Below are 230,686 nucleotides of genomic sequence, written 5' to 3'. Positions count from 1 at the left end.
GGCGATAAACACATGGAACTGGCACGCAGCGGGGCAAACTATCAAATCAAAATTCATGACGGTCCACCGGTTAACCGGCACCGGCCGTCGGTGGATGTGCTGTTTCATTCGGTAGCGATTCATGCGGGGCGCAACGCCGTCGGGGTGATCCTGACGGGAATGGGCAACGACGGCGCCGCCGGAATGTTAGCGATGCACCAGGCGGGCGCCTGGACGATTGCGCAAAATGAAGCAAGTTGTGTGGTGTTCGGCATGCCGCGCGAAGCTATCAATATGGGTGGCGTCAGCGAAGTGGTCGATCTTAGTCAGGTTAGCCAGCAGATGCTGGCGAAAATCAGTGCCGGACAGGCAATACGTATTTGAATCAGGAGTAATTTTTTATGGCGGATAAAGAGCTTAAGTTTTTGGTTGTGGATGACTTTTCCACCATGCGTCGCATCGTGCGTAACCTGCTTAAGGAGTTGGGATTTAACAACGTGGAAGAAGCCGAAGATGGCGCGGATGCGTTGAATAAACTGCAGGCAGGTGGGTTTGGTTTTGTCATTTCCGACTGGAACATGCCGAACATCGACGGTCTCGAGTTGCTGAAAACCATTCGCGCGGACAGCGGAATGTCCTCACTGCCGGTGCTGATGGTCACGGCAGAAGCGAAGAAAGAGAACATCATTGCCGCGGCGCAGGCCGGGGCCAGCGGCTACGTAGTGAAACCGTTCACGGCGGCGACGCTGGAAGAAAAACTCAATAAAATCTTTGAGAAACTGGGCATGTAAGGGGCTGACCATGATGCAACCACAGATTAAACCCGTAGATGAACATTCTGCCGGGGATATCATTGCCCGCATTGGTAGCCTGACCCGTATGCTGCGTGACAGTCTGCGCGAACTGGGACTGGACCAGGCGATTGCCGAAGCGGCAGAAGCCATTCCTGATGCCCGTGACCGTCTGGACTATGTAGTACAGATGACCGCGCAGGCGGCTGAGCGCGCCCTGAACAGCGTTGAGGCTTCTCAGCCGCATCAGGACGAGATGGAGAAAGGGGCGAAGGCGCTGAGCAAGCGTTGGGACGAGTGGTTTGAAAACCCGATTGAGCTGTCTGACGCCCGCGAGCTGGTGACAGACACTCGAAAATACCTCGGCGATGTGCCCGGGCATACCAGTTTCACCAACGCACAGTTGCTTGACATCATGATGGCGCAGGACTTCCAGGATCTGACCGGTCAGGTGATTAAACGCATGATGGATGTGATTCAGGAGATTGAACGTCAGCTGCTGATGGTACTACTGGAAAATATTCCGGAGCAGAGTTCTCGACCCAAACGCGAAAGTGAAAGCCTGCTGAATGGTCCGCAGGTCGATGCGACCAAAGCGGGCGTTGTCGCCAGCCAGGACCAGGTGGACGACCTGCTGGATAGTTTAGGCTTTTGAGAACAATGGCCCTCAAGGGCCATTGAGAGTGATGACAAATCTCCTGTTGATACTGGGCGAGCAGATATCGCCCAGTAAAAAATAAGGAAAATCAATTCATTGATTTTCATCTGCTTACTACAAAGAAGGAGAAAACACGCTTTTTCCTTCTTTGTCAGCAGTCTGAATGGCCCGTCGGGGCCATTGTTCACTTTGCAGTTAACGGATATCCATTTTTACCGTGACGTTGCCTTCAAAATGGCCAGCATCGGGTTTATTACTGGTTGTGGCAACCGGTGCGGCGGTCATCTGGATATGACCATCGCCGTTGCCATCTAACACAATGGGGAAGTCCGCACTACCATCCAGCGGTATGCCATTATCATTGCTGTCATACATTCTTACGCCAATGTCGTCTCGTCCTATCATTTTAGCAATGAGTCCTGTGCCTGTATCGTTAACGCCCTGATCGGCGGATAGGGTCAGCTTTATTTTGTCGCTATTACTAACAGCGGTACTGTCGCAGTGGAATTTGATATCTACATCACGCAGCGTGAATCCTGAAGGAACGGCTCCAGGTGCAGTAAAATTAGAACTGGCCAGGGTTTCAAAATCGACATTGATCGTACTCCCTGCGTTTATCGTACAACTGAGCGGTGCGTTAATAGCGCCAGAGATGTACATTTCCGACGCGACACTGGCTTTGCTGAAGTTACACGACCCCGAGCCGTAAAAGATGCATACGCTGGTGGACATCAGTAGCTGATTCGGAATGGTTTCTATGCCGAATATCGGGTTAACGATATACAACGAGAGACTTATCTTGTTCCAGTTGAATAAACGCTTAGGATTGCCGGCTACAGGACTGTTTGCGCAAAGTGACTGCGTCGCTTCGCTATTATCGCCTTCGAACAGACTGGTTGTGGGCGACTGATTGGGATAGGTTTCGAGGAGATAAGCGGTACCTCCTCCCGAGACGGTATCGGAGAAGGCTGATATCTGGATATCTAAGTTGTTAGTGAGCTTGCCATATTTAGCCGTTCGGCCGGTAGGTAGTGGCGTGGTACGGTAACTGTAGATCTTCTCGGTGGTTGTACCTGTCACCCCAGGGCACGAACTGCACTGCGCTGCATGCGGATCCGAGGGAAATACAAAGCTTATTGTTGGCTGGATTCTATTCCCGGCGTAGTTATCCTCCGCGCTTAGGTCGTAATTGAGCGGGACATCGACTCTGCCCTTGGTGGGGAAGCAACCACTCAGATAGGTGGTTGCACCGAATGCCTGCAATACGGGAAGTAGCCCGCTCAACAAAATCAGTACGTGCAGACGATGTGGGGTGAAAAGCCAGGCCCATCGAAATTGCTTCATTTATCCTCCTTGCTTGCAAGCCGCCGTCATGCGCTTGATGTCGGCGGCATCCGTATTCTGGGGAATCTCTTCACTGGTTGTAATCGTTGCGATACACCTTTGCCGCTCCTGATTTCCCCATTTTGCCTTGAGCGTGACGGTACCGCTGAGTCCGGCGAGATAGACCACGCCCTGATCATCGGCAATGCCATTGAGCAGACCATCTTCTGAGGTCACCATCGTACCAAAGGGCAGCGGTTGTCCTGATGATTGCACCAGCGTAACCAGCGCGCGATAACCCCGACGAGCACTGAAATGCGCCACGACGGCGGCGTTTCGCGAAGGGACCACTGTTGATGAGGTATTACTGCTGTCGACATCATCTGGCAGCGTAGTGGTATCAATGTTGATGTGATTTTCTTGATAAGCCGAAATGGAAGGAATGATGGCATTGCCAAACATATCAGTATGGATCCCACGTTGATTCTGAAAACTGACTCCGGCTGCGCCGTCGGCATCGACTATCGCGAACTGGCTACCGAGGGGTTGCGATAGCGTAATGCCACGAGGATGCGCGACCAGTGCGCCATTCGCACCGTAGCTGAGCTGGCGCGAGCCATCTGACGCCGTGTAATAACCGGCATTGAGCCTGCCGTATTGGGCATACCAGGTGCCATATACGCTGCTGCTGTCCTGAGGATTCTGATTACTGTGGCTTTGCTGAAGCGAATAGCTCAGGCGGTTATCGGCCAGTAGCGAACCGTTCAGCCCTACGTTTTGCGTGGTTGCACCGTGCTGATTATTGTTAAGGCTGTAGGTTGCCCAGCTATCAGGTAGCCAGTGGCTTAGGGGAATCGTTAACCCTAAATAAAGCGAACGATCGTCCTCGCTATTGCTGGTCGTGTTCCAGGTGAGAGAGACGTTGTAGCTGATGCCCATCAGGCTGTAACTTGCACCTGCAGAAAGGGAGCTATCACGACGGCTATTATTCCAATAATTTTGCTGATAGCCGTTGATATAAATATTTCCGGCGCCCACGGGTTGGCTGATATTGAGTTGCAGCCGATTACGTTTATGATCCCGCGTTTCATCTGATGAATCTTTCGTCTGGTGTTGATTGGCTTCCGCAAAACTGTAATAACCTTCACTTGAGTATCGGTAGCCTGAAAGGGAAAAGTGCGTATTGGTTGGGTTGAAATCCCCTGTGTACAGGACTCGCCATGACTGCCCGCTGCTGATGTTACCTGAATCCAGAACGCTTCGTGCAGCTGTGACATCCGCGGAGATCGCCCCCCAGTTGCCGAGGCTAACGCCCATTCCCGCGTTGACAGCGTTATAGTCTTGTGCGGTAGTTAAACCGCCGATCGCCGTGAATGTATTATTGATTCCATAAATGACACTGCCCTGAGCAAATTCGGGTTCTTTGTCGTTGCTGCCATTGTCTGCCCGATAGCGGCCTGCAGTGGCTTCAAAACGCAGGCGAGAAGGGCGCTGCATTAGCGCAATGCTGGAAAAAGGCTGGATGGTGGTACGCACCGAGCCATCCGCTTCCTGTACGCTAAGTTCCAGATCGCCACTGTTGGTGGAGGCTGCCAGATCGTTGATTTCGAAAGCTCCAGGGGCGACGTTTTGTTGATAAATGGTGTAGCCATTTTGTTTGACGGTCACCACGGCATTGGAATAGGCCGTTCCGCGGAGCGTCGGTGCATAGCCTCTTTCGCTGTTTGGCAGCATCTCGTCATCAGAGGCGATGTTAATACCATTGAACTGCAGGCTATCGAAGACTTCTCCACGCGTGCTGCTCTGACCGGCGATAAACTGCGCTTTTAACGTTTGCACATCGTGTTGTATCCACGTGGCAATATTCTGCCAGCCCTGATTATCCGCGGCATTTGACCAGGTGCCATAGTTGCGCAGACGCCATTCCCCCAGATTCGCGCCGCTGCGAAGATTCAAATATTGATTACTGTGCTGTCCCTGAGTGTGTGCGAGATTATCCTGACCGCTAAACGCGTAATCAGCAAACAGCACCGGAACGCCCGCATCCCAGCGTGAGGGATCGACAGCGTTCGCATTCACTTTCTGAACCGCAATCTGGGGGATGCTGAGATGCAGATTCTGTAATTTAAAATCAAAAACAGCACTTGCAGCAGGAATATAAGTTCCCAGATCGTGTTTCAGGGGCTTATCGGCAGGCTCGGATGCCAGTATGGGGTAGTCGTCCACCTTGATTCCCCATTCGCGCAGCATTTTCGGGGTAAGCAGGGGAACCAGGCTTCCGTCTTCGGCGTTGACATAAGCCAGCGTTTTTTCCTGGATTTTTCTGTCGTTGAGCAGAATGTGTGAAGGATAGCTACCTGCGAGCTGAGCCTTCGGGTTGTCGAAAATCGCCAGATTGGTCGTCTGTGGTGTGTTTTCGCCACCTTCAAGGGAGTTGGGTTGAAAATAAAAATCGCGGGCATAGAGAACAGAACTACTCAAGAACAATAAACCACTCAGCCCGTGCAATAAGGGGGCAAAAGCGCGGCTGGAGGAATGGCTTAGTGGCTGAGCGCGGTTATTCATGGTTTCAACGACGTGGTAAATTTATCGGTCGTTCCGCCATAGTCGTTGATGCAGCGCCATGAAACACTCTGCGCTGCCGTTTTGGCATCGAATGTCAGTGAGACACTGCTTTTAGGGGCAACCATATCTGCTGTCCTTAGCTGTGTGTTTCCTACCAGTACAGAATCAAAAACGCTGTAAAACGCACTACTATTCTCGATTCGTAGTTGATTGCCTGATTGGCTATACCGAAGGTTTTGACACGCCTCTTCTGGCGTCCCGCTCAGACCCGAAGGACGGTAGAACAACTTAATTTGCGTCCTGTAGATAAGGTGGAGAGCGTTAGACTGTTCATCCTTACGGTCACGGGCAGGAATCATTCTGACAATCAGATAGTAAAGTGATTCTCTATCTGTTGTGGTAATCATTTCACTGCGCATGACTCGCAGGCTTTGTCCGGACTTCGGGTCTAAACGAAACAGTGGTGGTGTGATAATAAAAGGTGCCCGTGTTTTATTATCTGCATTCATAACCCATGACTGAACAAGCCAGGGCAATTCTTTTTCCGTATTGATAAGTGGGAGGGCTGCCTCTTTTTTATTGGCGTCATATACCACGCGTGTACGGCCCAGTTGAATGCCTTCTGCACTACTTCCCAGGGAAAAGAGGGAACTGGATGTCGTTAATAGAATAAGTAACAACGGTGCCTTCATTTTATTTTCTCAACGCATAGCGAAGATAACCTGCCACGGGGCAGGCTATCATCTGATAATTAAAGAGGCGACTTATCGATACAAAATATTGACTGTCATATCTGCATACGCATTTCCGGGTGTGATGGGCGTCGCATCATAGGATTCATAGCGGGCGACGAAATTTTGGGATATATCGGCTGATGTTGCTTGCAGTGGAATATACACCTGGCCATCCGCGCCGGTCAGGTTGAGGTTTGTTGTTGGTGCTGCTTCAGTGCTAACAGAGATGCCGACGCCAGTGGCACCGCCGGCCGTAAGTGCCAGAAGGTCATCGTGTCCGACGATGGTGATGCCTTTAAATGTTAACTGAATACGATCTAATCCTGTGGTTGCCACTGGGCAGCCAGCCAACGTAATGGTAAATGCGGCATCGTCGGATTTACCACCGTTACCGGTAAAAAAGCTGGGCGCGAAAGAACCAAGATATACGGTACTGTCTTTTCCGCTATCGCCCGTTATAGTACAACTTGGATCAACAATTTCACCGGTGAAGTGGATAGTACCTGCATTGTTCTCATCTGCCCTACTCCCCATAGAGGCGAGTGATAATAGCGAAGCTGCTATTAATAGTGGTGTTAAACGCATCGCAATCTCCATATGTTAACGTTCATATCCCGTCACTTTGTTATTAAGCAACACAGTGGGCTTGTTTGTTGACTCTGCCATCGTTTAATGGTTTTAGGTTACTTAAAATAATCCTTTTGATTGCGCGATGAAATGTGTTTTTTATATTTATAATGTCTATATATAAAGTGGGTTAAGTAAGATGGGGTTATAAAATAAAAACACTGAATTTAATGTGTTGATGTATTTTTTATTTGTAGAAATGAATGTGTTAACCTGTGTTTTTTATTTGTTTTGTATTGTTAGTGTCATGTGTCTTTTTGAGTTTTTATTTTTCTCTTTGAGGGTTTGTCAATCATTATGTTGTCCTCAGCGTCAAAAGATAGATTCCAGATTAAGACTAAATAAATTCTGAAAATACTCTGCTGAGAGGGGTAACAGTCAAAAAAGCGGGGAATCACCCCTTTGTTCTCCGCATTGCTTCGCGCGGGGAAGGGCACAATGAGCCCTATTGTAAATCATCACAGATGCGGGCCGTGGCAGACGAAAACGACAACGACGACAAAACAGAAGCCCCCACACCCCACCGACTTGAGAAAGCGCGGGAAGAGGGGCAGATCCCCCGTTCCAGAGAACTGACCTCACTGCTGATTTTGCTGGTGGGCGTCTGCATTATCTGGATTGGCGGTGAGTCGTTGGCCAGACGGTTATCGGGCATGTTGTCGGCAGGACTGCGTTTTGACCACAGCATGGTCAATGATCCTAATCTGATCCTCGGGCAAATTATTCTGCTGATTAAAGAAGCGATGATCGCGCTGCTGCCGCTGATTACAGGCGTGGTGCTGGTGGCGCTGATCTCGCCGGTCCTGCTCGGCGGTCTTGTTTTTAGCGGTAAATCGCTGCAACCCAAATTTTCCAAGCTCAATCCGTTGCCCGGCATCAAACGCATGTTTTCCGCGCAGACCGGGGCGGAACTGCTGAAGGCGATTCTGAAGTCCACGCTGGTGGGCAGCGTGACGGCACTCTACCTGTGGCATAACTGGCCGGAGATGATGCGCCTGATGGCGGAGTCACCGCGCGCGGCGATGGGCAATGCGCTGGATCTCGTTGGGCTGTGTGCGCTGCTGGTGGTGCTGGGGGTGATCCCGATGGTCGGATTCGACGTGATTTTCCAGATCATGAGCCATTTGAAAAAATTACGCATGTCACGCCAGGATATCCGTGACGAATTTAAACAGAATGAAGGCGACCCTCATGTGAAGGGGCGTATCCGGCAGATGCAGCGCCAGGCGGCGAGTCGACGCATGATGAGTGATGTCCCTAATGCCGATGTCATCGTCACCAACCCGACTCACTATTCGGTGGCGCTGCAATACGACGAAAATAAGATGAGCGCGCCGAAAGTCGTGGCGAAAGGGGCCGGACTTGTGGCCCTGCGCATTCGCGAGATCGGTGCCGAGAACAAAATTCCCACCCTTGAAGCGCCGCCGCTGGCGCGTGCGCTTTATCGCCATGCTGAGATTGGTCAGCAGATCCCCGGACAACTGTACGCCGCCGTCGCGGAAGTGCTGGCCTGGGTGTGGCAGCTTAAACGCTGGCGGCTCGCCGGTGGGGAACGTCCACCACAACCTGCAAATCTTCCAGTGCCTGAAGCCCTGGATTTTATGAACGAGAAGACTACCGATGGCTAATCTGGTTGCGATGCTGCGCCTGCCCAACAACATGAAAACCACGCAGTGGCAGATCCTTGCCGGGCCAATCCTCATTCTGCTGATCCTGTCGATGATGGTCCTGCCGTTGCCGGCGTTCATCCTTGACCTGCTGTTTACCTTTAACATCGCACTGTCGATTATGGTGCTGCTGGTGGCGATGTTCACCCAGCGCACGTTGGAGTTTGCCGCGTTTCCGACCATTCTGCTGTTCACTACGCTGCTGCGTCTGGCGCTGAACGTGGCTTCCACTCGTATTATTTTGATGGAAGGGCACACTGGCGCGGCGGCGGCGGGCAAGGTCGTTGAAGCGTTTGGTCACTTCCTGGTCGGCGGTAACTTTGCTATCGGCATCGTGGTGTTTGTTATTCTCGTCATCATCAACTTTATGGTTATCACCAAAGGTGCCGGGCGTATCGCTGAAGTGGGTGCGCGCTTCGTTCTTGACGGGATGCCGGGTAAACAGATGGCGATTGACGCCGACCTTAATGCCGGCCTTATCGGTGAAGATGAGGCGAAAAAGCGTCGTTCTGAAGTGACTCAGGAAGCCGACTTCTATGGCTCAATGGACGGTGCGAGTAAGTTCGTTCGTGGCGACGCCATCGCCGGTATTCTGATTATGGTGATTAACGTTGTGGGCGGTCTGCTGGTGGGGGTGCTGCAACATGGGATGAGCATGGGGCATGCTGCGGAAAGCTATACCCTGTTGACCATCGGTGATGGTCTGGTGGCGCAGATCCCCGCGCTGGTGATTTCAACCGCGGCGGGCGTCATCGTCACCCGCGTCAGTACCGATCAGGACGTCGGCGAGCAGATGGTCGGGCAACTGTTCAGTAATCCGAGCGTGATGTTGCTGAGCGCCGCGGTTCTGGGTCTGCTGGGCCTGGTGCCGGGCATGCCAAACCTGGTGTTCCTGATGTTTACCGCCGCGCTGCTGGGACTGGCCTGGTGGATCCGGGGACGTGAGCAGAAGGCGCCTGTCGAGCCACAACCGACTAAAGTTGCGGAAAACAACTCAGTGGTGGAAGCCACCTGGAACGATGTGCAACTGGAAGACTCACTCGGCATGGAAGTGGGCTATCGCCTGATCCCGATGGTCGATTTTCAGCAGGACGGTGAACTGCTGGGGCGTATCCGCAGTATCCGTAAAAAGTTTGCCCAGGACATGGGCTTTCTGCCGCCGGTGGTGCACATCCGCGACAACATGGATCTGCAACCTGCGCATTACCGCATCCTGATGAAAGGGGTGGAGATTGGCAGCGGCGACGCCTATCCGGGACGCTGGCTGGCGATAAACCCAGGCACGGCGGCTGGGACATTACCCGGCGAACAGACAGTGGATCCGGCCTTTGGTCTGGACGCTATCTGGATTGAAAGTGCCTTAAAAGAGCAGGCGCAGATTCAGGGCTTTACCGTGGTGGAGGCCAGTACCGTCGTCGCAACCCATCTGAACCATCTGATTGGTCAGTATGCGGCTGAACTGTTCGGTCGCCAGGAGGCGCAGCAGTTGCTGGATCGCGTGTCGCAGGAGATGCCGAAGCTGACCGAAGATTTAGTGCCGGGTGTGGTGACCCTGACCACGCTGCATAAAGTGTTGCAGAATCTGCTGGATGAAAAAGTGCCGATTCGCGATATGCGCACCATTCTGGAAACGCTGGCGGAACATGCGCCATTGCAGAGCGATCCGCATGAACTCACGGCGGTGGTTCGCGTGGCGCTGGGGCGCGCGATCACCCAGCAGTGGTTCCCGGGTAATCATGAAGTTAACGTGATTGGTCTCGACACCGCGCTCGAACGTCTGCTATTGCAGGCACTCCAGGGCGGTGGGGGACTGGAGCCGGGCCTCGCCGATCGACTATTGGCGCAAACTCAGGAGGCGCTGTCCCGCCAGGAAATGCTGGGTGCGCCGCCGGTGCTGCTGGTTAACCATGCGTTGCGTCCTCTGCTGTCGCGCTTCCTGCGCCGCAGCCTGCCGCAACTGGTGGTGCTGTCGAACATGGAGCTGTCCGATAACCGTAACATCCGCATGACGGCAACCATTGGAGGTAAATAATGCGCAAACTGCTTTGGCTGTTACTTTTCCCGCTGGTGGTACAGGCTGCCGGGGAAGGGGCGTGGCAGGCCAGTAGTATCGGCATAACCCTGAATCATCGCGGCGTGGCGGCCTCGTCGTCGCCGCTTTCATCCAGCCAGCCCGTCTCCGGTCTGATGACGCTGGTCGCCTGGCGATATGAACTGAATGGCCCGACGCCTGCCGGTTTACGCGTGCGCTTATGTTCACAATCACGCTGTGTAGAGATAGAAGGGCAGAGCGGCACCACGCAGGCATTTAACAACGTGCCTGCCGTTGAACCCCTGCGTTTCATCTGGGAAGTCCCCGGCGGTGGTCGCTTAATTCCCGCATTAAAAGTTCAGAGCAATCAGGTGATTGTGAACTATCGTTAACGGTTATTCTCCTCATCAGGCAGTACGCTAAACTGCTGCCTGACTCGCATTTTTGACCTTGCCTTTTGATTGAAAAGAAACGCTGTTTTATAAATCGGTGACGCGCGTTGCCGGTCTCTTTGCGTTTTTGCCATTTCACTCTCACCGGTGGCAAAAACGAAAAGGTATCCCACTTTGTAAGCTCTTACTGTAGCCGTGTAAGAACTCCTTTGGCGCAGCCAAACGGCCGGGAGTCCCCCAACCATTTGCAGGGTTAACGGCAATGAAAACACGTAAAATTGGATTGGTGAATTATTTCGCCTATGGTTCAGGCGATTTTCTGGGAGCAGGCACCACGGCGCTCACGGCAGCCTGGCTGCTCTATTTCTATACGACGTTCTGCGGGCTTTCTCCTATCGAAGCGACCTTCATCTTTGCGGCTGCAAGGGTGCTTGATGCTGTCGTCAGTCCGCTGATGGGCTTTTTGACCGATAACTTCGGTTCCACCTGGCTCGGTAAACGCTTTGGTCGGCGTAAGTTCTTTATCTTGCTGGGGATCCCATGTGTATTCAGCTATTCACTGATGTGGGTAGGGGACATGGGATTCTGGTATTACCTGCTGACCTATCTGCTGTTTGATATCGTCTATACCATGATTCTGGTGCCTTACGAAACGCTGGTGCCGGAGATGACCGATGATTTCAAACAGAAAACCAAGTTTTCCGGTGCGCGTATCGGAATGGCGCAAATGTCCGCCATTCTGGCCTCTTTCCTGCCCGGCATTTTGTTAACCGCCTTCGGCAAGGACAACCCCATCTCCTTCTTTTATGCAAGCCTGGTGTTCTCAGTGCTGTGCGCACTGATGCTGACTTTTGTCTGGTTCTTTACCTGGGAACGCCCGCGTGAAGAGTGGACGGAAGCGGCGCTGCGGGCGGAAGAAGAGAAAAAGAGCCTGACGTTCAGCCAGAGCATGAACCGCCTGTTCGTAGAGTTGAGTTCCACACTGCGGATTAAGATTTTCCGTCAACATCTGGGGATGTATCTCGGCGGTTACATCGCGCAGGACGTGTTCAACGCCGTCTTTACCTACTATGTGGTGTTTGTCCTGATGCAGGAAGCGTCAATGGCGTCGAATTTGCTCGGTACGATGGCGATTTTCCAGTTCATTGCGGTTATTGCCATGATCCCGTTGTGCATCCGTTTTGGGCCCGCGCCGTCCTATCGAATGGTCGTGGTGTTGTTCGGTCTGAGCTCGCTCTCTTACGCGGTGCTTTACTACGCGGGATTGAGCGACATCTACTCTCTGTTGCTGCTGGTTTCTGCGGTGGCGGGGCTGGGCCGCGGCGGTATCAACTACGTTCCGTGGAACACCTACACCTACATTGCGGATGTCGATGAAGTCATTACCGGTCAGCGCCGCGAAGGGATCTTCGCCGGGATCATGACCCTGACGCGTAAAGCGTCGCAGGCAGGGGCGGTGATGCTGGTTGGGATTGTCATGCAAATGTCGGGCTTTGTTTCAGGGCAGAGCACGCAGCCTGAAGCGGTCAGCCATACCATTCTGTTGATTCTCAGTTGCGGTACGCTGCTGGCGCTGGCCTGCGGCTTCCTGGTCTCCCTGCGCTTTAAACTGAATTTGCAGACCCACAGCACGCTGCGTGAAGAGACGGTGAAAATGCGCGAATCCGGTCGCACAATGCCGGAAAGTATTACCCCACAGGCACGCGCCACCGTCGAGATGCTTGCCGGGCTGCCGTATGAATCACTTTGGGGTAACAACAATATTGGTTACCTGAATCGTAATAAACCCGCGGCTCCTTCACTGAAGCAGGCTGCGATATGGAATTCGACTTATCACAGAGGGTAAAGATATGAAGGTTTGGCCTGTCAAACATAGCTCGTTACTGCGTCAGCCGGAACGGTTTATCTCACGGGAAGCGCTGAAAGCGTTAATTCAGACGGTGACGACCAATCTGGTGAACATTAAGGACGAGACGGGTCAATTTCTGCTGCGCCTTGACGACGGACGTGTGATAGACACCAAAGGCTGGGCAGGATGGGAATGGACGCACGGCGTTGGGCTGTACGGGATGTATCAGTACTACCAGCAGACCGGCGACGAAACGATACGCGACATCATCGACAACTGGTTTGCTGACCGTTTTGCTGAAGGGACCACCACCAAAAACGTCAACACGATGGCACCATTTTTGACTCTGGCGTATCGCTACGAGGAGACGCGTAATCCCGCTTATCTGCCGTGGCTTGACGCGTGGGCGGAATGGGCGATGTATGAGATGCCGCGCACCGATCACGGCGGTATGCAGCACATCACGCTGGCGGAAGAGAACCATCAGCAAATGTGGGATGACACCCTGATGATGACGGTGCTGCCACTGGCGAAAATCGGTAAGTTGCTTAAGCGTCCTGAATATGTGGAAGAGGCGACCTATCAGTTTTTGCTGCACGTACAGAATCTGATGGACCGGGAGACTGGTCTGTGGTTCCACGGCTGGAATTACGACGGGCATCATAACTTTGCCAGTGCCCGTTGGGCACGCGGCAATAGCTGGCTGACCATTGTGATCCCGGACTTCCTCGAACTGGTGGACCTGCCAGAAAATAACGCCGTGCGCCGCTATCTGGTACAGGTGCTGAATGCGCAGATTGCTGCGCTGGCGAACTGTCAGGATGAAAGCGGGTTGTGGCACACGCTGCTTGACGATCCGCACTCCTACCTGGAAGCCTCCGCTACCGCAGGATTTGCCTACGGAATTTTAAAAGCGGTGCGCAAGCGTTATGTCAGTGCGGACTATGCCGAGGTGGCGGAAAAAGCGATTCGTGGAATTGTGCGGAACATTTCACCGCAAGGGGAGTTGCTGCAAACGTCTTTCGGTACGGGCATGGGCCACGATCTCGACTTCTACCGGGCGATTCCGCGGACTTCCATGCCCTATGGCCAGGCGATGGCGATGCTGTGTCTGACGGAGTATTTGCGGAAGTATTTCTGATAGCCTGAAAAAACAGAACCCGGCATTTGCCGGGTTCTGTTTATCGCTTACATGCGTTCTACGGTTTCGATACCCAGAGTATCCAGACCGAGCTTCAACGTTTTCGCCGTCAGCAGCGCCAGTTTCAGGCGGCTGTTACGAACTTCTTCGTTTTCTGCGCTCAGGATTGGGCAGTGTTCGTAGAAGCCTGAGAACAGACCGGCGACGTCATACAGGTAGGCACACATTACGTGCGGCGTCCCTTCACGCGCAACAACGGTTAGCGTTTCTTCAAACTGCAGCAGACGGGCAGCCAGCTGCGCTTCGCGATCTTCGCTGAGCTGTACCTTCGCGTTCGCCAGATCATTTTCATCCAGACCGGATTTACGGAATACCGACAGCACACGAGTGTAGGCATACTGCATGTAAGGCGCGGTATTGCCTTCGAAGGCCAGCATGTTATCCCAGTCGAATATGTAGTCGGTGGTGCGGTTTTTGGACAAATCGGCGTATTTCACCGCGCCAATCCCGACGGCGTTGGCCAGTTTTTCCAGTTCGTCTGCCGGCATGTCCGGGTTCTTCTCGCTCACCAGACGACGGGCGCGTTCCAGCGCTTCGTCCAGCAGGTCTGCCAGTTTCACCGTACCGCCTGCGCGCGTTTTGAACGGCTTACCGTCTTTGCCCAGCATCATGCCGAACATGTGATGTTCCAGCGGCACGGCGTCAGGCACGTAACCGGCTTTACGCACGATGGTCCACGCTTGCATCAGGTGCTGGTGCTGACGGGAGTCGATGTAATAGAGCACGCGATCGGCATGCAATGTTTCATAACGGTACTTGGCGCAGGCAATATCGGTGGTAGTGTACAAATAGCCGCCATCTTTCTTCTGAATGATGACCCCCATCGGTTCGCCTTCCTTGTTTTTATACTCATCAAGGAATACGACGGTGGCGCCTTCGCTTTCGACGGCCAGACCCTTGGCTTTCAGATCGGCCACGATCCCCGGCAGCATCGGGTTGTACAGGCTTTCGCCCATCACATCGTCGCGGGTCAGGGTTACATTCAAACGGTCATAGGTGATCTGATTCTGGGACATGGTGATGTCGACCAGTTTGCGCCACATCTGCAGGAAGTATTCGTCGCCACCCTGCAGTTTTACCACGTAGCTACGGGCGCGCTCGGCGAAGGCTTCATCTTCGTCGTAATGTTTTTTGGCTTCACGATAGAAACCTTCGAGATCCGCCAGCGCCATTTCACCGGCGTTTTCCTGCTGCTGTTTTTCCAGATACGCGATCAGCATGCCGAACTGAGTGCCCCAGTCGCCGACGTGGTTGGCGCGAATAACGTGGTGGCCGAGGAACTCAAGGGTACGCACGGCGGCGTCACCGATAATGGTGGAGCGCAGGTGGCCGACGTGCATCTCTTTCGCCACGTTTGGCGCGGAGTAATCGACAACCACCGTCTGCTTCGCCGGTTTAGTCACGCCGAGACGATCGGAGGTCAACGCCTGTTCCACATGTTCCGCCAGGAATGCCGGGTCGAGGAAGATATTGATAAAGCCAGGGCCCGCGATTTCAACTTTGCTGGCGATACCGTTCAGATCCAGATGAGTCAGCACCTGCTCAGCCAGTTGTCGTGGAGCCATACCCAGTTTTTTAGCAACTGCCATCATGCCATTGGCCTGATAGTCGCCGAACTGTACTTTTGCTGACTGACGAACCTGCGGTTCGCAATCTGCAGGCGCGCCTGCAGCAATCATGGCCTGACTGACTTTTTCTGAGAGAAGAGCCTGAATATTCACCGGAATACCTTACGTTGATGAAGCGGGTTGATGTTTACCGCACCAGTTTAAGAATTAAGGGCGGGAGTATACTGCAAATGCCCCCCTGCGTCAGCACTGCGCAGCCGTAAGCGCGTACAGAAAATAAGCGTTAAAGGAGTGCATAAGCATGCATACCGCAAATCCTGCAATCTACGGTTGGTTGCGAGAGGTCAACGGAGTAAATTAGCGGCTTTGAACACCGATAAGAGCTCTTATTATGGCGAACTGGCAGACCATTGACGAACTGCATGATATTTCCGCAGATTTACCGCGATTCACTCAGGCGTTCACAGAACTTTCCACTCGCCTCGGTCTGGATGTTGCACCGCTTGAGGCCGATCACATTTCTCTGCGTTGTCATCAGAACGCCACTGCTGAACGCTGGCGTCGAGGATTTGAACAATGCGGCGAGCTGCTGTCGGAAAATACCATCAACGGGCGACCAATTTGTCTGTTCAAACTGCATGAGCCGGTGTGCGTCGCGCACTGGCGCTTGAGCATTGTGGAACTGCCGTGGCCCGGGGAAAAGCGGTATCCTCATGAAGGATGGGAACACATTGAGATTGTCCTGCCTGGCGCTCCTGAAACCCTGAATGCCCGCGCATTAGCGCTGCTTTCGGATGACGGACTGAGCCAGCCGGGCATTTTTGTGAAAACCAGTTCACCGAAAGGGGAACACGAACGTCTGCCGAACCCGACGCTGGCGGTCACTGACGGGAAGGTCACCGTCAAATTCCACCCGTGGTCGATTGAGGCAATCGTCGCTAGCGAACAGCAACAGGAGTGAATATGACATTGCTGGAAATCTGTTGTTACAGCATGGAGTGCGCGCTTACGGCGCAGCAAAACGGTGCGGACCGCATTGAACTGTGCGCCGCGCCAAAAGAAGGGGGCTTAACGCCATCACTGGGCGTGCTGCGCTCGGTTCGTCAGGCGGTGACGATTCCGGTACATCCGATCATTCGGCCGCGCGGTGGAGATTTTTGTTATACCGACGGTGAGTTCGCGGCGATGCTGGACGATGTACGGACCGTGCGTGAACTGGGGTTTCCCGGACTGGTGACAGGCATTCTTGATCCTGACGGTCATGTCGACATGCCACGTATGCGGCAGATTATGGACGCGGCAGGTCCTCTGGCTGTGACCTTTCACCGCGCGTTCGATATGTGTGCTAATCCGTTAAATGCACTACATAATCTTGCGGAACTGGGTGTCGCCAGAGTGCTGACGTCGGGGCAGAAATCCGATGCAGTGCAAGGTTTAGCAAATATTATTGAACTTATTGCTCACCCCGGTGCTCCAATCATTATGGCCGGAGCGGGGGTTCGCGCAGAAAATCTGCCGCGTTTCCTGGATGCCGGAGTACGGGAAGTACACAGCTCCGCCGGAACCTTGCTGGTTTCACCTATGCGCTATCGCAATCAGGGTCTGTCAATGTCGACAGATAAGCAAGCGGATGAATATTCCCGCTATGCGGTAGACGGCAAGTCGGTTGCTGAAATGAAAGGAATCATTGTTCGCCATCAGGCCAAATGATTTTACCGTTGCATCATGTCGCCCAATATGATGCTTGCTCGTACCAGGCCCCTGCCCATTCAACAGGGGCCTTTTTTTACGCTAAATTTCGCTGATGAATGAAACCATAGGCCGGAGGCGCTTCGCTTATCCGGCTTACGACCCATGACATCACGGCTTACGCGCAATTAATACGGCACGTAATGGGGCGGGGTAGCCTTCGACCGTTTTGCTGTGATCGTTCGGATCGAGGAAATCGGCCAGCGATTCGGTGACCATCCATTCGGTACGGCGCTGCTCTTCGGTCGTCGTCACGCAGACATCCGCGATGCGAACATCAACGAAGCCACATTTTTCCAGCCAGTTTTTCAGCGCCAGCGCGGAAGGGATGAAATAGACGTTGCGCATCTGCGCGTAGCGATCGCCCGGCACCAGCACAGTATTTTCATCGCCTTCCACCACCAGCGTTTCCAGCACCAGTTCGCCGTCTTTCAGCAGTTGATCTTTCAACTGCCAGAGATGCTCCAGCGGGGAGCGGCGATGGTAAAGCACGCCCATCGAAAAGACGGTATCAAACGCATTCAGCGCCGGAAGTTGTTCTATACCCAGCGGCAGCAGATGCGCACGCTGATCGTTTCCCAGCAGCTTTCGCACCGCTTCAAACTGGCACAGGAACAGTTGCGTCGGGTCAATACCAACAGCCAGATGCGCACCCGCGCCAATCATGCGCCACATATGGTAGCCGCTGCCGCAACCCACATCCAGAATCGTGCGACCGGTCAGATCCGACAGATGCGGCAGTACGCGATCCCATTTCCAGTCAGAACGCCATTCAGTATCAATGTTCACGCCATACAGCGAGTATGGCCCTTTACGCCATGGCATCAGATTTCGCATCAGGGTGTCGATACGCTTGATCTGCCCCGGGCTCAGCGGCGCTTCACTTTCCGCCGTCACGCTGTGTAATAAATCCAGACGGTACGGCGTCAGTTCCGGCAGAAATTCCACCGCGTTTGACCACTGCTTAAACAGACCGTGCTGATCGCGCTGCCAGGCGGCAATCTGCGCGGGCAGCGTTTCCAGCCAGTGGGCAAGATGATTTTTGGCAATCAGCTGATAGAAGTTACCAAAGTCGATCATGCGCTTGCCTCAGCTTTCAATGCCACCAGTGAGCCAAAGTTAAAGCACTGGAACCACAGTTCGCTGTGCTCAAAACCGGCCTGACGCAGGCGGGCTTTATGGGTTTCAACTGAATCGGTCAGCATCACGTTTTCCAGCATGCTGCGCTTCTGGCTGATTTCCAGTTCGCTGTAGCCGTTGGCTCGCTTGAAGTCGTGGTGCATGTTGAACAGCAGTTCGCCCACTTTCGCATCTTCGAAGCTGAATTTTTCCGACAGCACCAGCGCGCCGCCCGGATTCAGCCCCTGATAAATCTTATCCAACAACGCCTGGCGCTCCGGCGGCTCAAGGAATTGCAGGGTAAAATTCAGTACCACCATTGAGGCGTTCTCAATGGTGATGGCGCGGATGTCGCCTTCCACAACCTCAACTGGCGTGGGTGCCTTGTAAGCATCGATATGACGGCGGCAGCGTTCGATCATCGCCGGGGAGTTATCAACGGCGATAATTTTGCAGTTTTCATGATGGATATTGCGACGCACCGAGAGCGTCGCCGCACCCAGCGAACAACCCAGATCGTAGACCTGCGTATCCGGCTGCACAAAGCGCTCGGCAAGCATGCCAATCATCGAAATAATATTGGAATAGCCGGGAACAGAACGCTGGATCATATCCGGGAAGACTTCGGCTACCCGTTCATCGAAGGTCCAGTCGCCCAGGCTGGCGATGGGCGCAGAAAAAAGCGTGTCGCGGTGAGACATAACGTAAAAATCCGGGAAAAATAAAGTGGCGTATTGTGCGCTAATGCAGGGAGAAAACCAACTCCCACGGCATATACCAAAGGTTCGCCAGCACCATCAGTAACAATGCACACCAGGTGGCGCTCATGCCGGAGCGACGCCAGCGGAACAGACGGTGATGGAAACCGTAATAATGCATCAGCCGACCCACGAGCAGAATAATGCCGCAAATATGCACCATCCAGGTTTCTGCGCCGTTCATTTCCATAAACAGCAGCAGCACTAACGCGACGGGAATATATTCCACCGCATTACCATGAATGCGGATGGCTGTCTGGAGTTCACTGAAGCCGCCGTCACCATAGGCAACGCGGTATTGCATCCGCAGGCGGACAACGTCAAAAGAAAACTTCATCAACAACAACGCACCCAAAACGGCATACAGCGCGCTTACCATACAAACTCCCTTTAAAATGGCTGATGGCACTGTCTATGATAGGTGGCAATTTCAGAAAAGAGAAGATTGCTGTGGAATGGACGGAGCAGTTCCGATATCCGGTAAAACATCTCGCAAGTCCTGCCACAGGGTATCGACCAGTTCCGGAGCCTGCGCGATATCCGGGGTATGCAAAAAGAGATACGGTGTGGTGGCCTGTTCCCAGAGCGGTAATTTTTTTAGCCAGTCGGCAAAGAACGCCCGGTTTTGTCGCATATCATCGCTGCCGATAAAGCGCACCAGCGGATGGTTCGCGGTCACTACTGCATGTACCGGCAGTTTCGGCTTCTTGCGCTGGGCGTCGCGGATGGCTTCATTATGCGCATGGGCCGCGTGTACCGGACGACTGTCGAGGATAACCCGATTCACTCCGCGCTGATGCAATCCGCTATTAAGCTGCTGTTCAGCGTCACCTTTAGCGAAAAATTCAGGATGACGGACTTCGACGCCGTAGGTAAACGTCCGTGGCAGGGCATCGAGAAAATGCCAGAGCGCCGGGAGATCGCGGGGGCCAAAGGTGGCGGGCAATTGCAGCCAGTACTGACCGATGCGGCTTTCCAGCGGCGACATTCGGGTCAGGAATTCGTGCTGCAGATCATCGCAATTGCGCAGGGCCGCCTGATGGGAAATGGTCGCAGGGAATTTAAAACAGAAACGAAATGCATCCGTCGTTTGTGCGTGCCAGCGTGCCACAATCTCCGCTTTTGGCAGCGCATACAGCGTGGTGTTGCCTTCCACACAGTTAAAGTGGCGGGCATACTCTTCAAGACCGGTGATGCCAAGACGCACCCATTTTGGGTGCGACCATTGCGGCAGACCAATGTAGATCATAAGGCGTTGACGATCTCTTCTGTGCTGCGCACCCGCGCAATACGAGGGAAGATGTGCGTCAGGCTGTTCTGATGCTGGTCGGCGCTGGCGGCGCTACAGGCATCTTCGGCAATCACCAGGCTAAAACCCAGCTCCCAGGCGTTACGCGCGGTGGACTCGACGCCGATATTGGTCGAAATCCCGCACAGTACGATGGTGTCGATACCGCGGCGGCGTAACTGAAGCTCGAGATCCGTGCCATAGAATGCACCCCACTGGCGCTTGGTCACTTCCAGATCGCTGTCGTCTTTGCCCAGCGCAGGCGGATAGGTCCACCAGTTTTCCGGCAGCGCATGGGCCGGTGCCTGTGCATCTACGGGTTGTTTGAGCGCTTCGGCGTAATCATCAGACCAGCCCACGCGGACCATTACCACCGGGGAGCCGTTAGCACGAAACGTCTGTGCCAGTCGGGCAGCGCGCGCCACCACGTCATTGGCAGAATGAGGGCCGCCGGCGAAGGGCAGGATCCCTTCCTGCAGGTCGATAATGACCAGGGCGGTCGTTTTTGCGTTCAGTTGTAACATGATAACTCCCGTCAAGAATCGAAATTCCGTTACACCTTAATCGCGATTGGGTGTGTAACGAGCGACAATTTTTGTTATTTTTTGTGAGAATACGCAATGCCCGTCCAGGAAACAGGCGTACAGTCAGTACCGGGCTTATCGTGCGGCGGAATTTCCAGTATAATAGCCGCCTTTTTTCATTCAGTTGTGACATACAGTTAAAGCTGCGACATCGTGGCCTGCAAGACAGGCGACAATCCGCCTGCGGCTAATTAAGGGATATCTCATGCGTACAGAATATTGCGGACAGTTGCGTCTGTCCCACGTGGGGCAGCAGGTGACTCTGTGTGGTTGGGTCAACCGTCGTCGTGATCTTGGTAGTCTGATCTTCATCGACATGCGCGATCGCGAAGGTATCGTGCAGGTGTTTTTCGATCCGGATCGTGCGGACGCGTTAAAGCTGGCCTCTGAACTGCGTAATGAGTTCTGCATCCAGGTGACGGGCACCGTGCGTGCGCGTGACGAGAAAAACGTCAACGGTGAGATGGCAACCGGCGAAATTGAAGTGCTGGCCTCTTCGCTGACGATCATCAACCGTGCAGAATCACTGCCGCTTGACTCTAACCACGTGAACACCGAAGAAGCGCGTCTGAAATACCGTTATCTGGATCTGCGTCGCCCGGAAATGGCGCAACGCCTGAAAACCCGCGCGAAGATCACAAGCCTGGTACGTCGCTTTATGGACGACCACGGTTTCCTCGATATCGAAACCCCAATGCTGACCAAAGCCACGCCGGAAGGCGCGCGTGACTATCTGGTTCCTTCGCGTGTACACAAAGGCAAATTTTACGCGCTGCCGCAGTCACCTCAGCTGTTTAAACAACTGCTGATGATGTCCGGCTTTGACCGTTACTACCAGATCGTCAAATGCTTCCGCGACGAAGACCTGCGTGCTGACCGTCAGCCTGAATTTACCCAGATCGATGTGGAAACCTCCTTCATGACCGCCGAACAGGTACGTGAAGTGATGGAAGCGCTGGTGCGTAACCTGTGGAATGAGGTGAAAGGTGTGGAACTGGGTGACTTCCCGGTCATGACTTTTGCTGAAGCCGAGCGTCGTTACGGTTCTGACAAACCGGACCTGCGTAACCCGATGGAACTGGTGGACGTTGCCGACCTGCTGAAGGCCGTTGAGTTTGCCGTGTTCTCTGGTCCGGCGAACGATCCGAAAGGTCGCGTTGCTGCGCTGCGTGTACCAGGCGGGGCGAGCTTAAGTCGTAAGCAGATCGACGACTATGGTAACTTCATTAAGATCTACGGCGCGAAAGGTCTGGCTTATATCAAAGTCATCGAGCGAGCGAAAGGTCTGGAAGGTATCAACAGCCCGGTGGCGAAATTCCTCAATGCGGAAATCGTGGAAGCCATCCTTGAGCGCACAGGCGCGCAGGATGGCGATATGATTTTCTTCGGTGCGGACAACAAGAAAGTGGTGGCTGACGCGCTGGGCGCGCTGCGTCTGAAACTGGGTAAAGACCTGGGTCTGACTGACGAAACGAAATGGGCGCCGCTGTGGGTCATCGACTTCCCGATGTTTGAAGACGACGGCGAAGGCGGCCTGACCGCGATGCACCACCCGTTCACCTCACCGAAAGACATGACGGCTGCAGAACTGAAAGCGGCGCCGGAAGACGCGGTGGCGAATGCCTACGATATGGTGATCAACGGCTACGAAGTCGGTGGTGGTTCCGTGCGTATTCACAGCGGTGAAATGCAGCAGACCGTGTTTGGCATTCTGGGCATCAATGAACAGGAACAGCGTGAGAAGTTTGGCTTCCTGCTCGACGCACTGAAATACGGTACGCCGCCGCACGCGGGTCTGGCATTCGGTCTTGACCGTTTGACCATGCTGCTGACCGGCACCGATAATATTCGTGACGTAATCGCCTTCCCGAAAACCACCGCTGCGGCGTGTCTGATGACCGAAGCGCCGAGCATCGCGAACCCGGCAGCACTGGCTGAACTGGGTATCGACGTGGTGAAGAAGGAAGAGAAAAACTGATATGGCTGATATACACGAAATCATTCGCGCTACCTCGCGGCGGCAACGGAGTGAGTTCCCATGATCATAGCTAACACTATGAATGGGATGAGCGAAGGCAGCCAACAACGAGATAGCGTGAAGGATAAAGTGTATAAGCGTCCCGTTTCGGTTCTGGTCGTTATCTACGCGCAGGACTCGAAACGGGTGTTGATGTTACAGCGACGCGACGATCCTGAATTCTGGCAGTCGGTTACCGGCAGTGTGGAAGAGGGAGAGACCGCGTCGCAGGCCGCCATGCGCGAAGTAAAGGAAGAGGTCGCCATTGACGTTGCGGTTGAGCAACTGACCTTAATTGACTGTCAGCGCACGGTGGAGTTTGAGATTTTTTCTCATTTACGTCATCGCTATGCACCGGGTGTGTTGCGCAATACAGAATCCTGGTTCTGCCTTGCACTACCGCACGAGCGTCAGATCGTTTTTAGCGAACATCTGGCCTACCAGTGGCTTGATGCGCCAGCTGCGGCGGCGCTCACCAAGTCATGGAGCAACCGGCAGGCGATTGAAGAATTTGTGATTAACATCGCCTGAGAGGGCGTGCTTTTTTGAGGAAATATTTATGGCAGGTCATAGTAAATGGGCCAACACCAGACACCGTAAAGCGGCGCAGGATGCGAAGCGCGGCAAAATCTTCACCAAGATTATTCGTGAGCTGGTGACAGCAGCCAAACTGGGCGGCGGCGATCCGGATGCGAACCCGCGTCTGCGTGCGGCTATCGACAAAGCGCTGGCTAACAACATGACCCGTGACACGCTGAACCGTGCAATCGCCCGCGGCGTGGGTGGTGATGATGATGCGAACATGGAAACCATCATCTATGAAGGTTATGGTCCTGGCGGCACTGCCGTGATGATTGAATGTCTGTCTGACAACCGTAACCGTACCGTTGCCGAAGTACGTCACGCCTTCAGCAAAACCGGGGGTAACCTGGGCACGGATGGTTCTGTTTCCTACCTGTTCAGCAAAAAAGGCGTCATCTCATTCGAGAAAGGGGATGAAGACGCCATTATGGAAGCGGCACTGGAAGCGGGTGCGGAAGACGTGGTGACCTTCGATGATGGCGCGATTGATGTCTACACGGCATGGGATGAGATGGGTAAAGTGCGTGACGCACTGGAAGCCGCCGGTCTGAAAGCCGACAGTTCTGAAGTCTCTATGATCCCGTCGACCAAAGCGGAAATGGATGCGGAAACCGCACCGAAACTGATGCGTCTGATCGACATGCTGGAAGATTGTGACGACGTGCAGGAAGTTTATCACAACGGTGAAATCTCTGATGAGGTTGCCGCTACATTAGAATGATGGGGCTTAATCCCGTTAGAACCGGAGGCGCGTGATGTCCATCATTCTCGGTATTGATCCGGGCTCCCGCATCACCGGTTACGGCGTGATACGTCAGGTCGGTAGACAACTGACGTATCTCGGCAGCGGCTGTATTCGTACCAAAGTCGACGATCTTCCGTCACGCCTGAAGCTGATTTATGCCGGCGTGACGGAAATCATCACCCAGTTTCAGCCCGACTACTTTGCCATCGAGCAGGTGTTTATGGCGAAGAACGCCGATTCTGCGCTCAAACTGGGGCAGGCGCGCGGGGTAGCGATTGTGGCGGCGGTCAACCAGGAACTGCCGGTATTTGAATACGCGGCACGTCAGGTCAAGCAGACGGTGGTTGGCATTGGTAGCGCAGAGAAAAGTCAGGTGCAGCACATGGTGCGAACCTTGCTGAAACTGCCCGCGAATCCGCAGGCGGATGCGGCAGATGCGTTGGCCATCGCCATTACGCACTGCCATGTTAGTCAGAATGCGATGCAAATGAGCGAATCACGCCTCAATCTTGCCCGAGGTCGCTTGCGATAATGACAAATGAGGCTGGATATCTATCCAGCCTTTTTTTATGATACAGCTTTACTTTCGGCCCAACGCAGGAGCGTAACGTGATAGGCAGACTCAGAGGCATCATTCTGGAAAAACAACCCCCGCTGGTGTTACTCGAAGTGGGCGGCGTCGGCTATGAAGTGCATATGCCCATGACCTGTTTTTATGAGCTCCCGGAATCCGGAAAAGAAGCCGTTGTCTTTACCCACTTCGTGGTTCGCGAAGACGCGCAGCTGCTGTACGGTTTTAATAATAAGCAAGAGCGTACGTTGTTTAAAGAACTCATCAAAACCAACGGCGTCGGGCCTAAACTGGCGCTGGCGATCCTCTCCGGGATGTCCGCACAGCAGTTCGTCAATGCTGTCGAACGCGAAGAACTGGGCGCGCTGGTCAAGCTGCCTGGTATTGGCAAAAAAACGGCTGAACGACTGATTGTCGAAATGAAGGACCGTTTCAAGGGTCTGCATGGCGATCTCTTTACGCCAGCCGCCGATCTGGTGCTGACCTCGCCAGCGAGCCCGGCGACGGACGATGCCGAACAGGAAGCGGTTGCGGCGCTGGTGGCGCTGGGCTATAAACCACAGGAAGCCAGCCGCATGGTGAGCAAAATCGCTCGCCCGGATGCCAGCAGTGAAACACTGATCCGCGAAGCCCTGCGCGCCGCGTTATGAGGTAAAGGATGATAGAAGCAGATCGCCTGATTTCGGCAGGTGCCGCACTCACAGAAGATGTCGCCGATCGCGCCATTCGCCCGAAATTACTCGAAGAGTATATCGGTCAACCTCAGGTGCGTTCGCAGATGGAGATTTTCATCCAGGCGGCAAAACTGCGGGGTGATGCGCTCGACCACCTGCTGATTTTTGGTCCTCCCGGACTGGGGAAAACCACGCTTGCCAATATCGTTGCCAATGAAATGGGCGTCAATCTGCGTACCACTTCCGGCCCGGTGCTGGAAAAAGCGGGCGATCTGGCCGCGATGCTGACCAACCTTGAGCCGCACGACGTACTGTTTATCGATGAGATCCATCGACTGTCGCCGGTGGTGGAAGAGGTGCTCTATCCGGCGATGGAAGATTATCAACTGGATATTATGATCGGCGAAGGGCCGGCGGCGCGTTCAATTAAAATCGATTTGCCGCCGTTTACCCTGATTGGCGCAACGACCCGCGCGGGTTCACTGACCTCTCCTCTGCGCGATCGCTTTGGCATTGTGCAGCGTCTGGAATTTTATCAGGTGCCGGATCTCCAGCATATCGTTGGGCGCAGCGCGCGCTTTATGGGGCTGGAGATGAGCGAGGAAGGGGCGCTGGAAGTGGCGCGTCGCGCACGCGGTACGCCGCGTATCGCCAACCGGCTACTGCGGCGCGTACGGGATTTTGCCGAAGTGAAGCATGATGGCACCATTTCCGCCGATATAGCTGCTAAGGCGCTGGATATGTTGAACGTGGATGCGGAAGGGTTTGATTACATGGACCGCAAGCTGCTGCTGGCGGTGATCGACAAATTCTTTGGTGGGCCGGTCGGGCTGGATAACCTGGCGGCAGCCATCGGTGAAGAGCGTGAAACCATTGAAGATGTGCTGGAGCCGTATCTGATTCAGCAAGGTTTTTTGCAGCGCACGCCGCGCGGAAGAATGGCGACAGTACGCGCCTGGAACCACTTTGGCATTACGCCACCGGAAATGCCTTAATGCCTGATGGTGCTGCGCTTATCCGGCCTACAAAATCACGTAGGCCGGATAAGACGCGTTAGCGTTGCCATCCGGCAACATACCCGTCAGCTTGCCTGCTTCTTCATCATGCTGAAGATAAACAGCAGTGCGGCGCACAGCACCACTGATGGGCCCGCAGGGGTATCGTAGAAGGCCGAGAAGGTCAGCCCACCTGTAACCGCTATCATTCCAGTTCCTACTGCAACGCCAGCCATCTGTTCCGGCGTCCGCGCAAAACGACGCGCCGTAGCTGCCGGGATAATCAGCAACGAGGTGATGATCAGCGCCCCGACGAACTTCATCGCCACGCCAATGGTTAATGCTGTCACCAGCATCAGTAAAAGCTTCACGCGCTGCAGTTTCACCCCGTCAACAAATGCCAGATCGGGGCTGATGGTCATTGACAGCAGATTGCGCCATTGCCAGAAGAGGATCGCCAGCACGATCACCACTCCCATGGCGATAGAGATCAAATCGTCCGGCGTAACCGCCAGCAGATCGCCAAACAGGTAAGCCATCAGATCCACGCGAATATTCGACATCAGGCTGACCACGACCAGGCCCAGCGACAGCGCACTGTGCGCCATAATGCCAAGCAGCGTATCGATGGCAAGGTGAGGGCGCTTCTCCAGCCAGACCAGGCCTGTCGCCAGCATTAGCGTCACAGCAATGACCGCATAGAAAGGGTTCACATCCAACAACAGGCCAAAAGCGACGCCGAGCAGCGACGCATGTGCCAGCGTATCACCAAAATAAGACATCCGACGCCAGACGACGAATGAACCCAGTGGACCCGCCGCACAGGCCAGCATGATCCCGGCTAACCAGCCAGGCAGTAATAATTCAATCATGATTGACCATTTCCCCGGCGCAACACAATACGACCCTGCAGGTCGTGGCGGTGATTATGATGATGACGGTAAATTCCCAGTTGCTCCGCGCCGCGAGGGCCGAACATCGAGATAAATTCCGGGTGCATGGAAACGATTTCAGGAGTACCTGAACAGCAAATGTGATGATTCAGACACAACACTTCGTCGGTTTTTGCCATCACCAGATGCAGGTCATGGGACACCATCAGCACGGCGCAATCCAGCTCACGACGTAACTGATCGATAAGGTCGTACAGCGCGACCTGGCCGTTGACATCTACGCCCTGAGTGGGTTCGTCAAGCACCAGAAGCTGTGGCTGATTGAGGAGCGCGCGCGCTAACAGGACGCGCTGCGTCTCGCCGCCGGAGAGCTTTTGCATCGGCGCGTCAATCAGATGCCCGGCCTGTACACGTTTCAGGGCCGGCAGGATGTCATCTTTCTTCGTACCGGGGCGCAGGCGTAAGAAACGACTGACGGTAAGCGGCAGGGTGGTATCGAGATACAATTTCTGCGGAACGTAGCCAATTCGCAGCTTACCATTACGCGTGATCACCCCTTCATCCGGGGCGACCAGTCCGAGAACGACGCGAACCAGCGTTGACTTCCCGGCGCCATTTGGGCCGAGTAGCGTTAAAATTTTTCCGGGTCTCAGTTCAAGCGAAACGTCAGAAAGGACGCGGCGCTGGCCGAAAGAGACCGAGACATTTTCCAGTGAAACCAAAGTCGTCATGTCAATTTTAGTCTTGCAGAAGTTATAGAATGTTATAATATCACATTTCTCACATTCATTACGATGATTGGTCGCATTATGTTACATAAAAATACGCTTCTTTTCGCTGCATTATCCGCCGCTCTTTGGGGCAGTGCAACACAGGCGGCAAATGCCGCCGTTGTCGCTTCTCTCAAGCCATTAGGGTTCATTGCTTCTGCCATTGCTGATGGCGTCACGGAGACCCAAGTCTTACTTCCGGATGGGGCATCCGAGCATGATTATTCACTACGTCCATCTGACGTAAAACGCTTACAGGGCGCGGACTTAGTTGTCTGGATTGGGCCGGAAATGGAAGCGTTCATGGAAAAGTCCGTCAGCAACATTCCCGCCGCTAAACAGGTAACGATTGCGCAACTCAAAGACGTGAAACCGTTGCTCATGAAAGGGGCTGACGATGATGATGATGAGCACGACCACGATCATGACCACGGCGAAAAAGGTGACGCACATCACCATCATGGTGATTACAACATGCATCTTTGGCTCTCCCCAGAGATAGCGCGGGCCTCAGCGGTTGCAATCCATGAAAAATTAGTGGAACTTATGCCGCAAAGTCGAGCCAAACTTGACGCCAACCTGAAGGATTTTGAGGCACAATTAGCCGCAACCGATAAGCAGGTCGGTAACGAGCTCGCACCGCTCAAGGGCAAAGGGTATTTCGTTTTTCATGACGCCTATGGCTATTACGAAAAACACTACGGACTCACTCCATTGGGTCACTTCACCGTCAACCCTGAGATACAACCTGGTGCGCAGCGTTTACATGAAATAAGAACACAGTTGGTTGAGCAAAAAGCAACCTGCGTTTTTGCTGAGCCACAGTTCAGGCCAGCGGTCGTTGAAGCCGTTGCGAGAGGGACATCCGTTCGAATGGGAACGTTGGATCCCCTCGGGACAAACATCAAACTGGGTAAAACGAGCTATTCAGCGTTCTTGAACCAACTAGCGAACCAGTATGCGAGCTGCCTGAAAGGAGATTAATGAGGAAGTGAATACGTGCAACAGATAGCCCGCTCTGTCGCCCTGGCATTTAATAATCTGCCCAGACCCCATCGCGTTATGCTGGGGTCGCTTACTGTTCTGACACTGGCCGTTGCTGTCTGGCGGCCTTACGTTTATCACCCGGAATCTGCCCCCATTGTTAAAACGATCGAACTGGAGAAGAGCGAAATTCGTTCACTGCTCCCGGAGGCCAGCGAGCCTATCGATCAGGCGGCACAGGAAGATGAAGCCATTCCTCAGGATGAGCTGGACGACAAAACCTCGGGAGAAGCGGGCGTTCATGAATATGTCGTTTCGACGGGCGATACCCTCAGCAGCATTCTGAATCAGTACGGCATTGATATGGGTGATATCAGCCAGCTTGCCGCGTCCGATAAAGAGCTGCGTAATCTGAAGATTGGTCAACAGCTCTCCTGGACGCTGACCGCGGACGGCGATTTACAGCGTCTGACGTGGGAAATGTCACGTCGCGAAACCCGTACCTATGACCGTACTGCGGCGAACGGCTTTAAAATGAGCGCGGAAACGCAGCAGGGCGATTGGGTAAACAGCCTGATGAAAGGCACCGTTGGCAACAGCTTTGTCGCCAGTGCGAAAGCTGCCGGGCTGACCAGCGCTGAAATTAGCGCGGTGATCAAAGCGATGCAGTGGCAGATGGACTTCCGCAAACTGAAAAAAGGCGATGAGTTCTCTGTGCTGATGTCTCGTGAAATGCTGGACGGCAAGCGTGAGCAGAGCCAGTTGTTGGGCGTGCGTTTGCGTTCAGAAGGTAAAGATTATTACGCTATCCGTGCCGAAGACGGAAAGTTCTACGACCGCAATGGTACCGGGCTGGCGAAAGGCTTCCTGCGTTTCCCGACGGCGAAACAGTTCCGCATTTCGTCTAACTTCAACCCGCGTCGAACCAACCCGGTTACCGGACGTGTCGCGCCACACAGAGGCGTGGACTTCGCGATGCCGCAGGGGACGCCGGTGCTGTCCGTTGGTGACGGTGAAGTCGTCGTGGCGAAACGCAGCGGTGCGGCTGGCTATTATGTGGCGGTGCGTCACGGTCGTACCTATACCACGCGCTATATGCACCTGCGTAAACTGCTGGTGAAACCGGGACAAAAGGTTAAACGTGGCGATCGTATCGCACTCTCCGGTAACACCGGACGTTCTACTGGCCCGCATCTTCACTATGAAGTCTGGATTAACCAGCAGGCGGTTAACCCGCTGACGGCGAAACTGCCGCGTACCGAAGGACTGACCGGTAAAGATCGTACCGATTACCTGGCGCAGGTCAAAGAGGTTCTGCCGCAGTTACGCTTCGATTAATCACTCATGACCTCAAAGCCGGTACGCAGCGCGTGTGCCGGCTTTTTTATTTTGTGCGCGGCAGGGTGCGCCGCTACACTATCATCAGATTTACTTTTCGCGTCATCAGGCACTGGATAAGCATGGAAACAAAAAAAAATAATAGTGAGTACATCCCTGAGTTTGAGAAATCTTTTCGCCATCCGCGTTACTGGGGCGCATGGCTGGGCGTCGCGGCGATGGCGGGTATCGCCTTAACGCCTGCATCCTTTCGCGACCCGCTGCTGGCAAAACTGGGCCGTTTCGCCGGGCGTCTGGGTAAAAGCTCGCGTCGCCGGGCGTTGATTAACCTGTCATTGTGCTTTCCGGAACGTAGCGAAGCTGAGCGCGAGGCTATCGTCGATGAGATGTTTTCAACTGCGCCGCAGGCCATGGCGATGATGGCGGAACTGGCGATTCGCGGTCCGGAAAAAATTCAGTCGCGCGTTGACTGGGAAGGGCTTGAGATCATCGAGGAGATGCACCGCAACAACGAAAAGGTGATCTTCCTGGTGCCGCATGGCTGGGGTGTGGATATTCCGGCAATGTTAATGGCGTCTCAGGGCCAGAAGATGGCGGCAATGTTCCATAATCAGGGAAACCCGGTGTTTGATTACGTCTGGAACACGGTGCGCCGCCGCTTTGGTGGTCGCCTGCATGCGCGTAATGACGGCATCAAGCCGTTCATTCAGTCTGTTCGTCAGGGGTACTGGGGATATTATCTGCCCGATCAGGATCATGGTCCTGAACACAGTGAGTTTGTCGATTTCTTTGCCACCTATAAAGCGACGTTGCCGGCCATTGGTCGACTGATGAAAGTGTGTCGGGCGCGCGTCATTCCGCTGTTCCCGGTATACAACGGCGATACCCACCGGTTGACGATTCAGGTGCGCCCGCCCATGGACGATCTTCTGACCGCTGATGACAACACTATTGCCCGTCGAATGAATGAAGAGGTGGAAATTTTTGTTGGCCCGCATCCCGAGCAATATACCTGGATCCTGAAACTGCTGAAGACCCGCAAACCGGGCGAGATCCAGCCGTATAAGCGCAAAGATCTCTACCCCCTCAAATAAAAAAAGGCCTCTCACATGAGAGGCCTCTTTGTATCAGCCGTCGATTACTCGACGGTCAGAATACGCGTGGTATTGGTTGAGCCAATGGTGCTCATCACGTCGCCCTGCGTCACGATCACCAGATCGCCGGACACCAGGTAGCCTTTGTCACGCAGCAGATTCACCGCTTCGCTTGCTGCGACAACGCCTTCCGCCGCACTGTCGAAATGCACCGGCGTGACGCCACGGTACAGCGACGTCAGGTTCAGCGTACGCTCATGACGGGACATGGCGAAAATCGGCAGGCCGGAGCTGATGCGAGAAGTCATCAGCGCAGTACGACCGGATTCCGTCATGGTAATGATCGCGGTCACCCCTTTCAGGTGGTTTGCCGCGTACATGGCGGACATCGCAATCGCTTCTTCAACATTGTCGAACTGTACGTCCAGACGATGTTTGGAGACATTGATGCTGGGGATTTTTTCTGCACCCAGGCAGACGCGCGCCATCGCCGCGACGGTTTCCGCCGGGTACTGGCCTGCCGCCGTTTCGGCTGACAGCATGACCGCATCGGTACCATCCAGCACGGCGTTCGCGACGTCCATCACTTCCGCACGGGTTGGCATTGGGTTGGTGATCATCGACTCCATCATCTGGGTCGCGGTAATCACCGCGCGGTTCAACTTACGTGCGCGACGAATCAACGTCTTCTGGATGCCGACCAGTTCCGGATCGCCAATCTCAACGCCGAGGTCGCCACGAGCGACCATCACCACGTCAGAAGCCAGAATGATGTCATCCATCGCATTCTGGTCGCAGACCGCTTCCGCACGCTCAACTTTGGCCACAATCTTGGCATCGCAGCCCGCATCACGCGCCAGGCGGCGAGCGTAGTTCAGATCTTCGCCGCAACGCGGGAAGGAGACAGCCAGATAGTCAACGCCAATCTGAGCGGCGGTCACGATATCGGCTTTGTCTTTTTCGGTCAGGGCTTCTGCGGAGAGACCGCCGCCCAGCTTGTTGATGCCTTTGTTGTTGGAGAGCGGGCCACCCACGGTCACTTCCGTGAACACTTTCATACCCTGAACTTCCAGCACTTTTAACTGCACGCGGCCATCGTCGAGCAGCAGAATGTCGCCAGGTACCACGTCTGCCGGCAGACCTTTGTAGTCAATGCCGACTTTTTCCTTGTCGCCTTCACCTTTACCCAGGTTGGCATCCAGGAGAAATTTGTCACCGATGTTGAGGAATACTTTGCCTTCTTTAAAGGTAGAGACGCGAATTTTTGGCCCCTGGAGATCACCCAGAATGCCTACGTGGCGTCCCAATCTGGCAGCGATCTCACGAACTTTATCCGCGCGCATTTTATGATCTTCTGGCGAACCGTGAGAGAAATTCATCCGCACGACGTTAGCACCAGCAGCGATAATCTTTTCAAGATTGTTATCGCGGTCGGTAGCCGGGCCTAATGTCGTAACGATTTTGGTTCTGCGAAGCCTTCTGGACATGTAATACTCCGTTGACTGAAACAACTAGGTGTTGCGTGAAAATTGATCCGGCAGTTCTGAAAAACCTTACCCCCGTCATACTTCTGGTTGCCTGTGCGTTGGCCTCCTTGCTCACCCCAGTCACTGATTTCAGTAAGCTCCTGAAGATTCGCTGCGTTGCCGCCTTTCCACAACTCGAATTACGTAGGGTCTACATAGCATAGCGAACAAAACCGGATGACGAATTTAAGTCGTACTTATTATTGCTATTAGCGGTCATTACTCTTGATGAGCAGTTCTTTATCAAAACGCGATTCCTTGAGCGCTTCTTTGACACGCTTCAAGTTATCTCTGAATTTTGCCCCACGGCGCAAAGTAAATCCCGTAGCCAGCACATCTATCACGGTCAACTGCGCAAGTCGAGAGACCATGGGCATATAAATGTCAGTATCTTCCGGCACATCGAGCGTAATTGCCAGCGTGGCTTCACGCGCCAGCGGCGTATCAGCGGAGGTTAACGCGATCACCATGGCATCGTTTTCGCGCGCAAGCTGCGCCAGTTCGACCAGACTCTTGGTGCGACCGGTATGCGAAATCAGCACGACCACGTCATCGTCACTACAATTCATACAGCTCATCCGTTGCAAAACGACGTCGTCGGAGTAGATAACGGGAACGTTGAAACGGAAAAACTTGTTCATGGCATCATGGGCGACGGCGGCGGACGACCCCAGGCCAAAGAAAGCGATTTTCTTGGCCTGCGTCAGTAAATCCACCGCGCGGTTGATCGCCGATTTGTCCAGCGACTGGCGAACGTGGTCAAGACTGGCCATCGCGGATTCGAAAATCTTGCCCGTATAGGATTCGACACTGTCATCTTCATCCACATTACGATTAACATAAGGGGTACCATTTGCCAGACTTTGTGCCAGATGCAGTTTAAAATCGGGGAAGCCCCGGGTTTCCATGCTGCGACAAAAACGGTTCACCGTCGGTTCACTGACGTTGGCTTCCTGCGCAAGCGTGGCAATACTGCAATGGATGGTCCGCTCGGGTGAGGCGATGATGACATCGGCGACTTTGCGTTCAGATTTGCTCAAATGTTCCAGTTGAGACTGGATCTTTTCCAGCATATTCATGATGTAGACTCAAGGAAATAACGATTTCAGTGATACAAGAAATCGAGAGGCAATTTTGGTAGATAGTACCCCTGCTAATCAGAGAAGGGGGCAAAATGGTCAGCAGAGTTGTTGTTTTTTTTCATAACATGATCAACATCGTGTTTTGACTCACCGTTATGCGTCGCAAACCAACGACAATTTTGACCAATTTGCGCCGTTAAGCGCCAACCGCACAGTGGGTTAAGCGTTTACGGTTTCCGGAATCACGTAAAAGCAGTACAGTGCACTGTAATAAAATTACAAGTAATGCCTGGCAAAGTACCAGGATAGCTAACTAAGGAGAATGACATGGCGGTAACGCAAACAGCCCAGGCATGTGACCTGGTCATTTTCGGCGCGAAAGGCGACCTTGCGCGTCGTAAATTGCTGCCTTCCCTGTATCAACTTGAAAAAGCCGGTCAGCTCAACCCTGAAACCCGCATTATCGGGGTAGGCCGTGCCGACTGGGATAAAGATGCCTACACGAAGGTGGTGCGCGAAGCGCTCGAAACCTTCATGAAAGAAAAGATTGATGAAGGATTGTGGGACACCCTGAGCGCTCGCCTGGATTTCTGCAATCTGGATGTGAATGATACCGCGGCGTTTACTCGTCTTGGGGCGATGCTCGATCAGAAAAACCGCACCACGATCAACTACTTCGCCATGCCGCCAAGCACGTTTGGCGCAATCTGTAAGGGACTGGGCGAAGCGAAACTGAATGCCAAACCGGCACGCGTGGTGATGGAAAAACCGTTGGGTACCTCACTGGCGACATCTCGCGAGATCAACGATCAGGTTGGCGAATATTTTGAAGAGTGCCAGGTTTACCGCATTGACCACTATCTGGGAAAAGAGACTGTTCTGAACCTGCTGGCGCTGCGTTTTGCCAACTCCCTGTTTGTGAATAACTGGGATAACCGGACGATCGATCATGTGGAAATCACCGTGGCAGAAGAGGTGGGCATTGAAGGGCGTTGGGGTTATTTCGACCAGGCCGGGCAGATGCGCGACATGATCCAGAACCACCTGCTGCAAATTCTGTGCATGATTGCGATGTCGCCGCCGTCGGATCTGAGCGCTGACGCCATTCGTGATGAAAAAGTGAAGGTGCTGAAGTCGCTGCGTCGTATCGATCGTTCAAATGTGCGTGAAAAAACCGTTCGCGGTCAGTACACCACCGGCTTTGCTCAGGGCAAAAAAGTCCCTGGCTATCTGGAAGAAGAGGGCGCGAACAAGAGCAGTAACACCGAAACGTTTGTGGCGATCCGCGTCGACATTGATAACTGGCGCTGGGCGGGCGTGCCGTTCTACCTGCGTACCGGTAAACGTCTGCCGACGAAATGTTCTGAAGTTGTGGTTTACTTCAAAACGCCTGAATTGAACCTGTTTAAAGAGTCCTGGCAGGATCTGCCGCAGAACAAGCTAACCATTCGTCTGCAGCCGGATGAAGGCGTGGATATCCAGGTTCTGAACAAAGTTCCGGGTCTTGACCACAAGCATAACCTGCAAATCACCAAGCTGGATCTGAGCTACTCCGAAACATTCAATCAAACGCATCTGGCGGATGCTTACGAGCGTCTGCTGCTGGAAACTATGCGCGGCATTCAGGCGCTGTTTGTGCGTCGTGATGAAGTCGAAGAGGCGTGGAAGTGGGTCGACTCCATTACCGAAGCGTGGGCGATGGACAACGATGCGCCGAAACCGTACCAGGCCGGGACTTGGGGGCCGGTTGCTTCGGTGGCGATGATCACCCGTGACGGTCGTTCCTGGAATGAATTCGAGTAAAAGTGTCTACCACTCCTGTGTTATTTTACCGGTAACATGATCTAACACAGATTGTTGAACAATTTTTGCACTTTTAAGCCTCGTGTGGATTCACCCGCGAGGCTTTTTTTATTACACTGCCTGAAACGATTTTGCCCCTGAGCTCCGGTGAACAAGCGTTTCCTGTATTTATACACGCAGTAAATGAACTTGCCAAACCTGTAGCTCTGACAGATAAATTTCAGGAGCCTCTATGAATCCGAATTTGTTACGCGTAACACAACGTATTGTTGAACGTTCCCGTGAGACCCGTTCTGCCTACCTCGCTCGTATAGAACAGGCTAAATCCTCGACCGTTCACCGCTCACAACTGGCATGCGGGAATCTGGCGCACGGATTCGCGGCTTGTCAGCCAGACGATAAAGCCTCTCTGAAAAGCATGTTGCGTAACAATATCGCGATCATCACTTCCTACAACGACATGCTCTCCGCACATCAACCCTACGAACATTATCCGGACATCATTCGCAAAGCGCTGCATCAAGCCAATGCGGTCGGGCAGGTCGCGGGCGGCGTTCCGGCAATGTGTGACGGCGTCACGCAGGGGCAGGACGGTATGGAGCTTTCGCTGCTGAGCCGCGAAGTGATTGCGATGTCCGCCGCGGTGGGACTCTCTCACAACATGTTCGACGGCGCGCTGTTCCTCGGCGTCTGTGACAAAATCGTCCCGGGTCTGGCGATGGCGGCGCTGTCATTCGGTCATCTGCCTTCCATCTTCGTGCCGTCAGGTCCAATGGCGAGCGGCCTGGCGAATAAAGAGAAAGTCCGCATTCGTCAGCTTTATGCTGAAGGTAAAGTTGATCGTATGGCGCTTCTGGAGTCTGAAGCCGCCTCCTATCATGCGCCGGGCACCTGCACGTTCTACGGTACCGCGAACACCAACCAGATGGTGGTGGAGTTCATGGGGATGCAACTGCCGGGGTCCTCGTTTGTTCACCCGGATGCTCCGCTGCGTGAAGCGCTGACGGCAGCAGCAGCGCGCCAGGTGACGCGCCTGACCGGTAACGGTAACGAATGGATGCCGATCGGCAAAATGATTGATGAAAAAGTGGTGGTGAACGGGATTGTCGCGCTGTTGGCGACCGGCGGTTCAACGAACCATACCATGCACCTGGTGGCGATGGCCCGCGCTGCGGGTATCCAGATTAACTGGGATGACTTCTCTGACCTCTCCGACATCGTGCCGCTGATGGCGCGTCTCTATCCTAACGGCCCGGCGGATATTAACCACTTCCAGGCCGCGGGCGGTGTCCCGGTCCTGATGCGTGAACTGCTGAACGCGGGTCTGCTGCATGAAGACGTCAACACCGTGGCCGGTTACGGCCTGAAGCGCTACACCCTGGAACCGTGGCTGAACAATGGCGAACTCGACTGGCGTGAAGGCGCGGCCAAATCGCTGGACAGCAATGTCATTGCTTCCTTTGACCAGCCGTTCTCTCATCATGGTGGCACTAAAGTGCTGAGTGGTAACCTCGGTCGTGCGGTTATGAAAACGTCCGCCGTACCGGCCGAGAATCAGGTGATTGAAGCGCCGGCCGTTGTTTTTGAAAGTCAGCATGATGTCCTGCCGGCCTTTGAAGCGGGTCTGCTGGACCGTGACTGCGTGGTAGTTGTGCGTCATCAGGGACCAAAAGCGAACGGAATGCCAGAATTACATAAACTCATGCCGCCACTTGGTGTATTATTGGACCGTCGTTTCAAAATTGCGTTGGTTACTGATGGTCGACTTTCCGGTGCGTCCGGTAAAGTGCCTTCAGCCATCCATGTAACCCCGGAGGCCTATGATGGCGGACTGCTGGCAAAAGTACGCGATGGCGACATTATTCGGGTGAACGGACAGACAGGTGAATTGACGCTGTTGGTTGATGAGGCGGAGCTTGCCGCTCGCCAGCCGCATATACCGGATCTGAGCGCATCGCGCATCGGTACGGGGCGTGAAATGTTCGGCGCGCTGCGTGAACAGTTGTCCGGCGCAGAACAGGGCGCAACCTGTATTCATTTTTAAGGCATATTTTGTAATCAGGCGAGAGAAAAACTCTGATGAAAAACTGGAAAACAAGTGCAGAAGCAATCCTGACCACCGGCCCGGTTGTCCCGGTGATCGTAGTGAATAAACTGGAACACGCTGTGCCGATGGCAAAAGCGCTGGTTGCGGGTGGGGTGCGCGTACTGGAAGTGACGTTACGTACCGCCTGCGCGATGGATGCTATCCGCGCTATCGCCAAAGAGGTTCCGGAAGCCATTGTGGGTGCGGGTACGGTGCTGAATCCGCAGCAGCTGGCTGAGGTTACTGCAGCCGGTGCGCAGTTCGCTATCAGCCCAGGTCTGACCGAGCCGCTGCTGAAAGCGGCAACCGAAGGCACGATCCCGTTGATTCCTGGCATCAGCACCGTTTCTGAACTGATGCTGGGTATGGACTACGGCCTGAAAGAGTTCAAATTCTTCCCGGCAGAAGCCAATGGCGGCACTAAAGCGCTGCAGGCCATTGCCGGTCCGTTCTCTCAGGTGCGTTTCTGCCCGACTGGCGGCATCTCTCCCGCTAATTACCGCGATTACCTGGCACTGAAAAGCGTGCTGTGCATCGGCGGCTCCTGGCTGGTGCCGAATGACGCGCTGGAAGCCGGTGACTACGATCGTATCACCAGACTGGCTCGCGAAGCGGTTGAAGGCGCGAAGCAGTAAGCTACCCATGTATAAGCCGTAGGCCCGATGAGACGCGTTAGCGCCGCCATCGGGTTTTGCCGGATGGTGGCATGACTGCCTTATCCGGCCTACGGCTGCTGTTGTTTACCCAGTCACTTTCACCTGCGCGGCGGCGTTCTTCGCGCGTTCAATAGCGTCATCAACGTTGTCTGCCGTTGCCAGCGCCACACCCAGGCGACGCGATCCTTCAATTTCCGGCTTACCGAAGAAACGGACCTGCACACCGGCACCGACGGCGGCCTGAACATTGCCAAACGTCACGTCCTGACTGGTCAGTTGCGGTAAAATCACCGCAGAAGCTGCCGGACCATACTGACGAATGGCCCCCACGGGCAGTCCGAGGAAAGCGCGTACATGCAGGGCAAACTCCGACAGATCCTGAGAGATCAGCGTCACCATGCCGGTATCATGCGGGCGAGGGGAGACCTCGCTGAAGATGACCTCATCCCCGCAAACAAACAGCTCCACGCCAAACAGACCGTGACCACCCAGGGCTAATACCACTTTACGGGCAATGTCCTGAGCGCGTTCCAGCGCCAGTGCGCTCATCTGTTGCGGCTGCCAGGATTCACGATAATCGCCATCTTCCTGGCGATGACCCACCGGTGCACAGAAATGGACGCCATCGACCGCGCTGACGGTGAGCAGGGTGATTTCAAAATCAAACTTCACAACCCCTTCGACGATGACCCGACCGGCACCCGCGCGACCGCCCTGTTGGGCATAGTCCCAGGCTTGCGCCAGCTGCGCTTCGGAACGAATAAAACTCTGCCCTTTGCCGGATGAACTCATCACCGGTTTGACAATGCAGGGATAACCAATTTCAGCCACGGCGTCGCGGAAGGTGGCTTCACTGTCGGCAAAACGGAAGGTTGATGTGGGCAGTGCCAGTTCTTCTGCCGCCAGGCGGCGAATACCTTCACGGTTCATCGTGAGTTTTGTCGCGCGCGCGCAGGGCACGACGTTCAACCCTTCCTGTTCAAGCACCACCAGCATATCCGTGGCAATGGCTTCAATCTCTGGTACGATATAGTGCGGTTTTTCCAGCTCCACTACGCGACGAAGCGCGTCGCCATCCAGCATATTAATGACGTGAGAACGATGTGCGACATGCATGGCCGGTGCGTCGGCATACCGGTCCACCGCGATCACTTCCACGCCGAGACGCTGGCACTCGATGGCCACTTCTTTACCCAGTTCACCAGAACCCAATAACATCACCCGAGTTGCTGCCGGACGCAGCGCTGTGCCTAATATCGTCATGAAAATATCCCCCAACAAATTTGGCCGCAGTATATACGAAAACGTTTGCGTATGTCTTTATTGCCAGGTTGATTTCAGCGGTGAAATAGAATATACTGTACATAAATACAGTAATATTGAGAGGCTGCAACATGGCGGTTGAAGTTAAATACGTAGTCATTCGGGAAGGTGAGGAAAAAATGTCATTTACCAGCAAAAAGGAAGCCGATGCGTATGACAAGATGCTGGATACGGCGGATCTACTCGACACCTGGCTTGAACAGTCCCCGCTAACGCTGGAAGACGAACAGCGTGAAGCGCTGTCGCTGTGGCTGGCCGAACAAAAAGAGGTGCTGAGCACCATCCTCAAAACCGGCAAGTTGCCTTCTCCGCAGGTGGTTGATAATGACGCCGCTGCCGGGGACGATACGCAGGCGGCCTGAATCTGACTTGCGCTCCTGACGTTTTGTACCATGCTTTTCCCTGTATCACTGTGCTATGGAGAAAGGGAAAAGTATGAAAAGAACGGGCGTGTTAGCCTGCTTGCTGTTGTTATGCACCAGTGTATCGGTGTCTGCGGCAGGTACGGACAGTAAGACGGTTAAGTTCCTTAACTGTGAAGGTCTGGATACCGAGGGTATTGCGGCGAGCGTTAAGCGCGATTATCAGCAGAATCGCATTGCGCGTTGGGCCGACGATCAAAAACATGTGGGTCAGGCCGACCCGGTAGCATGGGTTAATCCAAAAGAGATCACCGGTGGAGAGGGTAAGTGGGTAGTACCGCTGACCGTGCGTGGGAAAAGTGCGGATATTCATTATCTGGTGAAGGTCGACTGCAAGGCCGGCACGGCGGAATATCGTTCGCAATAGCACGAACATTTGCGCATCTTTAGCGCTGACAGACATTTCCTGACATCCCCTCGGGTACGCTTTGACAATTCATTGTCAGTACTTGAGGGGCAAAATGGCTAACTGGCTTAATCAATTACACTCTCTTCTCGGGCAAAACGGATCGTCCTCCTCTTCTTCAGGTGAACAGGGATTAAGTAAGCTGCTGGTACCCGGCGCGCTGGGTGGTCTGGCGGGGTTACTGGTCGCTAACAAATCCTCACGCAAACTGCTCAGCAAATATGGCACCAGCGCGCTGCTGGTCGGCGGCGGTGCGGTAGCGGGGACGGTCTTGTGGAACAAGTACAAGGATAAAATCCGTGCGGCGCATCAGGGTGAACCACAGTTCGGCGCGCAAAGTACGCCGCTGGATGTGCGCACCGAACGGCTGATCCTGGCGCTGGTCTTCGCCGCGAAAAGTGATGGCCATATCGATGCCAACGAGCGGGCGGCAATCGAACAGCAACTGCGTGAAGCCGGCGTAGAAGAGCAGGGGCGCGTTTTCATTGAACAGGCGATTGAGCAGCCGCTCGATCCTCAGCGCCTTGCGCAGGGGATCCGCAACGAAGAAGAGGCGCTGGAGATCTATTTCCTCAGCTGTGCGGCGATTGATATCGACCACTTTATGGAGCGCAGCTACCTGAACGCGCTGGGTGATGCGCTGAAGATCCCACAGGATGTCCGTGATGGTATTGAGCAGGATTTGAAACAGCAAAAACAGGCATTACCTGGCTAACGAAATACCGCGCGCAGCATGTTTCGCTTGCATCATTCGTGACTTTTGCCACCCTTAGAGGATGTATAAAGACGAAAGAAACAGACACATGCTGCCAAAAGCAAATCGTATCCCTTACGCCATGACGGTCCATGGCGACACGCGCATTGATAACTACTACTGGCTGCGGGACGACACGCGCTCGCAGCCCGAGGTGCTTGACTATCTGCAACAGGAAAACTGCTACGGACATCAGGTTATGTCTACGCAGCAAGCCTTGCAGGATCGCGTGCTAAAAGAAATTATCGATCGCATTCCTCCCCGCGACACCTCTGCGCCATACGTGAAGAACGGTTATCGCTATCGCCATCTCTATGAACCCGGGTGTGAGTACGCCATTTATCAACGCCAGTCTGCACTGAGTGAGGAATGGGATGACTGGGAAACGCTGCTTGATGGCAACAAACGGGCGGCACACAGTGAGTTCTACACTCTGGGGCGACTGGCGATAACGCCGGATAACACCATTATGGCGCTGGCGGAAGATTATCTTTCGCGCCGCCAGTACGGGATCCGTTTTCGCAATCTGGAAAACGGTAACTGGTATCCGGAGATGCTGGATAATGTGGCTCCCGAATTTGTCTGGGCAAATGATTCCCTGACCTTTTACTACGTCCGTAAACATGCCACGACGCTCTTACCTTATCAGGTCTGGCGTCATACCGTCGGCACGCCCTCAGCCGATGACGAGCTGATTTACGAAGAAAAAGACGACACTTTCTACGTCAGCCTGCACAAAACGACGTCGCAGCATTACCTCGTCATTCATCTGGCGAGCGCGACGACCAGCGAGGTTTTACTGCTGGATGCTGAACTGGCTGATGCTGAACCTTTCATCTTTCTGCCGCGCCGCAAGGACCACGAATACAGCCTCGATCACTATCAACATAAGTTTTATCTGCGTTCGAACCGCGAGGGTAAAAATTTTGGTCTTTATCGCACCCGTGTGCGCGATGAGAAACAGTGGGAAACGCTGATCCCGGCCCGTGAAGCGATCATGCTGGAAGGGTTTACGCTTTTTACCGACTGGCTGGTAGTGGAAGAGCGCCAGCGTGGCTTAACCAGCCTGCGGCAGATCAATCGTAAAACTCGCGAGGTGGTGGGGATTGCCTTCGACGATCCGGCTTATGTCACCTGGCTTGCGTACAATCCGGAACCGGAAACCTCACGCCTGCGCTATGGCTACTCCTCGATGACCACGCCGGACACGCTATTTGAACTGGACATGGATACCGGTGAACGACGGGTAATTAAACAGACAGAGGTACCGGGATTTGACGCCGCCAACTATCGAAGTGAACACCTGTGGATCACCGCCCGTGATGGTGTCGAGGTTCCGGTATCACTGGTCTATCATCAGAAATACTTCCGTAAGGGGCAAAATCCGTTACTGGTTTACGGCTATGGTTCCTACGGTGCCAGCATGGATGCCGATTTCAGCAGCAGCCGGTTAAGTCTGCTGGATCGTGGATTTGTCTATGCCATCGTTCACGTGCGAGGCGGAAGCGAACTGGGGCAGCAGTGGTATGAAGACGGTAAATTCCTGAAAAAGCGCAATACCTTCAATGACTATCTCGATGCCTGCGATGCGTTGATTGCCCAGGGCTACGGCTCGCCCTCTCTCTGTTATGGCATGGGCGGTAGCGCGGGAGGAATGCTAATGGGCGTGGCGATCAACGAGCGTCCCGAACGCTTTCATGGTGTGGTTGCCCAGGTGCCGTTTGTGGATGTGGTGACGACGATGCTGGATGAGTCGATACCCCTGACGACCGGTGAGTTTGAGGAGTGGGGGAATCCGAAAGATCCGCAGTATTACGCTTACATGAAAAGCTACAGTCCGTACGATAACGTCAGGGCGCAGGCTTACCCGCATCTGTTGGTCACCACCGGACTGCATGATTCGCAGGTCCAGTACTGGGAACCGGCAAAATGGGTGGCGAAACTGCGCGAGCTGAAAACTGATGACCATCTGCTGTTACTGTGCACCGATATGGATTCCGGACACGGCGGTAAGTCAGGTCGTTATAAATCCTGGGAAGGCGTGGCGCTGGAATTTGCATTCCTGATTGGTCTGGCACAGGGAACATTGCCTGGTAACGACGCTGTTCAGGCGTTATCCAGATAGTGTTTGAGGGTTAAACGCAGCTCCGGGCTCATGCTGTCGAGGTTGTTAAACAACCAGCGCAAATAGCCCGGATCGCGCTCTGCGACATCGGAAACGGCTTTGCCGCGATACTTACCAAAGGTGAAGGTGGTCAGTAACCCCGGCCGCCCGGTAATGTCGACCATCTGTTCCGCCGTCCAGCCGGAAGTATTCATAATATCGATGAGCAGCGCGGCGGTAATATAGCAGTCATAGAGTGCGCGGTGGTGATGCAGGCCCGCAGGCGTTTGTACGTTCAGTTTACGTGACTTATAGAGCGCCATATTACTGTACTTAATCCCTGGCCAGAGGCGGCGGGAAAGTTTCATGGTGCAGATCCACTCGCCAGGCATGTCTGGCAGCACACGACGGTCAAAGCTGGCGTTGTGCGCCACATACCATTCGCTGCCGTAATAGTGGGGGATAACCTCTTCAATCCACGGCTTATCTGCCACCATCGCTTCGGTAATGCGATGAATGGCCATCGCCTGCGGCGAGATTGGCCGGTCAGGGCGCACCAGGTGGCTCATAGGATTCACAATCTTACCGTCAACCACGTCAACAGAGGCGATCTCTACAATCCCGCCCTGCAGGCCACAGGTCTCAGTATCGATGATGCGCAGCATGTAAAACTCCTGACCGAAAACGATTAGCGTAATGGAATGATATCACCTTGCCAACCCTGCGTTGTGCGCTGCCCCGTTAATAACAGCGAACCACGGTCGGCGCGGACAATTAATTGCCCGCTTTCATCCCATAATGCGCTACTTCCTCGCGCATTGGCCATCAGTACGGCAATCGAGAATTGATGTGAGAAATGTTGTAACTGCGACGTGGAGGTCAGCAATTCCGGCTCACTGACGCTTTGGCTGGTGGTAAACAGAGAAAACGCCGGATCCATATCGACACCTTCCGGTTGCTCATCCACCACGCTGATCGTTTTCAGGCCCTTACCAAGACACGCGCCGTGGCTTTGAGGAAACAAACGCAGTGAGGTTATCCATGGTGCGAAGACGGCAATCCCTTTGACAAAACGGTTGTTATGCTCGACCGGAAGACCGGCAATGATCGTCATGCGGTGCGCGTGGGCGGCCTGAGAGAGCGGTTGTAGCAGACTGATATCGATATCCGGCGGCGCAGGCAGGCACTGCGATTCGTCCATGCAACCGAGTAAGGAGAGGGCGGGAAACACCAACAGTTCGCACTGTTGCCGGGCTGCTGCGTCGATGAAATTCAGGTGATGAGCGATATGTCCACGAACAGATGTTTTTAGCGGTTCATACTGTGCAGCGGCGATTTTCCAGCGTGACATAATGACTTCCTTTTCATAGTGTCTACAATCATCCTTAAATCATAGAATAAGAATGCACTTATACTGTAGCAGGCAATATGTAAGGATATGTAACTTCACGCCGAAAAATTATTTAGGTTTCGGCTCATACGGTAAACGGGACAACGAAACGGACGCCAGACGATGGGCGATCAGACGCTCGCGAAACCAGTCGCGCAGATGTGCAGGTTGCTCACGTTCTACCACTTCAGCGACAACGGGCATGTTGTAGCGCTCTTTAAACGCGACGCCGGCAGCGGCCAGATCTACGTTTACTTTGTCCATTTCAGCTTGTTCAAGCTGAGCCAGATTTTTGTGCATGGGCTTCTCCTTCGATCTTGCGCGCAGAAGTTACTAAGAGTCGACCACAATGGCAAGCCGCAATTGATGATTGTCGACGCGAACATTATAGAAGGTTATCCTCTCAGGATAAGTCATTACAAAAGGGAATAGTCGATATGGTCTCTCCTGCACGTACTTTCCGCTATACGCTCCTTTTTCTGGCAGCCGCTCTGGCAACCCCCACCGTGTGGGCGCATGCGCATCTGACACACCAGTATCCCGCGGCGGATGCCGAGGTGACCGCCGCGCCGCAGGCGCTGACGCTTAATTTCTCTGAAGGTATTGAGCCCGGATTCAGCGGGGCGACAATTACCGGTCCAAAACAAGAGGGAATCAGAATCCGTCCCGTAAAGCGTAACGAACAGGATAAAAAACAGCTCATCGTCCCGCTTGATGAAACGCTGAAGCCGGGCGAATACACGGTGAACTGGCACGTGGTGTCTGTCGATGGGCACAAAACCAAAGGGCAGTACACCTTTAGTGTGAAATAAACATGCTGACGCTGACGTGGGTTGTTCTCCGCTTCATCCATTTTACCGCCCTGATGCTGGTGTTTGGCTCTGCGCTCTACAGCGCATGGCTTGCGCCGGCATCGATCCGCCGTCTGATGAGCAGACGCTTCCTGCGCCTGCAACAACATGCTGCGTTATGGGGTTTTGTGAGTGCATTACTGATGCTGGCAGTCCAGGGTGGGCTTATGGGCTCTGGCTGGCAGGATGTTATCTCCGTGTCTGTCTGGGGCGCGGTATTGCAAACTCAGTTTGGCGGTGTGTGGCTCTGGCAAATCGTTCTGGCGCTGGTTACGTTGGTTGTCGCGTTGATTGTGCCGCGTGATTTAGCGCGACTATTACTGCTCTTAACTCTCGCACAGTTTGCCCTGCTGACGGGGGTTGGGCATGCCACACTGCACTCGGGGGTTATTGGTGCGCTCCAGCAGACAAACCATGCAATGCATCTGATTTGCGCTGCAACCTGGTTTGGAGGACTGCTACCGGTGATTTATTGCATGCACATGGCAAAAGGACGCTGGCAGCAGCAGGCGGTTTACACCATGATGCGTTTTTCCCGCTATGGGCATCTTGCCGTGGCGGGAGTATTACTCACCGGTATCACCAATCTGCTGTTTATTCAGGGTTTTTCCCTGCCATGGCAGACCGCCTGGGGGCAACTGCTTTTGCTAAAATGTGCACTTGTCCTGCTAATGGTGGCAATCGCACTGGCGAATCGGTATCTTCTCGTACCACGAATGCGGCAGGATAGTCGACGCATCAATCGGTGTTTTATTTGGATGACGAAGATCGAATGGGGAGTTGGCGCCGTCGTGCTGGCAATCGTCAGTGTGTTTGCGACGCTGGAACCGTTCTGAAGGACAGGCAAAATTCATGAAAAAAGTGATTCTCTCTTTGCTGCTTCTGACTAGCTCAGGGGTTGCGCTGGCGGCACCGCAGGTCATCACCGTAAGCCGTTTTGAAATCGGTAAAGATAAATGGGCGTTCAATCGTGAAGAGGTGATGCTGACCTGTCGGCCAGGAAACGCGCTGTATGTGATTAACCCCAGCACGCTTGTTCAGTATCCGTTAAACGATGTTGCACAAGAGCAGGTGGCGAGCGGTAAAATAAATGCGCAGCCCCTGTCGGTGATTCAGATTGACGATCCGGCAAAACCGGGTGAAAAAATGAGTCTGGCACCGTTTATCGAACGAGCGGAAAAGCTCTGTTAGTTACCAAAAGTATCTTTCTGATTTCCAATAAAAAACCGCAAGCCTTTTGTAAAGCGTCTTGCGGTTTTTACATTTCAGCCAGTGATCAGCGCCGTTTTTTTCCAGCCGTGCAAGCCGCAGACTGGAAAACCTGGCGTCGTCATCTATTCTTAAAAGGCAAGGCGACTTAGCCTGCATTAATGCCAACTTTTAGCGCACGGCTCTCTCCCAAGAGCCATTTCCCTGGACCGAATACAGGAATCGTATTCGGTCTCTTTTTATCTATAGAACGGGTGCTTTTCCTGAGCCTAATGGCATTTCGCACTTATCATTCTGAGTAAACCATACCCACACCCGGGCATAAACGTCCAGCGTTTTTTGCTGCTATTGTTAAATTTGTGTTAGGGCGTGACTGAGGACAAAACTCTCATGAAACAGCCTGAAAAAATCTACCAAATGATCGAAGGGGCACAGTGGCGACACATCTGGGTGGTCGGGGATATCCACGGCTGTTTTGCGCTGCTGATGGCAAAGCTGCGGGCCTGTCGCTTTGATCCCTGGCAAGATTTACTGGTCTCTGTGGGCGATCTCATCGATCGCGGTCCTGACAGTTTGCGCTGCCTGCAGTTGCTGCATAAGCGCTGGATGGTGGCAGTCAGAGGGAACCATGAACAGATGGCGATAGATGCATTGCGTACGTCACAGTGGTCGTTGTGGACGATGAATGGTGGCGGCTGGTTTACGGCGTTGCCTGAGCAGAAACGGCATCATGCAACGCTGGCACTGGAATACTGCCAGCATCTGCCGTGGATCCTGGAATTGCATTGCCGCGAGGCGACCCATGTGGTCGCCCACGCCGATTACCCGGAAGATATTTATCAGTGGCAAAAGCCGGTTAACCTTACGGAGGTGTTGTGGCGACGCGCGCGACTGAGTGCGCATCTGGCAGGAGAAGGGACAGCTATCGCCGGCGCTGACCATTTCTGGTTTGGCCATACGCCGTTGCGTCAACGTGTAGACAGCGACAATCTGCACTACATCGATACGGGAGCGGTATTCGGCGGCGAGTTAACGCTGGTACAACTACAGTGATTAAAAGTCGCTGTATTGCTGGGCGGGCGCCCAGAATCCATCGATAAAATCCTCAACCGGAAAGCAGCCGCCCTGACGAATCCGTTGATCGTCCATATAATACAGGCACTGCCGCTCTGTATCGTAAACATCCACTACGATATCTTCGCAACCACCATCCAGATAACAGACAAACAGAACCAGTGCGAACATCCTATCCTCATTTTGTACAGCCATAACAAAAGTGTAGGAGGAATTAACGCAAGCGGGAAGGGGGAAATAAATAACCCGCCGGCAGACGGGTTCTTTTTGAATCAGGCAAGACGCATGATCCAGGCATCAGACTTACGATCGTAGTGTTTACGGAAAAGAACCGAATGTTCGCCATTCAGTAGGGCCGGAACGCTGGTTTCGTCGTCCCAGGCATCCAGTTGCATGCATAAATCCGGATCAGATTTACACGGAATGGTTAACGTTCGGTCTCCCGGCGACTCGCCGTGTAACTCGGCATCGTCAATTTCAAAGGCGCCAATGCGCACACTGGTTTTCATCATCGTGCTCTCCGTTAATTCGCTGATTGTGGTACGACCAGTTAGGCCGTCCATTTTTCAGCGTAGTCAACGCAGGCAAAAGCGCCAGTCAAAAAATGCGCAAATTTTCTGATTTCAGACATTACCGGTAAACAATTTGCCATCACGAACCAGTTCACGCGGGTAACTGTTTTTCAGGCGCGAGCCGATCCGTTTGGCAAGGCCAATCGGCTGATGCTGGAAGGTCACCAGCACATCGTCAGTGGTGGGGACGGTCTGCGGGTAGACATCGCGACCGCGATACCACTCTTCGGCTTCCGGCTGAGACAGTTCAAACGCACAGCGATGATTGACATCAGCCAGCGCGATGACCGCTTCGTGCTGCCAGCGATAACCTTTATTATGCGTTTCAGCCAGCCTAATGCCGAGCCGGGAGAAACGGACTTTGCCGATCAGCGGTTCTATCTCCGCCGGGAAAAGCCAGACCTCTTTATCACGCTGCCAGAGGCGCAGGTTTTCGCCCCAGTGCAGACTGAGGGCATTAGCTGCCTGGGTCAGATTCGCGGCTTCGCGACCTTTGACGGGGGTGAAGGGGAAGTTGCCCACTTTGTACTTCGGTGCTGGCAGTGCGGGAATGGAGGCCGTTTTACGCAGGCGGGCGACGAAGAATCCTTCGCAGTCATAAATCTGCGGGAACACATGCAGGAAACCTTCTGCCGTCAGCGCCTGATTCGCCTCAGGAAAAAGATCGCCCAACGGTAAAAATTCCACCGCCTCCGGCCAGGTCTCTTTCAGCCAGGCCAGCACCGACTCGTTTTCTTCACGATTCAACGTACAGGTTGAATAGACCAGCGTACCGCCAGGGCGCAGGGCGTGAAACGCACTTTCGATCAGTTCGCGCTGGGTTGCGGCAATCTCAAGATTGCTCTCAACGGACCAGTTTTTTAGCGCATCCGGATCCTTACGCACGACACCTTCACCCGAGCAAGGTGCATCAAGCAAAATCGCATCGAACATTTCCGGCAGCGCTGCACCAAATACGCGGCCGTCAAAATGGGTCAGTGCCACGTTACTGATCCCACAGCGACTGATATTGGCATGCAGCACTTTCACCCGACTGGCTGAGTATTCGTTCGCGAGGATCGCGCCCTGATTACCCATGCGCGCAGCGATTTGCGTGGTTTTTGAGCCAGGCGCGGCAGCAACGTCCATCACGCGTTTGGGGGAATTATCGTCGGCAAACAGGGCGGCAACCGGCAACATGGAACTGGCTTCCTGAATATAAAACAGACCGCTCAGATGCTCGGCGGTACTGCCGAGCGGCAGCGCATCTTCATCCTCACGCTCAATCCAGAAACCTTCTTCGCACCAGGGAACGGGCGTCAACGACCAGCCATACGGGGCGGTTAAGGTGAGAAAATCGGCCACTGAAATCTTAAGCGTATTCACGCGGATGCTGCGGCGTAACGGACGCTGACAAGCGGCGAGAAAATCGTCAAAAGAGAGGTGCGCAGGCATTGCCTCGCGCATTTGCGTTAAAAAGGCGTCAGGAAAATAAACAGCGTGTTGAGTCACGGGGGAGTACCACCGGCAGAAAAACAAGCGCGCAGTGTAGCATAAAGGCTCCGGCGCGAGCACGCCGGAGCCGGATATTAACGTGGCAGCGCGGTGCCCCATTCACGCCACTCTTTCGGTTCACTTTCCAGCAGCAGGAAGTGTTTACCCGCCTGCGCTTTCGGCGCCAGCGGAGTGCCAGGCGGCGTGGCGAAGGCAATGCCGCCGCGAATGAACTGATTAAAGGTACCGGTCTTCACTACACCGCCCGTCAGGCCGAAGTCCAGACTGTAACCGGACGCCAGCCAGAAGACAGAGTTGTTGCGGACCAGGTGCTGGTAGCGTTGACTGATGCGCAAGGCGATCATCACGCGGTCAGACAGAGTACCGAGCGTCATGCCGGTGACAGTACCAACTTCAATCCCGCGGAACAGTACCGGCGTACCGATCGCCAGCGAGCCAGCTTCGGGAACTTCGAGCACAATACTCAGCCCGTCAAGGTAGCGTGAGTCGGTAATGGTCGCTTCTTGCAGTTCAAAGTCACGGCGCGGATTACCCCGACCCGGCTCGACGTTGATGTAGGGTTGCAGGATCGTGTCGAGATGTTCCACGCCAGCGGCCGAGATTTGCGGCGTAATCACAGAGAAGCGCGTCCCGCCACGGGCGAAGGTCTGCACATATTCCGGATACAATACCGCCTTCGCCTGTACCTCGTTGCGCGAAGTGAGCAGTTCAAGCGTCTGGATCTGTCCGATATCAATACCGAGGTAGCGAATGGGCATTCCTGCCGCCAGTTTCCCGGCATCAAAGGCGTGAAGGGTAATCTGCCCGCCAACCGCACGTGCGGCGGTTTCGGAAGCATACAAAATGCGCTTGTCGCCTTTGCGCTGGCTGGCGCTGGCGCCGCTGAGGTTATCAAAGCTGATCGCCCCCTTCAGCGCACGCGACAGGGGAGAGGCCTGCACGGTCAAACCGCTGCCGTTGAGCTGCACTTTAGCGCCACCTTCGGCCCAGAAGACGCTATTGCTGGTCAGCAGGTTGCGGTACTCCGGTTTGATGTGCAGATCGATGTCAAAGGCGTCGGAGCGCGGGCGTACGGTAATCACTTCACCCACTTCAAATTTACGATACAGCACCACGGAGCCGGCCTGCACGTCCGGCAATGTTTCCGCACGCAGGCTCAGGGTAGTGGTCGGCAGATCGCTCAGGCTATTCTCTACCGCTTTTTCCAGGTTGGCATACAGCGGATAGCTTGATTTCATTTCCCCTTTGCTGCCGGGCAATATGCGAATACCGCCACTGATCCATTCGCTGGCGCTGGCACCGAGGAACTCCACGCCATCCAGACCTACTTTGACATCCACGCGGCTGTTGACCACGAATTTGCTGTCACCCTGGACCAGGCCACGATGTTGCGGATCGACCGCCACAATAAACTCGACCCCTTTGCTGGTCAGCTTACGTTCGATCACCTGGCCCACCTGGACGCCGTGAAGGATCAGCGGTTGACCTGCATCGATACCGTAGCTTTCGGGCGCGGTCAGGGTAAAGGTCAGGACGTCCGGTTCGTGGAGCAGTGCTTTTTCACCGGGGACGACCACGAACTCGCTGCGCGGTTCACCGGTGCCGGGCACCAGTTCAAAGGTTTTACCCGTCAGTAACGAACTGATATTAGCGTCACTGAGCGAAAGTTTGGGACTGCGCAATTCAATGCGCGTGCCGTCACGTAACAGCGCTACGACGCTGGGGTCAACGGTCATTTCACCGGTGACTTTGCCACCGGATTGTAAATCCAGTTTTGTGAGCTGGCCGACTTCGAGCCCCTGATACATCAGGGGCGTAGAATCAGCCTTCAGTCCTTCGCCGCTCGGCAGTTCAAGTTTAATAATGACGCCGCGCTGACTGTGGGCCAGATCTTTATACAGGCCGAAGGTATCATCTTGCTCTGCCGTTTTTGAATCATCGGGTGAGTCAAAGGCGATTGCACCATTTACCAGGGCCGCCAGACTTTCCAGTTTAACCTTCGCACCACTCAGGCTGACGTCAGCATCCACGCCGGAAACGTTCCAGAAGCGACTGCCTTTTTTCACCAGATTGGTAAAGCGGCGTTCAACCAGCACGTCGATGGTGACGCCCTGTTTGTTCGGGTTAATGCTGTAGTCGTAGACTTTACCGACCGGGATTTTGCGGAAATAAACCAGCGAGCCGCTGTTCAACGATCCGAGGTCTGGTGCGTTGAGATGAATCATCAGATCGCCGTTATCCAGCCGATATTTCGGCTGGGTGTCGAGGGCGACGAAATGATCTTGCTCTTTACCTTTACCGGGCATCATGCCGATATAATTGCCGCCGACCAGCGCATCGAGGCCAGAGACGCCCGCGAGCGACGCTTTAGGCGTCACCAGCCAGAACTGCGTCTCTTCGCGTAGCGCGTCTTTCATGTCGGACTTGATGCTGACCCGCACCTCAATTTTGCGTAAATCCTTGCTGAGGCTGATGTCCTGAACCGTACCCACCTCAACGCCCTGATAGCGAACAGGCGTACGGCCCGGGACAATGCCATCCGCAGACATGAAGTCGATGGTCACAGTGTTACCGCGATCTTCATAGCTGTTCCATATCAGCCATCCCGCAATCATTAATGCGATCAGCGGGAGTAGCCAGAATGGTGAGATACGGCGTTTCGTTTTAATCTGCGCTTCAGTCTGCGAAGCGGGCGTTTCCTGACTCATGTGCATCCCAAAGTAAGCGGCTGTCCAGCCATTCCACTGCAAGAATAGTCAAAATGACCGCTGAGCCGAAATAAAACGCAGCCGGTCCCATAGTAAAAGCAAGAATCTGGTCGCGGTTAATCAGCGACATGGTTAAAGCGATAACAAAAAGATCCAGCATCGACCAGCGACCGATCCACGTGACCAGACGCAAGAGTTGCATTCGCGTGCGTAAACCCTGTTCGCATTTGAACTGAATGCTGAGTAGCAGCGTAAACATGACGATCACTTTAGTGAATGGCACCAGAATACTGGCGATAAAGACCACGGCGGCCACGGCGACATTGCTGTTCGCCAGCGACAGGATACCGGACATGATTGTATCTTCCTGTCGTCCACCGTTCACGTAGATAACCGAGATAGGCAGAAGGTTAGCAGGCAGCAGCAAAACAATCGATGCCAACAATGCCGCCCAGCATTTTTGGATGCTCTGGTTTCGGCGCTCGCGTAAAGGAATATGGCAGCGCGGGCAGCGGCCACGCGGGTCCGGATAGCCGGTAAAATGGCAGCCGAGACAAACGCGCAACTGCTCATCCGGACGCTTTGCCGGTCTCTGCGGATAAAAACGTTCCCACAGCTGTTCGATGTTCAGGTGCGACAGCGTCAGGATGCTCAGGACCACCAGCGCAATAAAGGCATAAAGTCCTACGCCCGGCTGCAAAAAAGCGTAATCCTGAACTTTGATCGATGCCACACCAATGCCCACCAGATAGATGTCCAGCATCACCCACTCTTTAAGCCTTTCCAGCATTAGCAGCACCGGGCGCAAATTCATACCGAGAATATTGCCGAACCACAGATACGCAATTGCGGTGACGAGGATCAGCGGCGCGCCCGCGACACAAAACAGCACCATCGCCGCGGTAATGGGATCGCCTTGCTTTGTCATCTGCCAGATCCCCTGCATCACATTGGCATCAATACGGATGCCCAGCAGATAGATGTGCAGCAGCGGCTCGCCCCAGGCGAAGGGCATCAGCAACAGCATGGTGACCGCCATCGCGCCCAGCCGCGTCAGCGACCAGTCGCGGCCATCACGAATTTTCGCCTGGCAGCGGGGACAGTATGCGCTCTGGTGAGAACGCATCTTCGGCAGACTAAACAGCAAATCGCACTGAGGGCAACGCTGATAGTGCGCACGAGGCAGTGCTTCGCTGATGGATCGGATCGCTATTTTTTTTGTCGGCGTGATCTGGGGTGTCTTGAGAGCCATGTATCGCGAATCAAAGTGTTAGATTTATGTAATCTTAACTCATGACGGGAATGATCTTGAGCATTAACGCATTTAATGCTTATTTTAATAGGCTGGCAGTATCAGAGTAAGACAACTAAGTGATTATATAATGAACAAGACAGAGCTATACGCGGAACTGAACCGCGATTTCCAGGCATTAATGGCAGGAGAGACCAGTTTTCTGGCCACGCTGGCGAACACCAGCGCACTGTTATACGAACGTCTTTCGCAAGTGAACTGGGCGGGGTTTTACCTGCTTGAGGGCGATACGCTGGTATTAGGTCCGTTTCAGGGCAAAATTGCCTGTGTACGAATCCCGGTGGGTCGCGGTGTGTGCGGCGCAGCCGTTGCCCACAACCAGGTGCAGCGGGTTGACGACGTTCACGCCTTTGATGGTCACATCGCCTGCGATGCGGCCAGTAATGCGGAAATTGTCCTGCCATTAACCGTCAATGGTCATATTATTGGCGTGCTGGACATCGACAGTACGGCGTTTGGGCGCTTCACCGCTGAGGATGAAGAGGGGCTTCGCCGGCTCGTTGCGCAGCTTGAAACCGTGCTTGCAATGACGGATTACAAAAAATTCTTTGCGAGCGTCGCAGGATAATCAACGGATAACGTAGCAATTACTGATGGCGTCATTATAATGACGCCTGTTCATGCCTGCTGCTTGTTGGCTACGTCCGTTGTAATCAGGAAATTTCATGGAAAATCAACCTAAGTTGAATAGCAGTAAAGAAGTCATCGCGTTTTTGGCCGAGCGTTTTCCGCAGTGTTTTAGTGCGGAAGGCGAAGCGCGCCCACTGAAAATTGGCATTTTTCAGGATCTGGTAGAGCGTATTGAGGGCGAAATGAACCTCAGCAAAACGCAACTTCGTTCCGCTTTACGTCTTTATACTTCAAGCTGGCGTTATCTGTACGGCGTTAAGCCGGGCGCAACGCGTGTCGATCTCGACGGCAACCCGTGCGGTGAGCTGGATGAGCAGCACGTTGAACATGCGCGTAAGCAGCTTGAAGAAGCGAAAGCTCGCGTTCAGGCGCAGCGTGCGGAACAGCAAGCGAAAAAACGTGAAGCTGCCGCTGCTGCAGGGGAAACTGAAGACGCCCCGCGTCGTGAACGTAAGCCGCGTCCTGCACCACGCCGCAAAGAAGCGACTGAGCGTAAACCGCGTGCTGAAAAACCTGCCGCGAAAGCGCCTCGCGCACCTCGTGAAGAGAAATTGACTCCGGTTTCGGATATTTCAGCGCTGAGCGTTGGACAGTCTCTGAAGGTGAAAGCGGGTAACGATGCGATGGATGCCACCGTATTAGAAATCACCAAAGATGGCGTCCGTGTACAGCTGAATTCGGGTATGTCTTTGATTGTACGCGCAGAACACCTGGTGTTCTGAAACGGAGGCCAGGCCTGGCATGAACACATTTTTTAGGCTTACCGCGTTAGCTGGCCTGCTTGCAATAGCAGGCCAGACCTTCGCAGTGGACGACATTACGCGTGCCGATCAGATTCCTGTTCTTAAGGAAGAAACCCAGCACGCGACGGTGAGTGAACGCGTCACGTCGCGTTTTACGCGTTCTCACTACCGTCAGTTCGATCTCGATTCGGCCTTTTCCGCCAAAATTTTCGACCGCTATCTGAATTTACTCGATTACAGCCACAACGTGCTGTTGGCGGGGGATGTCGAACAGTTTGCGAAGAAGAAAGGGCAACTGGGTGACGAATTGCGTTCGGGTAAGCTCGACGTTTTTTACGATCTCTATAATCTGGCGCAAAAACGCCGCTTCGAGCGTTTTCAGTACGCACTGAAAGTGCTGGAACGTCCGATGGACTTCACCGGGACTGACACCTTCAATCTCGATCGCAGCAAAGCACCCTGGCCAAAAGATGAGGCTGAGCTGAATGCGCTGTGGGACGGCAAGGTGAAGTTCGATGAGTTAAGTCTGAAACTGACCGGCAAAGACGATAAAGAAATTCGTGAGACGCTGACGCGTCGTTATAAATCCGCGATCCGTCGTCTGACGCAAACTAACAGTGAAGATGTCTTCTCACTGGCTATGACCGCGTTTGCGCGGGAAATCGATCCGCATACCAACTATCTCTCGCCACGGAATACCGAGCAGTTTAATACCGAGATGAGCCTGTCCCTTGAAGGGATTGGTGCCGTGCTGCAAATGGACGATGACTATACGGTCATTAACTCCATGGTGGCTGGCGGTCCGGCGGCGAAGAGCAAGGCAATTAGCGTCGGCGATCGCATTGTCGGTGTGGGTCAGACCGGTAAGAGCATGGTCGATGTGATCGGCTGGCGCCTGGATGATGTGGTTGCGCTTATCAAAGGGCCAAAAGGCAGCAAGGTTCGTCTTGAAGTTCTGCCTGCCGGCAAAGGCACAAAAACCCGTATTGTCACACTGACGCGTGAGCGTATCCGTCTGGAAGACCGTGCCGTTAAAATGTCTGTGAAGACGGTAGGTAAAGAGAACGTCGGCGTACTGGATATCCCGGGCTTCTACGTTGGCCTGACTGACGATGTCAAAGTTCAGTTGCAGAAACTGGAAAAACAGAACGTCAGCAGCATCGTCATCGATCTGCGGACCAACGGCGGCGGGGCGCTGACGGAGGCTGTTTCGCTGTCCGGTCTGTTTATTCCTTCCGGTCCGGTGGTTCAGGTTCGTGACAACAACGGTAAAGTCCGTGAGGACAGCGATACCGATGGCGTTGTGTATTACAAAGGCCCGCTGGTGGTTCTGGTCGATCGCTTCAGCGCGTCGGCATCGGAAATTTTCGCTGCGGCCATGCAGGATTACGGCCGTGCGCTGATTGTTGGTGAGCCGACTTTCGGTAAAGGTACCGTGCAGCAGTATCGTTCGCTGAATCGTATTTACGATCAGATGCTGCGTCCAGAATGGCCCGCACTGGGCTCCGTTCAGTACACGATCCAGAAGTTCTATCGTGTGAATGGCGGCAGTACTCAGCGTAAAGGCGTCACGCCGGATATCATCATGCCGACGGGGAATGAAGAGACCGAAACCGGTGAGAAATTTGAAGATAATGCGTTGCCGTGGGATAGCATCGATGCCGCAACGTATGTGAAATCAGACGATCTGACGCCGTTCGGCCCTGAATTACTCAAAGATCATAACGCGCGTATCGCGCAGGATCCTGAGTTCCAGTACATCATGAAGGATATCGCCCGTTTCAATGCGATGAAGGATAAACGCAACATCGTATCTCTGAATTACGCACAGCGTGAAAAAGAGAATAACGAAGATGATGCGCTGCGCCTGGCGCGAATCAATGACCGGTTTAAACGAGAAGGAAAACCGGTTCTGAAGAAACTGGACGACCTGCCAAAAGATTACCAGGAACCGGATCCGTATCTTGATGAAACGGTGAAGATTGCGCTGGATCTGGCGACGCTCGAGAAAGCGAAGCCCGCGGTACAACCGACCGCAACGAAATAACCTCATACAGGCACAAGAAATTGTGCCTGTTTTTTTAACAAGCGCATGAAGTCGTCAGCCTGATGCAGAAAAATGTAAAGTTGTGTCTTTCTGGTGACTTACCGGGCATTGATGCTTGAAAATAGCCGTACGACCCATACGATGTGGGTAATCGCATAGTGCGTTTTGTTAAGTTGAGGTTAAAAGAAAATTATGATGCGAATCGCGCTTTTCCTGTTGACGAACCTGGCCGTCATGGTCGTTTTCGGGCTGGTGCTGAGCCTGACAGGGATTCAGTCGAGCAGCGTTCAGGGCCTGATGATTATGGCGCTGCTGTTCGGTTTCGGTGGTTCCTTCGTTTCACTGCTGATGTCAAAGTGGATGGCCTTACGCTCCGTCGGTGGGGAAGTGATCGAGCAACCGCGTAACGAAAGAGAGCGTTGGTTGATGAATACGGTCGCCACGCAGGCGCGTCAGGCCGGTATCGCCATGCCGCAGGTCGCTATCTACCATGCGCCGGACATTAACGCGTTTGCCACCGGGGCGCGCCGTGATGCCTCTCTGGTTGCGGTCAGTACCGGTCTGCTGCAAAACATGAGCCCGGATGAAGCTGAAGCCGTTATTGCTCACGAAATTAGCCATATCGCGAACGGTGACATGGTTACCATGACGCTGATCCAGGGGGTTGTGAACACCTTTGTTATCTTCATCTCGCGCATTCTGGCGCAGATCGCCGCTGGTTTTCTCGGTGGTAACCGTGATGAAGGCGAAGGCAGCAATGGCAACCCGATGATCTACTTTGCGGTCGCAATGGTACTGGAACTGGTGTTCGGTATTCTGGCGAGCATCATTACCATGTGGTTCTCTCGTCACCGTGAATTCCACGCTGATGCGGGGTCCGCCAAACTGGTCGGCCGTGAAAAGATGATTGCTGCGCTGCAGCGTCTGAAAACCAGCTACGAACCGCAGGAAGCATCCAGCATGATGGCCTTCTGTATCAATGGTAAAGGTAAATCGCTGAGCGAACTGTTTATGACTCACCCGCCGCTGGATAAACGTATCGAAGCGCTGCGCAGTGGGGAATACCTGAAGTAAGCCTGTCGGTAAGAAGAGAAAGCGCGTCCATGGACGCGCTTTTTTTACGCCTGTGCCCGGGGCTGTGTGATGCGTAGACCGCTCACCACCGCTGCCACGGTCGCCAGAATCCCTGCCATCAGCAAAGAAACATGCGTGCCGTTATCTCCGAACTGGTTCAACAACAGCGCAACCAACGCCGCACCTGAGCTTTGTCCTAACAGACGGGCGGTGCCCAGCATGCCGCTGGCGCCGCCGCTGCGTTCACGTGGCGCAGAGGTGATGATCGTGTGGTTATTGGGGGATTGAAATAAACCAAACCCGGCACCGCAGAGAATCATCGGCCAGATGATATTCAGATCGGACGGCACGGCAGGAAGTAATACCAGGGCAAACAGTCCACTTGCCATCACCAGCAGGCCCAGCGCGCCCAGTAAACCGGCATGGACGCGTTCAATCAGATACCCGGCCAGCGGCGCCATGACCATCGTTGCCAGCGGCCAGGGGGTGAGCAACAAACCGGTTTCTACTTCACTCCGCCCCAGTACCGTTTGCAGATAGAAGGGCAGGGAGACCATCGCCAGCATCTGCGCGCAGAAAGAGCAGATTGAGGTGCCAATCGACAGTGAAAAAAGAGGAATACGCAGCAGGTCGACCGGCAATAATGGTACCGGTAATGAAAGCTGACGACGGATAAAGAAATAGCCCACCACCATCATTGCCGCCACTTCGGCCCCGATCAGCGTCATGGGTTGTCCCTGTGCAAAACCACTCAGTGCGGTGATCAACAGACCAAACGTCAGCGCATTCATCACGGCGCTGGGGATGTCAAAACGCGGTTTATTGCTGCGTGAGCCATTAGGCGGCAGAAAGCGCATTGCCAGAATCAACGCAATAATCCCTAACGGCACATTGATCAGAAACAGCCATTTCCACGAGGCAATTGAGAGGATAGCGGCCGCGATGGTTGGGCCTGCGGCCGCAGAGACGGCAACGATAAAGGAGTTGATACCCATCCCGCGACCCAGATGGCGCTGAGGATAAATCAGACGAATCAACGCCGTGTTGACGCTCATCAGCGCAGCGCCGCCGAAACCCTGAACGACGCGCGCCATCGTCAACATTTGTAGCGAGTCCGCGAGAGCGCAAAACAGTGAGGCCAGCAGAAAAACCACTAGTCCGCATTTGTAGATGCGTCGATAGCCAAACATATCGCCGAGAAACGACAGCGACAGTAACGAGACGACAATGGCGATCTGATAGGCGTTGACGACCCATATTGAGCTGGCGGCTGAAGCGTGTAAGTCAGTGGCTATCGTGGGGAGCGCCACGTTGGCAATGGCGCCGTCCAGTACGGCCATCGAAATACCAATAACGATGGTTAAAATAGCACCATATCGCTGTGGAAGCGGCAGGCCGTCGGCCTGGGATTTATTCATGTGATTGATAGTTTTTGCGAAGAATATGATCAGGGTAGTGATTTTAGCATTGATATTCAGGCTTTATATCGCAGATTTGTAACGAAGTAAGCAAAGATGGATTGCGGGGGCCTGGCCATGAAATTATAATAAAAAATCGTTCTGATTTTTATAAAACACTCGTAATGAGGTGATAGATGGCTAACGCAGATCTGGATAAACAGCCTGATTCTGTATCTTCCGTGCTGAAGGTTTTTGGCATTCTGCAGGCGCTGGGTGAAGAGCGCGAAATAGGGATTACCGAGTTATCACAACGCGTCATGATGTCAAAAAGCACCGTTTATCGCTTTTTACAGACCATGAAAACACTGGGATATGTGTCACAGGAAGGTGAATCCGAGAAGTATTCTCTGACGCTGAAACTGTTTGAACTGGGCGCTCGCGCGCTACAGAATGTTGACCTTATCCGCAGTGCGGACATCCAGATGCGTGAACTCTCTCGTCTGACGAAAGAGACGGTGCACCTCGGCGCGCTGGACGAAGACAGCATCGTCTACATTCATAAGATTGATTCGATGTACAACCTGCGCATGTATTCGCGTGTGGGTCGCCGCAACCCGCTTTACAGCACCGCGATTGGTAAAGTGCTGCTGGCCTGGCGCGATCGTGACGAAGTGAAGCAGATTCTGGACGGCGTTGAGTACAAGCGCAGTACCGGGCGCACTATCACCACCACGGAAGCATTGCTGCCGGTGCTGGATAAAGTCCGCGAACAGGGTTATGGCGAAGATAACGAAGAACAAGAAGAAGGTTTACGCTGCATTGGCGTACCGGTATTCGATCGTTTCGGCGTCGTGATTGCGGGGCTGAGTATCTCCTTCCCCACGCTGCGTTTTTCTGAAGAAAAACTGCATGACTACGTTTCGATGCTGCATACCGCGGCGCGTAAAATCTCTGAGCAGATGGGTTACAACGATTATCCGTTCTGACGATGTCATGCTGTCGATAGTAAAGAAACGGCCGGCATTTTCGCCGGCCGCTTTAATCCTGTGACATTCTGCTTAAGCAATACGCCAGGCGCGACTCACGACGACGGGATATTAACCGTTATCGACGACCACGGTACTCTTGCGCAATATCGGACAATCCGTTAATCCGATGATACCGCTATCGGTATGAACATATTGCGCGGTGGCGGTTCCTCGCGCGGTGAGATACTTGCATTGCAACCCCAGCCCGGCAGCATTCTCCTGACTGCCTATCAGCACACCATACCCACTGAGTAATAATCCAATCCATACAAGCGCAAACAACACGATAGCGCGAATAATCAAACGCATTATGACCTCTTTTCTTCTATAAGTTAGATTGAGCTTAGCGCTTACGCTCATTGATACAAGTAAATGATTCTTAAAAAATCGCGAATGTCTGCTGTAGTTAGTCCTGGTTTAAGATACACATGATAATTTGGTGGCATAAGATGTAGATGCGGAGAGTGGAGTGAAAAAGTTTCGATGGATAATTCTGGTGGTGGTAGTGCTTGTGTGTCTGCTGCTGTGGGCCCAGGTGTTCAACATCATGTGTGACCAGGATGTACAATTTTTCAGCGGAATTTGCGCCATCAATAAATTTATCCCCTGGTGAGATCATTTTTTCATCCGTTGATTTCCTTCCTGTGGCGCGGTGGTAAAATGGCGCGTCTACATTGAGGTGGTGAAATGAACGAAGTCCTGAATTCCGGCGTGCTTAATTTTGCGTCGTTGATTGTATCGGTGGGGGTTCTGGTTGTTGGGCTGGTGCTGTGGTTCTTTATCAACCGTGCGAGCTCGCGAACCAATGAGCAGATTGAGCTGCTTGAAGCGTTGTTAGACCAGCAGAAGCGACAAAATGCACTATTGCGTCGTCTCTGTGAAGCGAACGAGCCGGAAAAAGTGGCAGAGGCATCGCCTAAGGCTAATGACCCGCAAGAGGATGAGGATATCATCCGTCTGGTCGCAGAACGTTAATCCTCGTGTAACAGGAAGCGAAGGGGCTGGCGTCTCGCCAGTCTTTCCTTCCTGGTTTGTTATCCTGCACCCTATTAGTGCAGTCGCATGCCGCTTCGCTATATCCGTTCCTTCTTGTGTCATTGTGCGAGTTATTGCCAGCACACACGTAATTATATTTTTCCATACGTTAATAATGTGATCTTCCCCGTTTTGTGAGAATGATCGGCTTTATAATAAGCGAAACGTTTCTTTCACTATTTTTGTGCATTGTCATCATTCTTTCATTAAATGAGTGCATAAGAACAGTAGATATCAAGATGGAGCGAAATGTGGCGTTATTATGATATCGGGCCATTTTGCGTTGAAACAAATTATGCATAACAAAGCAGAATTTGTGATAACCGCAGATTGCTACGTTTTGACATCGCAACGATCTGGAAGTCGCGAAATTATTGAGCTATGGTTGAAAAGATCCCGCCGCGCTGCGGGTCTGGTAAGGGCTCAGCGAGCGCGCGGGAATATATCGGCTTGAGGATTGACGCATAACTGTGCAGATACTCTGTATCGACTGGCGAGATTTGTGCGACCGATCGAGACACGTTTAAAAATGGCTTGCCATAATTAACGTTGTATGTGATAACACGTTTTGGGTTAAACGAGGTACAGTTCTGTTTATGTGTGGCATTTTCAGTAAAGAAGTCCTGAGTAAACACGTTGTCGTTGAATACCGCTTCTCTGCCGAGCCTTATATTAGTGCCTCAAGCAGTAATGTCTCAGTTTTATCTATGTTATGCCTGCGGGCGAAGAAAACACTCTAAGGAATTTTGCAAATGGCAAAGATTAAAGGTCAAGTTAAGTGGTTCAACGAGTCTAAAGGTTTTGGCTTTATTACTCCGGCTGATGGCAGCAAAGACGTGTTCGTACACTTCTCCGCTATCCAGGGTAATGGCTTCAAAACTCTGGCTGAAGGCCAGAACGTTGAGTTCGAAATTCAGGACGGCCAGAAAGGTCCGGCTGCTGTTAACGTAACAGCTATCTGATCGACACCACTGATTTGAAGCGCATCTGCGCATCAACCTCAGATTTAAAGCCTCGCTGATGCGGGGCTTTTTCATTCATCTTCCTTCAAAGTATGTCTGAATGCCTCCTCCGTTAGCGCTTTGTTGCAAAGCCGTGATGTTATTAGCATAGTTTTCACCGCTTTTCCGCCGTTATTCCCGTTAAATCAGTCACCTGAATATCATGTTTGCCGGAGAACAGGTGAAAAAGAAAAATGATGGTACGGTGCGAAGTTTCACACCGCTGCGTTTTGCGCTGCTTTGTATCGCCATATTGCTGAGCCTGGGACTGTTGCTAGGGCGCGTTGCCTGGTTGCAGATTGTTGAACCCGACCGTCTGGTCAAACAAGAAGATATGCGCTCATTGCGTGAAGTCACCACGGCATCGCCGCGTGGAATGATCACCGATCGGCAGGGGCGACCATTGGCGGTCAGCGTACCGGTGAATGCGGTGTGGGCTGACCCCCACACGTTATTGAGCAAAGGAGGCGTAGGCGACAACGAACGCTGGCAGGCGCTGGCCAACACGCTACATCTTTCACTCACGAACCTGGCGGCGCGCGTTAACCACGATCCGTCGGCAAGGTTTATCTATCTTGCGCGTCAGGTCTCTCCTCAACAGGCGCAGTGGATCGATAAGCTGAACCTGCCCGGCATCAATTTGCGCGAAGAGTCCCGGCGCTTTTATCCGGCAGGACATGTCGCGGCGAATCTGATTGGTTTCACCAATATCGACGGGCAGGGCATTGAAGGGGTTGAGAAAAGTTTTAACGCACAGTTAATCGGAAAGCCGGGCTGCCGCCTGGTCCGCAAAGATAAATTCGGTCACGTGATTGAAAACATCACGGAAGTTAATCCTGTGCCGGCGCATGAACTACAACTCAGCATTGATGAGCGGCTGCAGACCGTCACCGAGGATGCGCTGGACAATGCGGTTAGCTGGAACAAAGCGGAATCCGGCGCCGCCGTGCTGGTGAACATTGCCACCGGTGAGATCCTGGCGATGGCCAGCTTCCCCGATTTTAACCCCAACAATCGTGATGGTGCGGTGCTTGATGATTTTCGCAATCGTGCGATTAGCGATACTTTCGAGCCGGGCTCGACGGTGAAACCGCTGGTTATCATGACGGCGCTTGAGCAAGGGATTGTCCAGCCTGATAGCGTGATCGACACGCATCCGTTTTACCTCGACGGGCATCGGATTCGCGATGTGGGCTTTTATCCGGAACTGACGCTGACCGGCATTTTGCAAAAATCGAGTGACACCGGGGTTTCGCATCTTTCATTAGCAATGCCCGTCCAGCGTGTCGTCGATACCTATCGCCGCTTTGGCTTTGGTCAACCCACGGGGCTGGGACTCACCGGTGAGAGCCAGGGGGTGATGCCGCAACGTCGTTACTGGAGCGATCTGGATCGCGCGACCTTTGCCTTTGGCTACGGCCTGATGGTGACGCCGCTGCAACTGGCGCACGTCTATGCCACGATTGGCAGTTTTGGCCTGTACCGACCACTCTCTATCACGCGCATCGACCCGCCCGTTATCGGCAAGCGTGTCATGTCGGAAGCGCTGGTCAGACAGGTGGCGCACATGATGGAAAGCGTCGCCCTGCCGGGGGGCGGTGGGACGAAGGCGGCGGTCCGGGATTATCGCGTGGCGGTTAAAACCGGGACGGCGAAGAAGATCGGCGCTGACGGTAAATACATTGATAAATATGTGGCTTACACCGCAGGGGTGGCACCGGCAAGCAACCCGAAGTTTGCGCTGGTGGTAGTGATCAACGATCCGCAGAACGGGGCCTATTACGGTGGCGCGGTGTCGGCACCGGTTTTCAGCCAGATAATGGGCGATGTGCTGCGACTGGAAAACGTCAAACCGGATGGGATGCCCGCCGACTCCAGCCATTTGCTGGTGATGCAGAGCAATTCGCCGACACACTCCACGCGCTAAGTGATTCTCCCGGGGCGTAAATCGCGTTACACTTGCGCCCTGAATTTACCTGCCGGAGTTGTTATGTCGTTTTCCTGTCCACTTTGTCACCAGCCCCTTGCGCACGTTAATAACAGTTTTATCTGCCCGCAGCGGCATCAGTTTGATGTGGCAAAAGAGGGATACGTTAACCTGTTGCCGGTACAGCATAAGCGTTCACGCGATCCGGGCGACAGCGCGGAGATGATGCAGGCACGGCGTGCGTTTCTGGATGCCGGACATTATCAACCCTTGCGTGATGCTATTGTTGAGCAGCTTTCCGCGCGTCTCGACGCGTCGGCAACCTCGATTCTTGATATCGGCTGTGGGGAAGGGTATTACACTCATGCCTTTGCCGGTGCGTTGCCGACGGCGACCACCTATGGACTGGACGTGGCGAAAGTGGCTATTAAAGCGGCGGCCAGACGCTATCCGCAGGTAACATTCTGCGTCGCCTCAAGCCATCGTTTGCCGTTTGCAGATGCAAGCCAGGACGCCATTGTGCGGATTTACGCGCCGTGTAAAGCGCAAGAGCTGGCGCGCGTGGTCAAACCGCAGGGGTGGGTGATGACGGCAACGCCGGGACCGCGCCATTTAATGGAGCTGAAAGGGTTGATTTACGATGAGGTCCGACTCCATGCGCCGCATGCTGAGCAACTGGAAGGGTTCACCCTGCTGGAGGATATCGCACTGGCGTATCCGATGCGCCTGAACGGAAAGGAAGCGGTAGCGTTATTGCAGATGACGCCTTTTGCCTGGCGGGCAAAGCCGGAGGTCTGGGAACGTCTGGCGAGTACAGAAGTGTTTAACTGCCAGACAGATTTTCGTCTTCACCTCTGGCAGCGTGCGGATTAACCGTGAAAGTGCGTCCAGAGGATCTGGACGCCGATACCGATCAGTACCACCCCGCCCAGAATTTCAGCCCGTTTGCCAAGCAGCGGGCCAATGAAGCGACCAATCATCATCCCCAGTGTGGACATGATAAGCGTGGCACAGCCAATAGCCAGTGCCGTCGCGATAATATTGACCTGTAAGAACGCCAGACCCACGCCGACCGCCATAGCGTCGAGGCTAGTGGCGATAGCGGTGGTGACCAGTAACCAGAAACCGTGACGGCGCAGTGGTTCATCATCTTCATTATCCGCGCCGCGAAATCCCTCAATAATCATTCGTCCGCCCAGAAAGACCAGCAGGATGAAAGCAATCCAGTGATTCCATTCCAGCACGAATTTGCTGGCTAACATACCGAGCGCCCAGCCGATTAGCGGCGTTAATGTTTCAACTGCGCCAAAGATTAAACCGGTACGCAGGGCTTCAGAGAATTTGGGTTTATGCAGGGTAGCGCCTTTGCCAATTGATGCGGCAAAAGCATCCATCGACATGCCAAAAGCGAGAATAATAGTGGCGGTGATATTCATGACAGCGTCCTGACCGGGGTTTCCATAAAACACACCACTGCCCCCAGTAAACATGCACACCTGAACCCGGGGTTCATACAGTATGCATAGCAGTTGATGTGCCTATGGTCTCGCCTGACTGAAAGAGATTTCAGTCCGTACGTGCCACGTTTTGCAACGAGTATGTTGACACGTACATTTCCGGAGTCTGGAAATCGGCTACTCCCCAAATGACGGCGCAACCTTAACATATTTTGAGAATATAAAACAACAACGGAGAAATATTATTTGATCTCTAATTGAAAACGATTTTCATTTGGGTTTATTGGTAGATAGAACGTTAAAATAAATAACATTTGCGCTGTCGTATTATAGCCTTAGCTATGTTTTTAACTGCAAGTAAATTGCGAAAAATAAAGCTCAGGCTATACCTCTAACTTACTGATAGGAAACGAGAAGTTTATATATCTTTTCCAGATCGTCGATATTCCTCACACGAATAAGCAGACGCCGTTGTTCTAATTGCATCACCAGAACACCATCTTCCGATAAATTCATCGCTTTAATGCGGTTATATTCTATCCAGACGTTGGCGAAGAAAAATCCATCCTGTTTGAAGAGGATCTTAGGGACCCGGATCCAGAAAATATAAAACCCCATTAAGGCCAGAGCACATAATAACCAGGTGGTGATGATTGCCCCATGGCTGGTGACATTGTTGTAGATAAGAATTGCGATGAGGCCAATGAAGATGATGCTGTCGACGCGGCTTCGGCGCAGCAGGGGAATAGCAAGCAAAGTCGGGCCATTGCGGCGTGGCATGATGAACTGATCGTAAATGGCGTAAGCCAGTAACGCGGCAATAAAGAAAACCAGCACCAGGTCCGTGATAGTCATTGATCCTTGTTCCTCCAGATAAAAAAAGGGGCCTTATAGGCCCCGGTAGTGTACTACAGTCTTACAGACCCAACAGGCCGAGCGCATAACCCGCGATACCGATGACAAAGAAGCCAACGATAATCCACAGTGGGTTGACTTTCTTACGCAGCAGCCACATACAGGCGAAGGTCAGCAGCAGCGGAACCAGACCCGGCATCAACTGGTCGAGAATGGTCTGTACGGTGGTAACACGTGTCTGCCCATCCTGACCGGTGATAGTTGAAACCACCAGCGGGATGTTTACATGCGTCCACTTGTTCACCAACGCCCCCATGACAAACAGGCCGAGGATTGACGCCCCCTCAGTCAGTTTTTGCAGGAAGCCGCCGCCCATATCTTTAACGATATCGACACCTTTGCGATAACCGTAGGCGACACCGTAGTAACGGGTCAGCAGACGGACTGCGTTGAACAGAATGAAGAACAGCAAGGGACCGAGCAGGCTGCCGCTCATCGCGATACCCGCACCTAACGCGGCGAATACCGGACGCACAGTACCCCAGAAAATCGGGTCGCCCACGCCTGCCAACGGGCCCATCAGACCGACTTTGATACCGTTAATGGCACCATCGTCAATTTCTGCGCCGTTAGCACGCTGTTCTTCCATCGCCAGCGTTACGCCGAGCACCGGCGCGGCTACATACGGATGGGTGTTAAAGAATTCCAGGTGACGCTTGATGGCTTGCTTACGCGCATCGTTGTTCTCTGGATACAGGCGACGGATAGCCGGTACCATGGAGAAGCAGAAACCCAGCGCCTGCATACGTTCGAAGTTCCATGAACCCTGAAACAGGTTAGAACGAATGAACACGCCACGAATGTCACTCTGTGTGAGTTTTTTCTCAGTGGTAGTTTTAGTCATATCAACCATTTCGCTCACCTGCTAGTCCAGTTCGTTATCGAGGGAGTTGTCACCCGCAGCCTGTGCTGGTGCACCCGCCACGCGGTTATATTTCGGGCTCAGTTGGATGTAGAGGATGGCCATGACCGCACCAATCACACCCAGAGCAACCAGGTTGAAGTTAGTAAATGCCGCAGTCACGAAGCCGAGGTAGAAGAACGGCATCAGGTAGCCTGCACGCATCATGTTGATAACCATCGCGTAACCGACCACAACGATCATGCCACCGGCGATGTTCAGACCGCCAGTCACCACTTCCGGAATCGCATTCAGCATGCCCTGAACTTCGCTGGTGCCTACGGAAATCGCAACGATAACCGCCGGGATAGCGATACGCATCGCCTGCAGGAACAGGGAAGAGACATGCAGCCAGGAGAGCGCTGTCAGGTTACCGTTTTCCGCCGCTTTATCCGCCGCGTGCTGGAATGCCACGGTGATAGTACGAACGATGATCGTCAGAACCTGGCCTGCTGCAGCCAGCGGAATCGCCAGCGCGATACCGGCACCGATGCTTTGGTGGCCCGCAATAACCAGAACGGTAGAGATAATGGACGCCAGTGCGGCATCAGGTGCAACGGCAGCACCGATGTTCATCCAGCCAAGGGCGATCATTTCCAGGGTACCACCGATGATAATACCGGTTTTCATATCCCCGAGAACGGCACCAATCAGCGTACAGGCCACCAGTGGGCGGTGGAACTGAAATTCATCGAGTACCGACTCCATACCCGCGATACATGCGACGATGAACACCAGCACAATCTGAAGAGTGGTAATCTCCATTGTACTTCTCCTATTGCTATAACAGCCTTAAGTGTGAAAGCTCATTCAATGCCAGGGGTTACTTGCCCACTTTGGCAATCAAATCCATCATTTTCAGTTTCTGATCGGTTGACACTTTACGCGCCTCAAGCTCAATACCGCGGGCATTAAGTTTGTTAAAGGCTTCGATGTCTTTCTCATCGACAGAGATGGCGTTGTTGACCTGCGTTTTACCCTGACGGAAAGCCATGCCGCCAATGTTTACGGAGGTGATTTTTACGCCGCCTTCGACAATGCGTTCAACATCGGTCGGATTGGTGAACAGCAGCATTACACGTTCGCCCGCGTATTTCGGGTTGTTGTAAACGCGAATCATCTTGGCAACATCCACCACGTGAGCGGTCACGCCAGGAGGCGCCACCTGCGTCAACAGCGTTTTACGCACGGTGTCTGCCGCCACTTCATCGCTGACTACGATAATGCGGGTCACGTTGGTTTCTTTGGTCCAGCGGGTAGCCACCTGACCATGGATCAAACGGTCATCAATACGGGCAAGACCGATTTGCATATAATCGTTCGGTCCCATTGGTTTTGCCGGAGCCGCGGCTTTGGGGGCCGTTGCGACGGGGGCAGGGGCGGCTTTTTCCACCGGTTTCGCTTTCAGCGCTTTCACGCCTTCGCGACCGGTTTCAACTGCCAGCGCGACCAGTTCATCGAAGCTTGGGTTGTCGTCACGCGCCATCAGCGTTTCGACCAGCATAGGGATGTTCACCCCGGCAATCACTTCATACTGTTCTTTGTCGACGACAATGCGGCTGGCAGCGTTGAACGGACTGCCTCCCCATGTATCGACGAGAAACAGCACGCCGTTACTGGTATCGAGTTTTGCCAACTGAGCGTTGTACTTTTCAATCAGCGTTTCGGCATTTTCGCCGGGCACGAAATCGATCCAGCCGACGTTTTCCTGCTCGCCTAACAGCATTTCTGCTGTCTTGAGTAACTGCTCTGCAGCCCAACCATGTGTGCCTATAACAATAGCAATGGTCACTTGCTACCTCCTTTATTATCGTTAACACATCAACGTGAGAGATGTATTTGAATCGCCGTCCGCAACAGAATCGATTCAGATAAGGGTTACAATGAAAAACATATGATGTCCGTGAATTATTTTAGATATCGAAAAAAATATTTTATGTGATGAAGATCCGTAATTTAGTTTTCGGCAATGAGAAATTTCGTAGAGTAAAATATCCCTGTTACAACACTTTGCAAAGGAAGGTAAATCTTTGCCAAAAACAGGTTGCCTCTGTTATGTTTACGTTCTGTTTAACTCACCAGGAGTATAGGGCACTAGCCCGCTGTATGGATCGTCACCGACGTCATTTCACTTTCAGGCCGCATCGCGCCTGCCAGTCTGGCATGTCTTGCCACACGTTTTATCTGCACTGTGTTTTATCGCCTGTTAACCATTCCTTAAGCAGGAGCTTGTCATGGAATTCTTAATGGACCCCTCGATTTGGGCGGGTTTGCTCACGCTTGTCGTCCTGGAAATTGTCCTGGGTATCGATAACCTGGTTTTTATTGCGATTCTTGCGGATAAGCTGCCGCCGAAGCAGCGTGACAAAGCGCGTCTGATTGGTTTATCCCTGGCGCTCGTGATGCGTCTGGCCTTGCTGTCTATTATTTCGTGGATGGTCACCCTGACCCAACCGCTGTTCACCGTCATGGACTTCACCTTCTCCGGTCGCGATCTGATCATGCTGCTGGGGGGGATCTTCCTGTTGTTTAAAGCCACGACGGAACTTCATGAACGGCTGGAAAACCGCGAACACGACTCCGGGCATGGTAAAGGTTATGCCAGTTTCTGGGTGGTCGTGACGCAGATCGTTATCCTGGATGCGGTATTCTCGCTGGATGCGGTGATTACTGCCGTTGGTATGGTGAACCATCTGCCTGTGATGATGGCAGCGGTTGTGATCGCGATGGCGGTGATGCTGCTGGCATCCAAGCCGCTGACGCGTTTCGTCAACCAACATCCGACGGTGGTGGTGCTCTGTCTGAGCTTCCTGCTGATGATTGGTCTGAGCCTGGTCGCCGAAGGTTTTGGTTTCCATATTCCGAAAGGCTACCTGTACGCCGCGATTGGCTTCTCGATCATTATCGAAGTGTTTAATCAGATTGCGCGTCGCAACTTTATTCGCCATCAGTCAACACTGCCGCTGCGTGCGCGCACGGCTGACGCGATCCTGCGTCTGATGGGGGGTAAACGTCAGGCGGCGGTAGCGCATGAATCCGACAGCCAGGCCGCCGTTCCGATCCCGGAAGGGGCATTTGCGGAAGAAGAACGCTATATGATTAACGGCGTGCTGACGCTGGCACAGCGCTCGCTGCGCGGCATCATGACTCCGCGCGGTGAAATCAGCTGGGTGGATGCTAATCTGAGCGTTGATGAGATCCGCGAGCAGTTGCTCTCCTCGCCGCACAGCCTGTTCCCGGTGTGTCGTGGCGAACTGGATGAGATCATCGGTATCGTGCGGGCGAAAGAGCTGCTGGTGGCGCTGGAAGAGGGCGTTGACGTCGCGGCTATTGCGTCGGCTACACCGGCTATCGTGGTGCCGGAAACGCTGGACCCTATCAACCTGTTGGGTGTCCTGCGTCGTGCACGCGGTAGCTTTGTTATCGTCACCAACGAATTTGGCGTGGTGCAGGGGCTGGTTACGCCGCTGGATGTCCTTGAAGCCATTGCCGGTGAGTTCCCGGATGCTGATGAAACGCCGGAAATTACCGTTGACGGCGAAGGCTGGTTAGTCAAAGGCGGCACCGATCTGCATGCCCTGCAACAGGCGCTGGCGGTGGATAACCTGGTTGATGAAGACGAAGACATCGCCACGGTCGCGGGACTGGTGATTGCGGCTAAGGGTCACATTCCCCGTACGGGCGATGTGTTCGAGGTTCCTCCGCTGAGCATTACCATTGTCGACGCTAATGACTACCGCGTGGATCTGGTGCGAATTGTTAAAGAACAACCTGCGCAAGAAGAAGAGGAATAATCCTCTCTAACGCAGGGGCATAACGGGCGCGATGCGTCCGTTATGCCTGGGCGGCGGCGGGTTACTGCCCGCCAGCCACTGCGGAAAATCGCGCAGCGGCATCGGCTTCGCAAATAAAAATCCCTGCAGTAAATCCACACCGTGGCGACGCAGATGCTGCGCCTGCTCCTGCGTTTCAACCCCCTCCGCGACCAGTTCGATATTCAGTCGTTGCCCAAGGGCGATGATGATGTCGGTCACCGTTGAATTGACCGCATCAGTACCAATCGCATGGGTAAAGGACTTATCAATTTTCAGAATGTCAGGGCGCAACTTTTCCAGCCATGACAACGAACTGTTGCCGGTTCCAAAATCATCGATCGCCAGCTTGATGTTTTGCCGTTGCAACGCGTGAACGATTCGGTAATCAACATCCTGCAGCGCATCCCGCTCGGTCAGTTCTATCACCAGTTGCTGAATGGGCTGCTGACTGAACCAGTACTGATCGAGATCTTTTAGCAATTCACCCTGCTGAAAATGGCTGGCAGCGACATTAATACCAATATGAAACTGGCTGCTCATGGGGAAAAAATGACGTTGCCGAATGGTTTCCGCTAGCACATAACGCGTCAGTGGTGCGATCTGGTGATGCTCTTCGGCAATCGGGATAAAGACGTCCGGTGAAATCCACCCCTGACGTGGATTATTCCAGCGCAGCAGGATCTCCACCCCCATGCACTGTCCGGTCCGCCCGTTCAGTAGCGGCTGGCAAAAAAGCTCAAATTCGCGCTGTGCCAGCGCGAGGTTAATCTCCCAGGAAAAACTCATTCGACTGGCGGTGGCCAGCCACGCCAGATAGCCCACCAGCAGACTGAGCAATAATGCCAGCGGCAGCTGCGCGGGCAGGGCTTTGATCGCCAGAGCCTCTGCCGCTGGCCCGGTCACGCTAATAGTAAAGGGATAGTGCTGTGAGGTGAGTTGATAGCGTTGCTCATCGTTGAGCGCAGGCAGGCGCTGTACTACGCCGCTCCCGTAAATTAAATGTCGGTTGCCGACTGTCAGGCTGGCAGCGGTAATCTGCGGCTTACGCGGTTCCAGCAGCAGCCTGGTAAGCAGGTCGATATTGATAATCTCCAGTATTCCGTCCTTTCCGTCGGGAGAGGCCGGGTACCACTGGACGAGAATCGGGCTGCCTTTAATCAGCAGTGGATCGGTGGACAACAGCAGTTGCGCGTTTGCGGTAGGGAGGTCGGGCTGAAGCTGATGAACCGGGATATTGCGATAGCCAAAGACGCTGGAACAGTACAGTATGCCGCGCTGGACCAGGGCAATTGCGCGTACCGTTTGCAGTCTGGCAGCCTGTTTGCGCAGCGGGAGATGCGTAGCGGAGCAGGGAAGGCCAATCAGTGGTAACAGGATATCGCGACCATTCTGCAACGGACGCAGTACTTCATCGAGCGTGGCGACCGCCCTGGAGGCAAAGGTAACGGTGTGGTGGTGATTTAAATTGCGCTGTGAAATAAATCGGACGCCCAGGGTCAGGATGAGCGTAATGAGCGCGCAAAGTATGCACAGGATAAAACGTTTGCGACGATATTTTTTTATGATCCGTTGTGCTGTCTGCATGCGGGCCGCCTGATAACCGTCAGCCACAAAAGCCAACCGTAACAGAGCAAGTGTAGTGGGGAATTGGCGAGCAGACGAGAAAGGGGGCAAAATTTCGCCCATCCGTTGCAGATGGGCGAGGAAAAAGTATTAGCGTCGCTTGCTGAAGTATTTAGTCACACTGAACTTTAATCGCCAGACCACCGCGTGAGGTTTCGCGGTATTTGGCGTTCATATCCTTACCGGTTTCGTACATCGTTTCGATGACTTTATCCAGTGAGACGCGCGGTGCGCTGGTACGACGCATCGCCATCCGTGCGGCATTGATCGCTTTTACAGAGGCAATTGCATTACGTTCAATGCACGGTACCTGCACCTGACCGGCAACCGGGTCGCAGGTCAGCCCCAGGTTATGCTCCATGCCAATTTCAGCGGCGACACACACCTGCTCCGGGCTCGCGCCCAGCAGTTCCGCAAGACCGGCCGCCGCCATTGAGCAAGCCACGCCTACTTCGCCCTGACAGCCGACTTCCGCTCCCGAAATCGAGGCATTCATCTTATACAACGCGCCGATGGCGCCTGCCGCCAGGAAGTAGCGGGTATAAATATCGGGACTGACGGACTCAATAAAGTGATCGTAGTAGGCCAGAACGGCTGGCACGATACCGCACGCGCCATTGGTTGGCGCGGTGACCACCCGACCGCCTGCCGCGTTCTCTTCGTTGACCGCGAGGGCGAACATGTTCACCCAGTCGATCACATTCATCGGGTCGTTAGAGAGCTTATCGCTGGAAACCAACATCCGACGCAGCGCAGAGGCGCGACGCGGAACGCGCAGTGGACCCGGCAACACGCCTTCGGTATTCATACCGCGATCGATACAGGCCTGCATGGTCTGCCAGACGTGACCGAAGTATTCTTCAATCTCTTTTTTGTCGTGCAAGGCCAGTTCGTTCTGCATCGCCAGTCCGGAAAGGGACAGGCCAGTGTTGTTGCAATACTCCAGCAACTCGGTTGCGGATTTGAACGGATAAGGAACGCTTACCTCATTTGCCGCATCCTGACCAAAGTGCTCTTCATCGACGATAAAACCGCCGCCGATGGAGTAGTAGGTTTTGCTGTAAACGACGGCATCGCCGTTATAGGCATGGATCTGCATGCCGTTTTCGTGCAGCGGCAGGTTGCCGTTATGAAAACGCATGCCGTCGTTTTGGGGGAAATCCACTTCGTGCTGACCGTGCGCCAGCAGCAGGCGACCGCGCGCCTCTACGTCGCGGATGAAACCTGGGATACTATCAATATCCACGGTGGCTGGCTCATTGCCTGCCAGACCCATAATAATGGCGATATCGGTGTGGTGACCTTTACCCGTGAGCGACAGTGAACCATACACGTCGACGGCAACACGAGTAACGCTATCCAGTAATCCTTTTTCGACCAGGTCATCGACGAACTGTTTACCCGCCTTCATAGGCCCTACAGTATGGGAAGATGAGGGACCAATCCCCACCTTAAACATGTCGAATAGACTAATCACGATAATACTCCTGACAGGGTGACTGGAAACTTCCAGAAACGATGTAATAACTGCGCATAGTGTAAGAGGGAACGCGGGGATCGGCTTAACTATTCACATGAATTAAACTAATGGGTAACCGCGTTTTTACTAATGTTGTGACGGGAGTTTCAGGTTGTGTCTTCTGCGCGTAAAGATAAGTATAGTCAGGGCTTCACACCAATTTGTAGCGCCAGTTCACGAATAATTCCGGCGGTCATTCCCCAGACGAAATAATGCTCATACCAGGAAAGCCACACGCGATGCGAATCCCCGCGACGCCAGACATCCAGCGGGTGATAGCGGCCTAAATGCAGCGCCTGCGCCAGCGGCATTTCAAAGACGGCGGAAACCTCGTCTTCGCTGGCGCGGTAAGGCAGATTAGGCGGAATAATGCCCACTACCGGCGTGACCTGGAAGCCGGTCACGCTGTCCACCGGCGGCAGCACGCCGATCACATCAACGGCTTCTGGCGGGATTGCCACTTCTTCTTCGGCTTCACGCAGCGCGGCGGCGATGAGAGAGGCGTCGGTGCTGTCAACCGCGCCGCCGGGGAAGGCCACCTGCCCGGCGTGTTTGCGTAAATGCACCGAACGCTGGGTCAACAGCAGCCCTGGCTGGGGGCGGCGAACCACGGGAATGAGCACGGCGGCCTGGCGCAGGTTCAGCGACTCGCGATTAATCTGCGGGCGCAAAAGTTGGAAGCGCGATAGAAAATCATCCAGCGTCAGGCTCTTGTTTTCCACGTTTCAGTTCTCCAGTTGTTGCAGGATACGATTCACTTTATCAAAGGTTTCCTGATATTCCGCCTGTTCCTCGCTATCGGCAACAATACCGCCGCCAGCGGAACAGTACAGTTGACCGTTCACGGCGGTCAGGGTGCGGATGGTAATGCTGGTATCCATATTGCCGCAGACGCTCAGATAACCGATGCTGCCGCACCAGGCGTTACGACGGTGGGGTTCCAGCTCATCAATAATTTCCATGGCGCGCACTTTCGGTGCCCCGGTAATCGAGCCGCCCGGAAACGCGGCGCGGAGCAGGTCACTGGCATGCCGCGTGGGGGGTAACCGCGCGATCACGGTGCTGACCAGATGATGCACCGCCGGGAAGGGTTCAACCACGAACAGTTCCGGCACCTTCACCGAGCCCGGTACCGCCACGCGACCAATGTCGTTGCGCATCAGATCGACAATCATTACGTTTTCCGCCCGATCCTTTGCTGAGTTCGCCAGTTTCTGCGCCTGTTTCCGGTCTGCCTCTTCCTGCGGCAATCGCGGCAGGGTGCCCTTAATGGGGCGGGTCTGAATGTCGCCATCAGCCAGAAGAATAAACCGTTCAGGCGACAGGCTCAGAATGGCGCCGTCATCCAGGCGTAAAAACGCGCTGAACGGGGCGCGGTTCGCCTGATTGAGCCGCGCGAAGGCCAGCCACTCATCGCCCTGATAAGACGCCTGAAAACGCTGGGCCAGATTGACCTGATAGCAGTCGCCACTGTGCAGATACGCCTGCACCTGGCGGAATTTTTCGCCGTATTGCTCACGCGTCATGTTCGATTGCCAGTCGGTGGTTAACCTGAACGGCACACGCGCAGGAGGTTGCTGGCTTTCCAGCCAGGCGAGTCTGGCGTGGGCGTCCGTGTGGCTGAGTAAGCTCACGGTCTGGCGCTGATGATCGACAATCAGCGCCCAGTCGTAGAGGCCTATCGCCATGTCCGCCAGCGCGATATCCTGCCGGGCATAGCTGGGCAAAGATTCGAAGCGGCGTCCCAGATCGTAGCCAAATAACCCCAGCGCGCCACCCTGGAACGGTAAATCGGCGTTCACTGGCGGCTGAAGATTCAGCTCGGTCAGTGCGCTTTGCAGTACAGCCAGCGGATCGTCATGAGTAAGACGACAGCCTTGCGCATCGCGAATCTGCGTGGTTTCGCCGTGCGTTTTCACGGTGCAAAGCGGATCGGCTACCACAATGTCAAAACGGCTATGTGGGTGATCCGCGTGACCGGAATGCAGCAGCATTGCCCACGGCAGATGGCTTATTGGCGCGAAATACTGTTCGGCGGCGTCCTGACACCAGGGGAGCGTGATAATAGCGGGAGATAACGTCTTCATTGATCCTGACTGTACTGGCTATGTTCCGGGTTGCATGAAATAATTAGCGCAGACAATTTAGCAGGAGTTAACGATGTTTGCAGGTTTACCTTCACTCAGTCACGAACAGCAACAGAAAGCGGTTGAGCGTATTCAGGAACTGATGTCACAGGGTATGAGCAGCGGTCAGGCGATTGCGCTGGTGGCCGAAGAGCTGCGCGCCACCCATACCGGTGAGCGGATTGTGGCGCGTTTTGAAGACGAAGACGAGTAGCCCCGGCTTACACCGCGGCGACGATTTTAATCTCAACTTTATATTTCGGGTTCATTAATCCAGCCTGAACCGTACAGCGTACCGGCGCATGACCGGCCACAACCCAGGCGTCCCAGGCTTTGTTCATCGCTGCGAAATCATGCTTATCGGCAAGGAAAATGGTGGCATCAAGAATGCGTGACTTGTTGCTGCCTTGCTGTTCCAGCGCGGCGTCAATCTGTGCCAGCGTGTTGGCGGTCTGCTCGAAGGCATCGGCATCAAGGTTTGCTGGTACGCCAGTGTAGTAGAGCGTGTTGTTGTGGATCACCACGTCAGACCAACGATCTTCGGCATCAATACGGATGATAGTCATAAAGCCTTCCTCTTTTACGTTCTGCATAAAATGGCAAGACTGCCATATTGTCAGGGCGGCGTCACCTCTTCAACTGGCGTAAGCCGCTGCGGCCTGACATAATCCCTGTTCAAATCAACAGGGGGTAGTGTGACGGACGATTTTGCACCAGAAGGTCAACTGGCTAAAGCGATACCGGGTTTCAAACCGCGCGAACCACAGCGGCAGATGGCGATGGCCGTCGCTCAGTCCATCCAAAAATCACAGCCTCTGGTGGTAGAGGCCGGAACGGGGACAGGGAAAACCTACGCCTATCTGGCACCGGCGCTGCGCGCAAAAAAGAAAGTGATTATCTCGACCGGTTCGAAGGCGTTGCAGGATCAGCTATACAGCCGCGATCTGCCAACGGTGGCTAAAGCGCTGAAGTACACCGGAAGGCTGGCCCTGTTGAAAGGACGTTCAAACTATTTATGCCTGGAGCGCCTTGAACAGCAGGCGCTGGCGGGCGGCGATCTGCCTGTTCAGACCTTAAGCGATGTGATCCTGCTGCGCTCGTGGTCGAATCAGACCGAAGATGGCGACATTAGTACCTGTGTCAGCGTAGCCGAGGATTCTCAGGCCTGGCCGCTGGTCACTAGCACCAACGACAACTGCCTCGGCAGCGACTGCCCGTTGTATAAAGACTGTTTTGTGGTGAAAGCACGTAAAAAGGCGATGGACGCGGACGTGGTAGTGGTGAACCATCACCTGTTTCTGGCCGATATGGTGGTCAAAGAGAGCGGTTTCGGTGAGCTGATCCCGGAGGCGGAGGTGATGATTTTCGATGAAGCTCATCAGCTACCGGACATCGCCAGCCAGTATTTTGGCCAGTCGCTCTCCAGTCGTCAGCTAATGGATTTGGCGAAGGACATCACCATTGCCTATCGTACCGAGCTGAAAGACACCCAGCAGTTACAGAAATGCGCCGACCGTCTGGCGCAAAGCGCGCAGGATTTCCGCTTGCAACTGGGTGAGCCGGGATATCGCGGCAACCTGCGTGAACTGCTGGCCGATCAGCGGGTGCAGCGCGCGTTTTTACTGCTCGATGATACGCTGGAGCTGTGTTACGACGTGGCGAAATTATCCCTTGGACGTTCGGCGTTGCTTGATGCCGCGTTTGAGCGCGCTACGTTGTATCGCGCACGTCTCAAACGGTTGAAAGAGATCAACCAGCCCGGTTATAGCTACTGGTACGAATGTACCTCGCGCAATTTTACCCTCGCGCTGACCCCGCTGACGGTGGCGGACAAGTTCAAAGAGGTGATGGCGCAGAAGCCAGGAAGCTGGATTTTCACCTCGGCAACGCTGTCGGTGAATGATGACCTGCATCACTTTACGGCGCGTCTGGGGATTGAAGAAGCGGAATCAATGCTGTTGCCGAGTCCGTTTGATTACACCCGCCAAGCCCTGCTCTGTGTGCCGCGTAATCTGCCACAAACCAATCAACCGGGCGCGGCGCGACAGCTGGCGGCAATGTTAAGACCGATCATCGAAGCGAACAACGGACGCTGCTTTATGCTCTGTACCTCGCATGCGATGATGCGCGATCTGGCGGAGCAGTTCCGCGCTACCATGACGCTTCCGGTGCTGTTGCAGGGTGAAACCAGCAAAGGCCAACTGCTGCAACAGTTCGTCAGCGCGGGTAACGCATTGCTGGTGGCGACCAGCAGCTTCTGGGAAGGGGTGGACGTGCGCGGCGATACGCTGTCGCTGGTGATCATCGACAAACTGCCGTTTACATCGCCAGACGATCCGCTACTGAAGGCACGGATGGAAGACTGTCGTTTACGTGGCGGCGATCCGTTTGATGAGGTGCAACTGCCCGACGCGGTGATTACGCTGAAGCAGGGCGTCGGTCGTTTGATCCGTGATGCCGATGACCGTGGCGTGTTGGTGATTTGTGACAATCGACTGGTGATGCGACCTTATGGCGCGACGTTTCTTGCCAGCCTGCCGCCGGCGCCGCGCACCCGGGATATCGCCCGTGCTGTGCGATTCCTCGCAATACCATCCTCCGAGTAATTTGTTACGGAGTATGGTAAGATGCGGGCCATTTTATTGATCTAAGCACGAAGACTCATGCGAATTCTGGCTATCGATACCGCCACAGAAGCCTGTTCTGTGGCGCTGTGGAACGACGGTACTCACTCTGCTCATTTTGAGCTTTGCCCACGAGAACATACTCAACGCATCCTGCCGATGGTGCAGGATATCCTTGCCGCTAACGGCACCTCTCTGACTGAACTCAATGCGCTGGCCTACGGGCGCGGGCCGGGCAGTTTTACTGGCGTGCGCATCGGAATTGGCATCGCCCAGGGGCTGGCGTTAGGTGCTGGCCTGCCGATGATCGGCGTCTCCACGCTGGCGACAATGGCGCAGGGCGCATGGCGTAAAACCGGCGCGACTCGCGTTCTGGCGGCCATTGATGCGCGAATGGGCGAGGTCTACTGGGCCGAGTATCAGCGTGATGAAAAGGGCGTCTGGCACGGTGAAGAAACCGAGGCCGTGTTGAAGCCTGAGCAGGTCACCGAGCGCTTACAACAGCTTTCCGGCGAATGGGTGACTGTCGGGACGGGCTGGCCTGCCTGGCCTGAACTTGGCAAAGAGAGCGGACTGGCGCTGCGCGACGGTGACGTCCTGCTGCCCGCCGCGGAAGATATGTTGCCGATCGCCTGCCAGATGTTGGCTGACGGTAAAACCGTGGCGGTCGAACACGCGGAACCGGTTTATTTACGTAACAACGTGGCCTGGAAGAAACTTCCCGGAAAAGAGTGAATCTCAGTAGTATGACCCGTAAAACATCGGGTTAGACGTTTGAGAAAAGGAGTCGCAGTATGGCGGTTCAAAAACAAGTTGTGAAAGGCCTGCTCGCGGGCGCCATCGCCCTCATGTTAAGCGGGTGCGTCACGGTTCCGGAGGCGATTAAGGGCTCCAGCCCCACGCCGCAGGACGATCTGGTGCGGGTGATGAATGCCCCGCAGCTGTATGTCGGACAGGAAGCGCGCTTTGGCGGTAAAGTGGTGGAGATTCAAAACCAGCAGGGAAAAACCCGTCTGGAAATTGCCACTGTTCCGCTCGATAGCGGGGCGCGGCCGATTCTGGGCGAACCGTCGCGTGGTCGTATATACGCCAATGTGAATGGCTTCCTCGACCCGGTTGATTTCCGGGGGCAACTGGTGACCGTCGTTGGGCCAATTACGGGTACCGTTGAAGGTAAAGTGGGTAGCACGCCGTACAAATTCATGACTATGGACGTGACGGGCTACAAACGCTGGCGGCTTGCCCAGCAGGTGGTGATGCCACCACAACCGATCGACCCGTGGTTCTACGGCGGGAGAGGCTGGCCGTATGGCTATGGCGGTTGGGGATGGTACAACCCAGGTCCTGCACAGGTTCAAACGATCGTCACAGAGTAACACGTTGTATTATCAGTAAAAGAAACAGCGGCTGGTCCGCTGTTTCTGTTTTATTAACGTCATAACAAAAATAAATAGTGACGCGCTTCGCAACCTTTCAGTTGAGTAATTAATAAACTGGTACGCTGAGTTAATATTATGTTAACGACTTGTTTATTATCTGGGGTTGAGATGACGACGAACACTCATTTTAGAGGTGATGCAGTGAAGAAGGTTTGGTTAAACCGTTACCCCGCAGATGTGCCTGCGGAGATCAATCCTGACCGTTATCAATCCCTGGTGGAACTGTTTGAACATGCTGTCGCGCGTTATGCCGATCAGCCCGCGTTTATGAACATGGGGGAGGTAATGACCTTCCGCAAGCTGGAGGAGCGTAGCCGCGCCTTCTCAGCTTACCTGCAACAGGGGCTGGGGCTGAAAAAGGGCGATCGCGTCGCGCTGATGATGCCAAACCTGCTGCAATATCCGGTGGCGCTGTTTGGCATTTTGCGTGCCGGGATGATTGTGGTGAACGTCAACCCGCTTTATACCCCGCGTGAACTGGAGCATCAGTTAAACGACAGCGGCGCGGCGGCGATTGTGATTGTCTCCAACTTCGCCCATACCCTGGAAAAAGTGGTTGATAAAACCAGCGTTAAGCACGTCATTCTGACCCGTATGGGCGACCAGCTTTCCACGGCTAAAGGCACGCTGGTGAACTTCGTAGTGAAGTACATCAAACGACTGGTGCCGAAATATCATCTGCCGGATGCGATCTCTTTTCGCAGTGCGCTGCACGCCGGGTACCGTATGCAGTATGTTAAACCGGAAGTGGTTTCTGAGGACCTGGCGTTTTTACAGTACACCGGCGGAACGACCGGAGTGGCGAAAGGGGCGATGCTGACGCACCGCAATATGCTGGCTAACCTGGAGCAGGTGAAAGCCACTTACGGACCGCTTTTGCATCCGGGTAAAGAACTGGTGGTGACCGCGTTGCCGCTGTACCACATTTTTGCCCTGACCATGAACTGCCTGCTGTTTATCGAGCTGGGAGGGCAGAACCTGCTGATCACCAACCCGCGCGACATTCCGGGGCTGGTTAAAGAGCTGGCGAAGTATCCGTTTACCGCGATGACCGGCGTGAACACTTTGTTTAACGCCTTGCTGAACAATAAAGAGTTCCAGCAACTGGATTTCTCTTCGTTGCATCTTTCTGCGGGCGGCGGCATGCCAGTGCAACAGGCGGTGGCAGAACGCTGGGTAAAACTGACAGGACAGTATCTGCTTGAAGGGTATGGCCTGACCGAATGCGCGCCGCTGGTCAGCGTTAACCCGCACGATATTGATTATCACAGCGGCAGCATCGGCCTGCCAGTGCCATCGACCGAAGCCAAACTGGTGGACGATGACGACAACGAAGTGTCGCCGGATCAGCCGGGTGAACTGTGCGTGAAAGGGCCGCAGGTGATGCTGGGCTACTGGCAGCGTCCTGATGCGACCGATGAAATCATCAAAGACGGCTGGCTACACACCGGTGATATCGCAGTCATGGACGATGAAGGCTTCCTGCGCATTGTCGATCGTAAGAAAGATATGATTCTGGTCTCCGGATTTAACGTTTATCCGAACGAGATCGAAGATGTGGTGATGCAGCATCCGGGCGTGCTGGAAGTGGCTGCCGTCGGTGTTCCGTCCGGCAGCAGCGGCGAAGCGGTGAAGATTTTTGTGGTGAAAAAAGAGGCTTCACTCACCGAAGAGGCGCTGGTCACTTTCTGCCGCCGTCAGCTCACGGGCTATAAAGTCCCGAAACTGGTTGAATTCCGCGATGAACTGCCGAAATCAAACGTCGGCAAAATTTTACGTCGAGAATTGCGTGACGAAGCCCGTGCCAAAGTGGACAATAAGGGCTGAGCGTTAAGCAACACGTCAAACGCCGGGTGAATCCGGCGTGAGAGTGATCGCAAACCTTATGCCGATACCGGACAAGCCGAGATCACCTTATTAAAAACCAGGAAAATCAATTTATTGATTTTCGGCTGATAACCACAAAGAAGGAAAAACCACGCTTTTTTCTTCTTTGTCAGCAATCTGACGCCGGGTGAATCCGGCGTTTTTTTTGGCGTAAACCGAAGAGAATGCAATTTGAATTACCAAATGATCACCACTGACGACGCGCTGGCGACCCTGTGCGAAGCGGTCCGTGCGTTTCCTGCGATTGCCCTGGATACCGAATTTGTTCGTACCCGCACCTATTATCCGCAACTGGGCCTGATTCAGCTGTTTGACGGCGAACATGTCGCGCTGATTGATCCGCATGGCATTAGCGACTGGTCGCCGCTGAAAGCGATTCTGCGCGATACCGCCATCACCAAGTTTTTGCACGCGGGCAGTGAAGATCTGGAAGTCTTTCTGAATGCGTTTGGCGAACTGCCGCAGCCGCTGATCGATACCCAAATCCTGGCGGCATTTTGTGGTCGTCCCCTGTCGTGGGGTTTTGCATCAATGGTGGAAGAGTTCACCGGCGTGGCGCTGGATAAGAGCGAGTCACGTACCGACTGGCTGGCGCGTCCACTGACTGAGCGCCAGTGCGAATACGCGGCAGCCGACGTCTGGTATCTGTTACCGATTGCCGGGAAACTGATGGCGGAAACCGAGGCGGCGGGCTGGTTGCCTGCGGCGCTGGATGAGTGTCGTCTGATGCAAACCCGTCGTCAGGAGATCCTGGCACCGGAAGATGCCTGGCGCGAGATCACCAACGCCTGGCAGCTACGCACGCGTCAACTGGCCTGCCTGCAACTGCTTGCCGACTGGCGTCTGCGTAAAGCGCGTGAGCGCGATCTGGCTGTTAACTTCGTGGTTCGCGAAGAGCACCTGTGGTCCGTGGCGCGCTATATGCCCGGCAGCATGGGCGAACTCGACAGCCTGGGGCTTTCTGGCAGTGAAATTCGCTTCCACGGCAAAACGCTGCTCTCGCTGGTTGCCAAAGCGCAGGCGTTGCCGGAAGAGGCGCTGCCGGAACCGCTGCTGAATCTGATGGATATGCCGGGTTATCGCAAAGCGTTTAAGGCGATCAAGGCGCTGGTGACGGAAGTGAGTACGGAACATCACGTCAGCGCAGAGCTGCTGGCGTCACGTCGTCAGATCAACCAGCTGCTCAACTGGCACTGGAAGTTAAAGCCGCAGACAACGGAACCTGAACTCATTTCCGGCTGGCGTGCGGCGTTAATGGCGACGAAGCTCAATACGCTATTACAGGAATACCCGCAATAAGCGGCTGTTGCCGGATGTCATTAGCGGCATCCGGCACGATGGTTTTACGACTCTAACACCTTACAAATGGCATCACCGACCTGCTGCGTCGATGCGCTGCCTTTCAGATCCGGCGTTTTAGGGCCAGTGGCAATGACGTGCTCAATCGCTGCCAGAATTCCGTCATGCGCGGCGGTGTACTTCGCTTCTCCTGCACCGAGGAAATCCAGCATCATCGCCCCCGCCCAGATGGTCGCAATCGGATTGGCGAGGTTTTTGCCATAAATATCCGGTGCAGAACCATGTACCGGTTCGAACAACGAGGGGAAGTTACGCTCAGGGTTCAGGTTAGCCGAGGGGGCAATGCCAATGGTGCCGGTACAGGCCGGACCGAGATCGGAAAGAATGTCGCCAAACAGATTCGAGGCGACCACCACATCGAAGCGCTCCGGCTGCATCACAAAACGGGCGCAAAGAATATCAATGTGCTGCTTGTCCCAGCGGATATCGGGGTAGTGCTGCGCCATGGCTTCTACGCGTGTATCCCAGAACGGCATACTGATTGCCAGACCATTGGATTTGGTCGCCGACGTCAGCGTCTTACGCGGACGGCTTTGGGCTAATTCAAACGCATAGCGCAGAATACGATCCACGCCCCGACGGGTGAAAACGGACTCCTGGATGACCACTTCATGCTCAGTGCCTGGGTTGATATGTCCGCCCAGTGAAGAGTATTCCCCTTCAGTGTTTTCACGCACGACGTAGAAATCAATATCGCCAGGCTTCTTGCCGGCCAGCGGGCAGGGCACGCCGGGGAAGAGGCGAACCGGGCGCAGGTTCACATACTGATCGAATTCCCGACGGAATTTCAGCAGCGACCCCCACAGGGAAATATGGTCCGGAACCGTCTCCGGCCAGCCGACGGCGCCAAAGTAAATGGCGTCAAAGGAGGATAACTGTTCGCGCCAGTCATCCGGCATCATTTTCCCGTGCTCAAGGTAATAATCGCAACTGGCCCATTCGAACGTCTCAACGCTGAGCGACAGATCCCAACGTCTGGCGGCGGCCTGCAAAACGCGAATGCCTTCTGGCAGCACTTCCTTACCGATGCCATCACCAGCAATGGCGGCAATACGACAGGTTTTTTTCATACCAGTTCTCACTTGTAGGGTAGCAAAATTGACTTCCTCCTTATCCTATAATTGACTGATCCACAGTTAATCTCCCTAACTGGTGAAACATAAAACACAGATCATGAATAATCCTCCTCTGCTGACTGATTTACGCGTCTTTATGCTGGTCGCCCGTCGGGCGGGATTCGCTGCCGTCGCCCAGGAACTGGGGGTCTCACCCGCCTATGTCAGTAAACGCATTGCGCTGCTTGAACAGAACCTGAATGTGGTTCTGCTGCACCGCACCACGCGTCGCGTCACCATTACGGAAGAGGGTGAGCGCATCTATGAATGGGCGCAGCGTATTCTGCATGATGTCGATCAGATGATGGATGAACTCTCTGATGTCCGGCAGGTTCCGCAAGGGATGCTGCGCATCATCAGTAGTTTTGGTTTTGGTCGACAGGTGGTGGCTCCTGCGCTGTCCGCCCTGGCAAGACAGTATCCGCAACTGGAGTTGCGCTTTGATGTGGAAGACCGGCTGGTGGATTTAGCCAATGAAGGTGTCGATCTCGATATCCGTATTGGCGACGACATTGCGCCAAATTTGATCGCCCGCAAGCTGGGAACGAACTACCGAATCCTTTGTGCATCGCCGTCGTTCCTGGCACAGCACGGTACGCCAAAACAGCTTGCCGATCTTGCTACCTGTTCCTGCTTAGTGATCAAAGAGCGTGACCATCCCTTTGGGATCTGGCAATTGCAGAATAAAGAGGGGGAGCACGCCATTAAGGTGACCGGGCCGCTGTCATCGAATCATGGTGAGATTGTGCATCAGTGGTGTCTGGACGGACAGGGGATTGCGCTGCGCTCCTGGTGGGATGTCTGCGATAACATTGCCAGCGGTCATCTGGTGCATGTCCTGCCGGAGTACTACCAACCGGCCAATATCTGGGCGGTGTATGTTTCACGACTGGCGACGTCAGCCAAAGTGCGTATTACGGTGGAATTCTTACGCCACTATTTTGCCGAGCGCTATCCGGCATTCTCACTGAAATAAAGCGGGGGATAAGCGCTTCCCTTGGACTGGTGCATCCGTTAGCATATTGTTTCGCAGTTAAGCGAAAAAGTGGTTTCAGGAAGAAGAGGTTAACGTGTTTGCAGAGTATGGTGTACTGAATTATTGGACTTATCTGGTCGGGGCTATTTTTATTGTCCTGGTTCCGGGACCGAACACGATATTTGTGCTGAAAAACAGCGTCGGACGTGGAATGAAGGGCGGTTACCTTGCGGCAAGCGGGGTATTTATTGGTGACGCGGTGCTCATGTTTCTGGCGTATGCCGGGGTGGCGACGCTGATTAAAACGACGCCAGTGCTGTTTAATATCGTCCGCTATCTCGGTGCCTTTTACCTGCTTTATCTGGGCGCAAAAATCCTCTATGCCACGCTTAAAGCAAAAAGCGGTGAGACAACTGAAGACGCGGTTCCCTTTGGCGCCATTTTTAAACGTGCGCTGGTATTGAGCCTGACGAACCCAAAAGCCATTCTGTTCTACGTCTCCTTTTTTGTGCAGTTTATTGATGTGAATGCGCCGCACGCGGGACTGTCATTCTTTATTTTGGCGATCACGCTTGAAGTGGTGAGCTTCTGCTACCTGAGCTTCCTGATTATCTCGGGCGCCTTTGTCACACAGTATATTCGTACTAAAAAGAAACTGGCGAAGATCGGAAACTCGCTGATTGGCCTGATTTTTGTCGGTTTCGCCGCACGGCTGGCGACCCTGCAGTCGTAAGCCATGGAGCCCGCCATCGGCGGGTTTTTTATTGAGGTAAACGACAACAAAACAGCGTGTCATTGGCGGTTCACTTTTGAATAATCTCATGTAAAATCCGCAGTTTATATTTCGTTCGCAGGATAATCGATGAAGTATCGTTCTGATATTGACGGCATAAGGGCGATTGCCGTATTGCTGGTGGTGTTATTTCACGCCGGATTTTCGCTATTTGCATCCGGTTTCATCGGGGTCGATATTTTCTTCGTCATTTCAGGCTTTCTCATCGCATCGATAATAAAAGACCGAATGGATGCGGGGCATTTCAGCTTTAGCGATTTTTATTTGCGTAGAATATGGCGATTGCAGCCAGCAATGCTGACAATGATGCTGCTCTGCGTTGTCATTGCGTCGCTATTCTGGTTGCCTGAAGATTATGCCTCTTTTCTCAAAAGCATAAAGCAGACGCTGCTGATTGTCTCAAACCGCTATTTTGGCGATGAAACAACCGCCTATGCAGCGCCTGATTCAAACGCCATGCTGTTGCTTCACACCTGGTCCTTATCCATCGAGTGGCAATGGTATGTCTTTTTCCCGGTAATCTATTACGTCATCCGTAAAAAAACGCACGAACGGGCGCTTAACTATTTGGCACCATTGCTGACGATTGCAGGCATCTATATCGCCTGGCACTACTCAGGTGCGCATCCGACGAAAACGTATTATTTCTTCGCCTCCCGACTCTTTGAGTTCATGCTCGGTGTCTGTGCCTGTATTTATCTCCCGATGGCACAAAAAATAAACAAGATCGCGCTTAATAGCCTTTCGTTCGTTGCGGTGGCGGCAATATTGTTTGTTAGCGTCAGAAGTGATGTCATTCTGGGTTATCCCAATGCTTACACCCTGATCGTTTGTGTCAGTACCGCGGTGTTAATTTTCACCGGTAGCCAGCAAAATATTCTGACCTGTAAATTGCTGTCATTCCCGCCGTTGGTCTGGCTTGGCACGATCTCCTATTCGCTTTATCTCTTTCATTGGCCGATTTTCGCGACACTGCACTACATCGGTATTACCAGTGTCTATGCCAGAATGGCTGGTCTGGGTCTGGCTGTGTTGCTGGCGATGGGATCATATTATTTCATCGAGAAACCCTACCGGAAGCCTCGTCAGTCGTTGAAAAAAACGCTGATTCTGCTGGTGGTTATCCCACTGATTGCCATTATTACCCTGATGTCGGTCAGTAAGCGTTTTGACGGATTTAGCTATCTACGATTCGGCGAGTCGTTAAGTCATATCAACCATGTGCTCAAAGAGACGAAGATAAAGCAGCGTCAGGATTGTATGAACGAAAACGTCACAGGAACCGATATGGCTTGTGTGGTGGGGGATAAAACCGCTTCTGAGAAAGCGCTCCTGATGGGCGATTCGCACTCTAATCAGTACTGGAATTTCTTCGATATTATGGGGAAAAATGCGCATGTTGCTGTTGATATGAAAGCGACTTCACTGTGCCTGGCGATTCCCCGTGTGTATCACGACGATCTCTATACTTATAAAGGCGATTATTACCGGGCCTGTCATGAGAATGTCAAAAAATACTATGAAGCGATCCGAAACCATAAGTATAAATATGTGATCATTTCTCAGGTCTGGGAAAACTATGCGGCATTCAGGGTCAGATCGCAGATTGAGGATTCCCCATCGCCTGCGGAATCTATCAATATTCTCACCCGAGCCACGGAACAGGCAATACAGGACATTATTGATGCCGGGGCGCAGCCGGTACTGGTGAAAACGATGTTCCCGATGCCGAAGAACTTCCTGACCTGTTTTTATGAACATTTTAAGACGCGGGGAGAGTATGAGCCTCAGGCATGCAACCCGAATCCACAGATTAATAAAAGTGTCTGGACGGAACCGTTTTTTGCCACGTTACAGGCCCGCTTCCCATCGTTGATTATTGTCGATCCCAAAAATGTGCAATGTCCTGACGGGCTGTGCAGGACGGAAATTGAGGGCATACCGCTGTATCGTGACGTCGGTCATTTAAATGATTACGCCACGAAAGCGTTGGGGGAGGTGTATCTGGAGCAATTTGGCAATCCATTAAAAACACCTGGTCGATAATATAGCAGGAGGAGAGCCTGGAGGCAGGCTTTCCTCTGTCAGACAAAACCAGTGATGAATGTCACTTGCCCCTTTTGGTGTATTTAAAATGCCAGTTATGAGGCGTAACCTTTCTGGAACAGCGGTTTACTCACAATCGCATCCTACCGACTGGAAGAGGGAAGGACATGCTTCAGATTCCACAAAATCATATTCACACACGTGCCACGCCGTTCTGGAACAAAGAAACGGCACCTGCCGGAATTTTCGAACGCCACCTTGATAAAGGAACCCGACCGGGCGTTTATCCCCGTTTGTCGGTGATGCAGGGGGCGGTCAAATATCTCGGATATGCGGATGAACACAGTCCAGAAGCCGAAACAGTGATGATCATTGAAGCGGGCCAGTTTGGTGTGTTCCCACCGGAAAAGTGGCACAACATCGAAGTGATGAGCGATGACACCTATTTCAATATCGACTTTTTCGTCGCGCCAGAGGTACTGATGGAAAGCGCGAATCAACGAAAAGTCATTCATACCGGGAAGAAATAATCATGGGTAAAGCAACCTATACCGTCACTGTGACGAATAACAGCAATGGCGTCTCTGTCGATTACGAAACCGAAGCGCCAATGACTTTACTGGTGCCTGACGTCGCCGCTGAAGTGGTGAAAGATCTCGTCAATACCGTGCGTTCCTACGATACGGAAAATGAGCACAACGTCTGCGGCTGGTAAGTCACGCTATGCAGAGAGGAAACCGGCTGTCATCGCCGGTTTTTTTTCGCTTTCCGGAAATGCTCCCCCACACCTGTCCTGAAACGGCGGACGTCGTCACTCAGCGCAAAAATTTACAAACCGTATATTTGTAGGATCAATAAATGGTTACGCACAATGTGGCGACGCTTTGCGCAGCGGCGTGTTGCCAATGACTTGATCCCTGTCGGAGTTGAAATTACTGTATATAAAAACAGTATTAAAGGTGTGCATTATGACGTTGTACAGACCTGCGGAATGGCATGAAGTCATTACCTTTCCACTTTTCAGCGATCGGGTTCCGTGCGGATTCCCCAGTCCGGCGGCCGATTACGTTGAGCAGAGTATCGATCTCAACAAATTACTTGTTCAGCATCCCAGTTCGACTTATTTCGTCAGGGCTGCTGGCGACTCGATGATCGATGCGGGGATCGGCGACGGCGATCTGCTGGTGGTGGACAGTTCACGTACTGCCAGCCACGGAGATATCGTGATTGCGGCGGTGGAGAGGGAATTCACGGTGAAGCGGTTGCAGTTGCGACCTACCGTTCAGCTTAACCCTATGAACAGCGCCTATTCTCCCATCATCATCGGCAGTGAGGACGCCCTGGCGATTTTTGGCGTCGTGACATTTATTGTAAAGGCAGTGAGTTAACTATTGCTGCGTATTGTTCGTCCCCCTGACGTTGCAAACCGTACACGGCTGGTTTCCTTGTGATTCCCCGGTGGTCTTAAGTGGTATCCCAATGGCAGGCAGGTTAATTACTCATTAACCTGCCTGTTTTGTGAGCAGACATACCCACTTCGGTTTACGTTGTTACGGAGAGGAACGGAGATATCCGACTGACGTAGGGATACGGCATGCGAACAAACTTGATTAACAACGTCATGTCACTCACCCACAGGGTTATGCACCGTTTCTGTGGATAACCGACCACTTTTTCAGGCAGAACAATCCACTAAAAAAAGCGCCAGAATTTTGCTTGCAAGTTAAAAAATATCTTAAATAATACTGTATATAAATACAGTTTCTATGGGGTGTGACGTGTTTGCGTTATGCGATGTGAATTCATTTTATGCGTCCTGTGAGACGGTATTTCGGCCCGATCTGAAAGGCAAACCGGTTGTTGTGCTGTCAAATAACGATGGTTGCGTGATTTCCCGTAGTCCCGAAGCGAAACCGTGGGTGGTCATGGGAGCGCCCTATTTCAAGCAAAAAGAGGCGTTCCGGCGTCATGGGGTGGTGTGTTTCAGTTCGAATTATGAACTCTACGGTGACATGAGCAATCGGGTCATGTCGACGCTCGAAGCGCTATCACCACGCGTTGAAATTTACAGTATCGATGAGGCCTTTTGCGATTTGACGGGAGTCCGAAACTGTCGGGATCTCACGGATTTTGGCAAAGAGATCCGCGACACGGTCTTAAAGCGGACACATCTGACGCTCGGCGTGGGGATTGCACAGACAAAAACGCTGGCCAAGCTGGCCAACCACGCGGCGAAGAAGTGGCCGCAGCAGACGGGTGGCGTTGTGGATCTGTCGAATCTCGAACGGCAGCGAAAACTGATGGCGGCTCTGCCAGTTGATGAGGTATGGGGCGTTGGTCGTCGTATCAGTAAAAAGCTGACCGCGATGGGCATAAAAACGGTACTCGATCTGGCGGATACGCACATCGCGGTGATACGCAAGCACTTCAATGTCGTACTGGAAAGAACCGTGCGGGAGTTACGCGGTGAGCCTTGCCTGGCGCTTGAGGAGTTTGCGCCCGCGAAGCAGGAGATCGTTTTTAGTCGCTCATTCGGCGAGCGCATTACGGAATACGAACAGATGCGCCAGGCAATTTGTGCTTATGCGACGCGCGCGGCGGAGAAGCTCCGGAGTGAGCATCAGTATTGCCGGTTCATTTCGACATTTGTGAAAACGTCGCCGTTTGCGCCGAATGAAACCTGGTACGGCAATAGCGCGTCCGTAAAACTGCTGACACCGACACAGGACAGCCGGGACATCATCAGCGCAGCCACGCGATGCCTGGACGCTATCTGGAAAGAGGGGCATCGTTATCAGAAGGCTGGAGTCATGCTCGGTGATTTTTTCAGTCAGGGCGTGGCGCAACTCAATCTGTTCGATGATAACGCACCGCGTCCCGGCAGCGAGAAGTTGATGGAAGTTCTGGATACGCTCAATGCCAAACAGGGAAGAGGAACGCTGTACTTTGTCGGGCAGGGGATTCAGCCACCATGGCAGTTAAGACGGCAGATGCTTTCTCCGCGCTACACCACGCGTTTTTCCGATCTGCTGGTGGTCAGGTGATCGTCGCTGCAGGTATGAATCATCGGGAGACAGAAAACACGGTCTCCCTTCACATAATCTGCTCCTACATGGGGAAAGTCAGCGTGAGTCCCACGCCCGTTTCTTTGAGATCCACATAACGGGACAGATGGATTTTTGCGGCAAGATCGGTGCAATGGCTGGGATAAAGCGTAGTAGCCGACAATGCGCTAAGATATTTCCCGGTTTCCGAGAGTAAGGATTCATCAGCATTAAGGAGATGAAAGCCGCCTATAACGGAAGCAATTTTCGATTCTCCAGTGACTGATTTTGCGTGCTCAATAATATTACAAATCCCGGCGTGGGAACATCCGGTGACAATCACCAGTCCATCCTTTGTCTTAATTGCCATTGCACTATCATCAATCACGTAATCAGCCGTTAACTCACCATCATGATTATGTGTGTGGCCTACCGGATTTTGCGCTTCAAAATGGTTAAGGCGGGGGATTTGCCCTAAAAAAGTGATGTCTTCGGATAATTTCAGGGGTTGTGTGGAACTGACGATATTAAAGAAGTAATCAAAACAAAGGGCATTATGGTTCATCCCAATGGGTTTCGACTCATAAAATTTAGGCGTAAATGCGGCGGGGTGGGCGATGATATCGACTTTCTTTGCTGGAGATGATGGAAGTCTGTCGTAATGCTGGAATAAATGGTTTAACCCCCAGGTGTGATCGTTATGTCCATGTGATAATACAATTTTATCAATGTGCGTAAGATCGATATCCAGGATCTGTGCATTTTTTAAAAAAATATCAGAATAGCCAACGTCAAAAAGAAGTTTTAAGCCTGAGCATTCAATGTAATAGCAAACGCCAGGTTCTCCGGTCAAATACCTGTCAATGTAAGTATTGTTATCTACCAGTATGGTTAATTTCATCACTCTGCATCCCATTCGGATTCACTATATCGATTGAGGCCATTATCGAACCTTTTGATTTTCTGACGCAAATCATAACCGCGATCTCTGTCACATAAGCGAGGAGCGGAAACGGCGGACGTCAAAACAAGGGGTAGTCGCACAGCGCAATGTGGTGTATAAAAGACTTATACAAAAAGTATAAATTAATACATTATGTATTAGTTATGGAACGCAGGAGAGATGCACATGCACCCGGATATCACATTGAACACAACGTCCCATGGGCTTCCTCCCGCTGGACACTACTCGGCGAGCGTGACAGCAGGGGGATTTGTTTTTATCTCAGGGCAACTGCCAATCACCCCGCATGGTGAGAAAAAGGCGGGGGCGTCTTTTGAGGAACAGACCAGACAAGTTCTGGAAAATGTCGATGCCTGTCTGAAGGGGGCCGGTGTATCCCGTCAGCATCTGGTTTCCGTACGTGTCTATGTGACAGATATCAACCAATGGCCGACGTTTAACGACATTTACGCCGAATGGATTGGCGATTTCCGTCCATCTCGTGTCGTTGCTGGGGTGGCAGAACTGCATTATGGTTCAGCCTTAGAAGTAGAAGCACTCGCGCTGGCGCAATAAGCCCGACGCTTAACGCTATACAGGTGAAAAAATGGTTGAGATTACACTCCCGGAATATGCTGATGTTGCCGCCGCCGCAGGGCGTATTGAAGGATATGCAAACAAGACGCCGGTGATGACCTCCCGGACCGTCAATGCGGAATTTGGCGCTGACGTTTTCTTTAAATGTGAAAACCTACAGCGTATGGGTGCCTTTAAGTTTCGTGGGGCGATGAATGCATTACGCCAGTTTACGCCGGAACAACGTGCTGCTGGCGTGGTGACATTTTCTTCCGGAAACCATGCTCAGGCGATAGCGCTGTCAGCTAAATTGCTGGGTGTTCCGGCGACAATCATCATGCCTCATGATGCGCCAGCCGCGAAAGTAGCGGCAACCAAAGGGTATGGTGGCAATGTTGTTATGTACGATCGCTATACGGAAGATCGTGAACAGATTGGCCGTGAACTGGCTGAGAAACAGGGACTGACGCTCATCCCTCCCTACGATCATCCGCATGTTATCGCCGGTCAGGGCACGGCCACCAAAGAGTTAATTGAAGAGGTTGGTCCGCTGGATGTTCTTTTTGTCTGTCTGGGGGGCGGTGGTTTACTTTCAGGTTCAGCACTGGCCGCCCGGCAACTTTCGCCAGATTGCATAATTTATGGCGTGGAGCCTGAAGCCGGTAACGACGGACAGCAGTCTTTTCGAAGCGGAAAAATCGTTCACATCGATACGCCAAAAACGATTGCTGATGGTGCACAGACGCAACATCTGGGGCACTATACGTTCCCTCTGATTCAAAAATACGTCAATGATATTCTGACCGTTTCAGACGATGAATTAATTGCTTCGATGAGGTTTATGGCCGAGCGTATGAAAATCGTCGCAGAACCCACGGGCTGTCTTGGCTTTGCAGCGGCAAGGGCGAGAAAAGCAGAACTCAGCGGGAAAAAAGTCGGCATTATCATCAGCGGCGGCAATGTGGATATCGCGCGCTACGGTGAGTTTCTGGCCGGGAAATCCGTTTCGTGAGGCTGTAAACGGATAGCAATAATGACAACGGGCATCACTGTGGGAGACCGGCATGCCAAAAAACGACGAGAATTCGCTTCTCAGCCAACTTGACACTATCGCGAAGGGATTAAGCGAAACGTTTTCTCCTTTTTGCGAAGTGGTTGTTCATGACCTCAAGGATCCTGAGCATGCGATTATGTCGATACATAATAATTTATCCGGTCGTGAGGCGGGACAACCGGCGACGGAACTCGGGCTGGCAAGGATTGCCTCTCCGGATTTTCCTGAAATTATTGCGAACTACGGCAATCAGTTTGCTGATGGCCGTCCGGTAAAGAGTACGTCTATTGGCATTAAGGATGAAAAGGGTAATTACGTCGCCGCATTATGCCTTAATGTCGATATGACGCTTTTCCGGGGGATGCAAAGCGCGCTGGCGCGTTTTACCGAAACAGAGAGTTCACCGGTGCGTGAACATCTTGACCCCGGGAGCACTGAAGTCATTCGCCAGCGCATTGATGACTTTGCCGCGAAACGCGCCACCACGGCGCGCGCGCTTAAAACGGAAGACAGAAAGGTTCTGATCCAACAGTTACGCAAAGAGGGATTGCTGAATGTGCGTAAATCCATGGATACGGTGGCACAGCATTTAGGGGTGTCACGGGCGACAGCCTACCTCTATGCGCGCCAGTCCGGGTGAATTCGCCGGTGTGCGATATATCATCTCTTATATATTGCCCAGCATGAATAATGAGCAAACGAACGGTAATAATAAGGGAAAGTCATCCACACCTATTGCAGGGGTAATTTGAGTTATGTATTATCTCGCCCGGTTCTGATAATGAGTAGATTCTCAATCGGAAATAAAAACCGGCAGACCGCCATTAGCTCATCTGGAAGAGCGAACGACTTTTGTTGTAGGGAACGGGGTTCGAGGCCTCGATGGCGGCCCAAATTTGAAGGCCCAGACATCTGTCTGGGCCTTTTTGCTTTCTTCGCTTACCCGCCGGGCTCAAAGCCCTTCCGTCACAATCTTTGCAGCGGCGGCCAGAATATCTTTACGCCCTTTGGCGTCCTGCTGTGGCTGTGTAAAGTAGGTGACGAGGATCAGCGGCGCACGATCTTCGGGCCAGATCACCGCGATATCATTGGTTGTACCGTAATCACCGCCTCCAGTTTTATCGCCAACCACCCAGCCTTCAGGGAGTCCGGCACGAATGCTCTGACCGCCGGTCGTATTGCCTTTCAACCATTCGACAAGCTGTGCACGCTGTGCGCCAGCCAGCGCATCGCCCAGCGTCAGTTTGTGCAGGCTTTTCGCCATCGCCAGCGGCGAGGTCGTGTCGCGCTCATCGCCAGGGATGGCGGTGTTCAGCTCGGGTTCTTTCCGGTCCAGACGAAACGTCGTGTCGCCAATTGAGCGGGCAAAAGCCGTGACGTTACTGGTACCGCCCAGGTGCTCAAGTAATTTATTCATTGCCGTATTATCGCTGTATTGCAGCGTGGCAGCGCTTAGCTCCGCTAATGTCATCTCTTTATCGACATATTTTTCCGTCACCGGATTCCAGTTCGTCAGATCGGCTTTTTTGATGACCATTTTCTGCTGCAAAATATCGTGCTGAGTTTCACTCTGTTTTAATACCGCGGCAGCGACCATCGTCTTACTGGTGCTGCACATGGCAAAGCGCTCATCACCGCGATAAAGAATTTGCGAACGATCGGCGGTATTAATCAGCGCAACGCCCAGTCGACCACCCGATTGTTTTTCTAATGCTGCCAGCTTTTCTTGGACCTGTGCGGGATCCCCCTGCGTGCGAGCCAAAAGCGGTGAACTGGCAGTAAAGAAAGCGAGCACGGCGGCAATAAGTACCGTCTGATGACCTCGTTTTTTAAACATAAATAACATCCTTGATAATCAGTAAATTGATCAATGCACGCACTTTATTTTTCCGCTCAAACAGACAAAAGAAGAAAGAGAATTAAAGGCGCATGATGTGTTTGCGATGCCAGAACTATCCGCTCTCTGCGCTTGCTTAACAAGCGAGAAGAATTTACCCTGGGATAAAGAAAATCTTATGAGTCTTTATTATGCGCTCTAATCTTCCGCTTAATGCCCTACGGGCCTTTGAGGCTTCGGCTCGCCATTTGAGTTTTACTCGTGCGGCACTGGAACTTTGTGTCACGCAGGCCGCCGTCAGCCAGCAGGTACGTATCCTGGAAGATCGCCTGAACAGAGTGCTGTTTAAACGTCTGCCCAGAGGGCTTGAGATGACGGATGAGGCGCAGGCACTGTTTGCCGTCCTGAGCGACGCCTTTGGTCAAATCGACACCATTTTTCGTCAGTTTGAGGGTGGGGAATATCGTGAAGTGCTCACGGTTGCTGCGGTTGGTACCTTTGCCGTTGGCTGGTTACTGCCGCGCATTGATCAATTCCGGCAGGCGCATCCGTTCGTTGAGCTACGCCTGCGTACAAATAATAACGTTGTGAATCTGGCGGCTGAGGGACTGGATTTTGCCATCCGCTTTGGCAATGGCTTGTGGCCCACCACCCATAACGAAATGCTGTTTGAGGCTCCGCTGACTGTCCTGTGCACGCCAGAAACGGCCCAACGGCTCAGGCGGCCAGCCGATCTCTTGCAAGAGAATCTTCTGCGTTCATATCGGGTAGATGAGTGGGATAACTGGTTTGCTGCAGCAGGCGTGACGGCAGAGCGGATCAATGGTGCCGTTTTTGACTCCTCACGTCTGATGGTTGAAACGGTTATCCATACCGGCGGTGCGGCACTGGTTCCGGCAGTGATGTTTGCCAGAGAACTGGCGGCCGGACAACTCGTTCGCCCCTTTGACATTGAGATCCAAATGGGCGGTTACTGGCTCACCCATCTGAAGTCGAAACCGATGACGCCCGCGATGGAAATCTTCCGCGACTGGATCGTTAAAATGGCATAAACGGGAGCCCGCAGACTCCCGTTTGCGGCTCAGCGAACGACCAGCACCGGACAGTGCGCGTGACGCACAACGGCGGCGGCGGTAGAACCTAACAGATATGTTGAAATACCGGGCTGGTGTGACGCGATGATCACCAGGTCAGCACTGACGGTATCCGCCAGCTTCAGGATCTGATCCTTCGGGGGGCCGTATACCACATGCGTCTGTACCCGTCCTTCAGGGATATCGAATTGCTTCACAATCTCGTTGAGTTTTTGTAACGCCTTCGTCTGCAGTCCATTTTTATCCGGGAGTTCGCCAGAGTAGGCGAGCCCCAGGGATGCATAAAAGGGGACTGAGGGAATGACTGACAGAAAATGGACTTTTGCCGTTTTGGCGTGGATTTTGACCTGAGGAATAAGCTGCCGGGTGAGATCGGCTTCTGAGATATCAATGGGCACCAGAACAGAACGATACATAGTCATTACCTCCTGTTTTTTGTCTCCGGTTTCAGTATATCGAATCTGGTTTTTGCATAAAAAGTGACCAGATCAAGTTTCCTTCATTTACGCGCAACAGTGTTGAATAAATTTTATTGTTATAATATAACATTTCATCTTGTTCATTTGACTGAGGGTACGACGTTGGCTATTCATTGGAAAAAATTATCTGTTTCTCTGGGAATGTTGTGGTTCAGCAGTTATGCCTTCGCCCATGGCGATCACGCGCATGGTGTGCCGTTGACGGAGATGGAACAGAAAGCAGCGGAAGGCGAATTTGCGGATAGCAATGTTAAGGACAGGGCGCTTACCGACTGGGATGGCATGTGGCAATCCGTTTATCCTTATCTGGTCAGCGGTGAGCTGGATCCGGTTTTCAAACAGAAGGCGGCAAAGGATAAGGGGAAAACGGCGGAAGAGGTGAAAGCCTATTACCGGAAAGGCTATGCGACGGAAGTCGACACCATTGGTATCGAAAATGGCGTGATGGAGTTTCATACCGGTAAGCAGGTGGCTTCCTGTCAGTATGACTATGCCGGGTACAAGATCCTGACCTACACCTCAGGTAAAAAAGGGGTGCGTTATCTGTTTGAATGCAAAGACGCAAACAGTAAAGCGCCGAAGTTTGTGCAGTTCAGCGATCATATTATTGCGCCGCGGGCGTCGAACCACTTCCATATTTTTATGGGCAATACCTCACAGCAGGCGCTACTGGAAGAGATGGATAACTGGCCAACCTACTATCCTTATCAACTCAAGGCGCAGGCCGTGGTAGACGAAATGCTGCACCACTAAATTCAGGCTCAGCCCGTTGCTTGTCAGCGGGCTTCCTGTCGCGCTAAGGTGGCACCTGACATGATGACGGTGAGGCGATGACATTGAAGATTCCGGATACCCTTCGGAAACAACTGGAAAAGGCGACGGCCATCATTGAACGGATCTTTGAAGAGGATCTGTTGGCCATTCACCTGTACGGATCTGCCGTTGAAGGTGGGTTAAAACCTCACAGCGACATTGATTTGCTGGTCACCACGCGTGTGCCGCTGACGACGGCACAGCGAGAAGCGCTGATGCAGGAACTCCTGTCGGTGTCAGCCTGGCCTGGTACGTCGACGCTCTGGCGGGCGCTTGAGGTGACGGTTGTGGTGCATACCGATGTGGTGCCCTGGCGTTTTCCTCCCCGACGGGAAATGCAGTTTGGCGAGTGGTTGCGCGAGGATATTCTCGCCGGGAAGTATGAACCCGCACAGCAGGATAGCGATCTGGCGATTTTATTGACTCAGGCGCGTAGTGCCAGCATGGCTTTAACCGGCGAGCGTGCGGATTTGCTTTTTGAGCCGGTCCCGGAAAACGACATTCGGGAGACATTCCGTCAGACGCTGACGCTCTGGCAGGACAATGGTGATTTACAGGGCGACGAGCGCAATATCGTGTTGACCCTGGCGCGCATCTGGTACAGCGTGGCGACAGGCGGTTTTACCGCGAAAGACAGCGCGGCAGACTGGTTAATGCCTTATCTCCCGGACGAGCACGCTTCTCTACTTGCAGCCGCGCGGCTCGACTATCTGGGACAGGTAAGTGTTGACTGGGCAGAGATAATGCCCGCTGTTTCGCGCTTTGTCTGCTATGCAAAAGCAAAAATAGCCGAACAGTTATCGCTCGTGGATAAGTGATGCCATATTTCAGGCATCGTGATTGCCGCAACAGAAAAATGGCTGATAATAAAAAAGGCAGATTGCTCTGCCTTTTTTTATCAGGAATTATCTGAGAAGAGCGTTTATTTCAACTCTTCAGCTTCCGGCAATGTAACGTTAAGTTCGAGAATGGAAATATCGCCGTCCTTTTGTTCAAGCTGAACGGTGACCATTTCCGGATCAATTTGTACATACTTACAAATGACCTCAAGAATATCTTTACGCAACTGCGGTAAATAATGCGGCTCAGCGTCACTACGACGACGCTCAGCAACGATAATCTGCAATCGCTCTTTCGCGATGTTCGCTGTACTCTTTTTCCGCGAGAGAAAAAAATCCAGTAATGCCATAACTTATCCTCCGAACAGGCGTTTGAGGAAACCTTTCTTCTCTTCGTCAATGAAGCGGAAAGGACGTTCTTCTCCCAACAGACGATCTACTGTATCGGCATACGCTTTACCTGCGTCTGCATTGATGTCCAGAATGACCGGTTCGCCCTGGTTAGAGGCGCGCAGAACAGACTGATCTTCCGGGATAACTCCGACGAGTTTAATGCGCAGGATCTCCAGCACATCTTCCATACTGAGCATGTCGCCACGGTTAACACGGCCAGGGTTGTAGCGCGTCAACAGCAGATGTTCTTTAATCGGATCTTCACCGTTTTCGGCACGGCGCGATTTAGACGCCAGGATTCCCAGGATACGGTCAGAGTCGCGTACCGAGGAGACTTCCGGGTTGGTGGTGATAATCGCTTCGTCGGCGAAATAGAGCGCCATCAGCGCGCCAGTTTCAATCCCCGCAGGGGAGTCGCAAACGATAAACTCGAAATCCATTGCTTTCAGATCGTCGAGAACCTTTGCCACGCCCTCACGCGTTAATGCGTCTTTATCGCGCGTCTGAGAGGCCGGAAGAATAAAGAGATTCTCAGTGCGCTTGTCCTTGATGAGCGCCTGATTGAGTGAAGCATCACCCTGAATGACGTTGACGAAATCATAAACAACCCGACGCTCACACCCCATGATCAGATCGAGGTTACGCAGGCCGATATCAAAATCAATAACGACAGTTTTCTTTCCCTTCTGGGCCAAACCAGTAGCGATGGCCGCGCTGGAGGTTGTCTTGCCAACGCCCCCTTTACCCGAAGTAACTACAATAATGCGTGCCATAGAAATTCCTTGTTAAAAAGGGATCAATTCAACGGTTGAACTGTCAAAGCGTTATCTGCTAACTGCAGACGTGCCGCTTTGCCATAAAATTCTGCTGGGATTTTATCACTCAGCCAGTAAACACCTGCGATAGACACCAGTTCTGCCGTCAGATGGGTACAAAAAATTTGCGCATCCCGGTCACCACTTGCCCCTGCCAGCGCGCGGCCTCTCATCATGCCATAGACATGAATATTGCCATCGGCGATCAGCTCAGCGCCAGCACTGACGTGACTTGTAACAATCAGATCACATTGTGGTGCATAAATGCGTTGACCGGAACGAACGGGTATATCAATAAATCGCGTTTTTGTGACGGGAGTAGCGTTTTGCACTACAGCGGCGGGAGCAACGGGTTCAGCCGGAGCGGAACGCGCCATTTTCTCTTTACCTTCAGTGAGTAAAGGAAGGCCCATTTTGTCGATTTCAGCTTTGAGCCGGGCATCTTTACAACCGCTGACGCCAACAATACGCAATCCCGTCGACGCCACCACCTTCTGCAACTGCGGCCAGTTTACCGGCGCATCAAGGCTACTGACATTCACTACCACAGGAGCATGTTTTAAAAAAGCAGGAGCCTGAGCGATTTTGTCTTCTAACGCCTGACGAATAACCTCGGGTTCTGCTTCATGTAAATGAACCACTGATAAGGTGAAGCTACTGCCTTTAAGTTCGATGGGCGTGTTTGACATCCTGGCCTTACTCAATTTGCTATTTATCATCCCCGATGTGGAGTGATATTCCGAAGTCCAGAAGGCATGTTATAGTCACTATTATATTGAGGCAAGTCGCCATCCGTTTAATTCAGAGTAAAATGTATGTTTTGTGTGATCTACAGAAGTGCTAAGCGTGACCAGACCTATTTGTATGTCGAAAAAAAAGACGATTTCTCACGTGTGCCTGAAGAACTGATGAAAGGATTTGGTCAACCACAGCTGGCAATGATATTGCCGTTAGATGGTAGCAAAAAGTTAGTCAACGCCTCGCTGGATAAAGTAAAACAAGCCTTAACGGAGCAGGGATATTATTTACAACTGCCTCCGCCGCCCGAAGATTTATTGAAGCAACATCGTTTCAACGCCTCACAAAACAATCCAGAAACCGATAAATAAACGGTACCCGGCGTCATACCTGTCGGTGCCATTCCTGAAGTCAACGATGACAAATTAGGGGAAAATGAATGTATCAACATCATAACTGGCAGGGTGCGCTGCTTGATTACCCGGTAAGCAAAGTGGTGTGCGTGGGGAGCAACTACGCCAACCACATCAAGGAAATGGGCAGCGTCACGCCGGATGAGCCGGTGCTGTTTATCAAGCCGGAAACCGCCCTGTGCGATTTGCGCCAGCCGCTGGTCATTCCGACGGATATGGGCTCGGTGCACCATGAAGTCGAACTGGCGGTATTGATCGGCGCGACGCTGCGTCAGGCGACCGAAGAGCATGTTCGTAAGGCTATCGCTGGATATGGCGTGGCGCTCGATCTGACGCTGCGTGATATCCAGGGCAAAATGAAGAAAGCCGGGCAGCCCTGGGAGAAGGCAAAAGGATTCGATAATTCATGCCCGTTATCCGGATTCATTCCGGTCGCAGAATTTAACGGCGATCCGCAGGCGACGCCGCTGGGTCTGACGGTCAATGGCGAGGTTCGCCAGCAGGGTACAACGGCGGATATGATCCATAAAATCGTCCCCTTAATCGCCTATATGAGCAAATTCTTTACCCTCAAAGCGGGTGATGTCGTGCTGACCGGCACCCCGGAAGGCGTCGGACCGCTCGCCAGCGGCGACGAGTTGGTGGTCAATTTTAACGGTCACACCCTGACAACCCGCGTCCTGTAACGCCTGCTTGCCGCCTTTTTAGGCGGCAAAACTTGCATCAACGTGCCAGACTGGTTATAAGGTGCAGCTTTATAGCAATGGCGGATACCCTGATGAGCGATTTACCTTTCTGGCAACGTAAAACCCTGGATGAAATGACCGATGCCGAATGGGAGTCGTTATGTGATGGCTGCGGTCAGTGCTGCCTGCATAAGCTGATGGACGAGGATACCGACGAGATTTATTTCACCAACGTCGCCTGCCGCCAGCTCAACATCAAAACCTGCCAGTGTCGCAATTACGAACGTCGGTTCGAGTACGAACCTGACTGTATCAAGCTAACGCGTGATAACCTGCCCACCTTTGAATGGTTGCCGATGACCTGCGCCTATCGTCTGCTGGCGGAAGGGAAAGGACTGCCTGAATGGCACCCGCTGCTGACGGGGTCGAAAGCGGCAATGCACGGCGAGCGAATTTCGGTGCGTCACATTGCGGTAAGAGAGTCAGAAGTCCATGACTGGCAGGACCATATTCTCAACAAACCGTCATGGGCGGACTAAACCGCCCGGTCTGATTTCAGGCTAACGGCAAAAAAAACGCTCCCGGTTGGGAGCGTCAGACTGCTGACAAAGAAGGAAAAGACGTGGTTTTTCCTTCTTTGTGGTTATCAGCCGAAAATCGATGAATTGATTTTCCGGGTTTTTAATGAGGTGATCTTTGCTTGTCCGGTATCGGGATGAAGTTAGTCATCGCTCTCACGCTCCCGGCTGGGAGCGTCTGAGATTAACGACCGAACAGATCGCGTCTTTTCGGTTTAAGTGGCTGAGCAATCAGCACCAGAACCGCGACGACCAGATAGGCAACGAAAATGCCTAATAGCCATTGCGGCATTTCCAGAGATAAAAATTCCCACTGACGCTCGGCGCAATCACCAGAGGCGACAAACACCTGTGGTAACCATTTGTCCAGTGGCAACCAGGCAGGGAAGCGAGCCATGAAATCACAGGTCATGAACGGGGAAGGGTGTAACTGGATCATGGTATGTTCCCATGTCAGTTGAACCCCACGCCAGGCACTGTAGATCCAGATAATCAACGCCACATAGCGCAACGGTGTTTTAGGCGCAATAGCCCCAACCAGACCGGCCCCCATGACGCCAAACAGCGCACAGCGTTCGTAGATGCACAGTACGCACGGCTTAAGCAGCATAACGTGCTGAAACCACAGCGCGACCAGTTCAAGCGCTAAGGCAGTAAAAGCCATCAATAACCACGCGCCCCGACCCCGTGAGCACTGGTTCAAATATCGCAACATAATAATTTCCCTGCAACATGCGTAGACACGGCAGTGTAAACCAATTCGATTACCGCGCCACCAGGAGAAACTCAAATATTGTGTAATTGGAGAAATATCACGCAAAAAGGCAAACCGGGCAGTGAAATGCCCGGTTAGTTGTTATGAAAGTGTAGCTAACCAACCGGTTTGCATCATCCACTCGGTCATTGGCGTCAGGGTAAACTCGACGCACAGCAGGCCGACCAGCGTCAGCACGATGGTATAGGGCAGCGCCATCCAGACCATCCGACCATAGGAGAGGCGAATCAGCGGTGCCAGTGCGGAGGTGAGCAGGAACAGGAATGCCGCCTGACCGTTCGGCGTCGCCACGGACGGCAGGTTTGTCCCGGTGTTGATCGCAACGGCTAACAGCTCGTATTGCTGCAGGGAGATCGCACCACTTTCCATGGCCGCTTTGGCCTCGTTAATGTAGATAGTACCGACGAAAACATTATCCGAGATCGACGAGAGCAGGCCGTTGAAGAGATAGAACAGCGTCAGTTGCGCGTGCTCTGAGGCTTGCAATACGTACTGAATAATCGGCGAAAAGAGATGCTGGTCGATAATCACCGCGACAATGGAGAAAAAGACCGTCAGCAGCGCGGTGAATGGCAGAGATTCGGTGAACGCCTTGCCAATGGCATGTTCATCCGTCACGCCGGTCAGCGACGTTGCGAGGATAATCACGGAGAGGCCAATCAGTCCCACTTCCGCCAGATGCAGCGCCAGGGCAATCACCAGCCAGACGCCGATAATCGCCTGCACAATCAGTTTTACTCTGTCCTGACGTGAACGCTGATGGCGGCTCTGATCGTCAAACTGCTGCAAGACGTCACGCACTTTTTCCGGCAGTGTTTCGCCATAGCCAAACCAGCGCAGTTTCTCAACCAGTACACAGGTGAGCAGGCCGCAAATCAGTACCGGAACGGTAACAGGCGACATCCGCAGGAAGAAGTCGCCAAAGTGCCAGCCAGCGGCTTTGGCGATGATCAGGTTCTGCGGCTCGCCCACCATCGTCATCACGCCGCCCAGAGCGGTACCCACCCCGGCATGCATCATCAGACTGCGCAAAAAGCCGCGGAATTGCTCAAGCACTGTTTTGTAGTGTTGATCAATGTGACTGTCATCCAGGATGTCGCTATCATCACCGCGGGAAGAGGCCACGCGGTGATAAATGCCGTAGAACCCGACGGCGACGCTGATCACTACCGCTACCACGGTCAGTGCGTCAAGGAAGGCGGAAAGGAAGGCCGCCGCCACACAAAACGCCAGCGACAGCAGCATTTTAGAACGAATGCTCAGCAGCAGCCGGGTAAAAATAAACAGCAACAGCTGCTTCATAAAATAGATGCCCGCGACCATGAACATCAGCAGCAGTAAAACTTCCAGATTGTTTGCCACCTCTTCGCGAACATGCGCGGCGCTGGTCATCCCGATGATAACTGCTTCAATGGCTAACAAACCGCCCGGTAGCAGTGGATAACACTTCAGCGCCATCGCCAGCGTGAAGATGAATTCCGCCACCAGCAACCAGCCCGCAACAAACGGGTTGATGATGAAAATCAGTGGATTAACTATCAGGAAGATCAGTAGCGCAAGCTTGTACCAGTCTGGCGACTGGCCTAAAAAGTTGCGCCAGAGCGCGCGGCCCCATGAGAGTTCCATTATGGTTTCCCTTACCTTATTTATTGAAATGATGTTTTTATGGTTAGCGACAAAGAGTAACGGTCAGTCTGAATACAGGCAAGCCTTTCACCCCAGACAGCCAGCGTTATCAAGAAAATGAAGCCTTGATCCACTTTTTCTTCGTTGTGTCTCCTATCGGGCATGTAACCCGTCTGGTATGATGAGTGTAACTATGTTTTGCTGTGTAATGGAAATCTCACTATGGTCATTAAGGCGCAGAGCCCGGCGGGTTTCGCGGAAGAGTACATCATTGAAAGTATCTGGAATAACCGCTTCCCTCCTGGCACTATCTTGCCTGCAGAACGAGAACTCTCCGAACTGATTGGGGTGACACGTACCACTTTACGTGAAGTGCTGCAGCGCCTGGCGCGAGACGGTTGGTTGACCATTCAGCATGGCAAACCGACGAAGGTGAATAATTTCTGGGAAACCTCCGGACTGAATATTCTTGAAACGCTGGCGCGTCTCGATCACGAAAGCGTCCCGCAGTTGATCGACAATCTGCTGTCGGTGCGGACCAACATCTCCACCATCTTCATTCGTACCGCGTTTCGTCAGCATCCTGACAAAGCGCAGGAAGTGCTGGCGACCGCGCAGGAAGTGGCCGATCACGCCGATGCGTTTGCCGATCTCGATTACAACATTTTCCGTGGTCTGGCATTTGCCTCCGGCAACCCGATTTATGGTCTGATCCTGAACGGCATGAAAGGGTTGTATACCCGCATTGGTCGTCACTATTTTGCCAATCCGGAAGCGCGCAGCCTGGCGCTGGGTTTCTACCATAAGCTGTCGCAACTGTGCCTGCAGGGCGCGCACGATCAGGTGTACGAAACGGTGCGTCGTTACGGTCACGACAGCGGCGAGATTTGGCACCGGATGCAGAAAAACCTGCCTGGCGATTTAGCCATTCAGGGCCGCTAAAAACGAACCCCCTCACGATGAGGGGGTTTTTGTTTACAGGCTGTTCATTCTGGGGGGGCAGCGCTCCAGCAGTTCCACGCTTCCGTCCTCGTTTTGCTGTTCCAGCAACACATCAAATCCCCACAGCCGATGCACATGCTTGAGCACCTCTTTGCGGCCTTTATCCAGCGGCGCGCGATTATGCGGAATATAGCGCAGGGTGAGGGAACGATCGCCCCGCAGATCCACGTTCCAGACCTGAATATTCGGCTCTACGTTGCTCAGATTATATTGCGACGAGAGGCGGTTGCGGATTTCGCGGTAGCCTTCTTCGTTATGAATGGCAGAGATTTCCAGATAGTTATGCCGATCGTCATCCAGCACCGTAAAGAGGCGAAAATCGCGCATCACCTTCGGCGACAGGAACTGGCTGATGAAGCTCTCATCTTTGAAGTCGCGCATGGCAAAATGCAGCGTTTCCAGCCAGTCGGAACCGGCGATATCCGGGAACCAGTACTTATCTTCTTCCGTCGGCGACTGGCAGATGCGCTTGATGTCCTGGAACATAGCGAAACCCAGTGCGTAAGGGTTTATGCCGCTGTACCACGGGCTGTTATAAGGCGGCTGGAATACCACATTGGTATGGCTGTGTAAAAACTCCAGCATAAAACGTTCGGTGACTTTCCCCTCGTCATACAGGTGGTTCAGGATGGTGTAATGCCAGAACGTGGCCCAGCCCTCGTTCATCACCTGCGTCTGTTTTTGCGGATAAAAATACTGACTGACTTTGCGCACGATGCGCAGGATCTCGCGCTGCCATGACTCCAGCAGTGGGGCATTTTTTTCCATAAAGTAAAGCAGATTTTCCTGCGGTTCTGAGGGATAGCGCCGCGCTTCGGCAATCGTCTTCTCTTCCTCTTTTTTCGGCAGGGTACGCCACAGCATGTTCACCTGGCTTTGCAGATACTCTTCACGACTCTGTTGGCGGGCCTTCTCCTCCTGGAGGGAGATTTTCTGCGGGCGTTTATAGCGATCAACGCCGTAGTTCATCAGCGCGTGGCAGGAGTCGAGCAATCGCTCAACCTCGTCCACGCCGTATCGCTCTTCGCACTGAGTGATGTAATTACGCGCGAAGATCAGGTAATCAACAATGGAGCTGGCATCAGTCCAGCTGCGGAACAGATAGTTATTTTTGAAGAACGAGTTATGTCCGTAACAGGCGTGCGCCATCACCAGCGCCTGCATGGTAATGGTGTTCTCCTCCATCAGGTATGCAATACACGGGTTGGAGTTGATCACAATCTCATAGGCCAGCCCTTGCTGACCGTGCTTGTACAGTCGTTCGGTCTCGATGAATTTTTTACCAAACGACCAGTGAGGATAGTTAATCGGCATTCCGACGCTGGAATATGCATCCATCATCTGCTCGGAGGTGATGACCTCAATCTGGTGCGGGTAGGTATCCAGTCTGTAGAGTTTCGCCACCCGGTCTATTTCCGCCAGATAGACATCCAGCAGATCAAACGTCCAGTCGGGTCCATCGCTCAAGCGTGTGGTGTCCTTGTTCATGGAATCAATCGTAGCCATTCGCGCACCCTCATTGTTGGCGGCACTCTCTGTGTGGAGCACCTCATTTCAAGCATAGAACACCCGGTTAAAAACCGTGTCAGTGAAGAAATATTTTCTTTGCGATTTCCGCTGGTCGACTCGCCAGATTACGGGGTGGTCACGATATTTTCTGCTGGATAAAAATAACCCACAGCATGAGATGCCAAAGCAGGGAGTTCATTGCTCTGCCTGCTATATGTGAGATGTGTCACCATAAAAAAGCCATATGTTGAATAATATTTTCATCTGGGTTATCAAGATGTAATTAGATGATTGTTCTTTTACTGTTACTGTTAACGGAGTGGCTATGCGAGTTGTCATACTGGGAAGTGGCGTCGTTGGCGTGACCAGCGCCTGGTATCTGAGTCAGGCTGGACATGATGTTACCGTCATCGATCGTGAACCCGGCCCGGCGCTGGAGACCAGCGCGGCGAATGCGGGGCAGATCTCTCCGGGCTATGCCGCGCCCTGGGCTGCGCCGGGTGTACCGCTGAAAGCGATTAAATGGATGTTCCAGCGCCATGCGCCGCTGGCCGTTCGTCTTGACGGGACACAGTTCCAGTTAAAGTGGATGTGGCAGATGCTGCGCAACTGCGACACCAGCCACTACATGGAAAACAAAGGGCGGATGGTACGTCTGGCGGAATACAGCCGTGATTGCCTGAAAGCGCTACGTGCGTCGACCGGTATCCAGTATGAAGGGCGGCAGGGCGGGACGCTGCAACTGTTCCGTACCGCGCAGCAGTATGAGAACGCCACGCGCGACATCGCTGTGCTGGAAGACGCCGGTGTGCCGTATCAGTTGCTGGAAGCCAGTCGACTGGCGGAAGTCGAGCCGGCGCTGGCGGAAGTGGCGCACAAACTGACCGGTGGCTTGCGTCTGCCGAATGACGAAACCGGCGACTGCCAGCTCTTTACCCAGCGTCTGGCGCAGATGGCCGAACAGGCGGGCGTCAAATTCCGCTTCAACACACCGGTGGATAAACTGCTCTGCGAAGGCGAACAGATTTACGGCGTGAAATGTGGTGATGAGATCGTTAAAGCTGATGCGTACGTCATGGCGATGGGGTCTTACTCCACGGCGATGCTGAAAGGGATTGTCGATATTCCGGTCTATCCGCTGAAAGGCTATTCGCTGACGATTCCGGTGGCGGAAGAGGACGGCGCGCCGGTTTCGACTATTCTTGATGAAACTTACAAAATCGCCATTACCCGTTTTGACCAGCGCATCCGCGTGGGGGGGATGGCGGAAATTGTCGGTTTCAATACCGAACTGCTCCAGCCGCGTCGGGAAACGCTTGAGATGGTGGTGCGCGATCTCTACCCGCGCGGGGGGCATGTTGAGCAGGCGACATTCTGGACCGGTTTGCGGCCAATGACGCCGGACGGTACGCCCGTTGTGGGACGTACCCGCTTCAAAAATCTGTTGTTAAATACCGGACACGGTACGCTGGGATGGACGATGGCCTGTGGTTCAGGGCAGTTGCTGAGCGATATATTGTCAGGTCGCACGCCCGCCATTCCGTATGACGATTTGAGCGTGGCGCGCTACCACGCAGGCTTTACGCCTTCACGTCCCCAACATCTGCACGGCGCACATAACTAAGAAGGACGAGAGATGACCCGCCCTATACTGGCCAGCCTTGACCTGCAGGCGATGAAACAAAACCTGAGCATTGTGCGTCAGGCCGCACCGGACGCCCGCGTTTGGTCAGTGGTGAAAGCCAATGCTTATGGACACGGCATAGAACGTATCTGGAGTGCGCTGGGCAACACCGACGGTTTTGCCCTGTTGAATCTGGAAGAGGCGGTCACCCTGCGTGAGCGCGGCTGGAAAGGGCCGATCCTGATGCTGGAAGGTTTTTTCCACGCTGAAGATCTGGAACGGTATGACACCTGGCGTCTGACCACCTGCGTGCACAGCAACTGGCAGCTCAAAGCGATCCAGAATGCGAAGCTTAAGGCGCCGCTGGATGTCTATGTGAAGGTTAACAGCGGCATGAACCGCCTGGGATTCCAGCCGGAACGGCTGCAAACCGTCTGGCAGCAACTGCGCGCGATGCCGAACGTCGGTGAAATGACGCTGATGTCGCATTTTTCCGACGCTGAGCACCCTGACGGGATCCACAATGCAATGGCGCGCATCGAGCAGGCTGCGGAAGGGCTGGATTGCCGGCGTTCGCTGTCAAACTCCGCGGCCACGCTGTGGCATCCTGATGCACATTTTGACTGGGTACGCCCGGGCATTATTCTCTATGGCGCTTCGCCGTCAGGCCAGTGGCGCGATATCGCCAATACCGGACTGAAGCCAGTGATGACGCTGAGCAGCGAAATCATTGGTGTACAGACACTAAAAGCGGGAGACCGCGTCGGCTATGGCGGACGTTATACCGCCAGAGGCGAGCAACGCATTGGCATCGTGGCGGCTGGCTATGCGGATGGCTATCCGCGCCATGCGCCTAGCGGCACGCCGGTGCTGGTGGACGGTGTCCGGACCACGACGGTGGGGACAGTGTCAATGGATATGTTGGCGGTGGATTTGACGCCATGCCCGCAGGCGGGCATCGGAACGCCGGTGGAGCTGTGGGGCAAAGAGATCAAAATTGACGACGTGGCGCAATCAGCTGGAACGGTGGGTTATGAGCTGATGTGTTCGCTGGCGTTGCGCGTTCCTGTTGTGACGGTGTAACTTTTATGGTATTGCCGGATGCCGGCGCGATGCGCCTGATCCGGCCTACAGCACACGCTACGCGGCGTCTCAGTAGGCCAGATAAGCGCAGCGCCTTCCGGCAGAGTCACTATTCTTCGTCTTCATCCCCGGCAACGCGGACACCGACTTTGCGCACCTGATTATCCTCTTTTTCGGCAACCGTCCAGATCATCCCGGCAAATTCGACCTGGTCGCCGACGACCGGGGCGGCACCCAGCAGTTGCTGAACAATTTCACCCAGCGTTTGCTGCTTATCGCGGTACTCCGTTCCGTCATCCAGACCATAAATCAGCGCCACATCGGCATACTTAGCGTTGGCTTCGAGAATAAAGTCGCCGAAGAAGCGCTGATCCAGCGCCACCGGCGGCGACTGGCTGAACAGTTTGCCCAGCGCCGGAAGATCGCGTTCACGCCCGATGACGCACAGCACATCGCCTTCACGCAGACGGGTGCTGCCGGTGGGATGAAACAGCACATTGTCACGAAACAGCGCCGCAATGCGCGTTTCCTGAGGCATATGCAGATCGCGCAGCGCCGCGCCGACACACCATTTATCGGCACTGAGCTGATAGACAAACTGCTCCCACGGATTGTCCGGATGAATATCCAGACCCACGCGTGAGACCGGCCAACCGACCGGTGGTACCACCACCTTCGCCTTTTTCGCCGCCCAGGAGAGCGACGTCCCCTGCAAAACCAGTGACACCAGCACTACGAAGAAAGCGACGTTAAAGAACAGACGGGCATTTTCCAGACCCGCCATCATCGGAAAGACGGCAAGAATGATCGGTACCGCACCGCGCAGACCCACCCAGCTAATAAAGACGCGTTCACGCAGATTAAAACCGCGGAACGGCAGCAGTCCGATAAATACAGAGAGTGGACGGGCAATGAAAATCATCCCGGCGGAAAGAATCAGCGCCGGAATAGCAATCGGCAACAGGTCAGAAGGATTCACCAGCAGTCCGAGCACAAGGAACATGCCGATCTGTGCCAGCCAGGCCAGTCCGTCGAAGTTTTGCAAAATGCCGTAGCGGTTGCGGATAGGGCGATTGCCCAGTAAAAAACCGCACAGATAGACCGCCAGGATCCCGCTGCCTTCCAGCGCCGTGGTCAGGGCAAACACCAGAATCCCGCCGCTCAGGGCTAATAGCGGGTAGAGTCCGGCGGGCAGAGAGATACGATTAATCATCTGCTGTAACAGATAGCCGCCGCCCAGCCCAAGCAGGATGCCCAGACCAAACTGCTGAATAATGTGGACAGCGAACATCCAGCTTAAGCCGGTTTCGTGTTGCTGAATCATCTCGATCAGCGTAATGGTCAGAAATACTGCCATCGGGTCATTACTGCCGGATTCAATTTCCAGCGTCGCGCCGACACGCTCGTTCAGCCCTTTGCCGCCAAGCAGGGAAAAAACCGCCGCCGCATCCGTTGAACCGACAATGGCGCCAATCAACAGACCCTGAATCAGATCGAGATTAAACAGCCAGGCGGCAATCATACCGGTTAACCCGGAGGTGATCAGGACGCCAACGGTCGCCAGAGAAAGCGCCGGGCCCAGCGCGACACGAAACGAACTGGCCTGCGTGCGCATCCCGCCATCGAGCAGAATAATCGCCAGCGCAAGGTTACTGACCATATAGGCGAAGGGATAATTATCGAACGGGATGCCGCCGACGCCATCGACGCCCGCCAGCATGCCAATGGCCAGGAAGATAACCAGAATCGGAATGCCAAGGCGTGATGAAAATGAACTGAGTAAGATACTGCTGGTAACGAGGACGGACCCCAAAATGAAAAGACTGATTATTGCCGCGGCGTCCAACGTTCGATTACTCCTCAATCAGGAATTTTTTGGTGCATTGACATTATCATATTAACGGCTACATCCGGGCGTTACTTAGTCCTGCAGCCGTTTTTTTTTATGATTTCAGAAAGGGATGACCCGAGATCGTCAGTTGTGTACCGTTTTGACTGTTTTGCAATACGGCATGCGCGCCCAACGCCAGCGTAACGGTTCGCGGCTCATGACCAAAATCGAGTCCAGTTATCAGGGGAATAGAGAGGCGTTCACGTAAAAACGCATACACGGTGTTAAGATCGTAACCGGCATCATACTCATTCGGGGTGCTACCGCTGAAACTGCCCAGCACAATGGCGCTCTGCCGGTTCAATATACCGGCGTCAACCAACTGCAATAACATGCGCTCAACGCGAAAAGGGTGCTCGTTAATGTCTTCCAGTACCAGAATGCCGTTTTCTATTTTGGGCATCCACGGGGTACCGATGAGCGAAATCAGCATCGCCAGATTACCGCCCCACAGCGTTCCTTGCGTGTGGCAGGCCGGACCGTCGCCTTGCCATTCCACCGTGTACTGCGCGTGACGCAATGCCTGCCAGAAATGGGTTTGCGTAAAGGTATTCAGCTCCGGCGCGCCAACGTTCGCCGCCAGCATTGGACCACTGAAAGTGATGACATTGCCCAGCGCCAGCAGACCGCACTGGATCGCCGTAAAATCACTGTGTCCGCAAATAAGCAGCGGATCCCGCTGTTGTCGGGCGGCAAGGCCCTGCCAGTCGATGTGTTGCAGTAGACGGCTCGCTCCATAGCCACCGCGCACCGGCATGACGATGGTGTCCGGCGCGGTGAGATGCACAAGGTCGTTCACATCCGCCAGACGCTCCGAATCCGTACCCGCAAAGCGTTGATGGCGACGACTGACCACCGCCGTATTATCGACCTGATGACCGGCCTCTTTAAGGCGCTGGATACCAAGTAAAGCCGCGTGCTGATTGATGCAGTAGCCCGAGGGGGCAATTAAGTGAAACCGGGACATGGCAATTCCTTGCTACAACAGAAACCAAATGTATATCATGCCGCTTATAGTAGAACGTTTTGCCGGAGGGTGCTTTGCTTATCCGGTTTATAACGGTGGTTTTAGTAACAAAGCGTTCCGGCGATAAGGACAGAAGACGTGAAATTGAGATGGTTTGCTTTTTTAATTGTGCTGCTTGCAGGCTGTAGTTCAAAACAAGATTATAAAAATCCCCCGTGGAACGCGGAAGTGCCGGTAAAACGTGCCATGCAATGGATGCCGATCAGCGAAAAAGCCGGTGCGGCGTGGGGCGTTAGCCCACAATTGATTACGGCGATTATCGCCATTGAGTCAGGCGGGAATCCCAATGCGGTTAGCAAATCGAATGCGATAGGGTTGATGCAATTAAAAGCGTCAACTTCAGGACGCGATGTCTATCGTCGGATGGGCTGGAGCGGCGAGCCTACGACCAGTGAACTGAAAAACCCGGAACGGAATATCTCAATGGGCGCTGCCTACCTGAGTATTCTGGAGACCGGCCCGCTCGCCGGCATTGAGAATCCGCAGGTGATGCAGTACGCGCTGGTCGTCTCCTACGCTAACGGCGCAGGCGCACTGCTACGCACGTTCTCTTCCGACCGGAAAAAGGCAATTAACAAAATCAACGATCTCAGCGCTGATGAGTTCGTTGAACACGTCGCGGATAATCATCCTGCGCCTCAGGCGCCGCGCTACATCTATAAATTGCAGCGCGCGCTGGATGCGATGTAATTAGTCGCGCACTTTATTTGATTTTTCGCGCGCTTCGCGCTCAAGGGAAAAGATAATCCGCTGAAGTTCCCGCTCCACCGCCGGGCCGACGTTGAGAAAACGAAAGCTCAGGCGGGGAGTGGAAATGGTCTCGTTTTTGCCGTCAATCACTTTGCGTTCGGTGACGGAAATCAGCTGTGCGTCAAAGTGAAACATTCCCCATTCCCCCATATCCAATGCCACCTGCGAAAAACGCATCCCTTCGGTGAGACCTGACGGTTTCGGGCCTTCCAGCAGAGCACCCATTCCGCCGAGGGAAAGATCGTATAGACGAAAACGTAGGGTGCTGTTATCCGGCATCTGTGCCGTACAACCGTAGGGAGGATGGAGCGGCGCGCAGATGCGGAAGTATTCCCGTCGTTGCACAAACCACAGCGCCGGAGGGAGCGGGGTGATAAAGGCGGGAAGCTGCTGATACTCACCGCTCTGCAACTGCTCAAGAGTAAACTCGACCTTCGCGCCCAGGGTTTCGGCGGTAAAGGTAATATTGCGCGCTTTTTGCACGGCGAGATTTTCTTTTTGCTGACTGCCAAAATCCATCACCAGCCTTTCGGCCGAGACGTCAAGGATCTTGCTGATGAATTGTCCGCCGGACCAGGAGACGCGCAAAGGCACCTGGTTGCTGTTTAAGTCGCGAAGAACCCCCAACACCGCCAACGGATTTTGCTTCAGGAACTGCTCATTGTAATGACTCACGCGGAATGCCTCCTGGCTGCCTGACAGTCTATCGAACGGTTATCGGCAAGACGCAGGAGAACTTAATACAAACGCGTGATTTTTTTTACCAAAGACAAATAATTCAGCCTCGCAGAAACAACGGGGATCAAGGGGTTGCCTATACTTAACGGACAAGCGCAAGAAACGGTTGCGTGTGGTTTCCCTGAAAAGAGGGTCTGAACATGGGAATTATTGCCTGGATTGTATTTGGTTTGATTGCCGGTGTTATCGCCAAATTGATCATGCCGGGACGTGACGGCGGCGGATTCATCCTGACCTGTATACTCGGCATCGTCGGTGCTGTAGTGGGCGGATGGCTGGCGACCATGTTTGGTATTGGCGGCACGATCAGTGGTTTTAACCTTCACAGTTTCCTGGTCGCTGTGGTGGGCGCCATTGTGGTGCTGGTGGTATACCGGCTCGTACGCCGCGATTAATAACAATACGGCTCCTGCGGGAGCCGTGTTTTTAATGGTATTCCCCTTCAATTCCTCTCTTGATTTACCCATTGAAATGAGAATAATTGGCATTCCAATTCAAACTGATAATTATTCTCACTATGACAACTTCTTGTTTTCGACTTTGCGCGCTTTCTGGCTGTATCTCACTGGCTCTGACCACATTGTCATATGCGGCGGACACCAACGAATCGACTATTGTCGTTTCAGCGACAGGTCAGGAGAGCCTGCTGCCTGCCTGGACTAACAGCGCCACCAAATCTGCTGTCCCGGAAAGTAAAACGCCGCAGGTGATTAATACCATCGATAATCATGAGATCGCGTTACGTCATGCGAATTCCGTCAACGAGATCCTGCGCTATGCGCCGGGGGTGTCGACAGAAATGCGCGGCAATACCTCCTACCTGAGCGAGTACAAGATTCGCGGTTTCTCTGTCGATCAGGAGTACTACAACGGCCTGCAGTTGCCGTACAACGTCACTGGCAACACCAAAGCACGTATCGACCCGCTGCTGGTGGAAAGCGTCGATATTCTGAAAGGGCCCGCCTCTGTGCTGTATGGCAGCGGTTCGCCAGGAGGACTGGTGAATATTCAGGGCAAAAAACCGCAGGCTGAACAAAAAACGGAGATCGGCTTTAATACCGGTACACGAAATCTGAAAGAAGGCTATCTGGATTCCACCGGCAAAATCAGCGACAGCGACTGGAATTACCGTCTGCTGGGCAAGGCGACGGAGGGCGACGATCAACCGCGCACCACCCGTTATGAAGACTATCTGTTGGCGCCCTCCGTCACCTGGCAACCAGACAGCAAAACGCGCCTGACGCTGGATGCGCTGGTGCAAAATACACCGTCGTTGTCGCCGTCAAACCCGTTACCGATTGCCTATTTGCGCTCGGGGTATGCCGATCGCCGTGATTAGCCGGTGATGAGTGGAGTGGCTTTAAGCAGCGTCAGTGGATGGTGGGTTATCATTTCGAACATGAATTTGACAGCGGTTGGGGATTCAGTCAGCAGGCGCGCTATTTTGATGTTGATACGCACCAGCGCAGCGTCTATTCAACCGGCAATGGCACAAACCCGGTCTGGATGCTGAACCGCTTTGCCTATACCACCGATGAAGATCTGAAAAGTTTCAACATTGACAACCAGGTAACGAAAACGGTCACGCTGGGCGACTGGCAGCACCATATTCTGGCCGGTTTTGATTATCAGAAACTCGACAGCCATTACTTCTACCGTTACGCCAGCGCCACGCCGGGAATCGACATGCGCGACCCGGATTTCCATCAGGTGCATACTGCCGATCTGGGGTTGTACACCGCACAGAAAAACCGCCTTTCTTATCAGCAAAATGGCTACTACTTGCAGGATCAGGTGGCGTTTGGCGGCTTAAATCTGTTGGCCAGTCTGCGTTACGACGACTATCGGTCAACGACGACCGACGCGCTGCAAAATGATGAGAAAACCTGGATCGCCCAGGACCGGGTGACCAAACGTTTTGGCGCGCTTTATGCCTTTGAAAACGGTATTTCACCGTTTATCAGTTATTCCGAAGGCTTCAAACCGATTTCACCGCAGGGCACGCTGACGTCAAAAGAGGTGAAGCCGACAACCAGCAAACAACTGGAAGGCGGGGTGAAATACCTGCTGGCTGATTACGCGACCACGCTGACGGCATCCGTGTTTAACATCCGTCAGAAGAATGTTCTTTCCGCCACGCCAACCTGGGATTATCGGCAGACCGGGGAGATCGAATCAAAAGGCGCGGAACTGTCGGTGATTAGCCGGCCAGGTGACAACGTCACGTTGGTTGCCAACTACGCCTATACTCATGCGATCAATACTGAAGACGAAACATACGAAGGCAAACGCCCGACACAGGTGCCGGAGAATGCGTTTAATCTGTGGGGCGATTACACCTTCGATGCGACCATACTGCGCGGGCTAACAATGGGCGCAGGGGCGCGCTATACCGGGCCGATGGAAATTGCGCCGGATAACAAGAGCGGTAAGCTCGGAGGCACAACGCAGTACGATCTCGCCGTGTCATATCAGTTGGGCGAGGCGCTGCCTTCATTGCGCGGCGTGACGTTAAAAGCCAGCGCGCAGAATATCACCAACAAAGAAACCTTCAGTTGCTACGACAGCACCAATTGCTGGATTGGTCGTGATCGTACCGTTCAGGTCGGGGCAAGCTACCGTTTCTGATCGCGTGAAGCGAAAACCGGCCTGGTATTTCCAGGCCGGTCAGGCGTTGGCTATTACGGCGTTGCCTGTTTTTGTGTCGGTTCGGTGGAGGTCTGGCGAGTCACAGGACGTTTTTCCGGCACGTTGTCGCATGGATTTTCCTTCGGACAGATCAGGTCGAGCATCTTCAGCGTGACGCCGTTGCTCCAGCCAAAACCATCCTGTAACGGATATTCACCGCCGCCACCGCCGGTTCCGGTGCTGCTGACGTCATATTTTTCCACCAGCTTTTGCTCGCGATTGTAGGTGTGCTGCACGTTGGTCAGAAAACGCCAGCTTACCTCCATTGCCACCTCACTCTGTCCATAGTTCTGTAAGCCCTCGGTGGCGACCCACTGCAACGGCGCCCAGCCGTTTGGCGCATCCCATTGCTGTCCGCTTTTCACCGAGGTGGTGGCAAGCCCGCCCGGCTGCAACAGATGTGCGCGAGTGGCCACGGCCATTTTGCTGGCGCGATCTTTCGAGGCCGCGTTGACATACAGTGGGAACAGGGCAGCAGCGGTCAGTTGATTACGCACCTGCTTGCTCTTCAGATCGTAATCCGCATACCAGCCTTCTTTGTCATTCCACAGGTAGTGCTCAATCGCTTTCTGTCTGGCGTTCGCCAGCGAATCGTACTGGCTGGCTTTTGCTTCATCCCCCGCGGCTTTGCTGGCGCGCGCGAGGATTTTTTCCATCTTGTACAGCAGCGCGTTAAGATCGACCGGAACGATGCTGGTGGTCCGCAGCGTGCCGAGCTGCTGTGGGTTATCCATCCAGCGCGAACTGAAATCCCAGCCGGATGCCGCCGCAGCGCGCAGATCGCGATAAATGTCGGTGGCCGGACGGTTTGGATTGCTTTTTGCCGTGGCGATATCCTCAACCCAGGATTCCGGTCGTGGCGTATCCCGCTCATCCCAGTAGCGGTTCAAAATGGTGCCATCATCCAGTTTCACCACCCGTTTGTTCTGTTGACCTGCCTGCAGCGTTTCGACGCCTTCCATCCAGTAGAGATACTCTTTTTGCAGTTGCGGCAGGTATTTTTTCAGCGCATCGTCGCCGTCATGCTGCGCCAGCAGTTCCACCATCAGGGAGAAGAAGGGGGGCTGGGAACGGCTCAGATAGTAGGTGCGGTTGCCGTTGGGGATATGACCGAAAGCATCAATCTCCCAGGCAAAGTTCGCCACCATATCGGCAATTTTGTCCCAGTGATCGCTTTCGGCAAGTCCCAACATGGTGAAGTAGCTGTCCCAGTAATAGACTTCCCGGAAGCGCCCGCCGGGTACCACGTAAGGTTCAGGCAGCGGCAGCAACGAATCCCATTTTCCCGCGCTTTCGGTAGAGCGTGTTAATACTGGCCACAGCCCGTCGATATGTTCGCGCAGCGATTGTCCTTCCGGCGGAACATATTTTTCTCCCTCTTTTGGCAACGTGAAGTTGACGCTCACAAAGTGGCGTAAATCGAAACTGGATTGATTTTTTTGCATCCGGTAATCCGCAAGGATCATCAGCGGATCGCTGTTTGGCACGGCATCAGCAAAGGTCTTTTGATCGGGGAACAGTCTGGCATTCTGCACATCGTTAAACAGCGGGCCGAGCAAAATATCCGGCGGTTGCGGCGGGGTAACCGGCATCTCTTCTGCGTGCACAGACAGTGAAGAGAAGGACAGAAGGGTGCCGGAAACCGCTAATTTTATGACCCACGACAGCGAACCAGACGTGCAAAAAGCAGGGGTATGCATTGATTCATCTCCTTAGTGTGTACCGAAAAACGGTATCTACCATGAGAAAATCGTAGTCCAGGATCGCCCCCGGCGCGTTGTTACCCTCCTTTTTTTGCGACGTTACAGGGTTTTCCTTTCCCTGACGACGCGATTTTGTGCCACATCAAGGGTCAACCGCTCACCCGTCAGCACATCGTCAAGTGCGTCGCCCTGCTGGCATATCCAGGCGATGCCCATCTCGCGGGCGATCAAGGCGCCATGCGCGAGCGGACTGCCTTCACGCAGGCAAATGCCTTTCACCACCTTCGGGTCGAATTCCGGCACCGTTGAGGGAAACAGATTGTCGGCGACCAGGATGGCAGGCGCGGTGAAATCAGGCAACGTCAGCGGGCTTTGCAGCAAATGACGTAGCGTGCGATGCAGGAGATCGTCGATATCGATGTAGCGCGCCTGCAGATAGGCATCATCCAGTTGCCGATACTGCATGCTGAGGCTGCTCAGCACCTGCTGCCAGGCATATTCCGCCGTACAGTGTTCGCTACGCAGGATCCCGCAGGCGGTATCAAACAACTCTGGATCGTCCAGCAACATATGGTGACCAGAGAAAATGGCCGCCAGGTCACCAGGCCAGTGTTCTTCCATGCGGGTGAGCAGCGTCATCAGATCGAGCAGGGTGAGATCCAGCGCGTTACGCAGTCGCGCCTGTTCTGCAACGGGACTGAGATCCGAGGCTTGTCGAACCGGCGGCAGCGTTGGGGTGTAACAGAACGCGCTGCCCGTAATCTTCTCCGTCGACGATGCGGTAATTGCGACATCGTCCAGCGATTCACCGAAGTTCTCCGCAGCCAGTTGGCTAAATGCGGCCAGCGCGTCATCCGCCTGCGCTCCGCTTGCCAGCAGACGGATCGTGTCATTACAGCGAACCTGCAACAGCGATATCTGATTAAGGCTATCCGGCGTGACGCACTTGCCATTTTTTTCCAGCAGCAGATCCGCGTCAAAGGCTGACAGCGTTGCCACAAGCCGGGACGACGGACGAATGTGCAAACCGTTAGGGTTTTTGATCACCACGGACACTGATTTTGCCGCTGCGTCCGGTGCGCTAAAAACCGGAGTCATGCGGCGCTCATCAGCAGAAGAGGGTAAACCCAGTTGCTCGCGCTTAGCTTCAAGGGCGTTCGTCGCATCGGCGATGACCTTTTCGATATCCGCGCCCGCGGCGGCGCTCACCGTTGCCGCCAGCGTCCCTTCAACCAGTGGCGCGGCGCAAAGCCGCACTTTCCCGGCAATGCTCGGGTCGAGAAGATCCAGCGCCGTTTCCGCACTGAGCAGGGCACTGCCGATGTCCATCATCACCAGCACGTGGTCGGTATCAGCAACAGACTCGATCGCCTCCATCACCTTGATAGGGTCGGTACCGATGGGGTTTTGCGGATCGTCGATACCGGCGGCAACGGCGATTTTACAGTCGCCGCCCATTAACATCTGTTGCGCCAGTTCGCCCACCCCCTCACCGAGGCGGGCGCTGTGAGAGACTATCACCAGGTTTACCATCTTACTGTCCTTACTCTTTTGCTGCGGCTGCCAGCATCTGGATCATAAACATCACCGAGGTTGCGCCCGGATCCTGATGCCCGATGCTGCGCTCGCCCAGATAGCTGGCGCGACCTTTGCGGGCTTGCATCGTAATTGTGCTTTGCGCGGCGGCTTCAGCCTGAACGGCGGCGGCGTCCAGCGCAGCGGTGACGGAGAGGTTCTGTGCGCTCGACTGGCGCAGTGACTCCGCCACCGGCACCCAGACATCGCACATCGTTTTATCACCCGGCTCGGCTTTACCCCGGCTGATCACGCCATCGGCGCCTTCACGCATCATTTGATAGAGTTCATTTAGCGACAAACTCTGGTGCGCCTGAGTGACCTGCGCGGCGCGGATAAAAAAGGTGCCGAACAGCGGGCCGCTGGCTCCCCCGACGTTTGACAGCAGCGTCATCCCGGTATTTTTTAAAATGAACCCAATATCTTTATCCGCAATGGACGGTAATTTTTCGACCACTTTGCTAAAGCCGCGATGCATATTCAAACCGTGGTCGGCATCGCCAATCTCGCGATCCAGCCCGGTGAGATAATCACTCTCTTTGCTGAAAATCTCCCCGCAGCGATAAAGCCAACTCACAATTTGTTCTCTGTTCAGTGACATGACGCTCTCCTTAGTTGCCCCAGTTCAGGCCTGGGGTATGAACCGGTGCGTCCCAGAGTGCCAGCGTCTCGTCATCCACTTTTAACAGGGTGATGGAAAAGCCGGTCATATCCAGTGACGTACAGTACGAACCAATCAAATTACGTTCGATAACGATACCCGCCTGCTGGCAGCGTTCGTCAAGGCGGTTATAGACGCCATACAGTTCAGAAAGCGGCGTGGCGCCGAGGTTATTGACCAGCGCGATGACGCGATCGCCACGCTGCAAAGGCTGTTTGCCTTGCTTATCCTCCTGCCAGACGCCCTGAGCGGGATCCCAGTGGCGCAGCGTGCGGCTATAGGTGCCGTTTTCCAGCAGGGTATCGAACATCTCGTCAACGGTCTGATCGAGGGAGACGAAAGCGCGACGGTCGATGCCGGGCTCGCCGTGGATCCCGACACCGAACTCCATTTCATTGTCGGCAAGGGTGAAAGAGGGCTGACCGGCGGCCGGAACCGTACAGGCAGCGAGGGCGATACCGATCGAATGGCCGTGATTATTAAGTTTACGGCCAAGTTCCGCACACGCTTCCAGGGAATCGCCGCGCTCTGCCGCCGCCCCGACCAGTTTTTCAATCAGCACGGTGTTGGCGACGCCGCGTCGTCCGGCGGTATAGAGACTGTCTTTGACGGCCACGTCGTCATCCACCACCACAGTGGTGACTTTCACGCCACTTTCGTGCAGCAGTTCAGTGGCGGTTTCGAAGTTAAGAATATCGCCGGTGTAGTTTTTCACGATCAGCAGCACGCCTTCGCCGCCGTCAATCTGCATGGCGCATTCAAACATTTTGTCGGGCGTTGGGGAGGTAAAAATTTCGCCGGGGCAGGCGCCAGACAGCATGCCCTGACCAATATAGCCGCAGTGCATGGGTTCATGCCCGCTGCCACCGCCGGAAAGCAGCGCGACTTTGCCCTGAACGGGGGCATCTGCACGGGTCACATACACCGGATCCTGATGCAGGGTCAGCGACGGGTGCGCTTTTGCGAGGCCAGCCAGTTGTTCACTCAGTACGTCTTCCACACGGTTAATCAGCTTTTTCATTCTCTTGCTCCGGGTCTTAGGCTCCAGGGGATCGATGGTGTACAACGCCACGGCGACCGCTCGCTGCCGATAACGTAATTGTGCCCCAGCGCGCGAAAAAGAAAATTCATCGATGTTATGTTCCAAAAGAGAACATTTATTTTGATGAATGTTCCATAACGGAACGTAAAAGCGCGAGATACCGCAGAATTGCGAGCGACCGCACCCTGAAATGAGGGAAAACAGACAGTGAATAACAGCGTGAACATAAGCGATGAATCGAATATCCCTGAATTTATTCGCGACTCGTGGCTACGCTGCGGCAAAATAATGCAGCGTGATTTCTGGGCGCAACCGCACCGGGCACAGGGACTGACGTTTGATTCGATTTGTCGGCGTAAGACGGCGATGCTCACGCTTGGACAGGCGGCGCTGGAGGACGCATGGGAATACATGGCGCCGCGAAAGTGTGCGCTGTTCATTCTGGATGAGAGTGCGTGTGTGCTGAGCCGCTGTGGCGATCCAAAAACGCTCGGGCTACTGGCGGAACTCGGTTTTGTCGACGGCACCTATTGTGCCGAAAGCATCATTGGCAGTTGCGCGCTGTCGCTGGCCTCTGTCGTAGGGCAACCGGTAAAAACGCTGCCCGATCACCATTTTAAACATGCGCTCGGTGCGTGGTGTTTTTGCTCAACGCCTGTTTTCGACAACCATGGACGCCTCTTAGGATCCATTGCGCTGGGCTGTCCGGCAGATCACGCATCGCCTGCCGATCTGCCATTAACCCTGGCGATTGCGCGTGAAGTGGGAAACTCGCTGCTCACCGACAGCCTGCTTGCCGAATCAAACCGTCATCTCAATCAACTGTACGGTTTGCTGGAGAGCATGGATGACGGCGTGATGACCTGGAACGCGCAGGGCAGTCTGCAATTCATCAATGCTCAGGCGGCACGGCTACTGCATCTTGATGTGACGGCTGCCCATGGCAAAAACCTCAATGAACTCCTGACGCTGCCCAGCCTGCTGGTGCGTGCGATCCGCCATCAGCGCCCGCTGCATCATGTTGAGGCGACATTTGAAAGCCAGCATCAGTTCGTTGATACCGTGATTACCCTCAAACCGATTGTCGAAACGCAGGGCACCAGTTTTATTCTGCTGCTGCATCCGGTGGAGAAGATGCGCCAGTTGATGACCAGTCAATTGGGTAAAGTAAGCCATACCTTCGCGCAGATGGCGCAGGACGATCCGCAGACCCAGCGTATCGTTCATTTTGGTCGTCAGGCGGCGCGGGGCAGTTTTCCGGTGTTGTTATGCGGCGAAGAGGGCGTGGGTAAAGAGTTGCTGAGTCAGGCTATTCATAATGCCAGCGAACGGGCAGAAGGCCCGTATATTGCGGTGAACTGTCAGCTGTATGCCGATCAGGTACGGGATTTTATCGCCAGTACGGCGGATGACGACAGCGAAGGGCGGTTGAGCCGCCTGGAACTGGCGCACGGCGGTACGCTGTACCTGGAAAAAATTGAGTATCTGGCGCCAGAACTGCAGTCGGCGTTGTTACAGGTGATTAAACAAGGGGTGATCACTCGCCTGGACGCGCGGCGGGTGGTGCCAGTTGACGTGAAAGTGATTGCCGCCACAACGGTGGATTTGGCGCGGCTGGTGGAACAAAACCGCTTTAGCCGCCAGCTCTATTACGCGTTGCACGCCTTTGAAATAATGATTCCACCGCTGCGACAGCGGCGTAACAGCATTCCTTCGCTGGTGAATCACCGCCTGCGTCGCCTGGAAAAACGCTTTTCGACCCGCCTGTTTATGGATGACGATGTGCTGACTCCGCTGATTGCCTGCGACTGGCCGGGGAATGACTTCGAGCTCAACAGTGTCATTGAAAATACGGCGCTGAGAAGTGACAACGGGCGTATTCACCTGAACCATCTGCCGGAATATCTCTTTAACGAGCACCGAGCCTCAGAACCTGCGACCGATCGTTTCTCTGCCAGCGTCGCTTTCAGTGATATTGAGAAAGACGCCATTATTCACGCGGCAAGGGTGACCGGTGGGCGGATTCAGGAGATGGCCAGCCTGCTGAAAATTGGCCGCACCACGTTATGGCGAAAAATGAAATTGTACCATATCAACGCGGCTCATTTTAAGTTGAGCTCCTGATACGCGGGATTGTTGCCAGGAATTTTAAGCGATTCCCGTCAGGCGTCGGTTAAAACCAGACAATGACAAAACTGCCATTTTCGCGGCGTCGAATCGAAGCCGTTTTGCCTTTACGCGTCAGTTCAGCGATACGCTGTCTGGCGATGTCACTATCCTCTTCATGCAGTTGGCTGAGCAGAATTTCAGGCGTATCCATGAGCTTTCGCATTTGCACAGGATTCAAGCGTTTCTGCATCTGAAGACGTCCGAACTGAAATTGGTCAATGTGCTTTTGTATTTCCACACTGACTTCATCGTAGCTGTTTTTAATCATGGAGGCGGTTGGTAGCCTGATGTCGTGCCGGTATTTTTTATCACGGTTATTACGTAATACGGCGGTTTCTATTTTCTCGGCGACTTTCTCCGCCAGGATCTCCAGCCTCTGGCCAGTGCGCCTTTTCCAGCGGTACCAGGAGAGTTCGCACGATTTTTCCTGGTGCCATTCAAGATAAGCTTCTTGCAGAAGCGCCAGCCCATAAACATATTTAATTCCCTGGGCCAGGTTATCAATTTTTATCAGGCGTGCACTCTGGAGCAGTCGAAGGTCCGCAAAGTCGGGCTCGTTAAGTTTTGATGCCGATGAGATCCGCATAAATGTGCTCTGGTCACAGGCTAACTGTTTTTCAGCTTCGAGATTCGCGTTATGTCCCCGGCTTAACTGATAGCGGACATGTTCCACGATTTCATCGACATGCGCTTGTGTCATGTCCGGATTAAGACGTATAGAAAAATTAAGTTCGTTTTTAATTTCAACATGACGTTGGGGTGAATAATTGTCCTGGAATTGCATCATCATGACCTCTTCCATTTCCGCTTTTGAGATATCAGGCGAAAAGGGGACGGCATGGCGGTAATAAGCATTTTCAGGGATGTCAACTTGCTCAGTCGCGTAATGAAAAGAGATGGGCAAATAGCTGTCATAAGAGCGGATATGGTCGGTAACGGATACGGGAGATGTGATTTGAGTAATATACCCGCCGTCAAAAAAATCGTCCCATACTCTGTCAAAACCACTCTTTTCCTCCCATCGTTGTAGCTCACGATAGAGGGAAATATAGTCATGCCAGTGGATCAGTAACGCGGGGGGATAGCGATAGGGGATGCTGGACTGAAAGGTTTTATAGTTATTAAAGATGCCGTTAACCCCTTTCTTTAGCTGAGTGCTCAATTTATCGTCTGGCTCTTCTATTGAACGCTTAAGGTAGTCTACGCCGTTTTGCATACGGGTTTTGAGTGCAGCCATCGGTGGGCGGACGACCACACAGTTAAAAATTTCTTCTTTGAACCGATTGAGGGTCTCGCTATCTGTGTAATCACTAAGAAACTGGAATGTACGCGAGATGTCCGCGTAAATCTCGATGATACGTGTGAACTCCTCCGGGAACTGTTTGATCACCGCCAGCTTATAGACCTCCTTTGCCAGAAGATCCCGGATGGCAGAGAGCGCATTCTTTCTGTTGTTTTCCAGTATTTTTCCCATTTGATACTCACTCTGTTCTCGCTGCCCTAAACCGCAAAATGTAGCGTAAGTAATTATGCAATAACAGGCGCTATTATATCGGTTAAATGAGGATTTATTGCGAAAAATGGATGGGTATATTTTCCTCCGGGAAGCGCAGAATGCCCTGGCCCGAGGTCTTACAGCATCGCTGCGTTTTAAACGTGAACGAGTAAAAAGAGGTAGTAATCAATGAGTAACAATACGAACATCCATGTCTTTACCGATGAGACGCTGGCCGAGCATGACTTTGAAATTGCGGTAAAAGTGAATCAGGCAACCACAAAGCATGTTGCGAGACAAATGGTGCGGATGACCGCGCCGCAGCAGGTACGTGCTCAGTCGCATCGGGGCATCGAGGAGTTGATGTTTGATGAACAAACGCTGGACACGATTCTGGCGCATATTCCTCGCTGACTTGCGGAAAGCTCGGTTTGCGATGTGCTGCAATTATCCGTAGAGCCATGTCATCCAGAATGATGTTGAAAGTTGCTACAAAGGGTACCCATGACGGGTGCCCTTTGTGCGATCTGCAGTCTGGTACCAGGGAGACGGGTCTGTTCTGAACGGTGAGTCCAACGGGTCGATGGACACTATCCCTGATACCCGGCTAAATATGCTTCGTTATAACAACGTGATAAGGTTAAAAACCTGCCATAATGGCAGATTCCTTTCATTCTTAATTAGAGATTTGCAACGTTATGATAGACTTTTTGAACATCATCGTCATCTTCAAGGGCATTAACAAGACCTTCAAAGATTTCTAAATCTTCTGGTGAAAGTTCAACTTCAGATTGAGCAATCATTTCTAATTCTGTTGTTGAGAATTCAGTAATACCTGCTGCTTTTAGCGCTGCAATTCCTTTGTGAAGGTCCGTAGGTTCAGTATAAATAACGATGTTTCCTTCTTCTTCGGTTACATCGCGAACATCAACTTCAGCTTCAAGCAAAATTTCAAAAATATGGTCAGGGTCTGTTCCTTTAAATACAATCACGCCAGTATTGTCAAACATATAGCTTACAGAACCTGCCGCGCCGATATTGCCGCCTTTTTTATTGAAAATTGTGCGGACATTAGCAATCGTACGGTTAACATTCGACGTTAACGTTTCAGCGATAACCATTGCACCATTGGGGCCAAAGCCTTCATAACGCCCTGGCACGAACGTTTCATCTCCACCACCTTTGGCTTTATCAATGGCTTTATCAATAACGTGTTTTGGGACCTGTGCTTGTTTTGCACGTTCAATAACGAACTTTAAAGATGTGTTTAATTCAGGGTCTGGTTCACCTTGTTTAGCCGCGGCATAGATTTCTACACCGAACTTTGCATATACGTTAGATGTTGCACCGTCTTTAGCCGTTTTTTTAGCAACAATATTGGCCCATTTACGTCCCACTGGAATAGTCCCCTCGAAAATTTAATCACAAAGCATACAGGTTAATAACCTGCGTGCTTTTCCTCGTACATTATATCATGATATGTAAATTCTCGTCTATGAGAAACAAAAATATCCCATTTCATGGAGTGTTGTTTTAATACTATCAATTGTTAATATTATGGATAAACTATATTCGAAATGTTTCTGATTCTTTTTCTATTCTTAATTGTTGAACCGCAGCAATAATACATACGACAAGAGAAACAAAAGTGATTAACCTGGCAAAATACCTTTTTAAAGGCTTTCGATAACGCATTAACTAAACAGCTATCAAAATGCTGGGTCTGGCATTATGCAGGCCACAGGAGAGATCGGATTATGAAGGTTGTCATTTCAAATGGCATTCATGCAAGTACCGCCTTCGCCTTATATAACACGTTCACGTCTGCTGTTGGCTCGCAGAGGATAGACTGGCTGGTCCTCAGGTCTGCTATGAACGATAAACGAAGGTCAGAAGCGCCTGAAAACTCGCTATCAGAAGAAATACTCTTTATTAACTACTCCATGAAATACCTTTTGGTGATAGGGTTATATTTCTCAATAACAGGAGATAAAACTAATGATTGTAAGAACCTGGCACGGCTGCGTTCCACTTGAACATGCGGATGGCTTTGCTATGCATCTGGAGAAAACAGGAGTAGAGCATTCAAAGAGCATCCCAGGAAACATAGGCGCGTTTGTTCGCAGAGAAACGCAGGGTGGTTGGGAACATTTTTTTCTTGCTACCTACTGGCAGGATCTCCAGTCGGTGAAGGCGTTTGCTGGAGAAAACTATCACGTGGCGGTCACCTACCCGGATGACGAAGAATTTGAACTACTTTCTGATCCTTACGTTTTCCAGCATGTTGTTGAGTCCGTCTCACCCCTTTAATCCCATGTCGGGGCAACCTGTCTGTAACCCGGAAGTTTAATAACACCCGTACTAATTACTATCAGCAACGTTCGCTCATGGCACATAGCCGACGTGATATTGATTTCCCCTGGCGACGAGTTTTGCCCAACATTTCAAAGAAAATGTGGGCAGCATGTCGATGGACTACCCTATGCGTTAGCGCATGTTGTTGGCCTGCGATCGTCTGAAAAATACCGAAACATCGTCGTACTGATTGCCAACGCGTTGGATTACGAGTCTGACAGTGCGTTTGGTAAAGTCTTTAAACGTCTGATGGGCTGTTCACCCAGATTGCACCGCCAGGTAAGCGGCAGCAATTAAAAATCCACGCCAGGCGTGGATTTTTAAGGGGGCGATAGCAGGGGATTAGTGTTCACGCCTTGCCATCAACAGTGCCAGGTCGACGAGGCGGTTGGAGAATCCCCATTCATTGTCATACCACGCCAGAATTTTGACCATATTTCCGCCAATCACCAGCGTCGACAGGCCGTCGATAATGGAAGAACGCGGGTCGCCCTGGTAGTCGCTTGAGACGAGTGGTTCATCGCTGTAACCGAGGATCCCTTTCAGTGGTCCCGCTGCGGCGGCTTCACGAAACGCATTATTGACCTCTTCCGTCGTCACATCCCGCTCAAGTGTTACGGTTAGATCGACAATGGAAACCACCGGAACCGGTACGCGCAGCGAGTAACCGGTCAAACGACCATCCAGCTCAGGAATGACTTTGCCAAGCGCCTTCGCGGCACCGCTGGAGTAAGGCACAATCGACAATGCGGCAGCGCGAGCGCCACGAAGGTCTTTTTCCGGCTGGTCATGCAGCGCCTGACTGTTGGTATAGGCGTGGGTGGTGTTCATCAGACCATGCTTAATACCGAAATGCTGGTGCAGAACCTGCGCGGCAGGTGCCAGACCGTTAGTGGTGCAACTACCGTTGCTGACCACGACGTGTTTATCCGGGGAGTAGAGGCCATCGTTAACGCCCATCACGATGGTTAAATCTTCGTTTTTACCGGGGGCGGAGATAATCACGCGCTTTGCGCCACCGCTGTGGATATGCACCGCTGCTTTGTCACGGTCAGTGAAGAAGCCGGTTGCTTCAATAACAATATCAACTTCGCTTTGACGCCATGGGATGTTGGCGGGGTCGCGTTCGCTGAACACGGTAATGGGTTTACCGTCAACGACAAGCTGCCCTTCACCGGCGGTGACGTCGGCATCGAGTTTTCCGAGCAGCGAATCGTATTTCAGCAGATGCGCCAGTGTCTTACTGTCTGTCAGATCGTTGATTGCCACAATCTGAATATCCGGGTTACCCAGCGCTGCACGCAGTACGTTGCGTCCGATACGGCCAAAACCGTTAATACCGACCTTTACCATGATCAACTCCTTATCTGTTGTCTCTGAAGGTAATGTAGGTCGGTCATCAGTTGGCGTAAATGACAAAAAAGGATCACTTTACGCCATTTTACGACAGTGAAAGCGCTGACGATATTCTCCCGGCGTGAGCTGGAGCTGTTTCTCAAACAGTCGCCGTAGGTTAATGCTGCTGCCAAATCCCGTTTGTTCAGCGATACGATCCAGCGTCTCGTTGGTCTGCTCCAGACGCTGTCGTGCAGCAGCCAGACGGGCTTCGGCGACGTAACGGGCCGGCGAAGCGCCGGTTTCCCGGGTAAACACGCGGGTGAAATTACGCGGGCTCATGGCGACTTTTGCCGCCAGTTTATCCACACTGAGGTCGGCGGTGAGGTTTTCGAGCAGCCAGGCCTGTAGATCGCTAATGGGGCCCTGGGTACTGCTCTGCTGAAGGTTGTAGCGGCTAAACTGCAACTGGCCTCCGGGTCGGCGCAGGTACATGACGAAGTCCTGAGCGATGTCGCGTGCCAGACTGAAGCCGTAGTCCTCTTCAACCAGGGCAAGCGTCAGGTCAAAGCCGGAACTGACTCCGCCTGACGTCCAGATGTGTTCGTCCTGAATGTAGAGCGGACCGCCTTCGACGCGCACCTGAGGGAATTCTGCCTGCATGGTTTCCAGTAGCTTCCAGTGGGTGGTGGCTCGTCTGCCGTCCAGCAGTCCGGTTTGCGCCAGCAGCATCGCGCCGCCGCAAATGGATGCAATGCGGCGGGCATGGGGAGCGGCAAGGCGCAGCCAGTCAACCACTGCAATCCCTTCCTGCGGATTTTGACCTCTGCCGGTGATAATGATGGTATCCAGAGGCTCACGAGGGTCAATTTCATGCAGACGATGATCTGCCAGTAAATTTAAACCAGACTGACCATGGATCACCTGATGCGGTTGAGTTGTTGCTAGCTGCACCTGGTAACAGATGTCCGTAGCACCTTCCGGATGCAGGCGATTGGCCTGCATCAGAATGTCGGCAATACCAGCGGATTCAAACAGCATACCGCCATCGGGGACAATGATGAGTATCTTCTTCATGTCCTGAAAAGTAATCTTTTTACAGAATAAGTCAACAGCACAGACGCAGATGGAAGCGGTCTTATCCCTGCCGCAGAGACTGTCCCGCCTCTGACCGCCAGTAAACGGGCGGTGAGTCGTGACAATAAGCGGCGAAGAGAGGGTCAATCAATTCATCAGGCTGGCGTAGAGGCATTCGCGGTGGTCCTGACCCCCGACAGAGGCATTACTGACATTGGCGTTTACTCAACGGGCAACCGGCATTGCGGCGCCATGCGCCGGGAGCCTGACCATACTGACGCTTGAAGCTGCGGTTGAATGACTGCTGAGAGTCAAAGCCCAACGCGATCGCCACGTTCAAAATCGGTTCGTCGCTGTGGGTTAAGCGTTCAACCGATTTTCGCAGCTTTTGCGCGCGAATATACCCGGCGATGGGATAACCCGTATGTTCTTTGAAAATGCGTTGAAGGTGCCATTTCGAATAACCGGCTCGTCTGGAAACGGTGTCGATGTCCAGGCGGTTATCAAGGTTGTTATTAATCCAGTCGAGTAAATCGTGAATAAATGCGCCAGTGTTCATCTCACTTCCCCCGGGCTGCGTATCAAAAAGCATCTTTATCTGTTGCATTTAAAGGTGGCTCCTTTTGAAAATAATTGCAAGTTTTATTGTTACATTTAAATCCCTACCTGAAACAAGTCTTTTCACATCCGCTCAAATAGCACATAAAGTGCAACAATTATTCTTGCACTTAATTAAGCGCCTTCCTACAATCGCCGAGATAGTGTATTTGCAACTGTTACAGTTTTGTGGTGATGAACGACACAAATGGCCTTAAGTCAGCTACCGGACAAAGGAGGTGGCGCGGCGTCTCCCGCAGCGTCTTGCCCGGCGGCTACCAATACCGGAATAAAAATAATGAGCCTGCAAAAAACCTGGGGTAATGTTTATCCGAGCGCGCTGGGGGCGATGTTGCTCTCTATGTTGCTTGTCGGATGTGATAACAGCGTCGCGCAAAACGCCGCGCCGCCTGCGCCCGCCGTCAGTGCTGCTGACGTGGTCGTAAAATCCATTAGCCAGTGGGATAGCTTTAACGGTCGGATTGAAGCGGTGGAGAGCGTCCAGCTACGCCCCCGCGTCTCTGGTTACATTGATAAAGTGAATTACACCGACGGTCAGGAAGTGAAAAAGGGCGAGGTGCTGTTCACGATTGATGACCGAACCTATCGCGCGGCGCTGGAACAGGCGCAGGCGAACCTGGCAAGAGCTAAAACGCAGGCAAGCCTGGCGCGAAGTGAGGCGAACCGCACCGATAAACTGGTCAACACGAATGTGGTATCCCGCGAAGAGTGGGAGCAGCGCCGTTCGGCTGCCACCCAGGCGCAAGCCGATATTCGCGCTGCCCAAGCGGCGGTTGACGCCGCGCAGCTGAATCTGGACTTCACCAAAGTCACCGCGCCTATTGACGGTCGCGCCAGCCGGGCGCTGATCACCAGCGGGAACCTGGTGACTGCGGGCGACAGCGCCAGCGTCCTCACCACGGTGGTCTCGCAGAAGACGGTTTACGTCTATTTTGACGTGGACGAGTCAACCTATCTCCACTATCAAAATCTGGCCCGCAGCGGGCAGGGGGCGTCCAGCCATCACACGGCGCTGCCGGTTGAGATTGGCCTGACGGGCGAGGAGGGCTATCCCCATCAGGGCAAAGTGGACTTCCTGGATAACCAGCTGACGCCGAGTACCGGCACCATCCGTATGCGCGCGCTGCTGGATAACGCGCAGCGTCAGTTCACACCGGGACTTTTTGCCCGCGTACGCCTGCCGGGTAGCGCGGAATTCAAAGCCACGCTGATTGACGACAAAGCGGTGCTGACCGATCAGGATCGTAAGTACGTGTATATCGTGGATAAAGAGGGTAAAGCACAGCGTCGTGATATTACGCCGGGGCGTCTCGCCGCCGGCTTACGCATCGTGCAGCAGGGACTGAACCCTGGCGACAGAGTCATCGTCGAGGGCTTACAAAAAGTGTTTATGCCGGGTATGCCGGTTAACGCCAAAACCGTTGCCATGACCGCCAGCAGCGCCCTCAACTGATCCCTTGACCTGAGAATCCAACCCATGGACTTTTCCCGCTTTTTCATCGACAGGCCGATTTTTGCCGCGGTGCTGTCGATTCTGATTTTTATCACCGGGTTAATCGCCATCCCGCTGCTGCCGGTGAGCGAATATCCTGACGTCGTGCCGCCAAGCGTGCAGGTGCGCGCGGAATACCCCGGCGCCAACCCGAAAGTGATTGCCGAGACCGTGGCGACGCCGCTGGAAGAGGCGATTAACGGCGTTGAGAACATGATGTACATGAAGTCCGTCGCGGGTTCCGACGGCGTGCTGGTGACCACCGTCACCTTCCGTCCGGGAACCGACCCGGATCAGGCGCAGGTTCAGGTGCAAAACCGCGTTGCGCAGGCCGAAGCGCGTCTGCCGGAAGACGTGCGGCGTTTGGGCATTACCACCCAGAAACAGTCCCCGACGCTGACGCTGGTGGTGCATCTGTTTTCGCCCAACGGTAAGTACGACTCCCTGTATATGCGTAACTACGCCACGCTGAAGGTGAAGGACGAGCTGGCGCGCCTGCCGGGCGTCGGCCAGATCCAGATTTTCGGCTCGGGTGAATACGCGATGCGCATCTGGCTGGATCCCAACAAGGTGGCGGCGCGCGGGCTGACCGCGTCGGATGTGGTGACAGCGATGCAGGAGCAAAACATACAGGTGTCCGCCGGGCAGCTTGGTGCCGAGCCGCTGCCGAAAGAGAGCGATTTTCTGATCTCCATTAACGCCCAGGGCCGTCTGCATACAGAAGAAGAGTTTGGCAATATTGTCCTGAAAACGACGCAGGACGGTACGGTCGTCCGCCTGCGCGACGTGGCGCGTATCGAAATGGGGTCCGGCAGCTATGCGCTGCGTTCCCAGTTGAACAATAAAGACGCGGTCGGGATTGGTATCTTCCAGTCGCCGGGGGCGAACGCCATTGATTTGTCTAACGCGGTACGCGCGAAAATGGACGAACTGTCCACGCGCTTCCCGGCAGATATGAAGTGGGCGGCACCTTACGATCCGACGGTCTTTGTACGTGATTCGATTCGTGCGGTGGTGCAAACGCTACTGGAAGCGGTGGTGCTGGTGGTGCTGGTGGTGATCCTGTTCCTGCAAACCTGGCGCGCGTCGATTATTCCGCTGATCGCGGTGCCGGTTTCGGTGGTGGGTACTTTCAGCATTCTCTACCTGCTGGGCTTCTCGCTGAATACCCTGAGTTTGTTCGGGTTGGTATTAGCCATCGGTATCGTGGTGGACGACGCCATCGTGGTGGTGGAAAACGTCGAGCGAAACATTGAAGAGGGGCTTGCGCCGCTTGCGGCAGCGCATCAGGCGATGCGAGAAGTGTCCGGGCCGATTATTGCGATTGCGCTGGTGCTGTGTGCGGTGTTTGTGCCGATGGCGTTTCTCTCGGGCGTCACCGGGCAGTTCTACAAGCAGTTTGCGGTGACGATCGCGATTTCCACGGTCATCTCTGCCATTAACTCGCTGACGCTCTCTCCGGCACTGGCGGCACTGCTGTTAAAACCGCACGGCGCGCCGAAAGATTTCCCGACCCGGCTAATCGATCGTCTGTTCGGCTGGATTTTCCGTCCGTTTAACCGCTTTTTCCACCGCAGCTCGAACGGCTATCAGGGGCTGGTGGGTAAAACGCTGGGACGACGCGGCGCGGTATTTGCGGTGTATCTGCTGCTGCTTTGTGCCGCAGGCGTCATGTTTAAAGCGGTGCCCGGCGGGTTTATCCCGACGCAGGATAAGCTGTATCTGATTGGCGGCGTGAAAATGCCGGAAGGTTCGTCGCTGGCGCGCACCGACGCGGTGATCCGCAAAATGAGCGAAATCGGGATGAATGCCGAAGGCGTGGACTATGCGGTTGCGTTCCCGGGGCTGAACGCGCTGCAGTTCACCAACACGCCGAATACCGGGACCGTCTTTTTTGGCCTGAAGCCGTTCGATCAGCGTAAACATTCCGCGGCGGAAATTAACGCGGAGATCAACGCGAAAATTGCGCAAATTCAGGAAGGTTTTGGCTTCTCCATTCTGCCGCCGCCGATATTAGGGTTGGGGCAGGGCTCCGGGTATTCGCTGTATATCCAGGATCGCGCAGGTCTGGGTTATGGCGCGCTGCAAAACGCGGTGAATACCATGTCCGGGGCGATTATGCAGACGCCGGGAATGCATTTTCCGATCTCAACTTATCAGGCTAACGTTCCGCAGCTGGATGTACAGGTCGATCGTGATAAGGCGAAAGCGCAGGGCGTGTTGCTGACCGACCTTTTCGGTACGCTGCAAACCTATCTGGGCTCGTCGTACGTGAATGACTTCAACCAGTTTGGCCGTACCTGGCGCGTGATGGCGCAGGCTGACGGGCAGTTCCGCGACAGCGTGGAAGACATAGCCAATTTACGCACCCGTAATAGCCAGGGCGAAATGGTGCCAATTGGCAGTATGGTGAAAATCACGACCACCTACGGGCCGGATCCGGTAATCCGCTACAACGGCTACCCGGCGGCGGATCTGATTGGCGATGCCGACCCGCGCGTGCTCTCGTCTGCGCAGGCGATGACGCAGCTGGACGCGATGTCTAAGCAGATCCTGCCGAACGGGATGAACATTGAATGGACGGATCTAAGCTTCCAGCAGGCCACCCAAGGCAACACGGCGCTGATCGTCTTCCCGGTCGCGGTGCTGCTGGCGTTCCTGGTCCTGGCGGCGCTGTATGAAAGCTGGACGCTGCCGCTGGCGGTGATCCTTATCGTCCCGATGACCATGCTCTCCGCGCTGTTTGGCGTCTGGCTGACCGGTGGCGATAACAACGTGTTCGTGCAGGTGGGGCTGGTGGTGCTGATGGGGCTGGCCTGTAAAAACGCGATTCTTATCGTGGAGTTTGCCCGCGAGCTGGAAATTCAGGGCAAAGGCATTATGGAAGCCGCGCTGGAGGCGTGCCGCCTGCGTTTACGTCCGATTGTGATGACCTCCATCGCCTTTATTGCCGGGACTATTCCGCTGATCCTCGGCCACGGCGCGGGCGCAGAAGTGCGCGGCGTCACCGGGATCACGGTCTTCTCCGGGATGCTGGGCGTGACGCTGTTTGGTCTGTTCCTGACGCCGGTGTTTTACGTGACGCTGCGTAAATTCGTTACGCGCGGTAAACCGATAAGGGATATTTTGCCGGTTTCTTAAGGAATTGCACATAACAAAAAACCGCCTTCACCGTTAAGGCGGTTTTTTTGCAGTTAAGGAAATAATTAATGCGCTTTTTTAGACTGGGTATCAATCTCAGGGACCGGATCGCACCCGCTGGTATCGGCTTTTTTGACCTTCTCCAGCGCGCTTGCCACGGTATGGCGAGCTAATACCTCTAACGAAGCTTGCTCCGCTTCATCGGCGATAGATTTGAAGTACCAGCAAGCGTTGGCGCTGACCACGCAGCGAGCCGGTACGTCAGGACGCGATGCCCATAGCTTTTTATCTTCGATAACAGAAAGGTAGATATCACGCAGGGTGATCTCTTCCGCCGGGCGACCAAGATGAATAGAACCGTTGCGGCCAAGCGTTGAGACGATGATACCGTCACGCGTGAGCGGAACCATTAATTTGCGAATAAAGCTCGGATTTGCTTCCAGACCATAGGCCAGAATTGCACTTGTCGAACGTTCACCCGACTGCTCCGCCATCGCTACGCTGAGAACCATCTGCAAAGCTGTCGGGAAGCGGTAATCTAACATTTTATTGTCCTGGGTTGCGGTGAATCTTGTTCTTTTTGGCACCGCGGAGGTGGATAATCAGTAAGCATCAATATAACAAAAACGGTAATTTTTTTGAAGCAGTCAACATTTGACCTGACATGCCAGACGAACAGCCTGGGATCTCAGTCCAGAGAATCAGACACTGAAACGATGTTATCGAACCAAAGGATTGAAACCCTGTTTTACACATTGTTATAAACCCAGGTGACGTCAAATAATTCTGTGCTGAACGTGGTTTGTATTCGTTATAGCCATACTCATATTCAGTGGTGAGTTTCTTTGCCTGAACAATATCGCCGAATCTGCGTTCACTTATAACACCAAATGTACGCTATACGTAGGGGGGCAAAATATCATCAATTCAGGTCTGTGGAGTAAAAATATCAGTCTATCCTTTCTGAAACTTTCAATGGATTAAAGCCTGTCGTTTAAGAATAGTGGTGTTTTCTTTTTATCGGAATACGTTAGTATCAATGTTAACTATTTTCGATGCAATTAATGGAAGTGGGTTGAGGGGGTATCATTAGATTAATATGGAATCGGTTGTTGTTTTTTTATTCTTTTGTTTCCGGTATGAAATTATGCGATAAAAATTGAGTTGTCTTTTTCAATTAAAAAACAACATGATACGGTTTGTTTTACACGCGATTTCCTGTCTCGTTTCACAATGTCAATGTTTTTCTAAGAGAATGGTCACGTTAAAGTCCTCTCCCTTTCTGCCGATAGATACGCTGGCACATGTTTAAAACATGATCAATTTCAATATGTTAGCTTGACTCCGCCCTTAAGTCGAACGCTCCCGGCATTGTTCTGGTTTTTTCAACGGGTGGCAGGGAAAAGGTGACTTTTTTTGTATGAGATAGCAAATGAAAATAAATGATTTTGGTGTTGGTACCCGAATGGGAGTTGGCTTCAGTATTGTTCTCACCCTTGTCGTTATTATGGCTGTAACGGGGATCGTTAAATTAAATGGCATATTGAAAGAAACCCATGCTATTACGGACAGGTTGCTGGTGCTGGAGCGACTCACGGGGGCGTGGGGGGCGGCAATTGACTATAATGGTGCGATGGGGCTATCTGTACTGACTTCCTCTGATGATGGAATTAAAAAATTTGCCCAGTCAAAGATGAAGGTAATGTCAGAGCGGGTGAGTGCCATTCAGAAGGAACTGGCAGAATTAATTGTCTCTGATACGGGTAAGTCACTCCTGGCGACCGTGGGAGATAAAAGAAAGCTGTACATCGATATCCGCAATGAGGCGATTCGCATCAGTGAACAAGGGAATGGTGATGCCACCAATGCATTTATTCGCCAGAAACTCATTCCCGCCATGGAGGTCTATTCCGGCAGCGTAAAAGCACTGGAAAATTACGATAAAGCGCAAATTGATGAAGCCAGTGAGTCCATTCAGGAGAATGGCTCAGCGGCAATTCAGGCTCTGATTGTTCTTGGCGTCATCGCTATTGTCGTCGGCAGTCTGTTAGCGTGGTTTATCACACGCGGGATAACTCACCCATTGCTGTCAGCCGTTAATGTGGCTCGGGAAGTGGCGTCCGGTAATCTGGGTATCGACGTCAAAGTGGAATCCCGAGACCAGCCTGGACAACTGATGCTCTCCCTGAAGGAAATGACGGAGAGTCTGCGTAATACGGTACGCAAGGTTCGTGAAGGGGCCAACAGCATTGCGTTAGCCGCGGCTGAAATTAATAGTGGTAACACCGATCTGGCCTCTCGCACGGAAGAGCAAGCGGCAGGGGTAGAAGAGACTGCCTCGACGCTGGAAGAGCTGACGGCAACTATTAACAATACTGCAGCAAACACGGCGCAGGCGCATCGTTACGTGAGTGAGACAGCCTCTGTCGTGAAACAGAATGGCGCCGTTATGAGTGAAGTGTCTTCCCGGATGCAGGAAATTTACGATTCCTCATCAAAAATGGCGGACATCATCCAGGTTATTGATGGTATAGCCTTCCAGACCAATATTCTGGCGCTGAATGCAGCAGTGGAAGCTGCGCGAGCGGGTGAATCCGGACGTGGTTTTGCTGTGGTGGCTGGAGAAGTCCGAACACTGGCACAACGCAGTGCGTCAGCTGCCCGTGAAATTAAGGAATTGATCGATGATTCTGTCTCCCGTATTGCCTCTGGCCGCAATCTGGTTGAAAAAGCAGATGCTGGCATGATGGGAATTGTTTCCAACGTCCAGAACATGACTCAACTGATTGAGGAAATCGCACAAGCGAGTCGGGAGCAAAGTGATGGGATTGCCCAAATCAACAGTGCGATGGGACAGATTGATACCACCACACAGCAAAATGCCGCGCTCGTTGAAGAGTCAGCTGCAGCTGCCTCTTCAATGCAGGAGCAGTCTCGTGTACTCCAGGATATGGTCAGCGTGTTCAGTCTGAATGAGGAAGGAATACAACCAGTAAACATGACCTCAGAAAAACGTGTTAGTCGCCAGAGGGAGAGGAATAATGGCGAAAAATACGTGGTGTCCAAAAAGATAGCTTCAGAAACAGACAACTGGGAAACGTTCTGAGCACCCTAATACGAAAAATCCACGCAATTGCGTGGATTTTATAGTTTTTTGTGATTCTCATGAGATTCAGCGAAATCTCATGAGACAACAGAAACGAATTAGACGTTGAACAGGAAGTTCATCACATCGCCATCTTTAACGATGTAATCTTTCCCTTCAGCACGCATTTTACCGGCTTCTTTCGCGCCTTGTTCACCTTTGTAGGTGATGAAGTCGTCAAACGCGATCGTCTGTGCGCGGATAAAGCCTTTCTCAAAATCGGTATGGATTTTACCTGCCGCCTGCGGTGCGGTGGCGCCGACAGGAATGGTCCATGCACGCACTTCCTTCACACCAGCGGTGAAGTAGGTCTGCAGGTTCAGCAGCTTGTAGCCAGCACGGATCACGCGGTTCAGGCCCGGTTCTTCCAGCCCCAGTTCCTGCATGAACTCGTCGCGCTCGTCATCGTCGAGTTCAGCGATGTCCGCTTCAACGGCGGCGCACACCGGAACCACGACGGAACCTTCCTTCGCGGCAATTTCACGTACCTGATCGAGATACGGGTTGTTTTCGAAACCGTCTTCGTTCACGTTGGCGATATACATGGTCGGTTTCAGCGTCAGGAAGCTCAGGTAGCGGATCGCCGCTTTATCTTCATCAGTCAGATCCAGAGAACGCAGCATGCCAGCTTCAGAGAGTTGCGGCAGGCATTTTTCCAGCGCGGCCAGCTCGGCTTTTGCGTCTTTATCGCCGCCTTTGGCTTTCTTCTGTACGCGGTGAATAGCGCGTTCGCAGGTATCGAGATCCGCCAGCGCCAGCTCGGTGTTGATCACGTCGATATCTTCCGCCGGGTTCACTTTGCCCGAAACGTGAATAATGTTGTCGTTTTCAAAGCAGCGCACCACGTGGCCAATCGCTTCGGTTTCACGAATGTTGGTCAGGAACTGGTTACCCAGACCTTCACCTTTGGACGCGCCTTTTACCAGACCGGCAATATCAACAAATTCCATTGTGGTCGGCAGGATACGCTGCGGTTTAACGATCTCAGCCAGCTGCTCCAGACGCGGGTCGGGCATCGGCACGACGCCGGTATTCGGCTCAATCGTACAGAATGGGAAGTTTGCCGCTTCAATACCGGCTTTGGTCAGCGCGTTGAACAGGGTAGATTTCCCGACGTTGGGCAAACCGACGATACCGCATTTGAATCCCATGATTTAAATCACCTTAATATCTTAATAATCAACCTGTTGTAGAAAACAGATTGTAGAAATGGAAATAACTTTGCCTATTATACACAGCGTACGGCAAAAATGCCGCACATCACTGCTTATTGCGCTTTAAAGGCGTGCAATCGATTCGTTGCTTTGGTCAAACCGTCTTTGAACCATACCTCAGTGCAACGCGCCGCTTCGTCAATCGCGTCGTCAATTAACTTCTGTTCTGAAACAGGCGGTTTGCCTAATACAAAGCCGACAACTTTATTTTTATCGCCCGGATGACCGATTCCGACACGTAAGCGATGAAAGTTAGGGTTATTGCCGAGCTTGCTGATAATGTCTTTCAGCCCGTTGTGTCCGCCATGACCTCCGCCGAGTTTAAATTTTGCCACGCCAGGGGGAAGATCCAGTTCATCGTGGGCCACTAAAATTTCGTCGGGATTGATGCGATAAAAACTCGCCATTGCGCCGACCGCTTTGCCGCTCAGATTCATAAACGTGGTGGGAACTAATAAACGGACATCTTCACCTTCCAGACTGACTCTGGAGGTGTAGCCAAAGAATTTCGGCTCTTCGCGCAGAGGAGCACGCAACCGCTCTGCCAGTAAATCGACGTACCATGCGCCCGCATTATGTCGGGTGGCTGCATATTCAGCGCCGGGGTTCGCCAGGCCGACAATCAGTTTAATCGTCACGTTTTTATCCTGAGTGTTTCAATAACTGGCGCGTAGTTTACTGTCTGTCGCCCCGCTTGACAAAGCACCGTGTCACTTTACCCGGAAACTGAATAATTGCCTGTATTGATTATTGGAAAGTCAAGGTGTTCAGAGGCTTATTTGTAAAGATTTGTTGAATAATGGGGTGTAATTGTGATCGCAGGCGCACTACCAAAGTGGTGCGTTGTCTATACTTTACACATATGGATTAGGGGTATTCCCTGAAGCAACCCAAAAGTTCCGGAGGTGACACATGAAACGCAAAAACGCTTCGTTACTCGGTAATGTGCTCATGGGTTTGGGGTTAGTGGTTATGGTGGTTGGTGTGGGTTACTCCATTTTAAACCAGTTGCCGCAATTTAACCTGCCACAATTTTTCGCACATGGTGCAGTGCTCAGTATCTTCGTCGGCGCCATTTTGTGGCTGGCGGGTGCCCGCGTAGGGGGGCATGAACAAGTCAGCGACCGCTACTGGTGGGTGCGCCATTACGACAAACGTTGCCGCCGTAACGATAATCGTCGTCACAGTTAACGTTCCCTGCAAGATAATGACCAGCCAGCATCAGGCTGACTGGTCACGGTTTGCGATTTCTTTATCACGTTATTGTTGTGCGCGTCTTTTCATCCGCAGCATCATCCATAATAACGCCAGCATGATGGCGAGATACCCCATGACGTACATTCCCTGATGTTTTCTCGCCGTCAGGTCGGGATCGGCCGCCCAGGTCAGAAAGGCGGTGACATCCCGTGCGTATTGTTCTTCAGTTTGCGCGACATGCGATTCTGACTGCCATTCGATTTCGCCGTCCGCCAGCGGTTTTGGCATGTTAATCACCCCACCAGGATAATAACGATTCGCCTTCAGTTCCGGGTCATCAGGCAGATAACCGGTTAAGAGCGCGAAGAGGTAATCCGCGCCTTGCTCAGTGTAGGGAATAAACGCGTCCAGCAGAAATTGCGGAAAGCCGCGATCGTAGGTTCGGGCGCGAACGATATAACTTAAATCCACGGGCAGGGCGCCGTTATTCAGGTGTCTCGCTTCCTGATCGTTGAGATAAGGCGAAATAAAGCTGTCGTTCAGGGTGCCGTCCCGCTCACCGGGTTGACCGTCATCCTGAATAATCGGAAAGACATAGCCGCTGGCGAGATTTTTCGCGTCTTCTGTCGTTAGTTCCGGGCCGCCGGGTTTGGTCAGCGTGCGAAACGTCAGGTATTTCATGCCGTGACAGGCCCGACACTTCTCTTCATAGACCTGCAAACCGCGTCGCAATTGCGCCTTATCATATTCTCCGGAGAGACCGCTGAAGCTCCACTCCTGGCGCGTGGGAACAGGCTCTTGCGCGAATGTGGGGCTCATCGCGCAGAGTACCACCCACAGCATGCTGCATCTGAGTAATTGTCTCATCATCTTCAGTCCTGCTTTTCCAGAAAACGACGACAGGGCAGCACCAGTAAAAACCAGGCGAAATAGCCGATTGTCGACAGTTGCGAGACCGCGCGGATCCATCCCTCTTCATTACGAATGCCCTCCGTCAGATCGGGGCCAACCAGGGCTTTTGATCCCAGCCACCCAAGAAAACAGACGTTCAGCACCCACAGCCAGAAACCCCATTTCACCCATTTGCTGTAGTGACGAAAACGTGCGCGGGAGGTATCCAGCCACGGCAGAAAATAGAAGATCAGCACCGCGCCGCACATCGCCACCAGCCCGACGAGTTCGTTCGGGAAGCAGCGCAGAATGGAAAAGAAGGGGAGAAAGTACCACTCCGGGGCAACAATCGCCGGAGTCACCGTGGGATCCGCCGGGATGAAGTTATCCGCGCTGCTCAGATAGTGCGGCGCGAAGAACAAAAACCAGGTGAACAGCATCAGGAATAACGTGATTTTAATAGCATCTGCATCCGTGATTCGGTAATCGAAGAGCAGACGACGAGACGCTTTCTCGCTGAAGGCCCGTTTCATCGCGTGAGCAAAGGCCGACTGTACCGTACGGATGTGGAAAATCGTCATCACCACGACCACAACGGGAAGAATAAAGTGCAGGACGTAAAAGCGCCCAAGCGTAGGGGTGCCAGGCGCATAGCCGCCTACCAGCAAGGTATACAACCCGTCGCCCACTACCGGAATAGCGCGGGCGAAACTGGTGATCACCGTCGCTGCCCAGTAGCTCTTTTGCCCCCAAATCAGGCTGTAGCCAAGAAACGCGGTGATCATCAGCAGCACGTACAACGTGACGCTAACCATCCACATCGTCACATACGGTCTGCGGTAGACGCTGTAATACATGCCACGGAAAATATGCAAATAGCAGGCAAAGAAAAACAGCGATGCGCCGATGGCGTGCATATTGCGCAGCAACTCTCCGTGACTGACCGCGCGCATGATGTGGATGATGGAATCAAACGCCAGCGATGTCGTCGGGACGTAAAACATCGCCAGCACGATACCGGTCAGGATCTGTATTCCCAGCATCACCAGCAGGATCGCACCAACGGCAAACAGCCATACACCGGCGATGGAGCGCGGGAAAGGAATGCGCCAGCAGATCATCTCACACGTCCTTAGCGCCTATACGCACGGTCAGACCATCAGGATGAAAGGCAAACTCAGGAACGGCCAGATTAGTGGTTGCGGGGCCGCGGGTGACCCGTCCGGACGTATCAAACTCCGAACCGTGACACGGGCAAATCCAGCCCTGTCCACCGGGTCTGGTATTGGGAACACAGCCGGCATGCGGACAATACCCCTGAACAACCAGCCACTGCGGATAGTCAGACGCGACCCGTTCGCTGTCCGATTGCGGATCGACAAGCGTGCTGTGGTCACCCGTGTGGGCCGCGACGATCTCTTCCGGCGTGCGATGATGGATGAGGATCAGCTTCCCTTGCCAGATGCGTCTGAGGGTTTGTCCTGCGGCGATCCCCGCCAGCGAGACGTCTATCGGCTCATTTTCTCCGCGCGTTGTTTCGTCCGGCCCTAATGCGGAAATTAACGGCCAGACGGCGGCGGTCACTCCCGCTGCGCCAACAAATTTTGTCAATTTGCACAGGCAGTTGCGTCGTTGCTGCTGAATGTCTTTATCCGGCTGTTTGTTCTCCACCACCACAGCGCTCTCCCTTACTGTTTATCAATACGCGAATAGATATCCTGGAAGCGCTTATTAGCGATCCCGGGGGCCGTAAACGCGCGATAGCTGTCCGGCAGGGTGGCGTTGCCGACTTTAATCAGCATGACCATCCCTTGCGCATAATGCGGGGTGCATTTAATGCCGTAGAAGCCCGCGTTGTCATACTTCACTGCGATCTCCTCATCGATTTTGCCGATAAATCCCGGGTAGCCCGCAGGTGACAGTTCAGCAATCGAGGCTGCGTTGTGACTCTTATGTTTGCGGATAAATTTCACCGTATCACCAGGCTGAATCTCCAGGTAGTCTGGCTCATAGACCATGGGGCCTGCTGAACCGCGATTCTTCATCAGTACTTCGTGGGTTTGCGCGAAGGCAGAAGCGGTAAGGACCAGCAAACACAATACGTTCAGGCTCTTTTTCAGAGAGTTCATGGGGGGCTTCCTTAGGTTTCTTCAGGTCTTTGATAACGAATAAAACAGTTCGCACCATGGCGATCGCGCTCGACGATGGCGTCAATGCCAAACCAGGCGCGGAGATTCTCGCGGGTGAAAATGGTGCAGGGACGGCCCTGCATTTCCAGACGACCGGCGTTCATCACGATGATGCGATCGCAGAACATGGCCGCATGATTGAGATCGTGGAGAGCGGCGACAACCGTCAGTTTTTCGCGTTTCACCAGACTGAGAAGGCCAATCTGATGTTGAATGTCGAGGTGATTAGTGGGCTCGTCCATCAGTAGCAGTTGTGGCTGCTGAGCGAGCGCGCGGGCAATATGCAGGCGTTGTTTTTCGCCGCCGGAAAAGGTGTGCCAGCAGCGATGGCGAAGATGCTGAAGATCGACTTTCTCCAGCATGGTCTGGACGATATCGTCATCGTTGTCCGACCACGGATTCAGTAGGCTCAGCCACGGGGTTCGCCCCAGCGAGACGGCCTGTATCGCGGTCAGGCGCTCACTGGTTTCTGCCTGCTGCTCAACCAGCGCGACCTGCTGCGCCAGTTGACGACGTGAATAGCGATGCAGCGCTTTTTGCTGCAACAGGATGTGACCGGCGGTGGGCTTCAGCAGACCGGCCAGCAATGAAATCAGCGACGTTTTCCCGGAACCATTGGGGCCGATAATGCCGACAAACTCACCCGGCGCCACGCTGAGTGAGACGTCATTGACGATCACTTTGCCTTTCACCTGCCAGTGCAGACTTTTCGCCTGAATTATCGCGTCGCGGATGGCAACCGGAGTCGGTACAGGATTGACGGTCATTTGGTCGGGTTTCCTCTGATCAGGATGATGGAGAACGCGGGCGCACCGACCAGGGCCGTAATAACGCCGATAGGCAGAACTTGTCCGGGGAGAAGCGTGCGGGAGATAACATCGGCGACGATCAGGAAAATGGCGCCGATCAGCGCGCTGACAGGCAGCAAACGATGGTGCTGATTGCCTACCAGCAGACGGGCGGCGTGAGGGATCACCAGTCCCACAAAGCCAATAGCGCCGACGATGGAGACCATAATGGCCGTCATACCCGTTACGGCGGCAATCAGCACGCCACGTGTGCGTTTTACCGGAATCCCCAGTGAGGCGGCGGACTCCGCGCCAAAAGAGAAGGCATCCAGATGGCGGGCATAACAGAAGCATATCGCAACGCCAACTAACGCTGTGGGGATCGCCAGCACCACATCCGGCCAGCGGACGCCGCTCAGATTCCCGAGTAACCAGAACATAATGCCGCGTGCCTGTTCCGCGTTAGCTGAACGGGTGATGATCAGCGAGGTCAGCGCATTGAATAACTGGGAACTGGCAATCCCGGCGAGAATGATTTGCGTCGTCACCCCACCGCCTTGTCTGCCGCCTGCCGCTACCGCCAGAAGGGCCACAAACAAAAAGGCAGTCAGGGCACCGACAAATGCGCCGAACGACATGCTGATCATCCCGGCGCCCAGTCCGGTCAGCGCAACCAGCACCGCACCGGTTGATGCGCCTGCGGAAATGCCCAGCAGATACGGCTCGGCAAGCGCATTGCGCAGTAACGACTGTAAAACCACGCCGGACACGGCCAGGCAGGCGCCACAATTGGCGGAGACCAGCGCACGGGTCAGGCGATAGTTCCAGACGATCCCGGCATCCAGCGCATCAACCGGATAATCGGTATCAAACAGATGGTTTGCCAGCGTGTTGAATACGTGCTGCCAGGGAATAAACGTCTCGCCAATGGCGATCCCTGCCAGCAGGACGCCACACATCAGCACGCTAACCCAGAGGGCGTGGCCGCAAACATTGACTGCCAGCCGACTAACGGCGTGACGTGGCCTGCGTAAATCGCTCATAGTCACCTGCGTTTCGGAGTGCGCAACACGCGCCAGCCCCGTCAGGAACTGGCGCGAAACGAGGGTTAATGCGCGGCTTGAGGATGCGCTAAACCATACTCAACCAGGGCGTCAGCCAGTTTTTCAACACCGTCAATCGTTCTGATTCCGGCATTCATGGTCTGTACATCAATCACGGGTAAATGATCGGCTTTTACGGCGGGGATCAGCTGGGTGACCGGGTCGGATTTCAAATAATCCATTTTCACCTGCCAGTCATCGGCCGGGAAACGTCGACGACTCATTTCCCCCAGCACAATCACTGTCGGTTGGGCTTTGGCGATGGTTTCCCAACCGACCGTTGGCCATTCCTCTGCGGAATCAATGACGTTTTTGATACCCAGGGTCTGCGCAATCCAGGCAGCAGGCCCTAATTTCCCGGCGACATACGGATCCAATTGCAGGTCGGCGCTGGAGAACCAGAAAACGGCAGAGACACTGTTGTCCATCCCGGCGATTTTGTTCTTCGCTGCCGTTTCACGTGCTTTGAGGCTGGCAATCAGTTCTTCGCCCTTATCCTGAACGTCGAAGATCCTCGCTAAGTCGGCCACTTCCTGATAGACCATTGCGATATCAAACATGCCTTTGCGCACGCCGTCACCGCCATCTTCGTTATCTTTCGCGCAGTCTGCCGGTGCGGTATAGACCGGCACTTTCAGTTCGCTGAACTGTTCATAAGACGCCACCGTGCCCGCAGGGCCGATCTGCCATTCGAACTGGCTGGCGACCAGATCCGGTTTTTTGGCAATGATGCCTTCGAAGCTGGGGATGTTCTGCGCAATAACCGCAATCTTGTCATTTGCCGCCTTATACGCGTCGGGAACGGGCCCGAACCACAGCGATGTGCCTACCACGCGATCGGCCAGGCCCAGCGCATACAGGATCTCAGTGCTGTTTTGTCCTACGGTGGCAACACGTTTTGGCGCTGCGTGAAATGTCATATCCCGACCACAGTTTTTTATCGTCAATGGATATTCCGTTTTGGCTGCATGAGAAAGACCTGAGGTGAGAAACAGTGCGGCACCAGCAACAACCAGAAGCATTTTTTTATAAGGTAAAGAGGTAACATTAGCGTGCATTATTATCATCCCGTTCATGCCAGAATCTGAACGTCTGGTCATGGATTATATCGTTCCATATATCGGGAGAGTTCATGACGATAGATGACAGGACATCGTGAAATTTATGCATGACGTTATGCAAATAAAGAAAGTCAGCGGTTCAGTCAAGGATCTGATTCACTCTTTCACGGTGCCTAATATCAAATAATTCATCACATGGACCATCCCGTCCACTCAATGGGGTATAAATTTGACAGCAGGTCTCCTGACTCACGGTAATCAGAATATCGGCCTTCCCATAAAGATTCGCTTTACAGTGACCTGCAACAAAATATGCTGCACGAGGATATTCTGTATCCGCCTACAGTTGCGGGGGCAGTCATGGAATGGGATTGCAATAATCCGCACCATGTTCCTATTCATTACAATGTTGGTGCAATGAAATACTGTCGAAAAAGACTGTATCGGCATTTGTTAACAAGATCAATCGCAAGGGGAAAGACGAATTTTATTGAGTGGGATAAATTTTAGTTGTTGTGTATCAATGTGTTATGTTTTTTTTGAGGATGAAATTGCGGATGTCGAAATGTAATAATGAAAAGCTAAATGAGAATTGATTGACATTGATCAAGTAATATTCTTATTCATGCGTGATTTACGTGATCTCTCCATATGCACTAATTGCCAGTCATCGTGCATATCCATCACAACCTGAAAATGATTACGTCGCCAGAATGAATAACCTCCCGGTAAAAAATGATGGGTATGTAAGTATAATAAGTTGTACCGCTGCTGCTCGCAGAATGTTTCAGCAAAAGCGAGTAACTGACGTCCAATACCTTTTCTGCGGTAACGTTTGTCCACATAGCAGCGACAAATTTCTGCCGTTTCTGTCAAAATATAGCGTCCGCGAAGTTCGGCTATACGGTCGTCATATTGGCAGACGGCCAGGGTCGCAATGAGTTCCTGCTTTTCGCTCCAGGCGCACAGCAATACATTGCGCTGCTGTTGAATATACTGCTGTTGCAGGTTAAAAACATCCTGTCCGGGAGTAGGGGCAGGTCTGTCAGCCGCAAAAAATTCATTCAGATGTTGAATCAGAAATAACTGAACCGCCGGAATATCTTCTCCGGTCATTTCACGTAGCGTAAATGAAATCACGAGTTGTCACTCTTATTTGCAGAAACTGAAAGCTAATAATAACAACACGGGAGGGGAAAAACAGGGGACAGAGCGGAAAATGTTACCGGCCTGTACAGGAACAGACCGGTAAGCGCAAAAAGATTATAAATCAGCCAGCGCCGCGTCGCGGTTCGGGAAAAAGGCCAGACGACCCGGAATCGGCTTAATGCCAGCGCGCGCCATCGTGCGCAGCGGCTGGAACTCAAGGTTACTTACGCGCAGTTCGCAGCCTTCTGGCAATCTTTTCACAAAGCGCTGGAAGGCATCCAGACCACCTGCGTCCAGCACCGGTACCGCGTCCCATTTCAGTACGACAATGCGTTTTCCTTCGATGCGTGACTCCAGATCGGTAAACAATCCTTCAGCGGCTGCAAAGAACAGTGGGCCGATCACGCGCAGCACCAGTACATCATCGGGGACCTCGACGTTAACCGCTGCCAGTCGCGTCATGCGTGCAATACGGCGCATAAACAGTAACGAGGCCAGCACAATCCCGACGCTGATGGCAATGACCATGTCAAACAGCACTGTCAGTGACATACACATCATCATCACAATGATGTCGTCTTTGGGTGCATGACGCAGCAAATCCACAACTTTGTGCGCTTCACTCATGTTCCAGGCCACCATCAGCAGCAGGGCCGCCATCGCCGACAGCGGCAGCCATGAGAGCAGCGGTGCCAGCGCCAGCAGCGCCATGATCACCAGCAGCGCGTGGATCACGGCGGAAATAGGGGATGTTGCGCCAGCGCGGACGTTTGCCGCCGAACGGGCAATCGCCGCCGTTGCGGTAATCCCACCAAAGAAGGGGGCGACAATATTACCCAGGCCCTGACCAATCAGCTCGCTGTTGGCTTTGTGTTTCGTGCCGGTCATTCCGTCGAGTACCACGGCGCAGAGCAGGGACTCGATTGCCCCCAGCATGGCCATTGAGAAGGCCGCCGGAAGCAGGGCGCGCAGGGAATCCCAACTCAACGTGAAATCAGAATCCGGCAGGTTCCACGGCAGCACCAGTTGCGGCAGCAGTTGCGGTATCCCGTTGCCCTGTGAGCCGTCGGCCAGAATATAGTGGAACTGAGAACCAATGGTGGCAACGTGGCCGCCCAGCAGGTTGACGATCCCCATGACAGCACAGCCGGCGAGTAGGGCGGGCAGGTGGCCCGGCAGGCGAATGCCCAAACGCGGCCACATCATCAGCGTGCCCAGCGTGACCACCCCGATGGCGGCATCGCCCAGGTTAATGCTCGGCAGAGCCATAAATAGCGCGCCGACTTTTTGCAGATAGTGTTCCGGAACGTGGGCCATCTGCAAACCGAGGAAATCTTTGATTTGCATGGTACCAATGGTGATACCAATCCCTGAGGTAAAACCTAAGGTAACTGAGACCGGGATGTACTCTATCAGGCGGCCAAAGCGGGCCAGGCCAAAGAGGATCAGGAAGACCCCGGACATCAGCGTCGCGACAAGCAGGCCTGCCAGCCCAAACTGTTGTGAAACGGGGTAGAGGATCACCACAAACGCGGCGGTCGGGCCTGAGACGCTAAAACGCGAGCCCCCGGTTAAGGCAATAACAATCCCGGCCACAGCGGAGGTATAAAGTCCGTACTGCGGCGCGACACCACTCCCGATAGCCAGTGCCATCGCCAGCGGGATAGCAATAATCCCGACGGTGATCCCGGCAATCACATCACGGGTAAACCGTGAGGCGGTATATTTTTCTTTCCAACAAGCGTCGATGAGGGCGCGGAAAGGCATCACATGTGAGGAAAAAATTCTGTTCACAATAATGTTTCATCCATGAGCGCATCATCTGTCAACTCAATGAAATGGCGGGTTGGCAGGTGAAGGAGGCATAAGTCATACAAATAAAGGTTACAGACAAAAAAACCCGCCGCAGCGGGTCTTTGAGCCGGGTTCGATTAATGCTCGAACATAGCAGAAATCGATTCTTCGTTGCTGATACGACGAATCGCTTCGGCCAGCATACCCGACAGGGTCAACGTACGCACGTTCGGCAGTGCTTTGATTTCGTCGGTCAGCGGAATGGTATCGCAGACAACGACTTCATCAATCACAGAGTTACGCAGGTTGTTTGCCGCATTGCCTGAGAAGATCGGGTGAGTGGCATAAGCAAATACGCGTTTTGCACCACGTTCTTTCAGCGCTTCAGCTGCTTTACACAGCGTACCACCGGTGTCGATCATATCGTCAACCAGCACGCAGTCACGACCCGCTACGTCACCGATGATGTGCATCACCTGAGAGACGTTTGCACGCGGACGGCGTTTGTCGATGATCGCCATATCGGTGTCATTAAGCAGCTTAGCGATAGCGCGGGCACGCACGACGCCACCGATGTCCGGAGAAACCACAATCGGGTTATCCAGATTCAGCTGCAGCATATCTTCTAACAGAATGGGGCTACCAAATACGTTATCAACCGGTACGTCGAAGAAGCCCTGGATCTGTTCAGCATGCAGGTCAACGGTCAGAACGCGGTCAACGCCGACGCTGGACAGGAAGTCAGCGACAACTTTTGCCGTAATCGGCACACGAGCGGAACGTACACGACGATCCTGGCGCGCATAGCCAAAGTAAGGGATAACGGCGGTGATACGGCCTGCGGAAGCACGGCGCAGGGCATCAACCATAACGACCAATTCCATCAGGTTGTCGTTCGTTGGAGCACAAGTGGACTGGATGATGAAAATATCACCACCGCGTACATTTTCGTTAATTTGTACGCTGACTTCGCCGTCGCTAAAGCGACCTACAGCGGCGTCGCCGAGAGAAGTGTACAGGCGGTTGGCAATACGTTGTGCTAGTTCCGGGGTGGCGTTACCAGCAAAAAGCTTCATATCAGGCACGAGAAGAACCTCAGGCATGCGTCCATTGGTGGAAAGAGTTTGCCAAAAACTGTGCGGGCCAGGCAGGACTCTCTCCATGCGGTGTATTAACGAGCGCGATGCAACGTCTGGAACAGGGTGACGTTGTCACCGAAACTCAGCTTGCCCGGCTTACCCGTCATCATTTATGTTTTATGCGCGCTGGGTTCAAGGCCTCACACCAGTCACATACTGATGTATGCGGCTGGCAATTCGTCATCTCGCCAACGTACTGAAACTTCAATGAGTTAGAGTAACGCTCTATGCAGTGGAGAGAGGTTGACACCCTTCGCCACAAAGGCATTGAGCCATTCCGGGGCTTGCTCAAGCACCTGCCGGGCACGAGACTCTGTATCGAATTCAGCAAAGACACAGGCTCCTGTACCAGTCAGGCGCGACGGCGCGTATTCTAACAGCCAGGAAAGCGCCGCATCAACCTCGCGAAAACGTTTTCTTGCGATAACCTCGCAATCATTGCTGAATTCACATTTTAATAACGTTTCTATTGACCTTTTTGGCGTATTACGGGGGAGGTCGGGATCGTTAAAAATCATCGGCGTTGGAATACTGACGCCAGGATGAGCCACCAGGTACCATTTTTCGGCCGGTTTCACCGGGGTCAGGATCTCTCCGACGCCTTCGGCAAAGGCGGCGTGTCCGCGGACAAACACCGGCACGTCAGCCCCGAGCGTTAAACCGAGCTCGGCCAGTTCGTCCAGCGACAGACCACACTGCCAGAGATGGTTTAGCGCGACCAGCACGGTTGCCGCGTTCGACGATCCGCCGCCCAGGCCTCCGCCCATCGGCAGACGCTTTTCGATACGGATATCTGCACCGCTACCGGCTGGCAGCCGACCGCGCTCTGCGGCTGTTTTCATCAGCAGTCGCGCGGCACGAACGATCAGGTTGTCTTCATGTGCCACGCCGTCAACCGGCGTCAGGAGATGAATTTCGCCGTCGCGACGCGGTTCCAGGCTGAGGGTGTCGCCATAATCGAGGAACTGAAACAGTGTTTGCAGCGTGTGATAACCGTCCGCACGTCGTCCGGTGATGTATAAAAACAGATTCAGTTTTGCCGGAGAGGGCCACTGGGTCATCATTTTACAATCCAGTTATCCATTTTCAGCTTGATACGCTGAGCACCGTCGGAGAGTTCCATATTGGCCGGCATTGCCGGGGAGGTTTTGCTGTCGTACGCGCTATAGACCACTTTCCAGTTTTTTCCGTCCTGGCTGTAGTTCACTTCGCTCAGGCGGTACTGGTCGTCGAGTTTATAGTCGGTCGCGTCGCCCGGCAGGCCAAGGATCCACTGACGCAGGCTGTTTAGCGGGATAGGCATACCGGTCAGCTTGCCGATCATCTCTTCGGCATCGTCAGCGGTATAGCGCTGGCCTTTATTGTCCATCAATTGCACGTTACCCGGCTGCGCGTTCAGTTCAAGCTCGGTGCTGCCAAGCGGGTTGGTCAGCAACAGGCGATAGCGATCCTGGCCGGTCTGCTGCCAGAAAAAGCGCGCATAGACCTTCTGCTCGTCGGAAATATAGGCAAACGCGCCGCGCGTTTGATACTGATTTAACTGGCGAACCTCCTGCTGATGTTGCCGCCATTGAGGAGAGTCCGGACTTTTCCCCGGGCCTTTCGGCGCGTTGAGCGTACAGGCGGTCAGAACCAGGGTTGCCAGCGGAAGCAGGCGGATCAGGCGAAAATCAGGCAGGGTCATAATGATGACGAATCCTTGTGATACGTTGCAATAATAACCCTTAATGCTAGCGCCGCGCGGGTATATCGTCTACGTTCACGTTATCTTAATTTAAGCAATAAGCGATTACTCCAAAAGGGGGCACTCTCTTTTATTGATTCCGCGCATCCTGTATGATGCGAGCAGACTAACCATATCAACGCTGGTACTACTCCCGCAGACATGACCCTTTTAGCGCTCGGCATTAACCATAAGACGGCACCTGTATCGCTGCGAGAACGCGTAACGTTTTCGCCAGATACGCTCGATCAGGCGCTGGAAAGCCTGCTTGCGCAGCCAATGGTGCAGGGCGGCGTGGTCTTGTCGACGTGTAATCGCACGGAGCTGTATCTGAGCGTGGAAGAGCAGGATAACCTGCAGGAAGCGCTGATTCGTTGGTTATGTGATTTCCACAATCTTGATGAAGACGATCTGCGCAGCAGTCTCTACTGGCACCAGGATAACGATGCGGTCAGCCATCTGATGCGTGTCGCCAGCGGTCTGGATTCGCTGGTACTCGGTGAACCACAGATCCTTGGCCAGGTGAAAAAAGCGTTTGCGGATTCACAAAAAGGCCACCTGAACGCCAGCGCGCTGGAACGTATGTTCCAGAAATCGTTCTCCGTTGCCAAACGGGTTCGTACCGAAACCGATATCGGTGCCAGCGCCGTGTCCGTTGCGTTTGCCGCCTGTACGCTGGCGCGCCAAATCTTTGAATCACTTTCCACGGTCACCGTGCTGTTGGTCGGCGCGGGCGAAACCATCGAACTGGTGGCACGCCATCTGCGCGAACACAAAGTGCAGAAGATGATTATCGCCAACCGCACCCGCGAGCGGGCGCAGGTTCTGGCCGATGAAGTGGGTGCTGAAGTGATCGCACTCAGCGACATCGACGAACGTCTGCGGGAAGCTGACATTATCATCAGTTCAACCGCCAGCCCGCTGCCTATCATTGGTAAAGGGATGGTGGAGCGTGCGCTGAAAAGCCGCCGCAATCAGCCGATGCTGCTGGTGGATATCGCCGTTCCGCGCGATGTCGAACCGGAAGTCGGTAAACTGGCGAACGCTTATCTCTATAGCGTTGACGATCTGCAAAGCATCATTTCGCACAACCTGGCGCAGCGCAAAGCTGCGGCAGTGGAAGCCGAAACGATTGTCGCGCAGGAAACCAGCGAGTTTATGGCCTGGCTGCGTGCTCAGGGCGCCAGTGAAACCATTCGTGAATACCGGAGTCAGTCTGAGCATGTACGGGATGAACTGACTGCAAAAGCGCTTGCTGCTCTGGAACAGGGCGGTGACGCGCAGGCCATTATGCAGGATCTGGCATGGAAACTGACCAACCGCCTGATCCATGCACCAACCAAATCTCTTCAGCAGGCCGCCCGTGACGGGGATGACGAACGCCTGAATATCTTGCGCGACAGCCTCGGGCTGGAGTAGCAACACACCCTTCTTTTACAAGGTGCATTTACGCCTATGAAGCCTTCTATCGTTGCCAAACTGGAAGCCCTGCATGAACGCCATGAAGAAGTTCAGGCGCTGCTGGGTGATGCGGGAACCATCGCAGACCAGGAACGTTTTCGCGCACTGTCGCGCGAGTATGCACAGCTAAGCGATGTTTCTCGCTGTTTTACGGACTGGCAACAGATTCAGGACGATATCGAAACAGCACAAATGATGCTCGACGATCCTGAAATGCGTGAAATGGCGCAGGAAGAACTGCGCGAAGCGAAAGACAAGAGTGAACAACTGGAACAGCAGCTACAGGTATTGTTACTGCCGAAAGATCCGGACGATGAACGCAATGCGTTTCTGGAAGTTCGCGCCGGGACTGGCGGTGATGAAGCGGCCTTATTTGCCGGTGATCTGTTTCGCATGTACAGCCGCTATGCCGAAACACGCCGCTGGCGCGTGGAGATCATGAGCGCCAGCGAAGGCGAGCACGGCGGCTATAAAGAGATTATCGCCAAGATCAGCGGCGACGGCGTCTATGGTCGACTGAAGTTTGAGTCCGGCGGGCATCGTGTGCAGCGCGTACCGGCAACGGAATCGCAGGGCCGAATCCACACCTCTGCCTGTACCGTGGCGGTGATGCCGGAGCTGCCGGAAGCCGAACTGCCGGATATCAACCCGGCCGATCTCCGCATTGATACTTTCCGTTCCTCCGGGGCGGGTGGTCAGCACGTTAACACCACCGACTCCGCGATCCGTATTACTCACCTGCCGACCGGCATTGTGGTGGAGTGTCAGGACGAACGTTCGCAGCACAAGAACAAAGCCAAAGCGCTCTCGGTGCTCGGCGCGCGTATTCGCGCGGCAGAAGTGGCGAAGCGTCAGCAGGCCGAAGCGTCAACGCGTCGTAACCTGCTGGGCAGCGGCGACCGCAGCGACCGCAACCGGACCTACAACTTTCCGCAGGGGCGTGTGACCGATCACCGCATCAACCTGACGCTCTACCGTCTGGATGAAGCAATGGAAGGCAAACTGGATATGCTGATTGAGCCGATCGTGCAGGAATACCAGGCCGATCAGCTGGCGGCGCTGTCCGAGCAGGAATAATGGATTTTCAGCACTGGTTACGTGAGGCGATAAGCCAGCTACAGGAGAGTGAAAGCCCGCGTCGCGATGCCGAGATCTTACTCGAATTCGTGACCGGAAAAGGGCGCACCTGGATACTGGCGTTTGGCGAAACGACGTTGACCGACGCCCAGCAGGCGCAACTGGCGACGCTGCTGGCTCGCCGTCAACGGGGGGAACCGATCGCACATTTAACTGGCGTGCGGGAATTCTGGTCGTTGCCGCTGTTTGTTTCACCGGCCACGTTGATCCCGCGTCCGGATACCGAATGTCTGGTGGAGCAGGCGCTGGCGCGACTGCCAACAACCCCGTGCCGCATTCTCGATCTGGGTACTGGCACTGGTGCGATTGCGCTGGCGCTGGCGTCTGAGCGCCCTGACTGCGAGGTCACGGCGGTTGACAGAATGCCGGATGCCGTTGCGCTGGCGCAGCGTAATGCGGCTCATCTGGCTATCAACAATGTCCATATTCTGCAAAGCGACTGGTTTAGCGCCTTGCCGGGGCAGCAGTTTGCGATGATTGTCAGCAATCCGCCGTACATTGACGAGCAGGATCCGCATCTGGCGCAGGGCGATGTCCGCTTCGAACCGCTGAGCGCCCTGGTCGCCGGTGACTGCGGAATGGCCGACATTGTGCACATCATCGAGCAATCTCGCACGCAGCTGGAAGCGGGCGGTTTTCTGTTGATCGAGCATGGCTGGCAGCAGGGCGCCGTGGTGCGTGACGCCTTTAATCGCGCGGGCTACCAGGCGGTAGAAACCTGTCGCGATTATGGCGACAACGAGCGTCTTACGCTCGGATGCAAGCCCGTATGAACAGCGTTACGCTCCTGTTAGGGGTTCACCTCGCTAGCATTGCGCTTTCCGTTAGTCTGTTTGTGCTGCGTTATGGGTGGCGTGAATGTCATTCTGCGCGGGCTCACGCGCGCTGGACGCGCGTCGTACCGCCGATTGTTGACACCGTTTTGTTGCTCACTGGTGTGGGGTTGATCGCTAAAACGCACATCCTGCCATTCACGGAGCAGGGGACATGGCTGACTGAGAAGCTGTTTGGAGTTATCATTTACATCGTTTTGGGTTTTATTGCGCTCGATTACCGTCGGGCGCGCAGTCGGCAGGCGCGATTAATCGCGTTCCCGCTGGCGCTGGTGGTGCTGTACATCATCATTAAACTCGCCACCACAAAAATACCGTTACTGGGGTAAGTCATGAGGTCGTTAGCTGATTTCGAATTTAACAAAGCGCCATTGTGCGACGGGATGATCCTGGCATCGGAATCGATCCGCCTGGATTTCCCTTCGCAAACTGTCTATGACGAGCTGGAACGTCTGGTCAGCCTGGCGCAAGAAGAAATTAGCCAGCTTTTGTCTCAGGATGAGCAACTGGAAAAATTGCTGGCACTTTTCTACGGCGAGTGGGGCTTTACTGACACCCGCGGCGTTTACCGCTTGTCCGACGCGCTATGGCTTGACCAGGTACTGAAGAACCGCCAGGGCAGTGCGGTGTCACTGGGGGCAATTTTACTGTGGATTGCCAACCGATTGTCATTACCGCTGGTGCCGGTGATATTCCCGACGCAGCTTATTTTGCGTATCGAGTCGCTGGAAGGCGAGATGTGGCTCATCAACCCGTTTAACGGGGAAACGTTGAATGAGCATACGCTGGAAGTGTGGCTGAAGGGGAATATCAGTCCGGTCGCTGAGTTATTTAACGAGGACCTGGATGAAGCGGATAACGCGGAAGTGATTCGCAAGCTGCTGGACACGCTGAAATCTTCCTTAATGGAAGAACAACAGATGGAGCTGGCGCTGCGAGCGAGCGAAGCGTTACTGCAATTTAACCCGGAAGATCCGTATGAAATACGTGACCGGGGCTTAATTTATGCGCAACTGGAATGTGAACATGTCGCGCTGACCGATTTAAGCTATTTCGTTGAGCAGTGTCCGGAAGACCCGATCAGCGAAATGATTCGTGCGCAGATTAATAACATCTCGCATAAGCAAATTGTCCTGCATTAATTTATCGACATTCTTACTCATCATTAAGGCGATCCTATGAAACAAAAAGTGGTTAGCATTGGCGACATCAAGGTAGCAAACGATCTGCCGTTCGTGCTGTTTGGCGGGATGAACGTGCTGGAATCGCGCGATCTGGCGATGCGCATTTGTGAGCACTACGTGACCGTTACCCAGAAACTGGGTATCCCTTACGTGTTCAAGGCCTCTTTTGATAAAGCCAACCGTTCCTCTATCCACTCCTACCGTGGACCGGGCCTGGAAGAAGGGATGAAAATCTTCCAGGAACTGAAGCAGACCTTTGGCGTAAAAGTGATCACCGACGTTCATGAAGCCAGCCAGGCGCAGCCTGTTGCTGACGTTGTAGATGTGATTCAGTTACCGGCGTTCCTCGCGCGTCAGACCGACCTGGTGGAAGCGATGGCGAAAACCGGCGCGGTCATCAACGTGAAGAAACCGCAGTTCGTGAGCCCGGGTCAGATGGGCAATATCGTGGATAAATTCCATGAAGGCGGTAACGACAAGGTGATCCTGTGCGACCGTGGGGCAAACTTCGGTTATGACAACCTCGTTGTCGATATGCTGGGCTTCAGCGTGATGAAGAAAGTTTCTGGCAACAGCCCGGTGATTTTCGACGTGACCCACGCGCTGCAGTGCCGTGACCCGTTTGGCGCAGCGTCTGGTGGCCGTCGTGGTCAGGTGACTGAGCTGGCGCGTGCCGGTATGGCGGTCGGTCTGGCCGGTCTGTTCATTGAAGCGCATCCGGATCCGGACAACGCGAAATGCGACGGCCCATCCGCGCTACCGCTGGCGAAGCTGGAACAGTTCCTGGTGCAGATGAAAGCGGTTGACGATCTGGTGAAAAGCTTCGACGAGCTCGACACTGAGAACTAAGTCACGCAGAAACAGAAAACCCCGCCGCAGCGGGGTTTTTTTCGTCTGAGGGATCAGGCAAAGATCGTCATCAGATAGGCGGCAAACAGCGCCAGATGCGCCGCACCGTTCAGTACGTTAGTGCGCCCCGTTGAGAACGAGATATGGCACAGCACCAGTGACGCCACCATCACTACCATTTCTGGTGCGTCTAAGCCGAACACCAGGTCATTCCCCGTCGCCCACGCAATCAGCGTTACCACCGGTACCGTCAGGGAGATAGTGGCCAGCACTGAACCGAAGAACAGATTCATGGCGCGCTGCACCTGGTTATTCAGCACTGCTTTCAGCGCCCCAAGCCCTTCCGGAGAGAGGATCAGCAGCGCGACCAGGAAGCCGGTAAAGGCGACCGGGGCGTTCAGTTCGGTCAGCAGTGTCTCCAGCGGGTTTGCGTTCATCTTGGTGACGGCAATGACCGCAATCAGATGAATCACCAGCCAGACGGCATGCCACACATTACTGTGCGCAGAGGGCTTACCGTGATGCGGGTCGTCGTCGTCGCTGTCATCTTCGTGCTCATAAACAAACAGACTCTGGTGCGTTTTGGTCTGAATGAGCAGGAATACGCCGTACATCGCGGCAGAAATTAAGGCCACCAACAGCGCCTGGCCGGTGGTGAAATTCGCACCGGGCAGCGCCATCGGAAACACCAGCACGATAATTGCCAGCGGAAACAAGGCAATCAGATACTGTTTGATACCGAACAGATTCATATACTGAGTGGCGAACTTACGCCCGCCCAGTAATAACGAAAAGCCCACCAGACCACCAGTGACAATCATGATGATGGAATAGAGCGTGTCGCGCATCAGCGTAGGTGCCGCATCACCGGTCGCCATCAGCGCTGAGATCAGGCTGACTTCAAGAATGACCACTGACAGGCTCAGAATGAGTGAGCCGTAGGGTTCGCCGAGGCGATGAGCCAGTACGTCGGCGTGACGAACAACGCTAAAGGCGCTGCTTAAAATACCAATCAGGGCAAGAAGGTTAATGCCGATTACCGCTGGTAGTGAATGGCTGCCCCCCCACAGGAACAGCACTACCAGCGCCACAACCGGGAAAATAAGCGATGTCTCCTTATGGCGGGTTTTCACCGCCTCATGTGCATATGTCATGAATGCTCTCCATCTCTGCAGGTCGATTTTAGTTATAAATGTAATAAAGCGTGTAAAAAATAACAGAAAACGCAGGCTTTACGGTGATATTTTACGAAATTTTACGGCATTTCGGCCTTTCACCTTTAAAACGACAGAAAGAGAAACTCTTGTTTATAGAGTGTTTAAATAACAGAAACTTATGCAGGCTGCAGAATGAATAAACCTTATTGTAGTGGCAGAGGCGCTCAGGGTTGACCACACTTAAGGTTTAGCCAAAAAGTGGAGTCAATGATGCCCTATCAAGCAAAAAAAGATCTGCCAGACAGCGTACAACACGTCTTACCCGCCCATGCCCAGGAGATCTACAAAGAGGCGTTCAATAGTGCCTGGGAGCAGTACAAGGACAAAGCCGATCGCCGCGATGATGCCAGTCGGGAAGAGACCGCACATAAGGTGGCGTGGTCAGCAGTGAAAAAAGAGTATGCCAAAGGTGAAGATGAGAAGTGGCATAAGAAATCCTAACCACTTCAATTATAAGGTCTAACGCTATAGCTCCCGTGAACGCGTAGGCGAATCGTGCTACCCGCCCCCGTTGCTGCCTTGCAAGCGGCCCATGAATTGCATATTGTCGTGATATTGGTTTCAAAATGAGCAGTTAAAATGCCCGGAAGGCGTCAAAAAGTTGTCGCAGGGAAGTATGCAGTGGCGGAGGTGTAAGGTGTTAACGCGTGATTTCTTGATGAATGCCGATTGTAAAACGGCATTTGGTGCTATTGAAGAATCACTCTTATGGTCAGCAGAGCAACGTGCAGCGTCCCTTGCGGCGACGCTGGCATGCCGACCAGATGATGGACCGGTGTGGATCTTCGGTTATGGATCGTTGATGTGGAACCCGGCGTTAGAATTTGAGGAGTCATGTACCGGTACGCTGGTGGGATGGCATCGGGCCTTTTGCCTGCGTCTCACGGCAGGGCGCGGAACCGCGTGTCAGCCGGGACGAATGCTTGCACTAAAAGAGGGCGGACGCACCACCGGTGTGGCCTATCGTCTTCCGGATGCCTCGCTTGAACAGGAATTAACGCTGTTGTGGAAGCGCGAAATGATCACCGGCTGCTACCTGCCGACGTGGTGTCAACTGGCGTTGGACGACGGACGAACGGTCAATGCACTGGTATTTATTATGGATCCGCGCCATCCGCTGTATGAGTCGGACACGCGAGCGCAAATTATCGCCCCGTTGATTGCTGCTGCCAGTGGGCCGCTTGGCACGAACGCGCAGTACCTGTTTTCGCTTGAACAGGAGTTGCAGAAACTGGGGATGCAGGATGAGTGTCTTAACGATCTGGTGACTAACGTGCGCGGTTTGTTAGGGGAGTCGCTGCCTGAAGGTGTTATGCGGCCGGGTTTCGCGTGAGGCTTATGTCGGCCCGGCTGCGTAAGCGCGACCGGGCCATTTGCGTATCAGGCGGCGATATAACTGATGGAATGTTCAAGCGACTGGCTATGACTGTCGATCAGGACATTCCAGACGCCGGTATACGGTACGGTCAACCATGCGTTATCACGGTTCTGCACGCTTAATATGTCGGTCTGCGTGTCTTTAACGTGATTTTTTTCGCTCATCAGATGGATATGGCAACGCTCCGAACAGCGTACGACCACGGTATCCCCACCAAATAACTTCAAACTTGCCTTTACTAATGCCATTTCTCACCCCGTATTGAAAACAACGTACTTCCTTTCGGAAGTGCTGCGTGATGTTGTTCACATTTTACCCATGAGGCATAACACCAAAGAGTTAGGCTGTGGATGCTGATTTTGATCAAAAAATGGCATAACGATTAAACAATAGTGACAAAATCCCGGAGAAAAGCGTGATCGGGCGCACTTACTTTTGGTAAAGATACGCCCCAATAAGATTAAATTCGGAAATAACCGGCTGTTTCAGCAAGCTTGCCTGAAAAGGGGGATTAAAAGGTGAGCACTTTGTCGGCGGCCAGCGTCCATTGCGCCAGTTCCACCAGCGTTCCGACTTCCACGCCGTCGATCAGCGGCAGTGTCGTGATCCCGCGCCCGTCCGTGCAGGTCTTGCACAGTTTTACCGGGACGTTCTGGGCAGTAAGGATCTCCAGCATCTGCTGGATGTTGTAGCCTTCTGTGGGCTTCTGACCGCGCAAACCCGCCGTAACGGCATCCGACATCAGAAACAGACGAAGGTCGAGGTCGCTCGCCTGTTCACGTAACGCGATCGCCAGCCGCAGGCTGTTAAATAACGATTCGCTACCGTATGCCGCACCGTTGGCAATGATCACTATCTTTTGCATGTTGACTCCTGTTAGCGGGGAAGTTTGAATTGTCAGTCACTTATGTTACCGCGCAAGCGGGGTGATACCAACGAAAGTCTGAGGAAAAGGAGAGCCTGGCAAGAGTAAGGATATTCCTGAAAGTGTGAGAAAACCTGCAAAACGACGAGGAGTCAGGTAAGCTTTTAAAGGTTAAGTTAACTGAATTCCGTAAGAAGCTATCGTCAATTTGAGTCGTTTTGTATCGCATTCCCTCCCTCTCTGGTTACTCTTGCTGTTAGCAGGCGGTCACGCCAGTGCACAATCCGCCTTTATGCAACAGGCCGAAAATCCCTTTGATAATAACCAGGACGGGTTGCCCGATCTGGGCATGGCTCCCGAAGCGCATGAAGGCGCAAAACATTTCGCCGAGATGGTAAAAGCCTTTGGCGAGGCGAGCATGATCGACAACGGTCTGGACACCGGCGAGCAGGCAAAACAATTTGCCTTTGGCCAGGTGCGCGATGCGGTGAGTGAGCAGGTGAATCAACAACTGGAATCCTGGCTGTCGCCATGGGGGAAGGCCAGCGTCAACGTGCAGGTCGATAACGAAGGCAATTTCAACGGTAGTCGCGGAAGCTGGTTTGTCCCCTGGCAGGATAACTCGCGCTACCTCACCTGGAGTCAACTGGGTCTTACTCAGCAGGATGACGGGCTGGTGAGTAATGTGGGTATCGGCCAGCGCTGGGTGCGTGACGGCTGGCTGCTCGGCTATAACACTTTCTACGATAATCTGCTCGATGAAAACCTCCAGCGCGGCGGGCTGGGCGCTGAAGCGTGGGGGGAATACCTGCGGCTGTCGGCCAATTATTACCAGCCGTTTGCCTCATGGCGCGCCCATACGCCGACGCTGGAGCAACGAATGGCGCGCGGTTACGACGTAACGGCGCAAATGCGACTGCCGTTCTACGAATATCTCAATACCAGCGTTAGCGTGGAACAATATTTTGGTGACAGCGTCGATCTGTTCGATTCCGGAACGGGCTATCACAATCCGGTGGCGGTGAAACTGGGGCTGAATTACACCCCGGTCCCGCTGGTCACGGTCACCGCCCAGCACAAGCAGGGGGAGAGCGGTCTCAGCCAGAACAACCTCGGGCTGAACCTGAACTACCGCTTCGGCGTACCGCTGAAAAAACAACTGGCTGCCAGCGAGGTGGCGGAGAGCCAGTCGCTGCGCGGAAGCCGCTACGATCATCCGCAGCGCAACAACCTGCCGACGATGGAGTATCGTCAGCGCAAAACCCTGAGCGTATTTCTGGCAACCCCACCGTGGGATCTGCATCCGGGCGAAACGGTGCCGCTAAAATTGCAGGTACGTAGTCGACATGGCGTTCGTCATCTCACCTGGCAGGGGGATGCGCAGGCGCTGAGCCTGACGGCGGGGGCAAACGCGGAAAGCGTTGAGGGCTGGACGGTGATTATGCCGGCCTGGGACAGCAGCGAAGGCGCGAGTAACCGCTGGCAATTGTCGGTAGTGGTGGAAGATGAGAAGGGGCAGCGTGTCTCTTCCAATGAGATCACGCTCACGCTGACGGAACCCTTTATGGCAATGCCAGGGGACGATCCGCGCTGGAGGTTGCTCCCGGAGGAGTAATCAGAAGATACGTTCCTGATGCACCCACACTGCCGCTTCAACACGTGATTTAAGCTTCATCTTCTTCAGCATATGCTTCACGTGGACTTTCACCGTGCTCTCGGTGATATCCAGGCGGCGGGCAATCATTTTGTTCGGTAGACCCTGGGCGATAAGCTTCAGAATGTCACGCTCACGCGGGGTGAGTTGGGTGACATCGCGATCGGAGGTGGCACGGTTGGCGCGCAGGCTGGCAGCCAGCACCGGCGTTAACGCTTCACTTAAGACCATTTCTCCGGCGGCAGCCTGCTGTAACGACTTAAGCAGATCTTCCGGTTCCATATCCTTCAGCAGATAACCATCAGCCCCGCGCTTGAGCGCCGTCACGACATCTTCCTCATGATTCGACACGCTAAAGACGACGATCCGTCCGGACAGCGCTTTCTCACGTAATTTGTCTAAGGTTTCCAGCCCGTTCATCCCTGGCATGTTCAGGTCGAGCAGGATCAGATCCGGGTCAAGCGATTCGGCCAGTTCGATACCCTGTTCGCCGTTGCTGGCTTCACCGACCACGGTGATATCGGGCGCCATGCTGACAAGCTGTTTGACGCCGGTCCGCAACATCGGATGATCGTCGATGAGCAGGATAGTTGCCGGTTCCTGATTATTCATGGGTATCTCCTTGAACTTCTGTGAAGTATTTTTCGGGAATAAACGTGACAGCGACTTCAGTGCCTCCCGTCTCGCGACGGCGTACCTGGCAATCTCCGCGCAGGCTCTGTGCCCGGTCGCGCATAATGATCATGCCATAGTGGTTACTGCGTTCGGCGTTCTCAGGAACGCCGCAGCCGTTGTCCTGTACAGTCAATTTTACCTGCTTGCCTTTCAGCGCCACGGTGACCACCACATCATCAGCGTGAGAATGCTTAAGCGCATTGCTTAAGGCTTCGCGGGCAATTTGCAGCAGGTGAATCGCCTGATGCGAAGGCACCAGGCGCGGTGGTAACTGGTAATCCAGTTTCACCGTAAAACCAAAACGGGCGCTGTATTCCTGGCAGCTGGCTTCCAGCGCGGGGCGCAGACCGGGTTCCGTCAGCCGTAAGCGAAACGTCGTCAACAGTTCACGCAGTTGCGCCCATGACGCATTCAGCTCGTTGCGGATCTGGCCGAGCAGGTCGCGGCTGCTGTCCGGCAATGTCTCTCCCTGCATTTGCAGGCAACTGACCTGCATCTTCATACAGGACAGTGATTGTGCAATAGAATCATGCAGTTCGCGCGCAATGGTTGCACGCTCCTCCATGACAATCAACTGCTGCTGGCGTTCCTGATTGCGATCCAACGCCAGCGTCGCGGTGAGCTGTTCCACGACGGTATCCACCAGTTGCTGCTGATCGTGACTCAGGTGATGCCCCTGCGGCAGGGTCGCCAGCAAAATGCCGTACTGGGTATGGGTGTCCGTTAAGCGCCATTTCAGCGTCATTCCCCCTTCAATTGGCGGCAGCGACTCGCGGGGACAGAGATGGCACCCTTTATCATCACAGCTGATATCGGACTGGCAGGTAAATTCCTGATGGTTCTCTTCATCTTCCTGGTCATAAACCCGCAGTTCGATGTCATGCATTTGGGTCAGGTTTTGCAGACCGTTCAGCACCGGGGAGAGTCGTTCGCAAAGCGGCACCGGCGAATGCAGACGGCGGTTGGCCTGCCAGAGAAAAGAGAGGATCTGGTTTTTCTGCTCCAGCCCGGCCGTTTTTTCTCTGACGCGTTGTTCGAGCACTGAATAGCTTTCTGCCAGTTCGTCGGACATGTTATTAAGCGCGTCGCCGAGCATCGCCATCTCATTACGCCCGCCGATTTGCGCGCGTTGGGTAAAGTCGCGCTGACTGACGGCGCGGGCCATCGACAACAGTTGCTTCCACGGCTGAAGCAGTCGCGCCCGCAGCCAGATAATGGTAAAGACCAGCAGCAGCGCCATAAAAATCGCCATCACCCGGTGCACCATCACCACGCGTTCGATGCGCATTTCGGTGGTGTGGTCAAACGCGGAGACGAGCCGATCAAGGCCAGCGACAAACTGGTTGACGTCGGCCGCGACGGCGTCTCTGCTACTGGCTTGCCGCAGGCCGGGGGAGAGTTCGCGATGCCAGTAATCCTGGAGGGCGCGCAGTTGTTCCTGCTGACCGTCGCGTTCTGCTGCGCGGGTCAGTTCCGGGCTGAACGCGGTCTGCTCCATCTCATCAAGCAATTTCTGGTCGTCAGCGCTCAGTGGTACCGCGGCGAGCAGTCGATAGCTTTGCATCCGCAGCGATCCGGTTTTATTAATGGCGTGCGCGCTACCCTGGACGCCCTGAACCAGCCAGCCAGAGACAGCCATACCCGCCACGCCGATCGCGGTTGAGAGCATCACAATAAGCGCCACCTGGTTAACCAGCGTGAGCGGAGAGAGACAACGTTTTAGCATAAAACCTTCTTCCTTCAGGTCTCCGGACAGCGAATGGGGAAACCTCAATGAATGACGAGAGTGCCGGGCAGAATCGGCAGTGGCGTTATTCTCGACCATCCCCTGGAGTATACCCATACCTAAAGCGAGTTACCTCTTAATTGCCGTATCCGCAGGGGATTTGAGGAAGGGGGTACCTGCGGCAGGCAGCACTGTGAAAAACCACGTATTTTTTGGTGAATTATCCTACTCACTTAGGGTGATCATGATTTTTCTGTTGAGATATCGACAACTTTTCCTTTGATTTATATCAACTTACCTCGCGCTGTAAACCCTACTGTTGCAGGCATCGAATCGAGTATCAGAGGTGTCTATGAGTCACTCATCCGTCCCCGAAAGGGCATCTGGAGCTGTAATCACAGAATGGCGGCCGGAAGATCCGGCATTCTGGGCACAGCGAGGTCATCGTATCGCCAGTCGCAACCTGTGGATTTCTGTCCCCTGTCTGCTGCTGGCGTTTTGCGTCTGGATGTTATTCAGTGCTGTTGCGGTGAATCTGCCGAAAGTCGGTTTCACGTTTACCACTGAACAGTTGTTTATGCTGACGGCGTTACCGTCGGTCTCTGGCGCGTTATTACGTGTGCCTTACTCCTTTATGGTACCGGTCTTCGGCGGTCGTCGCTGGACCGCGTTCAGTACCGGGATCCTGATTATCCCGTGCGTCTGGTTAGGGTTCGCGGTGCAGGATACGTCCACACCGTTCAGTACCTTTATCGTGATTTCATTGCTGTGCGGCTTTGCCGGCGCAAACTTTGCCTCCAGTATGGCGAACATCAGCTTCTTCTTTCCAAAGCAGAAGCAGGGCGGTGCGCTGGGGCTGAACGGCGGTCTGGGAAATATGGGCGTCAGCGTAATGCAGCTTGTTGCGCCGCTGGTGGTCTCGCTGTCGATCTTCGCTGTCTTTGGCAGCCACGGCGTTGAGCAACCGGATGGTTCGCAACTGTATCTGGCGAATGCCGCATGGATCTGGGTGCCGTTCCTCGCTTTCTTCACGCTGGCGGCCTGGTTTGGTATGAATGAACTGGCGACCTCAAAAGCATCGTTGAAGGAGCAATTGCCGGTTCTCAAGCGTGGTCATCTGTGGATCATGAGCCTGCTTTATCTGGCGACGTTCGGCTCATTCATAGGGTTTTCCGCAGGTTTTGCGATGCTGTCAAAGACCCAGTTTCCGGAGATTCAGATCCTGCATTATGCATTTTTTGGTCCCCTGGTTGGCGCGCTGGCGCGTTCTGCGGGCGGGGCGATCTCTGACCGATTAGGCGGGACTCGTGTCACGCTGGTGAACTTCGTGCTGATGGCGATTTTCAGCGGTCTGCTGTTCCTGACCTTACCAACCAACGGATCGGGCGGCAGTTTCATCGCCTTCTTCGCGGTCTTCCTTGCCTTGTTTATGACGGCCGGGCTGGGTAGCGGCTCCACCTTCCAGATGATCTCCGTTATCTTCCGTAAGCTGACGATGGATCGCGTGAAGGCTGAAGGCGGCTCTGAAGAGAAAGCGATGCGCGAAGCGGCGACCGATACAGCAGCAGCGTTAGGCTTTATCTCTGCGATTGGCGCGATTGGCGGCTTCTTTATCCCGAAAGCGTTTGGTACCTCGCTGGCCTTAACCGGCTCACCGGTTGACGCGATGAAAGTCTTCCTGATCTTCTATATCGCCTGTGTGATTATCACCTGGTTGGTATACGGACGACATTCGAAAAAATAAAAACAGCAGTCATGTATTCCCCATTGCGCGGCGTTAGACCGCGCTTTTTTTTGCCTCTGATTAGTTACAACATACTGATGGTTATTGTCACGTCGCTCTATCAGTTCGTTGCGAAAAGAGGTCAACCAAGAGGGCATACCTCTTAATACCCACTCGTTAAGAATTTAACATTTACGGAAAATACGATTGAAAAAATAAGCTTTAAAAACAGATGGATATTGTTAAATGCCCAATCCTCCGAAAGGGGTATTTCAAAAATTACCCTCCATTTTCATCCCTGTATGCCTTGATCGTTATCAATTCTCACGACCTTTCAGAGCGTTACCTTCGCTCTCAATCAAGCAATGTCGATTTATCAGAGAGCCGTCAGGCTCCACAGGAGAGAACCGATGAGTAAATTCCTGGACCGGTTTCGCTACTTCAAGCAGAAGGGTGAAACCTTTGCCAATGGGCACGGCCAGCTTCTCGAAACCAACCGGGACTGGGAGGATGGATATCGCCAGCGTTGGCAGCACGATAAAGTTGTGCGCTCAACCCACGGGGTTAACTGCACCGGCTCATGTAGCTGGAAAATCTACGTTAAAAACGGTCTGGTGACCTGGGAAACCCAGCAAACCGACTACCCACGTACCCGTCCGGACATGCCAAACCACGAGCCTCGTGGCTGTCCGCGTGGTGCGAGTTATTCCTGGTATCTCTACAGTGCTAACCGACTGAAATACCCGCTGATGCGCAAACGTCTGATGAAGATGTGGCGTGAGGCGAAAGTGCAGCACAGCGATCCGGTTGACGCCTGGGCGTCCATCATCGAAGACGCCGATAAAGCAAAAAGCTTTAAACAAGCGCGTGGTCGCGGTGGTTTCGTCCGTTCTTCCTGGCAGGAAGTAAATGAGCTGATTGCCGCTTCTAACGTCTATACCGTGAAAACGTACGGCCCGGACCGCGTGGCGGGCTTCTCGCCGATCCCGGCGATGTCGATGGTTTCTTATGCGTCCGGCGCGCGTTATCTCTCCCTGATTGGCGGCACCTGCCTGAGCTTCTACGACTGGTACTGCGACCTGCCACCGGCGTCTCCGCAGACCTGGGGTGAGCAGACCGACGTGCCGGAATCCGCTGACTGGTACAACTCCAGCTACATCATCGCCTGGGGATCTAACGTTCCGCAGACCCGTACGCCGGATGCTCACTTCTTTACCGAAGTCCGTTATAAAGGCACTAAAACCGTTGCGGTAACGCCGGACTACGCTGAAATCGCCAAGCTGTGCGACCTCTGGCTGGCGCCGAAGCAGGGCACCGATGCGGCGATGGCGCTGGCAATGGGTCACGTCATGCTGCGTGAATTCCATCTCGACAATCCGAGCCAGTACTTTACCGACTACGTACGTCGCTACACCGACATGCCGATGCTGGTGATGCTGGAAGCGCGTGACGGTTACTATGCCGCGGGCCGTATGCTGCGCGCTGCTGACCTTGTGGATTCACTGGGCCAGGAAAATAATCCGCAATGGAAAACCGTTGCCATTAACAACAATGGTGACATGGTTGCGCCGAACGGCTCGATCGGTTTCCGCTGGGGTGAAAAAGGCAAATGGAACCTCGAGCAGCGCGATGGTACGACCGGTGCCGAGACAGAACTGCAATTGAGTCTGCTGGGTAGCCAGGACGAGATCGCCGAGGTGGGCTTCCCGTACTTTGGTGGTGAAGGCACCGAGCACTTCAATAAAGTCGAACTGGAAAACGTGCTGCTGCACAAACTGCCGGCTAAACGTCTGCAACTGGCAGACGGCACAACGGCGCTGGTTACCACCGTGTATGACCTGACGATGGCTAACTACGGTCTGGAACGCGGTCTGAACGATGCCAACTGCGCCACCAGTTATGACGACATCAAAGCGTATACCCCGGCGTGGGCAGAACAGATTACCGGCGTGCCGCGTGCACAGATCACCCGCATCGCGCGTGAGTTTGCCGACAACGCCGATAAGACGCATGGCCGTTCGATGATCATCGTCGGTGCCGGTCTGAACCACTGGTATCACCTCGATATGAACTATCGTGGTCTGATCAACATGCTGGTGTTCTGTGGCTGTATCGGCCAGAGCGGCGGTGGCTGGGCGCACTATGTCGGCCAGGAAAAACTGCGTCCGCAGACCGGCTGGCAGCCGCTGGCGTTTGCCCTTGACTGGCAGCGTCCGGCACGTCACATGAACAGTACGTCGTACTTCTACAACCACTCCAGCCAGTGGCGCTATGAGACCGTTACCGCGCAGGAACTGCTGTCACCACTGGCGGACAAATCGCGCTACAGCGGTCATCTGATTGATTTCAACGTGCGTGCTGAGCGCATGGGCTGGCTGCCGTCCGCACCGCAGCTTGGTACCAACCCGTTGACTATCGCCGAAGACGCGAAGAAAGCCGGGATGACGCCGGTGGATTACACCGTCAAATCACTGAAAGAAGGTTCGATCCGTTTCGCGGCCGAGCAGCCGGAGAACGGGAAAAACCATCCGCGCAACCTGTTCATCTGGCGCTCCAACCTGCTGGGCTCATCCGGTAAGGGGCATGAATACATGCTGAAATACCTGCTGGGAACCGAACACGGGATCCAGGGGAAAGATCTGGGTCAGCAGGGAGGCGTGAAGCCGGAAGAAGTGGAATGGCAGGACAACGGTCTCGACGGCAAGCTGGACCTGGTCGTGACGCTGGACTTCCGTCTGTCGAGTACCTGTTTGTACTCCGACATCGTGCTGCCAACGGCGACCTGGTATGAAAAAGACGACATGAATACCTCTGATATGCATCCGTTTATTCATCCGCTGTCTGCGGCCGTTGACCCGGCCTGGGAATCGAAAAGCGACTGGGAAATCTACAAGGCTATCGCGAAGAAATTCTCAGAAGTCTGCGTGGGGCATCTCGGGAAAGAGACAGATGTCGTCACGCTGCCGATTCAACACGATTCTGCCGCCGAACTGGCGCAGCCGCTGGACGTGAAGGACTGGAAAAAAGGCGAATGCGATCTGATTCCGGGCGTCACCGCGCCGCACATTATGACCGTTGAACGCGATTACCCGGCGACTTATGAACGGTTCACCTCGATCGGCCCGCTGATGGAGAAAATCGGTAACGGCGGTAAAGGGATCGCCTGGAATACTCAGAGCGAAATGGACCTGCTGCGTAAGCTTAACTACACCAAGGCAGACGGCCCGGCAAAAGGCCAACCAATGCTCAACACCGCCATTGACGCGGCAGAGATGATCCTGACCCTGGCGCCGGAAACGAATGGCCACGTGGCGGTAAAAGCCTGGGCCGCGCTCAGCGAGTTTACCGGACGCGACCATACGCATCTGGCGACCAATAAAGAAGAGGAAAAAATCCGCTTCCGCGATATCCAGGCGCAGCCGCGTAAGATCATCTCCAGCCCGACGTGGTCCGGTCTGGAAGACGAACACGTCTCTTACAACGCCGGTTACACCAACGTACACGAGCTGATTCCGTGGCGTACGCTGACCGGTCGTCAGTCGCTGTATCAGGATCACCAGTGGATGCGTGATTTCGGCGAAAGCCTGCTGGTTTACCGTCCGCCTATCGACACCCGTTCGGTGAAATCAGTGATGGGCGAGAAATCCAACGGTAACCCGGAAAAAGCACTCAACTTCCTGACGCCACACCAGAAATGGGGCATCCACTCTACCTACAGCGACAACCTGCTGATGCTGACCTTGTCACGCGGCGGCCCGATTGTGTGGATGAGTGAAACCGACGCCAAAGATTTGGGCATTGAAGATAACGACTGGATCGAAGTGTTCAACAGTAACGGTGCCCTGACGGCGCGTGCGGTGGTAAGCCAGCGTGTTCCGGCCGGGATGACCATGATGTACCACGCCCAGGAACGTATCGTGAACCTGCCAGGGTCTGAAATTACCCAGCAGCGCGGCGGGATCCACAACTCAGTGACCCGTATTACGCCAAAACCCACTCACATGATTGGTGGCTATGCGCAACTGGCCTACGGCTTTAACTACTACGGTACCGTCGGTTCAAACCGTGATGAATTTGTTGTGGTACGTAAGATGAAGAACATTAACTGGTTGGATGGCGAAGGCAATGACCAGGTACAGGAGAGCGTAAAATGAAAATTCGTTCACAAGTCGGCATGGTGCTGAATCTCGATAAGTGCATCGGCTGCCACACCTGTTCTGTGACCTGTAAAAATGTCTGGACCAGCCGCGAAGGAATGGAATACGCCTGGTTCAACAACGTGGAAAGCAAGCCTGGCGTTGGTTTCCCGAATGACTGGGAAAACCAGGAGAAATGGAAGGGCGGCTGGATCCGTAAAATCAACGGCAAACTGCAGCCGCGTATGGGGAACCGTGCGATGCTGCTCGGTAAAATTTTCGCCAACCCGCATCTGCCGGGAATTGACGACTATTACGAGCCGTTTGACTACGACTACCAGAACCTGCACAACGCGCCGGAAAGTAAGCACCAGCCGATTGCCCGTCCACGCTCGCTGATTACCGGCAAGCGGATGGACAAAATCACCAGTGGTCCGAACTGGGAAGAAATTCTGGGTGGCGAATTTGAAAAACGCGCCAAAGACCAGAACTTCGAAAACATGCAGAAGGCGATGTACGGTCAGTTTGAAAACACCTTCATGATGTATCTGCCGCGCCTGTGCGAGCACTGCCTCAACCCGGCGTGCGTGGCGACCTGCCCGAGCGGCGCTATCTACAAGCGTGAAGAAGACGGCATCGTGCTGATCGACCAGGATAAGTGCCGCGGCTGGCGGATGTGCATCACCGGCTGTCCGTACAAAAAGATCTACTTCAACTGGAAGAGTGGGAAGTCCGAGAAGTGCATCTTCTGTTATCCGCGTATTGAAGCTGGCCAGCCAACCGTCTGTTCCGAAACCTGCGTGGGCCGTATTCGTTATCTCGGCGTACTGCTGTATGACGCAGATGCGATTGAAAGCGCGGCGAGCACCGAGCACGAAAAAGATCTGTATCAGCGCCAACTGGATGTCTTCCTCGATCCGAACGACCCGGCGGTCATCGAACAGGCGCTGAAAGACGGTATTCCATTGAGCGTGATTGATGCCGCACAGCAGTCGCCGGTTTATAAAATGGCGATGGACTGGAAGCTGGCACTGCCGCTGCATCCGGAATATCGCACGCTACCGATGGTATGGTATGTGCCGCCGCTGTCCCCGATTCAGTCGGCGGCGGATGCGGGTGAGCTTGGCAGCAACGGCATTCTGCCGGACGTCGACAGCCTGCGTATTCCGGTTCAGTACCTTGCTAACTTGCTCACCGCAGGCGATACCCAACCGGTGCTGCTGGCGCTGAAACGGATGCTGGCGATGCGTCACTATAAACGTGCGGAAACCGTTGACGGTAAAGTGGATACCCGCGCGCTGGAAGAGGTGGGCTTAAGCGAAGCACAGGCGCAGGAGATGTACCGCTATCTGGCGATTGCCAACTACGAAGATCGTTTTGTCGTACCGAGTAGCCATCGTGAACTGGCGCGTGATGCGTTCCCGGAGAAAAGCGGTTGTGGCTTTACCTTCGGCGACGGTTGCCACGGTTCTGACACCAAATTCAACCTGTTCAACAGCCGCCGCATTGACGCCATCGATGTGACCAGCAAAACGGAGCCGCACCAATGATTGAACTCGTCATTGTTTCGCGTCTGCTCGAGTACCCGGATGCTGCCATGTGGCAGCATCAGCAGGAACTGTACGATGCACTCGCGTCATCTGAAAATCTTGATAAAGAGGATGCGCATACGCTCAGCGTTTTCCTGCGCGATTTAACCGCGCAGGAGATGCTGGATGTGCAGGCCAACTACAGCGAACTGTTTGACCGCGGTCGGGCAACCTCGCTATTGCTGTTCGAACATGTCCACGGTGAGTCACGCGACCGCGGTCAGGCGATGGTTGATCTGATGGCGCAGTACGAGCAGCACGGTTTACAGCTCGACAGTCGTGAATTGCCGGATCATCTGCCGCTGTATCTGGAATACCTGGCACAGTTGCCGAAGCGCGAGGCGCTGGGCGGGTTGCAGGACATCGCCCCGATTCTGGCGCTACTGAGTGCGCGTCTGCAACAGCGTGAAAGCCGCTATGCGGTGCTGTTCGACCTGCTGCTGAAGCTGGCGAATGCGACGATCGACAGTGACAAAGTTGCCGAAAAAATTGCCGATGAAGTTCGCGACGATACGCCGCAAGCGCTCGATGCGGTCTGGGAAGAAGAGCAGGTGAAATTCTTTGCCGATCAGGGCTGCGGCGAGTCTGAAATCTCCGCTCACCAGCGTCGTTTTGCCGGAGCCGTTGCGCCGCAATATCTGAATATCACCACCGGAGGACAGCAATAATGCACTTCCTGAATATGTTCTTCTTTGACATCTATCCGTATATCGCCGGGTCTGTGTTTCTGATTGGTAGCTGGCTGCGTTATGACTACGGTCAGTATACCTGGCGCGCCGCGTCCAGCCAGATGCTGGATCGCAAGGGGATGAACATGGCCTCAAACCTGTTCCACTTCGGGATTCTGGGGATCTTCGCCGGTCACTTCCTCGGTATGCTGACGCCGCACTGGATGTATGAAGCGTGGCTGCCTATTGAAGTGAAACAGAAGATGGCAATGATTGGCGGCGGCGCGGCGGGCCTGATGTGTCTCGTGGGCGGCGTGTTGTTGCTCAAACGTCGTCTGTTTAGCCCACGCGTGCGGGCGACCACCACCGGCGCTGACATCCTGATCCTCTCGCTGCTGGTGATCCAGTGTGCGCTGGGACTGTCGACCATTCCGTTCTCCGCCCAGCATATGGACGGCAGCGAAATGATGAAACTGGTGGGATGGGCGCAGTCTGTGGTGACGTTCCACGGGGGGGCATCGGCGCATCTGGAGGGGGTGGCGTTTATCTTCCGTCTGCACCTGGTACTGGGGATGACGCTGTTCCTGCTGTTCCCGTTCTCCCGTCTGGTACACATCTGGAGCGCGCCAGTCGAATATCTGACGCGCAAATACCAGATTGTTCGCGCCCGTCACTGATGGGTGGCTTTATCAGAAACCTCGCATTCGCGGGGTTTTTTTTCGCCCCAGCCGAGGTTATTTCCTGCCGCCGCAAACAGAATTAACGCGCCGCCTGTCAGTTGTGTGGCGTTAAGTGAATGACCAAACACCACGTTATCGACGACGATCGCCACCACCGGATAAATAAAGGATAAAGAACCGGTAACAGGCGTGGGCAATTTCTGAATGGCGCTGTACAGCAACTGGTACATGATGCCGGTATGAACAATCCCCAGCGTCAGTAAGATACCCCACGGGTATGCGTGGATGAGCGCCGGGAACTGGGCCAGCGGCAAGAGCATGACCACCCCCGTCAGCACCTGAATAAAGGCAATATGCTGTGGCGCGATGCTTCTCAGTCTGCGGGTAATGATTGCCGTCAGGGCGTAAAAGAACGCTGCACCAAGTGCGAGGGCCACACCGGTTAACCAGGCTGTAGGATGGCCTCCGGTCAGTTCACCCGATAATAAAATGACCACGCCACCAAAGGCGAGGAACAGCCAGCCCCATTTTACTGCACTGACTCGCTCGCCCATCAGCATTCCCATCATCACCAGCATAAAGGGCTGGGTGTTGTACACCACGGTCGACAGACCGATTGAGATGCGCTCGTAGGCGGCAAACAGCAGCAACCAGTTTACGACCAGCGCGATGCCGCCCAGGATTGCCAGCCCCAACGTGACGCTGGTCAGCGGGCTAAACGGTTGTTTGCTGAGACGGATAAAGAGAAATAGCGCGATAGCCCCAATCAGGCAGCGCCAGAACACCACGTCAGTAACCGGCAGGCCGGAAAGTAACACAAACGCGCCGATTGAACCGGAAATCACCATTGCCAGGCTCATTTGCCAGACGCCTTGCTGAAGATCACGCATCACACACCTCCTGATTGAAGGCTCTATTTTCGAAAATGGCTGTTCGCTTTTACAGCGTTGATATAAGGTGAAATGCGTGAATAACTTTTTATTATCAGGAAAAATTCATGAATGACCTTATTGATGTAATCGACCGACGGATAGTAGCGTGTCTGGTAGAAGATGCGCGGATGTCATTAAAGGTATTGAGTGGTCGGGTAGGATTGACTTCACCGAGTACCGCTGAGCGTGTGAAACGCCTGGAAGAGCGCGGCGTCATTCAGGGATATGGCGCGCAGGTAAACCTGACTGCGCTGGGATATACCTTGCAGGCGCTGGTACGGGTTCGGCCTTTACCGGGCCTGCTTCATAAAGTGGATAAATATATTCAGGCGATGCCCGAATGTATTGAAAGCGACAAAGTGACCGGCGAGGATTGTTTCGTTATCCGGCTGGTGGTGCGCACCATCGATCAACTCGATACCTTGCTTGATGGACTTTCCGAGCATGCGCAGTGTAATACATCGATAGTGAAAAGCTCGCCGGTGAAGCGCAGATTGCCACCGATGTAGCGTTTTGCTGGGTGCCGTTCGAATCGAAAATTCCCCGCATGGGCAGAATACAGGGCAACGTCGATTGATTTGGCAAAGGGATAACAGGGAAGTGATGGTGGTGGGGGAAGGATTACTCGGCGCGTTGCGCTTCGCCCTTCGGGTCGTTGCCTGCGGCAACGCTTTCTCGCTACGCTCGAATCGAACCTTAATCGAAGCTTCTCATCCTTCCCCGCATGGGCAGAATATAGGGAAACATCAATTGATTTGGCAAAGGGATAACAGGGAAGTGATGGTGGTGGGGGAAGGATTACTCGGCGCGTTGCGCTTCGCCCTTCGGGTCGTTGCCTGCGGCAACGCTTTCTCGCTACGCTCGAATCGAACCTTAATCGAAGCTTCTCATCCTTCCCCGCATGGGCAGAATATAGGGAAACATCAATTGATTTGGCAAAGGGATAACAGGGAAGTGATGGTGGTGGGGGAAGGATTCGAACCTTCGAAGTCGATGACGGCAGATTTACAGTCTGCTCCCTTTGGCCGCTCGGGAACCCCACCAGGGGTAAATATATTGTCAGAACTTACAGCGTGAATGGTGGTGGGGGAAGGATTCGAACCTTCGAAGTCGATGACGGCAGATTTACAGTCTGCTCCCTTTGGCCGCTCGGGAACCCCACCACGGGGTAATGCGTTTTACTGGCCTGCTTCCATTTCGGGAAGCGGGGCGCATCATATCAAATGATGCGCCCCTGTAAAGCATTCCGGCGAGAAAAATAAACTGGTTGCCTGATTTTTACCCGTAAAGGCGTAAAAGCTAACCAATTCATTTCTCAGTCGATTAAAGAATAATCGTCCGGTTGCCGTACACAAACACGCGCTGGGCAAGTACCTGATACAACGCGCGGCTCAGAACGTTCTTTTCGACGTCGCGCCCGGCGCGCATCATGTCTTCGGCCGTGTAGGTGTGATCCACATGGATGACGTCCTGCATGATGATCGGACCTTCGTCCAGATTGTCATTCACGTAGTGCGCCGTCGCGCCGATGATCTTCACCCCGCGCTCATAAGCCTGGTGGTAAGGGCGTGCGCCGATGAACGCCGGCAGGAACGAGTGGTGAATATTAATAATCTGGTTCGGGAAGCGCGCCACAAACTCCGGTGTCAGCACGCGCATATATTTCGCCAGCACCACGTAATCCGGTTGGTGCGCGTCAATCGCGTCCGCCATCTTCTGATCGTGCTCTTCACGGGTTAATCCTTCGTGACTGACCAGCTCGAAAGGAATTTCAAAACGCTCGACCAGCGAACGCAGCGTTTCGTGATTACCAATCACGGCGGCGATATCCACATCCAGACCGCCATAGTTGGCTTTCATTAACAGATCGCCCAGACAATGCGCTTCTTTGGTGACCAGAATCACCACGCGACGGCGCCCGGCAGGATTCAACTCGCGAATGGAGCCTTCCGGTAAGGCGCTATCCAGATCGGCCAGCAGCGTGGCGTCGTTAAAAATGCCTTCCAGTTCGGTGCGCATGAAAAAACGACCGGTGCGGTGGTCTACAAACTCATTGTTCTGCACGATATTCAGTTCATGTTTGTAGCAAATATTCGTAATACGCGCGATAAGCCCCTTCTGGTCAGGGCAGATGGTACGAAGCACTTTTCGTTGTAAAGAATGCATTGCAGCGGTAATCCTGTTGATGATGTTTGCTGAGTGAATACTGTCGGGCAATTGACTAGCCGCAGCATTTTTTAAATTTTTTACCTGAGCCACAAGGGCAGGGGTCGTTGCGTCCAAATTGCGGGCGTGTACCATCGATATAGTACCACTGACCGTTTTCTTTTAAAAAACGAGAACGTTCAATGATCGCCCCTGGTTTTTCGTGTTCGCGAAAACGGGCGACAAAACTGACGTAACCGGTGTTGTCCGCCTCAGACACGGTGTGTTCGAAAACGGTCAGCCCCAGCCATTCAGTTGTGGCAAATCCGGCACCGATCTCATCCCGGAAACGGGCCGCGTGACAGGCCGAATGCCAGGTCCTGATCAAATAATCTGCGTCTTTCATCACAAAAGCGCAGTAGCGCGAACGCATGAGGTGCAATGGATCGGGTGCGACTTGCTCGCCAGACAGATATCGGTGGCAACATAGGCTATACTCGACTGCGCTACCACAGGGACAAAGCTGAGACACAAAAAACTCCCTGATAAAAAAACGGCGTATAAAAAAGCCTGGGTAGCACTATGTTAACTGAGCGTTGGAGATGTTGCTACGCCCGTAAGCCAGGGGAAGTTTGTTGGTCAAATGAGAAAAATGAAAATAGGTCTGGCGCTGGGCTCAGGTGCTGCGCGAGGCTGGTCCCATATTGGTGTCATCAAAGCCCTCAAACACATGGGCATTGATGTTGATATCGTCGCTGGGTGCTCCATCGGTTCGCTGGTTGGTGCCGCCTACGCCTGTAACAAATTGCCCGCGCTTGAAGAGTGGGTCTGCTCGTTCAGCTATTGGGATGTCCTGCGTCTGATGGATCTCTCCTGGCGTCGAGGCGGACTGTTGCGCGGCGAGCGCGTCTTTAATCAATATCGCAACGTCATGCCCGTGGCTGAAATTGAACAGTGCAGCCGTCGGTTTGCGACGGTGGCGACCAATCTCAGCACGGGGCGTGAATTATGGTTTACGGAGGGCGATCTCCATCTTGCCGTTCGCGCCTCCTGTAGTATTCCCGGCCTGATGTCGCCCGTCGCTCACAATGGCTACTGGCTGGTGGACGGCGGCGTCGTTAATCCGGTTCCCATCTCACTGACCCGCGCACTGGGCGCGGATATTGTGATTGCCGTCGATCTGCAACATGACGCGCATTTGATGCAGCAGGATCTGTTGTCATTGAATGTCAGCGATGACAGCCCGGAGGGAGATAATGACGGACTTTCCTGGCATGCGCGCCTGAAAGAACGGCTGGGCAATATTACCGCCCGCCGTGTGGTGACAGCGCCAACCGCGATGGAAATCATGACCACCTCGATTCAGGTGCTGGAAAATCGTCTCAAGCGTAATCGCATGGCGGGCGACCCGCCGGATATCTTAATTCAACCGTTCTGTCCACAAATCTCCACCCTGGATTTTCATCGCGCCAGCTCTGCCATAGAAGCAGGGCGATTAGCGGTAGAGAAAAAGATGGACGAGCTTTTACCTCTGGTGCGTGCCGGCGTTTGACGCACCATTTTTAACTACACTTAAGCATATTCTGACAGGCGTGTGTGGCAATAGCATGCCACTATTGAGTAAAGCCAGTCAGGGGAGAGAACATGACGCAGCCATTGGTCGGAAAACAGATTCTAATCGTTGAGGACGAGCCGGTTTTCCGCTCGCTTCTGGATTCGTGGTTTTCCTCTTTGGGAGCGACAACAGCTCTGGCGGCCGATGGCATAGAAGCACTGGACCGTTTAGCTGATTTCACACCCGATCTCATGATTTGCGATCTTGCAATGCCAAGAATGAACGGCCTCAGTCTGGTGGAGCATTTGCGTAATCGCGGTGACCAGACGCCGATTCTGGTGATCTCGGCGACAGAAAATATGGCGGATATTGCCAAAGCTTTACGTCTTGGCGTAGATGACGTCCTGCTGAAGCCGGTGAAAGACCTGACCCGACTGCGGGAAACGGTGTTTGCCTGCCTGTATCCGAATATGTTTAATTCCCGGGTTGAAGAAGAAGAGCGCCTGTTTCGCGACTGGGATGCGATGGTGGATAATCCTGCCGCCGCGGCAAAATTACTTCAGGAACTTCAACCTCCGGTGCAGCAGATTATTTCGCATTGCCGGGTCAATTACCGACAACTGGTTTCGGCGGATAAGCCTGGACTGGTGCTGGATATCGCGCCACTTTCGGATAACGATCTCGCATTTTATTGTCTGGACGTTACCCGGGCTGGCGACAACGGTGTGCTGGCGGCGTTACTCCTGCGGGCGTTATTTAATGGTCTGTTACAGGATCAACTTGCACATCAGAATCAGCGTCTGCCGGAACTGGGAGCATTATTGAAACAGGTCAACCATCTGCTTCGCCAGGCCAATTTACCCGGACAGTTTCCGCTATTAGTTGGCTATTATCACAGTGAGCTTAAAAATCTGATTCTGGTTTCTGCCGGACTCAATGCGACATTAAATACCGGATTGCATAATGTGCAGATCAGTAACGGCGTTCCACTGGGAACGTTGGGTAATACTTACCTTAACCAAATTAGCCAACGCTGCGACGCCTGGCAGTGTCAAATTTGGGGGGCAGGAGGTCGGCTACGTCTTATGTTGTCTGCGGAATGAACAATCGAGAGGGCGGATGCAAATTGCCGTATCTGCCTTTCTCTGCGGGTGTTACTATCTGCGCCAGTCTTATACGTATTTATCTTAATTATACGAACACGCATCCTTTTCGGACCTGAGGCTTGTGTCAGTCCTGATATACTCGATGCGATACAGATTGATGAACACGTTCAATACATGAACAGTCCAGGAGAATTTAAATGGCTGCCATTAACACGAAAGTCAAAAAAGCCGTTATCCCGGTAGCGGGATTAGGAACCAGGATGTTACCGGCGACGAAAGCGATCCCGAAAGAGATGTTGCCGCTGGTTGATAAGCCATTAATTCAGTATGTCGTAAACGAGTGTATTGCTGCGGGCATCACTGAAATTGTACTGGTGACGCACTCCTCGAAAAATTCGATCGAAAACCACTTCGATACCAGTTTCGAACTGGAAGCGATGCTGGAAAAACGCGTTAAGCGCCAGCTACTCGAAGAAGTTCAGTCTATTTGTCCGCCACACGTCACGATAATGCAGGTTCGTCAGGGGCTGGCAAAAGGCCTGGGCCATGCGGTATTGTGCGCCCATCCCGTGGTTGGTAATGAACCTGTCGCGGTTATTTTGCCTGACGTTATTCTTGATGAGTTTGAGTCCGATTTATCCCAGGATAATCTGGCTGAAATGATCCGTCGATTTGATGAAACCGGAAATAGCCAGATTATGGTTGAACCGGTCGCGGATGTGACCGCATACGGTGTGGTTGACTGTAAAGGCGTACCGCTGGCACCAGGTGAGAGCGTGCCAATGGTGGGCGTTGTGGAGAAACCGAAAGCCGATGTCGCCCCGTCAAACCTGGCGATTGTTGGCCGCTACGTGTTGAGCGCGGACATCTGGCCTCTGCTGGCGAAAACCCCTCCAGGCGCGGGTGACGAAATTCAGTTGACTGACGCGATTGACATGCTGATCGAAAAAGAGACTGTTGAAGCCTACCATATGAAAGGAAAGAGCCACGACTGCGGCAATAAATTAGGTTATATGCAGGCGTTTGTGGAATATGGCATTCGACATAATTCGCTTGGTAGCGAATTTAAGGCCTGGCTCGAAGAAGAGATGGGTATTAAAAAGTAACCAGACGTTATAATTAACGAACTGAGACGGCGCTGACATCCAGCGCCGTTTTTTTATACCAACGCTTGATGAGAAATCGTCAGATTGCAGGCATAAAAAATCCCGCAGAGCGCGGGATTTTAAGCAAGGAGATTACAGATTATTCCTTAATCAGGAAATCGTCCAGTTGTTTACCTTGCTCTTCCATTGCTTTCTTGATCACTGCCGGAGTACGACCCTGACCAGTCCAGGTTTTAGTTTCACCGTTTTCGTCAACGTAGCTATATTTAGCCGGACGCGCTGCACGTTTAGCTTTGGTACCGGATTTAACCGCCGCCATGCTATTCAGCAGTTCATTCGGATCAATACCGTCAGCAATCAGCATTTCACGATATTGTTGCAGTTTACGAGTGCGCTCTTCAACTTCAGCGGCTGCCGCGCTTTCTTCTTCACGACGTTCGTTAACAACAACTTCTAATTTTTCCAGCATTTCTTCCAGCGTCTCAAGGGTACATTCTCTTGCCTGCGCACGAAGAGTACGGATGTTGTTCAGAATTTTAAGTGCTTCGCTCATTGTAGTAATCTCAAACTTATATTGGGGGTGGTTTGTTGAGCTAATAATAGAGCGTTAAATTCAGATGTGCAATAGCCAGGAATGTAAGGAATTCAAAATTGCCCTTTATTTTTTGCCTGCAATAAATATCCGAACTTAAATTTTTCTTGAAGGAACGCACAAAAAAAGGCTTATTGGCTGAGCGGTTACTCCTTTTTTCAGGCGAGAACATCCGGATTCAGGTCACATTTTCACATGATGAAATAGACATTCATTGTAGTGATTTCAACCTTTTGTATTAGTTTTGTTGATGGGCACAGTCTATTACTTCGCAACAGTTATGTAGAACAGTAACAATAAGTTCAGGGTTTCCATTAGGTCAGTGTTGATAAGCAGCGTTGATGAATATCAAACGCACATTACGACAAGAATGGGAGCCACCGCGCATTGTTTGTTCAATTGTTAATTCGTATTTTCCGTACATTCGGCCCTACAGATTTTTCTCGCGCCGGGAGGGGGAGGCGGAAGATATAGCCAACGAGAACAGAACCTGGCACCGATAACGATTGAAATTATGCTACACTGCGCCCCGTCTTTATTTCACTTTGGTGAGGGTCTGTGGCCGATGGCACAGCTATATTTCTACTATTCAGCAATGAATGCAGGTAAGTCGACAGCCTTACTGCAATCTTCATACAATTACCAGGAACGCGGGATGCGTACTGTCGTATATACCGCGGAAATAGACGATCGTTATGGTGCGGGGAAAGTGAGTTCGCGTATCGGGTTGTCTTCTCCCGCCAAATTGTTTAACCAGAATTCATCGTTGTATGAAGAGATTGCAGCCGATAATGCGCGTCAACCTATTCATTGCGTGCTGGTGGATGAATGTCAGTTTTTAACCCGGCAGCAGGTTTATGAATTATCGGAAGTTGTTGATCAACTGGATATTCCGGTGTTGTGCTACGGATTACGCACTGATTTTCGCGGTGAACTGTTTGTGGGTAGCCAATACCTGTTGGCGTGGTCAGATAAGCTGGTGGAATTAAAAACGATCTGCTTCTGCGGGCGTAAAGCAAGTATGGTGTTGCGTCTTGATCAGGCAGGCAGACCCTACAATGAAGGCGAGCAGGTAGTTATTGGCGGCAACGAGCGGTATGTCTCGGTCTGTCGTAAGCATTATAAGGAAGCGCTGGCGGAGGGCTCTCTGACGGCGATACAGGAACGCCATAGCCACGACTAATTTTATCTACTGATAAACGCTTAGCGACGCGCTGAACCGTTTACAGACCCGACCGTGGGGCAACAACAGAGACGGATTTCGGAGATAAAAAAAGCGGCCTCATCAGAGGCCGCTTTTACGTTGTAACAGTTCAGCGAGAATTACGCAGATTTCTTCGCTTTTTTCTCTGCTTTCGGAGCAGCGGCAACTTCTTTCGCCGCTGGGGTGCCTTCAGAGAACTCACGACCGTAGAAGGTATCCAGCAGGATCTGTTTCAGTTCGGAGATCAGCGGGTAGCGCGGGTTAGCGCCGGTGCACTGGTCATCGAATGCATCTTCAGACAGCTTGTCAACGTGAGCCAGGAAGTCAGCTTCCTGAACGCCTGCTTCACGGATTGACTTCGGAATACCCAGTTCAGCTTTCAGGCTTTCCAGCCATGCCAGCAGTTTCTCAATCTTCGCAGCAGTACGGTCGCCCGGTGCGCTCAGACCCAGATGGTCTGCGATTTCAGCATAACGACGGCGTGCCTGCGGACGGTCATACTGGCTGAAGGCAGTCTGTTTGGTCGGGTTGTCGTTCGCGTTGTAGCGAATAACGTTGCTGATCAACAGGGCGTTCGCCAGACCATGCGGAATGTGGAACTGTGAGCCCAGTTTGTGCGCCATGGAGTGACACACGCCGAGGAAGGCGTTCGCAAACGCGATACCGGCGATAGTGGCTGCACTGTGAACACGTTCACGGGCGACCGGGTTTTTAGACCCTTCGTTGTAAGACGCCGGCAGGTTTTCTTTCAGCAGTTTCAGCGCTTGCAGTGCCTGACCATCAGAGAACTCAGAAGCCAGTACGGAAACGTAAGCTTCCAGGGCGTGAGTGACGGCATCCAGACCACCGAAGGCACACAGGGACTTCGGCATGTCCATGACCAGGTTAGCATCGACAATTGCCATATCCGGGGTCAGGGCGTAGTCAGCCAGCGGGTATTTCTGACCGGTCGCATCGTCAGTAACAACCGCAAACGGAGTTACTTCAGAACCGGTACCAGAAGTGGTGGTGACCGCAATCATTTTCGCTTTGACACCCATTTTCGGGAACTTGTAGATACGTTTACGGATGTCCATAAAGCGCAACGCCAGTTCTTCGAAGTGAGTTTCCGGATGTTCGTACATCACCCACATGATTTTCGCGGCGTCCATCGGGGAACCGCCACCCAGCGCAATGATCACGTCAGGTTTGAAGGAGTTTGCCAGCTCTGCACCTTTACGGACAACAGAGAGCGTCGGGTCCGCTTCCACTTCAAAGAACACTTCAGTTTCAACGCCAGCCGCTTTCAGCACAGAGGTGATCTGGTCTGCATAACCGTTGTTGAACAGGAAGCGGTCAGTCACGATGAGCGCACGTTTGTGGCCATCAGTAATCACTTCATCCAGCGCGATTGGCAGTGAGCCACGGCGGAAGTAGATAGATTTCGGAAGTTTGTGCCACAACATGTTTTCAGCTCGCTTAGCAACGGTTTTCTTGTTGATCAGGTGTTTCGGACCAACGTTTTCAGAGATGGAGTTACCACCCCAGGAACCACAACCCAGAGTCAGGGAAGGTGCGAGTTTGAAGTTATACAGGTCACCGATACCACCCTGAGATGCCGGGGTGTTGATCAGGATACGTGCGGTTTTCATCATCTGACCGAAGTAAGCCACGCGCTCCGGCTGGTTGTCCTGGTCGGTGTACAGGCAAGAGGTATGACCGATACCGCCCATCGCCACCAGTTTCTCCGCTTTAATGACCGCGTCTTCAAAATCTTTCGCACGGTACATCGCCAGCGTCGGGGACAGTTTTTCGTGAGCGAACGGTTCGCTCTCATCAACCACTTTCACTTCACCGATCAGGATCTTAGTGGTTTCTGGCACAGTGAAACCTGCCAGTTCAGCGATTTTGTACGCAGGCTGACCTACGATAGCGGCGTTCAGCGCGCCATTTTTCAGGATCACGTCCTGAACCGCTTTCAGTTCTTTGCCTTGCAGCATGTAGCCGCCGTGGCTGGCAAAACGTTCGCGAACGGCATCGTAAACGGAATCAACCACAACAACAGACTGTTCAGAAGCACAGATAACGCCGTTGTCGAAGGTTTTGGACATCAGTACAGAGGCGACTGCACGTTTGATATCAGCGGTTTCATCAATAACCACTGGCGTGTTACCTGCACCCACACCGATAGCGGGTTTACCGGAGCTGTATGCGGCTTTAACCATGCCAGGACCACCAGTCGCCAGAATCAGGTTGATATCCGGGTGGTGCATCAGTGCGTTAGACAGTTCAACGGAAGGTTGATCGATCCAGCCAATCAGATCTTTCGGCGCACCGGCAGCGATAGCAGCCTGCAGTACGATATCGGCCGCTTTGTTGGTAGCATCTTTTGCACGCGGATGCGGAGAAAAGATGATCGCGTTACGGGTTTTCAGGCTAATCAGAGACTTAAAGATTGCCGTAGAGGTTGGGTTAGTGGTTGGTACGATACCGCAGATGATACCAATTGGTTCAGCAATGGTGATGGTCCCGAAGGTGTCGTCTTCAGACAGCACGCCGCAGGTTTTTTCATCTTTGTAAGCGTTATAGATGTATTCAGAAGCAAAGTGGTTTTTAATCACTTTATCTTCGACGATACCCATACCGGATTCGGCAACGGCCATCTTCGCGAGAGGAATTCGAGCATCTGCAGCAGCCAGAGCGGCGGCGCGGAAGATTTTATCAACTTGTTCTTGAGTGAAACTGGCATATTCACGCTGGGCTTTTTTGACGCGCTCGACGAGTGCGTTAAGTTCAGCGACATTAGTAACAGCCATAATGCTCTCCTGATAATGTTAAACTTTTTTAGTAAATCATCTGCTCGATACGTGAGTATAGACAGCGGGCGTTAGTTTGTATAACAGCCAGAAAATCAATTGGTTACTTAACGTTCAGTTTGCTCTGATTTACTAAAAGAGCTTATGCGTCAGCGTCATCTAACTCTAACGCGTTACTTCCAGGTGGCGTAAGCAAGGTTACTCACTTCTGAGTAGCGATTACGTGATCTGGATCAAGATTTAGCAAAGCTGACACCTTTCAGCAGGCCGTTTTAGCCCTAAACGCTAAGTGTTGTGTAATTGTAGTGGTGAATGGGTCTCAAATTATCATAATTAAAACATATTAGTAACACTCAGGAATGGTAGCAATTTTACGTTTGCCCTGGTGAAATGTGCTGTGAAAAGGCGTATCTTCAGCACGGTTTTTACCCGGTTATTTTAACTTACTTTATACGGCTAACGCTTCGGAGCTAACCGTGATCCAAACGCTGTTTGATTTTCCTGTTTATTTTAAATTTTTCATCGGGTTGTTCGCGTTAGTGAACCCGGTTGGGATTATTCCTGTCTTCATCAGTATGACCAGCTACCAGACAGCGGCGGCGCGCAACAAAACGAACCTCACTGCTAACCTGTCCGTTGCGATCATTCTGTGGACCTCGCTATTCCTCGGCGACGGCATTCTGCAACTGTTCGGTATCTCAATTGATTCGTTTCGTATCGCCGGCGGGATCCTTGTGGTCACCATTGCGATGTCGATGATTAGCGGCAAACTGGGTGAGGATAAGCAGAACAAGCAGGAAAAATCAGAAACGGCGATCCGTGAAAGTGTAGGTGTGGTTCCCCTGGCGCTGCCGCTGATGGCAGGCCCCGGCGCGATCAGTTCAACCATTGTGTGGGGAACGCGTTATCACAGTGTGATGTACCTGCTTGGCTTCTTTGTGGCGATTGCGCTTTTTGCCCTGTGCTGTTGGGGACTCTTCCGCATGGCACCGTGGTTGGTGCGTGTTCTGGGCCAAACGGGTATTAACGTGATTACCCGAATTATGGGGCTACTCTTAATGGCGCTGGGCATCGAGTTTATTGTCACCGGTATTAAGGCCATATTTCCAGGACTTTTAAGCTAATTCGCTTTCAGATGAAATATCCCACGGAGCTGTTCACGGCTCCGTCTTTTTTATCATCCCGTCTCGTCACCTTTCTTACTTTCAGTCCCGCCTACCGGGAATCACTGATGCCTCTGTCGGTATTAAGTCCCTTGATTTAACAGTCTTTTTAATCCCTTTGCGAGGCTCTGCATTGTTATTTTGCTCACATCACAATCCGGGGCTTGCTGAAGGATAATTGAGATGATATTAGTTAATTCAATGAACTCGCAGATGAATGTGCTAAAAAATAACCAATTGTTAAATTTTTGTATATTTATACGCCTTTTGCAGAGATCAAGGGTCTCAGACGAATGGGGTATCAATAATTGATTGATTGCTAAGCGATTGTTGTTATTTTGCTTGTTTCGGAACGTTCCGCCGGAACGCAATTTTTACTCTAAAAGAGAATTGCTTAACAAATCTGTAAATTGTATTGGCGGTTAATAAATGCTTTTGTTACTTTCCGACAGTTCATATTGCAGCGGATTGCTTGTTGATGAGAATAAATATCAACTAAGCAGTCTGGCCACTATTCATGCGCCCCCTGACAGGGGAGGTGCATAACGAATCGACGTAAGGTGATCAAACGAATCGCCAGAATAAATAAAGTCGGTGATAGCAGGCAGTAAACGACCTGGCAGCTGAAAGTCTCCGAAGCTGATCAGAGATCCCTGACGGGATTAACAGGCTGGTGATAAAACCAGTAATTATAATGAGGGAGTACAAACACAATGACCAACACGAAGAAAAGTTTAGTGGCGGCAGGAATTTTAACTGCGCTCATCGCCGGAAATATCGCGACAGCTGCCGTCGTCCCCGCAGGTGTGCAACTGGCGGAAAAGCAGACGCTGGTGCGAAATAATGGTTCGGAAGTTCAGTCTCTCGATCCGCATAAAATCGAAGGGGTGCCGGAATCCAATATCAGCCGCGATCTGTTTGAAGGCTTAATCATCAGTGACGTCGACGGTAAACCGTCTCCGGGCGTGGCTGAGAAATGGGAAAATAAAGATTTTAAAGTCTGGACATTCCATCTGCGCAAAGATGCAAAATGGTCTGATGGCTCACCGGTGACGGCCCACGATTTTGTTTACAGCTGGCAACGTCTGGCGAATCCGAATACCGCATCCCCGTACGCCAGTTATCTGCAGTATGGTCATATTGTCAATATTGATGACATCGTTGCCGGCAAGAAACCGCCAACCGATCTTGGCGTTAAAGCCATTGATGATAATACCTTTGAAGTGACCCTCAGCGAGCCTGTACCTTATTTCTACAAACTGCTGGTGCACTCATCCGTTTCCCCGGTTCCTAAAGCCGCCGTTGAAAAATACGGTGAGAAGTGGACTCAGCCAGCCAATATCATCACCAACGGTGCGTATAAGCTGAAAGACTGGGTGGTTAACGAGCATATCGTGCTCGAGCGCAATCCTAATTACTGGGACAACGCCAAAACGGTCATTAATCAGGTGACGTACCTGCCGATCGCATCAGAGGTGACAGACGTTAACCGTTACCGCAGCGGTGAAATCGACATGACCTATAACAACATGCCGATTGAACTGTTCCAGAAACTGAAAAAAGAGATCCCGAACGAAGTTCACGTTGACCCGTATCTGTGCACCTACTATTACGAAATCAATAACCAGAAAGCACCGTTTACGGATGTCCGCGTGCGTACCGCGCTTAAGCTGGCGCTGGACCGCGATATTATCGTTAATAAAGTGAAAAACCAGGGCGACCTGCCGGCATACAGCTTCACGCCTCCGTATACTGACGGCGCAAAACTGGCTGAACCAGAATGGTTTGGCTGGACGCAGGAAAAACGTAACGAAGAAGCGAAAAAATTACTGGCCGAAGCCGGATATACCGCTGATAAACCGTTGACCTTCAACCTGCTGTATAACACGTCCGATCTGCACAAGAAACTGGCTATCGCCGCGGCGTCCATCTGGAAGAAAAACTTAGGTGTGAACGTCAAGCTGGAAAACCAGGAATGGAAAACCTTCCTCGATACGCGTCATCAGGGCAACTATGATGTTTCTCGTGCGGCCTGGTGTGCGGATTACAACGAACCGACCTCCTTCCTGAACATGGTGTTGTCTGACAGCTCAAACAACACGACGCATTATAAGAGCCCGGCGTTTGACAAGATCCTTGCCGATGCGCTGAAAGCAACGAATGAAGAGCAGCGTACTGAGCTTTACGGCAAAGCCGAGCAGCAGCTTGATAAAGATTCTGCGATTGTGCCGGTGTTCTACTACGTCAACGCCCGTCTGGTGAAACCGTGGGTGGGTGGTTATACCGGTAAAGACCCGATGGATAATATCCACGTCAAAGATTTGTATATTATCAAGCATTAATGGCAAAGGGTGGGGCAGCAGACGTTGCCCCACAGTGTCTTTTTTCGTCGACTCTCAACACCTCTCATTAGCGGTTCTGCGTAAAGAGGTGTAAAGGCACACGCCAGAAGGTACGGGCAATGTTGAAATTTATTCTACGCCGCTGTCTGGAAGCAATTCCGACGCTGTTTATTCTTATTACCATTTCGTTCTTTATGATGCGTCTTGCGCCGGGAAGTCCCTTCACCGGCGAACGCGCGCTGCCGGCAGAAGTTCTGGCAAACATTGAAGCGAAATACCATCTTAACGACCCTATCATGACCCAGTATTTCAGCTATCTGAAGCAACTGGCGCACGGTGATTTCGGTCCTTCTTTTAAATACAAAGATTATACGGTTAACGACCTGGTCGCTTCGAGTTTTCCGGTATCGGCGAAACTGGGCCTTGCCGCCTTTTTTCTGGCCGTGATCCTCGGGGTGAGCGCTGGCGTAATTGCCGCGTTGAAGCAAAACACGCGATGGGACTATGCGGTCATGGGGGTGGCGATGACCGGGGTGGTCATACCGAGCTTTGTGGTCGCGCCTCTGCTGGTCATGATATTTGCGATCACCCTCAAATGGTTGCCGGGTGGCGGCTGGAACGGTGGGGCGCTGAAATTTATGATCCTGCCGATGGTGGCGTTATCACTGGCCTATATTGCCAGTATTGCGCGTATCACCCGTGGCTCAATGATTGAAGTGCTGCACTCAAACTTCATTCGCACCGCGCGAGCGAAAGGGCTGCCGATGCGCCGTATTATTTTCCGCCATGCGTTGAAACCGGCGTTACTCCCGGTGCTCTCCTATATGGGACCGGCATTTGTCGGGATTATCACAGGTTCAATGGTCATTGAGACAATCTATGGTTTGCCGGGGATTGGTCAGCTGTTTGTTAACGGCGCGCTGAACCGCGATTACTCGCTGGTTCTCAGCCTGACGATCCTCGTGGGGACATTGACCATTGTCTTTAATGCGATTGTTGACGTGCTCTATGCCGTCATCGACCCGAAAATTCGTTACTGATACTGGAGCTCGCGATGATGTTAGGTAAGAAAAACAGCGAAGCGCTGGAGAATTTCAGTGAGAAGCTGGAGGTCGAGGGGCGCAGCCTGTGGCAGGATGCTCGCCGTCGTTTTATGCATAACCGCGCTGCGGTTGCCAGTCTGATTGTGTTGGTGGTGATTGCGCTGTTCGTGACGCTTGCACCGATGCTGTCGCAGTTCACCTACTTCGATACCGACTGGGGCATGATGTCCAGCGCGCCGGATAGCGAGTCTGGTCACTATTTTGGTACCGACTCCTCTGGACGCGACCTGCTGGTGCGCGTGGCGATTGGCGGGCGGATCTCGCTGATGGTCGGCATCGCGGCCGCGCTCGTTGCGGTGGTCGTGGGGACGCTGTACGGCTCGCTTTCAGGCTATCTGGGCGGCAAAATCGACTCGGTGATGATGCGCCTGCTGGAAATCCTCAACTCCTTCCCGTTTATGTTCTTCGTTATCCTGCTGGTCACCTTCTTCGGGCAAAATATTCTGCTGATTTTTGTGGCGATCGGGATGGTTTCCTGGCTGGATATGGCGCGTATTGTGCGCGGGCAAACCCTGAGCCTGAAGCGGAAAGAATTTATTGAAGCCGCGCAGGTGGGCGGCGTGTCGACCGGTAACATCGTCCTGCGTCATATTGTGCCTAACGTGCTGGGCGTGGTGGTGGTGTACGCCTCCTTGCTGGTGCCAAGCATGATCCTGTTCGAATCGTTCCTCAGCTTCCTGGGGCTGGGGACGCAGGAGCCGCTGAGCAGTTGGGGCGCGTTGCTGAGCGATGGCGCCAACTCGATGGAAGTGTCGCCGTGGCTACTGCTGTTCCCGGCCGCTTTTCTGGTGGTGACGTTGTTCTGTTTTAACTTTATTGGCGATGGCTTGCGTGATGCCCTCGACCCGAAAGACCGTTAAGGAGTGCAGCCATGAGCGTAATTGAAACTGCAGGCGTGCCGTTCGCGCAGCAAAGGGCTAACGCACTGCTGGACGTAAAAGATCTTCGTGTGACGTTCAGTACCCCGGACGGTGATGTCACCGCGGTGAATGATTTGAACTTTACGCTGCGCGCCGGAGAAACCCTCGGCATCGTCGGTGAGTCTGGTTCAGGTAAATCACAGACCGCGTTTGCGTTGATGGGGCTGCTGGCCGCGAATGGCCGGATAGGCGGTTCGGCGACGTTTAGCGGCCGCGAGATCCTCAATCTGCCGGAGTACGAACTGAATAAGCTGCGCGCCGAGCAAATCTCGATGATTTTTCAGGACCCGATGACCTCGCTGAATCCCTACATGCGTGTCGGGGAGCAACTGATGGAAGTGCTGATGCTGCATAAAAGCATGAGCAAAGCGGAGGCGTTTGAAGAGTCGGTCAGAATGCTGGATGCGGTCAAAATGCCGGAAGCGCGTAAGCGGATGAAAATGTTCCCGCATGAATTTTCCGGCGGTATGCGTCAGCGCGTGATGATCGCAATGGCGCTGCTGTGCCGGCCGAAGTTACTGATTGCCGACGAACCGACGACCGCCCTGGATGTTACCGTGCAGGCGCAAATCATGACGCTTCTCAATGAACTGAAGCGTGAATTCAACACCGCCATCATCATGATTACCCACGATCTTGGGGTGGTGGCCGGGATTTGCGACAAAGTGCTGGTGATGTATGCCGGTCGGACGATGGAATACGGTAATGCCCGCGATGTCTTTTATCAGCCCGTTCATCCTTATTCGATTGGTCTTCTCAATGCGGTGCCGCGCCTGGATGGCGAAGGTGACGAGATGCTGACGATTCCGGGGAACCCGCCCAACTTACTGCGTCTGCCGAAAGGCTGTCCGTTCCAGCCGCGCTGTCCGCATGCGATGGAGATTTGTAGCACCACTCCGCCGCTGGAGGAGTTCAGTCCAGGTCGCCTGCGCGCCTGCTTTAAACCGGTGGAGGATCTGGCATGAACGCTGTAGATGAAAAACGTAAAGTCCTCCTGGAAATCGCCGATCTGAAGGTGCATTTCGATATTAAAGATGGCAAGCAGTGGTTCTGGCAGCCCTCAAAAACGCTGAAGGCGGTCGATGGCGTGACGCTGCGGCTGTATGAAGGAGAGACGCTGGGGGTCGTTGGCGAATCCGGCTGCGGGAAGTCGACCTTTGCCCGGGCCATTATCGGGCTGGTAAAAGCGACCGATGGTCGGGTGGCATGGTTGGGTAAAGACCTGCTGGGGATGAACCCCGATGAATGGCGGGACGTTCGCAGTGATATTCAGATGATTTTCCAGGATCCGCTGGCGTCGCTGAACCCTCGCATGACCATTGGTGAAATCATCGCTGAACCGCTGCGAACCTATCATCCGAAATTACCGCGTCAGGAAGTGCGCGATCGGGTGAAAGCGATGATGATGAAGGTGGGCTTACTGCCAAACCTGATTAACCGCTATCCGCATGAGTTTTCGGGCGGTCAGTGCCAGCGTATCGGGATTGCCCGGGCGTTGATTCTGGAGCCGAAGCTGATCATCTGCGATGAGCCGGTCTCCGCGTTGGACGTGTCAATTCAGGCGCAGGTCGTCAACCTCTTGCAGCAGCTTCAGCGGGAAATGGGGCTGTCGCTGATCTTCATCGCCCATGACCTGGCGGTCGTAAAACATATCTCTGATCGCGTGCTGGTGATGTATCTGGGTCATGCCGTGGAACTGGGGACCTATGACGAGGTCTATCACAACCCACTGCATCCCTACACTAAAGCGCTGATGTCGGCGGTACCGATTCCCGATCCCGATCTGGAAAAGAACAAGACGATTCAGCTACTGGAAGGGGAATTGCCGTCACCGATTAACCCGCCGTCAGGCTGTGTATTCCGTACCCGTTGTCCGATAGCCGGCCCGGAGTGTGCGAAAACGCGTCCGGTACTGGAAGGCAGTTTCCGGCATGCGGTTTCCTGCCTTAAAGTAGACCCGCTATAATCGCAAGGGCTGACAAACTGTCAGCCCTTCTTTTCGCAGAGGTTATCGTGTCGTTTTCCTTGTCATCGCTTCGCAGGCAGATTTATCACCGCTTGTTCGATCTGAACACCCGCTCAGGGCGACGGGGCGAGGGGTTATGTGCTCTGTTCGCGCTGTTGAGCGTGCTGGTTATTTTTATTGAATCGGGCCTTGGCACGCAATATCACCTGACGCTTGATGAGTGGCATATTTTTGTCTGGCTTGAACTCATCATCACGCTGGTCTTTACGCTGGAATATTTGCTGCGTTTAGTGAGCTGGCCGAATCCGGCGAAATATGTCTTCAGCTTCTGGGGCTTAATTGATTTAGCGACTATTCTGCCGTTGTATGTGATGTGGCTGTGGCCGGAAATCAGCCTCAATTACGTTTTTGCCTGGCGGGCTATGCGGGCCATTCGTATCCTGCGGATCCTTAAGCTGTTGCGTTTTATGCCTTCATTACGGGTATTCTGGCGGGCGATTATGAGTGCCCGGCATCAACTGATTCTGTTTTATTCGTTTATCGGCATTTTGATGATTATTTTCGGCACGCTGATGTATCTCATCGAAGGACCGGAATATGGATTCACCACGCTGAATGCGTCGGTCTACTGGGCGATTGTGACCGTCACGACGGTTGGGTATGGCGATATTTCGCCACATACGCCATTGGGGCGGATTGTGGCATCAGTCCTGATTTTGATTGGCTATTCAGTGATTGCCATTCCTACTGGGTTGATTACCACGCATATGAGCATGGCGTTTCAAAGGCGGAATCAACAGCGCCAGTGCCCACAGTGCCAGCAGAGCCAGCATGAGCATAGCGCGAAATTTTGTAACCACTGCGGCAGTAAATTGCCGGACTAAGTAAAAAGAGCCGCGATTGCGGCTCTTGTCTTTGATTATTCGCGCCAGAGAATATGGCAGAGCTTGTGATTTTTTTCGCGACACAGCAACACGCGGGCAAAAATATCGTTGATCTCGCCGTCTTCACTGTCTGCCAGACCAATCACCACTTCGGCAAAGAAGTCCGGGTTCAGGTCATAATCCACGTGATCCTGCCAGTCTTCTGACGGATCAAATAACTCTGCGCCGCCGCGCTCCTCAAACTGCAGGTTGAACAGAATAATGTCCGCCGGGTCGAGGTTATCGGCCGCCAGTTCGAGAAAAATATCGTAAGCCTGCTCAAGCGTTTCGTCTTCAGTCAGGCGATTGTTCAGATCCATATCCATAGTGACTACCTGTTTACCGTCTCTTGGGCACGTTTTACAGCAACGGACTGAAGAAGTAAAACAGTCGCTCGGTGATCCGCTGCCAGAGCGGGCGTTTTAGCCACAAATTCGCGTCCAGCAGGCGAGAACGGGAGATATAATCGTCCTGCACAGCCGCCAGATCGCCGCCGAATCCGACGTCATCAATCACCAGCGTGATCTCAAAATTCAGCCACAGACTGCGCATATCCAGATTCACGGTCCCGACCAGACTGAGTTCTCCATCGACCAGTACGCTCTTGGTATGCAACAGACCGCCTTCGAACTGATAAATTTTCACCCCGGCCGCTAACAGCTCGGTAAAGAAGGCGCGGCTGGCCCAGCCAACCAGGAGTGAATCGTTCTTGCGTGGCAGAATAATACTGACGTCCACACCGCGCTGCGCCGCTGTACAGATGGCATGCAGCAAATCGTCGCTCGGCACGAAGTAGGGGGTAGTCATAATTAAATATTCACGCGCCGAATAAGCCGCCGTCAGCAGCGCCTGGTGTATCAGATCTTCCGGAAAGCCTGGGCCGGAAGCGATGGTATGAATTGTGTGTCCGCTGGCCTCTTCGAACGGCATTATGTTGACGTCCGGCGGCGGAGGCAGAATGCGTTTGCCGGTTTCAATCTCCCAGTCGCAGGAATAGACGATGCCCATTGCGGTTGCGACCGGACCTTCCATCCGCGCCATCAGATCCACCCACTGACCGACGCCCGCATCCTGTTTGAAAAAGCGCGGATCCACCATATTCATACTACCGGTATAAGCAATATAGTTATCAATCATCACCATTTTGCGGTGCTGACGCAGGTCCATGCGACGCAGGAACACACGGAACAGGTTAACCTTCAGCGCTTCGACCACTTCGATACCGGCGTTGCGCATCATCGCCGCCCAGGGGCTGCGGAAGAAAGCGACGCTACCGGCAGAGTCCAGCATGAGTCGGCAATGGATCCCGCGTCGTGCGGCAGCCATCAGGGATTCCGCCACCTGATCCGCCATACCGCCAGGTTGCCAGATATAGAACACCATTTCGATGTTATGTCGTGCCAACTGAATATCGCGGATCAGCGCCTGCATCACATCGTCAGAATCGGTGAGCAACTGGAGTTGGTTGCCTTTAACCCCCGCGATGCCCTGGCGACGCTCACAGAGTTTGAACAGCGAAGCGGCGACGCTGCTGTTCTCTTCGGCAAAGATATGTTTGCAGGCTTTAAGATCGTTCAGCCACTTTGCGGTGGATGGCCACATTGCGCGAGCGCGTTCTGCCCGACGCTTGCCCAGATGCAGTTCCCCGAAGGATAAATAAGCAATAATTCCGACCAACGGCAGAATATAAATGATCAGCAGCCAGGCCATCGCAGAAGGAACCGCGCGACGTTTCATTAAAATACGTAATGTTACACCGGCAATGAGCACCCAGTAGCCCAGAATGACCAGCCAACTCACCACCGTGTAGAAGGTTGTCATAGATTAAAAATCCTTTTGAAAGCGTATTGTTATGAGTTTACGCGTCATGATAAATCTGGCAAATAAAAACACGGCAAAAGCGCTAGCCTGCCTGTCTGTGGGGGGTATAATGCCCATTCTTGCACTGTAAGAGTAGGTATCATGAAGCGGAGTAGAACGGAAGTGGGACGCTGGCGGATGCTGCGTCAGGCCAGTCGCCGTAAAGCGCGTTGGCTTGAAGGACAGTCGCGTCGGAATATGCGGATCCACTCAATCAGAAAATGTGTCCTGAATCAGCAACGTAATTCGCTGCTGTTTGCGATCCATAGCCTCTGAGTGAACAGGGCACCGCATGCGGTGCCCAATGAACACGTCTTTCAGAACGTCTTCTTAAAGGGTTTCACTGAAACCTGCGCGTAAACCCCGGCGGCAACATACGGGTCAGCCTCGGCCCAGGATTGCGCCTCTTCCAGTGAGTCAAATTCAGCAATCACCGTGGAGCCGGTAAAACCTGCCGCACCGGGATCGTTACTATCTACCGCTGGCATGGGGCCTGCAGTCAGGAGACGTCCTTCGTCGTGAAGCAACTGTAGTCGTGCCAGATGCGCGGGGCGGACGGAAAGACGCTTTTCAAGTGAATTCGGGTTATCTTGCGCGTAGATGACATAAAGCACGGATAGGGCTCCTTGTTCGGTAAAAGTGCTAAATACGTTATTTGAAAGGCCTCTTTACTGCAACGCAAAGATGACAGCCTTGTTAAGGCCGTACAATTGTCAGGGAATTTTTAGGAGAAAAATGGCGCTTATGGCGATGGCTTATTGAATATGATTGCTATTTGCATTTAAAATTGGGGCCTGGTTTTTCAACTGAAACGATTATGACTTCAATGACCCTTGATTTACCTCGTCGCTTTCCCTGGCCGACGCTACTTTCTGTCGGCATTCATGGCGCTTTAGTGGCGGGACTCTTGTATACCTCGGTACATCAGGTTATTGAATTGCCTGCCCCTGCGCAGCCCATCTCCGTAACGATGGTTTCGCCAGCCGACCTGGAACCGCCGCAGGCTGTCCAGCCGCCGCCGGAACCGGTTGTCGAGCCTGAACCTGAGCCGGAACCGATTCCCGAACCGCCCAAAGAGGCGCCGGTTGTTATCGAGAAACCGAAGCTTAAACCTAAGCCCAAACCGAAACCGGTGAAAAAGGTACAGGAGCAGCCGAAGCGTGATGTCAAACCTGCCGAGCCGCGTCCGGCGTCGCCGTTTGAGAATACCGCGCCTTCGCGTCCGGCCACCAGCAGCGCGCCGGCAACCAGCAAGCCGACAGTGAGCGTTCCGGCAGGTCCACGTGCGTTAACGCGTAACCAGCCGCAGTATCCTGCGCGCGCTCAGGCATTACGCATTGAGGGGCGGGTAAAAGTGAAGTTTGATGTTACGTCCGATGGCCGGGTGGACAACGTACAAATCGTGTCAGCGCAACCGGCTAACATGTTTGAACGTGAAGTGAAGAATGCGATGCGCAGATGGCGCTATGAAGCCGGTAAACCGGGTTCAGGGCTGGTCGTGAATATCGTCTTCCGTCTGAACGGCACCACGCAAATCGAATGATCATCTGGTGATAACGTAAAAGCCTCCGTAATGGAGGCTTTTTTGTATTTATTCTACCGGTAGCGGGCGGGGTTTACCGTCTGGATCTACCGCGACGTAGATAAACAGTGCCTCTGTCGCTTTGTAGCGCTGGCCAATTGGCTCTGACGCCACTTTCTTGACCCAGACTTCAATATTGATGCTGACGGAAGTGGTTCCGCGCTTCACACAACGGGCGTAGCAACATACCACATCGCCGACGGCAACCGGACGCAGAAAGCTCATTCCTTCCACGCGGACGGTCACCACGCGACCATGGGCAATCTCTTTGGCCTGAATAGCACCGCCAATATCCATCTGCGACATCAGCCAGCCGCCAAAAATATCACCGTTGGCATTGGTATCGGCAGGCATAGCCAGTGTGCGTAAAACCAGTTCGCCCTGCGGGGCGTGAGTTGTTGTTGTCATTGTAAAACCGACTGTAGAAAAAAATTTCAGGCGCGATGCTACTATGATTTTAGCATGGAGAACAGAGGGGAAACGCCCGCGAGACGGGCGTTTGGGTGATTAGAATGACATCGTTACGCCCGCATAGTAAGCGCGTCCGGGTTCGTTGTAGGTTGAGGCGCCATCGTTTTCACGATAGATCCGCTTGTCGAAGAGGTTACTGATCCCGGCATTCAGGCGCAGGTTTTTCGTCATCTGGTAATTAGCGCCGAGTCCGACAACCGCGTAGGCACCCATCTCCTTATCCGACATGGCACCCTTTTCGTTGCGCGTTTCAGCATACTCGCGCGGTTTTTGTCGACCGTACTGCGTCCACTGTAGCTGCGTGGAAAGCTTGTCGTTCACCTGCCAGTCGAGCAGGGTATTAATGGTGTATTTCGGGATCACGGAGAGCGGGTTACCGGTGTCCTTGTTCTCTGATTTGATCATATACGTCGCGTTTGTGCGCCAGCTTAACGTTTCCGGCACCAGCGGAATCACCACGTTACCTTCCAGACCTTCGACAATCGCTTTGCCACCATTTTCCCATTGCAGGATGTTATTTCCGTTGGAGGCGTAACCGATAATATCGGTCCCGGCGACGATTTTATTCTTATAGTCATTACGGAACCAGGTGATTCCCGCATCCCACCCAGCGTAATTAAATTCCAGGCCGATCTCTTTGTTAATACTGATTTCCGGGTCCAGATCCGGATTACCCAGCAGATAACAACTGCCGGTGGCGATAGTATTCGGACACCCGTTGCCGCGTGTGGAGAGCAAATATCCCTCGCTGGACTGATACAGGTTTGGCGCTTTAAAGACGCGCGCAATCCCGGCTTTCAGCTTAAACAGATCGCCCAGTTCCTGCGACATATTCAGACTGGGGCTCCAGTTGCTGCCAAATTCGTCGTGATAGTCAAAACGGATCCCCGGAATAATATCCGTGCCAGGCCGCGCTTCGATATTATCTTCCAGATATATACCGGTGAGCGTGGCGCTATTTTTGGAACTGCGACTGGAGGCGTCACCGGAGACATTGCCAATTTGCACGCCGGATGCGCTGGTGGCCTGCATAGACGCCGGATCGTTGAGTTCGTCACGGTTCCACTCCGCACCCACCGTCAGGGTTTGATCAACCAGCCAGAAGACAGGGATGTTGAGTTCTCCGGAAGAACGATAAGATTCCAGGCGGCTGGTGGCGTATTCGGTGTTATTGATCATCCCTTCCACTTTACCGGTAGAGCCTTCCTGCATTCGGGTGTTATTGGTTTTTTCGTAGTAGACGCCGAATGTAGACTGCCCCCAGTCCCAGATGCCGTTATGCGTCAGCCCCCACGACTGACGATACATCCGGTTAGTTTCATCGCCGTAAAGGGTACTGACCAGCCCGTCAGGACTGACGTTAGCGTTGCTATACTGGGTATCCCCGGCATAGATATTGCCCTGACGACTGTAGCTGTAGTCAAAATCGACAATTTGCTGTGACGTCAGTTTCCAGGAGAGCAGGGCGTTGATGTCTTTATTGCGCACCCCTTCGTGCCCTGCGGCATAGGATCCATTTTGCCGGGTATTGATATCCGCCGCATCGGCGTCAGTTTTGTTGATGTTGCCATACAAACGCATGGTGAGAACATCGTCAATGAGCGGGCCGCTCAGATTGACGTTCGCTCGCCTGGTGGCACCTTCTTTGCTGTTCTCGGGCTGGTTGGTATAAAGAGACAGCGAGCCATGCCAGTCGTTCGTTGGCCGTTTAGTGATGATATTTACGACGCCACCCGCCGCGCCGGAACCGTAACGTGCCGCTGCCGGGCCGCGCAGCACCTCAATACGCTCGACCATCTCTGCCGGTACCCAGTTTGTGTCACCACGGGTATCACGCTCCCCGCGCCAGCTATAGCGCACCGAGTTTCGCGAGGTGACCGGTACGCCGTCAATCAGGATCAGCGTGTTTTCCGGACCCATGCCGCGAATATCAATCTGACGGTTATTTCCCCGACTGCCGCTGGCGCTGTTGCCCGTCAGGTTCACACCGGGCATGGTGCGAATAATATCGGAGAGGTCGTTGACCGGTGGGGATTTTTCAATGTCTTTGGCGGTGATAATAGAAACACCGGGTTGTTGCTTGAGAGCTTCTTCGGCGGTGGCCTGGACGACCATCGTTTCACCGTCGTTCAGAACGTCGTCTGCGGCGAATGCATTTCCGCTTAATGCTGTGGCAATCAAAAGCGCCAGAGGGCGTGGAGAAATTTTTGTTATCGTATTCATCAACTGACATCCCAATTGTAAAAATTCGATACGGAATATCAATGATAATTATTCTCATTTCAATGTTGTGAAGGCAATCTCCATAATATCTTCACGATTCAGGCAATTTAGGGCGAGTACGGCAGGGATTGTGCAGAAAGCAAAACCAGGCCCATGGGCCTGGTTGGATGAGCATTTACGATTTGTCTTCTTGCGGGAGATGGCGATAGATATAAACACCACTCAACAGGGTAAAGATCAGCGTCAAGGCGGTGAGGCCGAATACCTTAAAGTTCACCCAGATGTTTTGCGGCAGCCAGAAGGCGATGTAAATATTGGCAAGCCCACATAGAATAAAGAAGATGGCCCACGCGAGATTGAGCTTCGACCAGACCGGTTGTGGCAGCGTCAGTTCTTTACCCAGCATGCGCTGGATCAGCGGCTTTTTCATGATCCACTGGCTTACCAGAAGCGCACCGGCAAACAGGCCGTAAATCACAGTCACCTTCCATTTAATAAATTCATCGTTATGGAAGAAGAGGGTTAGCCCGCCGAACACGGCCACCAGAACAAAGGTGATCAGCGCCATTTTTTCAACTTTGCGATAGCGAACCCAGCTGTAGATGAGCACGATTGCCGTTGCGACAATGAGCGCCGAGGTGGCCGCATAGATGTCGTACACTTTGTAAAAAACAAAGAAGACAACCAGCGGTAAAAAATCAAGAAACTGCTTCATTCTTCGATTCCGTAATCAAACGCGTCGGGCATTACTGCCGGCGACGCAGACAGGGTTATTGGCGAATCAACATATACAGACGGAACAGGTAGATGAGCAATATGGCGGAGATCAGATTGCTCAACGTATTCGCGATAACGGCGCCAACGTTAGGGTCAAGCGCAGCAAAGCTGGAGGCAAACAGCAACAGTAGCGTTTTTGCCAGCAGCCAGCCCATCACCGCCGGGGCGACCAGTCGCATATTAGACCACGCCAGACGCATACTGTTGCGCATTGCGGCGAATACACCCATTTTATCCTGAACCAGCATAATCGGCGCAAGCGCCAGCAGGATAGCCAACAGGATGCCTGGTACCACGACCAGCATAATCCCGAGCTGTACCAGCAGGGTCGTCAGTAAAATCAGGATGAACAGACGCGGCAGGATCGGCGCACTGGCACCGATCGCGCGCAGGGCGCTGACGCGATGACCGGCTGAAATTAACTGAATCATCAGCAGAACGCCACCGGCCAGGACGGCATTACCAATCAGTCCTGAAAAGGTAGACGCTGCCGAGGCGCGCAACAGGATCTGCTGCTGCTCCGGCGTCATGTTTTGCACCAGTTCGAACAAGCCTACGCTTCCTTCAAGATGATCCCCTTCACTCAGTTGCGCAATCTGCGCATCGCTGGGTGAGAAGGCATGCCCTAATACCACCGTGATGAACGCACACAGCAGCGAGATCAGCAGGATGGTTAAAAATTGATTACGGAAAAAATTCCCGGTGTCACGGTATACAGATTTCGCCGTGATAGACATGCACTCTCCTTGAGTTCTGCAGGTGTTGTTAAGCATGCAATTGTACCCTGGATAACTGCGCAGTGGCAGCATCAAGGGGTGTATGGAAAAGCATATCTTTGTAAAGCCAGAGTAATTTGCTCAACAAATCTACGGGGAGTCAGTTTTAACAAACGCAAAAAACGCAAGAAATGTATTCATCATGGAAATATTAAAAATTGATCTGATTCCAATAATTGTATTTTCAATACCACTTCTACTTTAATCTGGATCAACAAACATTGAATTTGATAGTCGAATGTGACCCTGGAGAGATCACTTATTACTCCAATGTAGGTATATTTGTAACGTATTTATAACCATAACGATGGAGCGGATATGAAAAAATTAACAGTGGCGGCGTTGGCAGTATGTACACTTCTCTCTGGCAGCGTTTACGCGCATGAAGCTGGCGAGTTCTTTATTCGTGCCGGTTCGGCGACGGTAAGACCGACGGAAGGTGCGGATGGAACGTTAGGCCATTTAGGCGGCTTTAATGTCAGTAACAACACGCAGTTAGGTTTGACATTCACTTATATGGCGACCGATAACATCGGTGTTGAACTGCTGGCGGCAACGCCATTCCGCCATAAAGTAGGCACGCAGGCGACCGGTGATATCGCCACCGTTCATCACCTGCCGCCAACCCTGATGGCGCAGTGGTATTTCGGTGATTCCAGCAGCAAACTGCGTCCTTATGTTGGGGTTGGTCTTAATTACACGACCTTCTTTAATACTGATGTTAATAAGAATGGCGAAGAGACCGGCGTTTCCGATTTGAGTCTTAAAGACTCCTGGGGGGCAGCAGGTCAGGTCGGTATGGACTATCTGATCAACCGTGACTGGCTGATTAACATGTCAGTCTGGTACATGGATATCGATACCACCGCAGACTACAAACTCGGCGGCGTTAAGCAGCACGACGATATCCGCCTCGACCCGTGGGTATTTATGTTCTCTGCCGGTTACCGTTTCTGATTGGCCTAAAAAAAGACCCCGTATTTACGGGGTCAACAGGGACATGACACACACGGTTTTATCGCTATATCTGCTTATGCTTTGTCCTTTGGTTCGCCATCACCCAGCTCAGCGCCGGTTAATGGGTCTGCGTTCGGATCGGACTGGGTCCTTTTCGCCATGGCTTTGACCATCGCCTGTTGCTCTTTGGTCAGTTTGACGGTCGCCAGGCCATCTCCGCCATCCACGGCAGGCTGCGGATCGGCAACATAATCGAAATAGTCATCGCTGTTCCAGCTTCCACGCGGATCGTCGCCTTGCGACATGTTGTAATACACATTCGAGTATTGCTCGACCGGCGGCAATTTGCCCGGCGGAAAATTATTACGAATAGAGTAGAGCGCCTTTTCAAAGGAGAGCTGGTGTGCCGCTTCGCGCGTCATCAAAAATGCCAGTGCATCCTTAACACCGGGATCGTCCGTTACGTTGATCAGGCGTTCGTAGATGATTTTAGCGCGTGCTTCAGCCGCGATATTGGAGCGTAAATCGGCTGTCACTTCGCCAATCGTATCGATATACGCCGCAGTCCAGGGCACACCGGCGGAGTTAGTGAGGGCCGGACCGCCGCCATACAGCAGCGAGGTGATATGGCTGTCATTCCCATTTGCCGTTAAGGATCGGTACAGTTCTGCTTCATTTTCCGTCCCCTCAGCCAATGCGCCTTTGGCCCCTTTATTCAGCATCCCGACAAGGGAGCCGATGATTTCAAGGTGACTCAGTTCTTCGGTCGCAATGTCCATCAGCATCTCTTTGCGTCCAGCATCATCATCACCCAGGCCCTGAGTGAAGTAACGACATGCCGCAGCCAGTTCGCCCTGTGGGCCGCCAAATTGCTCCAGCAAAAGATTCGCTAAACCAGGGTTAGGCTCGCTGACTCGCACCGTATATTGAAGTTGCTTAACGTGTCGAAACATTATGCCTCCTGATGTATTTGTTATTTTTTGGCTTCTACGCCGTCAGTTTCCGAGCGCAGTAAAAATTGTTCCGTCGTTTGCGGAATATGCTTAATCAGCCAGTCAGCCATTTGTTTCTCTTCATTGAGAATAGATTCAATAGCCGGAATTGAGGCGGTATCGCCTGCTTTTTGCGCCGCAGCAAGCAGGGAGGTATAGCAGGCAATTTCGAATTGTTCAAAAACATAACCGCTGATCGAACCTTTTACGATTTCATCAGATGGAAAAATACCACCAATGGATTGTCCCAGCGCCGCCATTTTACTCATCGAATCTTTAATGACAGAACGTGAGATATTATTGCGGTCGAGGATCTCTTCCAGAATCGTAATTTGATGTTTGGTTTCGCTAATATGTTGCTCAATTCTCGAGCGTAGATCAGGATAGTTATCGATACGACCCGCCATTGATTCCAGCATCGATTCGGCTTGTTTTTCCATAGCATGGGCGTCACGAAGCCAGTCATGATAATGTTCGATAGCATTCATTTGTAATGTCCTCTGGGAATGAATTAATTAAAAGCGGATATTTAATAACCAGGATAAAAATAATTCAGGATTTATTTTGCGCTTTCTGATTCACGTTGCCGATGGCTAAATCGGTCAGTTTAATATCGGTTGCTTTCTCTTCTTCCAGGGTTTCATTCAGCAGTTTCACTGCTTTACGATAGCCCAGTTGTTCTGCGAGAGTGGCAAGGGTGCCGTAGCTGGCAATCTCATAGTGCTCAACTTTCTGTGCGGCGGCAATAAGCGCAGCGTCACGCACGTCGTTTTTCTCGGTGCTCTCAATGACCTCGTTGGCCTCTTCGATCAGACCTTCCATCGCCACACACTTCATGCGTTTTACTTTAATACCCGCTTCGGATTCAACGATCTGATCAATACGTTCAATTTGCCCTTGGGTCTCTTCAAGGTGGGACTGAAATGCCTGACTTAATTTTTCACTGGAGGCAGCTCTGGCTAATTTCGATAGCGCCCGAGTCAATTGTTTTTCTGCGCTGTAGGTGTCTGAAAGCAGGTGGATAAAAACATCTTCAACAGTTTTAATATTCATCTCTATTCTCCTGGGATGATACTGCGAGTCGAAAGACTCGCAGCGTTCGTAAACGATAAATCTTAAAAATTAAAAAAAAAGGATGTCTACGATTTGTCGGATTTATTTCCGCCACGGCTGTTTTGGCCGCCTTTTTTACCTGCTTCAGAAGCACGTTGCGGATCATTTTTAAAATTACCGCCGCTATGTTGGCCACCTTTACGGCCCGCTTCTGATGCTTTTTCACGATTCTCGGCGAAATTTCCAGAACCACCACGATGTTCGGCCATGTTATTTCTCCTGTTTCGTTGGTAAACATAATTGTTAATTTGTGACCAGTGTCGGTACCTTTCTAAAATTAGTCGCTATCCCGGGATAGTCAAATTGTTACGAATTTGTCACGTGGGGGAAATATAATGTGGTACAGCCATCAGAAAATAATAATGCTGCCCTTTAGAAATGAGCGACTTAACGTCTTATAATTCACTTTTCTATTAATAACGCAGGGTATCATAATGTGTGGTTATATTAATACCGTTAATGTAATTGACGTAAATTTACATTTATGTGGATGGGTTGACATTGTAAATAATCATAAGACTGTCTCTTTAAGAATATTCCTGGTCGCAGATCTGTGCTACAACCCAGAGGACGCAGGCATCAAAACCGCTCTTTCAGCCTGATGACAGGCTAACACTGAGTGTTTGCGCACCACGTAAAGCGGCGCAGGTAGACTAAAATTATTTGTAGCGGTGCGGTTCTACTCACAAGTCGTCTGACAGAAGGGCGAGATTCTCCCGTGAGACCTGTACTGCCTTCTTAAAATCGAATAACGTAGTGTTAACAGCGTGTTGATGCTCAGGGTGCCTTAGTGAAAATCGTGCAGGACAGTTTAAGAAACAGACAGGCACTTATTATTTCAGCGCTAACCACGCTGCTATTTACATCACTTTTCTTGTTTATTATTTATGAGCAGCGACTGGCAGCAGTCAATGAAGGAATGAACCGCCTGCAAACGCGGATGCTTGATATCTTCAATGATAATGAAATGATTGCGGATGCGACCGGCGTGCGCTACCGGCAGATCAAAGCCGCCGATCAGTGTGGTGCCATGTCACTATTTCTCCCTCGTGGAAGGGTCTGGGGAATTAACGCCGACAGGAAACGCATTCACTCCGCATCGGGCGCGATGGTGGCGCGTGAACCGACGTTGAACGCACTGTGCATGTATACCGCCGCTGAGTTTATTCGCGGTAGGGTGAATGCGCTTAACCCCGGAAATTTCGATGCTCATCGCTACGTTATTGCCGAGGATGCGAGCTATTTTTACTGATTTACGCCGACTGACACCAAAGCGTTTAATTATCGTACGTCGCAAATGGCGCAGAATATCTCCGACTTCTTTTTACCTCCCGTCGATTTTTATACCCGCCTGTTGGAAAAGAGTGTCAAAACGAAGGCCTTAAGCTCCACGGATTTTTATAACGATAAAATCACGGATGAGAAAGCCTTTAGCGTCGTGAGTTATATTTATGACCTCTCGCGTACTGAGATTTCCGACCATATCCTTGGCTATCTGGTTTACGATCATGCGAAGCCGGAACTTCAGGAGGCATTACGCGACGCCTTTGATGGACAGGTGCCGCATGGGCTGAACGTTTCGCTGGTGAATACTTTGAATCAGCAGTCGCTTTGTCTGTGGGGGGAATGTAAAAAGCGTCCGGAAATTGCCTTCAAAGTGCTCTCTGAGAAATATGTCATTCACTACGCTATCTCGCTCAGTGGGTTGGCGATGCATGACACCCAGGCGGGGTTGCTGATCCTGATGGCACCGTTCTTCTTTGTACTGATCATGATGGGGTTAAAATCCTGGCTAAATGAGAGCGATTTGAAAGTCTACATCGACTCGTTGACGGGCTGTTTCAACCGTAAAATTCTCGACATCATCAAGCGGCGGGATCTCTCTGACAGTTCGGTGGTGTTGGTTGATTGCAATAAATTCAAAGCAATTAACGACACCTGGGGACACGTTGCCGGGGACAGAGCGCTACAGATTATTGCCAACCGGATGTTGTCCAATACCCGCACCAGTGACGATCTGGTGATTCGCACCGGGGGAGATGAGTTCGTGATTGTGCTGTATAAGGCGAAAACGAGCGATGCGGTCGCCATCGCGGAACGTATCACCCAGCAAATCAATGAGTATCAGTTTCTCGTGAAGGAGACGCAGGTGCCGCTTTCCATCTCATGGGGCGTAGCCGAAGTGACTGAGGGCATTGATGATGCCATTCAGTATGCAGATGGCGAGATGTACAAAATGAAGCAGGCTAAATAATGGGACCGCCAGCGCGAGACTGGCGGTCTTTGGGTATTACTGACGGGTAGCGGCTTTTAATCTGCTGACGAATGATTTGAGTTCTGCGAGCATCTGATCAGGCTGCTCGACATTTTTCTCAATGATTTTGACGATCGCGGAACCGGAGATCGCGCCAGCGGCGCCTGCGTCAATGGCGGCAGACACCTGCTCCGGTGCGGAAATACCAAAGCCCTGTAAAGCAGGCGCGGCGTTGTACTCTTTCAGTTTCTCTACCAGATGATGCAAAGGCAGCGCAGCGCGGTTTTCTGCGCCTGTCACCCCTGCGCGAGACAGCAGATAAGTATAACCCCGGCCATAAGAGGCGATCTGGCGCAGCAGGTCATCATCGGCATTGGGCGGGCAGATGAAAATCGGCGCAATGTTGTGGCGCAGCGCCGCCTGACGGAATGGCGCAGACTCTTCCACCGGCACGTCGGCGACCAGAACCGAATCCACGCCGACCTCGGCACATTTGGCATAAAACGCGTCAATACCTTTGCTGAATACCAGATTCGCGTACATCAACAGACCAATGGGAATGGTCGGATGTTTTTCACGGATGGCGGCCAGCATCTCAAAACAGCGGGTCGGTGTGACGCCAGCGGCAAACGCGCGCAGCGTGGCGCTCTGAATAGTCGGGCCATCAGCGAGCGGATCGGAGAAAGGGATCCCTAACTCCAGCGCATCTGCACCTGCCTCAATCAGGGCATCGATAATCTTCAGCGACTGTTCAACGCCAGGGTCGCCGAGGGTCACGAAGGGAACAAAGGCACCTTCCTTGCGATTGTTTAGTTGTGCAAACAAACTTTCATAGCGTTCCATCAGATTTCCCCTCGCGCTTTCAGAATATCGTGTACGGTGAAAATATCTTTGTCCCCACGACCGGAAAGGTTAACCACCAGCAGTTGCGCTTTCTCCGGATTCTCACGCATCATTTTCAGCGCGTGGGCCAGGGCGTGTGACGACTCGAGTGCCGGGATAATGCCCTCGTGCAGACAGAGCGTTTTAAAGGCGTCCAGCGCTTCATCATCGGTGATCGACACGTAGTCGGCACGACCAATGCTGTTCAGGTACGCATGCTGTGGGCCGACGGACGGGAAATCCAGACCTGCAGAGACGGAGTAGGACTCCTCGATCTGTCCCTCATCGGTCTGCATCATTGGCGCTTTCATACCAAAATAGATCCCGACGCGACCGTGCTTCAACGGCGCACCGTGTTCACCGGTTTCAATCCCGTGACCACCCGGTTCTACACCAATCAGCCCAACGTTTGGCTCATTAATAAAATCGGCAAACATCCCGATGGCGTTGGAACCGCCGCCCACGCAGGCGATCACCGCGTCCGGCAGGCGACCCTCTTTTTCGAGGATCTGCGCTTTGGTTTCTTCACCGATCATGCGCTGGAATTCACGCACGATGGTCGGGAACGGGTGCGGGCCAGCAGCGGTGCCGAGCATGTAGTGCGCGGTTTCGTAGCTACCAGACCAGTCACGCAGCGCCTCGTTACAGGCGTCTTTCAGCGTGGCTGAACCGCTGTGAACCGGAATCACCTCCGCACCCATCAGACGCATACGGAAGACGTTTGGTGACTGGCGCTCAACGTCTTTTGCCCCCATGTAGATACGGCATTTCAGGCCGAGCAGGGCGCTGGCGAGCGCCGAAGCTACCCCGTGCTGGCCCGCGCCCGTTTCCGCAATAATCTCGGTTTTACCCATGCGTTTTGCCAGCAATGCCTGACCTAACACCTGGTTGGTTTTATGCGCGCCGCCGTGCAGCAGATCTTCACGTTTCAGGTACAGCGTGGTATTGGTCCCGGCGGTGATGTTCTGACATTTGGTCAACGCGGTGGGACGCCCTGCGTAGTTTTTCAACAGGTCGCTAAACTGGGCCTGAAACTCGGGATCTTTTTGCGCACTGACAAACGCGTCTTCCAGTTGACGCAGAGCAGGCATCAGAATCTGCGGCACATACATGCCACCGAATTCACCAAAATAGGGATTGAGTAATGTTGTCATGTCCTTTTCCTTAATATGCGCGCAGTGTCTGAAATACCGAGGCCAGAAGGCGTGCATCTTTGATGCCCGGCTGTGACTCTACACCTGAATTAAAATCGAGACCGGCACAGCCAGTCTTAGCAGCCTCAACGCAGTTATCCGCGCCAAGACCGCCTGCCAGCAATACGTTATCCAGCGATTGTCCTTGCAGTAACGACCAGTCAAAACGCTGACCGCTGCCGCCCTGGCCGTTATCCAGCACGTATTTGTCGACATGCTGATAATCGCGGGCCGGGAGAGTGTCACCGACGCTCAGCGCTTTCCAGATCTGTACGTTTTCAGGCAGCGAGGCGCGTAGCGCATCAACATACGCCTGATCTTCGCGGCCATGCAGCTGTACGGCTGTCAGTGAAAGCTGTACAGCTTTTTCACAGACGTCGGCGATGTCGTGATTGCGGAATACGCCAACATACTGTAGCGGGGCGGCGGACTGCACTTCGCGGGCCTGTTCAATATTGACAAAACGGGGTGATGAAGGAACAAAAATCAGTCCACCATAGATCGCGCCAGACTCGCAGGCGGCTTTGGCATCTTCCGGACGCGTCAGGCCACAGACCTTATTCTCACCCAGCAGAACACGGCGTACGGCGGCGTTAAGATCGTCATGCGCCATGAGTGCGGAACCAATCAGGAAACCATTGGCAAAATGGCTCAACTCGCGAACCTGAGCGTAGGTGTTGATCCCCGATTCGCTAATCACCGTCACACCCTGGCCCAGTTTCGGCGCCAGTTGGCGCGTACGATTTAAGTCAATCGACAGGTCGCGCAGGTCGCGGTTGTTAATCCCGACCACTTTCGCGCCAAGCGCAATGGCGCGCTCCAGTTCGTCTTCATTACTGACTTCTGTCAGCACGCCCATTTTGAGACTGTGTGCCACGGCAGAAAGCTGGCGATACTGCTCGTCGTCGAGGACCGAAAGCATCAGCAGGCAGGCGTCGGCCTGATAGTGGCGCGCAAGGTAAATCTGGTAAGGGTCGATAATAAAGTCCTTACACAAAATCGGCTGCGGCGCGATGCGGCTCACGATCGGCAGGAAATCAAAACTGCCCTGGAAGTACTTCTCATCCGTCAGAACGGAAATGGCGGAGGCGTAATGTTTATACACCCCGGCAATCCGCGCCGGGTCGAAATCATCGCGGATCACGCCTTTAGACGGGGAGGCTTTCTTACACTCCAGAATAAAAGCCGTACGCGCGCCCTGTAAGGCGTCATAAAAGTGACGCGAGCTGGGCTGGACATCGTTTTGAAAACTGGCCAACGGTTGTTGCTGTTTGCGGGCTTCCACCCAAATCGCCTTGTCTGCGACGATTTTCGCTAAAACGGTTTGCATCATTTACCCTCTTGCCGCCAGAGCGGTGACTCGGTCATAAGCGGAACCACTGTGCAAGACCTCGAGAACGGTTTGCGCATTAGCCTTGAGATCTTCTTCACCATGCAGTCGCATTAACATTGCGACGTTTGCGGCAACGGCTGCCTCATGGGCGGCGTCACCTTTACCTTGTAGTAAGCGTGTCAGAATGTCACGGTTTTCTTCCGGCGTACCGCCTGCCAGTTGTTCCTGGTGGTAAGGGGTCAGGCCAAAGTCATCTGCCGTCAGCTGATAGCTTTTGATCTCGCCGTCATGTAGCTCCGCCACAATGGTCGGCGCATGCAGAGAGACTTCATCCATTCCGCCGCTGTGTACGACCGCGGCACGCTGGTAACCCAGCACGCGCAGGGTTTCGGCAATCGGCAAAACCAGTTCAGGGCTGTACACGCCAATCAGCGCCAGCGGCGGATGCGCCGGGTTAATCAGCGGCCCCAGTACGTTGAACAGCGTACGGGTCTTCAACTGCTGGCGTACCGGCATCGCATGACGGAAACCGGTGTGATATTTCGGGGCAAACAGGAAGCAAACGCCCAGTTCGTCCAGCGCCTGACGCGATCGGTCGGCATTCATATCGAGATTGATACCGAAGGCGGCCAGCAGGTCTGATGAGCCGGATTTACTGGAAACGCTGCGGTTGCCGTGTTTTGCCACCTTCAGGCCGCATGCCGCCGCGACAAATGCACTGGCGGTAGAAATATTAATGCTGTTACTGCCGTCGCCGCCGGTGCCAACGATATCGGCGAACAGATAATCAGGGCGGGGGAACGGCGCAGCGTTTTCCAGTAAGGCGGTTGCCGCACCGGCAATCTCATTCGGATGCTCGCCGCGAATCTTCATGCTGACCAGCGCGGCAGCCAGCTGTTCCGGTTTCAGTTCACCGCGTACCACGGCGGAGAACAACTGGTGGCTTTCCTGCTGGCTCAGGGTCTGTGCCTGATACAGTCTTTCGAGGATCGGCTGCAAGGTATTGGTCGGCTCCAGCTTCTGCTGCGCCCAGGCCAGCGTCTGCTCAAGCAGACGTGCACCCTGGGTGGTCAGAATGGATTCCGGGTGGAACTGTAAGCCGCACACGCGATCGGCATCATGACGAACCGCCATCACCATGCCGTTAAAATGGGCGTTGATGGTCAGGCCGGCGGGGATATTGCTACCGATCAGAGAGTGATAGCGGGCAACCGGCAGCGGATTCGTCAGACCGGCAAACATAGCCTGTCCATCGTGTTCAATGCTGGACGCCTTACCGTGCAGGATCTCGCCGGCCTGTCCGACGTAGCCGCCGTAGGCTTCGACAATCGCCTGATGGCCCAGGCAGATGCCGATAATTGGCAGCTTGCCGCGCAGACGGGTCAGCAGTTCCGGCATGCAACCTGCTTCACTGGGTACGCCAGGGCCTGGAGACAGCACCAGTACCGGGTTCTTCATGGTGGCCAGACGCTCAATCAGGGTCTGAGCCGGAATATGGTTACGGTAAATCACCACGTTATGACCGTTGGTACGCAGCTGATCTGCCAGGTTATAGGTGAATGAGTCGATGTTGTCGAGCAGCAGAATGTCAGCCATCAGAAAGTCTCCTGTGCGTGGTGCGCGGTGGCAATGGCACGCAGGACCGCGCGCGCTTTGTTACGGGTTTCGTCGGCTTCTGACTGGGGAACAGAATCGAGCACAATACCGGCACCCGCCTGGACGGTGGCGATACCGTCTTCCACCAGCGCGGAGCGAATCACAATGCAGGTATCCAGATCGCCGTGCGCGGTGAAGTAACCGACTGCACCGCCGTAGCTGCCGCGTCGACGGCCCTCGGCTTCGGCAATCAACTGCATTGCCCGCACTTTCGGTGCGCCGCTCAGCGTGCCCATGTTCATGCAGGCGCGGTAGGCGTGCAGGACATCGAGATCGTGGCGTAATTCGCCGACGACGCGAGAGACCAGGTGCATAACGTGAGAATAACGGTCAACCTTCGTCAGGTCTGCCACGTACCGACTGCCTGGCGTACAGATTCGGGCGAGATCGTTACGCGCCAGGTCAACCAGCATCAGATGCTCGGAAAGCTCTTTATGGTCGGTGCGCATCTCCAGTTCAATGCGGCTGTCGAGGTCGCGATCTAACGTTCCGTCGGCGTGACGACCACGAGGACGCGTACCGGCAATCGGGTAAATTTCAATCTGGCGGCTGGTGGCATCGTATTTCAGTGAACTTTCCGGCGACGCACCAAACAAGGTGAAATCGTTGTCCTGCATAAAGAACATGTACGGGCTGGGGTTGCTCTTCTTCAGCACGTAATAGGCCGCTAGCGGCGACGGGCAGGGCAGTGAGAAGCGGCGGGACGGGACCACCTGAAAAATTTCCCCGGCGCGGATCGCTTTCTGCATTGAGCGAACCACCGCGCCAAATTCTTCATCGCTCTGATTACATTCACAGCGCATTTGTGGCACGGAAACGACCGGCAACGGCGGCGCAGGTTCCGTCAGTTGCTGGCTCAGACGCGCCAGACGTGCGGTGAGACGCTGTTTTTCCGCGTCATTGTCGCTGAACAGGCTGGCCTGAATGCGGGAGCTTTGTTTCTGGTGGTCGATCACCACAAGCGTTTCCGCCAGATAGAAACAGTAATCCGGGCAGCGGTTGCCAGCCTCAAGCTGTGGTAAATCTTCAAAACCGGCAACCAGATCGTACGCAAACAGACCGCCAAAGAACATCGCTTCGCGCTCTTGCGCCGGGACGTTCACCAGTCCCTGCAGCAGGCGGAAGGCGTCAAAGACCGAGAGTGCGCACAGGCGTGCATCTTCGTCTAATAATGGGCTGACTGGCGGGAAACGCAGCACGCGACCTGCGTCCTGGCGTTCATTTTCAACGCCTGTGGGCAGGGCGGCATCGAGCAATGTCAACAGTGCGGCGCCATTGTCAGTTAAGGACTGAATAGTGACAGTGTCACCGGTAGCGGTGATGCGTAGCGCGCTATCCACCAGTAACAGGCTTTTAAGGTCGTCTTTGCTGTCGATATCCGCAGATTCCAGCAGCAGCGTTGCCGGACGATTGCCGCAAACCTGGTGGAACAATTCCGTCGGGTTTTTGCGATAGGCGGCATCGCAGGTAATGAGTTCAAGTGTCGGTTTTGATGTCTGCATGGTTATTCTCATTAATTTTGTTCAAAAAAAAGCCCGCGCTGTTGGCGGGCCGGGTATCTGGTGGCGATCTACACGCGAAATACACTGCCCGAAATCAGGAAGTGCGCCACCCACCGTGCAGAACAAACGTTGCTTTCATTTCGATACCCTTTTGCTTGTGAACTTTCGTACTAGTTAACTAGTTCGATGGGTTATTGTCAACACCTGATTTCAGTAAATTTGCCGGAACCGTTATGATGCGCAGGAAAGACTATTTTTGAGAGACGGGAGTTCGCCTTGAGCGACACGAATTATGCAGTGATTTATGACCTGCACAGTCACACCACGGCATCCGATGGACGGCTGACGCCAGAAGCGCTAGTCCACCGCGCCGTCGAGATGCGTGTAGGCACGCTGGCGATTACCGACCATGACACCACAGCCGCGATCCCCGCGGCAAGCGAAGAAATTTCACGTTCTGGCCTTGCGCTAAATTTGATCCCTGGCGTTGAGATCTCCACGGTCTGGGAAAACCACGAAATCCATATTGTGGGTCTGAACATTGATATTGAAAATCCGGCGATGTGCGCGTTTCTGGCGCAACAGACGGAACGCCGACAGCAGCGGGCGCGGCTCATCGCTGACCGCCTGGAAAAAGCGCACATCACCGGCGCATGGGAAGGGGCATTGCGCCTGGCCGATGGCGGCGCGGTGACCCGTGGCCATTTCGCCCGTTATCTGGTGGAGTGTGGTAAAGCGACCACCATGGCGGATGTGTTTAAAAAGTATCTCGCGCGCGGGAAAACAGGATACGTTCCGCCACAGTGGTGTACAATAGAACAAGCTATTGATGTCATTCATCATTCTGGCGGTAAGGCGGTACTGGCTCATCCTGGGCGGTATGATCTTAGCGCTAAGTGGCTGAAAAGGCTGGTGGCGTATTTTGCGCAACATCGTGGTGATGCGATGGAAGTCGCGCAGTGCCAACAGTCCCCGAATGAGCGCACGCAACTGGCTACGCTCGCCCGCCAGCATCAGCTATGGGCATCGCAAGGATCTGATTTTCATCAACCTTGCCCGTGGATCGAGTTGGGTCGCAAGCTCTGGCTGCCGGCAGGCGTTGAAGGCGTCTGGCAGACGTGGGAGCAGCCACAGAACACCACAGTGAGGGAAGTATGAGCCAGTTTTTTTATATTCATCCTGATAACCCACAGCAGCGCCTGATCAACCAGGCGGTTGAGATTGTGCGTAAGGGCGGGGTGATTGTGTATCCAACCGACTCCGGCTACGCGCTCGGTTGTAAAATTGAAGACAAAGGCGCGATGGAACGGATTTGCCGTATTCGCCAGTTGCCGGATGGACATAACTTCACCCTGATGTGTCGCGATCTGTCCGAACTGTCGACCTATTCGTTTGTCGACAACGTGGCTTTTCGCCTGATCAAGAACAATACGCCGGGTAACTACACCTTCATCCTGAAGGGGACGAAAGAGGTGCCGCGTCGGTTGTTGCAGGAAAAACGTAAAACCATCGGTCTGCGCGTGCCGTCGAACCCGATCGCGCTCGAACTATTGCAGACGCTGGGCGAGCCGATGCTCTCTACCTCGCTGATGCTGCCAGGCAGTGATTTTACCGAGTCCGATCCGGAAGAAATTAAAGATCGACTGGAAAAGCAGGTGGACCTTATTATTCATGGCGGTTATCTGGGCCAGCAACCCACAACGGTGATTGATTTAACCGATGATTCTCCGGTTGTCTTGCGTGAAGGCGTCGGAGACGTTAAACCTTTCTTATAAGGACGCAACTCTGTATACTACGCGGCCTTAAAATGGCGCTGAAAAGCGCCGTTGATTCTCCTGTTCGACGCCTGTGAAGGCGACAGCTAAAGGAAGCTCTATGAGCGAAAAGTTACAGAAAGTGCTGGCGCGCGCTGGCCACGGCTCCCGCCGTGAAATTGAATCCATCATTGCAGCAGGTCGCGTCAGTGTAGACGGCAAAATTGCCACGCTGGGCGATCGCGTTGAAGTGACTCCCGGCCTGAAAATTCGTATCGACGGTCACCTGATTTCGGTGAAGGAGTCGGCGGAACAAATTTGTCGCGTTCTGGCCTATTACAAGCCGGAAGGTGAACTGTGCACGCGTAACGACCCGGAAGGTCGTCCTACGGTGTTTGATCGCTTACCGAAACTGCGCGGTGCTCGCTGGATTGCGGTAGGGCGTCTGGACGTTAATACCTGCGGTCTGCTGCTGTTCACTACCGATGGTGAACTGGCAAACCGCCTGATGCATCCGAGCCGTGAAGTTGAACGTGAATACGCGGTGCGCGTCTTTGGCCAGGTTGACGATGCTAAACTGCGCGATCTGAGCCGTGGTGTGCAGCTGGAAGACGGTCCGGCAGCGTTCAAGACCATCAAGTTCAGCGGTGGTGAAGGGATCAACCAGTGGTACAACGTCACCCTGACCGAAGGGCGCAACCGTGAAGTGCGTCGCCTGTGGGAAGCCGTTGGCGTGCAGGTAAGCCGTCTGATTCGCGTACGCTACGGTGATATTCCGTTGCCGAAAGGTCTGCCGCGCGGCGGCTGGACGGAACTGGATCTCGCCCAGACCAACTATCTGCGTGAGCTGGTGGAACTGGAACCGGAAACCACCTCGAAAGTGGCGGTAGAGAAAGATCGTCGCCGCATGAAGGCAAATCAGATTCGCCGTGCCGTGAAGCGTCACAGCCAGGTGAGCGGCGGTCGCCGTGCAGGCGGTCGTAATAACAACGGTTAATTCGCTATCCCGTAATTGCTAAAAGGCCCCGAGGGGCCTTTTTTAATAATCAATCCCCATCTGGGCTTTGACCCCTGCCTCAAAGGCATGTTTAACCGGACGCAGTTCACTGACGGTATCGGCCAGTTCGAGAATATCCCGATGGCAGCCGCGACCGGTGATGATCACCGTCTGGTGAGACGGGCGCGCATTCAGCGCGTTAATCACCTCTTCAAGCGGCAGATAGTCGTATGCCACCATATAAGTCAGTTCGTCCAGCACCACCATATCCAGTTGCGGATCGGCAAGCATGCGTTTGCCGTGATCCCATACAGCCAGACAGGCTGCGGTGTCAGCTTCGCGGTTTTGCGTCTCCCAGGTAAACCCGGTCGCCATCACCTGAAATTCAACGCCGTGCGGCTCCAGCAGGTTACGCTCGCCGTTGGGCCAGGTCCCCTTGATAAACTGCACCACGCCGACCTTTTTACCGTGTCCCACTGCGCGAGTGGCGGTGCCGAAGGCGGCGGTGGTTTTTCCTTTCCCGTTGCCGGTGAAGACAATCACGATGCCGCGTTCGTCCTGGGCCTGGGCTACCCGGGCGTCAACCCGGTCCTTCACGCGCTGCTGGCGCTGTTGATAGCGTTCTTCACTCATTGGGCGATTCCTGGTTTGCGGCCCGGTTGGGCGTCGAAGGTCATGCCGGTCTTGCGGCGGCTGTCGTCGCCCATTAGCCACAGGTACAACGGCATAATATCGGCGGGTGTTTTGAGTTTTTGCGGATCTTCCGTTGGAAAGGCGTTGGCGCGCATCCCGGTACGGGTGCCGCCCGGATTGATGCAATTCACGCGTAGCGGACGGTTTTGGTACTCATCTGCCAGCACCTGCATCATGCCTTCGGTAGCAAATTTAGAGGCCGCGTAGGCGCCCCAGTTAGCACGACCCTGCTGGCCCACGCTGGAGGAGGTGAAGACTAACGATCCGGAATCTGACTTAAGTAATAAAGGAAGCAATGCCTGGGTCAGCATAAACGTTGCATTGACGTTGACCTGCATAACCTGTTGCCAGACCTGCGGGTCCTGCTCGATCATCGGACAGACGTCACCCAGTAAACCGGCATTGTGTAAGACGCCGTCCAGTCGCGGATACTGTCCGCCGATGCGCTGCGCCAGTTGATGACAGTCATCAGCGGTGCAGGTTAACAGATCGAGTGTAAACCACTGCGGCTGGCGGTCCGTTTGCTGGGTAATGCTGTCGGCGACGTGGCGCAATTTCTCATCATTACGGCCGAGCAAAATGACGTTGGCGCCATAGCGAGCGTAGGTCAGGGCCGCTTCACGGCCAATGCCGTCGCTGGCGCCGGTCACCAGAATAATGCGATCCTGCAGAAGGTCTTGTTTCGGTTGATAATGCATGGGGACTCCTCGGCGACATGCCTGGTCGCTCTGCTTCTCGTTGGTGTGTCGGGTTTATGCCTGAAACAGGACTCAATTTCAATCAGCCAACGGCGATAACGCCCTAAAATGAACACTTTGTCATACTTTTATCCATCCGCATATCCCGCGAGACGACGCATTACACCTGATGTACACTGAGCCGACGCTAAGTTGTTTAACCAAGGTGGGACGTGTGGAATTGTTGTCTGAATATGGCTTGTTTTTAGCAAAAATCGTGACCGTTGTGCTGGCTATCGCGGCGATTGCCACCATTATCGTGAATGTTGCCCAACGTAAGCGCCAGCGTGGCGAACTGCGGGTTACCAACCTCAGCGAACAATATAAAGAAATGAAGGATGAACTGGCGATGGCGCTGCTCGATAGCCATCAACAGAAACTCTGGCATAAAGCGCAAAAGAAAAAGCATAAGCAGGAAGTGAAAGCCGCCAAAGTAAAAGCCAAACGGGGCGACAGCGACACGTCGGATAAACCGCGCGTCTGGGTGCTGGATTTCAAAGGCAGTATGGATGCCCACGAGGTCAGTTCACTGCGTGAAGAGGTGACGGCCGTACTGGCGGTGGTGAAACCGCAGGACCAGGTGGTGGTGCGTCTGGAAAGCCCTGGTGGCGTTGTGCACGGCTACGGCCTTGCCGCATCACAACTGCAACGCTTACGCGATAAAAAGATCCCGTTGACCGTGACCGTGGATAAAGTCGCGGCGAGTGGCGGTTACATGATGGCCTGTGTGGCGGACAAAATTGTCTCCGCACCCTTCGCGATTGTCGGTTCGATTGGCGTGGTTGCGCAGATCCCCAACTTCAACCGTTTCCTGAAAGGCAAGGATATCGATATCGAGTTGCATACCGCCGGACAGTACAAACGGACGCTGACGCTGCTGGGTGAGAACACCGAAGAAGGGCGGCAGAAGTTTCGTGAGGATTTAAACGAAACCCATCACCTGTTTAAAGATTTTGTCCATCGTATGCGTCCGACTCTGGACATTGAACAGGTTGCGACGGGTGAACACTGGTACGGACAGCAGGCGCTAGAGAAAGGGCTTATTGATGAGATAAATACCAGCGACGAGGTGATCCTTGGGCTGATGGAAGGACGAGAGGTACTGAACGTTCGCTATCTGCAACGGAAGAAACTGGTCGATCGGGTGACAGGCAGTGCCGCGGAAAGTGCCGATCGGCTGCTCCTGCGCTGGTGGCAGCGCGGACAAAAACCGTTGATGTAAGAGACGGTATTAATGAAAAACGCGAGGCTCCAAGGCCCCGCGTTTTTGCTTTAATCAATCAGGTGATACTTTTCAGAAAGTACATGCGCCAGATGTTTAAACATATTGAACACGGCAGTGCTCTTTGGCGTGGGTAAACCTTGCTCGTCTAAAAAGTAATCCCCACTGAAGACCAACACCCCATTTCGCTGGGTCACACCGGTGGCAACAATGCCCGCCAGCGTATCTTCATGCTCACGAATGATTTTGTTGGCTTCAATCAACAGCGTTTCGCGATCGATAGGTTGTGTCTCTTTGCGCATTTTTTACTCCTTAAACAAGGGCATTAGTCTACGCCGACCAACTCTTTTGGGCAAATATTCCCTCAGTGTGTACAAGGGGTTGTCAACCTTTGCTGACTGGCAGGATTTAGTTTTGCATGCTAATAAAGTTGCGTAACGAATTTTATCAGGTACAGTGTGACGCTTTCGTCAACCAGGCAACAGATTTGCTTGACATTCGACCGAAATTCCGTCGTGCTATAGCGCCTCTGTGCGAAAAAACCTGTCAACTCAGTCACCTGGCTATTTAGTGTACAGAGTCAGTACAAGGGGTTGATATCCGCAGACGCAGGGACCATATCCGTGGCTCGTCGCCAGTGGATGGTGTATCAACGTGCGACGCATTCCTGGAAGAATCAATTTAGGTAAAGGTGAATATGGGTAAAGCTCTTGTCATCGTTGAGTCCCCGGCAAAAGCCAAAACGATCAACAAGTATCTGGGTAATGACTACGTGGTTAAGTCCAGCGTCGGTCATATCCGTGACTTGCCGACCAGTGGCTCAGCAGCTAAAAAGAGCGCCGACTCTACCTCCACCAAAACGGCTAAAAAGCCCAAAAAGGATGAACGTGGCGCGCTCGTCAACCGTATGGGCGTTGACCCGTGGCACAACTGGGATGCGCACTATGAAGTGCTGCCCGGTAAAGAGAAGGTCGTCTCTGAACTGAAACAACTGGCTGAAAAGGCCGACCACATCTATCTCGCAACCGACCTTGACCGCGAAGGGGAAGCCATTGCATGGCACCTGCGGGAAGTGATCGGGGGTGATGACACGCGTTACAGTCGCGTGGTGTTTAACGAAATTACCAAGAATGCGATTCGTCAGGCGTTTGAAAAGCCGGGCGAACTGAACATTGACCGGGTTAACGCTCAGCAGGCACGTCGCTTTATGGATCGCGTGGTGGGCTATATGGTCTCGCCGCTGTTGTGGAAAAAGATTGCTCGCGGTCTGTCAGCCGGTCGCGTTCAGTCCGTGGCGGTGCGTCTGGTCGTTGAGCGTGAGCGCGAGATTAAAGCGTTTGTACCGGAAGAGTTCTGGGAAATTGATGCCAATACCACCACGCCTTCCGGCGATGCGCTGCCTTTGCAGGTGACCCATCAGAACGACAAGCCGTTTCGTCCGGAAAACCGTGAGCAGACGCTTGCGGCGGTAAGCCTGCTGGAGAAAGCGCGCTACAGCGTTCTGGAACGTGAAGACAAGCCGACCAGCAGCAAGCCGGGCGCGCCGTTTATCACCTCCACGCTGCAACAGGCGGCCAGCACGCGTCTCGGTTTTGGCGTGAAAAAGACCATGATGATGGCGCAGCGTTTGTACGAAGCGGGCTACATCACCTATATGCGTACCGACTCGACCAACCTGAGTCAGGATGCCGTGAATATGGTGCGCGGTTACATCGGCGACAATTTCGGCAAGAAATATCTGCCGGAAAGTCCGAATCAGTACGCCAGCAAAGAAAATTCGCAGGAAGCCCACGAAGCGATTCGTCCTTCCGACGTCTCCGTACTGGCGGAAACGCTGAAGGATATGGAAGCCGACGCGCAAAAACTGTATCAGCTGATCTGGCGTCAGTTTGTCGCCTGTCAGATGACCCCGGCGCAGTACGATTCCACCACCCTAACCGTGGGTGCGGGTGATTTTCGTCTGAAGGCGCGCGGTCGTATTCTGCGCTTCGACGGCTGGACGAAAGTGATGCCCGCGTTGCGTAAAGGTGATGAAGACCGGACGCTGCCGGCGGTGAATAAAGGTGATGCGCTGTCTCTGGTTGAACTGATCCCGGCTCAACACTTCACCAAGCCACCGGCGCGCTTCAGCGAAGCCTCGCTGGTGAAAGAGCTGGAAAAACGCGGAATTGGCCGTCCGTCGACCTATGCGTCGATCATTTCGACCATTCAGGATCGTGGCTACGTGCGGGTGGAAAACCGTCGCTTCTATGCGGAAAAAATGGGTGAGATTGTCACCGATCGTCTGGAAGAGAATTTCCGCGAGCTGATGAACTACGATTTCACCGCGCAGATGGAAAACAGCCTCGACCAGGTCGCGAATCACGAAATCGAATGGAAAGGCGTGCTCGACAACTTCTTCAGTGATTTTACTCAGCAACTCGACAAAGCGGAGAAAGATCCGGAAGAGGGCGGGATGCGTCCGAACCAGATGGTGTTGACCAGCATCGACTGCCCCACCTGCGGACGCAAAATGGGAATTCGCACCGCCAGTACTGGCGTGTTCCTTGGCTGCTCGGGTTATGCGTTGTCGCCGAAAGAGCGCTGCAAAACCACCATTAACCTGGTGCCGGAAAACGAAGTTCTGAACGTGCTGGAAGGTGATGACGCGGAAACCAACGCCCTGCGCGCCAAACGTCGTTGTCAGAAGTGCGGTACGGCGATGGACAGCTACCTGATCGATCCGAAGCGCAAGCTGCATGTTTGTGGTAATAACCCGACCTGCGACGGCTACGAGATCGAAGAAGGCGAATTCCGTATCAAAGGGTATGACGGTCCGATCGTCGAGTGCGAAAAATGTGGCTCTGAGATGCACCTGAAGATGGGGCGTTTCGGTAAGTACATGGCATGCACTAACGACGAGTGTAAAAACACCCGTAAGATCCTGCGTAACGGTGAAGTTGCACCGCCGAAAGAAGATCCGGTTCCGCTGCCCGAGTTGCCGTGTGAAAAATCGGATGCGTATTTCGTGCTGCGTGATGGCGCTGCCGGGGTCTTCCTGGCCGCCAATACTTTCCCGAAATCCCGTGAGACGCGCGCACCGCTGGTGGAAGAGTTATACCGCTTCCGCGATCGTCTGCCAGAAAAACTGCGTTATCTGGCCGATGCGCCGCAACAGGATCCGGAAGGCAATAAAACGCTGGTGCGTTTTAGCCGTAAGACCAAACAGCAGTATGTTGCCGCTGAAAAAGACGGGAAAGCGACCGGCTGGTCTGCCTTCTTTGTTGATGGCAAATGGGTCGAAGGCAAGAAGTAACCGCCCACGGTGCAGTTGTGCTGAAGAGGGTCGCGTAAGCGGCCCTTTTTTTGTTTTTATAGCGGACTTATTATTTTTTACTCACCGCTATACAGCCTGTTTATTAATGATATAGTGGTTATAGTTAACGGCTTTTTTATTATTAAATCGTATTAGCAGCGCATCACTGCCTGCTCTGAAACGATGACCTGATGGCGCTAATCTGGATGGTTTAACATGAAATTACAGCAGCTTCGCTACATTGTTGAGGTGGTGAATCACAACCTTAACGTCTCCTCCACCGCGGAAGGCCTTTATACCTCGCAACCGGGTATCAGTAAGCAGGTTCGCATGCTGGAAGACGAACTTGGCATCCAGATCTTTGCCCGTAGCGGTAAGCATCTGACTCAGGTGACGCCGGCTGGTCAGGAGATTATCCGCATTGCGCGCGAAGTGCTCTCCAAAGTGGATGCGATAAAGTCCGTTGCCGGTGAGCATACCTGGCCGGATAAAGGCTCTCTCTATATTGCGACGACGCATACCCAGGCGCGTTATGCGCTACCGAATGTGATTAAAGGTTTTATTGAGCGCTATCCTCGTGTGTCGCTGCATATGCACCAGGGATCGCCGACACAGATCGCTGAAGCGGTTTCAAAAGGAAATGCCGATTTTGCCATCGCTACCGAGGCGCTGCATCTGTATGACGATCTGGTCATGTTGCCATGCTATCACTGGAATCGTTCGATTGTGGTGACGCCTGAGCATCCGCTGGCCAATAAAGAGTCGGTGACCATTGAAGAACTGGCACAGTATCCACTGGTGACGTACACCTTTGGCTTTACGGGGCGCTCTGAACTGGATACCGCGTTTAACCGCGCAGGTTTGACGCCACGTATCGTCTTTACGGCGACTGACGCCGATGTGATCAAAACTTACGTGCGTTTAGGCTTAGGAGTGGGAGTGATTGCCAGCATGGCCGTCGATCCGCTGTCCGACCCGGATCTGGTTCGCGTGGACGCCCACGACGTCTTCAGCCACAGCACGACAAAGATCGGTTTTCGTCGCAGCACGTTCCTGCGCAGTTACATGTATGATTTCATTCAACGTTTCGCCCCGCATTTGACGCGTGACGTGGTGGATACCGCCGTGGCGTTGCGCTCGAACGAAGAAATAGAAGAGATGTTTAAAGATATCAAATTACCTGAAAAGTAATCGTCACAGAAAACGATCGGTATCTTTTGTTAGCAGGAGATACCGAAAGTTTTAATTAAATCGCCATTGGTTTTATTAAGGCTGGCGTAATAATAATGTCCACATGATGATTATGGATAATCGACCGTAAAGTAGTGTCTTATTCCCCGCCTCGCAAATTTCCCTTTTCAAATATTTATTTTCGATCAAAAGATTGATTTATTCACTGGAAACGATTCGTAAATTCACTGGATTTTTGACTAAAGTTTCATTAGGATTTGTCTCATCTGATGATTAATTGTACCGATTGTTGGTGCTTAAATGATAAGTGATGCCGATTGTATGAGGTTAGCAATGCCGTCTGAAAACCAGGAGCCACGTCGGGACCCTGAGATGAAACGCAAAGCCTGGCTTGCGGTTTTCCTGGGCTCAGCGCTGTTTTGGGTCGTGATCGCACTGTTGATCTGGAATGCCTGGGGGTAAAAATGGAGGTTCACGACCCACAACAGACGTCGTTACCTACATGTCACTCTGGTGACACTGTACGAGAAACGAAAAAAGGCGCGTGCGTGAAAACTGTTCCCAAATCCTGGAAGCTGACTCAGCAACAGCAAAAGTTTATTGAGTTATTCGACGAAGACGATCAACAGAAACAATAATCGTCACCATTCTTATTACCGTTTCTTTTGTACCGATAAATTATCACGGTGCGCTTTTACCTATACACCGCAGCAATAAAGCGTTGAGAAAGTCTCAACACAATGTATTAAACAAAACGGGTATAGCCGATGATGTCTGCAAATATGAAATACTGGTCCTGGATGGGCGCATTTTCCGTCTCGCTGCTCTTTTGGGCTGAACTGCTCTGGATCGTGATGAATTAATCTCAACCCTTCCGCCTGATGGCGCTACGCTTAGCAGGCTCATATGTGGCCTGAGCAACACATTGATATCGAAAAGTCTCTAGAACGGTAAGCCTTAGCCGCCACCCGGTATAAACACAAATCTACAGGTTGCCAGCAATCTGAAACCTCGCTACGGCGAGGTTTTCTTCCCCCTCATACACGCGCTCGTCCTCACTTGTATCTTCGCCGTTCGGTTTTTCCTCTTTTATCAATTTGGGTTGTTATCAAAACGTTACATTCTGTTTGTGTTATCTTTAATATTCACCCTGAGGAGAATCAGGGCATCGCAACCCTGTCATTAAGGAGGAGCTATGTCGTCAACCCTACGAGAAGCCAGTAAGGACACACTGCAGGCCAAAGACAAAACCTACCACTATTACAGTCTGCCGCTGGCTGCGAAATCTTTGGGCGATCTCACCCGTCTGCCCAAATCACTGAAAGTCTTACTGGAAAACCTGCTGCGCTGGCAGGACGGCGATTCGGTTACCCAGGACGATATCCAGGCGCTGGCAGGGTGGCTAAAAAATGCCCATGCCGATCGCGAAATTGCCTACCGTCCAGCACGCGTACTGATGCAGGACTTTACCGGCGTCCCGGCGGTGGTGGACCTCGCCGCAATGCGCGAAGCGGTAAAACGCCTGGGCGGCGATACGGCGAAAGTGAATCCTCTCTCGCCAGTGGATCTGGTGATCGACCACTCCGTCACCGTTGACCATTTTGGCGATGACGATGCATTCGAAGAGAACGTGCGCCTTGAAATGGAACGTAACCATGAGCGCTATGTGTTTCTGAAATGGGGCCAACAGGCCTTCAGTCGCTTCAGCGTCGTGCCGCCGGGAACCGGTATTTGCCACCAGGTTAACCTGGAATATCTTGGCAAAGCGGTGTGGAGCGAATTGCAGGACGGTGAATGGGTGGCTTATCCGGACACGCTGGTCGGCACAGATTCACACACCACCATGATTAACGGTCTGGGTGTTCTGGGCTGGGGCGTGGGTGGTATCGAGGCTGAAGCGGCAATGTTGGGGCAACCTGTTTCAATGTTGATCCCGGATGTGGTGGGTTTCAAACTGACCGGAAAACTGCGTGAGGGGATCACTGCAACGGATCTCGTGTTAACCGTCACCCAGATGCTGCGTAAGCACGGTGTAGTCGGCAAATTTGTCGAATTTTATGGCGACGGGCTGGATTCCTTACCGCTGGCTGACCGGGCCACCATTGCCAATATGTCGCCGGAATATGGTGCGACCTGTGGTTTCTTTCCGATCGACGGCGTGACGCTGGACTATATGCGGTTGAGCGGACGCAGTGAAGACCAAATCGAACTGGTGGAGAAATACGCGAAGGCGCAGGGGATGTGGCGCAACACCGGTGATGAACCGATCTTCACCAGTACCCTGGCACTGGATATGAATGATGTCGAGGCAAGCCTCGCCGGACCGAAACGTCCGCAGGATCGCGTTGCACTCGGCGATGTGCCGAAAGCCTTTGCTGCCAGCAGCGAACTGGAACTGAACACTGCACAGAAAGACCGTCGGCCAGTAGAGTATGTGCTAAACGGACAGTCATATCAGCTTCCTGACGGTGCGGTGGTCATCTCGGCCATTACCTCCTGTACCAACACCTCTAACCCCAGCGTGCTAATGGCGGCGGGTTTGCTGGCGAAAAAAGCCGTTACGCTGGGACTGAAGCGTCAGCCGTGGGTGAAAGCGTCGCTGGCGCCAGGGTCGAAAGTGGTGTCAGATTATCTGGCAAAGGCGAAACTGACACCGTATCTCGATGAACTGGGCTTTAATCTGGTGGGATATGGCTGTACGACCTGTATTGGTAACTCTGGACCGCTGCCGGAGCCTATCGAAACCGCGATTAAGAAGGGCGATCTGACCGTAGGCGCGGTGCTGTCAGGCAACCGTAACTTTGAAGGTCGTATTCACCCGCTGGTGAAAACCAACTGGCTGGCGTCACCGCCGCTTGTCGTTGCCTACGCGCTCGCGGGCAATATGAACATCAACCTGGAGAAAGATCCGCTTGGCCACGATCGCAAAGGCGATCCGGTCTATCTGAAAGATATCTGGCCGTCGGCGCAGGAAATTGCCCGCGCCGTCGATCTGGTCTCTTCAGAAATGTTCCGCAAAGAATATGCGGAAGTGTTCGAAGGGACGCCTGAGTGGAAAGCGATCAATGTTGACCGTTCAGACACTTACGACTGGCAAAACGACTCGACCTACATTCGCCTGTCGCCGTTCTTTGACGAGATGTTGGCGCAGCCAGCGCCGGTGACCGATATTCACGGCGCGCGCATTCTGGCGATGTTGGGGGATTCGGTGACCACTGACCACATTTCTCCGGCCGGGAGTATTAAAGCTGATAGTCCTGCAGGGCGCTATCTGCAAAACCACGGCGTGGAGCGCAAAGGCTTCAACTCCTACGGTTCTCGACGCGGTAACCACGAAGTGATGATGCGCGGGACCTTCGCTAACATCCGTATTCGCAACGAAATGGTGCCGGGTGTGGAAGGCGGAATGACGCGACATCTGCCTGGCACCGAGGTGTTGTCTATCTATGATGCGGCTATGCAGTATCAGCAGGAGAACATCCCGCTGGCGGTGATTGCTGGTAAAGAATATGGGTCGGGTTCCAGTCGTGACTGGGCGGCGAAAGGGCCGCGATTGCTGGGAATTCGCGTCGTCATTGCGGAGTCGTTCGAACGTATCCACCGCTCCAACCTGATTGGGATGGGGATCCTGCCTCTGGAGTTCCCACAGGGTGTTACGCGCAAAACGCTGGGGCTAACCGGGGAAGAGACTATCGATATTGCCGATCTGCAACAACTGAAACCTGGCGCGACGGTGCCGGTGACGTTAACCCGGACCGACGGGAACAAAGAGGTGGTGCAGTGCCGTTGCCGCATCGATACCGCGACCGAGTTAACTTACTACCAGAACGATGGCATTTTACATTACGTGATTCGTAACATGCTGAAGTAAGTCGTAAAAAAGCCTGCATGACACGATGCAGGCTTTTTTTAACGCATGGCTTACTTACTCAACAAGTGACCCATCTTGGCCGCTTTGGTATCCAGATAATGTTCATTATTGGGATTACGGCCTACAATCAGCGGGACCCGCTCCACGATATTGATCCCTGCTTCAGTGAGAATCTCAACTTTCTTCGGGTTATTGGTGAGCAGACGTACTTCGTCAACGCCCAGCAGCTTGAACATATCTGCGCAGAGGGTGAAATCGCGCTCATCCGCGGCAAACCCTAACTGGTGATTGGCCTCTACGGTGTCGTAGCCCTGGTCCTGCAACGCGTAGGCGCGAATCTTATTGAGCAGGCCGATGTTACGTCCTTCCTGACGATGATAAAGCAGAATACCGCGTCCTTCTTCCGCAATATGCGTCAGGGCGGCTTCCAGTTGAAAACCACAGTCGCAGCGCAGGCTGAACAAGGCATCGCCCGTCAGACATTCTGAATGGACACGGGCCAGAACCGGCGTCTGACCTGAAATATCACCATATACTAACGCGACGTGATCGTGTCCGGTTGCCAGTTCTTCAAATCCCACCATCAGGAAATCGCCCCATGGGGTTGGCAGTTTGGCTTCTGCCACTCGTTTAAGCTGCATGTGTTTCTCCAGATAATGCCGGCACGCGATGTTGTGCCGTTGCCTGTTGGCTTATCTTCTTATTTTGCCATAAGGCGACGGACTTCACCTAATCGCCGCCGCGCAATCATCCTGCGAATGGCACAAATCTGTCAATTTCCCCGAACAGGGGATTTTTCGGTTATGATTGTGACACTTATCCGTTAAAGAGGTGTTCATGCTGTCGATTGCAAAGCGT

Annotated in this window: 218 protein-coding genes, 3 tRNA genes, 2 other RNA genes, 3 pseudogenes, 1 riboswitch and 1 other annotated feature (2 of these 228 only partly in view); of the genes and pseudogenes, 119 read left to right on the top strand and 107 right to left on the bottom strand. The window is 53.3% G+C overall.

Going from position 1 to position 230,686, the window contains the following annotated elements; genetic code table 11:
* The 3 genes in view from HVZ37_RS12815 to cheZ are tightly spaced (at most 17 nt apart) and all read left to right on the top strand, a layout consistent with a single transcriptional unit that may run on beyond the window.
* Positions 1 to 363, top strand: partial view of a chemotaxis response regulator protein-glutamate methylesterase gene (locus tag HVZ37_RS12815; RefSeq protein WP_043000337.1) — the 3' portion only. Its footprint begins 687 nt before the window's first position; only the last 363 of its 1,050 coding nucleotides appear in the window; its start codon lies off the left edge, out of view; its stop codon occupies positions 361 to 363.
* 17 nt (positions 364 to 380) lie between these two features.
* Positions 381 to 770, top strand: a complete 390-nt coding sequence (cheY, locus tag HVZ37_RS12810) for a chemotaxis response regulator CheY (RefSeq protein WP_043000338.1) — start codon at positions 381 to 383, stop codon at positions 768 to 770.
* Between the two features lie 10 nt (positions 771 to 780).
* A complete protein-coding gene (gene cheZ, locus HVZ37_RS12805; RefSeq protein ID WP_043000339.1) occupies positions 781 to 1,425 on the top strand; it encodes a protein phosphatase CheZ in 645 nt (214 codons plus the stop codon).
* Between the two features lie 198 nt (positions 1,426 to 1,623).
* On the opposite strand, the gene HVZ37_RS12800 is transcribed toward cheZ, so the two are convergent.
* From HVZ37_RS12800 to HVZ37_RS12785, 4 genes are all read right to left on the bottom strand, one after another.
* Positions 1,624 to 2,772, bottom strand: coding sequence for a fimbrial protein (locus HVZ37_RS12800; protein WP_054176300.1), 1,149 nt, complete (start codon positions 2,770 to 2,772; stop codon positions 1,624 to 1,626).
* Positions 2,773 to 5,232: a fimbria/pilus outer membrane usher protein gene (locus HVZ37_RS12795; RefSeq protein WP_249418363.1), complete on the bottom strand. Its 2,460-nt coding sequence runs from the start codon at positions 5,230 to 5,232 to the stop codon at positions 2,773 to 2,775.
* A gap of 80 nt (positions 5,233 to 5,312) precedes the next feature.
* On the bottom strand, positions 5,313 to 6,008 hold the full coding sequence (locus HVZ37_RS12790; RefSeq protein ID WP_052517379.1) for a molecular chaperone: 696 nt from the start codon (positions 6,006 to 6,008) through the stop codon (positions 5,313 to 5,315).
* 72 nt (positions 6,009 to 6,080) lie between these two features.
* Positions 6,081 to 6,635 (bottom strand): fimbrial protein, encoded by a 555-nt coding sequence (locus tag HVZ37_RS12785; protein WP_044264788.1) that lies wholly within the window; start codon positions 6,633 to 6,635, stop codon positions 6,081 to 6,083.
* A 515-nt stretch (positions 6,636 to 7,150) separates the two neighbouring features.
* On the opposite strand from HVZ37_RS12785, the gene flhB reads away from it, so the two are divergent.
* The 5 genes from flhB to HVZ37_RS12760 all read left to right on the top strand — a co-directional run bounded on the left by flhB (position 7,151) and on the right by HVZ37_RS12760 (position 13,758).
* A complete protein-coding gene (gene flhB, locus HVZ37_RS12780) occupies positions 7,151 to 8,305 on the top strand; it encodes a flagellar biosynthesis protein FlhB (protein ID WP_130097192.1) in 1,155 nt (384 codons plus the stop codon).
* Entirely contained in the window at positions 8,298 to 10,376 is a 2,079-nt protein-coding gene (flhA, locus tag HVZ37_RS12775; RefSeq protein ID WP_043000345.1) for a flagellar biosynthesis protein FlhA, read from the top strand. Before flhB ends, flhA begins: the two co-directional genes overlap by 8 nt.
* Entirely contained in the window at positions 10,376 to 10,768 is a 393-nt protein-coding gene (gene flhe, locus HVZ37_RS12770; RefSeq protein ID WP_043000346.1) for a flagellar protein FlhE, read from the top strand. The genes flhA and flhe overlap by 1 nt, the downstream gene beginning before the upstream one ends.
* 262 nt (positions 10,769 to 11,030) lie before the next feature.
* Positions 11,031 to 12,614 carry an MFS transporter gene (locus HVZ37_RS12765; protein ID WP_181627574.1) on the top strand — a complete coding sequence of 528 codons (1,584 nt, stop codon included), beginning with the start codon at positions 11,031 to 11,033 and terminating at the stop codon, positions 12,612 to 12,614.
* Between the two features lie 4 nt (positions 12,615 to 12,618).
* The gene (locus HVZ37_RS12760; RefSeq protein WP_099433108.1) at positions 12,619 to 13,758 is read left to right on the top strand and encodes a glycoside hydrolase family 105 protein; all 1,140 of its coding nucleotides are present in this window, start codon (positions 12,619 to 12,621) and stop codon (positions 13,756 to 13,758) included.
* A 47-nt stretch (positions 13,759 to 13,805) separates the two neighbouring features.
* On the opposite strand, the gene argS is transcribed toward HVZ37_RS12760, so the two are convergent.
* Complete coding sequence (argS, locus tag HVZ37_RS12755) at positions 13,806 to 15,539, bottom strand: arginine--tRNA ligase (RefSeq protein ID WP_044257623.1); 1,734 nt, start codon at positions 15,537 to 15,539, stop codon at positions 13,806 to 13,808.
* A 238-nt stretch (positions 15,540 to 15,777) separates the two neighbouring features.
* On the opposite strand from argS, the gene HVZ37_RS12750 reads away from it, so the two are divergent.
* Both HVZ37_RS12750 and cutC read left to right on the top strand, forming a co-directional pair.
* Positions 15,778 to 16,347 carry a VOC family protein gene (locus tag HVZ37_RS12750; protein ID WP_044257624.1) on the top strand — a complete coding sequence of 190 codons (570 nt, stop codon included), beginning with the start codon at positions 15,778 to 15,780 and terminating at the stop codon, positions 16,345 to 16,347.
* 2 nt (positions 16,348 to 16,349) lie between these two features.
* Positions 16,350 to 17,096, top strand: coding sequence for a copper homeostasis protein CutC (cutC, locus tag HVZ37_RS12745; RefSeq protein WP_043000351.1), 747 nt, complete (start codon positions 16,350 to 16,352; stop codon positions 17,094 to 17,096).
* Between the two features lie 150 nt (positions 17,097 to 17,246).
* On the opposite strand, the gene cmoB is transcribed toward cutC, so the two are convergent.
* From cmoB to HVZ37_RS12720, 5 genes are read right to left on the bottom strand one after another with little or no spacing between them, the layout of a single operon-like run.
* Positions 17,247 to 18,215 (bottom strand): tRNA 5-methoxyuridine(34)/uridine 5-oxyacetic acid(34) synthase CmoB, encoded by a 969-nt coding sequence (gene cmoB, locus HVZ37_RS12740; protein ID WP_044257625.1) that lies wholly within the window; start codon positions 18,213 to 18,215, stop codon positions 17,247 to 17,249.
* Positions 18,212 to 18,955, bottom strand: coding sequence for a carboxy-S-adenosyl-L-methionine synthase CmoA (gene cmoA, locus HVZ37_RS12735; protein WP_043000353.1), 744 nt, complete (start codon positions 18,953 to 18,955; stop codon positions 18,212 to 18,214). The genes cmoB and cmoA overlap by 4 nt, the downstream gene beginning before the upstream one ends.
* A 40-nt stretch (positions 18,956 to 18,995) precedes the next feature.
* Complete coding sequence (locus tag HVZ37_RS12730) at positions 18,996 to 19,391, bottom strand: MAPEG family protein (protein WP_042318401.1); 396 nt, start codon at positions 19,389 to 19,391, stop codon at positions 18,996 to 18,998.
* A gap of 51 nt (positions 19,392 to 19,442) precedes the next feature.
* Positions 19,443 to 20,261, bottom strand: coding sequence for a DUF72 domain-containing protein (locus HVZ37_RS12725; protein ID WP_181627573.1), 819 nt, complete (start codon positions 20,259 to 20,261; stop codon positions 19,443 to 19,445).
* Positions 20,258 to 20,824, bottom strand: coding sequence for a hydrolase (locus tag HVZ37_RS12720; RefSeq protein ID WP_090049244.1), 567 nt, complete (start codon positions 20,822 to 20,824; stop codon positions 20,258 to 20,260). The genes HVZ37_RS12725 and HVZ37_RS12720 overlap by 4 nt, the downstream gene beginning before the upstream one ends.
* 265 nt (positions 20,825 to 21,089) lie before the next feature.
* On the opposite strand from HVZ37_RS12720, the gene aspS reads away from it, so the two are divergent.
* The 6 genes from aspS (at position 21,090) to ruvB (ending at position 26,468) form a co-directional block, all read left to right on the top strand.
* On the top strand, positions 21,090 to 22,862 hold the full coding sequence (gene aspS / locus HVZ37_RS12715; protein WP_181627572.1) for an aspartate--tRNA ligase: 1,773 nt from the start codon (positions 21,090 to 21,092) through the stop codon (positions 22,860 to 22,862).
* 117 nt (positions 22,863 to 22,979) lie between these two features.
* Complete coding sequence (gene nudB / locus HVZ37_RS12710) at positions 22,980 to 23,432, top strand: dihydroneopterin triphosphate diphosphatase (RefSeq protein WP_043001901.1); 453 nt, start codon at positions 22,980 to 22,982, stop codon at positions 23,430 to 23,432.
* 28 nt (positions 23,433 to 23,460) lie between these two features.
* Positions 23,461 to 24,204 carry a YebC/PmpR family DNA-binding transcriptional regulator gene (locus tag HVZ37_RS12705; protein WP_181627571.1) on the top strand — a complete coding sequence of 248 codons (744 nt, stop codon included), beginning with the start codon at positions 23,461 to 23,463 and terminating at the stop codon, positions 24,202 to 24,204.
* 34 nt (positions 24,205 to 24,238) lie between these two features.
* The gene (gene ruvC / locus HVZ37_RS12700; RefSeq protein ID WP_000022509.1) at positions 24,239 to 24,760 is read left to right on the top strand and encodes a crossover junction endodeoxyribonuclease RuvC; all 522 of its coding nucleotides are present in this window, start codon (positions 24,239 to 24,241) and stop codon (positions 24,758 to 24,760) included.
* Positions 24,761 to 24,837: 77 nt separating this feature from the next.
* Complete coding sequence (ruvA, locus tag HVZ37_RS12695; protein WP_043000358.1) at positions 24,838 to 25,449, top strand: Holliday junction branch migration protein RuvA; 612 nt, start codon at positions 24,838 to 24,840, stop codon at positions 25,447 to 25,449.
* Between the two features lie 8 nt (positions 25,450 to 25,457).
* Positions 25,458 to 26,468: a Holliday junction branch migration DNA helicase RuvB gene (gene ruvB, locus HVZ37_RS12690; RefSeq protein ID WP_043000359.1), complete on the top strand. Its 1,011-nt coding sequence runs from the start codon at positions 25,458 to 25,460 to the stop codon at positions 26,466 to 26,468.
* Positions 26,469 to 26,554: 86 nt separating this feature from the next.
* Here the strand turns inward: ruvB and znuB are convergent, their stop codons facing one another.
* Both znuB and znuC read right to left on the bottom strand, forming a co-directional pair.
* Positions 26,555 to 27,340, bottom strand: a complete 786-nt coding sequence (gene znuB / locus HVZ37_RS12685) for a zinc ABC transporter permease subunit ZnuB (protein ID WP_044257629.1) — start codon at positions 27,338 to 27,340, stop codon at positions 26,555 to 26,557.
* Positions 27,337 to 28,092 (bottom strand): zinc ABC transporter ATP-binding protein ZnuC, encoded by a 756-nt coding sequence (znuC, locus tag HVZ37_RS12680; protein WP_044257630.1) that lies wholly within the window; start codon positions 28,090 to 28,092, stop codon positions 27,337 to 27,339. The genes znuB and znuC overlap by 4 nt, the downstream gene beginning before the upstream one ends.
* Before the next feature lie 78 nt (positions 28,093 to 28,170).
* Here znuC and znuA point away from each other — a divergent pair, with 78 nt between their 5' ends.
* From znuA to lpxM, 3 genes are all read left to right on the top strand, one after another.
* Positions 28,171 to 29,115 carry a zinc ABC transporter substrate-binding protein ZnuA gene (gene znuA / locus HVZ37_RS12675; RefSeq protein WP_043000362.1) on the top strand — a complete coding sequence of 315 codons (945 nt, stop codon included), beginning with the start codon at positions 28,171 to 28,173 and terminating at the stop codon, positions 29,113 to 29,115.
* A gap of 15 nt (positions 29,116 to 29,130) precedes the next feature.
* A complete protein-coding gene (gene mepM / locus HVZ37_RS12670) occupies positions 29,131 to 30,453 on the top strand; it encodes a murein DD-endopeptidase MepM (protein ID WP_181627570.1) in 1,323 nt (440 codons plus the stop codon).
* Between the two features lie 122 nt (positions 30,454 to 30,575).
* Positions 30,576 to 31,547 carry a lauroyl-Kdo(2)-lipid IV(A) myristoyltransferase gene (lpxM, locus tag HVZ37_RS12665; RefSeq protein WP_043000364.1) on the top strand — a complete coding sequence of 324 codons (972 nt, stop codon included), beginning with the start codon at positions 30,576 to 30,578 and terminating at the stop codon, positions 31,545 to 31,547.
* 44 nt (positions 31,548 to 31,591) lie between these two features.
* Here the strand turns inward: lpxM and pyk are convergent, their stop codons facing one another.
* The gene (gene pyk / locus HVZ37_RS12660) at positions 31,592 to 33,034 is read right to left on the bottom strand and encodes a pyruvate kinase (protein ID WP_043000365.1); all 1,443 of its coding nucleotides are present in this window, start codon (positions 33,032 to 33,034) and stop codon (positions 31,592 to 31,594) included.
* Positions 33,035 to 33,282: 248 nt separating this feature from the next.
* A complete protein-coding gene (locus tag HVZ37_RS12655) occupies positions 33,283 to 34,152 on the bottom strand; it encodes a MurR/RpiR family transcriptional regulator (protein ID WP_043000366.1) in 870 nt (289 codons plus the stop codon).
* A 330-nt stretch (positions 34,153 to 34,482) separates the two neighbouring features.
* Between HVZ37_RS12655 and zwf the strand changes: the two genes are divergently transcribed.
* From zwf to kdgA, 3 genes are all read left to right on the top strand, one after another.
* Positions 34,483 to 35,958: a glucose-6-phosphate dehydrogenase gene (zwf, locus tag HVZ37_RS12650; RefSeq protein WP_043000367.1), complete on the top strand. Its 1,476-nt coding sequence runs from the start codon at positions 34,483 to 34,485 to the stop codon at positions 35,956 to 35,958.
* 232 nt (positions 35,959 to 36,190) lie between these two features.
* Entirely contained in the window at positions 36,191 to 38,002 is a 1,812-nt protein-coding gene (edd, locus tag HVZ37_RS12645) for a phosphogluconate dehydratase (RefSeq protein WP_044257635.1), read from the top strand.
* A gap of 35 nt (positions 38,003 to 38,037) precedes the next feature.
* Complete coding sequence (gene kdgA / locus HVZ37_RS12640) at positions 38,038 to 38,679, top strand: bifunctional 4-hydroxy-2-oxoglutarate aldolase/2-dehydro-3-deoxy-phosphogluconate aldolase (RefSeq protein WP_043000369.1); 642 nt, start codon at positions 38,038 to 38,040, stop codon at positions 38,677 to 38,679.
* Positions 38,680 to 38,784: 105 nt separating this feature from the next.
* Here kdgA and purT read toward each other — a convergent pair whose 3' ends face one another.
* Positions 38,785 to 39,963, bottom strand: a complete 1,179-nt coding sequence (gene purT, locus HVZ37_RS12635) for a formate-dependent phosphoribosylglycinamide formyltransferase (protein WP_090049240.1) — start codon at positions 39,961 to 39,963, stop codon at positions 38,785 to 38,787.
* 131 nt (positions 39,964 to 40,094) lie between these two features.
* Here purT and yebG point away from each other — a divergent pair, with 131 nt between their 5' ends.
* From yebG to ptrB, 4 genes are all read left to right on the top strand, one after another.
* Positions 40,095 to 40,385 carry a DNA damage-inducible protein YebG gene (gene yebG / locus HVZ37_RS12630; RefSeq protein ID WP_043000371.1) on the top strand — a complete coding sequence of 97 codons (291 nt, stop codon included), beginning with the start codon at positions 40,095 to 40,097 and terminating at the stop codon, positions 40,383 to 40,385.
* Positions 40,386 to 40,458: 73 nt separating this feature from the next.
* Complete coding sequence (gene yebF / locus HVZ37_RS12625) at positions 40,459 to 40,812, top strand: protein YebF (protein ID WP_043000372.1); 354 nt, start codon at positions 40,459 to 40,461, stop codon at positions 40,810 to 40,812.
* A 94-nt stretch (positions 40,813 to 40,906) separates the two neighbouring features.
* Entirely contained in the window at positions 40,907 to 41,566 is a 660-nt protein-coding gene (locus tag HVZ37_RS12620) for a tellurite resistance TerB family protein (RefSeq protein WP_043000373.1), read from the top strand.
* Positions 41,567 to 41,654: 88 nt separating this feature from the next.
* The gene (gene ptrB / locus HVZ37_RS12615) at positions 41,655 to 43,730 is read left to right on the top strand and encodes an oligopeptidase B (protein ID WP_181627569.1); all 2,076 of its coding nucleotides are present in this window, start codon (positions 41,655 to 41,657) and stop codon (positions 43,728 to 43,730) included.
* Here the strand turns inward: ptrB and exoX are convergent.
* The 3 genes from exoX to HVZ37_RS12600 all read right to left on the bottom strand — a co-directional run bounded on the left by exoX (position 43,712) and on the right by HVZ37_RS12600 (position 45,399).
* Entirely contained in the window at positions 43,712 to 44,374 is a 663-nt protein-coding gene (exoX, locus tag HVZ37_RS12610) for an exodeoxyribonuclease X (protein ID WP_043000375.1), read from the bottom strand. The two genes, ptrB and exoX, sit on opposite strands and share 19 nt — an antisense overlap.
* Positions 44,375 to 44,397: 23 nt before the next feature.
* The gene (locus tag HVZ37_RS12605; RefSeq protein WP_104446580.1) at positions 44,398 to 45,060 is read right to left on the bottom strand and encodes a carbon-nitrogen hydrolase family protein; all 663 of its coding nucleotides are present in this window, start codon (positions 45,058 to 45,060) and stop codon (positions 44,398 to 44,400) included.
* Positions 45,061 to 45,168: 108 nt separating this feature from the next.
* Entirely contained in the window at positions 45,169 to 45,399 is a 231-nt protein-coding gene (locus HVZ37_RS12600; RefSeq protein WP_042318454.1) for a DNA polymerase III subunit theta, read from the bottom strand.
* A gap of 137 nt (positions 45,400 to 45,536) precedes the next feature.
* Here HVZ37_RS12600 and yobA point away from each other — a divergent pair, with 137 nt between their 5' ends.
* The 4 genes from yobA to pphA all read left to right on the top strand — a co-directional run bounded on the left by yobA (position 45,537) and on the right by pphA (position 48,212).
* Positions 45,537 to 45,911, top strand: a complete 375-nt coding sequence (gene yobA, locus HVZ37_RS12595) for a CopC domain-containing protein YobA (RefSeq protein ID WP_181627568.1) — start codon at positions 45,537 to 45,539, stop codon at positions 45,909 to 45,911.
* A gap of 2 nt (positions 45,912 to 45,913) precedes the next feature.
* Entirely contained in the window at positions 45,914 to 46,786 is an 873-nt protein-coding gene (gene copD, locus HVZ37_RS12590; RefSeq protein ID WP_181627567.1) for a copper homeostasis membrane protein CopD, read from the top strand.
* A gap of 16 nt (positions 46,787 to 46,802) precedes the next feature.
* Positions 46,803 to 47,141: a YebY family protein gene (locus HVZ37_RS12585; RefSeq protein WP_181627566.1), complete on the top strand. Its 339-nt coding sequence runs from the start codon at positions 46,803 to 46,805 to the stop codon at positions 47,139 to 47,141.
* 408 nt (positions 47,142 to 47,549) lie between these two features.
* Positions 47,550 to 48,212: a protein-serine/threonine phosphatase gene (pphA, locus tag HVZ37_RS12580; protein ID WP_090049235.1), complete on the top strand. Its 663-nt coding sequence runs from the start codon at positions 47,550 to 47,552 to the stop codon at positions 48,210 to 48,212.
* Here the strand turns inward: pphA and HVZ37_RS12575 are convergent, their stop codons facing one another.
* The 5 genes from HVZ37_RS12575 to yebS form a co-directional block, all read right to left on the bottom strand.
* A complete protein-coding gene (locus HVZ37_RS12575) occupies positions 48,213 to 48,404 on the bottom strand; it encodes a YebW family protein (protein ID WP_043000391.1) in 192 nt (63 codons plus the stop codon).
* A 101-nt stretch (positions 48,405 to 48,505) separates the two neighbouring features.
* Positions 48,506 to 48,742: a YebV family protein gene (locus HVZ37_RS12570; RefSeq protein WP_161215572.1), complete on the bottom strand. Its 237-nt coding sequence runs from the start codon at positions 48,740 to 48,742 to the stop codon at positions 48,506 to 48,508.
* A gap of 114 nt (positions 48,743 to 48,856) precedes the next feature.
* Positions 48,857 to 50,296, bottom strand: a complete 1,440-nt coding sequence (gene rsmF / locus HVZ37_RS12565) for a 16S rRNA (cytosine(1407)-C(5))-methyltransferase RsmF (RefSeq protein WP_082366170.1) — start codon at positions 50,294 to 50,296, stop codon at positions 48,857 to 48,859.
* Positions 50,297 to 50,373: 77 nt separating this feature from the next.
* Complete coding sequence (locus HVZ37_RS12560; RefSeq protein ID WP_181627564.1) at positions 50,374 to 53,007, bottom strand: PqiB family protein; 2,634 nt, start codon at positions 53,005 to 53,007, stop codon at positions 50,374 to 50,376.
* Positions 52,976 to 54,259 carry a membrane integrity lipid transport subunit YebS gene (gene yebS, locus HVZ37_RS12555; protein WP_043000395.1) on the bottom strand — a complete coding sequence of 428 codons (1,284 nt, stop codon included), beginning with the start codon at positions 54,257 to 54,259 and terminating at the stop codon, positions 52,976 to 52,978. Before yebS ends, HVZ37_RS12560 begins: the two co-directional genes overlap by 32 nt.
* Before the next feature lie 130 nt (positions 54,260 to 54,389).
* Here yebS and HVZ37_RS12550 point away from each other — a divergent pair, with 130 nt between their 5' ends.
* The 4 genes from HVZ37_RS12550 (at position 54,390) to htpX (ending at position 58,813) form a co-directional block, all read left to right on the top strand.
* A complete protein-coding gene (locus tag HVZ37_RS12550) occupies positions 54,390 to 54,887 on the top strand; it encodes a GAF domain-containing protein (RefSeq protein WP_043000396.1) in 498 nt (165 codons plus the stop codon).
* Between the two features lie 97 nt (positions 54,888 to 54,984).
* A complete protein-coding gene (proQ, locus tag HVZ37_RS12545) occupies positions 54,985 to 55,671 on the top strand; it encodes an RNA chaperone ProQ (RefSeq protein WP_043000397.1) in 687 nt (228 codons plus the stop codon).
* Between the two features lie 19 nt (positions 55,672 to 55,690).
* A complete protein-coding gene (prc, locus tag HVZ37_RS12540; RefSeq protein ID WP_181627563.1) occupies positions 55,691 to 57,739 on the top strand; it encodes a carboxy terminal-processing peptidase in 2,049 nt (682 codons plus the stop codon).
* A 192-nt stretch (positions 57,740 to 57,931) separates the two neighbouring features.
* On the top strand, positions 57,932 to 58,813 hold the full coding sequence (htpX, locus tag HVZ37_RS12535; RefSeq protein WP_042318474.1) for a protease HtpX: 882 nt from the start codon (positions 57,932 to 57,934) through the stop codon (positions 58,811 to 58,813).
* Between the two features lie 44 nt (positions 58,814 to 58,857).
* Here htpX and HVZ37_RS12530 read toward each other — a convergent pair whose 3' ends face one another.
* On the bottom strand, positions 58,858 to 60,231 hold the full coding sequence (locus tag HVZ37_RS12530; RefSeq protein ID WP_130097126.1) for an MFS transporter: 1,374 nt from the start codon (positions 60,229 to 60,231) through the stop codon (positions 58,858 to 58,860).
* Positions 60,232 to 60,407: 176 nt separating this feature from the next.
* On the opposite strand from HVZ37_RS12530, the gene kdgR reads away from it, so the two are divergent.
* Positions 60,408 to 61,199: a DNA-binding transcriptional regulator KdgR gene (kdgR, locus tag HVZ37_RS12525; RefSeq protein ID WP_043000400.1), complete on the top strand. Its 792-nt coding sequence runs from the start codon at positions 60,408 to 60,410 to the stop codon at positions 61,197 to 61,199.
* Positions 61,200 to 61,310: 111 nt separating this feature from the next.
* Here the strand turns inward: kdgR and HVZ37_RS12520 are convergent, their stop codons facing one another.
* Positions 61,311 to 61,550: a YobH family protein gene (locus HVZ37_RS12520; protein ID WP_043001907.1), complete on the bottom strand. Its 240-nt coding sequence runs from the start codon at positions 61,548 to 61,550 to the stop codon at positions 61,311 to 61,313.
* 160 nt (positions 61,551 to 61,710) lie between these two features.
* Here HVZ37_RS12520 and mgrB point away from each other — a divergent pair, with 160 nt between their 5' ends.
* The 6 genes from mgrB to rlmA all read left to right on the top strand — a co-directional run bounded on the left by mgrB (position 61,711) and on the right by rlmA (position 66,077).
* A complete protein-coding gene (gene mgrB / locus HVZ37_RS12515; RefSeq protein WP_042318479.1) occupies positions 61,711 to 61,854 on the top strand; it encodes a PhoP/PhoQ regulator MgrB in 144 nt (47 codons plus the stop codon).
* Between the two features lie 74 nt (positions 61,855 to 61,928).
* Positions 61,929 to 62,216: a YebO family protein gene (locus tag HVZ37_RS12510; RefSeq protein ID WP_043000401.1), complete on the top strand. Its 288-nt coding sequence runs from the start codon at positions 61,929 to 61,931 to the stop codon at positions 62,214 to 62,216.
* Between the two features lie 656 nt (positions 62,217 to 62,872).
* A complete protein-coding gene (locus HVZ37_RS12505) occupies positions 62,873 to 63,016 on the top strand; it encodes a DUF2627 domain-containing protein (protein ID WP_043000402.1) in 144 nt (47 codons plus the stop codon).
* Positions 63,017 to 63,028: 12 nt separating this feature from the next.
* Complete coding sequence (gene cspE / locus HVZ37_RS12500; protein WP_001062678.1) at positions 63,029 to 63,238, top strand: transcription antiterminator/RNA stability regulator CspE; 210 nt, start codon at positions 63,029 to 63,031, stop codon at positions 63,236 to 63,238.
* 220 nt (positions 63,239 to 63,458) lie between these two features.
* Positions 63,459 to 65,204, top strand: a complete 1,746-nt coding sequence (ftsI, locus tag HVZ37_RS12495; RefSeq protein ID WP_044264810.1) for a peptidoglycan glycosyltransferase FtsI — start codon at positions 63,459 to 63,461, stop codon at positions 65,202 to 65,204.
* Positions 65,205 to 65,267: 63 nt separating this feature from the next.
* Complete coding sequence (gene rlmA / locus HVZ37_RS12490; RefSeq protein WP_044264753.1) at positions 65,268 to 66,077, top strand: 23S rRNA (guanine(745)-N(1))-methyltransferase; 810 nt, start codon at positions 65,268 to 65,270, stop codon at positions 66,075 to 66,077.
* Here the strand turns inward: rlmA and mntP are convergent.
* The 5 genes from mntP to manX all read right to left on the bottom strand — a co-directional run bounded on the left by mntP (position 66,074) and on the right by manX (position 70,269).
* The gene (gene mntP / locus HVZ37_RS12485; protein ID WP_044264752.1) at positions 66,074 to 66,640 is read right to left on the bottom strand and encodes a manganese efflux pump MntP; all 567 of its coding nucleotides are present in this window, start codon (positions 66,638 to 66,640) and stop codon (positions 66,074 to 66,076) included. The two genes, rlmA and mntP, sit on opposite strands and share 4 nt — an antisense overlap.
* 417 nt (positions 66,641 to 67,057) lie before the next feature.
* Positions 67,058 to 67,516 (bottom strand): DUF986 family protein, encoded by a 459-nt coding sequence (locus HVZ37_RS12480; RefSeq protein WP_061070018.1) that lies wholly within the window; start codon positions 67,514 to 67,516, stop codon positions 67,058 to 67,060.
* Between the two features lie 61 nt (positions 67,517 to 67,577).
* Entirely contained in the window at positions 67,578 to 68,429 is an 852-nt protein-coding gene (locus HVZ37_RS12475) for a PTS mannose transporter subunit IID (protein WP_043000405.1), read from the bottom strand.
* A 12-nt stretch (positions 68,430 to 68,441) separates the two neighbouring features.
* Positions 68,442 to 69,242 carry a PTS mannose/fructose/sorbose transporter subunit IIC gene (locus tag HVZ37_RS12470; protein WP_042318487.1) on the bottom strand — a complete coding sequence of 267 codons (801 nt, stop codon included), beginning with the start codon at positions 69,240 to 69,242 and terminating at the stop codon, positions 68,442 to 68,444.
* Positions 69,243 to 69,300: 58 nt separating this feature from the next.
* Positions 69,301 to 70,269 carry a PTS mannose transporter subunit IIAB gene (gene manX, locus HVZ37_RS12465; protein WP_043000406.1) on the bottom strand — a complete coding sequence of 323 codons (969 nt, stop codon included), beginning with the start codon at positions 70,267 to 70,269 and terminating at the stop codon, positions 69,301 to 69,303.
* Positions 70,270 to 70,711: 442 nt separating this feature from the next.
* On the opposite strand from manX, the gene yoaE reads away from it, so the two are divergent.
* Positions 70,712 to 72,271: a CNNM family cation transport protein YoaE gene (gene yoaE, locus HVZ37_RS12460; RefSeq protein ID WP_181627562.1), complete on the top strand. Its 1,560-nt coding sequence runs from the start codon at positions 70,712 to 70,714 to the stop codon at positions 72,269 to 72,271.
* Between the two features lie 6 nt (positions 72,272 to 72,277).
* On the opposite strand, the gene HVZ37_RS12455 is transcribed toward yoaE, so the two are convergent.
* The 4 genes from HVZ37_RS12455 to pabB all read right to left on the bottom strand — a co-directional run bounded on the left by HVZ37_RS12455 (position 72,278) and on the right by pabB (position 77,521).
* The gene (locus tag HVZ37_RS12455) at positions 72,278 to 73,876 is read right to left on the bottom strand and encodes an EAL domain-containing protein (protein ID WP_151192017.1); all 1,599 of its coding nucleotides are present in this window, start codon (positions 73,874 to 73,876) and stop codon (positions 72,278 to 72,280) included.
* A 151-nt stretch (positions 73,877 to 74,027) separates the two neighbouring features.
* A complete protein-coding gene (gene sdaA / locus HVZ37_RS12450; RefSeq protein WP_044257644.1) occupies positions 74,028 to 75,392 on the bottom strand; it encodes an L-serine ammonia-lyase in 1,365 nt (454 codons plus the stop codon).
* Between the two features lie 185 nt (positions 75,393 to 75,577).
* Positions 75,578 to 76,156 (bottom strand): CoA pyrophosphatase, encoded by a 579-nt coding sequence (locus tag HVZ37_RS12445; RefSeq protein ID WP_043000411.1) that lies wholly within the window; start codon positions 76,154 to 76,156, stop codon positions 75,578 to 75,580.
* A 3-nt stretch (positions 76,157 to 76,159) separates the two neighbouring features.
* The gene (gene pabB, locus HVZ37_RS12440; protein WP_181627561.1) at positions 76,160 to 77,521 is read right to left on the bottom strand and encodes an aminodeoxychorismate synthase component 1; all 1,362 of its coding nucleotides are present in this window, start codon (positions 77,519 to 77,521) and stop codon (positions 76,160 to 76,162) included.
* A 73-nt stretch (positions 77,522 to 77,594) separates the two neighbouring features.
* On the opposite strand from pabB, the gene HVZ37_RS12435 reads away from it, so the two are divergent.
* The gene (locus HVZ37_RS12435) at positions 77,595 to 77,774 is read left to right on the top strand and encodes a YoaH family protein (RefSeq protein WP_043000413.1); all 180 of its coding nucleotides are present in this window, start codon (positions 77,595 to 77,597) and stop codon (positions 77,772 to 77,774) included.
* A gap of 7 nt (positions 77,775 to 77,781) precedes the next feature.
* Here HVZ37_RS12435 and HVZ37_RS12430 read toward each other — a convergent pair whose 3' ends face one another.
* The gene (locus HVZ37_RS12430) at positions 77,782 to 78,126 is read right to left on the bottom strand and encodes a RidA family protein (RefSeq protein ID WP_043000414.1); all 345 of its coding nucleotides are present in this window, start codon (positions 78,124 to 78,126) and stop codon (positions 77,782 to 77,784) included.
* A gap of 129 nt (positions 78,127 to 78,255) precedes the next feature.
* Here HVZ37_RS12430 and HVZ37_RS12425 point away from each other — a divergent pair, with 129 nt between their 5' ends.
* The 5 genes from HVZ37_RS12425 to rnd all read left to right on the top strand — a co-directional run bounded on the left by HVZ37_RS12425 (position 78,256) and on the right by rnd (position 84,809).
* Positions 78,256 to 80,166, top strand: coding sequence for an ATP-dependent DNA helicase (locus tag HVZ37_RS12425; RefSeq protein ID WP_044257647.1), 1,911 nt, complete (start codon positions 78,256 to 78,258; stop codon positions 80,164 to 80,166).
* 57 nt (positions 80,167 to 80,223) lie between these two features.
* Positions 80,224 to 80,919 (top strand): tRNA (adenosine(37)-N6)-threonylcarbamoyltransferase complex dimerization subunit type 1 TsaB, encoded by a 696-nt coding sequence (gene tsaB / locus HVZ37_RS12420; protein ID WP_061077780.1) that lies wholly within the window; start codon positions 80,224 to 80,226, stop codon positions 80,917 to 80,919.
* 59 nt (positions 80,920 to 80,978) lie between these two features.
* A complete protein-coding gene (locus tag HVZ37_RS12415; RefSeq protein WP_044264737.1) occupies positions 80,979 to 81,560 on the top strand; it encodes a Slp family lipoprotein in 582 nt (193 codons plus the stop codon).
* Positions 81,561 to 81,764: 204 nt separating this feature from the next.
* Positions 81,765 to 83,450 (top strand): long-chain-fatty-acid--CoA ligase FadD, encoded by a 1,686-nt coding sequence (fadD, locus tag HVZ37_RS12410; RefSeq protein ID WP_061070023.1) that lies wholly within the window; start codon positions 81,765 to 81,767, stop codon positions 83,448 to 83,450.
* Positions 83,451 to 83,681: 231 nt separating this feature from the next.
* Positions 83,682 to 84,809 (top strand): ribonuclease D, encoded by a 1,128-nt coding sequence (rnd, locus tag HVZ37_RS12405; RefSeq protein WP_082010091.1) that lies wholly within the window; start codon positions 83,682 to 83,684, stop codon positions 84,807 to 84,809.
* 44 nt (positions 84,810 to 84,853) lie between these two features.
* Here rnd and HVZ37_RS12400 read toward each other — a convergent pair whose 3' ends face one another.
* Positions 84,854 to 85,939, bottom strand: coding sequence for a tartrate dehydrogenase (locus HVZ37_RS12400; RefSeq protein WP_043000420.1), 1,086 nt, complete (start codon positions 85,937 to 85,939; stop codon positions 84,854 to 84,856).
* Positions 85,940 to 86,042: 103 nt separating this feature from the next.
* Here HVZ37_RS12400 and HVZ37_RS12395 point away from each other — a divergent pair, with 103 nt between their 5' ends.
* The 7 genes from HVZ37_RS12395 to HVZ37_RS12365 all read left to right on the top strand — a co-directional run bounded on the left by HVZ37_RS12395 (position 86,043) and on the right by HVZ37_RS12365 (position 92,843).
* Positions 86,043 to 86,960, top strand: coding sequence for a LysR substrate-binding domain-containing protein (locus tag HVZ37_RS12395; RefSeq protein ID WP_044257651.1), 918 nt, complete (start codon positions 86,043 to 86,045; stop codon positions 86,958 to 86,960).
* 94 nt (positions 86,961 to 87,054) lie between these two features.
* Positions 87,055 to 87,693, top strand: coding sequence for a leucine efflux protein LeuE (gene leuE, locus HVZ37_RS12390; RefSeq protein WP_043000422.1), 639 nt, complete (start codon positions 87,055 to 87,057; stop codon positions 87,691 to 87,693).
* Between the two features lie 129 nt (positions 87,694 to 87,822).
* On the top strand, positions 87,823 to 89,799 hold the full coding sequence (locus HVZ37_RS12385) for an acyltransferase family protein (protein ID WP_181627560.1): 1,977 nt from the start codon (positions 87,823 to 87,825) through the stop codon (positions 89,797 to 89,799).
* A gap of 167 nt (positions 89,800 to 89,966) precedes the next feature.
* Entirely contained in the window at positions 89,967 to 90,329 is a 363-nt protein-coding gene (gene yeaR, locus HVZ37_RS12380) for a DUF1971 domain-containing protein YeaR (protein WP_043000424.1), read from the top strand.
* Positions 90,330 to 90,331: 2 nt separating this feature from the next.
* Positions 90,332 to 90,514 (top strand): DUF1869 domain-containing protein, encoded by a 183-nt coding sequence (locus tag HVZ37_RS12375; protein WP_181627559.1) that lies wholly within the window; start codon positions 90,332 to 90,334, stop codon positions 90,512 to 90,514.
* Positions 90,515 to 90,767: 253 nt separating this feature from the next.
* Positions 90,768 to 91,187, top strand: a complete 420-nt coding sequence (locus HVZ37_RS12370) for a translesion error-prone DNA polymerase V autoproteolytic subunit (protein WP_043000425.1) — start codon at positions 90,768 to 90,770, stop codon at positions 91,185 to 91,187.
* Positions 91,188 to 91,577: 390 nt separating this feature from the next.
* Positions 91,578 to 92,843, top strand: a complete 1,266-nt coding sequence (locus tag HVZ37_RS12365; protein ID WP_043000426.1) for a Y-family DNA polymerase — start codon at positions 91,578 to 91,580, stop codon at positions 92,841 to 92,843.
* A gap of 64 nt (positions 92,844 to 92,907) precedes the next feature.
* Here HVZ37_RS12365 and HVZ37_RS12360 read toward each other — a convergent pair whose 3' ends face one another.
* Positions 92,908 to 93,744 (bottom strand): MBL fold metallo-hydrolase, encoded by an 837-nt coding sequence (locus HVZ37_RS12360; RefSeq protein ID WP_044257654.1) that lies wholly within the window; start codon positions 93,742 to 93,744, stop codon positions 92,908 to 92,910.
* Between the two features lie 228 nt (positions 93,745 to 93,972).
* On the opposite strand from HVZ37_RS12360, the gene HVZ37_RS12355 reads away from it, so the two are divergent.
* The 4 genes from HVZ37_RS12355 (at position 93,973) to HVZ37_RS12340 (ending at position 96,309) form a co-directional block, all read left to right on the top strand.
* On the top strand, positions 93,973 to 94,362 hold the full coding sequence (locus HVZ37_RS12355) for a RidA family protein (protein ID WP_043000428.1): 390 nt from the start codon (positions 93,973 to 93,975) through the stop codon (positions 94,360 to 94,362).
* Positions 94,363 to 94,393: 31 nt separating this feature from the next.
* On the top strand, positions 94,394 to 95,374 hold the full coding sequence (locus tag HVZ37_RS12350) for a threo-3-hydroxy-L-aspartate ammonia-lyase (protein ID WP_181627558.1): 981 nt from the start codon (positions 94,394 to 94,396) through the stop codon (positions 95,372 to 95,374).
* Between the two features lie 52 nt (positions 95,375 to 95,426).
* On the top strand, positions 95,427 to 96,056 hold the full coding sequence (locus HVZ37_RS12345; RefSeq protein ID WP_043000430.1) for a helix-turn-helix transcriptional regulator: 630 nt from the start codon (positions 95,427 to 95,429) through the stop codon (positions 96,054 to 96,056).
* 178 nt (positions 96,057 to 96,234) lie between these two features.
* Positions 96,235 to 96,309 (top strand) — tRNA-OTHER (locus tag HVZ37_RS12340).
* A 59-nt stretch (positions 96,310 to 96,368) separates the two neighbouring features.
* On the opposite strand, the gene blaSED is transcribed toward HVZ37_RS12340, so the two are convergent.
* Positions 96,369 to 97,253, bottom strand: a complete 885-nt coding sequence (gene blaSED, locus HVZ37_RS12335; RefSeq protein WP_044263728.1) for an SED family class A beta-lactamase — start codon at positions 97,251 to 97,253, stop codon at positions 96,369 to 96,371.
* Positions 97,254 to 97,444: 191 nt separating this feature from the next.
* Between blaSED and HVZ37_RS12330 the strand changes: the two genes are divergently transcribed.
* A complete protein-coding gene (locus tag HVZ37_RS12330; RefSeq protein WP_109740312.1) occupies positions 97,445 to 98,305 on the top strand; it encodes a LysR family transcriptional regulator in 861 nt (286 codons plus the stop codon).
* A 29-nt stretch (positions 98,306 to 98,334) separates the two neighbouring features.
* On the opposite strand, the gene uspF is transcribed toward HVZ37_RS12330, so the two are convergent.
* Positions 98,335 to 98,763 carry a universal stress protein UspF gene (uspF, locus tag HVZ37_RS12325; RefSeq protein ID WP_043000433.1) on the bottom strand — a complete coding sequence of 143 codons (429 nt, stop codon included), beginning with the start codon at positions 98,761 to 98,763 and terminating at the stop codon, positions 98,335 to 98,337.
* 204 nt (positions 98,764 to 98,967) lie between these two features.
* Here uspF and zinT point away from each other — a divergent pair, with 204 nt between their 5' ends.
* Entirely contained in the window at positions 98,968 to 99,579 is a 612-nt protein-coding gene (zinT, locus tag HVZ37_RS12320; protein WP_229233548.1) for a metal-binding protein ZinT, read from the top strand.
* 77 nt (positions 99,580 to 99,656) lie between these two features.
* Positions 99,657 to 100,457 carry an aminoglycoside adenylyltransferase family protein gene (locus tag HVZ37_RS12315; protein WP_181627557.1) on the top strand — a complete coding sequence of 267 codons (801 nt, stop codon included), beginning with the start codon at positions 99,657 to 99,659 and terminating at the stop codon, positions 100,455 to 100,457.
* 104 nt (positions 100,458 to 100,561) lie between these two features.
* On the opposite strand, the gene minE is transcribed toward HVZ37_RS12315, so the two are convergent.
* Genes minE through minC form a run of 3 tightly spaced genes read right to left on the bottom strand, consistent with a single transcriptional unit; the run spans position 100,562 to position 102,375 of the window.
* Entirely contained in the window at positions 100,562 to 100,828 is a 267-nt protein-coding gene (minE, locus tag HVZ37_RS12310; protein ID WP_043000436.1) for a cell division topological specificity factor MinE, read from the bottom strand.
* A 3-nt stretch (positions 100,829 to 100,831) separates the two neighbouring features.
* Complete coding sequence (gene minD / locus HVZ37_RS12305) at positions 100,832 to 101,644, bottom strand: septum site-determining protein MinD (protein WP_043000437.1); 813 nt, start codon at positions 101,642 to 101,644, stop codon at positions 100,832 to 100,834.
* Between the two features lie 23 nt (positions 101,645 to 101,667).
* Complete coding sequence (minC, locus tag HVZ37_RS12300; protein WP_043000438.1) at positions 101,668 to 102,375, bottom strand: septum site-determining protein MinC; 708 nt, start codon at positions 102,373 to 102,375, stop codon at positions 101,668 to 101,670.
* A gap of 126 nt (positions 102,376 to 102,501) precedes the next feature.
* Between minC and HVZ37_RS12295 the strand changes: the two genes are divergently transcribed.
* From HVZ37_RS12295 to HVZ37_RS12285, 3 genes are all read left to right on the top strand, one after another.
* Positions 102,502 to 102,795 (top strand): YcgL domain-containing protein, encoded by a 294-nt coding sequence (locus HVZ37_RS12295; protein WP_043000439.1) that lies wholly within the window; start codon positions 102,502 to 102,504, stop codon positions 102,793 to 102,795.
* Between the two features lie 68 nt (positions 102,796 to 102,863).
* Positions 102,864 to 103,523 (top strand): fumarylacetoacetate hydrolase family protein, encoded by a 660-nt coding sequence (locus tag HVZ37_RS12290; RefSeq protein WP_044257661.1) that lies wholly within the window; start codon positions 102,864 to 102,866, stop codon positions 103,521 to 103,523.
* 92 nt (positions 103,524 to 103,615) lie between these two features.
* The gene (locus HVZ37_RS12285; RefSeq protein WP_042318693.1) at positions 103,616 to 104,062 is read left to right on the top strand and encodes a YcgN family cysteine cluster protein; all 447 of its coding nucleotides are present in this window, start codon (positions 103,616 to 103,618) and stop codon (positions 104,060 to 104,062) included.
* A 223-nt stretch (positions 104,063 to 104,285) separates the two neighbouring features.
* On the opposite strand, the gene dsbB is transcribed toward HVZ37_RS12285, so the two are convergent.
* Both dsbB and nhaB read right to left on the bottom strand, forming a co-directional pair.
* Positions 104,286 to 104,816, bottom strand: coding sequence for a disulfide bond formation protein DsbB (dsbB, locus tag HVZ37_RS12280; protein ID WP_043000441.1), 531 nt, complete (start codon positions 104,814 to 104,816; stop codon positions 104,286 to 104,288).
* Positions 104,817 to 104,957: 141 nt separating this feature from the next.
* Positions 104,958 to 106,502, bottom strand: a complete 1,545-nt coding sequence (gene nhaB, locus HVZ37_RS12275) for a Na(+)/H(+) antiporter NhaB (protein WP_043000442.1) — start codon at positions 106,500 to 106,502, stop codon at positions 104,958 to 104,960.
* A 222-nt stretch (positions 106,503 to 106,724) separates the two neighbouring features.
* Between nhaB and fadR the strand changes: the two genes are divergently transcribed.
* Positions 106,725 to 107,444 (top strand): fatty acid metabolism transcriptional regulator FadR, encoded by a 720-nt coding sequence (fadR, locus tag HVZ37_RS12270; RefSeq protein WP_042318544.1) that lies wholly within the window; start codon positions 106,725 to 106,727, stop codon positions 107,442 to 107,444.
* A 33-nt stretch (positions 107,445 to 107,477) separates the two neighbouring features.
* On the opposite strand, the gene HVZ37_RS12265 is transcribed toward fadR, so the two are convergent.
* Positions 107,478 to 109,010 (bottom strand): SpoVR family protein, encoded by a 1,533-nt coding sequence (locus HVZ37_RS12265; RefSeq protein WP_043000443.1) that lies wholly within the window; start codon positions 109,008 to 109,010, stop codon positions 107,478 to 107,480.
* Positions 109,011 to 109,338: 328 nt separating this feature from the next.
* Between HVZ37_RS12265 and HVZ37_RS12260 the strand changes: the two genes are divergently transcribed.
* Both HVZ37_RS12260 and dadX read left to right on the top strand, forming a co-directional pair.
* The gene (locus tag HVZ37_RS12260) at positions 109,339 to 110,637 is read left to right on the top strand and encodes a D-amino acid dehydrogenase (protein ID WP_044257663.1); all 1,299 of its coding nucleotides are present in this window, start codon (positions 109,339 to 109,341) and stop codon (positions 110,635 to 110,637) included.
* Positions 110,638 to 110,649: 12 nt separating this feature from the next.
* Complete coding sequence (gene dadX, locus HVZ37_RS12255) at positions 110,650 to 111,720, top strand: catabolic alanine racemase DadX (protein WP_061070032.1); 1,071 nt, start codon at positions 110,650 to 110,652, stop codon at positions 111,718 to 111,720.
* A gap of 109 nt (positions 111,721 to 111,829) precedes the next feature.
* Here dadX and HVZ37_RS12250 read toward each other — a convergent pair whose 3' ends face one another.
* Both HVZ37_RS12250 and ldcA read right to left on the bottom strand, forming a co-directional pair.
* A complete protein-coding gene (locus HVZ37_RS12250; protein WP_043000446.1) occupies positions 111,830 to 113,566 on the bottom strand; it encodes a potassium/proton antiporter in 1,737 nt (578 codons plus the stop codon).
* A gap of 97 nt (positions 113,567 to 113,663) precedes the next feature.
* Entirely contained in the window at positions 113,664 to 114,578 is a 915-nt protein-coding gene (ldcA, locus tag HVZ37_RS12245; protein WP_090049210.1) for a muramoyltetrapeptide carboxypeptidase, read from the bottom strand.
* 138 nt (positions 114,579 to 114,716) lie between these two features.
* Here ldcA and emtA point away from each other — a divergent pair, with 138 nt between their 5' ends.
* A complete protein-coding gene (gene emtA / locus HVZ37_RS12240) occupies positions 114,717 to 115,328 on the top strand; it encodes a membrane-bound lytic murein transglycosylase EmtA (RefSeq protein ID WP_181627556.1) in 612 nt (203 codons plus the stop codon).
* Here the strand turns inward: emtA and HVZ37_RS12235 are convergent, their stop codons facing one another.
* Entirely contained in the window at positions 115,329 to 116,063 is a 735-nt protein-coding gene (locus HVZ37_RS12235; protein WP_181627555.1) for a flagellar brake protein, read from the bottom strand.
* Between the two features lie 203 nt (positions 116,064 to 116,266).
* Between HVZ37_RS12235 and HVZ37_RS12230 the strand changes: the two genes are divergently transcribed.
* Positions 116,267 to 116,521 carry a GlsB/YeaQ/YmgE family stress response membrane protein gene (locus tag HVZ37_RS12230; RefSeq protein ID WP_043000449.1) on the top strand — a complete coding sequence of 85 codons (255 nt, stop codon included), beginning with the start codon at positions 116,267 to 116,269 and terminating at the stop codon, positions 116,519 to 116,521.
* A gap of 122 nt (positions 116,522 to 116,643) precedes the next feature.
* Positions 116,644 to 118,754: pseudogene (locus HVZ37_RS12225) on the top strand (TonB-dependent siderophore receptor).
* 53 nt (positions 118,755 to 118,807) lie between these two features.
* Here the strand turns inward: HVZ37_RS12225 and HVZ37_RS12220 are convergent.
* From HVZ37_RS12220 to dhaK, 4 genes are all read right to left on the bottom strand, one after another.
* A complete protein-coding gene (locus HVZ37_RS12220; protein ID WP_043000451.1) occupies positions 118,808 to 120,514 on the bottom strand; it encodes an alpha,alpha-trehalase in 1,707 nt (568 codons plus the stop codon).
* A gap of 102 nt (positions 120,515 to 120,616) precedes the next feature.
* On the bottom strand, positions 120,617 to 122,050 hold the full coding sequence (gene dhaM, locus HVZ37_RS12215; protein ID WP_181627554.1) for a dihydroxyacetone kinase phosphoryl donor subunit DhaM: 1,434 nt from the start codon (positions 122,048 to 122,050) through the stop codon (positions 120,617 to 120,619).
* 10 nt (positions 122,051 to 122,060) lie between these two features.
* Positions 122,061 to 122,693, bottom strand: coding sequence for a dihydroxyacetone kinase subunit DhaL (dhaL, locus tag HVZ37_RS12210; protein ID WP_044263749.1), 633 nt, complete (start codon positions 122,691 to 122,693; stop codon positions 122,061 to 122,063).
* Positions 122,694 to 122,703: 10 nt separating this feature from the next.
* Positions 122,704 to 123,774: a dihydroxyacetone kinase subunit DhaK gene (gene dhaK, locus HVZ37_RS12205; RefSeq protein ID WP_043000454.1), complete on the bottom strand. Its 1,071-nt coding sequence runs from the start codon at positions 123,772 to 123,774 to the stop codon at positions 122,704 to 122,706.
* A gap of 240 nt (positions 123,775 to 124,014) precedes the next feature.
* On the opposite strand from dhaK, the gene dhaR reads away from it, so the two are divergent.
* Positions 124,015 to 125,919 carry a dihydroxyacetone kinase operon transcriptional regulator DhaR gene (dhaR, locus tag HVZ37_RS12200; RefSeq protein ID WP_181628481.1) on the top strand — a complete coding sequence of 635 codons (1,905 nt, stop codon included), beginning with the start codon at positions 124,015 to 124,017 and terminating at the stop codon, positions 125,917 to 125,919.
* Between the two features lie 49 nt (positions 125,920 to 125,968).
* On the opposite strand, the gene HVZ37_RS12195 is transcribed toward dhaR, so the two are convergent.
* Entirely contained in the window at positions 125,969 to 127,438 is a 1,470-nt protein-coding gene (locus tag HVZ37_RS12195) for a hypothetical protein (RefSeq protein ID WP_181627553.1), read from the bottom strand.
* Positions 127,439 to 127,648: 210 nt separating this feature from the next.
* On the opposite strand from HVZ37_RS12195, the gene HVZ37_RS12190 reads away from it, so the two are divergent.
* A complete protein-coding gene (locus HVZ37_RS12190; RefSeq protein ID WP_043000456.1) occupies positions 127,649 to 127,873 on the top strand; it encodes a hypothetical protein in 225 nt (74 codons plus the stop codon).
* A gap of 266 nt (positions 127,874 to 128,139) precedes the next feature.
* On the opposite strand, the gene HVZ37_RS12185 is transcribed toward HVZ37_RS12190, so the two are convergent.
* Positions 128,140 to 128,856 carry a YebC/PmpR family DNA-binding transcriptional regulator gene (locus HVZ37_RS12185; protein WP_043000457.1) on the bottom strand — a complete coding sequence of 239 codons (717 nt, stop codon included), beginning with the start codon at positions 128,854 to 128,856 and terminating at the stop codon, positions 128,140 to 128,142.
* Positions 128,857 to 129,457: 601 nt separating this feature from the next.
* Here HVZ37_RS12185 and HVZ37_RS12180 point away from each other — a divergent pair.
* Positions 129,458 to 129,769: a hypothetical protein gene (locus tag HVZ37_RS12180; RefSeq protein WP_043000459.1), complete on the top strand. Its 312-nt coding sequence runs from the start codon at positions 129,458 to 129,460 to the stop codon at positions 129,767 to 129,769.
* Positions 129,770 to 130,156: 387 nt separating this feature from the next.
* On the opposite strand, the gene gap is transcribed toward HVZ37_RS12180, so the two are convergent.
* The 3 genes from gap to HVZ37_RS12165 all read right to left on the bottom strand — a co-directional run bounded on the left by gap (position 130,157) and on the right by HVZ37_RS12165 (position 132,785).
* On the bottom strand, positions 130,157 to 131,167 hold the full coding sequence (gene gap / locus HVZ37_RS12175) for a type I glyceraldehyde-3-phosphate dehydrogenase (protein WP_043000460.1): 1,011 nt from the start codon (positions 131,165 to 131,167) through the stop codon (positions 130,157 to 130,159).
* A gap of 78 nt (positions 131,168 to 131,245) precedes the next feature.
* Complete coding sequence (locus tag HVZ37_RS12170; RefSeq protein WP_043000461.1) at positions 131,246 to 132,226, bottom strand: helix-turn-helix domain-containing protein; 981 nt, start codon at positions 132,224 to 132,226, stop codon at positions 131,246 to 131,248.
* A gap of 205 nt (positions 132,227 to 132,431) precedes the next feature.
* Positions 132,432 to 132,785 carry a helix-turn-helix domain-containing protein gene (locus HVZ37_RS12165; RefSeq protein WP_043001911.1) on the bottom strand — a complete coding sequence of 118 codons (354 nt, stop codon included), beginning with the start codon at positions 132,783 to 132,785 and terminating at the stop codon, positions 132,432 to 132,434.
* A 336-nt stretch (positions 132,786 to 133,121) separates the two neighbouring features.
* On the opposite strand from HVZ37_RS12165, the gene HVZ37_RS12160 reads away from it, so the two are divergent.
* Together HVZ37_RS12160 and oqxB are read left to right on the top strand one after the other, a co-directional pair.
* Positions 133,122 to 134,297: an efflux RND transporter periplasmic adaptor subunit gene (locus HVZ37_RS12160; RefSeq protein WP_044263763.1), complete on the top strand. Its 1,176-nt coding sequence runs from the start codon at positions 133,122 to 133,124 to the stop codon at positions 134,295 to 134,297.
* A 24-nt stretch (positions 134,298 to 134,321) separates the two neighbouring features.
* Positions 134,322 to 137,477: a multidrug efflux RND transporter permease subunit OqxB gene (gene oqxB, locus HVZ37_RS12155; RefSeq protein ID WP_181627552.1), complete on the top strand. Its 3,156-nt coding sequence runs from the start codon at positions 134,322 to 134,324 to the stop codon at positions 137,475 to 137,477.
* 65 nt (positions 137,478 to 137,542) lie between these two features.
* Here oqxB and HVZ37_RS12150 read toward each other — a convergent pair whose 3' ends face one another.
* Complete coding sequence (locus tag HVZ37_RS12150; protein WP_044257678.1) at positions 137,543 to 138,022, bottom strand: Rrf2 family transcriptional regulator; 480 nt, start codon at positions 138,020 to 138,022, stop codon at positions 137,543 to 137,545.
* 887 nt (positions 138,023 to 138,909) lie between these two features.
* Here HVZ37_RS12150 and HVZ37_RS12145 point away from each other — a divergent pair.
* A complete protein-coding gene (locus HVZ37_RS12145) occupies positions 138,910 to 140,583 on the top strand; it encodes a methyl-accepting chemotaxis protein (RefSeq protein ID WP_181627551.1) in 1,674 nt (557 codons plus the stop codon).
* 98 nt (positions 140,584 to 140,681) lie between these two features.
* Here HVZ37_RS12145 and ychF read toward each other — a convergent pair whose 3' ends face one another.
* Both ychF and pth read right to left on the bottom strand, forming a co-directional pair.
* Positions 140,682 to 141,773 (bottom strand): redox-regulated ATPase YchF, encoded by a 1,092-nt coding sequence (ychF, locus tag HVZ37_RS12140; protein WP_043000470.1) that lies wholly within the window; start codon positions 141,771 to 141,773, stop codon positions 140,682 to 140,684.
* A 116-nt stretch (positions 141,774 to 141,889) separates the two neighbouring features.
* Positions 141,890 to 142,474: an aminoacyl-tRNA hydrolase gene (gene pth / locus HVZ37_RS12135; RefSeq protein ID WP_043000471.1), complete on the bottom strand. Its 585-nt coding sequence runs from the start codon at positions 142,472 to 142,474 to the stop codon at positions 141,890 to 141,892.
* A 274-nt stretch (positions 142,475 to 142,748) separates the two neighbouring features.
* Between pth and ychH the strand changes: the two genes are divergently transcribed.
* Complete coding sequence (gene ychH / locus HVZ37_RS12130; RefSeq protein ID WP_012132144.1) at positions 142,749 to 143,027, top strand: stress-induced protein YchH; 279 nt, start codon at positions 142,749 to 142,751, stop codon at positions 143,025 to 143,027.
* Positions 143,028 to 143,096: 69 nt separating this feature from the next.
* Here ychH and HVZ37_RS12125 read toward each other — a convergent pair whose 3' ends face one another.
* The 12 genes from HVZ37_RS12125 to lolB form a co-directional block, all read right to left on the bottom strand.
* Entirely contained in the window at positions 143,097 to 143,900 is an 804-nt protein-coding gene (locus tag HVZ37_RS12125; protein WP_044267231.1) for a cytochrome c1, read from the bottom strand.
* Positions 143,901 to 143,905: 5 nt separating this feature from the next.
* Positions 143,906 to 145,045 (bottom strand): cytochrome b N-terminal domain-containing protein, encoded by a 1,140-nt coding sequence (locus HVZ37_RS12120; protein WP_181627550.1) that lies wholly within the window; start codon positions 145,043 to 145,045, stop codon positions 143,906 to 143,908.
* A 1-nt stretch (position 145,046) separates the two neighbouring features.
* Positions 145,047 to 145,598 (bottom strand): ubiquinol-cytochrome c reductase iron-sulfur subunit, encoded by a 552-nt coding sequence (petA, locus tag HVZ37_RS12115; protein WP_044267229.1) that lies wholly within the window; start codon positions 145,596 to 145,598, stop codon positions 145,047 to 145,049.
* A 14-nt stretch (positions 145,599 to 145,612) separates the two neighbouring features.
* On the bottom strand, positions 145,613 to 146,053 hold the full coding sequence (locus tag HVZ37_RS12110) for a pseudoazurin (RefSeq protein WP_043000473.1): 441 nt from the start codon (positions 146,051 to 146,053) through the stop codon (positions 145,613 to 145,615).
* An 11-nt stretch (positions 146,054 to 146,064) separates the two neighbouring features.
* Positions 146,065 to 146,880, bottom strand: coding sequence for an ABC transporter ATP-binding protein (locus HVZ37_RS12105; RefSeq protein ID WP_044257681.1), 816 nt, complete (start codon positions 146,878 to 146,880; stop codon positions 146,065 to 146,067).
* A complete protein-coding gene (locus HVZ37_RS12100) occupies positions 146,877 to 147,944 on the bottom strand; it encodes an iron ABC transporter permease (RefSeq protein WP_181627549.1) in 1,068 nt (355 codons plus the stop codon). The genes HVZ37_RS12105 and HVZ37_RS12100 overlap by 4 nt, the downstream gene beginning before the upstream one ends.
* A gap of 65 nt (positions 147,945 to 148,009) precedes the next feature.
* The gene (locus tag HVZ37_RS12095) at positions 148,010 to 149,062 is read right to left on the bottom strand and encodes an ABC transporter substrate-binding protein (RefSeq protein ID WP_054176263.1); all 1,053 of its coding nucleotides are present in this window, start codon (positions 149,060 to 149,062) and stop codon (positions 148,010 to 148,012) included.
* Between the two features lie 219 nt (positions 149,063 to 149,281).
* Positions 149,282 to 149,510: riboswitch (cobalamin riboswitch) on the bottom strand.
* 161 nt (positions 149,511 to 149,671) lie between these two features.
* The gene (locus HVZ37_RS12090; protein WP_043001918.1) at positions 149,672 to 150,181 is read right to left on the bottom strand and encodes a GNAT family N-acetyltransferase; all 510 of its coding nucleotides are present in this window, start codon (positions 150,179 to 150,181) and stop codon (positions 149,672 to 149,674) included.
* Positions 150,182 to 150,328: 147 nt separating this feature from the next.
* A complete protein-coding gene (gene dauA / locus HVZ37_RS12085) occupies positions 150,329 to 151,981 on the bottom strand; it encodes a C4-dicarboxylic acid transporter DauA (protein ID WP_043000477.1) in 1,653 nt (550 codons plus the stop codon).
* Positions 151,982 to 152,145: 164 nt separating this feature from the next.
* Positions 152,146 to 153,093, bottom strand: a complete 948-nt coding sequence (prs, locus tag HVZ37_RS12080) for a ribose-phosphate diphosphokinase (protein ID WP_001518537.1) — start codon at positions 153,091 to 153,093, stop codon at positions 152,146 to 152,148.
* A 266-nt stretch (positions 153,094 to 153,359) separates the two neighbouring features.
* On the bottom strand, positions 153,360 to 154,211 hold the full coding sequence (gene ispE / locus HVZ37_RS12075; protein WP_181627548.1) for a 4-(cytidine 5'-diphospho)-2-C-methyl-D-erythritol kinase: 852 nt from the start codon (positions 154,209 to 154,211) through the stop codon (positions 153,360 to 153,362).
* The gene (gene lolB, locus HVZ37_RS12070; RefSeq protein ID WP_043000479.1) at positions 154,208 to 154,831 is read right to left on the bottom strand and encodes a lipoprotein insertase outer membrane protein LolB; all 624 of its coding nucleotides are present in this window, start codon (positions 154,829 to 154,831) and stop codon (positions 154,208 to 154,210) included. The genes ispE and lolB overlap by 4 nt, the downstream gene beginning before the upstream one ends.
* 201 nt (positions 154,832 to 155,032) lie before the next feature.
* Here lolB and hemA point away from each other — a divergent pair, with 201 nt between their 5' ends.
* From hemA to kdsA, 6 genes are read left to right on the top strand one after another with little or no spacing between them, the layout of a single operon-like run.
* Positions 155,033 to 156,289, top strand: a complete 1,257-nt coding sequence (gene hemA, locus HVZ37_RS12065) for a glutamyl-tRNA reductase (protein ID WP_043000480.1) — start codon at positions 155,033 to 155,035, stop codon at positions 156,287 to 156,289.
* Between the two features lie 36 nt (positions 156,290 to 156,325).
* A complete protein-coding gene (gene prfA / locus HVZ37_RS12060) occupies positions 156,326 to 157,408 on the top strand; it encodes a peptide chain release factor 1 (protein WP_044257688.1) in 1,083 nt (360 codons plus the stop codon).
* Complete coding sequence (prmC, locus tag HVZ37_RS12055; protein WP_181627547.1) at positions 157,408 to 158,241, top strand: peptide chain release factor N(5)-glutamine methyltransferase; 834 nt, start codon at positions 157,408 to 157,410, stop codon at positions 158,239 to 158,241. Before prfA ends, prmC begins: the two co-directional genes overlap by 1 nt.
* The gene (gene sirB2, locus HVZ37_RS12050) at positions 158,238 to 158,630 is read left to right on the top strand and encodes an invasion regulator SirB2 (RefSeq protein ID WP_044257822.1); all 393 of its coding nucleotides are present in this window, start codon (positions 158,238 to 158,240) and stop codon (positions 158,628 to 158,630) included. Before prmC ends, sirB2 begins: the two co-directional genes overlap by 4 nt.
* A 3-nt stretch (positions 158,631 to 158,633) precedes the next feature.
* The gene (gene sirB1, locus HVZ37_RS12045) at positions 158,634 to 159,443 is read left to right on the top strand and encodes an invasion regulator SirB1 (RefSeq protein WP_043000484.1); all 810 of its coding nucleotides are present in this window, start codon (positions 158,634 to 158,636) and stop codon (positions 159,441 to 159,443) included.
* A gap of 36 nt (positions 159,444 to 159,479) precedes the next feature.
* A complete protein-coding gene (gene kdsA, locus HVZ37_RS12040; protein WP_043000485.1) occupies positions 159,480 to 160,334 on the top strand; it encodes a 3-deoxy-8-phosphooctulonate synthase in 855 nt (284 codons plus the stop codon).
* 53 nt (positions 160,335 to 160,387) lie between these two features.
* On the opposite strand, the gene chaA is transcribed toward kdsA, so the two are convergent.
* On the bottom strand, positions 160,388 to 161,488 hold the full coding sequence (gene chaA / locus HVZ37_RS12035; RefSeq protein WP_061070044.1) for a sodium-potassium/proton antiporter ChaA: 1,101 nt from the start codon (positions 161,486 to 161,488) through the stop codon (positions 160,388 to 160,390).
* 273 nt (positions 161,489 to 161,761) lie between these two features.
* On the opposite strand from chaA, the gene chaB reads away from it, so the two are divergent.
* Positions 161,762 to 161,992: a putative cation transport regulator ChaB gene (gene chaB / locus HVZ37_RS12030; protein ID WP_043000487.1), complete on the top strand. Its 231-nt coding sequence runs from the start codon at positions 161,762 to 161,764 to the stop codon at positions 161,990 to 161,992.
* Positions 161,993 to 162,188: 196 nt separating this feature from the next.
* The gene (locus HVZ37_RS12025; RefSeq protein WP_043000488.1) at positions 162,189 to 162,884 is read left to right on the top strand and encodes a gamma-glutamylcyclotransferase; all 696 of its coding nucleotides are present in this window, start codon (positions 162,189 to 162,191) and stop codon (positions 162,882 to 162,884) included.
* A 47-nt stretch (positions 162,885 to 162,931) separates the two neighbouring features.
* Here HVZ37_RS12025 and HVZ37_RS12020 read toward each other — a convergent pair whose 3' ends face one another.
* On the bottom strand, positions 162,932 to 163,177 hold the full coding sequence (locus tag HVZ37_RS12020; RefSeq protein WP_042318612.1) for a DUF1883 domain-containing protein: 246 nt from the start codon (positions 163,175 to 163,177) through the stop codon (positions 162,932 to 162,934).
* 263 nt (positions 163,178 to 163,440) lie between these two features.
* Complete coding sequence (locus HVZ37_RS12015; RefSeq protein WP_043000489.1) at positions 163,441 to 163,794, bottom strand: DsrE/DsrF/TusD sulfur relay family protein; 354 nt, start codon at positions 163,792 to 163,794, stop codon at positions 163,441 to 163,443.
* 208 nt (positions 163,795 to 164,002) lie between these two features.
* On the opposite strand from HVZ37_RS12015, the gene HVZ37_RS12010 reads away from it, so the two are divergent.
* A complete protein-coding gene (locus HVZ37_RS12010; protein WP_181627546.1) occupies positions 164,003 to 165,409 on the top strand; it encodes a YchO/YchP family invasin in 1,407 nt (468 codons plus the stop codon).
* On the opposite strand, the gene narL is transcribed toward HVZ37_RS12010, so the two are convergent.
* Positions 165,410 to 166,060 (bottom strand): two-component system response regulator NarL, encoded by a 651-nt coding sequence (gene narL / locus HVZ37_RS12005; protein ID WP_042318615.1) that lies wholly within the window; start codon positions 166,058 to 166,060, stop codon positions 165,410 to 165,412.
* A complete protein-coding gene (gene narX, locus HVZ37_RS12000) occupies positions 166,053 to 167,849 on the bottom strand; it encodes a nitrate/nitrite two-component system sensor histidine kinase NarX (RefSeq protein ID WP_043000492.1) in 1,797 nt (598 codons plus the stop codon). Before narX ends, narL begins: the two co-directional genes overlap by 8 nt.
* 352 nt (positions 167,850 to 168,201) lie before the next feature.
* Here narX and HVZ37_RS11995 point away from each other — a divergent pair, with 352 nt between their 5' ends.
* From HVZ37_RS11995 to narI, 5 genes are all read left to right on the top strand, one after another.
* The gene (locus HVZ37_RS11995) at positions 168,202 to 169,593 is read left to right on the top strand and encodes a NarK family nitrate/nitrite MFS transporter (protein WP_181627545.1); all 1,392 of its coding nucleotides are present in this window, start codon (positions 168,202 to 168,204) and stop codon (positions 169,591 to 169,593) included.
* Positions 169,594 to 169,982: 389 nt separating this feature from the next.
* Complete coding sequence (locus HVZ37_RS11990) at positions 169,983 to 173,726, top strand: nitrate reductase subunit alpha (RefSeq protein ID WP_181627544.1); 3,744 nt, start codon at positions 169,983 to 169,985, stop codon at positions 173,724 to 173,726.
* On the top strand, positions 173,723 to 175,258 hold the full coding sequence (gene narH, locus HVZ37_RS11985) for a nitrate reductase subunit beta (protein ID WP_044327858.1): 1,536 nt from the start codon (positions 173,723 to 173,725) through the stop codon (positions 175,256 to 175,258). Before HVZ37_RS11990 ends, narH begins: the two co-directional genes overlap by 4 nt.
* Complete coding sequence (narJ, locus tag HVZ37_RS11980; RefSeq protein ID WP_181627543.1) at positions 175,255 to 175,965, top strand: nitrate reductase molybdenum cofactor assembly chaperone; 711 nt, start codon at positions 175,255 to 175,257, stop codon at positions 175,963 to 175,965. Before narH ends, narJ begins: the two co-directional genes overlap by 4 nt.
* Positions 175,965 to 176,642, top strand: coding sequence for a respiratory nitrate reductase subunit gamma (gene narI, locus HVZ37_RS11975; RefSeq protein ID WP_044257700.1), 678 nt, complete (start codon positions 175,965 to 175,967; stop codon positions 176,640 to 176,642). The genes narJ and narI overlap by 1 nt, the downstream gene beginning before the upstream one ends.
* Here narI and HVZ37_RS11970 read toward each other — a convergent pair.
* On the bottom strand, positions 176,636 to 177,535 hold the full coding sequence (locus tag HVZ37_RS11970; RefSeq protein ID WP_104446507.1) for a DMT family transporter: 900 nt from the start codon (positions 177,533 to 177,535) through the stop codon (positions 176,636 to 176,638). The two genes, narI and HVZ37_RS11970, sit on opposite strands and share 7 nt — an antisense overlap.
* Positions 177,536 to 177,642: 107 nt before the next feature.
* Between HVZ37_RS11970 and HVZ37_RS11965 the strand changes: the two genes are divergently transcribed.
* The gene (locus HVZ37_RS11965) at positions 177,643 to 178,086 is read left to right on the top strand and encodes an Lrp/AsnC family transcriptional regulator (protein ID WP_181627542.1); all 444 of its coding nucleotides are present in this window, start codon (positions 177,643 to 177,645) and stop codon (positions 178,084 to 178,086) included.
* Positions 178,087 to 178,181: 95 nt separating this feature from the next.
* Here HVZ37_RS11965 and HVZ37_RS11960 read toward each other — a convergent pair.
* The 6 genes from HVZ37_RS11960 to HVZ37_RS11935 all read right to left on the bottom strand — a co-directional run bounded on the left by HVZ37_RS11960 (position 178,182) and on the right by HVZ37_RS11935 (position 180,254).
* Positions 178,182 to 178,312: non-coding RNA, RtT sRNA (locus HVZ37_RS11960), on the bottom strand.
* A 46-nt stretch (positions 178,313 to 178,358) separates the two neighbouring features.
* Positions 178,359 to 178,489, bottom strand: a non-coding RNA gene (locus HVZ37_RS11955) — RtT sRNA.
* A 46-nt stretch (positions 178,490 to 178,535) separates the two neighbouring features.
* A tRNA-Tyr gene (locus HVZ37_RS11950) sits at positions 178,536 to 178,620 on the bottom strand.
* A gap of 35 nt (positions 178,621 to 178,655) precedes the next feature.
* Positions 178,656 to 178,740, bottom strand: a tRNA-Tyr gene (locus tag HVZ37_RS11945).
* A 160-nt stretch (positions 178,741 to 178,900) separates the two neighbouring features.
* Positions 178,901 to 179,743 (bottom strand): formyltetrahydrofolate deformylase, encoded by an 843-nt coding sequence (gene purU / locus HVZ37_RS11940; RefSeq protein ID WP_043000499.1) that lies wholly within the window; start codon positions 179,741 to 179,743, stop codon positions 178,901 to 178,903.
* A gap of 55 nt (positions 179,744 to 179,798) precedes the next feature.
* Complete coding sequence (locus HVZ37_RS11935; RefSeq protein WP_109740291.1) at positions 179,799 to 180,254, bottom strand: YchJ family protein; 456 nt, start codon at positions 180,252 to 180,254, stop codon at positions 179,799 to 179,801.
* 111 nt (positions 180,255 to 180,365) lie between these two features.
* Between HVZ37_RS11935 and rssA the strand changes: the two genes are divergently transcribed.
* The 3 genes from rssA (at position 180,366) to galU (ending at position 183,489) form a co-directional block, all read left to right on the top strand.
* Entirely contained in the window at positions 180,366 to 181,274 is a 909-nt protein-coding gene (rssA, locus tag HVZ37_RS11930; protein ID WP_043000501.1) for a patatin-like phospholipase RssA, read from the top strand.
* A gap of 92 nt (positions 181,275 to 181,366) precedes the next feature.
* A complete protein-coding gene (gene rssB / locus HVZ37_RS11925) occupies positions 181,367 to 182,380 on the top strand; it encodes a two-component system response regulator RssB (RefSeq protein ID WP_043000502.1) in 1,014 nt (337 codons plus the stop codon).
* 200 nt (positions 182,381 to 182,580) lie between these two features.
* Complete coding sequence (gene galU, locus HVZ37_RS11920; protein WP_043000503.1) at positions 182,581 to 183,489, top strand: UTP--glucose-1-phosphate uridylyltransferase GalU; 909 nt, start codon at positions 182,581 to 182,583, stop codon at positions 183,487 to 183,489.
* Between the two features lie 139 nt (positions 183,490 to 183,628).
* Here galU and hns read toward each other — a convergent pair whose 3' ends face one another.
* On the bottom strand, positions 183,629 to 184,042 hold the full coding sequence (gene hns, locus HVZ37_RS11915) for a histone-like nucleoid-structuring protein H-NS (protein ID WP_042318627.1): 414 nt from the start codon (positions 184,040 to 184,042) through the stop codon (positions 183,629 to 183,631).
* Between the two features lie 604 nt (positions 184,043 to 184,646).
* On the opposite strand from hns, the gene tdk reads away from it, so the two are divergent.
* On the top strand, positions 184,647 to 185,264 hold the full coding sequence (gene tdk, locus HVZ37_RS11910) for a thymidine kinase (protein ID WP_054176250.1): 618 nt from the start codon (positions 184,647 to 184,649) through the stop codon (positions 185,262 to 185,264).
* A gap of 140 nt (positions 185,265 to 185,404) precedes the next feature.
* Here tdk and adhE read toward each other — a convergent pair whose 3' ends face one another.
* Positions 185,405 to 188,080 carry a bifunctional acetaldehyde-CoA/alcohol dehydrogenase gene (gene adhE, locus HVZ37_RS11905; RefSeq protein ID WP_043000504.1) on the bottom strand — a complete coding sequence of 892 codons (2,676 nt, stop codon included), beginning with the start codon at positions 188,078 to 188,080 and terminating at the stop codon, positions 185,405 to 185,407.
* A gap of 476 nt (positions 188,081 to 188,556) precedes the next feature.
* Here adhE and ychE point away from each other — a divergent pair, with 476 nt between their 5' ends.
* From ychE to HVZ37_RS11870, 7 genes are all read left to right on the top strand, one after another.
* The gene (gene ychE / locus HVZ37_RS11900; protein WP_043000505.1) at positions 188,557 to 189,204 is read left to right on the top strand and encodes an NAAT family transporter YchE; all 648 of its coding nucleotides are present in this window, start codon (positions 188,557 to 188,559) and stop codon (positions 189,202 to 189,204) included.
* Positions 189,205 to 189,956: 752 nt separating this feature from the next.
* Complete coding sequence (oppA, locus tag HVZ37_RS11895; RefSeq protein ID WP_181627541.1) at positions 189,957 to 191,585, top strand: oligopeptide ABC transporter substrate-binding protein OppA; 1,629 nt, start codon at positions 189,957 to 189,959, stop codon at positions 191,583 to 191,585.
* Between the two features lie 119 nt (positions 191,586 to 191,704).
* Positions 191,705 to 192,625, top strand: coding sequence for an oligopeptide ABC transporter permease OppB (oppB, locus tag HVZ37_RS11890; RefSeq protein WP_043000507.1), 921 nt, complete (start codon positions 191,705 to 191,707; stop codon positions 192,623 to 192,625).
* 14 nt (positions 192,626 to 192,639) lie between these two features.
* Positions 192,640 to 193,548 (top strand): oligopeptide ABC transporter permease OppC, encoded by a 909-nt coding sequence (gene oppC, locus HVZ37_RS11885; protein ID WP_043000508.1) that lies wholly within the window; start codon positions 192,640 to 192,642, stop codon positions 193,546 to 193,548.
* A gap of 11 nt (positions 193,549 to 193,559) precedes the next feature.
* Entirely contained in the window at positions 193,560 to 194,573 is a 1,014-nt protein-coding gene (oppD, locus tag HVZ37_RS11880) for a murein tripeptide/oligopeptide ABC transporter ATP-binding protein OppD (RefSeq protein WP_090050383.1), read from the top strand.
* On the top strand, positions 194,570 to 195,574 hold the full coding sequence (gene oppF, locus HVZ37_RS11875) for a murein tripeptide/oligopeptide ABC transporter ATP-binding protein OppF (RefSeq protein ID WP_043000510.1): 1,005 nt from the start codon (positions 194,570 to 194,572) through the stop codon (positions 195,572 to 195,574). Before oppD ends, oppF begins: the two co-directional genes overlap by 4 nt.
* A 47-nt stretch (positions 195,575 to 195,621) precedes the next feature.
* Entirely contained in the window at positions 195,622 to 196,458 is an 837-nt protein-coding gene (locus HVZ37_RS11870; protein WP_044267190.1) for an ion transporter, read from the top strand.
* A gap of 35 nt (positions 196,459 to 196,493) precedes the next feature.
* Here HVZ37_RS11870 and HVZ37_RS11865 read toward each other — a convergent pair whose 3' ends face one another.
* Both HVZ37_RS11865 and cls read right to left on the bottom strand, forming a co-directional pair.
* Positions 196,494 to 196,823 carry an HI1450 family dsDNA-mimic protein gene (locus HVZ37_RS11865; RefSeq protein WP_043000512.1) on the bottom strand — a complete coding sequence of 110 codons (330 nt, stop codon included), beginning with the start codon at positions 196,821 to 196,823 and terminating at the stop codon, positions 196,494 to 196,496.
* A 34-nt stretch (positions 196,824 to 196,857) separates the two neighbouring features.
* Positions 196,858 to 198,318, bottom strand: a complete 1,461-nt coding sequence (gene cls / locus HVZ37_RS11860) for a cardiolipin synthase (protein ID WP_043000513.1) — start codon at positions 198,316 to 198,318, stop codon at positions 196,858 to 196,860.
* Positions 198,319 to 198,459: 141 nt separating this feature from the next.
* Here cls and HVZ37_RS11855 point away from each other — a divergent pair, with 141 nt between their 5' ends.
* The gene (locus HVZ37_RS11855; RefSeq protein ID WP_086512586.1) at positions 198,460 to 198,633 is read left to right on the top strand and encodes a YciY family protein; all 174 of its coding nucleotides are present in this window, start codon (positions 198,460 to 198,462) and stop codon (positions 198,631 to 198,633) included.
* A gap of 41 nt (positions 198,634 to 198,674) precedes the next feature.
* On the opposite strand, the gene HVZ37_RS11850 is transcribed toward HVZ37_RS11855, so the two are convergent.
* Positions 198,675 to 198,971, bottom strand: coding sequence for a YciI family protein (locus tag HVZ37_RS11850; RefSeq protein ID WP_043000514.1), 297 nt, complete (start codon positions 198,969 to 198,971; stop codon positions 198,675 to 198,677).
* Between the two features lie 212 nt (positions 198,972 to 199,183).
* On the opposite strand from HVZ37_RS11850, the gene tonB reads away from it, so the two are divergent.
* Entirely contained in the window at positions 199,184 to 199,900 is a 717-nt protein-coding gene (gene tonB, locus HVZ37_RS11845) for a TonB system transport protein TonB (protein WP_181628480.1), read from the top strand.
* Positions 199,901 to 199,948: 48 nt separating this feature from the next.
* On the opposite strand, the gene yciA is transcribed toward tonB, so the two are convergent.
* The 5 genes and pseudogenes from yciA to HVZ37_RS11820 all read right to left on the bottom strand — a co-directional run.
* On the bottom strand, positions 199,949 to 200,347 hold the full coding sequence (gene yciA, locus HVZ37_RS11840) for an acyl-CoA thioester hydrolase YciA (RefSeq protein ID WP_043000515.1): 399 nt from the start codon (positions 200,345 to 200,347) through the stop codon (positions 199,949 to 199,951).
* Between the two features lie 99 nt (positions 200,348 to 200,446).
* Positions 200,447 to 202,633, bottom strand: a complete 2,187-nt coding sequence (locus HVZ37_RS11835) for a TonB-dependent siderophore receptor (protein WP_181627540.1) — start codon at positions 202,631 to 202,633, stop codon at positions 200,447 to 200,449.
* A gap of 175 nt (positions 202,634 to 202,808) precedes the next feature.
* Complete coding sequence (locus tag HVZ37_RS11830) at positions 202,809 to 203,348, bottom strand: septation protein A (RefSeq protein ID WP_043000517.1); 540 nt, start codon at positions 203,346 to 203,348, stop codon at positions 202,809 to 202,811.
* Positions 203,349 to 203,403: 55 nt separating this feature from the next.
* A complete protein-coding gene (locus HVZ37_RS11825; protein ID WP_044257714.1) occupies positions 203,404 to 204,147 on the bottom strand; it encodes a YciC family protein in 744 nt (247 codons plus the stop codon).
* Positions 204,148 to 204,175: 28 nt separating this feature from the next.
* A pseudogene (locus HVZ37_RS11820) lies at positions 204,176 to 204,253 on the bottom strand (YkgJ family cysteine cluster protein); the annotation flags it as partial.
* Positions 204,254 to 204,504: 251 nt separating this feature from the next.
* Between HVZ37_RS11820 and ompW the strand changes: the two are divergent.
* A complete protein-coding gene (ompW, locus tag HVZ37_RS11815) occupies positions 204,505 to 205,143 on the top strand; it encodes an outer membrane protein OmpW (protein ID WP_054176248.1) in 639 nt (212 codons plus the stop codon).
* 74 nt (positions 205,144 to 205,217) lie between these two features.
* Here the strand turns inward: ompW and HVZ37_RS11810 are convergent, their stop codons facing one another.
* The 4 genes from HVZ37_RS11810 to HVZ37_RS11795 form a co-directional block, all read right to left on the bottom strand.
* Positions 205,218 to 206,096: a manganese catalase family protein gene (locus tag HVZ37_RS11810; protein WP_054176247.1), complete on the bottom strand. Its 879-nt coding sequence runs from the start codon at positions 206,094 to 206,096 to the stop codon at positions 205,218 to 205,220.
* A gap of 20 nt (positions 206,097 to 206,116) precedes the next feature.
* Positions 206,117 to 206,623, bottom strand: coding sequence for a ferritin-like domain-containing protein (locus tag HVZ37_RS11805; RefSeq protein WP_043000521.1), 507 nt, complete (start codon positions 206,621 to 206,623; stop codon positions 206,117 to 206,119).
* A 64-nt stretch (positions 206,624 to 206,687) separates the two neighbouring features.
* Complete coding sequence (locus HVZ37_RS11800) at positions 206,688 to 207,188, bottom strand: ferritin-like domain-containing protein (RefSeq protein WP_181627539.1); 501 nt, start codon at positions 207,186 to 207,188, stop codon at positions 206,688 to 206,690.
* An 86-nt stretch (positions 207,189 to 207,274) separates the two neighbouring features.
* Complete coding sequence (locus HVZ37_RS11795) at positions 207,275 to 207,457, bottom strand: general stress protein (RefSeq protein ID WP_044257720.1); 183 nt, start codon at positions 207,455 to 207,457, stop codon at positions 207,275 to 207,277.
* Positions 207,458 to 208,038: 581 nt separating this feature from the next.
* On the opposite strand from HVZ37_RS11795, the pseudogene HVZ37_RS11790 reads away from it, so the two are divergent.
* Positions 208,039 to 209,502, top strand: a pseudogene (locus HVZ37_RS11790) (GGDEF domain-containing protein).
* A gap of 36 nt (positions 209,503 to 209,538) precedes the next feature.
* Here HVZ37_RS11790 and trpA read toward each other — a convergent pair.
* From trpA to trpE, 5 genes are read right to left on the bottom strand one after another with little or no spacing between them, the layout of a single operon-like run.
* Complete coding sequence (gene trpA / locus HVZ37_RS11785; RefSeq protein ID WP_181627538.1) at positions 209,539 to 210,345, bottom strand: tryptophan synthase subunit alpha; 807 nt, start codon at positions 210,343 to 210,345, stop codon at positions 209,539 to 209,541.
* On the bottom strand, positions 210,345 to 211,538 hold the full coding sequence (gene trpB, locus HVZ37_RS11780) for a tryptophan synthase subunit beta (RefSeq protein ID WP_181627537.1): 1,194 nt from the start codon (positions 211,536 to 211,538) through the stop codon (positions 210,345 to 210,347). Before trpB ends, trpA begins: the two co-directional genes overlap by 1 nt.
* A 10-nt stretch (positions 211,539 to 211,548) precedes the next feature.
* On the bottom strand, positions 211,549 to 212,907 hold the full coding sequence (gene trpCF / locus HVZ37_RS11775; protein ID WP_061070675.1) for a bifunctional indole-3-glycerol-phosphate synthase TrpC/phosphoribosylanthranilate isomerase TrpF: 1,359 nt from the start codon (positions 212,905 to 212,907) through the stop codon (positions 211,549 to 211,551).
* Between the two features lie 3 nt (positions 212,908 to 212,910).
* Complete coding sequence (gene trpD / locus HVZ37_RS11770; RefSeq protein ID WP_044257722.1) at positions 212,911 to 214,506, bottom strand: bifunctional anthranilate synthase glutamate amidotransferase component TrpG/anthranilate phosphoribosyltransferase TrpD; 1,596 nt, start codon at positions 214,504 to 214,506, stop codon at positions 212,911 to 212,913.
* Positions 214,506 to 216,068, bottom strand: coding sequence for an anthranilate synthase component I (gene trpE, locus HVZ37_RS11765; RefSeq protein WP_181627536.1), 1,563 nt, complete (start codon positions 216,066 to 216,068; stop codon positions 214,506 to 214,508). The genes trpD and trpE overlap by 1 nt, the downstream gene beginning before the upstream one ends.
* Positions 216,069 to 216,091: 23 nt before the next feature.
* Positions 216,092 to 216,186 (bottom strand) — a sequence feature (Trp leader region).
* Positions 216,187 to 216,344: 158 nt separating this feature from the next.
* On the opposite strand from trpE, the gene rnm reads away from it, so the two are divergent.
* The 3 genes from rnm (at position 216,345) to rluB (ending at position 218,819) form a co-directional block, all read left to right on the top strand.
* Positions 216,345 to 217,226: an RNase AM gene (gene rnm / locus HVZ37_RS11760; protein WP_044257723.1), complete on the top strand. Its 882-nt coding sequence runs from the start codon at positions 216,345 to 216,347 to the stop codon at positions 217,224 to 217,226.
* Entirely contained in the window at positions 217,223 to 217,843 is a 621-nt protein-coding gene (locus HVZ37_RS11755) for an L-threonylcarbamoyladenylate synthase (protein ID WP_043000530.1), read from the top strand. The genes rnm and HVZ37_RS11755 overlap by 4 nt, the downstream gene beginning before the upstream one ends.
* A 100-nt stretch (positions 217,844 to 217,943) precedes the next feature.
* A complete protein-coding gene (gene rluB, locus HVZ37_RS11750) occupies positions 217,944 to 218,819 on the top strand; it encodes a 23S rRNA pseudouridine(2605) synthase RluB (RefSeq protein ID WP_043000531.1) in 876 nt (291 codons plus the stop codon).
* 42 nt (positions 218,820 to 218,861) lie between these two features.
* Here rluB and cobO read toward each other — a convergent pair whose 3' ends face one another.
* Together cobO and HVZ37_RS11740 are read right to left on the bottom strand one after the other, a co-directional pair.
* The gene (gene cobO, locus HVZ37_RS11745) at positions 218,862 to 219,452 is read right to left on the bottom strand and encodes a cob(I)yrinic acid a,c-diamide adenosyltransferase (protein ID WP_044257724.1); all 591 of its coding nucleotides are present in this window, start codon (positions 219,450 to 219,452) and stop codon (positions 218,862 to 218,864) included.
* Complete coding sequence (locus HVZ37_RS11740; protein WP_044267179.1) at positions 219,449 to 220,210, bottom strand: YciK family oxidoreductase; 762 nt, start codon at positions 220,208 to 220,210, stop codon at positions 219,449 to 219,451. Before HVZ37_RS11740 ends, cobO begins: the two co-directional genes overlap by 4 nt.
* Before the next feature lie 214 nt (positions 220,211 to 220,424).
* Between HVZ37_RS11740 and sohB the strand changes: the two genes are divergently transcribed.
* On the top strand, positions 220,425 to 221,471 hold the full coding sequence (sohB, locus tag HVZ37_RS11735) for a protease SohB (RefSeq protein WP_043000534.1): 1,047 nt from the start codon (positions 220,425 to 220,427) through the stop codon (positions 221,469 to 221,471).
* A 50-nt stretch (positions 221,472 to 221,521) separates the two neighbouring features.
* Here the strand turns inward: sohB and HVZ37_RS11730 are convergent, their stop codons facing one another.
* Entirely contained in the window at positions 221,522 to 221,773 is a 252-nt protein-coding gene (locus HVZ37_RS11730; protein ID WP_042318668.1) for a YciN family protein, read from the bottom strand.
* A gap of 395 nt (positions 221,774 to 222,168) precedes the next feature.
* Between HVZ37_RS11730 and topA the strand changes: the two genes are divergently transcribed.
* The 6 genes from topA (at position 222,169) to acnA (ending at position 229,828) form a co-directional block, all read left to right on the top strand.
* Positions 222,169 to 224,766 carry a type I DNA topoisomerase gene (gene topA / locus HVZ37_RS11725; protein WP_043000535.1) on the top strand — a complete coding sequence of 866 codons (2,598 nt, stop codon included), beginning with the start codon at positions 222,169 to 222,171 and terminating at the stop codon, positions 224,764 to 224,766.
* Positions 224,767 to 224,982: 216 nt separating this feature from the next.
* Positions 224,983 to 225,957: an HTH-type transcriptional regulator CysB gene (cysB, locus tag HVZ37_RS11720; RefSeq protein WP_099433057.1), complete on the top strand. Its 975-nt coding sequence runs from the start codon at positions 224,983 to 224,985 to the stop codon at positions 225,955 to 225,957.
* A 321-nt stretch (positions 225,958 to 226,278) separates the two neighbouring features.
* A complete protein-coding gene (locus HVZ37_RS11715) occupies positions 226,279 to 226,419 on the top strand; it encodes a YmiA family putative membrane protein (RefSeq protein WP_212807457.1) in 141 nt (46 codons plus the stop codon).
* A gap of 2 nt (positions 226,420 to 226,421) precedes the next feature.
* A complete protein-coding gene (locus HVZ37_RS23135; RefSeq protein WP_224267581.1) occupies positions 226,422 to 226,595 on the top strand; it encodes a hypothetical protein in 174 nt (57 codons plus the stop codon).
* Positions 226,596 to 226,724: 129 nt separating this feature from the next.
* Positions 226,725 to 226,820 carry a small membrane protein YmiC gene (gene ymiC, locus HVZ37_RS23130; protein ID WP_224267580.1) on the top strand — a complete coding sequence of 32 codons (96 nt, stop codon included), beginning with the start codon at positions 226,725 to 226,727 and terminating at the stop codon, positions 226,818 to 226,820.
* A gap of 332 nt (positions 226,821 to 227,152) precedes the next feature.
* A complete protein-coding gene (gene acnA, locus HVZ37_RS11710; RefSeq protein WP_181627535.1) occupies positions 227,153 to 229,828 on the top strand; it encodes an aconitate hydratase AcnA in 2,676 nt (891 codons plus the stop codon).
* A 50-nt stretch (positions 229,829 to 229,878) separates the two neighbouring features.
* Here acnA and ribA read toward each other — a convergent pair whose 3' ends face one another.
* Positions 229,879 to 230,469 carry a GTP cyclohydrolase II gene (ribA, locus tag HVZ37_RS11705; protein WP_044257729.1) on the bottom strand — a complete coding sequence of 197 codons (591 nt, stop codon included), beginning with the start codon at positions 230,467 to 230,469 and terminating at the stop codon, positions 229,879 to 229,881.
* 196 nt (positions 230,470 to 230,665) lie between these two features.
* Here ribA and pgpB point away from each other — a divergent pair, with 196 nt between their 5' ends.
* A protein-coding gene (gene pgpB, locus HVZ37_RS11700; protein WP_181627534.1) for a phosphatidylglycerophosphatase B crosses the window boundary here: on the top strand, positions 230,666 to 230,686 show its 5' portion. The gene runs 744 nt beyond the window's last position; 21 of the gene's 765 nt are visible here — the first part of the coding sequence; the start codon lies at positions 230,666 to 230,668; its stop codon lies beyond the right edge, outside the window.

This window comes from Citrobacter sp. RHB35-C17 (genome assembly GCF_013816795.1).
GTDB lineage: Bacteria > Pseudomonadota > Gammaproteobacteria > Enterobacterales > Enterobacteriaceae > Citrobacter_A > Citrobacter_A amalonaticus.
This window is presented reverse-complemented; position numbering and strand designations above follow the sequence as displayed.

Coding starts and splice junctions, on each gene's coding strand:
- cheY (WP_043000338.1), top strand. CDS start 381: ATGGCGGATAAAGAGCTTAAGTTTTTGGTTGTGGATGACTTTTCCACC.
- cheZ (WP_043000339.1), top strand. CDS start 781: ATGATGCAACCACAGATTAAACCCGTAGATGAACATTCTGCCGGGGAT.
- HVZ37_RS12800 (WP_054176300.1), bottom strand. CDS start 2,772: ATGAAGCAATTTCGATGGGCCTGGCTTTTCACCCCACATCGTCTGCAC.
- HVZ37_RS12790 (WP_052517379.1), bottom strand. CDS start 6,008: ATGAAGGCACCGTTGTTACTTATTCTATTAACGACATCCAGTTCCCTC.
- HVZ37_RS12785 (WP_044264788.1), bottom strand. CDS start 6,635: ATGCGTTTAACACCACTATTAATAGCAGCTTCGCTATTATCACTCGCC.
- flhA (WP_043000345.1), top strand. CDS start 8,298: ATGGCTAATCTGGTTGCGATGCTGCGCCTGCCCAACAACATGAAAACC.
- flhe (WP_043000346.1), top strand. CDS start 10,376: ATGCGCAAACTGCTTTGGCTGTTACTTTTCCCGCTGGTGGTACAGGCT.
- HVZ37_RS12765 (WP_181627574.1), top strand. CDS start 11,031: ATGAAAACACGTAAAATTGGATTGGTGAATTATTTCGCCTATGGTTCA.
- HVZ37_RS12760 (WP_099433108.1), top strand. CDS start 12,619: ATGAAGGTTTGGCCTGTCAAACATAGCTCGTTACTGCGTCAGCCGGAA.
- HVZ37_RS12750 (WP_044257624.1), top strand. CDS start 15,778: ATGGCGAACTGGCAGACCATTGACGAACTGCATGATATTTCCGCAGAT.
- cutC (WP_043000351.1), top strand. CDS start 16,350: ATGACATTGCTGGAAATCTGTTGTTACAGCATGGAGTGCGCGCTTACG.
- cmoB (WP_044257625.1), bottom strand. CDS start 18,215: ATGATCGACTTTGGTAACTTCTATCAGCTGATTGCCAAAAATCATCTT.
- cmoA (WP_043000353.1), bottom strand. CDS start 18,955: ATGTCTCACCGCGACACGCTTTTTTCTGCGCCCATCGCCAGCCTGGGC.
- HVZ37_RS12730 (WP_042318401.1), bottom strand. CDS start 19,391: ATGGTAAGCGCGCTGTATGCCGTTTTGGGTGCGTTGTTGTTGATGAAG.
- HVZ37_RS12725 (WP_181627573.1), bottom strand. CDS start 20,261: ATGATCTACATTGGTCTGCCGCAATGGTCGCACCCAAAATGGGTGCGT.
- HVZ37_RS12720 (WP_090049244.1), bottom strand. CDS start 20,824: ATGTTACAACTGAACGCAAAAACGACCGCCCTGGTCATTATCGACCTG.
- aspS (WP_181627572.1), top strand. CDS start 21,090: ATGCGTACAGAATATTGCGGACAGTTGCGTCTGTCCCACGTGGGGCAG.
- HVZ37_RS12705 (WP_181627571.1), top strand. CDS start 23,461: ATGGCAGGTCATAGTAAATGGGCCAACACCAGACACCGTAAAGCGGCG.
- ruvC (WP_000022509.1), top strand. CDS start 24,239: ATGTCCATCATTCTCGGTATTGATCCGGGCTCCCGCATCACCGGTTAC.
- ruvB (WP_043000359.1), top strand. CDS start 25,458: ATGATAGAAGCAGATCGCCTGATTTCGGCAGGTGCCGCACTCACAGAA.
- znuB (WP_044257629.1), bottom strand. CDS start 27,340: ATGATTGAATTATTACTGCCTGGCTGGTTAGCCGGGATCATGCTGGCC.
- znuC (WP_044257630.1), bottom strand. CDS start 28,092: ATGACGACTTTGGTTTCACTGGAAAATGTCTCGGTCTCTTTCGGCCAG.
- znuA (WP_043000362.1), top strand. CDS start 28,171: ATGTTACATAAAAATACGCTTCTTTTCGCTGCATTATCCGCCGCTCTT.
- lpxM (WP_043000364.1), top strand. CDS start 30,576: ATGGAAACAAAAAAAAATAATAGTGAGTACATCCCTGAGTTTGAGAAA.
- pyk (WP_043000365.1), bottom strand. CDS start 33,034: ATGTCCAGAAGGCTTCGCAGAACCAAAATCGTTACGACATTAGGCCCG.
- HVZ37_RS12655 (WP_043000366.1), bottom strand. CDS start 34,152: ATGAATATGCTGGAAAAGATCCAGTCTCAACTGGAACATTTGAGCAAA.
- zwf (WP_043000367.1), top strand. CDS start 34,483: ATGGCGGTAACGCAAACAGCCCAGGCATGTGACCTGGTCATTTTCGGC.
- edd (WP_044257635.1), top strand. CDS start 36,191: ATGAATCCGAATTTGTTACGCGTAACACAACGTATTGTTGAACGTTCC.
- kdgA (WP_043000369.1), top strand. CDS start 38,038: ATGAAAAACTGGAAAACAAGTGCAGAAGCAATCCTGACCACCGGCCCG.
- purT (WP_090049240.1), bottom strand. CDS start 39,963: ATGACGATATTAGGCACAGCGCTGCGTCCGGCAGCAACTCGGGTGATG.
- yebG (WP_043000371.1), top strand. CDS start 40,095: ATGGCGGTTGAAGTTAAATACGTAGTCATTCGGGAAGGTGAGGAAAAA.
- yebF (WP_043000372.1), top strand. CDS start 40,459: ATGAAAAGAACGGGCGTGTTAGCCTGCTTGCTGTTGTTATGCACCAGT.
- HVZ37_RS12620 (WP_043000373.1), top strand. CDS start 40,907: ATGGCTAACTGGCTTAATCAATTACACTCTCTTCTCGGGCAAAACGGA.
- ptrB (WP_181627569.1), top strand. CDS start 41,655: ATGCTGCCAAAAGCAAATCGTATCCCTTACGCCATGACGGTCCATGGC.
- exoX (WP_043000375.1), bottom strand. CDS start 44,374: ATGCTGCGCATCATCGATACTGAGACCTGTGGCCTGCAGGGCGGGATT.
- HVZ37_RS12605 (WP_104446580.1), bottom strand. CDS start 45,060: ATGTCACGCTGGAAAATCGCCGCTGCACAGTATGAACCGCTAAAAACA.
- HVZ37_RS12600 (WP_042318454.1), bottom strand. CDS start 45,399: ATGCACAAAAATCTGGCTCAGCTTGAACAAGCTGAAATGGACAAAGTA.
- yobA (WP_181627568.1), top strand. CDS start 45,537: ATGGTCTCTCCTGCACGTACTTTCCGCTATACGCTCCTTTTTCTGGCA.
- copD (WP_181627567.1), top strand. CDS start 45,914: ATGCTGACGCTGACGTGGGTTGTTCTCCGCTTCATCCATTTTACCGCC.
- HVZ37_RS12585 (WP_181627566.1), top strand. CDS start 46,803: ATGAAAAAAGTGATTCTCTCTTTGCTGCTTCTGACTAGCTCAGGGGTT.
- pphA (WP_090049235.1), top strand. CDS start 47,550: ATGAAACAGCCTGAAAAAATCTACCAAATGATCGAAGGGGCACAGTGG.
- HVZ37_RS12575 (WP_043000391.1), bottom strand. CDS start 48,404: ATGTTCGCACTGGTTCTGTTTGTCTGTTATCTGGATGGTGGTTGCGAA.
- HVZ37_RS12570 (WP_161215572.1), bottom strand. CDS start 48,742: ATGAAAACCAGTGTGCGCATTGGCGCCTTTGAAATTGACGATGCCGAG.
- HVZ37_RS12560 (WP_181627564.1), bottom strand. CDS start 53,007: ATGAGTCAGGAAACGCCCGCTTCGCAGACTGAAGCGCAGATTAAAACG.
- yebS (WP_043000395.1), bottom strand. CDS start 54,259: ATGGCTCTCAAGACACCCCAGATCACGCCGACAAAAAAAATAGCGATC.
- HVZ37_RS12550 (WP_043000396.1), top strand. CDS start 54,390: ATGAACAAGACAGAGCTATACGCGGAACTGAACCGCGATTTCCAGGCA.
- proQ (WP_043000397.1), top strand. CDS start 54,985: ATGGAAAATCAACCTAAGTTGAATAGCAGTAAAGAAGTCATCGCGTTT.
- prc (WP_181627563.1), top strand. CDS start 55,691: ATGAACACATTTTTTAGGCTTACCGCGTTAGCTGGCCTGCTTGCAATA.
- htpX (WP_042318474.1), top strand. CDS start 57,932: ATGATGCGAATCGCGCTTTTCCTGTTGACGAACCTGGCCGTCATGGTC.
- HVZ37_RS12530 (WP_130097126.1), bottom strand. CDS start 60,231: ATGAATAAATCCCAGGCCGACGGCCTGCCGCTTCCACAGCGATATGGT.
- kdgR (WP_043000400.1), top strand. CDS start 60,408: ATGGCTAACGCAGATCTGGATAAACAGCCTGATTCTGTATCTTCCGTG.
- HVZ37_RS12520 (WP_043001907.1), bottom strand. CDS start 61,550: ATGCGTTTGATTATTCGCGCTATCGTGTTGTTTGCGCTTGTATGGATT.
- HVZ37_RS12510 (WP_043000401.1), top strand. CDS start 61,929: ATGAACGAAGTCCTGAATTCCGGCGTGCTTAATTTTGCGTCGTTGATT.
- HVZ37_RS12505 (WP_043000402.1), top strand. CDS start 62,873: ATGTGTGGCATTTTCAGTAAAGAAGTCCTGAGTAAACACGTTGTCGTT.
- cspE (WP_001062678.1), top strand. CDS start 63,029: ATGGCAAAGATTAAAGGTCAAGTTAAGTGGTTCAACGAGTCTAAAGGT.
- rlmA (WP_044264753.1), top strand. CDS start 65,268: ATGTCGTTTTCCTGTCCACTTTGTCACCAGCCCCTTGCGCACGTTAAT.
- mntP (WP_044264752.1), bottom strand. CDS start 66,640: ATGAATATCACCGCCACTATTATTCTCGCTTTTGGCATGTCGATGGAT.
- HVZ37_RS12480 (WP_061070018.1), bottom strand. CDS start 67,516: ATGACTATCACGGACCTGGTGCTGGTTTTCTTTATTGCCGCGTTACTG.
- HVZ37_RS12475 (WP_043000405.1), bottom strand. CDS start 68,429: ATGGTTGATATGACTAAAACTACCACTGAGAAAAAACTCACACAGAGT.
- HVZ37_RS12470 (WP_042318487.1), bottom strand. CDS start 69,242: ATGGAGATTACCACTCTTCAGATTGTGCTGGTGTTCATCGTCGCATGT.
- yoaE (WP_181627562.1), top strand. CDS start 70,712: ATGGAATTCTTAATGGACCCCTCGATTTGGGCGGGTTTGCTCACGCTT.
- HVZ37_RS12455 (WP_151192017.1), bottom strand. CDS start 73,876: ATGCAGACAGCACAACGGATCATAAAAAAATATCGTCGCAAACGTTTT.
- pabB (WP_181627561.1), bottom strand. CDS start 77,521: ATGAAGACGTTATCTCCCGCTATTATCACGCTCCCCTGGTGTCAGGAC.
- HVZ37_RS12435 (WP_043000413.1), top strand. CDS start 77,595: ATGTTTGCAGGTTTACCTTCACTCAGTCACGAACAGCAACAGAAAGCG.
- HVZ37_RS12430 (WP_043000414.1), bottom strand. CDS start 78,126: ATGACTATCATCCGTATTGATGCCGAAGATCGTTGGTCTGACGTGGTG.
- tsaB (WP_061077780.1), top strand. CDS start 80,224: ATGCGAATTCTGGCTATCGATACCGCCACAGAAGCCTGTTCTGTGGCG.
- HVZ37_RS12415 (WP_044264737.1), top strand. CDS start 80,979: ATGGCGGTTCAAAAACAAGTTGTGAAAGGCCTGCTCGCGGGCGCCATC.
- HVZ37_RS12400 (WP_043000420.1), bottom strand. CDS start 85,939: ATGAAAAAAACCTGTCGTATTGCCGCCATTGCTGGTGATGGCATCGGT.
- HVZ37_RS12395 (WP_044257651.1), top strand. CDS start 86,043: ATGAATAATCCTCCTCTGCTGACTGATTTACGCGTCTTTATGCTGGTC.
- HVZ37_RS12385 (WP_181627560.1), top strand. CDS start 87,823: ATGAAGTATCGTTCTGATATTGACGGCATAAGGGCGATTGCCGTATTG.
- yeaR (WP_043000424.1), top strand. CDS start 89,967: ATGCTTCAGATTCCACAAAATCATATTCACACACGTGCCACGCCGTTC.
- HVZ37_RS12375 (WP_181627559.1), top strand. CDS start 90,332: ATGGGTAAAGCAACCTATACCGTCACTGTGACGAATAACAGCAATGGC.
- HVZ37_RS12370 (WP_043000425.1), top strand. CDS start 90,768: ATGACGTTGTACAGACCTGCGGAATGGCATGAAGTCATTACCTTTCCA.
- HVZ37_RS12360 (WP_044257654.1), bottom strand. CDS start 93,744: ATGAAATTAACCATACTGGTAGATAACAATACTTACATTGACAGGTAT.
- HVZ37_RS12355 (WP_043000428.1), top strand. CDS start 93,973: ATGCACCCGGATATCACATTGAACACAACGTCCCATGGGCTTCCTCCC.
- HVZ37_RS12350 (WP_181627558.1), top strand. CDS start 94,394: ATGGTTGAGATTACACTCCCGGAATATGCTGATGTTGCCGCCGCCGCA.
- HVZ37_RS12345 (WP_043000430.1), top strand. CDS start 95,427: ATGCCAAAAAACGACGAGAATTCGCTTCTCAGCCAACTTGACACTATC.
- blaSED (WP_044263728.1), bottom strand. CDS start 97,253: ATGTTTAAAAAACGAGGTCATCAGACGGTACTTATTGCCGCCGTGCTC.
- HVZ37_RS12330 (WP_109740312.1), top strand. CDS start 97,445: ATGCGCTCTAATCTTCCGCTTAATGCCCTACGGGCCTTTGAGGCTTCG.
- uspF (WP_043000433.1), bottom strand. CDS start 98,763: ATGTATCGTTCTGTTCTGGTGCCCATTGATATCTCAGAAGCCGATCTC.
- zinT (WP_229233548.1), top strand. CDS start 98,968: ATGTTGTGGTTCAGCAGTTATGCCTTCGCCCATGGCGATCACGCGCAT.
- HVZ37_RS12315 (WP_181627557.1), top strand. CDS start 99,657: ATGACATTGAAGATTCCGGATACCCTTCGGAAACAACTGGAAAAGGCG.
- minE (WP_043000436.1), bottom strand. CDS start 100,828: ATGGCATTACTGGATTTTTTTCTCTCGCGGAAAAAGAGTACAGCGAAC.
- minD (WP_043000437.1), bottom strand. CDS start 101,644: ATGGCACGCATTATTGTAGTTACTTCGGGTAAAGGGGGCGTTGGCAAG.
- minC (WP_043000438.1), bottom strand. CDS start 102,375: ATGTCAAACACGCCCATCGAACTTAAAGGCAGTAGCTTCACCTTATCA.
- HVZ37_RS12295 (WP_043000439.1), top strand. CDS start 102,502: ATGTTTTGTGTGATCTACAGAAGTGCTAAGCGTGACCAGACCTATTTG.
- HVZ37_RS12290 (WP_044257661.1), top strand. CDS start 102,864: ATGTATCAACATCATAACTGGCAGGGTGCGCTGCTTGATTACCCGGTA.
- HVZ37_RS12285 (WP_042318693.1), top strand. CDS start 103,616: ATGAGCGATTTACCTTTCTGGCAACGTAAAACCCTGGATGAAATGACC.
- dsbB (WP_043000441.1), bottom strand. CDS start 104,816: ATGTTGCGATATTTGAACCAGTGCTCACGGGGTCGGGGCGCGTGGTTA.
- nhaB (WP_043000442.1), bottom strand. CDS start 106,502: ATGGAACTCTCATGGGGCCGCGCGCTCTGGCGCAACTTTTTAGGCCAG.
- fadR (WP_042318544.1), top strand. CDS start 106,725: ATGGTCATTAAGGCGCAGAGCCCGGCGGGTTTCGCGGAAGAGTACATC.
- HVZ37_RS12265 (WP_043000443.1), bottom strand. CDS start 109,010: ATGGCTACGATTGATTCCATGAACAAGGACACCACACGCTTGAGCGAT.
- HVZ37_RS12260 (WP_044257663.1), top strand. CDS start 109,339: ATGCGAGTTGTCATACTGGGAAGTGGCGTCGTTGGCGTGACCAGCGCC.
- dadX (WP_061070032.1), top strand. CDS start 110,650: ATGACCCGCCCTATACTGGCCAGCCTTGACCTGCAGGCGATGAAACAA.
- ldcA (WP_090049210.1), bottom strand. CDS start 114,578: ATGTCCCGGTTTCACTTAATTGCCCCCTCGGGCTACTGCATCAATCAG.
- HVZ37_RS12230 (WP_043000449.1), top strand. CDS start 116,267: ATGGGAATTATTGCCTGGATTGTATTTGGTTTGATTGCCGGTGTTATC.
- HVZ37_RS12220 (WP_043000451.1), bottom strand. CDS start 120,514: ATGCATACCCCTGCTTTTTGCACGTCTGGTTCGCTGTCGTGGGTCATA.
- dhaM (WP_181627554.1), bottom strand. CDS start 122,050: ATGGTAAACCTGGTGATAGTCTCTCACAGCGCCCGCCTCGGTGAGGGG.
- dhaL (WP_044263749.1), bottom strand. CDS start 122,693: ATGTCACTGAACAGAGAACAAATTGTGAGTTGGCTTTATCGCTGCGGG.
- dhaK (WP_043000454.1), bottom strand. CDS start 123,774: ATGAAAAAGCTGATTAACCGTGTGGAAGACGTACTGAGTGAACAACTG.
- HVZ37_RS12195 (WP_181627553.1), bottom strand. CDS start 127,438: ATGGGAAAAATACTGGAAAACAACAGAAAGAATGCGCTCTCTGCCATC.
- HVZ37_RS12190 (WP_043000456.1), top strand. CDS start 127,649: ATGAGTAACAATACGAACATCCATGTCTTTACCGATGAGACGCTGGCC.
- HVZ37_RS12180 (WP_043000459.1), top strand. CDS start 129,458: ATGATTGTAAGAACCTGGCACGGCTGCGTTCCACTTGAACATGCGGAT.
- gap (WP_043000460.1), bottom strand. CDS start 131,167: ATGGTAAAGGTCGGTATTAACGGTTTTGGCCGTATCGGACGCAACGTA.
- HVZ37_RS12170 (WP_043000461.1), bottom strand. CDS start 132,226: ATGAAGAAGATACTCATCATTGTCCCCGATGGCGGTATGCTGTTTGAA.
- HVZ37_RS12165 (WP_043001911.1), bottom strand. CDS start 132,785: ATGAACACTGGCGCATTTATTCACGATTTACTCGACTGGATTAATAAC.
- HVZ37_RS12160 (WP_044263763.1), top strand. CDS start 133,122: ATGAGCCTGCAAAAAACCTGGGGTAATGTTTATCCGAGCGCGCTGGGG.
- oqxB (WP_181627552.1), top strand. CDS start 134,322: ATGGACTTTTCCCGCTTTTTCATCGACAGGCCGATTTTTGCCGCGGTG.
- HVZ37_RS12150 (WP_044257678.1), bottom strand. CDS start 138,022: ATGTTAGATTACCGCTTCCCGACAGCTTTGCAGATGGTTCTCAGCGTA.
- HVZ37_RS12145 (WP_181627551.1), top strand. CDS start 138,910: ATGAAAATAAATGATTTTGGTGTTGGTACCCGAATGGGAGTTGGCTTC.
- ychF (WP_043000470.1), bottom strand. CDS start 141,773: ATGGGATTCAAATGCGGTATCGTCGGTTTGCCCAACGTCGGGAAATCT.
- ychH (WP_012132144.1), top strand. CDS start 142,749: ATGAAACGCAAAAACGCTTCGTTACTCGGTAATGTGCTCATGGGTTTG.
- HVZ37_RS12125 (WP_044267231.1), bottom strand. CDS start 143,900: ATGAGACAATTACTCAGATGCAGCATGCTGTGGGTGGTACTCTGCGCG.
- HVZ37_RS12120 (WP_181627550.1), bottom strand. CDS start 145,045: ATGATCTGCTGGCGCATTCCTTTCCCGCGCTCCATCGCCGGTGTATGG.
- HVZ37_RS12110 (WP_043000473.1), bottom strand. CDS start 146,053: ATGAACTCTCTGAAAAAGAGCCTGAACGTATTGTGTTTGCTGGTCCTT.
- HVZ37_RS12105 (WP_044257681.1), bottom strand. CDS start 146,880: ATGACCGTCAATCCTGTACCGACTCCGGTTGCCATCCGCGACGCGATA.
- HVZ37_RS12100 (WP_181627549.1), bottom strand. CDS start 147,944: ATGAGCGATTTACGCAGGCCACGTCACGCCGTTAGTCGGCTGGCAGTC.
- HVZ37_RS12095 (WP_054176263.1), bottom strand. CDS start 149,062: ATGCACGCTAATGTTACCTCTTTACCTTATAAAAAAATGCTTCTGGTT.
- HVZ37_RS12090 (WP_043001918.1), bottom strand. CDS start 150,181: ATGACCGGAGAAGATATTCCGGCGGTTCAGTTATTTCTGATTCAACAT.
- dauA (WP_043000477.1), bottom strand. CDS start 151,981: ATGCCTTTCCGCGCCCTCATCGACGCTTGTTGGAAAGAAAAATATACC.
- ispE (WP_181627548.1), bottom strand. CDS start 154,211: ATGATGACCCAGTGGCCCTCTCCGGCAAAACTGAATCTGTTTTTATAC.
- lolB (WP_043000479.1), bottom strand. CDS start 154,831: ATGACCCTGCCTGATTTTCGCCTGATCCGCCTGCTTCCGCTGGCAACC.
- hemA (WP_043000480.1), top strand. CDS start 155,033: ATGACCCTTTTAGCGCTCGGCATTAACCATAAGACGGCACCTGTATCG.
- prfA (WP_044257688.1), top strand. CDS start 156,326: ATGAAGCCTTCTATCGTTGCCAAACTGGAAGCCCTGCATGAACGCCAT.
- prmC (WP_181627547.1), top strand. CDS start 157,408: ATGGATTTTCAGCACTGGTTACGTGAGGCGATAAGCCAGCTACAGGAG.
- sirB2 (WP_044257822.1), top strand. CDS start 158,238: ATGAACAGCGTTACGCTCCTGTTAGGGGTTCACCTCGCTAGCATTGCG.
- sirB1 (WP_043000484.1), top strand. CDS start 158,634: ATGAGGTCGTTAGCTGATTTCGAATTTAACAAAGCGCCATTGTGCGAC.
- kdsA (WP_043000485.1), top strand. CDS start 159,480: ATGAAACAAAAAGTGGTTAGCATTGGCGACATCAAGGTAGCAAACGAT.
- chaA (WP_061070044.1), bottom strand. CDS start 161,488: ATGACATATGCACATGAGGCGGTGAAAACCCGCCATAAGGAGACATCG.
- chaB (WP_043000487.1), top strand. CDS start 161,762: ATGCCCTATCAAGCAAAAAAAGATCTGCCAGACAGCGTACAACACGTC.
- HVZ37_RS12020 (WP_042318612.1), bottom strand. CDS start 163,177: ATGGCATTAGTAAAGGCAAGTTTGAAGTTATTTGGTGGGGATACCGTG.
- HVZ37_RS12015 (WP_043000489.1), bottom strand. CDS start 163,794: ATGCAAAAGATAGTGATCATTGCCAACGGTGCGGCATACGGTAGCGAA.
- narL (WP_042318615.1), bottom strand. CDS start 166,060: ATGAATAATCAGGAACCGGCAACTATCCTGCTCATCGACGATCATCCG.
- narX (WP_043000492.1), bottom strand. CDS start 167,849: ATGCTAAAACGTTGTCTCTCTCCGCTCACGCTGGTTAACCAGGTGGCG.
- HVZ37_RS11995 (WP_181627545.1), top strand. CDS start 168,202: ATGAGTCACTCATCCGTCCCCGAAAGGGCATCTGGAGCTGTAATCACA.
- HVZ37_RS11990 (WP_181627544.1), top strand. CDS start 169,983: ATGAGTAAATTCCTGGACCGGTTTCGCTACTTCAAGCAGAAGGGTGAA.
- narH (WP_044327858.1), top strand. CDS start 173,723: ATGAAAATTCGTTCACAAGTCGGCATGGTGCTGAATCTCGATAAGTGC.
- narJ (WP_181627543.1), top strand. CDS start 175,255: ATGATTGAACTCGTCATTGTTTCGCGTCTGCTCGAGTACCCGGATGCT.
- narI (WP_044257700.1), top strand. CDS start 175,965: ATGCACTTCCTGAATATGTTCTTCTTTGACATCTATCCGTATATCGCC.
- HVZ37_RS11970 (WP_104446507.1), bottom strand. CDS start 177,535: ATGCGTGATCTTCAGCAAGGCGTCTGGCAAATGAGCCTGGCAATGGTG.
- HVZ37_RS11965 (WP_181627542.1), top strand. CDS start 177,643: ATGAATGACCTTATTGATGTAATCGACCGACGGATAGTAGCGTGTCTG.
- purU (WP_043000499.1), bottom strand. CDS start 179,743: ATGCATTCTTTACAACGAAAAGTGCTTCGTACCATCTGCCCTGACCAG.
- rssA (WP_043000501.1), top strand. CDS start 180,366: ATGAGAAAAATGAAAATAGGTCTGGCGCTGGGCTCAGGTGCTGCGCGA.
- rssB (WP_043000502.1), top strand. CDS start 181,367: ATGACGCAGCCATTGGTCGGAAAACAGATTCTAATCGTTGAGGACGAG.
- galU (WP_043000503.1), top strand. CDS start 182,581: ATGGCTGCCATTAACACGAAAGTCAAAAAAGCCGTTATCCCGGTAGCG.
- hns (WP_042318627.1), bottom strand. CDS start 184,042: ATGAGCGAAGCACTTAAAATTCTGAACAACATCCGTACTCTTCGTGCG.
- tdk (WP_054176250.1), top strand. CDS start 184,647: ATGGCACAGCTATATTTCTACTATTCAGCAATGAATGCAGGTAAGTCG.
- adhE (WP_043000504.1), bottom strand. CDS start 188,080: ATGGCTGTTACTAATGTCGCTGAACTTAACGCACTCGTCGAGCGCGTC.
- oppA (WP_181627541.1), top strand. CDS start 189,957: ATGACCAACACGAAGAAAAGTTTAGTGGCGGCAGGAATTTTAACTGCG.
- oppB (WP_043000507.1), top strand. CDS start 191,705: ATGTTGAAATTTATTCTACGCCGCTGTCTGGAAGCAATTCCGACGCTG.
- oppC (WP_043000508.1), top strand. CDS start 192,640: ATGATGTTAGGTAAGAAAAACAGCGAAGCGCTGGAGAATTTCAGTGAG.
- oppD (WP_090050383.1), top strand. CDS start 193,560: ATGAGCGTAATTGAAACTGCAGGCGTGCCGTTCGCGCAGCAAAGGGCT.
- oppF (WP_043000510.1), top strand. CDS start 194,570: ATGAACGCTGTAGATGAAAAACGTAAAGTCCTCCTGGAAATCGCCGAT.
- HVZ37_RS11865 (WP_043000512.1), bottom strand. CDS start 196,823: ATGGATATGGATCTGAACAATCGCCTGACTGAAGACGAAACGCTTGAG.
- cls (WP_043000513.1), bottom strand. CDS start 198,318: ATGACAACCTTCTACACGGTGGTGAGTTGGCTGGTCATTCTGGGCTAC.
- HVZ37_RS11855 (WP_086512586.1), top strand. CDS start 198,460: ATGAAGCGGAGTAGAACGGAAGTGGGACGCTGGCGGATGCTGCGTCAG.
- tonB (WP_181628480.1), top strand. CDS start 199,184: ATGACCCTTGATTTACCTCGTCGCTTTCCCTGGCCGACGCTACTTTCT.
- yciA (WP_043000515.1), bottom strand. CDS start 200,347: ATGACAACAACAACTCACGCCCCGCAGGGCGAACTGGTTTTACGCACA.
- HVZ37_RS11835 (WP_181627540.1), bottom strand. CDS start 202,633: ATGAATACGATAACAAAAATTTCTCCACGCCCTCTGGCGCTTTTGATT.
- HVZ37_RS11830 (WP_043000517.1), bottom strand. CDS start 203,348: ATGAAGCAGTTTCTTGATTTTTTACCGCTGGTTGTCTTCTTTGTTTTT.
- HVZ37_RS11825 (WP_044257714.1), bottom strand. CDS start 204,147: ATGTCTATCACGGCGAAATCTGTATACCGTGACACCGGGAATTTTTTC.
- ompW (WP_054176248.1), top strand. CDS start 204,505: ATGAAAAAATTAACAGTGGCGGCGTTGGCAGTATGTACACTTCTCTCT.
- HVZ37_RS11810 (WP_054176247.1), bottom strand. CDS start 206,096: ATGTTTCGACACGTTAAGCAACTTCAATATACGGTGCGAGTCAGCGAG.
- HVZ37_RS11805 (WP_043000521.1), bottom strand. CDS start 206,623: ATGAATGCTATCGAACATTATCATGACTGGCTTCGTGACGCCCATGCT.
- HVZ37_RS11800 (WP_181627539.1), bottom strand. CDS start 207,188: ATGAATATTAAAACTGTTGAAGATGTTTTTATCCACCTGCTTTCAGAC.
- HVZ37_RS11795 (WP_044257720.1), bottom strand. CDS start 207,457: ATGGCCGAACATCGTGGTGGTTCTGGAAATTTCGCCGAGAATCGTGAA.
- trpA (WP_181627538.1), bottom strand. CDS start 210,345: ATGGAACGCTATGAAAGTTTGTTTGCACAACTAAACAATCGCAAGGAA.
- trpB (WP_181627537.1), bottom strand. CDS start 211,538: ATGACAACATTACTCAATCCCTATTTTGGTGAATTCGGTGGCATGTAT.
- trpCF (WP_061070675.1), bottom strand. CDS start 212,907: ATGCAAACCGTTTTAGCGAAAATCGTCGCAGACAAGGCGATTTGGGTG.
- trpD (WP_044257722.1), bottom strand. CDS start 214,506: ATGGCTGACATTCTGCTGCTCGACAACATCGACTCATTCACCTATAAC.
- trpE (WP_181627536.1), bottom strand. CDS start 216,068: ATGCAGACATCAAAACCGACACTTGAACTCATTACCTGCGATGCCGCC.
- HVZ37_RS11755 (WP_043000530.1), top strand. CDS start 217,223: ATGAGCCAGTTTTTTTATATTCATCCTGATAACCCACAGCAGCGCCTG.
- rluB (WP_043000531.1), top strand. CDS start 217,944: ATGAGCGAAAAGTTACAGAAAGTGCTGGCGCGCGCTGGCCACGGCTCC.
- cobO (WP_044257724.1), bottom strand. CDS start 219,452: ATGAGTGAAGAACGCTATCAACAGCGCCAGCAGCGCGTGAAGGACCGG.
- HVZ37_RS11740 (WP_044267179.1), bottom strand. CDS start 220,210: ATGCATTATCAACCGAAACAAGACCTTCTGCAGGATCGCATTATTCTG.
- HVZ37_RS11730 (WP_042318668.1), bottom strand. CDS start 221,773: ATGCGCAAAGAGACACAACCTATCGATCGCGAAACGCTGTTGATTGAA.
- topA (WP_043000535.1), top strand. CDS start 222,169: ATGGGTAAAGCTCTTGTCATCGTTGAGTCCCCGGCAAAAGCCAAAACG.
- cysB (WP_099433057.1), top strand. CDS start 224,983: ATGAAATTACAGCAGCTTCGCTACATTGTTGAGGTGGTGAATCACAAC.
- HVZ37_RS11715 (WP_212807457.1), top strand. CDS start 226,279: ATGAGGTTAGCAATGCCGTCTGAAAACCAGGAGCCACGTCGGGACCCT.
- HVZ37_RS23135 (WP_224267581.1), top strand. CDS start 226,422: ATGGAGGTTCACGACCCACAACAGACGTCGTTACCTACATGTCACTCT.
- ymiC (WP_224267580.1), top strand. CDS start 226,725: ATGATGTCTGCAAATATGAAATACTGGTCCTGGATGGGCGCATTTTCC.
- acnA (WP_181627535.1), top strand. CDS start 227,153: ATGTCGTCAACCCTACGAGAAGCCAGTAAGGACACACTGCAGGCCAAA.
- ribA (WP_044257729.1), bottom strand. CDS start 230,469: ATGCAGCTTAAACGAGTGGCAGAAGCCAAACTGCCAACCCCATGGGGC.